At 70.1% G+C, this 224,744-nt stretch carries 207 protein-coding genes, 2 tRNA genes and 1 riboswitch (2 of these 210 only partly in view); of the genes, 105 read left to right on the forward strand and 104 right to left on the reverse strand.

Going from position 1 to position 224,744, the window contains the following annotated elements:
• The 5 genes from DJ021_RS10970 to DJ021_RS10990 form a co-directional block, all read right to left on the reverse strand.
• Positions 1-70 carry the 5' portion of an outer membrane protein assembly factor BamB family protein gene (locus DJ021_RS10970; protein ID WP_111457583.1) on the reverse strand. It extends 1,889 nt beyond the left edge of the window, so 70 of the gene's 1,959 nt are visible here — the first part of the coding sequence; its start codon is at positions 68-70; its stop codon lies beyond the left edge, outside the window.
• A complete protein-coding gene (locus DJ021_RS10975; RefSeq protein WP_111457584.1) occupies positions 67-396 on the reverse strand; it encodes a c-type cytochrome in 330 nt (109 codons plus the stop codon). Before DJ021_RS10975 ends, DJ021_RS10970 begins: the two co-directional genes overlap by 4 nt.
• The gene (locus tag DJ021_RS10980; RefSeq protein ID WP_111457585.1) at positions 393-1,682 is read right to left on the reverse strand and encodes an amidohydrolase family protein; all 1,290 of its coding nucleotides are present in this window, start codon (positions 1,680-1,682) and stop codon (positions 393-395) included. Before DJ021_RS10980 ends, DJ021_RS10975 begins: the two co-directional genes overlap by 4 nt.
• Before the next feature lie 26 nt (positions 1,683-1,708).
• Positions 1,709-1,906, reverse strand: a complete 198-nt coding sequence (locus DJ021_RS10985; RefSeq protein WP_111457586.1) for a hypothetical protein — start codon at positions 1,904-1,906, stop codon at positions 1,709-1,711.
• 71 nt (positions 1,907-1,977) lie between these two features.
• Positions 1,978-3,321, reverse strand: a complete 1,344-nt coding sequence (locus DJ021_RS10990; RefSeq protein WP_111457587.1) for an alginate export family protein — start codon at positions 3,319-3,321, stop codon at positions 1,978-1,980.
• A gap of 200 nt (positions 3,322-3,521) precedes the next feature.
• Between DJ021_RS10990 and DJ021_RS10995 the strand changes: the two genes are divergently transcribed.
• From DJ021_RS10995 to DJ021_RS11025, 7 genes are all read left to right on the forward strand, one after another.
• Positions 3,522-4,829, forward strand: a complete 1,308-nt coding sequence (locus DJ021_RS10995; protein WP_111457588.1) for a M20/M25/M40 family metallo-hydrolase — start codon at positions 3,522-3,524, stop codon at positions 4,827-4,829.
• Positions 4,830-4,942: 113 nt separating this feature from the next.
• Complete coding sequence (locus DJ021_RS11000; protein WP_111457589.1) at positions 4,943-5,434, forward strand: hypothetical protein; 492 nt, start codon at positions 4,943-4,945, stop codon at positions 5,432-5,434.
• A 139-nt stretch (positions 5,435-5,573) separates the two neighbouring features.
• Entirely contained in the window at positions 5,574-7,070 is a 1,497-nt protein-coding gene (locus tag DJ021_RS11005; RefSeq protein WP_111457590.1) for a CoA-acylating methylmalonate-semialdehyde dehydrogenase, read from the forward strand.
• Between the two features lie 121 nt (positions 7,071-7,191).
• Entirely contained in the window at positions 7,192-7,758 is a 567-nt protein-coding gene (locus DJ021_RS11010) for a tetratricopeptide repeat protein (protein WP_111457591.1), read from the forward strand.
• A 52-nt stretch (positions 7,759-7,810) separates the two neighbouring features.
• Positions 7,811-8,197 carry a hypothetical protein gene (locus DJ021_RS11015; protein ID WP_111457592.1) on the forward strand — a complete coding sequence of 129 codons (387 nt, stop codon included), beginning with the start codon at positions 7,811-7,813 and terminating at the stop codon, positions 8,195-8,197.
• A gap of 63 nt (positions 8,198-8,260) precedes the next feature.
• The gene (gene ypfJ, locus DJ021_RS11020; protein WP_111457593.1) at positions 8,261-9,112 is read left to right on the forward strand and encodes a KPN_02809 family neutral zinc metallopeptidase; all 852 of its coding nucleotides are present in this window, start codon (positions 8,261-8,263) and stop codon (positions 9,110-9,112) included.
• 72 nt (positions 9,113-9,184) lie between these two features.
• The gene (locus DJ021_RS11025) at positions 9,185-9,856 is read left to right on the forward strand and encodes a spermidine synthase (RefSeq protein ID WP_111457594.1); all 672 of its coding nucleotides are present in this window, start codon (positions 9,185-9,187) and stop codon (positions 9,854-9,856) included.
• Positions 9,857-9,880: 24 nt separating this feature from the next.
• Here the strand turns inward: DJ021_RS11025 and cuyB are convergent, their stop codons facing one another.
• From cuyB to DJ021_RS19095, 3 genes are read right to left on the reverse strand one after another with little or no spacing between them, the layout of a single operon-like run.
• Complete coding sequence (gene cuyB, locus DJ021_RS11030; RefSeq protein WP_279386487.1) at positions 9,881-10,585, reverse strand: cysteate racemase; 705 nt, start codon at positions 10,583-10,585, stop codon at positions 9,881-9,883.
• Positions 10,582-11,598, reverse strand: a complete 1,017-nt coding sequence (gene cuyA / locus DJ021_RS11035; protein WP_111457595.1) for a D-cysteate sulfo-lyase — start codon at positions 11,596-11,598, stop codon at positions 10,582-10,584. Before cuyA ends, cuyB begins: the two co-directional genes overlap by 4 nt.
• Before the next feature lie 38 nt (positions 11,599-11,636).
• Positions 11,637-12,095, reverse strand: a complete 459-nt coding sequence (locus DJ021_RS19095; protein ID WP_207801817.1) for a DUF6491 family protein — start codon at positions 12,093-12,095, stop codon at positions 11,637-11,639.
• Positions 12,096-12,207: 112 nt separating this feature from the next.
• Positions 12,208-12,315, forward strand: a riboswitch (TPP riboswitch).
• A 40-nt stretch (positions 12,316-12,355) separates the two neighbouring features.
• On the opposite strand from DJ021_RS19095, the gene thiC reads away from it, so the two are divergent.
• On the forward strand, positions 12,356-14,191 hold the full coding sequence (thiC, locus tag DJ021_RS11045; protein WP_111457596.1) for a phosphomethylpyrimidine synthase ThiC: 1,836 nt from the start codon (positions 12,356-12,358) through the stop codon (positions 14,189-14,191).
• Between the two features lie 147 nt (positions 14,192-14,338).
• On the opposite strand, the gene DJ021_RS11050 is transcribed toward thiC, so the two are convergent.
• Complete coding sequence (locus tag DJ021_RS11050; protein WP_111457597.1) at positions 14,339-14,539, reverse strand: hypothetical protein; 201 nt, start codon at positions 14,537-14,539, stop codon at positions 14,339-14,341.
• A gap of 251 nt (positions 14,540-14,790) precedes the next feature.
• On the opposite strand from DJ021_RS11050, the gene DJ021_RS11055 reads away from it, so the two are divergent.
• Positions 14,791-17,313 carry a TonB-dependent receptor plug domain-containing protein gene (locus tag DJ021_RS11055; protein WP_111457598.1) on the forward strand — a complete coding sequence of 841 codons (2,523 nt, stop codon included), beginning with the start codon at positions 14,791-14,793 and terminating at the stop codon, positions 17,311-17,313.
• A 33-nt stretch (positions 17,314-17,346) separates the two neighbouring features.
• On the opposite strand, the gene DJ021_RS11060 is transcribed toward DJ021_RS11055, so the two are convergent.
• From DJ021_RS11060 to DJ021_RS18905, 3 genes are all read right to left on the reverse strand, one after another.
• On the reverse strand, positions 17,347-17,997 hold the full coding sequence (locus DJ021_RS11060) for an FABP family protein (protein ID WP_111457599.1): 651 nt from the start codon (positions 17,995-17,997) through the stop codon (positions 17,347-17,349).
• Positions 17,998-18,066: 69 nt separating this feature from the next.
• Positions 18,067-18,546 (reverse strand): transcription elongation factor GreA, encoded by a 480-nt coding sequence (gene greA, locus DJ021_RS11065; RefSeq protein WP_111457600.1) that lies wholly within the window; start codon positions 18,544-18,546, stop codon positions 18,067-18,069.
• 107 nt (positions 18,547-18,653) lie between these two features.
• Positions 18,654-19,457, reverse strand: a complete 804-nt coding sequence (locus tag DJ021_RS18905; protein ID WP_165837187.1) for a hypothetical protein — start codon at positions 19,455-19,457, stop codon at positions 18,654-18,656.
• Positions 19,458-19,838: 381 nt separating this feature from the next.
• Between DJ021_RS18905 and DJ021_RS11080 the strand changes: the two genes are divergently transcribed.
• From DJ021_RS11080 to uvrC, 3 genes are all read left to right on the forward strand, one after another.
• Complete coding sequence (locus DJ021_RS11080) at positions 19,839-21,626, forward strand: long-chain-acyl-CoA synthetase (protein ID WP_111457603.1); 1,788 nt, start codon at positions 19,839-19,841, stop codon at positions 21,624-21,626.
• A gap of 110 nt (positions 21,627-21,736) precedes the next feature.
• Positions 21,737-23,062, forward strand: a complete 1,326-nt coding sequence (locus DJ021_RS11085) for an amidohydrolase (RefSeq protein WP_111457604.1) — start codon at positions 21,737-21,739, stop codon at positions 23,060-23,062.
• 132 nt (positions 23,063-23,194) lie between these two features.
• Positions 23,195-25,063, forward strand: a complete 1,869-nt coding sequence (gene uvrC / locus DJ021_RS11090; RefSeq protein WP_111457605.1) for an excinuclease ABC subunit UvrC — start codon at positions 23,195-23,197, stop codon at positions 25,061-25,063.
• Between the two features lie 169 nt (positions 25,064-25,232).
• Here uvrC and DJ021_RS11095 read toward each other — a convergent pair whose 3' ends face one another.
• Positions 25,233-26,777 (reverse strand): tetratricopeptide repeat protein, encoded by a 1,545-nt coding sequence (locus DJ021_RS11095; protein ID WP_111457606.1) that lies wholly within the window; start codon positions 26,775-26,777, stop codon positions 25,233-25,235.
• A 145-nt stretch (positions 26,778-26,922) separates the two neighbouring features.
• Here DJ021_RS11095 and DJ021_RS11100 point away from each other — a divergent pair, with 145 nt between their 5' ends.
• The 5 genes from DJ021_RS11100 to DJ021_RS11120 all read left to right on the forward strand — a co-directional run bounded on the left by DJ021_RS11100 (position 26,923) and on the right by DJ021_RS11120 (position 32,338).
• Positions 26,923-28,842: a transglycosylase domain-containing protein gene (locus DJ021_RS11100; RefSeq protein ID WP_243625967.1), complete on the forward strand. Its 1,920-nt coding sequence runs from the start codon at positions 26,923-26,925 to the stop codon at positions 28,840-28,842.
• 69 nt (positions 28,843-28,911) lie between these two features.
• Positions 28,912-29,535, forward strand: a complete 624-nt coding sequence (gene pgsA / locus DJ021_RS11105; RefSeq protein WP_111457607.1) for a CDP-diacylglycerol--glycerol-3-phosphate 3-phosphatidyltransferase — start codon at positions 28,912-28,914, stop codon at positions 29,533-29,535.
• A gap of 172 nt (positions 29,536-29,707) precedes the next feature.
• Positions 29,708-30,361 (forward strand): phasin family protein, encoded by a 654-nt coding sequence (locus tag DJ021_RS11110; RefSeq protein WP_111457608.1) that lies wholly within the window; start codon positions 29,708-29,710, stop codon positions 30,359-30,361.
• Positions 30,362-30,570: 209 nt separating this feature from the next.
• Positions 30,571-31,707, forward strand: coding sequence for an extracellular catalytic domain type 1 short-chain-length polyhydroxyalkanoate depolymerase (locus DJ021_RS11115; protein WP_111457609.1), 1,137 nt, complete (start codon positions 30,571-30,573; stop codon positions 31,705-31,707).
• A 142-nt stretch (positions 31,708-31,849) separates the two neighbouring features.
• Positions 31,850-32,338 (forward strand): c-type cytochrome, encoded by a 489-nt coding sequence (locus tag DJ021_RS11120; protein WP_165837188.1) that lies wholly within the window; start codon positions 31,850-31,852, stop codon positions 32,336-32,338.
• Positions 32,339-32,452: 114 nt separating this feature from the next.
• On the opposite strand, the gene DJ021_RS11125 is transcribed toward DJ021_RS11120, so the two are convergent.
• On the reverse strand, positions 32,453-32,887 hold the full coding sequence (locus DJ021_RS11125; protein ID WP_111457611.1) for a YciI family protein: 435 nt from the start codon (positions 32,885-32,887) through the stop codon (positions 32,453-32,455).
• A 183-nt stretch (positions 32,888-33,070) separates the two neighbouring features.
• Here DJ021_RS11125 and DJ021_RS11130 point away from each other — a divergent pair, with 183 nt between their 5' ends.
• Together DJ021_RS11130 and DJ021_RS11135 are read left to right on the forward strand one after the other, a co-directional pair.
• A complete protein-coding gene (locus DJ021_RS11130) occupies positions 33,071-33,718 on the forward strand; it encodes a glutathione S-transferase family protein (RefSeq protein ID WP_111457612.1) in 648 nt (215 codons plus the stop codon).
• 78 nt (positions 33,719-33,796) lie between these two features.
• Positions 33,797-34,429 (forward strand): YceI family protein, encoded by a 633-nt coding sequence (locus DJ021_RS11135; RefSeq protein ID WP_111457613.1) that lies wholly within the window; start codon positions 33,797-33,799, stop codon positions 34,427-34,429.
• Positions 34,430-34,432: 3 nt separating this feature from the next.
• Here DJ021_RS11135 and DJ021_RS11140 read toward each other — a convergent pair whose 3' ends face one another.
• From DJ021_RS11140 to DJ021_RS11155, 4 genes are read right to left on the reverse strand one after another with little or no spacing between them, the layout of a single operon-like run.
• The gene (locus tag DJ021_RS11140; protein WP_111457614.1) at positions 34,433-35,809 is read right to left on the reverse strand and encodes an L-serine ammonia-lyase; all 1,377 of its coding nucleotides are present in this window, start codon (positions 35,807-35,809) and stop codon (positions 34,433-34,435) included.
• Between the two features lie 35 nt (positions 35,810-35,844).
• A complete protein-coding gene (locus DJ021_RS11145; protein WP_111457615.1) occupies positions 35,845-36,834 on the reverse strand; it encodes a hypothetical protein in 990 nt (329 codons plus the stop codon).
• Entirely contained in the window at positions 36,834-37,730 is an 897-nt protein-coding gene (locus tag DJ021_RS11150) for a pirin family protein (RefSeq protein ID WP_111457616.1), read from the reverse strand. Before DJ021_RS11150 ends, DJ021_RS11145 begins: the two co-directional genes overlap by 1 nt.
• Before the next feature lie 20 nt (positions 37,731-37,750).
• Positions 37,751-38,248 (reverse strand): Lrp/AsnC family transcriptional regulator, encoded by a 498-nt coding sequence (locus DJ021_RS11155; protein WP_111457617.1) that lies wholly within the window; start codon positions 38,246-38,248, stop codon positions 37,751-37,753.
• Positions 38,249-38,389: 141 nt separating this feature from the next.
• Here DJ021_RS11155 and DJ021_RS11160 point away from each other — a divergent pair, with 141 nt between their 5' ends.
• A complete protein-coding gene (locus DJ021_RS11160; RefSeq protein WP_111457618.1) occupies positions 38,390-41,830 on the forward strand; it encodes an indolepyruvate ferredoxin oxidoreductase family protein in 3,441 nt (1,146 codons plus the stop codon).
• Between the two features lie 133 nt (positions 41,831-41,963).
• On the forward strand, positions 41,964-42,281 hold the full coding sequence (locus DJ021_RS11165) for a hypothetical protein (RefSeq protein ID WP_111457619.1): 318 nt from the start codon (positions 41,964-41,966) through the stop codon (positions 42,279-42,281).
• Between the two features lie 36 nt (positions 42,282-42,317).
• Here the strand turns inward: DJ021_RS11165 and DJ021_RS11170 are convergent, their stop codons facing one another.
• A complete protein-coding gene (locus DJ021_RS11170) occupies positions 42,318-43,427 on the reverse strand; it encodes an SDR family oxidoreductase (RefSeq protein ID WP_207801818.1) in 1,110 nt (369 codons plus the stop codon).
• Positions 43,428-43,545: 118 nt separating this feature from the next.
• On the opposite strand from DJ021_RS11170, the gene DJ021_RS11175 reads away from it, so the two are divergent.
• Positions 43,546-43,854, forward strand: a complete 309-nt coding sequence (locus tag DJ021_RS11175) for a winged helix-turn-helix transcriptional regulator (RefSeq protein ID WP_207801819.1) — start codon at positions 43,546-43,548, stop codon at positions 43,852-43,854.
• 432 nt (positions 43,855-44,286) lie between these two features.
• Here the strand turns inward: DJ021_RS11175 and DJ021_RS11180 are convergent, their stop codons facing one another.
• Positions 44,287-44,649 (reverse strand): YciI family protein, encoded by a 363-nt coding sequence (locus DJ021_RS11180; protein ID WP_111457621.1) that lies wholly within the window; start codon positions 44,647-44,649, stop codon positions 44,287-44,289.
• A gap of 75 nt (positions 44,650-44,724) precedes the next feature.
• Here DJ021_RS11180 and DJ021_RS11185 point away from each other — a divergent pair, with 75 nt between their 5' ends.
• Positions 44,725-45,090, forward strand: coding sequence for a winged helix-turn-helix transcriptional regulator (locus DJ021_RS11185; RefSeq protein ID WP_111457622.1), 366 nt, complete (start codon positions 44,725-44,727; stop codon positions 45,088-45,090).
• Positions 45,091-45,174: 84 nt separating this feature from the next.
• Here DJ021_RS11185 and DJ021_RS11190 read toward each other — a convergent pair whose 3' ends face one another.
• The 3 genes from DJ021_RS11190 to DJ021_RS11200 all read right to left on the reverse strand — a co-directional run bounded on the left by DJ021_RS11190 (position 45,175) and on the right by DJ021_RS11200 (position 47,188).
• Complete coding sequence (locus DJ021_RS11190; RefSeq protein ID WP_111457623.1) at positions 45,175-45,696, reverse strand: 3'-5' exonuclease; 522 nt, start codon at positions 45,694-45,696, stop codon at positions 45,175-45,177.
• A 277-nt stretch (positions 45,697-45,973) separates the two neighbouring features.
• Positions 45,974-46,369, reverse strand: a complete 396-nt coding sequence (locus DJ021_RS11195) for a hypothetical protein (protein WP_111457624.1) — start codon at positions 46,367-46,369, stop codon at positions 45,974-45,976.
• Between the two features lie 495 nt (positions 46,370-46,864).
• Positions 46,865-47,188: a hypothetical protein gene (locus tag DJ021_RS11200; RefSeq protein WP_111457625.1), complete on the reverse strand. Its 324-nt coding sequence runs from the start codon at positions 47,186-47,188 to the stop codon at positions 46,865-46,867.
• A gap of 265 nt (positions 47,189-47,453) precedes the next feature.
• Between DJ021_RS11200 and DJ021_RS11205 the strand changes: the two genes are divergently transcribed.
• The 4 genes from DJ021_RS11205 (at position 47,454) to DJ021_RS11220 (ending at position 50,989) form a co-directional block, all read left to right on the forward strand.
• A complete protein-coding gene (locus DJ021_RS11205) occupies positions 47,454-49,439 on the forward strand; it encodes a PAS domain-containing sensor histidine kinase (protein ID WP_165837189.1) in 1,986 nt (661 codons plus the stop codon).
• Positions 49,436-50,086: a response regulator transcription factor gene (locus DJ021_RS11210; protein WP_111457627.1), complete on the forward strand. Its 651-nt coding sequence runs from the start codon at positions 49,436-49,438 to the stop codon at positions 50,084-50,086. The genes DJ021_RS11205 and DJ021_RS11210 overlap by 4 nt, the downstream gene beginning before the upstream one ends.
• An 88-nt stretch (positions 50,087-50,174) precedes the next feature.
• A complete protein-coding gene (locus DJ021_RS11215) occupies positions 50,175-50,549 on the forward strand; it encodes a response regulator transcription factor (protein ID WP_111457628.1) in 375 nt (124 codons plus the stop codon).
• A gap of 170 nt (positions 50,550-50,719) precedes the next feature.
• Entirely contained in the window at positions 50,720-50,989 is a 270-nt protein-coding gene (locus DJ021_RS11220; protein WP_111457629.1) for a hypothetical protein, read from the forward strand.
• An 89-nt stretch (positions 50,990-51,078) separates the two neighbouring features.
• Here the strand turns inward: DJ021_RS11220 and DJ021_RS11225 are convergent, their stop codons facing one another.
• The 3 genes from DJ021_RS11225 to DJ021_RS11235 all read right to left on the reverse strand — a co-directional run bounded on the left by DJ021_RS11225 (position 51,079) and on the right by DJ021_RS11235 (position 54,007).
• Positions 51,079-51,516 carry a DUF1236 domain-containing protein gene (locus DJ021_RS11225; RefSeq protein WP_111457630.1) on the reverse strand — a complete coding sequence of 146 codons (438 nt, stop codon included), beginning with the start codon at positions 51,514-51,516 and terminating at the stop codon, positions 51,079-51,081.
• A 142-nt stretch (positions 51,517-51,658) separates the two neighbouring features.
• Entirely contained in the window at positions 51,659-52,741 is a 1,083-nt protein-coding gene (locus DJ021_RS11230; protein WP_111457631.1) for a hypothetical protein, read from the reverse strand.
• A 102-nt stretch (positions 52,742-52,843) separates the two neighbouring features.
• Positions 52,844-54,007 carry a serine hydrolase domain-containing protein gene (locus DJ021_RS11235; protein WP_111457632.1) on the reverse strand — a complete coding sequence of 388 codons (1,164 nt, stop codon included), beginning with the start codon at positions 54,005-54,007 and terminating at the stop codon, positions 52,844-52,846.
• A gap of 90 nt (positions 54,008-54,097) precedes the next feature.
• On the opposite strand from DJ021_RS11235, the gene DJ021_RS11240 reads away from it, so the two are divergent.
• Positions 54,098-55,243, forward strand: a complete 1,146-nt coding sequence (locus DJ021_RS11240) for an NAD(P)/FAD-dependent oxidoreductase (protein WP_111457633.1) — start codon at positions 54,098-54,100, stop codon at positions 55,241-55,243.
• On the opposite strand, the gene DJ021_RS11245 is transcribed toward DJ021_RS11240, so the two are convergent.
• The 3 genes from DJ021_RS11245 to DJ021_RS11255 all read right to left on the reverse strand — a co-directional run bounded on the left by DJ021_RS11245 (position 55,212) and on the right by DJ021_RS11255 (position 58,940).
• Positions 55,212-56,093 (reverse strand): alpha/beta hydrolase family protein, encoded by an 882-nt coding sequence (locus tag DJ021_RS11245; protein ID WP_111457634.1) that lies wholly within the window; start codon positions 56,091-56,093, stop codon positions 55,212-55,214. The genes DJ021_RS11240 and DJ021_RS11245 overlap by 32 nt on opposite strands.
• A 109-nt stretch (positions 56,094-56,202) precedes the next feature.
• The gene (asnB, locus tag DJ021_RS11250) at positions 56,203-57,912 is read right to left on the reverse strand and encodes an asparagine synthase (glutamine-hydrolyzing) (RefSeq protein WP_111457635.1); all 1,710 of its coding nucleotides are present in this window, start codon (positions 57,910-57,912) and stop codon (positions 56,203-56,205) included.
• A complete protein-coding gene (locus DJ021_RS11255; RefSeq protein ID WP_111457636.1) occupies positions 57,912-58,940 on the reverse strand; it encodes a glycosyltransferase in 1,029 nt (342 codons plus the stop codon). Before DJ021_RS11255 ends, asnB begins: the two co-directional genes overlap by 1 nt.
• Positions 58,941-59,048: 108 nt before the next feature.
• Here DJ021_RS11255 and DJ021_RS11260 point away from each other — a divergent pair.
• Positions 59,049-59,125, forward strand: a tRNA-Met gene (locus tag DJ021_RS11260).
• A gap of 186 nt (positions 59,126-59,311) precedes the next feature.
• Here DJ021_RS11260 and phnE read toward each other — a convergent pair.
• The 3 genes from phnE to DJ021_RS11275 are packed head-to-tail and all read right to left on the reverse strand — an operon-like array spanning position 59,312 to position 62,036.
• The gene (phnE, locus tag DJ021_RS11265; protein WP_111457637.1) at positions 59,312-60,334 is read right to left on the reverse strand and encodes a phosphonate ABC transporter, permease protein PhnE; all 1,023 of its coding nucleotides are present in this window, start codon (positions 60,332-60,334) and stop codon (positions 59,312-59,314) included.
• Entirely contained in the window at positions 60,331-61,104 is a 774-nt protein-coding gene (locus DJ021_RS11270; RefSeq protein ID WP_111457638.1) for a phosphonate ABC transporter ATP-binding protein, read from the reverse strand. Before DJ021_RS11270 ends, phnE begins: the two co-directional genes overlap by 4 nt.
• On the reverse strand, positions 61,101-62,036 hold the full coding sequence (locus tag DJ021_RS11275) for a phosphate/phosphite/phosphonate ABC transporter substrate-binding protein (RefSeq protein WP_111457639.1): 936 nt from the start codon (positions 62,034-62,036) through the stop codon (positions 61,101-61,103). Before DJ021_RS11275 ends, DJ021_RS11270 begins: the two co-directional genes overlap by 4 nt.
• Positions 62,037-62,243: 207 nt before the next feature.
• Between DJ021_RS11275 and DJ021_RS11280 the strand changes: the two genes are divergently transcribed.
• Positions 62,244-62,987: an HAD-IIA family hydrolase gene (locus DJ021_RS11280; RefSeq protein WP_165837190.1), complete on the forward strand. Its 744-nt coding sequence runs from the start codon at positions 62,244-62,246 to the stop codon at positions 62,985-62,987.
• On the opposite strand, the gene DJ021_RS11285 is transcribed toward DJ021_RS11280, so the two are convergent.
• Positions 62,974-63,849: a MurR/RpiR family transcriptional regulator gene (locus DJ021_RS11285; RefSeq protein ID WP_111457641.1), complete on the reverse strand. Its 876-nt coding sequence runs from the start codon at positions 63,847-63,849 to the stop codon at positions 62,974-62,976. The two genes, DJ021_RS11280 and DJ021_RS11285, sit on opposite strands and share 14 nt — an antisense overlap.
• Positions 63,850-64,096: 247 nt before the next feature.
• Here DJ021_RS11285 and DJ021_RS11290 point away from each other — a divergent pair, with 247 nt between their 5' ends.
• The 3 genes from DJ021_RS11290 to DJ021_RS18910 all read left to right on the forward strand — a co-directional run bounded on the left by DJ021_RS11290 (position 64,097) and on the right by DJ021_RS18910 (position 69,992).
• Positions 64,097-67,000: a TonB-dependent receptor domain-containing protein gene (locus DJ021_RS11290; protein ID WP_111457642.1), complete on the forward strand. Its 2,904-nt coding sequence runs from the start codon at positions 64,097-64,099 to the stop codon at positions 66,998-67,000.
• A 55-nt stretch (positions 67,001-67,055) separates the two neighbouring features.
• A complete protein-coding gene (locus DJ021_RS11295) occupies positions 67,056-69,713 on the forward strand; it encodes an alkaline phosphatase family protein (protein ID WP_207801820.1) in 2,658 nt (885 codons plus the stop codon).
• A gap of 126 nt (positions 69,714-69,839) precedes the next feature.
• Positions 69,840-69,992 (forward strand): hypothetical protein, encoded by a 153-nt coding sequence (locus DJ021_RS18910; RefSeq protein ID WP_165837191.1) that lies wholly within the window; start codon positions 69,840-69,842, stop codon positions 69,990-69,992.
• Positions 69,993-70,020: 28 nt separating this feature from the next.
• Here the strand turns inward: DJ021_RS18910 and DJ021_RS11300 are convergent, their stop codons facing one another.
• A complete protein-coding gene (locus DJ021_RS11300) occupies positions 70,021-70,257 on the reverse strand; it encodes a hypothetical protein (RefSeq protein ID WP_111457643.1) in 237 nt (78 codons plus the stop codon).
• A 99-nt stretch (positions 70,258-70,356) separates the two neighbouring features.
• Positions 70,357-70,527: a hypothetical protein gene (locus DJ021_RS18915; RefSeq protein ID WP_165837192.1), complete on the reverse strand. Its 171-nt coding sequence runs from the start codon at positions 70,525-70,527 to the stop codon at positions 70,357-70,359.
• Positions 70,528-70,672: 145 nt separating this feature from the next.
• Between DJ021_RS18915 and DJ021_RS11305 the strand changes: the two genes are divergently transcribed.
• Positions 70,673-70,945, forward strand: coding sequence for a BON domain-containing protein (locus DJ021_RS11305; RefSeq protein ID WP_111457644.1), 273 nt, complete (start codon positions 70,673-70,675; stop codon positions 70,943-70,945).
• Between the two features lie 3 nt (positions 70,946-70,948).
• On the opposite strand, the gene DJ021_RS11310 is transcribed toward DJ021_RS11305, so the two are convergent.
• Positions 70,949-71,992: a DUF2125 domain-containing protein gene (locus DJ021_RS11310; protein WP_111457645.1), complete on the reverse strand. Its 1,044-nt coding sequence runs from the start codon at positions 71,990-71,992 to the stop codon at positions 70,949-70,951.
• A 24-nt stretch (positions 71,993-72,016) separates the two neighbouring features.
• Between DJ021_RS11310 and DJ021_RS11315 the strand changes: the two genes are divergently transcribed.
• Positions 72,017-72,556: a gamma-glutamylcyclotransferase gene (locus tag DJ021_RS11315; RefSeq protein ID WP_111457646.1), complete on the forward strand. Its 540-nt coding sequence runs from the start codon at positions 72,017-72,019 to the stop codon at positions 72,554-72,556.
• Here the strand turns inward: DJ021_RS11315 and DJ021_RS11320 are convergent.
• Genes DJ021_RS11320 through DJ021_RS11335 form a run of 4 tightly spaced genes read right to left on the reverse strand, consistent with a single transcriptional unit; the run spans position 72,553 to position 75,525 of the window.
• The gene (locus DJ021_RS11320) at positions 72,553-73,260 is read right to left on the reverse strand and encodes a lysophospholipid acyltransferase family protein (protein ID WP_111457647.1); all 708 of its coding nucleotides are present in this window, start codon (positions 73,258-73,260) and stop codon (positions 72,553-72,555) included. The genes DJ021_RS11315 and DJ021_RS11320 overlap by 4 nt on opposite strands.
• Before the next feature lie 2 nt (positions 73,261-73,262).
• A complete protein-coding gene (locus tag DJ021_RS11325; protein WP_111457648.1) occupies positions 73,263-73,892 on the reverse strand; it encodes a YdcF family protein in 630 nt (209 codons plus the stop codon).
• Positions 73,889-74,782 (reverse strand): cell division protein FtsX, encoded by an 894-nt coding sequence (locus DJ021_RS11330; protein ID WP_111457649.1) that lies wholly within the window; start codon positions 74,780-74,782, stop codon positions 73,889-73,891. Before DJ021_RS11330 ends, DJ021_RS11325 begins: the two co-directional genes overlap by 4 nt.
• Positions 74,779-75,525, reverse strand: coding sequence for a cell division ATP-binding protein FtsE (locus DJ021_RS11335; protein WP_165837193.1), 747 nt, complete (start codon positions 75,523-75,525; stop codon positions 74,779-74,781). Before DJ021_RS11335 ends, DJ021_RS11330 begins: the two co-directional genes overlap by 4 nt.
• Before the next feature lie 56 nt (positions 75,526-75,581).
• Here DJ021_RS11335 and DJ021_RS11340 point away from each other — a divergent pair, with 56 nt between their 5' ends.
• Genes DJ021_RS11340 through DJ021_RS11350 form a run of 3 tightly spaced genes read left to right on the forward strand, consistent with a single transcriptional unit; the run spans position 75,582 to position 77,476 of the window.
• A complete protein-coding gene (locus DJ021_RS11340) occupies positions 75,582-76,448 on the forward strand; it encodes a DUF3426 domain-containing protein (RefSeq protein ID WP_111459072.1) in 867 nt (288 codons plus the stop codon).
• The gene (locus DJ021_RS11345) at positions 76,441-76,968 is read left to right on the forward strand and encodes a phosphoribosyltransferase (RefSeq protein ID WP_111457650.1); all 528 of its coding nucleotides are present in this window, start codon (positions 76,441-76,443) and stop codon (positions 76,966-76,968) included. Before DJ021_RS11340 ends, DJ021_RS11345 begins: the two co-directional genes overlap by 8 nt.
• A gap of 4 nt (positions 76,969-76,972) precedes the next feature.
• Entirely contained in the window at positions 76,973-77,476 is a 504-nt protein-coding gene (locus DJ021_RS11350) for a 2'-5' RNA ligase family protein (protein ID WP_111457651.1), read from the forward strand.
• Here the strand turns inward: DJ021_RS11350 and DJ021_RS11355 are convergent.
• The 4 genes from DJ021_RS11355 to argH form a co-directional block, all read right to left on the reverse strand.
• The gene (locus DJ021_RS11355) at positions 77,473-77,955 is read right to left on the reverse strand and encodes a lysozyme inhibitor LprI family protein (protein WP_133254990.1); all 483 of its coding nucleotides are present in this window, start codon (positions 77,953-77,955) and stop codon (positions 77,473-77,475) included. The two genes, DJ021_RS11350 and DJ021_RS11355, sit on opposite strands and share 4 nt — an antisense overlap.
• A gap of 215 nt (positions 77,956-78,170) precedes the next feature.
• Entirely contained in the window at positions 78,171-79,448 is a 1,278-nt protein-coding gene (gene lysA, locus DJ021_RS11360) for a diaminopimelate decarboxylase (protein ID WP_111457653.1), read from the reverse strand.
• A complete protein-coding gene (locus DJ021_RS11365) occupies positions 79,445-79,780 on the reverse strand; it encodes a hypothetical protein (RefSeq protein ID WP_111457654.1) in 336 nt (111 codons plus the stop codon). The genes lysA and DJ021_RS11365 overlap by 4 nt, the downstream gene beginning before the upstream one ends.
• Positions 79,777-81,213, reverse strand: coding sequence for an argininosuccinate lyase (argH, locus tag DJ021_RS11370; protein WP_111457655.1), 1,437 nt, complete (start codon positions 81,211-81,213; stop codon positions 79,777-79,779). The genes DJ021_RS11365 and argH overlap by 4 nt, the downstream gene beginning before the upstream one ends.
• 159 nt (positions 81,214-81,372) lie before the next feature.
• Here argH and DJ021_RS11375 point away from each other — a divergent pair, with 159 nt between their 5' ends.
• Complete coding sequence (locus DJ021_RS11375) at positions 81,373-81,828, forward strand: TlpA family protein disulfide reductase (protein WP_243625971.1); 456 nt, start codon at positions 81,373-81,375, stop codon at positions 81,826-81,828.
• An 18-nt stretch (positions 81,829-81,846) separates the two neighbouring features.
• On the opposite strand, the gene DJ021_RS11380 is transcribed toward DJ021_RS11375, so the two are convergent.
• A complete protein-coding gene (locus tag DJ021_RS11380; RefSeq protein WP_111457657.1) occupies positions 81,847-82,269 on the reverse strand; it encodes a helix-turn-helix domain-containing protein in 423 nt (140 codons plus the stop codon).
• Between the two features lie 199 nt (positions 82,270-82,468).
• Between DJ021_RS11380 and DJ021_RS11385 the strand changes: the two genes are divergently transcribed.
• From DJ021_RS11385 to DJ021_RS11445, 13 genes are all read left to right on the forward strand, one after another.
• Positions 82,469-83,371, forward strand: coding sequence for a lysozyme inhibitor LprI family protein (locus tag DJ021_RS11385; protein ID WP_133254991.1), 903 nt, complete (start codon positions 82,469-82,471; stop codon positions 83,369-83,371).
• Between the two features lie 93 nt (positions 83,372-83,464).
• On the forward strand, positions 83,465-83,710 hold the full coding sequence (locus tag DJ021_RS11390) for a hypothetical protein (protein ID WP_133254992.1): 246 nt from the start codon (positions 83,465-83,467) through the stop codon (positions 83,708-83,710).
• A 291-nt stretch (positions 83,711-84,001) separates the two neighbouring features.
• The gene (locus DJ021_RS11395) at positions 84,002-91,684 is read left to right on the forward strand and encodes a beta strand repeat-containing protein (RefSeq protein WP_111457660.1); all 7,683 of its coding nucleotides are present in this window, start codon (positions 84,002-84,004) and stop codon (positions 91,682-91,684) included.
• A 203-nt stretch (positions 91,685-91,887) separates the two neighbouring features.
• Complete coding sequence (locus tag DJ021_RS11400) at positions 91,888-93,972, forward strand: O-linked N-acetylglucosamine transferase, SPINDLY family protein (protein WP_111457661.1); 2,085 nt, start codon at positions 91,888-91,890, stop codon at positions 93,970-93,972.
• Positions 93,973-94,080: 108 nt separating this feature from the next.
• Positions 94,081-94,830, forward strand: a complete 750-nt coding sequence (locus DJ021_RS11405; protein WP_111457662.1) for a class I SAM-dependent methyltransferase — start codon at positions 94,081-94,083, stop codon at positions 94,828-94,830.
• Between the two features lie 23 nt (positions 94,831-94,853).
• Positions 94,854-95,801, forward strand: a complete 948-nt coding sequence (locus DJ021_RS11410) for a UDP-glucuronic acid decarboxylase family protein (RefSeq protein WP_111457663.1) — start codon at positions 94,854-94,856, stop codon at positions 95,799-95,801.
• A 128-nt stretch (positions 95,802-95,929) separates the two neighbouring features.
• Positions 95,930-96,385, forward strand: a complete 456-nt coding sequence (locus DJ021_RS11415) for a hypothetical protein (protein ID WP_111457664.1) — start codon at positions 95,930-95,932, stop codon at positions 96,383-96,385.
• A gap of 89 nt (positions 96,386-96,474) precedes the next feature.
• Positions 96,475-97,104: a DUF4129 domain-containing protein gene (locus tag DJ021_RS11420; RefSeq protein ID WP_207801821.1), complete on the forward strand. Its 630-nt coding sequence runs from the start codon at positions 96,475-96,477 to the stop codon at positions 97,102-97,104.
• Entirely contained in the window at positions 97,101-98,351 is a 1,251-nt protein-coding gene (locus tag DJ021_RS11425; RefSeq protein ID WP_111457666.1) for a DUF4350 domain-containing protein, read from the forward strand. Before DJ021_RS11420 ends, DJ021_RS11425 begins: the two co-directional genes overlap by 4 nt.
• A complete protein-coding gene (locus tag DJ021_RS11430; protein ID WP_165837195.1) occupies positions 98,338-99,294 on the forward strand; it encodes an AAA family ATPase in 957 nt (318 codons plus the stop codon). Before DJ021_RS11425 ends, DJ021_RS11430 begins: the two co-directional genes overlap by 14 nt.
• A gap of 4 nt (positions 99,295-99,298) precedes the next feature.
• Entirely contained in the window at positions 99,299-100,612 is a 1,314-nt protein-coding gene (locus DJ021_RS11435) for a DUF58 domain-containing protein (protein WP_111457668.1), read from the forward strand.
• A gap of 8 nt (positions 100,613-100,620) precedes the next feature.
• Positions 100,621-101,619 carry a stage II sporulation protein M gene (locus DJ021_RS11440; RefSeq protein WP_111457669.1) on the forward strand — a complete coding sequence of 333 codons (999 nt, stop codon included), beginning with the start codon at positions 100,621-100,623 and terminating at the stop codon, positions 101,617-101,619.
• The gene (locus DJ021_RS11445; RefSeq protein ID WP_111457670.1) at positions 101,616-102,521 is read left to right on the forward strand and encodes an RDD family protein; all 906 of its coding nucleotides are present in this window, start codon (positions 101,616-101,618) and stop codon (positions 102,519-102,521) included. Before DJ021_RS11440 ends, DJ021_RS11445 begins: the two co-directional genes overlap by 4 nt.
• A 4-nt stretch (positions 102,522-102,525) precedes the next feature.
• Here the strand turns inward: DJ021_RS11445 and DJ021_RS11450 are convergent, their stop codons facing one another.
• Complete coding sequence (locus DJ021_RS11450) at positions 102,526-103,302, reverse strand: glycerophosphoryl diester phosphodiesterase membrane domain-containing protein (RefSeq protein WP_111457671.1); 777 nt, start codon at positions 103,300-103,302, stop codon at positions 102,526-102,528.
• 139 nt (positions 103,303-103,441) lie between these two features.
• Here DJ021_RS11450 and xylB point away from each other — a divergent pair, with 139 nt between their 5' ends.
• From xylB to DJ021_RS11465, 3 genes are all read left to right on the forward strand, one after another.
• A complete protein-coding gene (gene xylB / locus DJ021_RS11455; protein ID WP_111459073.1) occupies positions 103,442-104,188 on the forward strand; it encodes a D-xylose 1-dehydrogenase in 747 nt (248 codons plus the stop codon).
• Between the two features lie 120 nt (positions 104,189-104,308).
• Positions 104,309-105,778, forward strand: coding sequence for a D-xylose transporter XylE (gene xylE, locus DJ021_RS11460; protein WP_111457672.1), 1,470 nt, complete (start codon positions 104,309-104,311; stop codon positions 105,776-105,778).
• A gap of 224 nt (positions 105,779-106,002) precedes the next feature.
• A complete protein-coding gene (locus tag DJ021_RS11465; RefSeq protein WP_111459074.1) occupies positions 106,003-108,276 on the forward strand; it encodes an NADP-dependent malic enzyme in 2,274 nt (757 codons plus the stop codon).
• Between the two features lie 18 nt (positions 108,277-108,294).
• On the opposite strand, the gene DJ021_RS11470 is transcribed toward DJ021_RS11465, so the two are convergent.
• The 3 genes from DJ021_RS11470 to DJ021_RS11480 are packed head-to-tail and all read right to left on the reverse strand — an operon-like array spanning position 108,295 to position 111,423.
• On the reverse strand, positions 108,295-109,434 hold the full coding sequence (locus DJ021_RS11470; protein ID WP_111457673.1) for an L-lactate dehydrogenase: 1,140 nt from the start codon (positions 109,432-109,434) through the stop codon (positions 108,295-108,297).
• Positions 109,435-109,459: 25 nt separating this feature from the next.
• Complete coding sequence (locus DJ021_RS11475) at positions 109,460-110,236, reverse strand: enoyl-CoA hydratase (RefSeq protein WP_111457674.1); 777 nt, start codon at positions 110,234-110,236, stop codon at positions 109,460-109,462.
• Complete coding sequence (locus tag DJ021_RS11480) at positions 110,233-111,423, reverse strand: CaiB/BaiF CoA transferase family protein (protein WP_111457675.1); 1,191 nt, start codon at positions 111,421-111,423, stop codon at positions 110,233-110,235. Before DJ021_RS11480 ends, DJ021_RS11475 begins: the two co-directional genes overlap by 4 nt.
• A gap of 443 nt (positions 111,424-111,866) precedes the next feature.
• Between DJ021_RS11480 and DJ021_RS11485 the strand changes: the two genes are divergently transcribed.
• Together DJ021_RS11485 and DJ021_RS11490 are read left to right on the forward strand one after the other, a co-directional pair.
• Positions 111,867-113,213: an amidohydrolase family protein gene (locus DJ021_RS11485; RefSeq protein ID WP_207801823.1), complete on the forward strand. Its 1,347-nt coding sequence runs from the start codon at positions 111,867-111,869 to the stop codon at positions 113,211-113,213.
• 60 nt (positions 113,214-113,273) lie between these two features.
• Positions 113,274-114,578, forward strand: coding sequence for an MFS transporter (locus DJ021_RS11490; protein WP_111457676.1), 1,305 nt, complete (start codon positions 113,274-113,276; stop codon positions 114,576-114,578).
• A 10-nt stretch (positions 114,579-114,588) separates the two neighbouring features.
• Here DJ021_RS11490 and DJ021_RS11495 read toward each other — a convergent pair whose 3' ends face one another.
• Positions 114,589-116,169 (reverse strand): aldehyde dehydrogenase (NADP(+)), encoded by a 1,581-nt coding sequence (locus tag DJ021_RS11495; protein WP_111457677.1) that lies wholly within the window; start codon positions 116,167-116,169, stop codon positions 114,589-114,591.
• Positions 116,170-116,407: 238 nt separating this feature from the next.
• Here DJ021_RS11495 and DJ021_RS11500 point away from each other — a divergent pair, with 238 nt between their 5' ends.
• Positions 116,408-117,172 (forward strand): GntR family transcriptional regulator, encoded by a 765-nt coding sequence (locus DJ021_RS11500; protein WP_111457678.1) that lies wholly within the window; start codon positions 116,408-116,410, stop codon positions 117,170-117,172.
• 90 nt (positions 117,173-117,262) lie between these two features.
• The gene (locus DJ021_RS11505; RefSeq protein ID WP_111457679.1) at positions 117,263-118,411 is read left to right on the forward strand and encodes a fumarylacetoacetate hydrolase family protein; all 1,149 of its coding nucleotides are present in this window, start codon (positions 117,263-117,265) and stop codon (positions 118,409-118,411) included.
• 13 nt (positions 118,412-118,424) lie between these two features.
• Here the strand turns inward: DJ021_RS11505 and DJ021_RS11510 are convergent, their stop codons facing one another.
• The 3 genes from DJ021_RS11510 to DJ021_RS11520 all read right to left on the reverse strand — a co-directional run bounded on the left by DJ021_RS11510 (position 118,425) and on the right by DJ021_RS11520 (position 121,481).
• Positions 118,425-118,865 (reverse strand): c-type cytochrome, encoded by a 441-nt coding sequence (locus DJ021_RS11510; RefSeq protein WP_111457680.1) that lies wholly within the window; start codon positions 118,863-118,865, stop codon positions 118,425-118,427.
• A 10-nt stretch (positions 118,866-118,875) separates the two neighbouring features.
• Positions 118,876-120,912, reverse strand: a complete 2,037-nt coding sequence (locus DJ021_RS11515; RefSeq protein ID WP_207801824.1) for an outer membrane protein assembly factor BamB family protein — start codon at positions 120,910-120,912, stop codon at positions 118,876-118,878.
• 137 nt (positions 120,913-121,049) lie between these two features.
• Complete coding sequence (locus tag DJ021_RS11520) at positions 121,050-121,481, reverse strand: hypothetical protein (protein ID WP_111457682.1); 432 nt, start codon at positions 121,479-121,481, stop codon at positions 121,050-121,052.
• A gap of 500 nt (positions 121,482-121,981) precedes the next feature.
• Between DJ021_RS11520 and DJ021_RS11525 the strand changes: the two genes are divergently transcribed.
• From DJ021_RS11525 to DJ021_RS18925, 9 genes are all read left to right on the forward strand, one after another.
• Positions 121,982-122,650 (forward strand): GntR family transcriptional regulator, encoded by a 669-nt coding sequence (locus tag DJ021_RS11525; protein ID WP_165837196.1) that lies wholly within the window; start codon positions 121,982-121,984, stop codon positions 122,648-122,650.
• Positions 122,651-123,074: 424 nt separating this feature from the next.
• Complete coding sequence (locus DJ021_RS11530; RefSeq protein ID WP_111457684.1) at positions 123,075-124,007, forward strand: RraA family protein; 933 nt, start codon at positions 123,075-123,077, stop codon at positions 124,005-124,007.
• A gap of 119 nt (positions 124,008-124,126) precedes the next feature.
• Positions 124,127-125,233: a hypothetical protein gene (locus DJ021_RS11535; protein ID WP_111457685.1), complete on the forward strand. Its 1,107-nt coding sequence runs from the start codon at positions 124,127-124,129 to the stop codon at positions 125,231-125,233.
• Positions 125,234-125,659: 426 nt separating this feature from the next.
• Positions 125,660-126,994 carry an MFS transporter gene (locus DJ021_RS11540; protein WP_111457686.1) on the forward strand — a complete coding sequence of 445 codons (1,335 nt, stop codon included), beginning with the start codon at positions 125,660-125,662 and terminating at the stop codon, positions 126,992-126,994.
• 46 nt (positions 126,995-127,040) lie between these two features.
• On the forward strand, positions 127,041-128,030 hold the full coding sequence (locus DJ021_RS11545; RefSeq protein WP_111457687.1) for an aldolase/citrate lyase family protein: 990 nt from the start codon (positions 127,041-127,043) through the stop codon (positions 128,028-128,030).
• A gap of 330 nt (positions 128,031-128,360) precedes the next feature.
• The gene (locus DJ021_RS11550; protein ID WP_165837197.1) at positions 128,361-131,294 is read left to right on the forward strand and encodes a TonB-dependent receptor plug domain-containing protein; all 2,934 of its coding nucleotides are present in this window, start codon (positions 128,361-128,363) and stop codon (positions 131,292-131,294) included.
• A 120-nt stretch (positions 131,295-131,414) separates the two neighbouring features.
• Complete coding sequence (locus DJ021_RS11555; RefSeq protein WP_111457689.1) at positions 131,415-132,590, forward strand: YncE family protein; 1,176 nt, start codon at positions 131,415-131,417, stop codon at positions 132,588-132,590.
• A gap of 48 nt (positions 132,591-132,638) precedes the next feature.
• Positions 132,639-133,490: an NHL repeat-containing protein gene (locus tag DJ021_RS18920; RefSeq protein ID WP_165837198.1), complete on the forward strand. Its 852-nt coding sequence runs from the start codon at positions 132,639-132,641 to the stop codon at positions 133,488-133,490.
• A gap of 134 nt (positions 133,491-133,624) precedes the next feature.
• The gene (locus DJ021_RS18925) at positions 133,625-134,071 is read left to right on the forward strand and encodes a GtrA family protein (RefSeq protein WP_165837199.1); all 447 of its coding nucleotides are present in this window, start codon (positions 133,625-133,627) and stop codon (positions 134,069-134,071) included.
• Positions 134,072-134,075: 4 nt separating this feature from the next.
• Here the strand turns inward: DJ021_RS18925 and DJ021_RS11565 are convergent, their stop codons facing one another.
• Positions 134,076-135,308 carry a hypothetical protein gene (locus DJ021_RS11565; RefSeq protein ID WP_133254993.1) on the reverse strand — a complete coding sequence of 411 codons (1,233 nt, stop codon included), beginning with the start codon at positions 135,306-135,308 and terminating at the stop codon, positions 134,076-134,078.
• A gap of 217 nt (positions 135,309-135,525) precedes the next feature.
• Between DJ021_RS11565 and DJ021_RS11570 the strand changes: the two genes are divergently transcribed.
• Both DJ021_RS11570 and DJ021_RS18710 read left to right on the forward strand, forming a co-directional pair.
• Positions 135,526-135,861 carry a hypothetical protein gene (locus DJ021_RS11570; protein WP_133254994.1) on the forward strand — a complete coding sequence of 112 codons (336 nt, stop codon included), beginning with the start codon at positions 135,526-135,528 and terminating at the stop codon, positions 135,859-135,861.
• 116 nt (positions 135,862-135,977) lie between these two features.
• A complete protein-coding gene (locus DJ021_RS18710; protein ID WP_133254995.1) occupies positions 135,978-136,211 on the forward strand; it encodes a hypothetical protein in 234 nt (77 codons plus the stop codon).
• Positions 136,212-136,400: 189 nt separating this feature from the next.
• Here the strand turns inward: DJ021_RS18710 and DJ021_RS11575 are convergent.
• Positions 136,401-136,477 (reverse strand) — tRNA-Arg (locus tag DJ021_RS11575).
• Between the two features lie 78 nt (positions 136,478-136,555).
• On the opposite strand from DJ021_RS11575, the gene DJ021_RS11580 reads away from it, so the two are divergent.
• On the forward strand, positions 136,556-137,866 hold the full coding sequence (locus DJ021_RS11580) for a dicarboxylate/amino acid:cation symporter (protein WP_111457693.1): 1,311 nt from the start codon (positions 136,556-136,558) through the stop codon (positions 137,864-137,866).
• Positions 137,867-137,934: 68 nt separating this feature from the next.
• Here the strand turns inward: DJ021_RS11580 and DJ021_RS11585 are convergent, their stop codons facing one another.
• From DJ021_RS11585 to DJ021_RS11625, 9 genes are all read right to left on the reverse strand, one after another.
• Entirely contained in the window at positions 137,935-138,444 is a 510-nt protein-coding gene (locus DJ021_RS11585; RefSeq protein ID WP_111457694.1) for a CarD family transcriptional regulator, read from the reverse strand.
• Between the two features lie 304 nt (positions 138,445-138,748).
• Positions 138,749-139,090, reverse strand: coding sequence for a ferredoxin FdxA (gene fdxA, locus DJ021_RS11590; protein ID WP_111457695.1), 342 nt, complete (start codon positions 139,088-139,090; stop codon positions 138,749-138,751).
• Between the two features lie 138 nt (positions 139,091-139,228).
• The gene (locus DJ021_RS11595; protein WP_111457696.1) at positions 139,229-139,645 is read right to left on the reverse strand and encodes a DUF805 domain-containing protein; all 417 of its coding nucleotides are present in this window, start codon (positions 139,643-139,645) and stop codon (positions 139,229-139,231) included.
• Between the two features lie 46 nt (positions 139,646-139,691).
• Positions 139,692-139,973 (reverse strand): RNA-binding S4 domain-containing protein, encoded by a 282-nt coding sequence (locus DJ021_RS11600; RefSeq protein WP_111457697.1) that lies wholly within the window; start codon positions 139,971-139,973, stop codon positions 139,692-139,694.
• The gene (locus DJ021_RS11605; protein ID WP_111457698.1) at positions 139,970-142,522 is read right to left on the reverse strand and encodes a helicase-related protein; all 2,553 of its coding nucleotides are present in this window, start codon (positions 142,520-142,522) and stop codon (positions 139,970-139,972) included. Before DJ021_RS11605 ends, DJ021_RS11600 begins: the two co-directional genes overlap by 4 nt.
• A gap of 194 nt (positions 142,523-142,716) precedes the next feature.
• The gene (locus tag DJ021_RS11610) at positions 142,717-143,850 is read right to left on the reverse strand and encodes an ABC transporter permease (RefSeq protein ID WP_111457699.1); all 1,134 of its coding nucleotides are present in this window, start codon (positions 143,848-143,850) and stop codon (positions 142,717-142,719) included.
• Entirely contained in the window at positions 143,847-144,764 is a 918-nt protein-coding gene (locus DJ021_RS11615) for an ABC transporter ATP-binding protein (RefSeq protein WP_111457700.1), read from the reverse strand. Before DJ021_RS11615 ends, DJ021_RS11610 begins: the two co-directional genes overlap by 4 nt.
• Positions 144,761-145,735, reverse strand: a complete 975-nt coding sequence (locus tag DJ021_RS11620) for an HlyD family secretion protein (protein WP_111457701.1) — start codon at positions 145,733-145,735, stop codon at positions 144,761-144,763. The genes DJ021_RS11615 and DJ021_RS11620 overlap by 4 nt, the downstream gene beginning before the upstream one ends.
• Positions 145,732-146,373: a TetR/AcrR family transcriptional regulator gene (locus tag DJ021_RS11625; RefSeq protein ID WP_111457702.1), complete on the reverse strand. Its 642-nt coding sequence runs from the start codon at positions 146,371-146,373 to the stop codon at positions 145,732-145,734. Before DJ021_RS11625 ends, DJ021_RS11620 begins: the two co-directional genes overlap by 4 nt.
• 246 nt (positions 146,374-146,619) lie before the next feature.
• On the opposite strand from DJ021_RS11625, the gene DJ021_RS11630 reads away from it, so the two are divergent.
• Complete coding sequence (locus tag DJ021_RS11630; protein WP_111457703.1) at positions 146,620-147,312, forward strand: peptidoglycan DD-metalloendopeptidase family protein; 693 nt, start codon at positions 146,620-146,622, stop codon at positions 147,310-147,312.
• 271 nt (positions 147,313-147,583) lie between these two features.
• On the forward strand, positions 147,584-147,880 hold the full coding sequence (gene rpmB, locus DJ021_RS11635) for a 50S ribosomal protein L28 (RefSeq protein WP_111457704.1): 297 nt from the start codon (positions 147,584-147,586) through the stop codon (positions 147,878-147,880).
• 70 nt (positions 147,881-147,950) lie between these two features.
• On the opposite strand, the gene DJ021_RS11640 is transcribed toward rpmB, so the two are convergent.
• Genes DJ021_RS11640 through cobT form a run of 3 tightly spaced genes read right to left on the reverse strand, consistent with a single transcriptional unit; the run spans position 147,951 to position 151,685 of the window.
• Positions 147,951-148,712: a dienelactone hydrolase family protein gene (locus DJ021_RS11640; protein ID WP_111457705.1), complete on the reverse strand. Its 762-nt coding sequence runs from the start codon at positions 148,710-148,712 to the stop codon at positions 147,951-147,953.
• A gap of 4 nt (positions 148,713-148,716) precedes the next feature.
• Positions 148,717-149,685: an esterase-like activity of phytase family protein gene (locus DJ021_RS11645; RefSeq protein ID WP_111457706.1), complete on the reverse strand. Its 969-nt coding sequence runs from the start codon at positions 149,683-149,685 to the stop codon at positions 148,717-148,719.
• A gap of 50 nt (positions 149,686-149,735) precedes the next feature.
• Positions 149,736-151,685, reverse strand: a complete 1,950-nt coding sequence (cobT, locus tag DJ021_RS11650; RefSeq protein ID WP_111457707.1) for a cobaltochelatase subunit CobT — start codon at positions 151,683-151,685, stop codon at positions 149,736-149,738.
• 175 nt (positions 151,686-151,860) lie between these two features.
• On the opposite strand from cobT, the gene DJ021_RS11655 reads away from it, so the two are divergent.
• Positions 151,861-152,040 carry a DUF1328 domain-containing protein gene (locus tag DJ021_RS11655; protein ID WP_111457708.1) on the forward strand — a complete coding sequence of 60 codons (180 nt, stop codon included), beginning with the start codon at positions 151,861-151,863 and terminating at the stop codon, positions 152,038-152,040.
• A 77-nt stretch (positions 152,041-152,117) separates the two neighbouring features.
• Here the strand turns inward: DJ021_RS11655 and cobS are convergent, their stop codons facing one another.
• A complete protein-coding gene (gene cobS, locus DJ021_RS11660; RefSeq protein ID WP_111457709.1) occupies positions 152,118-153,119 on the reverse strand; it encodes a cobaltochelatase subunit CobS in 1,002 nt (333 codons plus the stop codon).
• Between the two features lie 89 nt (positions 153,120-153,208).
• Between cobS and DJ021_RS11665 the strand changes: the two genes are divergently transcribed.
• Entirely contained in the window at positions 153,209-154,081 is an 873-nt protein-coding gene (locus tag DJ021_RS11665) for a TauD/TfdA dioxygenase family protein (protein ID WP_111457710.1), read from the forward strand.
• Positions 154,082-154,122: 41 nt separating this feature from the next.
• Here the strand turns inward: DJ021_RS11665 and DJ021_RS11670 are convergent, their stop codons facing one another.
• Positions 154,123-155,427 carry an MFS transporter gene (locus DJ021_RS11670; RefSeq protein WP_424443771.1) on the reverse strand — a complete coding sequence of 435 codons (1,305 nt, stop codon included), beginning with the start codon at positions 155,425-155,427 and terminating at the stop codon, positions 154,123-154,125.
• A 105-nt stretch (positions 155,428-155,532) separates the two neighbouring features.
• On the opposite strand from DJ021_RS11670, the gene DJ021_RS11675 reads away from it, so the two are divergent.
• Positions 155,533-156,684 (forward strand): aminotransferase class I/II-fold pyridoxal phosphate-dependent enzyme, encoded by a 1,152-nt coding sequence (locus DJ021_RS11675; protein WP_111457711.1) that lies wholly within the window; start codon positions 155,533-155,535, stop codon positions 156,682-156,684.
• Here the strand turns inward: DJ021_RS11675 and DJ021_RS11680 are convergent.
• Both DJ021_RS11680 and DJ021_RS11685 read right to left on the reverse strand, forming a co-directional pair.
• Positions 156,681-158,753: a type I secretion C-terminal target domain-containing protein gene (locus DJ021_RS11680; protein ID WP_111457712.1), complete on the reverse strand. Its 2,073-nt coding sequence runs from the start codon at positions 158,751-158,753 to the stop codon at positions 156,681-156,683. The two genes, DJ021_RS11675 and DJ021_RS11680, sit on opposite strands and share 4 nt — an antisense overlap.
• 115 nt (positions 158,754-158,868) lie before the next feature.
• Complete coding sequence (locus tag DJ021_RS11685) at positions 158,869-160,164, reverse strand: metal-dependent hydrolase family protein (protein WP_111459077.1); 1,296 nt, start codon at positions 160,162-160,164, stop codon at positions 158,869-158,871.
• A gap of 363 nt (positions 160,165-160,527) precedes the next feature.
• Between DJ021_RS11685 and DJ021_RS11690 the strand changes: the two genes are divergently transcribed.
• A complete protein-coding gene (locus DJ021_RS11690) occupies positions 160,528-162,804 on the forward strand; it encodes a TonB-dependent receptor (RefSeq protein ID WP_165837201.1) in 2,277 nt (758 codons plus the stop codon).
• Positions 162,805-162,966: 162 nt separating this feature from the next.
• On the opposite strand, the gene DJ021_RS11695 is transcribed toward DJ021_RS11690, so the two are convergent.
• Together DJ021_RS11695 and DJ021_RS11700 are read right to left on the reverse strand one after the other, a co-directional pair.
• Positions 162,967-164,790 (reverse strand): alkaline phosphatase family protein, encoded by a 1,824-nt coding sequence (locus DJ021_RS11695; protein ID WP_243625974.1) that lies wholly within the window; start codon positions 164,788-164,790, stop codon positions 162,967-162,969.
• A 78-nt stretch (positions 164,791-164,868) separates the two neighbouring features.
• Positions 164,869-165,519 (reverse strand): J domain-containing protein, encoded by a 651-nt coding sequence (locus tag DJ021_RS11700; RefSeq protein ID WP_111457715.1) that lies wholly within the window; start codon positions 165,517-165,519, stop codon positions 164,869-164,871.
• A 52-nt stretch (positions 165,520-165,571) separates the two neighbouring features.
• Between DJ021_RS11700 and DJ021_RS11705 the strand changes: the two genes are divergently transcribed.
• The 4 genes from DJ021_RS11705 to DJ021_RS11720 are packed head-to-tail and all read left to right on the forward strand — an operon-like array spanning position 165,572 to position 169,615.
• Positions 165,572-165,844: a BolA family protein gene (locus tag DJ021_RS11705; RefSeq protein WP_111459078.1), complete on the forward strand. Its 273-nt coding sequence runs from the start codon at positions 165,572-165,574 to the stop codon at positions 165,842-165,844.
• Positions 165,845-165,900: 56 nt separating this feature from the next.
• A complete protein-coding gene (locus DJ021_RS11710; RefSeq protein WP_111457716.1) occupies positions 165,901-166,407 on the forward strand; it encodes a 2Fe-2S iron-sulfur cluster-binding protein in 507 nt (168 codons plus the stop codon).
• The gene (locus DJ021_RS11715; protein WP_111457717.1) at positions 166,404-167,354 is read left to right on the forward strand and encodes an FAD binding domain-containing protein; all 951 of its coding nucleotides are present in this window, start codon (positions 166,404-166,406) and stop codon (positions 167,352-167,354) included. Before DJ021_RS11710 ends, DJ021_RS11715 begins: the two co-directional genes overlap by 4 nt.
• A complete protein-coding gene (locus DJ021_RS11720) occupies positions 167,351-169,615 on the forward strand; it encodes a xanthine dehydrogenase family protein molybdopterin-binding subunit (protein WP_111457718.1) in 2,265 nt (754 codons plus the stop codon). Before DJ021_RS11715 ends, DJ021_RS11720 begins: the two co-directional genes overlap by 4 nt.
• Here DJ021_RS11720 and DJ021_RS11725 read toward each other — a convergent pair.
• From DJ021_RS11725 to DJ021_RS11750, 6 genes are all read right to left on the reverse strand, one after another.
• On the reverse strand, positions 169,612-171,279 hold the full coding sequence (locus DJ021_RS11725; RefSeq protein WP_207801825.1) for a tetratricopeptide repeat protein: 1,668 nt from the start codon (positions 171,277-171,279) through the stop codon (positions 169,612-169,614). The genes DJ021_RS11720 and DJ021_RS11725 overlap by 4 nt on opposite strands.
• 273 nt (positions 171,280-171,552) lie before the next feature.
• On the reverse strand, positions 171,553-171,924 hold the full coding sequence (locus DJ021_RS11730; protein ID WP_111457719.1) for a response regulator: 372 nt from the start codon (positions 171,922-171,924) through the stop codon (positions 171,553-171,555).
• On the reverse strand, positions 171,921-173,927 hold the full coding sequence (locus tag DJ021_RS11735) for a PAS domain-containing protein (protein WP_111457720.1): 2,007 nt from the start codon (positions 173,925-173,927) through the stop codon (positions 171,921-171,923). The genes DJ021_RS11730 and DJ021_RS11735 overlap by 4 nt, the downstream gene beginning before the upstream one ends.
• Positions 173,928-174,078: 151 nt before the next feature.
• Complete coding sequence (locus DJ021_RS11740) at positions 174,079-175,356, reverse strand: HlyC/CorC family transporter (protein ID WP_111457721.1); 1,278 nt, start codon at positions 175,354-175,356, stop codon at positions 174,079-174,081.
• Complete coding sequence (gene aroB, locus DJ021_RS11745; RefSeq protein ID WP_111457722.1) at positions 175,356-176,465, reverse strand: 3-dehydroquinate synthase; 1,110 nt, start codon at positions 176,463-176,465, stop codon at positions 175,356-175,358. Before aroB ends, DJ021_RS11740 begins: the two co-directional genes overlap by 1 nt.
• The gene (locus DJ021_RS11750; RefSeq protein ID WP_111457723.1) at positions 176,462-177,010 is read right to left on the reverse strand and encodes a shikimate kinase; all 549 of its coding nucleotides are present in this window, start codon (positions 177,008-177,010) and stop codon (positions 176,462-176,464) included. The genes aroB and DJ021_RS11750 overlap by 4 nt, the downstream gene beginning before the upstream one ends.
• 66 nt (positions 177,011-177,076) lie before the next feature.
• On the opposite strand from DJ021_RS11750, the gene DJ021_RS11755 reads away from it, so the two are divergent.
• On the forward strand, positions 177,077-178,282 hold the full coding sequence (locus DJ021_RS11755; protein ID WP_111457724.1) for a hypothetical protein: 1,206 nt from the start codon (positions 177,077-177,079) through the stop codon (positions 178,280-178,282).
• Positions 178,279-179,196, forward strand: a complete 918-nt coding sequence (locus DJ021_RS11760; protein ID WP_111457725.1) for a site-specific tyrosine recombinase XerD — start codon at positions 178,279-178,281, stop codon at positions 179,194-179,196. The genes DJ021_RS11755 and DJ021_RS11760 overlap by 4 nt, the downstream gene beginning before the upstream one ends.
• Before the next feature lie 60 nt (positions 179,197-179,256).
• Here DJ021_RS11760 and DJ021_RS11765 read toward each other — a convergent pair whose 3' ends face one another.
• Positions 179,257-180,027, reverse strand: a complete 771-nt coding sequence (locus DJ021_RS11765) for a glycine zipper domain-containing protein (RefSeq protein ID WP_111457726.1) — start codon at positions 180,025-180,027, stop codon at positions 179,257-179,259.
• A 253-nt stretch (positions 180,028-180,280) separates the two neighbouring features.
• Here DJ021_RS11765 and DJ021_RS11770 point away from each other — a divergent pair, with 253 nt between their 5' ends.
• Together DJ021_RS11770 and DJ021_RS11775 are read left to right on the forward strand one after the other, a co-directional pair.
• On the forward strand, positions 180,281-181,243 hold the full coding sequence (locus DJ021_RS11770) for an acetyl-CoA carboxylase carboxyltransferase subunit alpha (protein WP_111457727.1): 963 nt from the start codon (positions 180,281-180,283) through the stop codon (positions 181,241-181,243).
• A gap of 68 nt (positions 181,244-181,311) precedes the next feature.
• Positions 181,312-182,307, forward strand: coding sequence for an NAD(P)H-dependent flavin oxidoreductase (locus tag DJ021_RS11775; RefSeq protein WP_111457728.1), 996 nt, complete (start codon positions 181,312-181,314; stop codon positions 182,305-182,307).
• Positions 182,308-182,316: 9 nt separating this feature from the next.
• Here the strand turns inward: DJ021_RS11775 and DJ021_RS11780 are convergent, their stop codons facing one another.
• The 3 genes from DJ021_RS11780 to DJ021_RS11790 are packed head-to-tail and all read right to left on the reverse strand — an operon-like array spanning position 182,317 to position 185,124.
• Positions 182,317-183,327, reverse strand: coding sequence for a beta-eliminating lyase-related protein (locus tag DJ021_RS11780; protein WP_111457729.1), 1,011 nt, complete (start codon positions 183,325-183,327; stop codon positions 182,317-182,319).
• On the reverse strand, positions 183,324-184,475 hold the full coding sequence (locus tag DJ021_RS11785; RefSeq protein WP_111457730.1) for an epoxide hydrolase family protein: 1,152 nt from the start codon (positions 184,473-184,475) through the stop codon (positions 183,324-183,326). The genes DJ021_RS11780 and DJ021_RS11785 overlap by 4 nt, the downstream gene beginning before the upstream one ends.
• A gap of 49 nt (positions 184,476-184,524) precedes the next feature.
• A complete protein-coding gene (locus DJ021_RS11790) occupies positions 184,525-185,124 on the reverse strand; it encodes a TetR/AcrR family transcriptional regulator (protein WP_111457731.1) in 600 nt (199 codons plus the stop codon).
• A gap of 88 nt (positions 185,125-185,212) precedes the next feature.
• On the opposite strand from DJ021_RS11790, the gene DJ021_RS11795 reads away from it, so the two are divergent.
• Positions 185,213-186,604 carry a carotenoid oxygenase family protein gene (locus tag DJ021_RS11795; RefSeq protein ID WP_111457732.1) on the forward strand — a complete coding sequence of 464 codons (1,392 nt, stop codon included), beginning with the start codon at positions 185,213-185,215 and terminating at the stop codon, positions 186,602-186,604.
• Between the two features lie 42 nt (positions 186,605-186,646).
• Here DJ021_RS11795 and secA read toward each other — a convergent pair whose 3' ends face one another.
• From secA to DJ021_RS11810, 3 genes are all read right to left on the reverse strand, one after another.
• Positions 186,647-189,349, reverse strand: a complete 2,703-nt coding sequence (gene secA, locus DJ021_RS11800) for a preprotein translocase subunit SecA (RefSeq protein WP_243626140.1) — start codon at positions 189,347-189,349, stop codon at positions 186,647-186,649.
• Between the two features lie 313 nt (positions 189,350-189,662).
• Positions 189,663-189,896: a GIY-YIG nuclease family protein gene (locus tag DJ021_RS11805; RefSeq protein WP_424443780.1), complete on the reverse strand. Its 234-nt coding sequence runs from the start codon at positions 189,894-189,896 to the stop codon at positions 189,663-189,665.
• Between the two features lie 81 nt (positions 189,897-189,977).
• Positions 189,978-191,150, reverse strand: a complete 1,173-nt coding sequence (locus DJ021_RS11810; RefSeq protein ID WP_111457734.1) for an acetyl-CoA C-acyltransferase — start codon at positions 191,148-191,150, stop codon at positions 189,978-189,980.
• A gap of 145 nt (positions 191,151-191,295) precedes the next feature.
• On the opposite strand from DJ021_RS11810, the gene DJ021_RS11815 reads away from it, so the two are divergent.
• Entirely contained in the window at positions 191,296-192,243 is a 948-nt protein-coding gene (locus tag DJ021_RS11815) for a peptidylprolyl isomerase (protein ID WP_111457735.1), read from the forward strand.
• On the forward strand, positions 192,240-193,697 hold the full coding sequence (argJ, locus tag DJ021_RS11820; protein ID WP_424443783.1) for a bifunctional glutamate N-acetyltransferase/amino-acid acetyltransferase ArgJ: 1,458 nt from the start codon (positions 192,240-192,242) through the stop codon (positions 193,695-193,697). Before DJ021_RS11815 ends, argJ begins: the two co-directional genes overlap by 4 nt.
• 53 nt (positions 193,698-193,750) lie before the next feature.
• Here argJ and DJ021_RS11825 read toward each other — a convergent pair whose 3' ends face one another.
• A complete protein-coding gene (locus DJ021_RS11825) occupies positions 193,751-195,166 on the reverse strand; it encodes a DEAD/DEAH box helicase (protein WP_111457736.1) in 1,416 nt (471 codons plus the stop codon).
• Between the two features lie 287 nt (positions 195,167-195,453).
• Here DJ021_RS11825 and mutT point away from each other — a divergent pair, with 287 nt between their 5' ends.
• Together mutT and DJ021_RS11835 are read left to right on the forward strand one after the other, a co-directional pair.
• Positions 195,454-195,861, forward strand: a complete 408-nt coding sequence (gene mutT / locus DJ021_RS11830) for an 8-oxo-dGTP diphosphatase MutT (RefSeq protein WP_111457737.1) — start codon at positions 195,454-195,456, stop codon at positions 195,859-195,861.
• Positions 195,861-196,277: a secondary thiamine-phosphate synthase enzyme YjbQ gene (locus tag DJ021_RS11835; protein ID WP_111457738.1), complete on the forward strand. Its 417-nt coding sequence runs from the start codon at positions 195,861-195,863 to the stop codon at positions 196,275-196,277. The genes mutT and DJ021_RS11835 overlap by 1 nt, the downstream gene beginning before the upstream one ends.
• A 3-nt stretch (positions 196,278-196,280) precedes the next feature.
• Here DJ021_RS11835 and DJ021_RS18930 read toward each other — a convergent pair whose 3' ends face one another.
• The 3 genes from DJ021_RS18930 to DJ021_RS11845 form a co-directional block, all read right to left on the reverse strand.
• Positions 196,281-196,454: a hypothetical protein gene (locus DJ021_RS18930; protein WP_165837202.1), complete on the reverse strand. Its 174-nt coding sequence runs from the start codon at positions 196,452-196,454 to the stop codon at positions 196,281-196,283.
• A gap of 79 nt (positions 196,455-196,533) precedes the next feature.
• Entirely contained in the window at positions 196,534-197,475 is a 942-nt protein-coding gene (locus tag DJ021_RS11840) for a hypothetical protein (RefSeq protein ID WP_133254996.1), read from the reverse strand.
• 111 nt (positions 197,476-197,586) lie between these two features.
• Positions 197,587-198,495, reverse strand: coding sequence for a methyltransferase domain-containing protein (locus DJ021_RS11845; protein WP_111457740.1), 909 nt, complete (start codon positions 198,493-198,495; stop codon positions 197,587-197,589).
• On the opposite strand from DJ021_RS11845, the gene DJ021_RS11850 reads away from it, so the two are divergent.
• The 5 genes from DJ021_RS11850 to DJ021_RS11870 all read left to right on the forward strand — a co-directional run bounded on the left by DJ021_RS11850 (position 198,494) and on the right by DJ021_RS11870 (position 202,854).
• Positions 198,494-199,279 (forward strand): ComF family protein, encoded by a 786-nt coding sequence (locus DJ021_RS11850; protein ID WP_111457741.1) that lies wholly within the window; start codon positions 198,494-198,496, stop codon positions 199,277-199,279. The two genes, DJ021_RS11845 and DJ021_RS11850, sit on opposite strands and share 2 nt — an antisense overlap.
• Positions 199,280-199,311: 32 nt before the next feature.
• On the forward strand, positions 199,312-199,572 hold the full coding sequence (gene grxC / locus DJ021_RS11855; RefSeq protein WP_111457742.1) for a glutaredoxin 3: 261 nt from the start codon (positions 199,312-199,314) through the stop codon (positions 199,570-199,572).
• Between the two features lie 40 nt (positions 199,573-199,612).
• Positions 199,613-200,428, forward strand: a complete 816-nt coding sequence (locus DJ021_RS11860) for a carbon-nitrogen hydrolase family protein (RefSeq protein WP_111457743.1) — start codon at positions 199,613-199,615, stop codon at positions 200,426-200,428.
• Positions 200,425-200,862 (forward strand): DUF1178 family protein, encoded by a 438-nt coding sequence (locus DJ021_RS11865; RefSeq protein WP_111457744.1) that lies wholly within the window; start codon positions 200,425-200,427, stop codon positions 200,860-200,862. Before DJ021_RS11860 ends, DJ021_RS11865 begins: the two co-directional genes overlap by 4 nt.
• An 81-nt stretch (positions 200,863-200,943) precedes the next feature.
• Positions 200,944-202,854 carry an alpha/beta hydrolase family protein gene (locus tag DJ021_RS11870; RefSeq protein WP_111457745.1) on the forward strand — a complete coding sequence of 637 codons (1,911 nt, stop codon included), beginning with the start codon at positions 200,944-200,946 and terminating at the stop codon, positions 202,852-202,854.
• Here DJ021_RS11870 and DJ021_RS11875 read toward each other — a convergent pair.
• Complete coding sequence (locus DJ021_RS11875; protein ID WP_424444199.1) at positions 202,851-204,143, reverse strand: OmpP1/FadL family transporter; 1,293 nt, start codon at positions 204,141-204,143, stop codon at positions 202,851-202,853. The two genes, DJ021_RS11870 and DJ021_RS11875, sit on opposite strands and share 4 nt — an antisense overlap.
• Positions 204,144-204,356: 213 nt before the next feature.
• Between DJ021_RS11875 and clpB the strand changes: the two genes are divergently transcribed.
• The gene (clpB, locus tag DJ021_RS11880) at positions 204,357-206,939 is read left to right on the forward strand and encodes an ATP-dependent chaperone ClpB (protein ID WP_111457747.1); all 2,583 of its coding nucleotides are present in this window, start codon (positions 204,357-204,359) and stop codon (positions 206,937-206,939) included.
• Between the two features lie 72 nt (positions 206,940-207,011).
• On the opposite strand, the gene DJ021_RS11885 is transcribed toward clpB, so the two are convergent.
• The 5 genes from DJ021_RS11885 to arfB all read right to left on the reverse strand — a co-directional run bounded on the left by DJ021_RS11885 (position 207,012) and on the right by arfB (position 209,346).
• A complete protein-coding gene (locus DJ021_RS11885) occupies positions 207,012-207,449 on the reverse strand; it encodes a hypothetical protein (RefSeq protein ID WP_111457748.1) in 438 nt (145 codons plus the stop codon).
• Between the two features lie 86 nt (positions 207,450-207,535).
• Positions 207,536-207,814 (reverse strand): hypothetical protein, encoded by a 279-nt coding sequence (locus DJ021_RS11890; RefSeq protein WP_111457749.1) that lies wholly within the window; start codon positions 207,812-207,814, stop codon positions 207,536-207,538.
• 135 nt (positions 207,815-207,949) lie between these two features.
• Positions 207,950-208,225 (reverse strand): hypothetical protein, encoded by a 276-nt coding sequence (locus DJ021_RS11895; protein WP_111457750.1) that lies wholly within the window; start codon positions 208,223-208,225, stop codon positions 207,950-207,952.
• Between the two features lie 76 nt (positions 208,226-208,301).
• A complete protein-coding gene (locus DJ021_RS11900; RefSeq protein ID WP_111457751.1) occupies positions 208,302-208,847 on the reverse strand; it encodes a hypothetical protein in 546 nt (181 codons plus the stop codon).
• A gap of 73 nt (positions 208,848-208,920) precedes the next feature.
• Entirely contained in the window at positions 208,921-209,346 is a 426-nt protein-coding gene (arfB, locus tag DJ021_RS11905) for an alternative ribosome rescue aminoacyl-tRNA hydrolase ArfB (protein ID WP_111457752.1), read from the reverse strand.
• A gap of 171 nt (positions 209,347-209,517) precedes the next feature.
• Here arfB and ilvC point away from each other — a divergent pair, with 171 nt between their 5' ends.
• Both ilvC and DJ021_RS11915 read left to right on the forward strand, forming a co-directional pair.
• The gene (gene ilvC, locus DJ021_RS11910) at positions 209,518-210,537 is read left to right on the forward strand and encodes a ketol-acid reductoisomerase (protein WP_111457753.1); all 1,020 of its coding nucleotides are present in this window, start codon (positions 209,518-209,520) and stop codon (positions 210,535-210,537) included.
• A 119-nt stretch (positions 210,538-210,656) separates the two neighbouring features.
• Complete coding sequence (locus DJ021_RS11915) at positions 210,657-210,971, forward strand: GNAT family N-acetyltransferase (protein ID WP_207801826.1); 315 nt, start codon at positions 210,657-210,659, stop codon at positions 210,969-210,971.
• Here the strand turns inward: DJ021_RS11915 and DJ021_RS11920 are convergent.
• Entirely contained in the window at positions 210,968-211,708 is a 741-nt protein-coding gene (locus DJ021_RS11920) for a tRNA1(Val) (adenine(37)-N6)-methyltransferase (protein ID WP_111457754.1), read from the reverse strand. The genes DJ021_RS11915 and DJ021_RS11920 overlap by 4 nt on opposite strands.
• A 190-nt stretch (positions 211,709-211,898) precedes the next feature.
• On the opposite strand from DJ021_RS11920, the gene DJ021_RS11925 reads away from it, so the two are divergent.
• Positions 211,899-212,867 carry a polyprenyl synthetase family protein gene (locus DJ021_RS11925; RefSeq protein WP_111459082.1) on the forward strand — a complete coding sequence of 323 codons (969 nt, stop codon included), beginning with the start codon at positions 211,899-211,901 and terminating at the stop codon, positions 212,865-212,867.
• Between the two features lie 59 nt (positions 212,868-212,926).
• Positions 212,927-213,859 (forward strand): iron-containing redox enzyme family protein, encoded by a 933-nt coding sequence (locus DJ021_RS11930; protein ID WP_111457755.1) that lies wholly within the window; start codon positions 212,927-212,929, stop codon positions 213,857-213,859.
• A 3-nt stretch (positions 213,860-213,862) separates the two neighbouring features.
• Here DJ021_RS11930 and DJ021_RS11935 read toward each other — a convergent pair whose 3' ends face one another.
• From DJ021_RS11935 to fumC, 3 genes are read right to left on the reverse strand one after another with little or no spacing between them, the layout of a single operon-like run.
• Positions 213,863-214,111, reverse strand: coding sequence for a hypothetical protein (locus DJ021_RS11935; RefSeq protein WP_111457756.1), 249 nt, complete (start codon positions 214,109-214,111; stop codon positions 213,863-213,865).
• A gap of 30 nt (positions 214,112-214,141) precedes the next feature.
• Positions 214,142-214,600: a GNAT family N-acetyltransferase gene (locus DJ021_RS11940; protein WP_111457757.1), complete on the reverse strand. Its 459-nt coding sequence runs from the start codon at positions 214,598-214,600 to the stop codon at positions 214,142-214,144.
• The gene (fumC, locus tag DJ021_RS11945) at positions 214,600-215,991 is read right to left on the reverse strand and encodes a class II fumarate hydratase (RefSeq protein ID WP_111457758.1); all 1,392 of its coding nucleotides are present in this window, start codon (positions 215,989-215,991) and stop codon (positions 214,600-214,602) included. The genes DJ021_RS11940 and fumC overlap by 1 nt, the downstream gene beginning before the upstream one ends.
• A 116-nt stretch (positions 215,992-216,107) precedes the next feature.
• Between fumC and DJ021_RS11950 the strand changes: the two genes are divergently transcribed.
• From DJ021_RS11950 to DJ021_RS11960, 3 genes are read left to right on the forward strand one after another with little or no spacing between them, the layout of a single operon-like run.
• Complete coding sequence (locus DJ021_RS11950; protein ID WP_111457759.1) at positions 216,108-216,428, forward strand: YbjQ family protein; 321 nt, start codon at positions 216,108-216,110, stop codon at positions 216,426-216,428.
• Between the two features lie 5 nt (positions 216,429-216,433).
• Positions 216,434-216,823 (forward strand): RusA family crossover junction endodeoxyribonuclease, encoded by a 390-nt coding sequence (locus DJ021_RS11955; RefSeq protein ID WP_111457760.1) that lies wholly within the window; start codon positions 216,434-216,436, stop codon positions 216,821-216,823.
• 19 nt (positions 216,824-216,842) lie between these two features.
• The gene (locus tag DJ021_RS11960) at positions 216,843-216,974 is read left to right on the forward strand and encodes a putative signal transducing protein (RefSeq protein WP_111457761.1); all 132 of its coding nucleotides are present in this window, start codon (positions 216,843-216,845) and stop codon (positions 216,972-216,974) included.
• A gap of 165 nt (positions 216,975-217,139) precedes the next feature.
• Here the strand turns inward: DJ021_RS11960 and sciP are convergent, their stop codons facing one another.
• From sciP to DJ021_RS11980, 4 genes are all read right to left on the reverse strand, one after another.
• Positions 217,140-217,427: a CtrA inhibitor SciP gene (sciP, locus tag DJ021_RS11965; protein ID WP_111457762.1), complete on the reverse strand. Its 288-nt coding sequence runs from the start codon at positions 217,425-217,427 to the stop codon at positions 217,140-217,142.
• A gap of 166 nt (positions 217,428-217,593) precedes the next feature.
• On the reverse strand, positions 217,594-218,988 hold the full coding sequence (locus tag DJ021_RS11970) for a flagellar hook protein FlgE (RefSeq protein ID WP_111457763.1): 1,395 nt from the start codon (positions 218,986-218,988) through the stop codon (positions 217,594-217,596).
• 63 nt (positions 218,989-219,051) lie between these two features.
• Positions 219,052-219,777, reverse strand: coding sequence for a flagellar hook assembly protein FlgD (locus DJ021_RS11975; RefSeq protein WP_111457764.1), 726 nt, complete (start codon positions 219,775-219,777; stop codon positions 219,052-219,054).
• Between the two features lie 10 nt (positions 219,778-219,787).
• Entirely contained in the window at positions 219,788-221,437 is a 1,650-nt protein-coding gene (locus DJ021_RS11980; protein WP_133254998.1) for a flagellar hook-length control protein FliK, read from the reverse strand.
• Between the two features lie 379 nt (positions 221,438-221,816).
• Between DJ021_RS11980 and flgK the strand changes: the two genes are divergently transcribed.
• Entirely contained in the window at positions 221,817-223,916 is a 2,100-nt protein-coding gene (gene flgK / locus DJ021_RS11985; RefSeq protein ID WP_111457766.1) for a flagellar hook-associated protein FlgK, read from the forward strand.
• 11 nt (positions 223,917-223,927) lie between these two features.
• Positions 223,928-224,744, forward strand: the 5' portion of a protein-coding gene (locus DJ021_RS11990; protein WP_111457767.1) for a flagellin. Its footprint extends 116 nt past the window's final position; 817 of the gene's 933 nt are visible here — the first part of the coding sequence; its start codon is at positions 223,928-223,930; the stop codon falls past the right edge of the window.

Below are 224,744 nucleotides of genomic sequence, written 5' to 3' on the forward strand. Positions count from 1 at the left end.
CCGCCGCGCCGGCGCGGGGCCAGGCGGTGGCCAGGGCCGCCACCGAGGCGAAGAAGCCGCGCCGGTTCATCGCGGCGCTCCGGAGCGCAGGAACGCCGCGACCGCGTCGATCTCGGCGTCGCTGATCTGGCCGGCGGAGAAGGCCGGCATCTCGCCGCGGCCGTCACGCACCGTCGCCTCGACCAGCTCGTTGTCGTACTCGAACGGCCGGGGCAGGCGCACCACCGGCGTCCGGCCGACCTCTCCGTGGCAGCCGGCGCAGACCCGCTGGAACACGGCCGCCCCCGGGCCGGGATCCTGCTGGATGGCGGCCTGGGCCGAGACCGCGGCCAGCACGCTCACGCCATAGCCTGCGACGAGGCAGGCCCAGGCAGACCAGTCGCCGCGCGGCTTCATCCGCCGACCTTCGGCTTGGGCGCCTGCGGCTCGCGGGTCAGGATGTTGGCGAGGTCCGACGGCGGCTCGTTCTTGTAGACCCGGCCGCCCTTCATCACGAAGACCACCCGCTCGAGGGTGCGGATCTTGGTCAGCGGATCGTCGACCACCGCGATGAGGTCGGCCTCCATGCCGGGCGCGATCGAACCGGTGACCTTGTCCAGCCGCACGGCCTCGGCGGTGCGCGAGGTGGCGTTGACGATGGCGTCCATCGGCTTCTGGCCGTTCTCGACGCGCCAGATGATCTCCTGGGCGTTGAAGCCCTCCGCCCCGGCGGTGGCGTCGCTGCCGTTGATGATCTTCAGGCCGGGGATGGCGATGAACCGCCGCCACTTGGTCTTGTTGAGCTCGACGTTGCCCCGCATGTAGGCGAAGGCCTCGGGGGTGTAGTTCCCGGTGCCCAGGTAGCGGTCCATGTTCTTCATGTAGTTGGGCTGGACGAGGCCGAAGGTCGGCTCCATCCAGGTGCCGCGCTTGGCCAGCAGCCGCAGGGTGTCGTCGGTCACCAGCTGGCCGTGGGTGACGGTGTGGCAGTTGCTCAGCGAGGCGTTGCGCACCGCCGCGTCGGCGTGGGCATGGACCCAGGTCAGCATGCCCAGCTTGTTGGCCTCGTCGCAGGCCGCCGCCAGCTGTTCGTTGCTCCAGGTCTGGTCGCCGCCGTCGCGGATCGAGCGGGTGACGATCAGCTTGATCAGGTCGACGCCCTTGGCCGCCTGGGCGCGGACCTGGGCGCGGATCTCGTCGGGCGTCTTGTCCAGGCTGGTGGAGTCGGTGAGCGGATTGCCGCTGGTCAGCAGCCGTGGGCCGGCCAGCCGGCCGCGGTTGATCGCGTCGCGCACCGGGATGTCGGTGTCGGCGCCGATGCTCTGGATGGTAGTGAACCCGCCCATCAGCGCCACGTAGGCGTTCTCGGCGGTGTACATGGCGATATCGGCGGCGCTCTCGCCCTTGCCGTTGGAGGCCTTGCCGTCCTTGCCGAAGTGGGTGCCGATGTGGACGTGGGTGTCCATCAGGCCGGGCAGCACGGTCATCTTGCCGAAGTCGTAGGTCACCGGGCCGGTGAAGCCCGGCTGCAGCTTGACGATCTTCGAGCCCTCGACCGTCAGGGTGACGTTGTGGGCGACCCCGCCCTTGCCGTCGATGAGCTCGCCGGCGCGGATGGTGATGGCCTGGGCGTCGGCGCCCGCCACCGCGGCGGCCCAGACGACCGTGCCGAGCAGCGCGGCCTTCAGCTTGCGGATGAACACGTGGTCTCCCCCTTCTCGATTTATGCTCAGCGTCCGCCGGCGACGGGGCCGTAAAGGACGCTGTTGAACGGCAGCTTGAAGGTCCCGTGCGGCTGTCCGCGCTGGAGGACCTCCTGGCCCAGGGCCTCCTTCGGGGTGGTGATGTGCGGGGCCGCCAGCGAGGTCCCCGCGGCGACGCTGACGACGGCCGCTGCGGCCGCCCCCAGCAGCAGACTGCGCTTCATACGCCCCACGACCCCTACCCCCACAGTATCGGACAGGGAACGGTGGGCGCGGCACCTGACACGAAGCTGTCTCAGAATCGGGCGGTGAGCTGCAGGCGGCCGTAGGTGGAATCCTTGCCGCCCGCCGCGGTGACGCCGTCGCCGGTGAGGGCGCGGACGACGGAGGCGTAGAGCTCCAGGTTGCGGGCCAGGGCGACCCGCGCGCTGGCCTGCAGCAGCACGGCGGTCAGGCGGCCGTGGCCGGTGGAGCCCTCCAGCGGCTTGCCCCCGCCGTAGACGGCGTCGCCAGTGGCGTAGCGGCCGACCAAGTAGGCGGCGGCGCCCAGCTCCGCCGGCCCGAACCGCGCCGCGCCTTCGCCGGCCACCGCGACGTAGTTGGTCTGGTGCAGGAAGGGCGCGTCCGACAGGCCGTAGCTGTTGGGGTAGATCGGATCGAAGGTGCCGATTCGGCCGTCGCCGGCGCGCCGGTCGCCGCTGGCGAAGGCGGCGAGCCCGCCCAGCCGCGGTGAATGCGGCGCGGCGAAGGTGAAACCGGCGCCGGCCGCGCCGCCCGCCGCGCTGATCGGCTGGCCTTCGATCCGGCCCCACTGGTAGGCCGCCTGCGCGTACATATCCCAGCCGTCGGCCCGCCGGGCGTAGCGCACGCCGGCCGTGCGCCGGCGCTCGCGCCCACTCAGATCGGCGAACCTGGCGTCGGCCCGCGCGCGGTCAAACAGGAAGAGGGTGGTCAGGCCGGGGCCCCGGCGCGGCAGGTCGAGCGAGGCGCCGGTGAACAGCTCCGTGGCGCTGGCCCGGTCGTCGAAGGCGTAGCGGCGGACCTCGACCGGCCGGAAACGGAACACGATGAGGCGCGCGCCGGCCCAGGTGGCCGCCAGCTGCGCCCCATCGAAGCTGCGGCGGACGTTGGCCCCATCGCGGGTGGTGACGAGGCGGTTGTCCGAGAGGTCGATCTCCTGGCGGCCGAGCCGCGCCACCAGGGCCATGTCGCCGATGCGGGCGGGCAGGTCGACGAACAGCTGCGGCACGTCCAGCTCGTCCTCGTCCTGGGCGCGCGGCCCCGGCTCGCGGCCTTCCTCGGCGACCGCGCCCAGCTGGGCGAACACGCGCAGGCCGCCCGGCGTCTGCAGGTCGGCGTCGATCAGGGCGCGGCGGCTGATCTGCAGGTAGCTGGGCGCGCCCGCGATGCCGAAGTCGGAGGCGTCGATGCTCTCGATTCGCAGGCGGGCCTCACCGCCCAGCGTCAGCCAGGCGTCCCCCGCCAGGGGGATGTAGCGCAGGCGATCGACGCCGGTGCGCGTCTGCGTGGCCAGATTTTCGCAATCGTCCTGCCAGCGGATCGGCTGCGGTCGGCAGGTCTCGGCCGCCGCCGCTGTGGCGAGCCCCATGCCGAGGCCGGCGTAAAGGGCAAGCGCCACGCGACCGCTTCCGCGGCGTACCGATATCTTACGCACTAAACCCGCCCCCCGGCTGACCTCGCGAAGTCTATACGATCTTTGCTGACAGCGGCCTGACACGTGGACGCGCTGCTGACAGTTCCGTGTCAGGAAACCGGCGGTTGATCCTCGCGCGGTCGGACTCGCGGGGGGTCCGCCAAGATATTCGGGCAGGGGTTTCGATGACGACCAGGACCTTCCAAGCGGGCGCGAGCGCGCTGGCGCTGATGCTGAGTCTGGCGCTGGCGGCGCCGGCCGCCGCCGAGACGGCCTCGCCGGCCGCCACGGCGACCGTGAAGCGGATCATGGCCAGCCCCGGCTACAAGGCCGCGGTCGCCGCCCTGGACAAGGACCACGAGCGCTGGGTCAGCGACATCATCACCCTGACCGAGATCCCGGCGCCGTCGTTCAAGGAGGCCACGCGGGCCAAGGCCTATCTTGAGATGCTTCGCGCCGAAGGCCTGACCGACCTGGAGATCGACCCGGAAGGCAACGCCATGGGCGTGCGCAAGGGCACGGCGGGCGGCGGCCCGGTGGTCGTTGTGGCGGCCCACCTGGACACCGTCTTCCCGGAGGGGACCAACGTGAAGGTCCGGCGCGAGGGCGATCGGCTCTATGCGCCGGGCGTCGGCGACGACGTCACCGGCCTGGCCACCCTGCTCACCGTCGTGCGCGCCATGAACGCCGCGGGCATCAAGACCAAGAGCGACATCGTGTTCATGGGCAATGTCGGCGAGGAGGGGCTCGGCGACCTGCGCGGGGTCCGCTACTTCTTCACCAAGGGCAAGTACAAGGACCGCACCAAGGCCTTCTTCTCGCTGGACGGCGGCGGCGTCGACGACGTGACGACCGGCGGGACCGGCTCCAAGCGCTATCGGGTGACCTTCAAGGGCCCGGGCGGCCACAGCTACGGCGCGTTCGGCATCGTCAACCCGATGTCGGCCATGTCCAGGGCGGTGGACAACTTCTACCTGACCCAGGTCCCCACCAAGCCGAAGACCACCTACAGCGCCAGCGTGGTCGGCGGCGGCACCTCGGTGAACTCCATCCCCCGCGAGGTGTGGATGGAGTTCGACATGCGCTCCGAGGACACGGGCGAGCTCGCCAAGGTCGAGAAGAGCCTGCTGAAGTCGATCGCCGACGGCGTCGACGCCGAGAACGCGGCTCGCTCCACGGCCGTCGGCAAGATCACCTACGAGGCCAAGCTGGTGGGCGATCGCCCGGCCGGCGCGACCGACCCCAAGAGCGACCTCGTCCAATACGCCACCGCGGCGTTCGGCGGGGCCGGCGGAGTGAAGTACGGGATCGGCTCTTCGGATTCCAACATCCCGATGAGCCTCGGCATCCCGGCGATCACCACCTCGCGGGTGGCGGTGACCGACCGCACGCACTCGGTCGATGAGTGGGTCGAGGTGACCAAGGCCCCGAACGTGCAGGTGAAGGCCGCCAACCTCGTCACCATCCTGGCGATCGCCGGGCCGTCGAAATGAAGGCTGCGGCAGGGGCGGGCCGCGCCGGCCAGACCCTGCCGGCCCGACCCTGCCGACGTCGCGCGGACGTCGCAAATCTCGCGTCCAATACCCTCTGAGCAACGGAGACATTAGTGCGTCATCGTGGACTTGAGATCATCCCGGAGTCCGAGCTGGTCGAGGCGATCGCCCGGACGCCGACGGACCATTATGTGATCTGGACGGGGGAGCCCTGCGGCAGCCAGGCCGGCTCCCTGCGCTCCCGCGCGCTGGCCTGCGTCGACGAGGTGGCCCGGCCGGTGCCGCTGCGCGACGTCATCCGGCGTGCGGCCAAGTTCGAAGGCGGCCTGGGGCTCAATCCCGACGCGGTGCGCAACGCCGTGCGCATGCACCAGTGCGCGCGGCCGGCGGTCTACCTGCTGGTGACGCGGCTCACCTCCGGAGCCTTCGCGGCGGTGGCCGACATCCCGTTTCCCTCCGGCGGCCGCCGGCGGCTGGCGCCCGGCGACCTGGTGATGGACGCGCAGGGGCTGCTGCTGCTCGCCGACGACGTCCGGGCCGACGCGGCGACGCCCGGCGGCTGGGTCGGCGGACGGTTCGCCGAGCGGCGGGTCGCGGCCCGCTAGGCCGGCCAGTCTTCAGGACCAGGTAAGGCACCCGACGGGGATCACGCGGCGGTCCGGCCAAGCCATCGAGCGCGCAAGAAGCCAATTCCGGAGGGTCGCGCGGAGTGATAGCGCTGGGCCAAACGAATAGGATCTTGCCATGCGCGACATCACCCACTTCATCGACGGCGCGGCCGTCGCGGGGACGTCCGGCCGGTTCGGCGACGTCTTCAACCCCAACACCGGCGAGGTGCAGGCCCGCGTGGCCCTGGCCAGCGCCGCCGAGCTGGACGCTGCGGTGGCCGCCGCCGTGCGCGCCCAGCAGGTCTGGGCCCTGGCCAATCCGCAGCGGCGGGCCCGGGTCATGTTCGACTTCAAGCGGCTGGTCGAAGCCAACATGAACGAGCTGGCCGAGCTGCTCTCCTCCGAGCACGGCAAGGTGATCGCCGACTCCAAGGGCGACCTCCAGCGCGGCCTGGAAGTCATCGAGTTCGCCTGCGGCATCCCGCATGCCCTGAAGGGCGAGTACACCGAGGGCGCCGGGCCCGGCATCGACGTCTATTCCATGCGCCAGCCGCTGGGCGTGGCGGCCGGCATCACCCCGTTCAACTTCCCGGCGATGATCCCGATGTGGATGTTCGGCATCGCCATCGCGGTCGGCAACGCCTTCATCCTGAAGCCTTCGGAGAAGGACCCCAGCGTGCCGGTGCGCCTGGCCGAGCTGATGATGGAGGCCGGGGCGCCGAAGGGCGTGCTGAACGTGGTGCACGGCGACAAGGCGGCAGTGGACGCCATCCTCGACCACCCCGACATCAAGGCGGTCAGCTTCGTCGGCTCCTCCGACATCGCCCACTACGTCTATTCGCGGGGCGCCGCGGCCGGGAAGCGCGTCCAGGCCATGGGCGGGGCCAAGAACCACGGCGTCATCCTGCCCGACGCCGACATCGACCAGGCGGTGAAGGACATCTCCGGCGCCGCGTTCGGCTCGGCCGGCGAGCGCTGCATGGCGCTGCCGGTGGTGGTGCCGGTGGGCCAGAAGACCGCCGAGGTGTTCCGCGAGAAGATGCTGGCCGAGATCGAGACCCTGAAGGTCGGCGTCTCCACCGACGCGGCCGCGCAGTACGGCCCGGTGGTCTCCGCCGCCCATCGCCAGAAGATCGCCGACTACATCCAGCTGGGCGTCGACGAGGGCGCCGAGCTGGTGGTCGACGGGCGGGGCTTCAACCTGCAGGGCTACGAGCAGGGCTTCTTCATGGGGCCGTCGCTGTTCGACCAGGTGAAGCCGGGCATGCGGACCTACCAGGAGGAGATCTTCGGCCCGGTCCTGCAGATCGTCCGCGCCGGGACCTTCGAGGAGGCGGTGCGGCTGCCGTCCGAGCACCCTTACGGCAACGGCGTGGCGATTTTCACCCGCAACGGCCGCGCCGCGCGCGAGTTCGCCGCCAAGGTCAACGTCGGCATGGTCGGCATCAACGTGCCGATCCCGGTGCCGGTCGCCTATCACACCTTCGGCGGCTGGAAGCGCTCGGCGTTCGGCGACACCAACCAGCACGGCATGGAAGGCGTGAAGTTCTACACCAAGGTGAAGACCGTCACCGCCCGCTGGCCCGAGGGCCTCTCCGAGGACTCCGCCTTCGTCATCCCGACCATGGGGTAGGCGACGCCTCGGGCTGGGCGCGGCGCTGGCGTTGACAACCCGGCCCGGACGGCGCGATTCTTTCAGATAGCGCCGGTACGCGGCCGCTCTCCGCGCCGCGGCCGCGCCGGTGGAGCAAGCCATGGTCAAGAAGCTTGTGGGAAGCCTGGGCGTGGCGGCGGCCCTGGGCGCCCTGGCGATTGCGGGCGAGGCCCGCGCCGCCGTGACGGTGATCGGCGGCGGCCAGGCCGAGGCCTGTTCCCGCGCGGCGATCGCCGGCAAGTCCGACGCCCGGTTCGACCAGCTCTGCACCGACGCCCTGGAGACCGAGGTGCTCAGCCCCCGCGACCGCGCCGGCACCTATGTGAACCGCGGCGTCTTCAAGCTGCGGCGGCTGAAGTTCGACGATGCGGTCCACGACTTCGACCTGGCGGTCGGGACCAAGCCCGACCTCGGCGAGGCCTATGTGAACCGCGGCGCCGCGGCGGTCGGCGCGCACCGCTACGCCCAGGGCCTGGCCGACCTCAACCGGGCGATCGCCCTGGGATTGGATGAGCCGGCCAAGGCCTACTACAACCGCGCCCTGGCCTACGAGGGCCTCGACGACATGAAGGCGGCCTACTTCGACTACCAGAAGGCGGTCGAGCTCAGCCCCGACTGGCCGCCGCCGCGGGAACAGCTGACGCGTTTCACCGTCACCCACCGCTAGCCGCGGGCGCGCGCCGACCCCATCTCTTGGAGGCTGGGCTGGAGACCTGTGAATGCGCGCCGCCATCGCCTTGCTGATCGTCTTCGCCGCCGCGGCCCCGGCCGCCGCCCAGGACCTGTCCGGCCGCTACAACGCCCTGCAGGCGCAGAGCACGGCGGACCTCGCCCGCTACAACAACCTCGCCGCCCTGCAGGAGATGCAGCGCCAGCGCGACATCGCCCAGCAGAACCAGATGACGACGCTGGACGCGCAGCTGCGCACCGAACGGGGCCTGGCCGACGTCCGCGCCCAGAGCTACACGCCGATCATCCCGGTCCCGGCCTACGTCCCGGGCATGCCGCTCCCCAATATCGACACCAGCCAGTTGGTCTCCATCCCCGACGCCGCCCTGGCCGACTCCAACCGGCGGGTGAAGGAAGCGGCCGCCAACCGCCGCTGAGCCGGACGGAGCGCGACCGCCTCGGCCGCGTTATGCCCTCGACCTGACACGAGGGGAGGCCCCATGCGCTGGCTTGGCGGACAGCAGTCCGGAAACATCGAAGACCGTCGCGGCCTTGGGCCCGTCGGCGTCGGCGGCCTGGGCGCCGGCGGCGTGGTCCTGGCGCTGATCGGCTATTTCGTGTTCGGGATCGATCCCTCGACCACGATGAGCGTCGTGAACGGCGCGGCGCCGGCCCAGCAGGAACAGCAGGGCGTCCGCGGCAAGGTGGCCGACCAGCAGGGCCAGTTCGTCGACGTCGTCGCCACCTCGGTCGACCAGGTCTGGACGCAGATCTTCCGCCAGCGGGGCGAGACCTACCGGCCGCCCGCCGCCGAGGTGCTCTACGACCAGTCCACCGTCACCGGCTGCGGCCTCGGCCAGTCGGCGATGGGGCCGTTCTATTGTCCGCAGGACCAGAAGGTCTATCTCGACCTCGCCTTCTGGCAGGAGCTGGAGACCCGCTTCGGCGCCCAGGGCGAGGCGGCGCGCGCCTACGTCATCGCCCACGAGATGGGCCACCACGTACAGAACCTGCTGGGCGAGATGGACCAGGCCCAGCGGATGGGCGCGCGCGGCGCGGCCAGCGGCTCGGTGCGGCTGGAGCTGCAGGCCGACTGCTACGCCGGCGTCTGGGTGGCCCACGCCCCGGAAGTCTCCGGCGGCCAGGTGGCGCTCGATCCCAAGGACGTGGAGGACGGCCTGCGCGCCGCCGCCGCGGTCGGCGACGACACCCTGCAGAAGGAGACCAGCGGCCGCGTCGTGCCCGACAGCTTCACCCACGGCACCTCGGCCCAGCGCATGCGCTGGTTCCGCAACGGCGTCACCACCGGCGACCCGGCCGCCTGCGACACCTTCAACGCCGCGCAGCTGTAAGGGGCGGGGACCCCGGCCGCCGATCTGCTAGATAGGCGCCCCGTCTTTCCACGAGCGCCGAGACCGCCATCGATGATCCCCTGGGTCCACCTGGACAGCGCCAAGATCCCCGGCGGCGGCGAGTTGCGGCTGATGCGGCGGGGCGCCGAGTTCTCGATCATGTCGGGCTCGATCGAGCTGATGAACAGCCGGCTCAGCGGCTCGGAGAAGGCGCTCGCCACCCTGTCCGGGGATCGCATTCGCGGCCGGGCCGGGCCGCAGGTGCTGATCGGCGGCCTCGGCATGGGCTTCACCCTGCGCGCCGCCCTGGCCGACCTGCCGGCCGATTCCGGCGTGGTGGTCGCCGAGCTGGTGCCGGCGGTGGTGGCCTGGGCGCGGGGCGAGATGGCGCACATCTTCGACGGCAGTCTCGACGACCCGCGGGTGACCGTGCGCGAGGGCGATGTGGCCGAGGCGATCGGGGCGGGGCGGGCGGCCTATGACGCCATCCTGCTGGACGTCGACAACGGCCCCGGCGGCCTCAATCGCGACGCCAACGACGGCCTCTATTCGGCCGGCGGCCTCGGCGCGGCGCGTCGCGCGCTGCGGGCCGGTGGGGTGCTGGCGGTGTGGTCGGCGGGCCCCGACGCCGGCTTCGCCCAGCGGCTGCGCAAGGCCGGCTTCGGCGTGGAGGAGGTCGCCGTCCGCGCCACCGGCGGCCGCCGCGGCGCGCGGCACGTGATCTGGCTGGCCGTGGCCCCTTAGGATGGGCGCCTTAGGGAGGGAGCCTCAGCCCGGCATCGCCGGGACCGGCTCCAGGCCCAGGCAGACCGCGACCGAGCGGCGGGCGAGCAACTCGCAGGAGTCGATGAAGTCGACCTTCAGGTCGCGCGGGCCGAGCACCAGCGGCACCTCCGTGCAGCCGGCGATCACCGCCTCCGCGCCGTTGGCGATCAGCTCCACGGCGAGCGCGGCCATGGCGCCGCGCGCCTCCGGTCCGGTGTCGCCGCCCTTGATCTTGTAGAGCACCGACATGAAGGCCGCCTGCCGTTCGGGGTCGAGGGTCACCAGGCCCATGGCCTGGGCGGCCAGGTACTCGCGGTAGAGCTTGAGCCCGCCCTTGGTGGCGAGCACGCCGACCCGCATGGCGCCGGTGTCGCGCGCGGCGCTGGAGGCGGTGGCGATCATGTCGATCAGCGGCAGGCCGGAGGCCCGCTGGATCAGGTCGGCGTGGGCGTGGGCGGTGTTGCAGGCGATGGCCAGCACGTCGGCGCCGGCGCCCCTGAGCGCCCCGGCCATCTCGGCCAGCACCGGGCCGGCGCCCGATCCGGGGACGTTGCGGTCCGGCACCTGCGGGTTGATGTCGGCGATCACCCGGATGTGGTCCTGGTCGGTCTCGGCCGGGGTGAAGGCCTGCAGCTTGGTCAGGAAATCCAGCGTCGCGGCGGGGCCCATGCCGCCCAGCAGGCCGAGGGTGAGTTTGGGTGTGGTCACAGCTGGCCTTCCAGTTCCGATTGATAGCCGAACAGGCCCTGGGCGCCGCCGGTGTGCAGGAACACCACCGTCTCGCCATCGAACCGGCCGGCTCCGGCCAGTGCGATCAGCCCCTTCATCGCCTTGCCGGTGTAGACCGGGTCCAGCAGGATGGCGTCGGTGCGGGCCGCGAGCTTCAGCGCCTCGATCACCTCGGCGTCGATCAGGCCGTAGCCGGCGCCCACGTAGTCGCAGTCGGCGACGACCATCTCGCGGGTGACGCGGTCGCGGTGGCCGAGCAGCTCGGCGGTCTCCCGCGCCAGCTTGAAGACGCTGGCCTCCTGCGCGTCCTTCGGCGCGCGGACGCCGATGCCGAGCACCGGGATGTCCGCGCCCATCACCGCCAGGCCCGCGACCAGTCCGGCGTGGGTGCCGGCGCTGCCGGTGGCGGTGACGATGCGGTCGATCTTCAGGCCCATGGCGTTAGCCTCGGCGACGATCTCCAGGGCGCACTCCACGTAGCCCAGGGCGCCGATGACGTTCGAGCCGCCGCCGGGAATGACGTAGGGCCGCCCGCCGCGGGCGCGCACCTCCTCCGCCACCGCCTCCAGCGCAGCGCCCATGTCCGATCCGCCGGGCACGCGGCGGACCTTGGCGCCCATCAATTCGTCGAGCAGCACGTTTCCGGACCGGGTGTAGTCGACCGCCTGCGAGCCGGTGCGTTCCTCCAGGATGATCTCGCAGGCCAGGCCGAACTTCGCGGCCACCGCCGCGGTCTGGCGCACGTGGTTCGATTGCACCGCGCCTTGGGTGACCAGGGTGTCGGCGTCGTTGGCGAGCGCGTCGCCCAGCAGGTACTCGAGCTTGCGGGTCTTGTTGCCGCCGCCGGCCAGGCCCGTGCAGTCGTCACGCTTGATCCACAGCTCCGGCCCGCCGCCGGGCGAGGTGGCGAGCGCCGCGGTCAGCCGGGGCAGGGGCTCCAGCGGCGTGGGCAGGTGGGCGAAGCGGACGGGGTTGAAGCGGGCGAGGTGCATGCCCTCGCCCTACTCCAAATGCATGACCCAGGGAAACCCTAGGGCCGAACCTTGGGGGGCAGGGCCGCCACTTGCCCGGGCGTCAGGCGCACGATGTCCCTGACGATGCAGGGCGTGGCGAAGCCGCCGCCGCCGGGGCGGCCGATCGAGATATCCAGGTCGATGGGCCGGCAGACGATGGCCGCGCCCGGCGGCTCTCGGATGATGATCGGATCGTTGGACATCGCGCCGGCCAGGCAGGCGCCGCTCATCTCGATCGCGTAGACGTCGCGTCCGTTCACGTCGATGTACAGCGTGTGGTCGTCGCCCACCGTGTGGTTGCGGATGTCGTGGGTGCGGAAGCAGGCGTCGGGCGCCAGGGCGGCGGAATAGCCGGGCGGCGGCCCCGCGGGCGGCGGCGCGCCGGGCGGGGGTCCTGGCGGCGGCGGGGGATAGGCGTCAGCGCAGGCGGCGAGCGACACGGCCGCGCCGATCAGGGCGGCGATTGGAAGCTTCATCGAAGGTCCTCCTACCCTCCGCAACCTACCACAGCCCCGCCTGTTCCGGCGGTGGCATTTGATGCGCCCGCCGGATTTGCGGTTGGCGCCCGCGCGCGCCGGGCCTAACGTCCGCCTCTCCTCGGGGGGCCGCGCGTCAGCGGCTGAGAGGCGGGTGAACCCGCGACCCGTCGAACCTGATCCGGGTCATGCCGGCGAAGGGAAGGAAGCGTGTTTCCGATCCTTCGCCCGTGGTCCGTCTGCACGAGGAAGGTCACGCCATGAACAAGCCCACAGGCAAGCTGGACGCCGGGACCGTCCCCACGGGCGAGCGTCCGGGGTCGCGCAAGGTCTACCAGGCGGGCGTGCTGTGGCCCGACATCCGCGTGCCGTTCCGCGAGGTCGCCGTGCACCCGAGCGCCCAGGAGCCGGCGCTGACCCTCTACGATCCGTCGGGCCCCTACACCGACCCGACCGTGGTCATCGACATCGAGAAGGGCCTCTCAAAGACCCGCGAGCCCTGGGTGGTCTCCCGCGGCGACGTGGAGATCGTCGAGACGCCGCGCGAGGTGAAGCCCGAGGACAACGGCTTCGCCAAGGGCGAGCACCTGGCGCCGCAGTTCACGGCGCCGCGCCGCGTCTACCGCGCCAAGGCCGGAGCCAACGTCACCCAGCTGGAATACGCCCGACGCGGGGTGATCACGCCCGAAATGGAATACGTCGCTATCCGCGAGAACCTGCGTCGCAAGGAGGCCGACCCCTTCATCCGCGACGGCGAGGACTTCGGAGCCTCGATCCCCGACTTCTGCACCCCGGAATTCGTCCGCGACGAGATCGCGCGCGGCCGCGCCATCATCCCGGCCAACATCAACCACACCGAGCTGGAGCCGATGATCATCGGCCGCAACTTCCTGGTGAAGATCAACGCCAACATCGGCAACTCGGCGGTGCTGTCGCACGTGTCCGACGAGGTCGACAAAATGGTCTGGTCGATCCGCTGCGGCGCCGACACCGTCATGGACCTCTCCACCGGCCGCAACATCCACAACATCCGCGACTGGATCATCCGCAACAGCTCGGTGCCGATCGGCACCGTGCCGATCTACCAGGCGCTGGAGAAGGTCAACGGCGTCGCCGAGGACCTGAACTGGGAGGTCTTCCGCGACACCCTGATCGAACAGGCCGAGCAGGGCGTCGACTACTTCACCATCCACGCCGGCGTACGGCTGGCCTACGTGCCGCTGACCGCCAGGCGCGTGACCGGGATCGTGTCGCGCGGCGGCTCGATCATGGCCAAGTGGTGCCTCGCGCATCACAAGGAGAACTTCCTCTACGAGCACTTCGAGGACATCTGCGAGATCATGAAGGCGTACGACGTCTCCTTCTCGCTGGGCGACGGCCTGCGCCCCGGCTGCATCGCCGACGCCAACGACGCCGCGCAGTTCGGCGAACTCGAGACGCTGGGCGAGCTCACCCAGATTGCCTGGAAGCACAACGTCCAGGTGATGATCGAGGGCCCCGGTCACGTGCCGATGCACAAGATCAAGGCCAACATGGACAAGCAGCTGGAGGTCTGTGGCGAGGCGCCCTTCTACACGCTCGGCCCGCTGACCACCGACGTCGCCCCCGGCTACGACCACATCACCTCCGCCATCGGCGCGGCGATGATCGGCTGGTTCGGCACCGCCATGCTTTGCTACGTGACCCCCAAGGAGCACCTGGGCCTGCCGAACCGCGAGGACGTCAAGGTCGGGGTGATGACCTACAAGCTGGCCGCCCACGCCGCGGACCTCGCCAAGGGCCACCCGACCGCGCGCGCCTGGGACGACGCCATCTCGCGGGCGCGCTTCGAGTTTCGCTGGGAGGACCAGTTCAACCTCGGCATCGACCCGGAAACCGCGCGCGAATACCACGACGAGAGCCTGCCGAAGGAGGCGTTCAAGACCGCCCACTTCTGCTCCATGTGCGGCCCGAAGTTCTGCTCGATGAAGATCAGCCAGGACATCCGCGACGCCGCGCGGGCTCAGAACGACGTCGACACCGGCATGGACGAGATGGCCCGCAAGTTCCGCGAGACCGGCGGCGAGATCCTCGTCCCGCTGACCCCGGCGGAGTAGCGGCGGACGACGCCCACAACATCGGTCATCCCCGCGAAAGCGGGGACCCAGGTGTTTTATGTCGTCGCTGAGGGTCGAGGCCGCCGTCGTCAGCCGGCCGGTCAAAAAGCCTGGGTCCCCGCTTTCGCGGGGATGACAGGCGCTAGCTTAGTCCCGCGCCTTGACCTTGGCGGGGGCGGGCCACACGCGGACGGCGACCGCGACAGTCACCGAGCCCAGCACTGCGGCCACAGCGCCGGCCCACTGCACCGGCGTCATGCCGATGGAGGCGAAGTGGCCGGCCGTGCCGCCCGACGCGAACACCATCAGGGCCGAGCCCCATTCCGCGGCTTCCTTCGTGGTGATCATGGCTGCGGGCCCCTACGAACTCTGATGACGGTGGTGTGCGAGCCCCCGACATAGCCAATACCAGCCCCGCACCGCCATGCGGCACGCGGGCGCATCGCACGCCGCGCCTTGAGGCGATGCGTTTGTGTCACACCTGAGACATCCCGGTGACATCGGCAATATTTGACGTGCGAGCTTTTTTTCGTGTGGGGCTAGGCTCCTCCCTTCGACCCGGCGGCGAACGGCCGGGATCGCTCAGAGGGGGACCATCCATGACCACCTATCGCGCTGCGTTGCTGGCGAGCCTGAGTCTGCCGGCGCTTTGCGGGCTGTTCGCTGCGGGGCCGGCGGCGGCCCAGGTCGCGGCGCCGGCGTCGCCTTCCACGGTCGAGGAGGTGGTGGTCACCGGCAGCCGGGTGGCGGCCCGCTCGCGCCTGGAGACCCTCGCGCCGGTGGACGTGGTCAGCGTCAACCAGATCACCCGCGGCGGCACTACCGAGCTCGCCCAGGCGCTGGCCTTCGCCCTGCCGTCGCTGAATTTCACCCGGCCGGCGGTCACCGACGGCACCGACACCGTCCGCCCGGCCACCCTGCGCGGGCTGTCGCCGGACGAGACCCTGGTGCTGATCAATTCCAAGCGCGCCCACGCCGCGGCCCTGGTCAACCTGAACGGCTCGATCGGCTATGGCTCGGGGGCGGTGGACCTCAACACCATTCCCGCCGCGGCGATCAATTCGGTGGAGGTGCTGCGCGACGGGGCCTCGGCCCAGTACGGCTCCGACGCCATCGCCGGCGTGATCAACCTGCGCCTGCGCGAGGCCCGCTCCGGCGGCTCGATGAGCGTCACCTACGGCCAGTACAACACCGACGTGCAGACCCGCCCGAGCCCGGCGGCCGTGCCCGGCGTGGTCCTGCAGCCGGACAAGCACCGCAACGACGGCGGCACCACCACCATCACCGGCTGGCAGGGCCTGCCGCTGGGCGCCACGGGCTTCCTGACCGTTTCCGGCGAGCTGAAGCGGCAGGAGCACACCACCCGCGCCGGCCCCGATCCGCGCCAGCAGTATCCGCTGGTCAACGGCGCCTTCGATCCGCGCGAACTGACCTACGACCGCTACAACAACTGGTACGGCGACCCGAAGATCGACCAGTACACCGCCTACGCCAACGCCGGGTACGACCTCGACAACGGCATCCACCTCTACGGCTGGGGCAGCTACCAGTACCGGGATGCGGTCTCGGCGGCCAACGTGCGCCGCGCGATCCAGGAGAACGCCGGCTCCAACATCATCTCGGTCTATCCCAACGGCTTCCTGCCGAAGATCGAGGGCAAGGTCACCGACGCCAGCGTGGCCGGCGGGGCGACGGGCAAGCTCGGCGGCTGGGACTGGGACGCCAGCGTCGTCTACGGCCGCAACGAGTTCCACTTCAACGTGATCGACTCGATCAACGCCTCGCTCGGCCCGAGCAGCCCGCATTCGTTCGACGCCGGCAAGCTCCTCTACCAGCAGACGGTCGGCAACATCGGGCTGACCCGCACGGTCCAGCTCTCGGGCTACGCGGTGAACCTGGCGGCCGGCGTCGAGGCTCGCAACGAGAACTACCAGATCAAGCCCGGCGAGCCGGCTTCCTACGTCAACGGCGGCTACTTCACCCAGCCCGGCGTCCTGGGCGGCAGCGGCGCGCAGTCCTTCTCCGGCTTCAGCCCGGAGAACGCCACCGACAAGAGCCGCACGTCGGAGAGCGCCTACTTCGAGGCGGAGAGCAAGCTGACCGAGGCCTTCGACCTCGACGGCGCCGTCCGCTACGAGCACTACTCGGACTTCGGAGACGTGCTCACCGGCAAGCTCGGCGGCCGCTACGACTTCAGCCCCAACTTCGCCCTGCGCGCCAGCCTCTCCAACGGCTTTCGCGCGCCCTCGCTGCAGCAGTCCTTCATCACCACCACCTCGACCAACTTCGTCGGCGGCCTGCCGATCCAGACGGTGCTGCTGCCGCCGGGCGATCCCCGCGCCAGGCTGATCGGCGCCTCGCCCCTGAAGCCTGAGAAGTCGAACAACATCTCGGGCGGCGGCGTCTTCCGCGCCGGCTCGTTCTCGCTGACGGTCGACGCCTACTACATCAAGATCAAGGACCGGATCGTCCTGTCCGACATCCTGCAGCAGCCGAACGTCATCGCCCTGTTCAACGCCGGCGGCGTCACCGGCATCGGCGGCGTGCGCTTCTTCACCAACGGCGTCGACAGCGAGACCAAGGGCGTCGAGGCGGTGGCCAGCTACAAGTGGCGTCCGGACTGGGACTATGGCGGCTTCGACCTCAGCGCCAGCCTGTCGCACAACGAGACCACCCTGACCCGGGTGCAGTCGACGCCGATCCTGTCGGCGCTGACCCCGCCGCCGGTGTTCCTGCCGCACTACCGCACCGCGACCCTCACGGACGGCCAGCCCAAGTGGAAGGGCTCCTTCGTCGCCGACTGGAACTACGGGCCGTTCGGGGCGACCGCCAAGGCGACCTACTACGGCAAGCTGCTGCAGCCCTCGAACAACAGCGTGGCGGCGGGCGACTACGTCCTCGGCCCCAAGACCCTGATCGACCTGGAGGGGCGGATGCAGCTCAGCCACGGGCTGCAGCTGGCGGTCGGCGTGGACAACGTGCTCGACACCTATCCGAACACCCCGCCCTACGTGCTGAACGGGGTGACCATCAGCTCCAACGGGGTCGGCGCCTTCCCGGAGTACTCGCCGTTCGGCTTCCAGGGCCGCTTCCTCTACGCCCGCGCCACCCTGTCCTGGTGATCCTCAGGGCCTGACCGATCCGGAACCGGCGGCTCAGACCTTGAGCGCCGCCCGCATCAGGGCGAGCGGGTTGGGCGTCGGCTCGGCGATCCGGGTCAGGGTGTTGCGGTCGCGGTGGCGGAAGGGCTCTGCGCGGCCGCGGACCGTCAGCATGGTGTCGGAGACGTAGCTCCAGCCGCCGTCGGCCTCGAAGGCCACTTCGATCCGGTAGGAGTCGGTGCGGAAGGCGTATTCCAGGAAGGCGGTGGAGCAGATGCCGTATTCGGTCTGTCCGCGCTCCGCCGTCAGCACCAGGCGCGTGGCGTCGGCCGCCGCCTGTCCCGAGGCGATCGCCACCTGGCCGCGCGGGATGGCCACCGTCTGCAGCACCAGCCCGGTGGCCGGCTCCCAGAGCCAGTAGCCGACCTGGTCGTGGAAGGTGGCGTCTTCGTCGGTGGCGAGGATGTGGATGTGATAGCGCAGGCCGTAGAACAGCTGCGGGCCGTTGGCCTGCGGGTCGATCGGCTGCAGCTCGATGCGCTCGACGTACGCGCGCCGCTCCGGCCCGTCGGCCTTGGGGTTGAGGTCGACGCCCTTGCGGCCTTCCCAGACGCCGGCCATCCGCCGCAGCGGCCCGAGGTTGGCCAGGGTGTCGGGATCCACGTCCGCCGGCTCGGTGAAGATGTCGTCGGGGAAGGGCTGCATGATCGGGCTCCGGGCAGGCGGCGACCGATGCCTCCGGCGCGTCCGGCCGTCAAGGCGGGCGAAGGCGGCTCAGCGCACCGCGACCACCTCGACCTCGGCGCCGTTCACCGGGGCGGTGTCGCCGACCGCCTTGCCCAGCAGGGCGCGCGCCAGGGGCGAGACGTAGGAGACGCTGCCGCGGGCGGGATCGGCTTCGTCCTCGCCGACGATGCGGAAGGTCTGGCGGCGTCCGTCCTCGCGTTCCACCTCCACCGTGCGGCCGAACTGGACCACGTCGGGGTCGGCCGCGGGCTCGGTGAGCTGGGCGGCGCCGCGGCGCGCGGACCAGTAGCGCAGGTCGCGGGTGGCGCGGGCCATGGCGGTGCGGTCGGCGCTGACCCCGCCCTGCACCTGGGCGGCGGCGTAGGCGGCGCGGGCGGCGGCCAGCTCGGCCTCGATGGCGGCGAGGCCGCTGGCGGTGACCAGGTTCGGGTGTGGCGAGACGGGGCGGTCCGGCAGGTCGGCGGCCTGGGACTCGTAGTCTTCCTCGCGGGTGAAGGCGACGGCCATGGACGGACTCTAGGGCGCGGGCAGGCCGAGGGGAAGCGCGTCGCGCATGGGAAGAGGGCGGCTCCCTCGCGGAAGCCGCCCTCCGTTAATCCCCAACGGAAAACGGGTTAGGCGCTGGGCGGCGTCGCGACCGGGGGCGTGGCCGCGTCGGGCGCGGGCGTCGCCGACGAGGTGCTCGGCGCGGGGGCCGGGTTCACCGTGGTCGGAGCCGGGGTGACCGGCATCGGCGCGGGCGAGATCTGCGGGGCCTGGGCCGCGCCGGAGTAGGGCATCGGCGCGCTCGGCAGGGTGTCGGACGCCGCGCGGCCCGTGGCGCTGGTGTTCACGCCGGCGCCTTCCGCGCTGGCGGCGGCGCTGGGACGGGCCCGGGCGGTCGCCACGCGGGTGGTCCGATGCGTGACGACTGGTGTGGACGTGCGGGCCACGGTGGTCTGCGTCGTCGAGGTCGCCGGCGCCGGCGTGGCGGCGGTGTTGGCCGCCAGATTCGAGGCGCTCGGGGTCGCGGCCGGGCCGTTCAGGCCGGCGCCGCTGTTCAGCGCGGTCTGGCTGGTCGTCGTGGTGGTGGTGGTCGCGCCCGGGGTCAGCTGGGCGACGCCCTGGTCGCGCGACTGGCTGACGTACCAGCCGCCGGCGGCGAGCGCGCCGATGGCGATCACGCCGGCGGCCACGGCGGCTGGGGCTACGCCATTACGGCGGGCCGTCCGGGCGCCCGGAATCACGCTGGTGGGCTCATAGGTCGTGCTGGCGGTCGAGCCGGCGACCGGCTCGTCCGTCCGCACCGTCGTGGTGGTCGTGGCGGTGCGGGTGCGGCCCTTCTTGCCCGTGCGCGCCCAGACGGGCGTCGCGGCGAACATCGTACTCTCGGTTTCGTCGGTGGTGGCCCCGTTGGGGGCGGTGAAGTCAACGGACATGTCAGTCCCTCCAGAATGAGTGTCGCCGAGGACAAACGTGGTCAGGTGGAGGTCGGTTCCGATGATCTTTCAGGCTAGCTTGACCGTTGAACACTCGGTGTGGCTCGAATTCAGGTCTAACGCGGTGCGGTAAATCTTCGTTGTGCTGCTGAATTAAAGTCCAAGATGGCGAGTATTTAGAAAACAGCTCTGGGAAGTCGGCCGCTTTCTGGCAAAAGCCGCCACGGAATGACCTTAATTCCGGCCCGCAGCCCGCCCGGCGTGTGTCCGGGGCGCCGCGATCGGCTCGCCTCTCACGGGTGTGACCAATCGCGCGACGGGCTTCCCTTGACCCGCCGCGCGGCGCGCCGCCAAGCTCCGTGACGGAAGTCGGAGGAAGGGATGGCCCTTAAGGCGAGGCTGCAGCGCGAGTGGCGTTTTCTGCGCGGGCTGAACCGCACCCTCAAGCGGGTGAAGTCGATCAGCCCCGAGAGCGACAACCTCGTCTGCGACGACCTGGAGGCGGCGGTCGCCAGGTGGCGCGAGCGCCCGGCGCTGAGCTTCGAAGGCCGCACGCTCACCTACGCCGAGCTCGACGGCATGGCCAACCGCTTCGCCCACTGGGCCAAGGGGCTGAACCTGCGGCGCGGCCAGACGGTGGCGCTGTTCATGCCCAACCGCGCCGAGTACTTCGCCGTCTGGTACGGCCTGTCGAAGGTCGGCGTGGTCACCGCCCTGATCAACAACCAGCTCTCCGGCCTGCCGCTGGCCCACTGCCTGAACATCTCCGGCGCGGCCCACGTCATCGTCGACCCCGAGACCTCGCCGGTGTTCGAGGCTGCCCGCCCGCTGCTGGAGAAGCCGCTGCAGCAATGGGTGCTCGGCCCGGTGCACGGCGACCAGCGCGACCTCGTCCAGGCGCTGAAGAGCTGCAGCCAGCTCGCCCCCGACCGCGCCCTGCGCGAGGGCATGACGGCCCGCGACACCGCCCTGCTGATCTTCACCTCCGGCACCACCGGCATGCCGAAGGCGGCGCGCATCACCCACGTCCGCGCCCAGCTCTACATGCGCGGCTTCGCCGGCTCGACCGGCGCCGGCGCCAGCGACCGGATCTACGTCGCCCTGCCGCTCTATCACGCCACCGGCGGGCTCTGCGCCCTGGGGGCGGCCTTCCTGAACGGCGGCTCGGTGTTCCTGCGCCGGCGGTTCTCGGCCACCCACTTCTGGGGCGAGGCCGCGGCCGAGGGCTGCACCATGTTCGTCTACATCGGCGAGCTCTGCCGCTACCTGGTCAACCAGCCGCCCTCCGACGACGAGACCCGCCACAAGATCCGCTTGGCGTTCGGCAACGGCCTGCGGCCGGACATCTGGCGCGTGATGAAGCAGCGCTTCCACATCCCCGACATCCTGGAGTTCTACGGCTCCACCGAGGGCAACGTGTCGCTGTTCAACTTCGACGGCCGGGAAGGCGCCATCGGCCGCGCGCCCAAGTGGCTGCGCAACCGGTTCAACGTGCGGCTCATCCAGTTCGACGTCGAGGCGGAGAAGCCGCTGCGCGGGCCCGACGGCTTCTGCATCGAGAGCGGCCCGGGCCAGATCGGCGAGTGCATCGGCAAGGTCGGCCACGACGCCCGCTCGGAATACACCGGCTATGTCGACAAGGCGGCGTCGGAGAAGAAGGTGCTGCGCGACGTCTTCGAAAAGGGCGACGCCTGGTTCGCCACCGGCGACCTGATGAAGATGGACGCCGACGGCTACCTCTATTTCGTCGACCGGATCGGCGACACCTTCCGCTGGAAGGGCGAGAACGTCTCCACCAACGAGGTGGCCGAGCGGCTGCAGGCGGCGCCCGGCGTCAAGGAGGCCAACGTCTACGGCGTCGCCGTCGACGGCGCCGACGGGAGGGCCGGGATGGCGGGGCTGGTGGTCGACGGCGAGTTCGACATCAAGGCGTTCGGCCAGCACGTGGCCGCCGAACTCCCGACCTTCGCCCAGCCGCTGTTCGTCCGCATCCTGCCGGCGATGGAGACCACCGGCACCTTCAAGGCCCGCAAGATGGACCTGGTGGCCGACGGCTACGATCCGGGCAAGATCAAGGGCCCGCTCTACTTCCACGACCCGCGGCGCGGCTATGTGAAGGTGACCAAGTCGGTGTTCGAGAAGATCGCTGCGGGCGCCGTGAAGGTGTGAGAACGCGTCCTTATCAAGTCGTCCCCCTGATCGCCGTTGGACCGCTGCTGGCGCAGACGTTGTGGGAGTGGCTATGGTGAAGCTTGGCCTCTCAAGCTTCGAGTCTCACCATGCCGATCCGCGTCCTTCGACCCCTCCTCTTCGCCGCCGCCGCGGCGGTCGTGGCCTGCGCCTCGTCCGCCCAGGCCGGTGACGTCGCCAGGCAGAAGGCCGAGATCGACGCCGGGCTCGACCGCGGCTACGCCCAGCTCGACGCCCTCTACAAGGACATCCACCAGCACCCCGAGCTCGGCTTCCAGGAGACCGAGACCGCCGCCAAGCTCGCCAAGCAGATGCGGGCGCTCGGCTTCACGGTGACCGAGCGCGTCGGCAAGACCGGCATCGTCGCGATCTACAAGAATGGCCCCGGCCCCACGGTCATGGTCCGCACCGAGCTCGACGCCCTCCCCATGGAGGAGAAGACCGGGCTGCCCTACGCCAGCCACGCGGTGACCGCCTGGAACGGCAAGCCGACCCCCGTCGCGCACAGCTGCGGCCACGATATCCACATGGCCGCCTGGGTCGGGGCTGCCCAGGCCCTGGTGGCCATGAAGAACCAGTGGCACGGGACCTTGATGTTCATCGGCCAGCCGTCGGAGGAGACGGTGGGCGGCGCAAAGGCCATGATCGCCGACGGCCTCTTCACCCGCTTTCCCAAGCCCGACATTGGCTTCGCCCAGCACGTCAGCAACCTGGCGGCGGGCGCCGTGGCCTACATGCCGGGGGTCGAGAGCTCGAACTCGAACGAGCTGAACATCACCTTCCACGGTCGCGGTTCCCACGGCTCGCGGCCGCAGGAGAGCATCGACCCGGTGATGGAGGCCGCCCGCTTCGTGGTCGACGTGCAGAGCGTGATCAGCCGCGAGAAGGATCCCGCCGCCTTCGGCGTGATCACGGTGGGCGCGATCCAGTCGGGCAGCGCCGGCAATATCATCCCGGACACCGCCGTCCTGCACGGCACCATCCGCACCTACGACAACGCCGTGCGCGACAAGATGCTGGCGGGCATCCGCCGCACCGCCAAGGCCGTGGCCGACATGGCCGGCGCGCCGGCTCCCGACGTCGACTTGGCGGAGGGCGGCAAGGCGGTTGTCAACGACGCCGCCATCACCGCGCGCACCGCCCCGGTGTTCAAGGCCGCGTTCGGCGACCACGCCATCGCCCTGACCGCGCCCAACTCGGCCAGCGAGGACTATTCGGAGTTCATAATCGCCGGCGTCCCCTCGCTGTTCTTCGGCCTCGGCGGCTATGACCCCAAGGTGATCGCCGAGGCCCGCGCCAAGGGCCAGCCGCTCCCGACCAACCACTCTCCCTATTTCGCCCCGGTCCCCGAGCCGACGATTCGCACCGGCGTCGAGGCCATGACCCTGGCCGTCCTGAACGTGATGGGGTCCTAGGCGGCGGCGGAACTCGCCCAGCCGGTCCACCAGGGGAGGGGCCACGAACGCGAGGCCCCGCAGGCAGGTGAGGCGCGCAGCCGATCGGCCGATCCTCCTGCGCCGGCCGCCGGACTCGCCTATATTCGGCCCATGCCAGACGATGTCGCCACAGTCTCGCCCCTGAAGGGCGCGGCCCTGATCAAGGACGAGGTCAAGCGCCTGCCTGACCGGCCCGGCGTCTATCGCATGGTCGGCGAGGACGGCGAGGTGCTCTACGTCGGCAAGGCGCGGAGCCTGAAGAAGCGCGTGCTGCAGTACGCGCAGGGGCGCTTCCACACCCAGCGCATCGCCCACATGGTCGACCTGACGCGCTCCATGGAGTTCGTCACCACCCGCACCGAGACCGACGCCCTGCTGCTCGAGATCAACCTGATCAAACAGCTGAAGCCGCGCTTCAACGTGCTGCTGCGCGACGACAAGAGCTTTCCCGAGATCGTCATCCGCCGCGAGCACCCGGCGCCGCAGCTGCGCAAGCACCGCGGCGCCCACACCATCCAGGGCGACTACTTTGGCCCCTTCGCCAGCGCCTGGGCGGTGAACCGCACGCTGAACACCCTGCAGAAGGCCTTCCTGCTCCGGTCCTGCTCGGACAGCGTCTACGAGAGCCGCACCCGGCCCTGCATGCTGCACCAGATCCGACGCTGCTCGGCGCCCTGCACCGGCCTCGTCAGCCTCGAGGACTACAACGGCCTGGTCGAGGAGGCTGAGGCCTTCCTGCGCGGCAAGAGCCGGGCGGTGATGGCGCGGATGTCCAGCGAGATGCAGGCCGCCTCCGACGAGATGGAGTTCGAGCGCGCCGCGCGCCTGCGCGACCGCATCCGGGCGCTGGCCTCCATCGCCCAGGAGCAGCAGATCAACCCGGAGACGGTGGACGAGGCCGACGTCGTCGCCCTGCATTCCGAAGGCGGCCAGGCCTGCGTGCAGGTGTTCTTCTTCCGCGCCGGCCAGAACTGGGGCAACCGCGCCTACTTCCCCCGCGTCGACAAGAGCGACGAGGACGCCGACGTCATGGGCGCCTTCCTCGGCCAGTTCTACGACGACAAGCCGATCCCCAAGCTGGTGCTGGTCAACGTCGAGCCGGCCGAGGGCGAACTGCTGGCCGAGGCGCTGGCGATCAAGGCCGGGCGCAAGGTGGAGATCAGCCGGCCGCAGCGCGGCGAGAAGCGCCAGCTGGTGGACCATGCGCTGACCAACGCCCGCGAGGCGCTGGGGCGCAAGATGGCGGAGAGCTCGGCCCAGTCGAAGCTGCTGGCCGGTGTGTGCGAGGCGTTCGGGCTGGACGGCCAGCCGGAGCGGATCGAGGTCTACGACAACAGCCACATCATGGGCACCAACGCGGTCGGCGGGATGATCGTCGCCGGCCCCGAGGGCTTCCAGAAGAGCCAGTATCGCAAGTTCAACATCCGCTCGACCGAGCTCACCCCCGGCGACGACTACGGGATGATGAAGGAGGTGCTGCGCCGCCGCTTCGCGCGGCTGGTGAAAGAGGAGGAGGCGGGCGAGGCCGCCCCTCGGCCCGACCTGGTGCTGATCGACGGCGGCGCGGGCCAGCTGGCGGCGACGATGGAGGTGATGGCCGACCTCGGCGTCGACGACATCGCCGTGGTGGGGGTCGCCAAGGGCCCCGACCGCGACGCCGGCCTGGAGCGCTTCTTCATGCCGGGCAAGACGCCGTTCATGCTCGAGCCCAAGAGCCCGGTGCTCTACTACCTCCAGCGCCTGCGCGACGAAGCCCACCGCTTCGCCATCGGCAGCCACCGCACGCGCCGCGCCATGGACATGAAGAAGAACCCCCTCGACGAGATCGACGGGGTCGGCCCCGGCCGCAAGCGCGCCCTGCTGCACGCCTTCGGCTCGGCGCGCGGGGTGTCCCGCGCCTCGGTGGACGACCTGGCCAAGGTCGAGGGCGTCAGCCAGCCCCTGGCCCAGCGGATCTTCGACTTCTTCCGGAAGAGCTGAGGGGGGCGCCGCTCCCCCAAAGCTGTCATCCCGGTTTTCGCGCCGGCGAAAGACCGGGACCAGTGCGCACCAGATAGCGCAGAGATTGCGAGGCATTTGCCTGCACCCTCCGTGTTCATGGTCCCGGACAGCCGCTGCGCGGCTTCCGGGATGACAGCGGTGAGGTTTCCTACGGCGTCACGCCGTAGCGCGCGTAGTTGGCGGCGATCTTCGGTTCGCGGGACGCGGCGGCGGCCAGGTCCGAGCGGCCATCGTCGGCGCGGCCGAGGCGCAGCTCCGCCAGCCCCCGGCCGAAGCGCGCGCTGGCCATCTCCGGGCGCAGGCGCAGCGCCGCCTCATAGTCGGCCATGGCCGGCGCGAACTCGCCGCGGCGCAGGCGCACCAGCCCGCGGCTGTCGTAGGCCTCCGGCGCGTCCGCCTTCAGCGCCACGGCGCGGTCGCAGTCGGCCAGCGCCTGGTCGAGGTCGGCGCCCGCGAGCGCGCGGGCCCAGCAGCGGTTGTTGAAGGCCTCGGACGAGGTCGGCGCCTGCCGCACCGCCACGTCGGCGTCGGCCAGGGCTTCGGCGTAGGCCCCCTGCGCCTCGTAGGCGATGGCGCGGCCGAGCCGGGCGGCGAGGTCCTGCGGATCGGCCGCCAGCACCTGCGTGAAGTCGGCCGCCGCTCCGGCGTGGTCCCCGAGCTGCAGGCGCACGCGGCCGCGGTTGCCGAGCGCCAGCCCATAGTCGGGCCGGATCGCCAGCGCCTGGTCGAAGTCGGCCAGCGCCGCGGTCAGGTCGCCGCGGCTCATCAGGGCGTCGCCGCGGTTGTTGAGCGCGCCGGCGTCGCGCGGGTCGCGGGCGATCGCCTCGCCATAGCCGGCGATGGCGGCGTTGGTCTGGCCCTGCGCGGCCAGGGCGTAGGCGTTGTTGAACTGCGCCCGCGCATCGCCGGGGGCGGCCCGCACCGCCTCGGCGTAGTCGGCGCGGGCGCGGGCCATGTCGCCCTTGGCGATCCACACCCAGGCGCGGCCCGAGCGCGCATCGGCGAGGTCGGGCCGCAGCCGGATCGCCGTGTCGTAGTCGGCCATCGCGCGGTCCAGGTCGCCGCGCCGCGCCAGCACGCCGGCCCGCTGGCTCAGCGTCGCGGCGTCGTCGGGCCGCATCGCCAGCGCCCGGTCGAGGTCGGCCAGCGCGCGGTCGAGGTCCCCCTGCCGCGCATAGGCGAGCGCGCGCTGGCCGAGCGCATGCGCCGAGGGCGGAGCCAGCCCCACCGCGCGGTCGTAGTCGGCCAGGGCGCCGCCGGCATCCCCCCGCGCCGCCCGCGCCGAGGCGCGCCCCAGCCAGCCGTCCGGATCGTCGGGCCGCAGGCGGATCGCCTGGCTGTAGTCGGCGTCCGCCTTCGCATAGTCGGCCTTGGCGTAGTAGGCCCCGCCGCGCGCGGCGAAGGCGTCGGCCAGCCGCGGGTCCAGCCGCGCGGCCGCGTCGTAATCGGCGATCGCCCGGTCGACCGCGCCCTGGCTCTGGTAGACGACGCCGCGGTTGAAGAAGGCCACGGCCAGGTGCGGCCGGATCTCGCGGTTGGCCTCGATGACGCCGGTGCAGCCGCTGATCTGCTGCAGCGGCCCGACCTCGCCGTCGCCGACACAGGCGTGCCAGGATTCCAGCAACTGCGCCCGGGCCGGCGCCGCCGCCAGCAGGGCCGCGCCCAGGACAACGCTCAGGACCGAACCACGCACGCGAGCCTCCTACGTCGGGCCGCCTCCCCCTGGGGGCACGATAGCCCCGCGGCCCGACCGGCAGAAGTGACCTGACACCGCATTTTCGACGCCTTCGGGACGTCGTAGTCTGCCCCGACTCGACCGCTGGAGGGTCGAACCACGGATGAACGACCTCAGCGACCCCGAGCTGAAGCCGGTCTGGGAGGAAGATCCTCGCGCCTACATGGCGCACCCGGGGACGCCTGAGCCGGACGACGAAGCCCCGCTGCGCCGGCGCGGACGGCTGGGCCGCATCTTCCTGCTGCTGATGGTCCTGCTGGCCGCCGCCATCGTGCTGGTGGCCTGGCTGAGCTGGAGCCTGCCGGTCTCCCGCGCCCTCGATCCCCTGCCGCATCCGGCCCTGGTGCTGGTCACCGCCGACGGCCATCCGCTGGCCCGGCGCGGCGCCTACAAGGAGGCGCCGGTCGCCGTCGAGGCGCTGCCGGCCTACGTGCCCGCCGCCTTCGTGGCCATCGAGGACCGCCGCTTCTACCACCACTTCGGCATCGACCCGATCGGCATCGGCCGGGCGATCGCCACCGACCTCAGGCTGCGCCGGATGCGCGAGGGCGGCAGCACCATCACCCAGCAGCTGGCCAAGACCGCCTTCCTGACCAACGACCGCACCTTCCGGCGCAAGATCCAGGAGGTGTTCATCGCCTTCTGGCTGGAGATCCGGCTGAGCAAGAACGAAATCCTCAGCCGCTATCTCTCCAGCGTCTATTTCGGGGACGGGGTGTTCGGCCTGCGCGCCGCCGCCCAGCACTATTTCGGCAAGCCGCCGGAGAAACTCACCCTCGGCGAGGCGGCGACCCTGGCCGGGCTGGTGAAGGCGCCGTCCGCGCTCAACCCGGTCGACCACCCGCAGGCCGCCGCGCGCCGCGCGCGGCTGGTGATCGGCGCCATGCTCGACACCAAGGCGATCACGCCGGAGGACGCCCGCCGCCTCCGCCGCATCCGCATCCAGCCGCAGGACCCGCTGCCGGTCGGCGGCTATTTCGCCGACTGGGCCGCCCCGCAAGTCAAGCAGGCGCTCGACGCCCAGTACGGCGAGGTGCGGGTCAAGACCACGCTGGACTCCCGCCTCCAGCGGCTGGCCGAGCGGGCGGTGCGCGGCGAGCTTTCGGGCTCCGGCCGCCGGCTGGGCGCAGGGCAGGCGGCGCTGGTGGCGCTGCGCCGCGACGGGGCCGTGGTGGCCATGGTCGGCGGGCGCGACTACCGCGAGAGCCAGTTCAACCGCGCGGTCCAGGCGCGCCGCCAGCCCGGCTCGGCGTTCAAGCTGTTCGTCTACCTGGCGGCGATCCGCGACGGCGCGCGGCCGGACTCCATGGTCTCCGACGCGCCGATCACGGTCGGCGGCTGGACGCCGAAGAACTTCGAGCGCAACTCCGGCGGCTCGCTGACCCTGCGCGACGCCTTCGCCCAGTCCAGCAACATCGCCGCCGTCCACCTCGCCCAGAATGTCGGCCGCGACCGGGTGGTGCAGGCCGCCCGCGACCTCGGCGTCACCAGCCCGCTGGTCAACGACGCCACCCTGCCGCTCGGCACCTCGGAGATGACCCTCCTGGAGCTGACCTCGGCCTATGCCGCGGTGGCCGCCGACCGGCTGCCGGTCAAGCCGTTCGCCCTCTACGACCCCGATGCGCCGCCGGCGCCGGGGGCGCAGATGCCGGCCGCCGATCGCCTGGCCCTGCTCGAGCTCCTGCAGGCCGCCGTCCAGGAGGGCACCGGCCGCGCGGCGCGGGTCGGCCAGCCGACCTTCGGCAAGACCGGCACCACCCAGGACCACCGCGACGCCCTCTTCGTGGGCTTCACCGGCGACATCATCGTCGGCGTCTGGGTCGGCAACGACGACCACTCGCCGATGCGGGGCGTCACCGGCGGCGGGCTGCCGGCCGAGATCTGGCGCGATTTCGTCTCCGGGGCGCTGAACGCCGGCCTGGTGGAACGGGTGCGTCCGCCGCCGCCGCCGCCGCCGGTCGAGGACCACGACGTGGTCGGCGGCTTCATCGAGCGGTTCTTCGGGCGGCTATTCGGCCACTGAGGCGATTGCCCGGGTCGAAAGGGCGTCTCGCGCGTTGACCCTGCCGCCAAGCTTGCCGAAGGTGCCCCGATGAAATCCCTGCCCAACATCCTGACGTCCATGCGCCTGGTCCTGGCGCTGTTCATGTTCGTGGCCCTGGCCGCGGCGGCGGGCGCGGTGCCTGGCCTGTCCAACCACCTGACGCCGGAGATGCAGTTCGCCCTGGAGCGCTGGGCGGTCTACGCCTTCGTCATCGCCGCGGTGACCGACTTCTTCGACGGCTGGCTGGCGCGCAAGATGGACGCGGTCAGCATCTGGGGCGCCATCCTCGACCCGATCGGCGACAAGGTGCTGGTCTGCGGCGCGGTGCTCGGCCTGATGTCGCTGGGTCCGCAGCCGCTGGTGCTGCTGCCGGCCGGCCTGATCCTGTTCCGCGAGTTCACCGTCAGCGCGCTGCGCGAAGTCGGCGCCGGCAAGGGCGTCAAGCTGCCGGTCACTCTGCTGGCCAAGTGGAAGACCACCCTGCAGCTCACCGCGCTCGCCCTGGAGCTGGTGGTCGCCGCCTGGGGCGCCTTCGGCCTGCCCGACGATCCGGCGATCAAGAACCCCGCCACTTACGGCGCCCACGGCCTGTTCTGGATCGCCACCATCGTCACCCTGATCACCGGCGCCCAGTACTGGGAGCAGACCCGCAAGGCCCTGCAAACGACCTAGGCCGAGGCGCGCTCGGCTTGGCCGCGGCCCGCGCGAATTTTCAGAGGACGCCGGAACTTCGGGACGGGGGTGACGATTGACCCGGTGTTGCTGCATCGCAGCATCAGCGTGTCGATGTGCGCTCAAGGGGGGCGAGACCTTGTTCAGCACGGCTTTCCCGAAGGAAACTCCCATGGCGAATTCTGAAAACCCCGGCACGGCCGGGACTCCGAAAAATGGCGGTCGCACCGGTCCCCCACCGACCGCGGCGGACCATCCCGCAGAGGCCGGCTCGCGTTCGTTCGACGCCCGCCAGGCCGCAGACAACGCTCGGGCGGCGGCGGCCGCCGTGGCCGACAAGGCGTCCGAGGCCAGCCGGGCTGCGGCCAAGGCCAACTCCGAGATCGTGCAAACGCACATGGAGACGGCCGAGGAGGCGATGCGCTCGAATATGGAGGCCTGGACGCGCACCTACGAGGGGCTGACGCAAAACTGGAAGCGGGCCCTCGGCGTCGCCAGCCCCAACCCGGACCTCGCCGAGCAGGCGGCGCAGAACGTCCGCGCGGTATCCCAGGCCAGCAGCGTGTTGGCCAAGGGGGCCCAGGACGCCTCGCGCGCCTGGTTCGAGCTCACCCAGAAAACGGTGCGCACGAACCTCGAGGCGCTCACCCAGGTCGCCGGCTGCCGGTCGGTGCAGGAGGTGGTGACGGTGCATAGCAACCTGCTGCGTGACAACCTTCAGCAGGCGATGGAGAGCGGCGAAGCCATCGCGCGGGCGTCCTCGGACGCCATCCGCGAGGCCACCGGGGCGATGCAATCGCAGGCGCAACCGCCAGCGCGCGGGTAAGGGCCCCCGACCCCGCAGCAGGCTGCGGGGTTTTCGCCCTGCGACAGGGCGGGCGAGAACCAGCCCCTTCGGGTGGCCAGGGTCTCGCCCGCCCAAGTCGCGAGAAGGGCGCCTCAGCTAGCTGACAAAAAGACAGAGTGCAGTGCAGCAAATGCTGCACTGCAGCATTATATGGTATCGGCCGCACTCGGCGGCTGCAGGGGATGCTTATGGCCGGACTTGGTGAAACGACGGCCGGCCTCGCCCGGCTCCGCAAGGCGATGAACCGCCAGTCGAACCGTGGCGACGACGCCGGGATGAGCGAGGTCCGCGGCTTCGGCTTCAACCCCGGCGGCCTGAGGATGCTGGCCTACGTGCCGGAGGGCCTCGCGCCCGACGCAGCGCTGGTGGTGGTCCTGCACGGCTGCACCCAGCGGGCCGGCGCTTACGCCCGCGCCGCGGGCTGGCTCGCCCTGGCCGGCCGCCTCGGCTTTGCGGTCCTCGCCCCCGAGCAGGACAGCGCCAACAACCCCAACCGCTGCTTCAACTGGTTCGAGCCGAGCGACATCGCCCGCGATTCCGGGGAAGCGGCCTCCATTCACGCGATGGTCCAGCACATGGTGCGGGCGCGCGGGCTCGATCCTGCCCGGGTGTTCGTCACCGGGCTCTCGGCCGGCGGCGCCATGACCTCGGTCCTGCTGGCGACCTATCCGGAGACCTTCGCCGCCGGGGCCGTGGTGGCGGGTCTGCCGTTCGGCGTCGCCGGCAATGTGCAGGAGGCCTTCGCCGCCATGCACGGCGGGGCCCGGCTGGGCGGCGACGAACTGGGCGCCCTGGTCGCCCGGGCCGCGCCTGCGCCCCCGAGCCGGCCGCGCCTGTCGATTTGGCACGGGCGGGCGGATGGGACGGTCGCCAGCGCCAACGCTCCGGCGCTGGCCCGCCAGTGGGCCGCCGTCCACGGATTGGCTGAGCAGCCCGACGAGGTCCGCGCCCGCGGCGGCTGGACCCGCTCGGTCTGGCGCGCTCCGGACGGCGAGGCGGTGATCGAGATGAACCTGCTGGCCGGCCTTGGCCACGGCACGCCGCTGGCCGCCGGCGGCGACGATCCGATCGGCGAGGTGGCGCCCTTCATGCTCGAGGCGGGCGTCTCGTCGTCGCTGGAGATCGCGCGCTTCTGGGGCCTCGCCCCGCCGGAAGCCGCCGCGCAGGCCGAGGCCTGGAGCGCGGCCAAAGCGGCGCCCGAGCAGCCGGGGGCCCAGGTCCGCGGCCTCGGCGAGAGCGTCATGGCCTCGGTCTCCCCGCACGTGTCGGAGGACGTCCAGAAGGTGATCGCCAAGGCGCTCGCCTCCGCCGGCCTGATGCGCTGAGGCCCACCCGCGTCGGCTGCCCAAGGAGACCGGCGGAACCTATTGTCGCGCCACGCGTGTAGCTCGATCGGCAGTAGCAGCGCTTCGCCTACGCCGCGGGAGCATAGATTCAATGCGTGGGTTCATCGCCGGCGTCGTCACCGTGATCGTCGTGGGGCTGATTTGCGCCTATGGACTTCTGCAGAGCGGCCTCATTCCCGCCAACGCCGACGCCAAGCCGGGCGGCCTGGAGCTATGGGCGGCCGGCACGTCCCTGAACGCGACCCTGCGAACCGCCGCGCCGAAGGGGCCAAACCCGGTGGCGCTGACCGACGCCAATCTGCTGGAGGGCGTGAAGCTCTATGGTCAGAACTGTGCGCTGTGTCATGGCACGGCCGCGGGCGAAGCATCGGCCTCGCCCATCGCCAAGGGCCTTTATCCTGCGCCTCCGCAGCTGGCGAGCGAAGGCGTCGAAGACGATCCCGAAGGCGCCTCCTACTGGCGGATCAAGCATGGCGTCCGCCTGACCGGGATGCCGTCTTGGGGAGGAACGCTCAGCGACCAGCAGATCTGGACTCTGGCCCTGTTCCTGAAGCACATGGACAAGCTTCCCCCCGGCCCGCAGGCCGCCTGGAAGCAGGTCAGGAATTAGCCCCGGCAGGCAGCGCGCAGGTCAAGGCCCTCGCCCGACCCCGGATAGCTGTCACCCCCATCGAGGCGGAGCCGCGTTCCAGAGAACCCGCGACCCCGCCGGCTGTGGATGGACTTACGCGGACGCCTTCGGGGCGTTCTTCGCCTGCTCGTCGCGCCAGCCCTGTTCCTGGGCGATCAGCTCGGGGGAGGCGACCTCGGCGAAGTCCTCGGGCTCGAACAGCGGACGCAGCTCCAGCTCCGCGCCGTCTTCCATCGGGGCGCGGCGCATCCAGTCCAGGGCCTCCTGCAGCGAGCTCACCTGGATCATCCAGTAGCCGCCGATGATCTCCTTGGTCTCCGCGAAGGGGCCGTCGGTGAGCAGCGCCTTGCCGCCGCTGAAGCTCAGCCGCGCGCCCTTGGAGCTCGGACGCAGGCCCGCGCCGTCGAGCATGAGGCCGGCGTCGATCAGCTCGTTGTTGAACTTGCCCATCGCCTCGATCATCTCGGGGCTCGGCAGCGCGCCGGCTTCCGAGTCCTTGCTCGCCTTCACGATCACCATCACGCGCATCGTCGTATCCTTCCCTGTTCCGAAGCCGGGCCTTGCTCGCCCCTTCGATGATGACGACGAACGGGCCCGGCGCCGAGCCGACATTTTCCGGCGAACTTTTTTGCGGCCGCGGCGCGCCCCTAGCCAAGCCGGCCAGGACGCTATAGACACTTAAGGCAACACTTAAGCGTTAGGGAGGCTCCGGTGGCCTTGAAGCTCTACCTGCATCCGCTCGCCTCGTACTGCCACAAGGTGCTGATCGCGCTTTACGAGAACGACACGCCGTTCGAGCCGCGCCTCGTCGACCATGGCGACCCCGAGAACCTGGCGGCGTTTCGCGCCGTCTGGCCGCCGGCCAAGATGCCCGTGCTGCGGGACGAGGCGCGCGACCGCACCCTGCCCGAGACCAGCGTCATCATCGAATACCTCGCCCAGCACTACCCCGGGCCGACGCGGTTCCTGCCGGCCGACCCGGACCTCGCCCTGGAGGTGCGGCTCTGGGACCGCATCTTCGACCTCTACCTCCACACGCCGATGCAGAACGTGGTCGCTGACCGGATCCGGCCGGCGGACGCCAAGGACCCGTACGGCGTCGCCGCCGCCCGCAATCAGCTGACGATGGCCTGCGAGATGATCGAGGGCCGGATGGCCGACCGCACCTGGGCGGTGGGCGAGACCTTCACCCTGGCCGACTGCGCCGCGGCGCCGGCGCTCTACTACGCCGACCGGATCGCCCCGCTGGGCGAGGCCTTTCCCGCGACCGCCGCCTATCTCCAGCGGCTGAAGGCGCGGCCGAGCTTCGCCCGGACGCTGGCCGAGGCGGAGCCCTACTTCCATATGTTTCCCGGCTAGCCGCCGCCGGGATTCGTGCTCAAGCTTTGTCGGCCATGGCCCCGATCGGGCGTCCTCTGGCGATACTGGAGGACCCCCATGCGCTTCGATCTGAAAACCCTCTGCGGCCTCGTCCTGGCCTTCGCGGCCATGACCGGCGCCGCCCAGGCCGCCTGTCCGACCGGCCTGCCGCCCGGGGTCTTCTGCGGCGAGAAGAACCTGGCCGCCGCCGCCTCCGGGACCTACGCCCTCGACCCGGACCACGCCGCGGTGATCGCCCGGGTCTCGCACATCGGCTATTCGATGAGCGTCTTCCGCTTCGACCGCGTGCAGGGCCAGCTGGTCTGGGACGCCGCCAACCCGGCGGCCTCGAAGCTGACGGCGGCCGTGCAGACCGCTTCCATCGCCACCAACGTCAAGGACTTCGCCAAGGAGCTGTCCGGCGACGCCTACCTGAAGTCCGCGGCCTTCCCGCAGGCGACCTTCGTCTCCTCCGCCTTCCATCCGACGGACGCCACGCACGGCAAGGTGGATGGCCTGCTGACGCTGCTGGGCAAGACCCGGCCGGCGACCTTCGACGTGACGCTGATCGGCTCCGGCAAGGTCATGGGCCAGGCGCGGATCGGCGTCCACGCCACCACCAGCATCACCCCGCAGGACTTCGGCATGTCGCCGTTCTTCCTCGATCCGATCGAGCTCGTCATCGACGCGGAGTTCGGCAAGGCGGCCTGAGGCTCAGCACTCCGCCAGGTTGACGGCGAGGCCGCCCAGCGAGGTCTCCTTGTAGATCGCGCTCATATCCTCGCCGGTGCGCTTCATGGTGGCGATCACCTTGTCGAGGCTGACGGTGTGCTGGCCGTCGCCGAGCATGGCCAGCCGGGCGGCGTCGATGGCCTTCACCGCGCCCATGGCGTTGCGCTCGATGCAGGGGATCTGCACCAGGCCGCCGATCGGGTCGCAGGTCAGCCCGAGGTTGTGCTCCATGCCGATCTCGGCGGCGTTCTCGATCTGGGCGTTGGAGGCGCCCAGCGCCGCCGCGAGGCCCGCCGCCGCCATCGAGCAGGCGACGCCCACCTCGCCCTGGCAGCCGACCTCGGCGCCGGAGATCGAGGCGTTCTTCTTGTAGAGCGCGCCGATGGCCGCGGCGGTGAGCAGGAAGTTGCGCCGGCCCTCCGCCGTGCCGTTGTGGAAGCGGTCGTAGTAGCGCAGCACGGCCGGCAAGAGGCCGGCCGCGCCGTTGGTCGGGGCGGTGACCACTCGGCCGCCGGCGGCGTTCTCCTCGTTCACCGCCAGCGCCCAGAGGTTCACCCAGTCCAGCGCCGCCAGCGGGTCGGCCAGCCGCTTGTCGGCGTCGGCCACCAGGTTGAGGTAGATCTGGTGCGCCCGGCGCTGGACCTTCAGCCCGCCGGGCAGGATGCCGTCCACCCGCATGCCGCGGTCGATGCAGGCGTACATGGCCGCGGCGATCTCATCGAGGCCGGCGCAGATCTCCGCCTCCGGGCGCCGCGCGCGCTCGTTGGCCAGCGCCAGGGCGGCGATGCTCAGGTCGGCCTTCGCCGCCTGCGCCAGCAGCTCCTCGCCGGAGTCGAACGGGTAGGGGACCGCCGGGCCGGGATCGGACGGAGCGTTCTGGCCCATCTCGTCCTCGTCGCGCACGAAGCCGCCGCCGATCGAGAAATAGCTCCGCTCGTCCAGCCGGTCGCCGGCCGCGTCATAGGCCGCGAACTTCAGTGCATTGGGATGCTGCGGCAGCCGGGTGCGGCCTTCCCAGATGAGGTCGCGGGCCTCGTCGAAGCCGATGTCGCGCTTGCCGCCGAGCTTCAGCCGGCCGGCCTCGCGGACGGTGGCCACCACCCGGTCGGCCGCGTCGGGATCCAGGCGGCGCGGCTCGAAGCCGGCCAGCCCCAGGATCACCGCCCGGTCGGTGGCGTGGCCGCGGCCGGTGAGCGCCAGCGAGGCGTAGAGCGTCACCTCCATCCGCTCGACGCGCTCCAACGCCCCGGCCGCCTCCAGCCGCCCCAGGAACCGGCCGGCGGCGGTCATCGGCCCCATGGTGTGCGAACTGGAGGGCCCGATCCCCAGCTTGAAGAGTTCGAAGACGCTGACGTTCATGCCGGTTCTATTAGCGCATCGCGTGCGCAAGCGCCTCAGGCGGTCTGCCGGCTGGCGACCAGCCTCGCCAGCTGCCGGTTGACCTCCCGTCCGGCCGCCATGACGCGGTTGAAGGAGACGGCGCAATCGGTCTTGCGATCGGCGCGGTAGGTCCGGCAGCAGGCCAGCGCCGCCTGCCGACCTTCCTCCGCGCTCGCCGCGACGGGGATCGGGCCGCCGCGCAGCGCATCCCTCAGGCCGTCGAAGGTCGTCGGCGCCAGGGCCGGCGCCGCCAGCGCCTGTTCGCTCGGCGCGAACCCGTTCGCCAGGGTCAGGCCCAGCATGTAGCGATCCAACGGTCCGAGGCTCGCCCGGCCGGTCGGGGTGATCTGGATCAGCGGCAGGTAGGGCGCGAGCTCCGGCAGCACGTGGTTCGGCAGGAAGCGGTAGTTCCAGTAGCGCTCAGCGATCCGGGCGAAGTGGACGTAGTCGGCGATCGGTCTGAAGTCGGCCTGGGCGAACGGCAGGATCTCCACCGGCGGCTTGGTCGGCACGACGGTGTCGTTGGCCACGTCCACGTAGAGCGTCCCGACGATCAGCGCGTTCTGGAAATACTGGCCCCGCAGGTCGCCCCAGGCGCGCCGCACCTCGCCCCCGGCGGCGACAAAGGCGCGCAAGGCGGCATGCGCCGTGGCGGCCGGGCCGCAAAGCCCGGCCGGGTCGAGGCTTTCCAGCCGCTGTTGAACCGCCATGCTGATCTGCAGGCACTGGCCGAGCGGATAGGGCTGCGACCCATCGGCCGGCGGCACCTGCCGCAGGACAGGATCGAGCTCGGCGCGGAGCTTGAGGAGCAGGATCTCCAGCGCCGGCAGCACCGGCGCCAGAAACCTGTCCGTGAGCTCCTGCTGCCTCGGCGCGTCACGCAGCTGCGGCGTTTCCGCCAGCATGATCTGGATGTACTCGGACATGGAGCGGGCCAGCGCGATCTGGCCGGCGGGCACGCCCAGGCGCGCCGCGATCTCCGCCCGCAGGGGCTCGTCGGTCATCAGCTCATCGGATTGGCGGGCGGCGGCGGGTCGTCGGGCAGGGGGATGAATTCCTGGTCGTCGGCGTCGGGCAGCTTCATGCGGCCGGCGCGCCAGTCGGCCTTGGCCTGTTCGATGCGCTCCTGCGAGGAGGCGACGAAGTTCCACTCGATGAACCGGGGACCGATCGGCTCGCCGCCCAGCAGCATGACGATGGCCTGGGTGACGGCGGTGAACAGCACCGGCTCGCCGGCCGCGAACACCAGCATCTGGCCGGCGTGGAACTGGCGGCCGTCGACCTCGACGATCCCCTGCGCCACATAGGCCGCGCGCTCGGTGTATTCCGCCGCCAACTGCGCCCGCGCGCCGGGCCTCAGCGCCCAGTGGACGTAGAACATCGGCGAATGGGTCTTCACCGGCGACTTGGCGCCGAACGCCTCGCCGATGATCAGCCGCGCCCAGAGCCCGTCGGGGGTCTCATAGGTCGGCAGCTCGGCCGGCTCGTGGTGGAAGAAGGCCGGCGCGGTCTCCTCGTCCTCGACCGGCAGGGCGACCCAGGTCTGGATGCCGTGCATCGCGCCGCCCTCGGCCCGCAGGTGCTCGAAGCGCTCAGAGTGGGTGATGCCGCTGCCGGCAGTCATCCAGTTCACCTCGCCCGGCCGGATCGGCTGGGTGACGCCGGTGCTGTCGCGGTGGGTGATCTCGCCGTCGAACAGGTAGGTGACGGTGGACAGCCCAATGTGCGGGTGCGGCCGCACGTCGACGTTGCGCGGAAAGCCCGCGGCGAACTCCGCCGGCCCGATGTGGTCGAAGAAGGCGAACGGCCCGACCATCCGGTGCGAAGGGTAGGGCAGCACCCGCCCGACCTCGAAGCCGCCGAGGTCCTTGCGCCGCTGGTCGATGACGAGGTCGATCATGTGAGACGTCCGTGTTGAGCCTAGCCTTGCGCGCTCACATAGGGACTGACGAGGCCCAGCGGCGCCGCGGTGGTGTGTTTTACCGAGCGAATGACGATCCGGCTCTCGATATTGGACACCAGGCCCAGTGACAGGATCCGCTCGCGCAGGAAGTCGTCGAAGGCGTGCATGTCGCGGGTGACGACCCGCAGCTCGTAATCGGCCGAGCCGGTGACGGTGGCGCACTGCACCACCTCGGCCAGCTTGGTGATCGCCGTCTCGAAGGCGTCGAGGTTCTCCTTGGTCGGCAGGCTGAGCTTGACCGTGCAATAGACCTCGAACCCCAGGCCCAGCTTGTCGCGGTCGAGGATGGTCACCCGGCGCTGGATGACGCCCGCGTCCTCCAGCCTCTTGATCCGCCGCCAGCAGGGGCTGGAGGACAATCCAACCCGTTCGGCGATCTCGGCGACCGATAATCCCGCGTCATGCTGGATGAGGTCGAGAATCTTAGCATCGACCGCGTCGAGGACCTCGGACAAGTTTTCCTCCTTCTCCCGCCGGTTATCGGCGTCGTTCGTGCCCCGGAACCCAAAGGGAGGGGCACGCTTTTGGCAAGCAATTGCCGCGATCTTATATGATCTTCTAAGGCGCGTGGGAGGCCAAGAAGGAAAGAAATTGCGATGCGGCACCAGGAAGTGACGCTCGACGACAAATTTCTGCTCACCGAAGGCCGGGTTTTCATCACCGGGGTCCAGGCGCTGCTCCGCGTCCTGATCGACCAGCACCGGCTGGACCAGGCCGCCGGGCTGAACACCGCCGGCTTCGTCTCGGGCTACCGCGGCTCGCCGCTCGGCGGGCTCGACCAGCAGGCCGGCCGCGCGGGCAAGCAGCTCAAGGCCGCCAACGTGGTGTTCAAGGAAGGCCTCAACGAGGACCTCGCCGCCACCGCCGTCTGGGGCAGCCAGCAGGCCAACCTGTTCCCCGGCGCCCGCTACGACGGCGTGTTCGGCATGTGGTACGGCAAGGCGCCCGGCGTCGACCGCACCGGCGACGCCTTCAAGCACGCCAACTTCGCCGGCGTCTGGCCGAAGGGCGGGGTGCTGGCGGTGGCCGGCGACGACCACAACTGCAAGTCCTCCACCCTGCCGTCGCAGTCGGAATACGCCTTCCAGGACTTCGAGATGCCGGTGCTGTCGCCGGCCGACGTGCAGGAGGTGCTGGACTACGGCCTCCTGGGCTACGCCATGTCGCGGTTCTCCGGCCTGTGGGTCGGGCTGATCGCGGTCGCCGACACCATGGACTCAGGCGTCACCATCGACGTCGGCCTCGACCGCCACCGGTTCGTGATCCCCGACCATTTCCGCATGCCGGCCGGCGGCCTCGGCATCCGCCTGAAGGACCAGCCGCTCGACAAGGAGCGCCGGCTGCGCACCCAGAAGCTGCCGGCCGCGCTGGCCTTCGCCCGCGCCAACCGCATCGACCGGGTGATGCTGGGCGCGTCGCGCCCGCGGCTCGGCATCGTCTGCCAGGGCCAGGCCTACAAGGACGTCGTCGAGGCCTTCGCGGCCATGGGCATCTCCAGCCGCGAGGCCGCCGACCTGGGCGTCGCCATCTACAAGGTCGGCATGCCCTGGCCGCTGGAGCCCACCGGCATCCGCGCCTTCGCCGCCGGGCTCGAGACCCTGATGGTCATCGAGCACAAGCGCCCGCTGATCGAGACCCAGGCCCGCGCCGCCCTCTACGACCTGCCGGCCCACGCCCGCCCCCGGATCATCGGCAAGACCGACGAGCACGGCTCGCCGCTGCTCTCCGACCTGGCCTCGCTGTCGGTGGCGGAGGTGGCGCTGGCCATCGCCGACCGCCTGCCGCCCGGCCCGCACATGGAGCGGGTGCACGACTACCTGGCCCGCGTCTCCGCCGCCTCGATGGCCGCGGTGACGCTCTCCAGCGACCAGCAGCGCAAGCCGTTCTTCTGCGCCGGCTGCCCGCACAACACCTCGACCCGCCTGCCGGAGGGCTCCCGCGCCCTGGCCGGCATCGGCTGCCACTACATGGCCAGCTTCAACGACCCCAACACCGACCTCACCAGCCACATGGGCGGCGAGGGGTTGTCGTGGATGGGCGCCTCGCCGTTCACCGAGGAGAAGCACGTCTTCGTCAACCTCGGCGACGGCACCTACAACCACTCCGGCTCGCTGGCGGTCCGCGCCTCGGTCGCGGCGAAGTCCAACATCACCTACAAGCTGTTGTTCAACGACGCCGTCGCCATGACCGGCGGCCAGGCGGCCGAGAGCGGCTTCACCGTTCCGCAGATCACCCGCCAGCTCGCCGCCGAGGGCGTGCAGAAGGTGGTCGTCGTCGCCGCCGAGCCGGAGCGCTACGAAAAGGTCGCCGACCTCGCCCCCCGCGTCGAGGTCAAGCCGCGCGCCGAGCTGATGGCCGTGCAGCGCCAGCTGCGCGAGATCCCCGGCGTCACCGTGCTGATCTACGACCAGGTCTGCGCCACCGAGAAGCGCCGCCGCCGCAAGCGCGGCAAGCTGGCCGCCGCGCCCAAGCGGGTGATGATCAACCCGCTGGTCTGCGAAGGCTGCGGCGACTGCTCGAAGACCTCCAACTGCGTCTCCGTCGAGCCGCTGAACACCGAGTTCGGCCGCAAGCGGAAGATCAACCAGTCGAGCTGCAACCAGGACTATTCCTGCCTCGACGGCTTCTGCCCCTCGTTCATCACCCTGGAAGGCGCGGAGAACCCGCACAAGGAGGCGATGCCGGCGCTGACCGCCGACTCCACCCCGTTGCCGGTGTTCGAGACCTTCACCGGCGTCAGGAACATTGTCTTCACCGGGGTCGGCGGCACCGGCGTGACCACGGTGGCCTCGATCCTGGCCATGGCCGCCCACGTCGACGGCCGCGCCGCCTCGGTGGTCGACATGACCGGCCTGGCGCAGAAGGGCGGGGCGGTGTTCAGCCACGTCCGCATCGGCGAGCTGGAGGACAGCGTGGTCGGCGGCCGGGTGCCGGCGGCCAGCGCCCACGTGCTGATCGCCTGCGACCTCTTGGTGGCGGCCGGCGCCGACGCCCTGTCGCTGTACGCCAAGGACCGCACGGTGGCGCTCGGCAACGCCGACTTCGCCCCGACCGCCGACTTCGTCACCGACCGCGACGTGCGCTTCGACGCCGACGCCCAGGCCCGCCGCATCGCCGCGGCGGTGAAGTCCTACGACGCCATGCCGGCCCAGCACCTGGCGGTGCACAACCTCGGCGACGCCATCTACGCCAACATGATCATGCTGGGCTTCGCCTGGCAGAAAGGCGTGGTGCCGGTCTCCAGCCGCGCCCTCTACCGCGCCATCCGGCTGAACGGGGTGGACGCCGACGCCAACCTCCAGGCCTTCGAGCTGGGCCGCAAGGCCGCCCACGACCCCTCAAGCCGCGGCCAGCGTGAGGACGACGTGCCGACCCCGGAGACCATGCCGCTGGACGAGCTGATCGCGCGGCGCGCCGCCGAGCTCACCGCCTACCAGAACCAGGCCTACGCCCGCCGCTACCTGGCCCGGGTGGAGCAGGTCGCCGCCGCCGAGGCGCCGCTGGGCTCCGACGCCCTGACCCGCGCCGTGGCCGTCAACCTCTACAAGCTGATGGCCTACAAGGACGAGTACGAGGTCGCGCGCCTCTACACCGACGGCCGCTTCGCCGCCTACCGTGACGAGACCTTCAAGGGCGGCAAGGCCACGGTCTGGCTCGCCCCGCCGCTGATCGCCCGCAAGGGCCCCGACGGGCGGCCGAAGAAGATGGCGTTCGGCGGCTGGACGCTCGACGCCGCCTTCCCGCTGATGGCCAGGATGAAGGGCCTGCGCGGCTCGCCGCTGGACATCTTCGGCTACACCGAGGAGCGGAAGATGGAGCGCGGCCTGATCCGCGACTACGAGGAGGCGCTGGCCATCCTCGTCGCCGGCCTGACGCCCGAGCGTCTGCCGACCGCGGTGAAGATCGCCGCCATCCCGCAGCAGATCCGCGGCTACGGCCACATCAAGGACGCCTCCGTCGGCCCGGCCAAGGCCGAGGAGAAGCGGCTGTGGAAGGCCTGGGAGAAGGCCGGCGAGCGGGAGCGGGTGGAGGCCTAGGGGGAAGCGGCGGCTTCCAAAGCGGGACGTTCGCAGCGGCGCCTTCGCCGCGCCCGCCAAGGGAACCTGGTCCCCTCGGCCGATTGTTGTTCGTCGGGGGCGAGGCAGGGGAGCGAGGCAAGGAAGGTCTGCCATGAAGGCAACACCCATCTGCATCGCCACGGCGGCCAGCGTCCTGGTCGCCGCGTGCGGCGCGACGGTGACTGAACGCGCCGCGTCGGGCGGCCTGGCGGGCGCCGCGCTGGGCGCCGCCGTCGGCCACTCGGCCCTCACCGGCGCCCTGGTCGGCGGCGCGGCGGGCGCAGCGGTCGGGGCGGCCACGGCGCCCAAGCGCAACGACAACCTCAATCGCCGCCAATACTACGACGACCGCGCCGGCCGGTACTATTACTATGACCCGGGCAGCGGTCGCTATTACTGGGAGAACGGCGCCCCGCGCGAACGCCCCTAGCCGCGCCTGCGACGACGACGCCGTCGGCTTCAACGGTCAGACCGTGGGAACCGTGCCTCCGTCGATGACATATTCCGCCCCGTGCAGGGCGCCGGCGCGGTCGCTGGCGAGGAAGGCGATCAGGTCGGCCACCTCTTCGGGGCGGTTCGGGCGGCCAATCGGGATTCCCCCAAGCGATCGCATCAGCCCTTCGCGCGCAGCGCCGGTTTCGACCCCCTGCGCCTGCGCCAGCCGCTCGATCATGCGGGTCGCGGCGTCGGTCTCGGTGAAGCCGGGCGAAACGCGGACCACGCGGACGCCCTGGGGGCCGACCTCGTTCGACAGGGCCTTGCTGTAGTTGCTGAGCGCCGCCTTGGCGGCCGCATAGGCGAGGGTGGACTCGTAGAGCGGCAGAACGCGCTGAATGGACGAGACGTGGACGATGACGCCATAGCCCTGGTCGATCATCGCCGGCAGCAGCGCCCGGTCCAGGCGGACGGCTGACAGGAGGTTCGCGTTCAGCGCGTCGGTCCAGTGGTCGTCCGTCAGGGCGGCGTAGCCGCCGCCCGGCGCCGAAGAGCCGCCGACGTTGTGGATCAGCACGTCGAGGCCGCCGAGCCGACGCATCACCGCCTCGGCGACGCGGGCGGCGCCCTCCGGCGTACCGAGATCGGCCGCGACGAACAGGTCTTGCTCTTCCAGGTCGGGCGGCGCCGCGCGGGCCGTGGTGAAGACGCTCGCACCCGCTCTGCGCAGGCGGCTCACCACCGCGGCGCCGATCCCCTGGGTGCCGCCGGTGACCAGCACCCGGCGGCCGCAGAACTCCGCCTCCGGCGCGCGCAACGTGACCTCCAGATCGGCGATCTCGTCGCCGGCCAGGGCGAAACGATAGCGCAGGTCCGCGGGCGCGCCGGGGAAGTCGCCGGTGAGGTGGGCGGTCACGACGCCGCCGTGCGGTCCAGGCTCCAGGCTCCGCGGCTCGGCGTAGAAGCGATACCGCCGCCGCGCCTCATCCGCCCACGTGCGGACGGCGTCGCGTCCATGGTGGTCACGCCCCTCGTCCCGGACGTGGGCGTCGGCTGCGAAAGCCGCCGCCACGGCAGCGGCGTCGCCGCCGTTGGCGGCCTGGAAGTATCTGGCGATCGGGAGGGGAAGCTTCACGGTCATCGGCATGCGCTCCGCGTTGGCTGAGCCTCCGATCTGGGGCTATACTTCCTACATGGCAAGAACTGACAAAAAGGTAGGGTACTCACCCACAGGTAAGCTGGAGGATGTGACGCCGGACATGGCCGCCACCGGCGTGGAGGCGGCGTTCCGGATGCTGGAAGGCCGTTGGAAGATGGTCATCATCTTCCACCTGTTTGATCGCCAGGTGCTGCGGTTCTCGGAGCTGGAGCGGGCGATCCCCGGCGTTTCCCAGAAGATGCTCATCCAGCAGCTTCGCGACCTGGAACGCGACGGCATTGTCGAGCGGGCGGTCTATCCGCAGGTGCCGCCGAAGGTGGAATACCGGCTGACCGCGTGGGGCCAGGCGATGTGCCCGGCGCTCGACGCGCTGCTGGAATGGGCGGTTCAGAGGCCGCAAATACGGTGACAGCTTACTCGACACGACGCGTTAGTTAGCGGCGGCGCGGCCGGTTGGGGGACGGGCGTCAGGTCGGCCGCCGCTGGTCCCTGATACCGTAAGCTGTCACCGCAATGCTCAAGGTCGAGGAGAAGCGCCCGTGGAAGCTGGCGAAAGGCGGCCGAGTGGAGCGGGTCAAGGCGTGGGGGATCGCGGTTCGCGAACTCTTAGGCGGACCTGACGAAGGCCAGGGCAGGGTGGTGAGCAGTCATCCGCTTCGCACTGCGAGATGTCGGCGCCTACACGCGGTCGAGCGCACCGCGCCGCGAGAGTGGACGCGCGTCATGGCGGCGTTCCGAGAGGCGGCCGTTCGGCAGGCGGCAAAGACCGACCCGGGTTGGATCGGCCAAACCGGAGCCGTTAACTTGAGGATTCGGGGAAGCCCATGATCGGACCCGCCCGCTAAGCGCCGGGCCGAGCCAAGAGGGGGCGAATCTCGACTGCGCCGTTTATCGCCGCGGGGCACCGCGCGGCCCATTCGGCCGCAGCCTCCGCGTCCGGAACGTCGATGATGAAGTAGCCGCCGAAGTGTAACCCTCCGCCCGCAGCGCCTTCCTGCACTTCCGGGCCGCCCTCCCGCACCCGCACGGTCCGCGCCGCGGAATTCTCCCGCAACCCGTGCATTTCCCGGACGATGTCGGCGCGCGAGAGCGCCTCGCCGAACGCCTTCCAGCGTCGCCAATAATCGCCAGCCCGTTCCCCGCCGTCGCCGCCTCGCGCCGCGATGTCCCCGTCGGTCTCGAAAGCCGCCATCATGAACATCATCGTTTTGCTCGCCTTCTCGGTTGCGCAACTCAGTCGACCATACTAACTTGTGACTTGCAAGTGACAAGGTACTGCATGGTTGAGACGCTCCTGAAGCCGCGCTCCGCGTGCCCGATCGCGCATTCGCTCGATCTTCTCGGTGATCGATGGACCCTGTTGCTGGTCCGCGATCTGCTGGTGGGCAAGCGACGCTTCGGCGACTTCCTTGGGTCGCGCGAACGGATCACGACCAGCGTCCTCGCCGAGCGGTTGGCGCGCCTCGAAGCGGCGGGGGTCGCCCGGAAAGTCGCTTACCAGATTAGGCCCGAGCGCTTCGAGTACGAGCTCACTGAAGCCGGCCGGGCGCTCCTACCCCTGCTCCAGGAATTTTGTCGATGGGGGAACGAACACATCGCGGGGACGATGAAGCCCCCCGGTGACTTCATGAGCCGATCCGAGTGACCCCCCTCTGGCGGACTGACGCCAACGTTTGGCGCTAAGCGGAAATTTGACCCGCCGACGCGCCGCCGGAAACGACGAGCAACGTCACGCCCGCCCCACCCCCTCCGCCTGCCGCTTCACCTCCCGCCAGATCTCCCGCTCCCGGCGCGCGTCTGGCAGGGCGCGGTGCGCCGGCCGGATGCCTGCCCACGCCCGCCGCACGCGGTCGAGGATCGCCGCGGCCTCGGCCGGATCGAGCCCCCGCAGGGCGTCGAGCAGCGCCGCGTCGGTGTCGCGCAGGCGCAGCGCATGCCGGGGATGGCCGGCCGCCCGCAGCAGCACGCTGAGCCACTTGCCGTCCCACGACGGGGCGCTGGCGTAGAGATCGTGTCCGGCGAGCTGGTCGATCATCCTGGCCGCGACCTCCGGGTGCGGGGCGCCCTCGTCCAGAAGCCGTCGGCGGGCGATGCCGTGGATCGCTTCGGCCAGCGGGTCCCAGTCCGTCCAGTCCGGCGCGGGGCGGATCAGATGGCTTTCGGCGCGGCCGTCCTCGAACACCCAGCCCACCTCCACCGGGTAGCTGTCGTCGGCAAGCGAGGAGGCCTCGAAGTCCAGGAAGGCGATCATGGCTCTCGGAACGCGCGAGCCGGCGCGGCGGGCTGTCGCAGGGGATTGCCGGCCGGACGTCAGTGACTATCTCACAGGCGTAGAGGGTTTTTCCCGTCGGTGTTCCAACCGCCTGATCACCGGGACGACCCGACGACGCCCTCTCACCCGCCAGGACGTCAACGCAGCGGTGGCCCCGCCTTTTGTCCCTGCCCAGGGATGCGTTCGTCCTGGCCTCGTCTCCCGCCCGCCGATGCGTTGGGCGGTGTCGATCGCTCCGGTCGGGTGGTGGCGTCGTCTAGTCCGAGATCCAAACCACTTCGAACTTTTTGCCGGTCCAGATCACAACAGCCTCCGAGGCCTCTCTCGTCCCGAACGCCAGCGTGTCGCCGTGCAATCGGACGGATTTCCGCAGACACGGCCCGTCACCGTCATCACCGCCCTTACCGCACCACGTTTGCAGGCGGCCGGGCTTTTCTGTTGTGATGAAGAGGTTGGCCAAATCGCCTTGCTTGATCGTATCAATGATCGAGATGGGGCGCCCGCGCGCGCCGCGACGGATGATGAGCTGATACACGCCCGGTCGCGACGGCACGATCTGCGCCACGTCCTGCTTGCCGTCGTGGTCGAAATCTCCGCGAACCGGTGCCGGCGCGTGCGCAACGGCCCCCGCGAGCACTATGGCTGCCAACATTCGATCTTCCCCCTGCACGGCGACGCTTGCGACGATACCGCACCGTCTTCCGCCTTTCGACCCGCCACCGGGCTCCAAATTCCCCCACCCAATTTTTGACTTGCCGCCGATCCCGTGTTCCGGTTTCGTTCATGTCCGAGGCCGCCGCTCCCGCTGACGCTGCGCCGACCGATCCGTCGCCGGATCGGGCGGACGACGGCGCGCGGTCGGCGCGGACGGAGCGCCGGATGCGGATGCCCTGGGGCGATCGCCGCCGCCCCCGCCCCGGCCCCTCCCCGGGGAGGGGGAGGGGAGCGCGTCGCGGGGGGGCCCATAGACTGGAGGTTAGGGCGTCGACGCGCTGGGCAGTCTCAGGTCTCTGATCACGCACCCACCAACCCCACGAACGGGTGGGCCTTGGGTTGCGCGGGCGGGGGGGCTCGTCTCCGCGTCGTGGTCTCGGACCTGTTGTCGAGTTCGTGGGGATCGGGTGGTTGAAGGAGGGGACGGACGACCTCAGGCGAGGCCGATCCGGCCCAGTTCGCGGCAGCTGGTCTCGACCCAGTGGATGGCCTCGTCGAGGGAGTCGAAGAACAGGCCGCCGGGCGGGGGCTCGCAGGGGCCGAGACCGAACTCGACGATCCAGGTTTCCTCGGGTCGCAGGTCCGCGTCGGTCTCGCCGAGGATCGCCACCAGGTCGCCGGCCCAGGTGACCAGCATGCCGCAGGACGGTCCCTCGGGCGTGGCCAGCCCCATCGCGGTGCAGCCCAGCCGCGGGTCCTTTTGCAGCCTGGGCGGCGCATAGACGAGTTGCAGGGGCGAGGTTGAGAAGGACTTCATGGCTGGACTCCGATGTTGGTCGGGCGGCCGCCGCCGGGCCCGCGAGCTCCGGCCGGCGACCTTGCGCAATGGGATGAAGGCGCCTTGCGTGACGGCAGATCGGTGCTGATCTGATTAGTCATCGGCCTCCTCCAAAGCCTGCCGGGATAGCCGGCTTGAGGCCATAGAGTAGAGCGGCGGCGGCCTGGGACTAGTCTACGTGCGGAGGCGGGACTACCGTCTTGGTCTGACTGAACCATACCTTCGTATGGTGACGGAGAGCCCGATGCCGAGCGCTGTGGGCGCAGGTTCGAGGGAACGGGCGGGGCGGATCGGCCGGCGCGCCCGGCCGCGCTCGCCCGACGCGGGCGTCACCCGCGGAGAGATCATCCAGGCGATCCTGGCCCTCGTCTGCGGCGTGGCGATCTTCGCGGTCGACACCTTCACGCCGCTCGGCAGCGCGGTGGCGGTGCTCTACGGCATCGTGGTGATGCTCGCCAGCGGGGTCTCGCACGGCTGGCAACTCGTCCGCCTCGCCTACGTCTGCATCCTGCTCACCGTGACCAGCTACCTGCTCGTCCATGGGGTGAGCTACGGCACCGCGCCGTTCCTGCGCTTCATCGTGAGCCTCTCGGCGATCTTCATCGCCACGGCCCTGGTGCTGCGCAACCAGGCCTCCAACGAAGCGCTGCGCGCCCAGGCGGCGCTGCTCGACCTGACCCACGATGCGATCTTCACGCGCTCCCTGGAGGACCGGATCGCCTTCTGGAACCGGGGCGCGGAGGAGCTCTACGGCTGCCCCGCCGCCGAGGCGCTCGGCGCCAGCCCGCACCAGCTGCTGCACACCGAGGACACCGCCGACGTGCCGGCCATTTCGGCCGAGCTGCTGCGCGCCGGCCACTGGGAAGGCGAGCTGACGCACCGGCGGCGCGACGGCGCCCAGGTGGTGGTGGCCAGCCGTTGGGCGGTTCGCTACGACGAGAGCGGGCGGCCGGTCGAAATCCTCGAAAGCAACACCGACATCACCAACCGCAAGCGCGCCGACGCCGAGCTGCGCCGCAGCGAAGCCCGCTACCGGGCGATCTTCGAAGGCGCCCGGGTCGGCATCTGGTCGGCGGACTACACCGGGGTGAAGGCGCGGCTCAACGAGCTGCTGGCCGCCGGCGAGCTGGCCGGCCCCTGCGCCCCAGAGATCGCCGCCCATGCGCGCACGGCGGAGGGCTTCATGCCCGACCTGCTGGGCCGGATCACCGACATCGAGGTCAACGACGCCCTGGTCAGGATGTCGGGCGCGCGGGACCGGGCCGACCTCATCGCCCGGGTGGACCAGATGCTGGCGCCTGAGGCGACCGCGCCGTTCAGCGGCCTGCTGCAGGCGCTCGTGGGGCAGGACGTCGCCTACGAAGCCGAGACGCCGTTCCGCACCTTCGCCGGCGAGCCGCTGCCGACCTGGATGTCGGTGGCGATCACCCGGTCGGACGGGCGCGACCGGCTGCTCATCACGGTGACCGACCTCAGGCCCCGGCGCCACGCCGAGGAGGCCCTGGCGCGGGCGCGGGAGGACCTCGCGCACGCCAACCGGCTGGCGACGTTCGGCGAGTTCACCGCGACCATCGCCCACGAGGTGAACCAGCCGCTCGCCGCGATCTCCGCCAATGGCGCGGCGGCGCTGCGCTGGCTGGACCGGCCCGAACCCCAGCTGGGCGAGACCCGCGCCGCGCTCGAGCGGATCATCCGCGACGGCCGCCGGGCCAGCGAGATCGTCGCCGGCATCCGCGGCATGCTCAAGAAGAGCGACCCGCAGTACGCCCGTCTCGACATTCCCCAGCTGATCGACGACGTCGCGCGTCTCGTCCAGCGCGAGCTCCAGGCGCGCGGCGCGACGCTGAAGGTCAGGACAGCGCCGGACCTCCCGGCGGTGCGGGGGGACCACGTCCAGCTGCAACAGGTGTTGATCAACCTGCTGATCAACGGCGCGCAGGCCATGGCCGGCACTCCGGGGCCAAGGACGCTTGAGGTCAACGCGGAGCTGGCGGATGATGAGCACGTCCTGGTGCAGGTCCGCGACAGCGGGGCGGGCATCTCGGAGGAGAACATGGGCCGTCTGTTCGGCGCCTTCTTCACCACCAAACCGGACGGCATGGGCATGGGACTGGCCATCTGCCGTTCGACGGTCGAAGCGCACGGTGGGCGCATCTGGGCCGAGCGGCCCGACGGGCCCGGGGCGCTGATCGCGTTCAGCCTACCGACCGCCCAGGCCGCAGCCGCATGAACGCCGCCGCCAGCGCCGCGCCCGCCGGCCCCCTCGTGCTCATCGTCGACGACGATCCGTCGATCCGCGAGGCGTTGCAGTCGCTGTTCCGTTCCGTCGGCCTGCAGACCGAAAGCTTCGGCTCCACGAGCGCCCTCGTCGAGCGCACGCCGGTCGACGTGGAGACCTGCCTGGTGCTCGACGTGCGCCTGCCGGGCGTCAGCGGGCTCGATTTCCAGACCCAGCTGGCGGGCTCCGGCCGCGAGCTGCCGGTGGTGTTCATGACCGGGCACGGGGACATCCCGATGTCGGTCCGGGCCATGAAGGCCGGGGCCGTGGACTTCCTGTCCAAGCCGTTCCGCGACCAGGACATGCTTGACGCCGTGGCCGCCGCCCTGGACCGCGATCGCCGCCGGCGCCGCGAGCGGCAGGAGCTCGCCACGCTGGAGGCCCGCTACGCCGCGCTCACCGCCCGCGAGCGCGAGGTCATGGTCCACGTGGTCGCCGGGCTGATGAACAAGCAGATCGCCGCGGAGGTCGGGCTCAGTGAAATCACCGTGAAGATTCACCGCGGCAGCCTGATGCGGAAGATGGCCGCGCGGTCGGTGCCCGACCTCGTCCGGATGTTCGAGGCGTTGCGCGCCAGCGCGACTCGCGAGCCGATTTAAACCTCCGTATGATTTCGCCCGGCATGGTTGTGGTCCATACCGAGCGCCTCGCGCCAAGCGACGTCCTCGCGACTTACCCGGGATCCTCGTGACCAGACTGCCGATCATATCCATTGTCGACGATGATGCGGCGGTCCGGAGCGCCCTCGACGCCCTGGTGCGTTCGCTGGGCTATGAGGCGAGGGCATTCGAATCCGCGGAGGCGTTCCTCAACGGCGACGGCGCCGACGCCACCGACTGCGTCATCCTCGACGTGCAGATGCCGGGCATGTCGGGACCGCAGCTCCAGGCGCGGCTCATCGAGGACGGCCGGCCCATTCCGATCGTCTTCATCACCGCCTTCCCGCATGACGACCTTCGCCGCGCCGTGCTGGCGCTGGGCGCCATCGCCCTGCTCGGCAAGCCGTGGGAAGGCCAGGCGCTGGTGGACGCCCTCGAGGCGGCGCTTTCCACCCGCCACTAGCGGCGGCTCCCGGCCGTCCAGTCATCCCTGAGCGCTGGCGAGCATACCAAGGTGTGGGCCCGGGCAACCCATGGGCGTCGTCGGCGTCCGGACGTCTGATGGGTTCCGACGCCGCCCGGCCCTAGGCTTCATGGGTCAGCCGCCCGGTTGGCCAAGTCGAGACCAGTCCGATGACCCACACGCTCAATCTCGTCCGTTCCCCCCGCCGCGATGAAGACGATACGTCGCACAACCCGCTGTTGCGGTTCGCGCGCGAATCGCACCGCCCGTTCGTGGCGCCTGAGGCGCGCGAATCCACCAATCACTGCGCCCGCTGCTTGAACGCCGATACGGTGCTGTGCCGGGCTTGCGTCGACGAGGCGCGCTGGCGCGACGGCGGCCTGCCGCACTTCCGTCCGGCCCCCGAACTGGCCGCCGAGCCCGAGGCCCGCGCCGCCTGAGACCGGGGTCCCCGCGCAACAGAAAAAGGCCCAGGCGAACCTGGGCCTTCTTTTTGGGACCGGCCGGCGCGGGCGCCGGCGGCTCGTCCCTACTGATCGTCGTTGATGATCGACACGATCTTGTGGGTGCTGTTGTCCACCAGGATCCGCTGGTGGTTCACGTAGGTCCAGCGGTAGCGCTCGTACTTGGGCACCTCATAGACCGTGACCGTGGCTGGGAGTTCATCGCCGAGCGCCACCGGGCCCGTGTAGACCACCGGCTCCACGTGGGTCGTGCGGACATAGGTCTTCACCTCGGCTGGCGGATCCATCGTCGAGCCGGCCACCGCGCCGATCACGCCGCCCACCACCGCGCCGACCGGACCGCCGACCAGGGCCCCGGTGGCCGCACCGCCGATGACGCCCGCGCCGGCGCCGGCATGCGACTTCTCGGTGGTGACGGTGGTCGAGGTCGTGGTCTGGGCGAAGGCCGGCAGCGCGATGGCGGCGGCCAGGCTGGCGCTCAGGACAAGCAGGTTCTTGTTCATATGGGATCTCCGAATTTCTTGGGGTCCGCAACAGAACGCCCAGTAAAAATCAAAGTTCCGCTTGCGTAATTCTTTATTTGTCGCCGGATTTATTTTCCAAACGTCTTGTTCATGCCATGCGACCAGTCGGTGCTGTTTGCGGCTAGGGCTCCGACCCCGCCGCCCCGCCGCCCTTCGCCGCCGCCTCGCGTTCCTGGGCGCGGGCGCCGGCCAGCATGCCGGGCAGGGCGTAGTTCCCCTCGTGGCAGGCGTATTCGTAGATGATGCCGCGCAGCGGGGCGAACTCGTACTCGCCGCCCCAGGGCTTGTCCCACATGGTCGGATCGTCGACCGTGAACTGGTAGCGGATGGCGTCCTTGGCCACGCGGGTGAAGCGCTCGGTGACCGTCAGGTTCTTCCACGAGCCCTTGTAGGCCTGGGCCTGCGGGATGTTGGTGGTCTCGACGACCAGGGTGTCGCCGTCCCAGCGGCCGATGGAATCGCCCATCCAGGGCCGCACGCCGTCGGTCCGGTGGGTGGTGTTCAGCCGCACGATCCGCAGGTCGTGGACCATCTCCACCTCGATGACGACGGCGTCCTTGGTCTGAATGAACTGGTAGTTGTTGTTGTAGAAGCCGTTGGAGAACATCGGCGGCCCGGCGTTGCGGCCGAACCCGAGCAGGCAGCGTTCGCCGAGCGAGCGGGTCTCATAGCTGTCGAACGAGCCCATGCCGCGCGGATAGCCGCCGCCCGCCGGAGCGCCGGCCTTGCGCGGCGGGACCTGGCCGTTGGGCGTGGTGATCAGCGAGGTCCGCGGCTCGCCGCCGACCCGCATCACCGTCGAACCGGGCTCCAGCCAGCCGCGGTTGTAGCCGCCGACGTCGCCGCCCGCGGCGATGAACTCCGGCCGCGTGCCCGGCGGCGGGGCGTCGCCGCCCACCTTGGGGGCCGGCGCATTGGGGTCGGTGGGCCTGTTGCCCTCCTCGACCTGGCTGACCTCGGCGGTCTCGAGCTTGCGGACTTCGTCGGGGGTGTAGACCGCCCGGTCGCCCAGCGCCGCCGGACGGGTTTCCGGCGTCAGGGTGGCGTTGCTCCAGTAGCCGCTTAGGTCGGGATGGCCGTAGGCGTCGCGCGGCGGCCTGTAGGCGGCGGCCTTGGCCTGGGCGGCGGCCGCAAGCGGCCCGGAGAGTGCGATCGGCGCCGCGCACAGGGCGGCTCCGACGGCGACGATGATGACGCGTTTCACGGCTTGCCTCCCCGGCGTTTCGGCGCGTCTGCGCGCACCGTTCATACCGAACTTACGAGAAATCCGGGGCCCGGGCAACGCCGCCTGGCGCGAGGGCTGCGCCTACTTGACCGCCGCCCGCACGCCCTCCACGAACGCGGTGCGCGCCGCGCTCAGCTCGCGGCCGGTGGCCTGCGGCCAGGCGGCGTTGATCACCACGATCAGCCGGTCGTCGCGGAAGGTGGTGATCGACTGGCCGAAGATGCCGACCGCCTCGTAGGTCCCGTTCGGGCGGATCCACCAGAAGTAACCGTAGCCGGCCGGCGCGGGCAGGCCGTAGCTGATGTGCGGCGCGGTGGCCTCCGCGGCCCACCACGGCGGCAGGATCTGCTTGCCGTTGGCCTTGCCGCCGTCGAGCACGAACTGGCCGACCCGGGCGTAGTCGCGCAGGGTCATGGAGATGCAGCAGCCGCCGCGCTCGTGGCCGCCGGGATCGGTCACCCAGACCGCGTCGCGCGCCATGCCGTAGGGCTTCCAGAGCTTCTCCGAGGCGTAGTCGCTGAGCGACTTGCCGACCGCGTTGGAGACCAGCACGCCGACCAGGTCGGTCTCGCCGGTGTTGTAGTTGAAGGTGGTCCCCGGCGGGTGGGCGCGGGGCAGGCGGCGCAGGTAGCTGACCATCGGGTCGACGCCGGGCTCCAGCACCGCGGTCCCGGCCTGGGCGACGTCGGACTTCGGGTCGGTGTAGTCCTCGTTCCACTTCACGCCCGAACTCATGGTGATCAGGTCGCGGACGCTCGCGCCCTCATAGGCCGAACCCCGCAGCTCGGGGATGTAGCGGATGACCGGATCGGTGAGCTTCAGCTTGCCGTCCTGGATGGCGGCGCCGACCAGGGTCGAGGTCACCGACTTGGCCACCGAGAACGAGGTCCAGCGGTCGGTGGGCTTGCGCCCCATGCCGTAGCGCTCCAGCACCACCTTGCCGTCCTTCAGCACCAGGACGCCGGAGACCTTGTAGGCCGCCATGTAGTCGTCCACCGACCAGGTCTTGCCCTGGTAGGTGAAGGTCGGCTCGATCTGCTTGGCCGCCATCGGCAGCGGGTGGATCGTCTTGCCGCGCCGGATGGTGCGGACCTTGTAGACGTCCTCGATGGTCCGGTAGCCGATCGCCTGCTGTTCCGGCGACCACGTCAGGATCGAGGGGGTGTCGGGCTTCAACGCCACCTGGGCGCCGGCCGCGCCGCCCACCGTCAGGGCAGCCGCCAGGGCTGCGACCAGAACCTTCATGAACTTCCCCCCACGCTTTTCGTTTGAGGCCAAGCTAGCAGGCGGTGCGGCGGTTTGCATCCGCAGGGGCTTAGGCTAGGCGTGGTGGGGATGGCGGATTTCGATTTTGACGTGGTGGTGGTCGGCGCGGGCGCCGTGGGCCTGGCCAGCGGCTATGCGCTCGCAAAGCGCGGCCTGAGCGTGGCGGTGCTCGAGCGGGAGGCAGCCATCGGCCAGGGCGTCTCCTCGCGCAATTCCGAGGTGATCCACGGCGGGCTCTACTACGCCACCGGCTCGCTGAAGGCGAAGCTGTGCGTCCAGGGCCGGCGCGCGCTCTACGCCTTCCTCGACGCCCACCACGTGGACTACGACCGCTGCGGCAAGCTGGTGGTGGCGACCACGCCGGAGGAGGTCGGCCGCCTCGATGCCATCCTCGAACAGGCCCGCATCAACGACGTCGAGGGCATGGCGCAGCTCTCCAAGGCCCAGGCGCTGGCCATGGAGCCGGAGCTGAAGACCGAGGGGGCGCTGCTGTCGCCCAACAGCGGCGTCTTCGACAGCCACGGCTACATGCTGGCCCTGCAGGGCGAGATCGAGGCGGCGGGTGGCGCGGTGGTGCTGTCGACGCCGTTCGAAGGGGCCGCGCCCTTGCCCGGCGGCGGTTTCGAGGTGCGGGCAGGCGGAGCGGAGGCGACCACGCTCACCGCCCGCTACCTGGTCACAGCGCCCGGGCTGTCGGCCCAGGCCGTGGCGGTGCAGATCGAGGGCTTTCCGGCCCAGGTCATCCCCGAGGCCCACTACGGCAAGGGCATGTACTTCCGGCTGTCCGGCAAGGCCCCCTTCGCCCACCTGATCTATCCGCCGCCGATCCACGGCGCGCTGGGCACCCACTACCGTCGCGACCTCGGCGGGCAGGGGGTGTTCGGGCCGGACCTGACCTTCGTCGACGAGCTGGACTACAGCGTCGATCCGGCCGCCGCCGACGGATTCTACCGCTACATCCGCAAATTCTGGCCGGGCCTGCCCGAGGGCAGCCTGAGCCCCGACTACGCCGGCATCCGCCCGAAGCTGCACGGCCCGGACGAGCCACAGCCGGACTTCCGCATCGACGGCCGCGACGTCCACGGGATGGACGGCCTCGTCACCCTGTTCGGCATCGAGAGCCCGGGCCTGACCTCCTCCCTCGCCATCGGCGAGGAGGTGGCGGCGCGGCTGGATCTGCCGGCTATTTCGGTAGCGTCTGCAGCCAGCGGATAACCTCGCTCTCCAGCCGGATGCGCTGGGTGTTCCAGCTGTGGTCGGTGGCGGCGTGCAGGGCGGTGACCCGGGTCCCGCCGCGCTTACGGATGTCGGCCACCAGGGCGTCGGTCATCGGCGCGAGCCCGTCGTCGGCGCTCAGCACCAGCAGCGGCCGCCGCGCCAGTCCCGGCGCGGCGTGGGCGAAGCTCTCGTCCGGACCGAGCGTCGCCATGTCGTCGGCCATGCTCTGGGCGGTGACGCCGGCCAGGGTCTCCATGTTGTCGGCCGCCGTGGCCAGCCGCTCGGCCGGCGACGCCGTCGCCAGGCGGCTCATGTCGGCGGCGGAGATCAGCACCGCGCCCAGCAGCGCGGGGTCTTCCCCAGCGGTCACCGCCGTGACCCAGCCGCCCATGCTGTGGCCCATGACCACCAGCCGCGTCGGCTCGATCTGCAGCCTGGCGGCGTTGGCCGGGTCGCGGACGTAGGCCAGGGTCGCCTTGGCGTCGGCGAGGTTGCCCTTGAAGCTGAAGGTTCCGGGGCTGCCCCAGGAGCCGCGATAGTTGACGGTGACCACGTTCCAGCCGGCGCGGCGGATGGCCTGGGCGAGGTCGAGGTTCTTCTCGTTGCCCGGCAAGCCGTGGAACAGCACGACCGTCGGATGCGGACCGGCCCCGGCGGCGATATAGGCCAGGCCGTTGACCTGCACCCCGCCGGCCGGGATGTGCAGCACCTCGGAGCGGGCCGGATGCGCCTTGTCGGCCGGCGGATCGGTGTAGACGGCGGCCGGCGGCAACGGCGCGGCCTTCGCCCAGGCGTGCGTCGCGGTCAGTGACGCGGCCGCACAGGCCGCCACAATCCAAGCCTTCATAATCGCCCCCCTTGAGATGTTGCCGGAAGCCGAGCCCCCGACGGCCGGCCTGGCTATTTCGGCGCGAGAGCTCCAGGCAGCCATTCCTCGCCGGCCACCCCCTTCGCCTTCAAATCCCGCCCGTCGCCTGCGCCAGCGCGTCGCTCGGCGATGCGCCCTCCAGGTGGATCAGGGACCACACCGCATAGAACAGCAGCGGCCAGCGCTGGCCCGCTTGGTCGCCGGCGAACGCCCGGGCCACCGCCTCGGGGTCACGCACGCGGCGAACGCTTTCGATCTTGCCGATCCGTCGGGCGATGTCGGCGGCGCGCGGCGCGATCCAGGCCTCCACCGGCACCGTGAAGCCCTGCTTCCGCGCCCAGGGCTCGGCGGCCGGGCAGGCGCGCTCCAGCCACTTGCGCAGGATCCACTTGCCGTAGCGGCCGCGGACCTTGAACCGGTCGGGCAGGGGAAAGGCGAAGGCGGCGACCTCGGGGTCCAGGAACGGCGTGCGGCCCTCCAGCCCGTGGGCCATCAGGCAACGGTCGAGCTTCAGCAGCAGGTCGTTGGGCAGCCAGGTGGCGACGTCGGCCCACTGCGCCTGCTGCAGCGGCGTGAGGCCCTTCGGCGCCTGGGCCTGCGCCCGCCAGCGCGCCAGCGCGCCGGCGTCGTCGAGCCGGGGCTCGGCCGGGCGGCCGCCCAGCCAGGCCGGCCGCAGGGCCCGACGATAGCGGCCATAGCCGCCAAACAGCTCGTCGCCGCCCTCGCCGGTCAGCACCACGGTCAGCGTGCCCTTGGCGGCCTCCGCCAGCTTGTAGGTCGGCAGGGTGGCGTAGTCGGCGGTGGGGTCGTCCAGCGCCCAGGCGACCTGCGGCAATATCCGCCAGAAGTCGGCCTCGCCGAAGCTGGTCTCGCGCCAGTCGAGGTTCAGCGCCCGGGCCACCCGCTCGGCCTGCGCCCGCTCGTCCCGCGCGCCGGGGGCGTCGAAGCCGCAGGTGAAGGCGGTCACCGGCCGTTCGTTCAGCCGCGCCATCAGCGTGGCGATCGCCGCCGAATCGATGCCGCCCGACAGGAACAGGCCATAGGGCACGTCGGAGCGCTGGTGCACGGCGACGCTGTCCTCGAGCACGGCGTCGAGCCGGCGGATCAAGGCGTCGTCATCGCCTGCTGTTTGGCCGGCGGGGATCAGCGGCCGGCGGCGTTCGGTGGAGACGACGCGGCCGTCGCGCACCTCGAGCACCTCGCCGGGGGCCAGGCGCCGCAGGCCGCGGAAGATCGGCTCTTCGCCGAGGGTGTAGTTGAAGCCCAGCAGTTCGCGCGCGGCGGTCTCGTTGAGATCGGCCTTGAGCAGGCCGGCCTTGAAGAAGGCCCTGGGCTCGGAGGCGAAGGCCAGGCCGCCCTCGTGCTCCAGCAGGTACAGCGGCTTGATCCCGAACGGGTCGCGCGCCAGCCAGGTGCGCCCGTCGGCGCCGATCAGGCAGAGCGCGTACATGCCGCGCAGCCGCTCGAAGGCCTTGGGCCCCTCCTGCGCGTAGATGTGCAGCAGCGGCTCGAAATCCGATCCGGTCGCGAGCTTGCCGTCCAGCTGGTAGTCCCGCGCCAGCTCCAGGTAGTTGTAGATCTCGCCGTTGCCGATCACCGTCGAGCCGGCGGCGTGCAGCGGTTGCCAGCCGCCCTCCAGGTCGATGATCGACAGCCGGGCGTGGGCCAGCGAGGCGCCGGCCGCCTCTTCGACCCGGATCCCGTCGGGCCCGCGGTGGGTGAGGGCGCCGATCAGGGCGCGGGTGGTCTCGGGACGCGTCGCCGGCTCGCCCGCCAGCACGCCTGCGATGCCGCACATCAGGCGGCTCCGTAGTCGGCGAACAACATCTTCCACTGGGCCACGACCGCGGCCTCGGAGAACTCGCGCTCCACCCGTTTCGCGCCGGCCTCGACGAGGCGGGCCCGCAACGCCGGCTGGCTGAGCAGGCGCCGCACGGCGATGGCGAGGGCGTCGGCGTCGTCGATCGCCACCAGCAGGCCGTCCTCGCTGTCGCGGATCAGCGCCTTCGGGCCCTGGCTGGCGGCGGCCACCACCGGCAGGCCGTGCGCCCAGGCCTGGATCACCACATTGCCCAGCGGCTCGTAGCGCGAGGGGAAGATGCAGAGATCGGCCGTCCGGTAGAGCGCCGAGGCGTCGGTCCGCCAGCCGAGGAACCGCACGCGCTCATCGACCCCCAGCGCCGTCGCCATCGCCCGCAGCTTGGCCTCCTGTGGCCCCACTCCGGCGATCCACAGGTAGGCGTCGGGCAGTTGGGCGAGGGCGGCCAGGCTGACGTCATGGGCCTTGGCGTCGTGCAGCCGGCCCATGGCCAGCAGCAGAGGCGCCTCCTCAGGCGTGTCGAGGCTGGCGCGGTCGACGGCGGCGGCGTCCACCGGCGCGGCGGCGAAGTTGGGGATGCAGCGCACCTTGCCGGCCGGCCAGCCCTGGGCCACGACCCACTCGGCGATGTCCTCGGTGTTGGCCACCAGCTCGTCGAAGCCGGCGTAGTATTTGAGGTTGTAGTAGCCCCCCAGCCGCCCGATCCGCGCCCAGGGGCCCTTCGGCGTATGCCGCGCCGCCCGGTTCATCCAAGCCAGCGCCAGCTTCGCGTCCTGCAGCCTCGCGTAGCCGGCCGCCGCGGTCTTGCTGAGGATGTCGAGCGGCCCGCCGAACGGCAGCACCTTCACCGGCACGCCGGCCGCCTTCAGCGCCGCCTCGCGGCCCGGGTGCCGGCGGATGGCCGCGGCCTCGCCCACGCCGGCGCGCCTCAGCGCAGCGACAAGGTCGACGAAGTAGGTTTCGGCCCCGCCTTCGCCGGCCGTGCCTAGGAGGTGAAGCACGCTCATTGAGCCGCGAACCTAGCCGTTCGCGCGCCCGCGCCCAAGCCGCTTGAAGACGTGAAACGCTTTCCCTATAACCCGCGCCTCGCTCGCGAGACCGCCACAGGCGCGTGCGGCTGGGTAGCTCAGATGGTTAGAGCGGTGGATTCATAACCCACAGGTCGGCGGTTCGATCCCGCCCCCAGCTACCACCTTGCAGACGGGGCGGCGCTTCGTTCCCCGCAGGCGCAGAATGCCGCAAGGGCGCCGAGCATATCTTGCCATCCGTGAAAACCTGGGTCGCGAGTGGCGCGCTCGGCCGCCACTGACGCAGCAGCGCAGCACGAACCGGGAGGTATCGACGACGATATTTGCCGCTGAAGAGCGCTGCCCAGCCCTCATATCCAACGGCGGCGCAGCCAGCTGGAAAGCTGGTCGAGCGCGAATACGAGAATGAAGATGGCGATCAGGATCGTACTGACGTGGGAGTATTGATAGAGGTCGTAGCGGCCCTTCAGCTCCAAGCCAATTCCGCCGGCGCCGACCAAGCCGATGACGGTCGCCATGCGCACGTTCCGGTCGAGGATGTAGAGCGTGTAGGCAACATATTGCGGCAGCACCTGCGGCAGAATGGCGTAGCGCAGCTGCTTCAGCCGATTGGCTCCGGTCGCCCTCAACGCCTCCTGCGGCCCCGGATCCGTATTTTCGATATCCTCCGCGTAGAACTTGCCGAGGAAGCCGGCGGCATGAAGCGCGAGCGCGAGCACGCCTGCGGCGGGTCCGAACCCGTAGGCGAGCACGAAAAAGAGTGCGCTGATGAGTTCGGGAACCGCACGAAAAAAGCTGACAACGCTACGGCAGAGCATGATCAGCAAGGGATGAGGCGAAAGATTGCGCGCGCCGAAGAAGGCCAGCGGCGCGCCGATCAGCACGGCCAGCAGCGTGCCCCACAGCGCGATCTCAAAGGTCTCGATGAGCTTGGCGGCGACGTGGCGCAGGTAGCCGACGGGTTCGACAAGCACTTCCTGCTGGGTGGTGCGATCGACGATGCGCATCGTATCAGGGTCGAGCGACTTGACGATCACGGTTCGCGTCTCGACGTGCGAAAACAACGGCGGCTGGTGAGGATCGAATCCAGGGATCCGCGCAGTCTCGGTCACTTCGGCGATTTGCGGCGGAAACATCTGCGCGAGGATCGCCCGGAAGCCGCGGGCGACCTGCGAATCCTGGGAAAGACCAGCTCCGGCGGCGATGCCCTTCCCGGACTCGAGGAGAGCCCGGCCAATCTCGACATCTGCCCCCGTGCGAGCCAGGATCATTGTGGCGACAGCGATGACAAGCACGGCGCGCCATCCGAACGGCTTCGGAAAGCGCCACGCCCTGGACGGCCCGCCAGCGGCCCGATCATCCGCGCTGCTCATGCGCCGATCGCCCGAGAAAGCTGAATCGGCTCGCAGGGGCCTGACTCATAAATGCCGGCGAGCCCGCTGCGCGCGAGCGCCTCCGGCGCGCCATCGAATATGAGCTGCCCGTCCCTCAATGCGATGACGCGGTCAGCGAAACGCATGGTGAGGTCGATCTGGTGAAGGCTACAGAGCACGGCCGCGCCATGCACCTTCGCCTGGCGATCGATCAGCGCAAGGATGTCGACGCTCGTCTGCGGATCGAGGCTGGCGACCGGCTCATCCGCCAGCACATAGGATGGATCGAGCATGAAGGCCCTGGCGATGCCGACACGTTGCTGTTGTCCGCCCGACAGAGCTGAGACCCGACGACGCAGATGCTCCTCGCCGAGGCCGACCTCGGCGATCAGCGCGCAGGCCCGGTCACGCAGCGTCTTCGGAAACAGGCCCAGCATCGCGCGAGGCGTCGAGACGGCTGGAAGCGCTCCTGAGATGACGTTGGTTGCGACGGTGGCGCGTGGCACGAGGTTGAAGGACTGGTGGATCATGCCGATGCGGGGCTGAAGCCGCCTCAAGGTTTTCGGCGTCACCTCCAGGTCGTCCACGACCACCCGCCCTGCGCTTGGGCTGGCAAGGCCGTTCACACATTTGAGCAGGGTCGACTTGCCGGCGCCCGAGCGTCCGAGAATCACGCAGAACTGGCCGGGCGGCACCTCGAAACTGATATCGGACAGCGCCGCCGTCCCATCGGGGTAGCGCTTGCTGACATGCTCGTAGACGAGGCTCAACGTTCGGAGGCTTTCTTGAGGATCGCCGCCTTGAGGCTGTCGTCGAGCTTCGCCATGACCGCGCCGGCGAGATTGAACTGTTCGGGCGCGAAGGCGGTGTCGTATCGGTCCACCTTCTTGCCGCCATAGCCGCGGATCATATCCGGTGTGACGCCGGGGGCCCTGTCCACTTTGGCGAAAGCGTCGCGCAGCCTCGCCTTGTGGGCAGCGTCCAAGCGGGAGTTCATGACCAGGGGCGGATAAGGTATCGGCAGGCTCCTGGCGACGACCCGGATGGCCGCTGGATCGACCGCGTGCTCGCTCACCGCCTTCTCGTAACTGTCGAATGAGAGGGCGGCCGCATCGGCCTGATCGTGAACCAGCGCAGCGAGACTGTCGGCATGGCTGCCGGTCATCCGGATCGCGCCGAGGTCGCGCACCGGGTCAAGGCCGGCGTCGATGATCATCGCCATCGGATAGACGAAGGATGAGGTGGAGTTGACGTCGCCGAACGCCACCCGCCGGCCTTTGAGGTCAGCGATCGAATGGATCGGCGAAGTCGCTTTGGTGAATATCCCTGAATAATAGATCGATTGGTTCTTCTCGACGCCGACAGCGAGAAGGTCGGCGCAGCCGCGGTCGCGCGCCTGGATGTAGGATACCGGTCCGACGAAGGCTATGTCGGCTCCGTTGTTGCACAGCGCCTCGACGACCGCCGCATAGGACTGGCCGACCTTGATGTCGAAATCGAGCTTCGTCATGCGCGAAACAGCCTGGAAGATCGGCTGATAATCGGCCTTGGTGCCGTCCTCGGTGCCGCCATCGGCAGGGATCAGCACAACGCGCAACGTCTCGCGCTTCCCGTGATCGGCCGGCGAACAGCCGGACAGCACGAACAGGAGCGCCAACATTCCCCAAAACAAGCGCAGGCCTGCCTCCTGCCGTTGCGACATCTGAAATCCACCCGCCAGGCGGCACGCTAGGGCAGGTGTGTGACAAATTCACGAAATGGTCTCAGTTTGCAAAGGCCGTGATATTGAGCTTATCTCATCATCCGTATGGATCATGAGTCAGACCAGGCAACGCGCGCCGTTCTCGAGCCCCGCCATCCCGTCGGGTCGCCGGAAGGGGAATTGCCACCGGGCGGTGACGACCCGATCATGCCTGGCGACCATTTCATCATCGACCTCGACGGCACATTGCTGCGTGGCGGCGTCGCGACCGAGGGGGGGCAGGCCTTCCTGAGGGGCGTCGAGGGGCGCTTCGTGCTCGTCTCGAACAATTCGCGCGATGTCAGCCCCTCGTTGAGCGCCAAGCTGCGCCGCGTCGGGCTGGACATACCGGCCGAGCGGATGGTCCTGGCAGGCGAGGAGACGATAGGCTTTGTCGCGAGCAGATTTCCGGGCGCGCGCTGCCTGATCGCCGCGTCGCCTACGCTGCGCCATCACGCACGTCGCCAAGGGCTCGCGCCGGTAACCGAACGCGCCGATGTCGTCGTGCTGGGGCGCGACACGAGTTGGAGCTACGCCAAGCTCATGTTGCTCGCCAACGAGGTGTGTCGAGGCGCGGTGCTGATTGCGGCCAATCCTGACCTGACCCATCCGGGCAACGACGGCTTGATCGTGCCCGAGACGGGCTCGCTGTTGGCGGCGGTGGAGGCGGCGTCCGGCGTCGGGGCGACGCACGTGATCGGCAAGCCTGCTGCGACGCTGTTCGTCGCCGCACTCGAACGCCTGGGATCCGCGCGTCACGATACGATCGTGATTGGCGACAACCCGCTGACCGACCGCGCCGGCGCCAGGGCGCTCGGCCTGCGCTCGCTGATCGTCGACGCCGATCGTCTCGGCGGCCAACCCAACCTTGCCGACCTGTGCGACCGGCTCGCGCCGATCAATAGCGCTTGAGCGAGAGTATCTCGAACGAGCGCCGAAGCACCTCGCTGGAGGCTTCGTAATCCTGGAGCGCCAGGCAGGCGATCAATGCGTCCAGGACGGCGAGCTGGCCGATCCGACTGGTCATCGCCTCGGTGCGGAAATTGGTCTCCCGCGCCATGGTGAACAGTACGATATCGGCATAGGCCTGCATCGGCGATTTGCCGTAGTTGGTGAGGACGATCGTCTTGGCGCCCGCCTCCCGCGCAAGCCTTGTCGCCGTGAGCGTCTCTTGGGAAGAGCCCGAGTGCGAGATGGTGAGAGTGGCGACGTCCGGCCCGGTGAGGCTGGCGCCGATCGCCTGCATATGGCTGTCGACCAGCGCCCTCGCCTCAATACCGATCCGCATGAGCCGATAGGCCGCATCTTCGGCGATCGGCGCCGCCGAACCGATGCCATACACCTCGACCCGGCGCGCGTTCCGGATCGCCTCCATGGCGCGGGTTAGAGCGTGGACGCCGAGATTTGCGTGAGTATCCTGCAGCGCCTGGATGTGACTGGCGAAGATCTTGCGTATCACCGTGTCCGGATGATCGCCTGGCTCCAGGTCTTCATGAATGAACTGGACCGGGGCGACCAGGTCCTGGGCTAGCGCGATCTTTAGCTGCTGGAAGCCAGTGTAGCCGAAGGTCTTGGCAAGGCCGACGACGCTGCCTTCTGACGAAGCGGTTCTTTCCGCCAGCTCGGTCACCGACATGTGGACAACCTCGCCGACATTGTCGAGCACGAACTGCGCGATCCGCCGGCTGGTCGCCGGCAGGCTGGCCACCATGCTTTGGAGCCTCGAAGCAGCCGGTTGGATGTCCTGCCCGTTGGTTCGCCCCTGCTTCGTCATGCGGAAAAGATAGCCCGCCCCACGGTCGCCGAAAAGCCGACGCGAGCCCGAGGATTGAGATTTTGCCGGGCGAGACCGAAATTGTCCTGCAAGGAGCATATTTCGGAATGTGGGTATCTCATCCAAATAGTCTCCGTCATTGAGACATATTCAATCGCTTGTCACAATTCCCCTCTATGGCTCGCGGCCGATCCATTCGGATGCGCCACGTCGTTCGACGGGCGTCAGTTCACAAGGGGGCACGATAATGAGCACGTTAAAGGGAATGCTCCTTGCGGGGCTGGCCAGCTCGGCGCTGATCGCCTCGGCCGCCCAGGCGCAGGATTCGGCCTCGCCCAAGCTGGACGGCGCGAACAACAGCGTCGGAGAAGTTGACGCAATTGTCGTCACCGGCTCGCGCATCGCGCGCCCCGAACTGGAATCGGCGATGCCGGTGAATGTCACCAAGTTCGACGACGTCGCGCGAGTTGGCCGGCTCAACGCCTATGACGCCTTGCGGCTCGAGCCGTCCATCGCGCCGGGGGCCGGCGCCTATTCGGCTGACTTCTACGACGGTACCGGAGACGCGGGAAATGCCGGTGCGGCCTTTATCAATCTCCGCAATATGGGCACCAACCGCAGCTTGACCCTGATCGACGGCAAGCGGCGGGTGTCCGGGACTGCGGCGGCTTCGGCTGTCGACATCAACATGATTCCGTCGGCGATGATCGACCGGATCGAGGTGGTGACCGGCGGCGCCGCGGCGATCTATGGCGCCGACGCCGTGACCGGCGCGGTCAATATCATCACGAAGAAGGATCTGGAGGGGCTGTATGTCACAGCCTATCAGGGCATTTCCCAGCATGGCGACGCCCCGGAGACCAATGTGTCACTGGCTGCCGGCGGCAAATTCGCCGATGGCCGAGGATCGTTCACGCTCGGCGGAACCTACCTCCAGACTGGCGCTGTGCAGGAGCATGAACGCGATTTTTCGCGGAAAAATATCGTGTATTGGGGAAACCCAAACAACACCGGCGTCAATGATGGAATACCTGATAACATCGTCGTCCGTGACTTGCTGCTATTTTACAATTCGGACGTTCCGGAATTCTACAACCCAAAGAACGGTGGATATTACCACTACTACAATGGGCAGTTGACGCGGGACTATTACAATACGCCGCTTGGAGCCGGTGAAACCGCTCGGGGGAATGGAACGTCCAATCCCGCCGTCGTTCGCAGCTGGAACTGGTATGCCCCGCTAAGGCTTTCGGAGAAAACCTTCTCCACTATCGCCAAGTTTGATTACGAACTCACCGACGCTATCAAATACGGCGCGCGGCTCGACTACGGGCGCACCGTCTCCGGCGGTCTGGTTACGCGCTACCGTGAGGATTCTCGCACGCTCTTCGCGGGCGGAAATGGCGGGGCGAAAGCCTACCCCGATAACCCCTACATGCCTGACAGCGTCCGCAACCTGCTGGCCAGCGATGGGCTAAGCTATGTCAACATCGACCGTTGGTACACGAATTGGCCGGTGGTCGAGATGCCCCATGACCGGGAAAGCGTGACCGTTAGCCAGAACCTGTCGGGAAAGATCGGCGGTTCGCTCAGCTGGGAAGCCTACTATCAATATGGCCGGGCGACGGACGACGCCGCCGTGACCAATGCGCCGCTGACGTCCCGCTGGGTTGCGGCGCGCGACGTCATTGCGGATCCGGTGACCGGCGCGCCGGTCTGCCGCGATCCGGCGGCGCGCGCCGCCGGCTGCACGCCATACAATATCTTCGGCAATGACCCGCTGACCGCCGCGCAGAAAGCCTGGCTTCTCACCGATCTTCATTCCAGGAGCATCAACGAGCAGCAGATATTCGGCGCCGACCTGAGCGGTAAACTGTTTCACTTGCCCGCCGGCGACGTCTCCTTTGCCGCGGGCGTGGAACATCGCACGGAATCGGGGCGCCTGACTGTCGACCCCCGGGTGGCGAACGCCCAGGTGCCGCTTAGCGGGTTCGTGTCGTCAATACAGACCGTGCCGGTGGACGCCTCGATGAGCGTCACGGAGGGCTATGGTGAGCTGGTCGTTCCGATCATCAAGGACAAGCCGTTCCTGCGCCACCTGGAGCTGGAAGGGGCCTATCGCTATTCCGACTATAGGACGATGGGTTCCACCGGCACTTGGAAGGCCGGCGGCACATGGGAGCCGGTCGGCGGGTTGACGATCCGTGGCGTCCGTTCGCGGAGCGTGCGGGTGCCCAATTTCGGGGAGCTCTATGCCCCGACCAGCCAGGGTTTCACCGGATCGATCAACGACCCTTGCCTCTCCGGCAACTACAATCTGACTCCCACGCGGGCCGCCAACTGCCAGGCCTTGGGCGTGCCCAACAACCTGGCTTTCTATTCGACAGATGTCCTGGTCAAGAGCGGCGGGAATATCGATTTGAAGCCGGAAGTATCGGACAGCTTTACGGTTGGAGCGGTTATTCAACCTCGCTTCATTCCGGGACTGGACGTGACAATCGACTTTTGGAATATCAGAATAGTGAATGCCATTACGTCATTCAGCATCAACGACATGATGAACCAGTGCGTCGATCTGCCAACGATCAACAATCAATTCTGCCAATACGTTCAGCGTGGCGCTGATCATAAGATCAACTTTATTTCGACCCAGCTGGTGAACGCCGCGGAGATGAGAACTGACGGTATCGATTTTGGAATTGGCTACCGGCTCCCGCTATGGAATGGCCAACTCGGCGCCACGTTCAAGGGCAGTTATCTGCTGAGTCGAGAAATTCAGAACGTTCCAGGCGTTCAGGCGGCCCAAATCAAGTACGACGGATCCTATACCGATCCGAGATTCCGGGGATATCTCCTGGTCGAGTACAGCACGAACCACTACGATTTTACCGTCGGAACGCAATATACGAGTTCAGCTACGGTAGATCCCAACGCCATTCCGGGCCAATATGATAACAACTACATACCCGCTGTGGTGTACAACGACATTTCATTGGCTCGCAGATTCGACAGCGGCCTTGAGATGACATTCGGCGTAAAGAACCTATTCAACGTAACGCCTCCTCTAATGCCAAATGTGTATAATGGGGGCGGTGGGCGGTATGACACTATTGGGAGGTATTTCTTCACCAGGGTCGGCATGAAATTCTGAAGACTTGGAATTCAGTATTGCGTACCGCGCCGCCCCAGGAAGGTAGAAGATGAGAATGAAACCGACGGCATGGGCTCGTTTCCCGGGCGTGCTCGCCGCTTCCTGCCTCATGTCGTCGGTTTGGAGCCTAGGGGGCTATGCCCGGGCCTTGGAGGCCTCCTCTCAGGTGGCTCCCGCGCTCGCTTCAGCCAGCGTGACGGAGGCGCCGCTGGACCGGCGGCCCGGCCCCTTGCCCAGCGGCGGGGCCTACCTCCCCAACGGCTGGCGCATCAGGCCTGCAGGCAAGGCGATCGCGACGCTGGCCGATACGGTGACCAACCTTGCGGTCTCGCCGGACGGCAAGCTCGTGGTGGCGCTCAATTCCGGCTTCCTGCCCCACGGGCTGACCGTTTTCGACGCGAAGACCCATCGGCAGCTTCAGCGCATCGATCTGCCGGCCACCTTCGTAGGCCTGGCCTGGTCGCCGGACGGGCGCACCCTTTATGTCTCCGGCGGCAACGCCAAGTACGTCGGCAATTATCACACCGCCCTTCAGGGGGCGGTCGAGCCGATGGGCGCTGCCGCAAATCGGGCGTCGGTCTATGAATTCACCTACACGGGAGGCCGGCTGAGCGCGGCGCCGACCGCGCGGCTCTCCGAGACCGTCGACCCGGGCCAGGTCTGGTGGTCGGGCCTCGCCTATGCCCCGGACCGGGGACAGCTCTACGCCGTCAACCAGGGCCCGGGCGCCGCCCCGGGCAATGTCGTGGTGTTCGATGCCCGAACCCGTCGGATCGTCACCCGTATCCCGGTGGAGATGAAGCCCTATCAGGCGATACTGACGGCGGACGGCAAACGGCTGTTCGTCTCCAACTGGTCGAGCGGATCGGTGAGCGTCATCGACACCGACACCAATCGGGTCGTCACCACCCTGCAGGTCGGCCGGAATCCTAGCGACATGAAATTGTCCGCCGACGGGCGGCTGTTCGTCGTCTGCGCCAACGACAATACCGTCCATGTCATCGACGCCAAGACGCTCGAGACGCTTGAACGGCTGTCGACCAGCCTTTCCCCCACCGCCCCGGAAGGTTCTACGCCAGACGCCCTGGCCATCGATGAAGCGCGCAAGCTCCTTTACATCGCCAATGCCGACAACAACGCCATCGCCGTCGCCCGGATCGAGAACCGAAAGCGCAGCGCGGTGGTCGGCTTCATCCCGACGGGGTGGTATCCCTCGGCGCTCGCTTTGGCCGATCGAGGCGCGACCTTGTTCATCGGCGCTTCCAAAGGCGAGATGCCGCACCCCGATCCCCTGGGGCCGGGCAGTCCGCGAGTGCCGTCGGCGCGCATAGATCAAGATTTCAAGAAGCTTATGGAAGCCGGCGGCTGCAGCGTCCACTGCGTGCAGACCGGTAGCCTGGAAGCGCTGCGGGTCGCGAATCTGGACGAGCGGCTGTCGAAATGGACCGAGCAGGTGGCGGCGAATACCCCCTACAGCGATGCCCTTCTGCGGCGGGCCCGGCCGCCCCGGACCGCGAGCGTCATCCCGCAACAGGTCGGTCAAGGCTCGCCGATCAAGCACGTCATCTACATCATCAAGGAGAACCGCACCTACGACCAGGTGTTCGGTGATCTGCCGGGCGCGAATGGCGATCCGGGCCTGACCATCTTCGGCGAGAAGGTTACGCCAAACCAGCATGCGCTGGCCAAGCAATATGTGATCCTCGACAACCTCTATTGTGATGGCGAAGTCAGCATGGATGGCCATTACTGGTCGACCGCGGCCTACGCCACGGACTTTATCGAGAAGATCTGGCCATCCGTTTATGCAGGACGCAGCAGCACCAACGCCGATGTCGACGCCGCCACACCGGCCTCCGGATTCTTGTGGGACGCGGCCCGGCGAAAGGGATTGACCTTTCGCTCCTACAACGAGCTTCGCCAGTTTTTCGCCGGACGTCACATCTCTCGATACGAAGCCATCCAGGGGCCGGCCGGTGAGGATTCCGATTGGATACCGGCGGATGCCAAGGTTTTGGACGTGTTTCTGGGCGAGCTCCGGCAATATGAAGCGAACTACGACAGCCCGGATCCCGAGAAGCGGCTGCCCAACCTCATCGTCATGAGCCTGCCTGACGACCATACGAAGGGCGCGATGCCGGGCGCGCAAACGCCTAAGGCCATGGTCGCCAGCAACGACTACGCCCTTGGCCAGTTGATCGAGGCGGTCAGCCACAGCCGCTACTGGCCTGAGACCGCCATCTTCGTCATCGAGGACGACGCTCAGGACGGTCCGGATCATGTGGATGCGCGCCGCACCCACGGCCTTGTGGTCAGTCCTTATGTCAAACGCGGCGTAGTCGACAGCACGCTCTATTCGACCACGTCGATGGTGCGTTCGATCGAGCTGATGTTGGGGCTACCGCCGATGAGCCAGTACGACGCGGCGGCGATGCCGATGTACGCATCCTTCGGCGCGACGCCGCTGGTGACGCCGTTCACAGCGATCAAGCCGATGGTCGACGTGAACGCCAAGAACACGCCGTTGTCCTATGGCGCTCAGGAAAGCCGCCGGATGGATTTCTCGGACGCGGACCGCGCGCCAATGCACCTCCTGAACCAGATCATCTGGAAGAGCGTGAAAGGCAGCGACGCGGTCATGCCGGCGCCGGTGCACAGGTTCCGCCCGATCGTCGATGCGCAGGAGGCCGAGGACAGCGACGACCGGGACTGATCGGGGGGGAAGGCCTAGAGCTTCACAGGTAGGTTCCACGATGTCGGCAAGCTTGTGATTTGAGGGTTCCTGCCGCCGCGCGCCGGCCCATTATCGCCAGGCGCTTCCGTCGGAGGGAGGCCCCGTGTGGACCAGCCGAATCTCTTCTGGATCAGCCTGGCGATCGTGGTGGCGCTCGCCGTCACGCTGGTGCTGGTGAATCTCGTCGTCTGGGTTGTTCGTGGTCGCTACAGACGCGCCCACCTGAGGGCCAGGACGTTGCCGCGGGACGAGGCCTGAACGCGACGCCGCGCCGGCGGCCGCCAGGTCAGCGGGCCAGGGGCAGGTTGTCGGCGGTCTCGGTGAAACCCAGGCGGCCGGCGACGCTGCCGTCGCGCAGGAAGATCCGCACCTCCGCCTCATGGCCGGCGTGCGCGTACTGCGCGGCCAGCCTTCGGGCCGCCTGCTCGGCCTGGGCGCCGCTCTGGAACAGCAGCTCGTTGTCGAAGGTGTCAGCCTTCACCGACCAGCCGACCAGGGCTGAACGCACGCAGATGAGGCGCATAGGATCCTCCTGAACTCGGAGCGATCCTCTAGCGGCGGCTCGTGTCGGCCGAATGACGCCGTCGCCACATTCGCGGGGCGGCGGACGGTTCCGGCGGCCTTATTCGGACTCCTTCGGCGCCTCGATGGGTCGCGGGCGGTCGACCTGGCCGCGCTCGTCGGGCTTCTGCTTGCCGCTCTCGCCCCATTGGCCGCCGTAGATCGAGGGCTCGCCGGGGGTTTCCTTCTCCGGCGCGGCTTCAGGGGTGCTCTTCGGGGGTTCGCCTGACATCGGGTCTCCTCTCCCTGCGCAACGCCCCAGCGGCGGCCAGGGGGCCGGCGGTCATCGCGAAGCTGTGACGTTGGCGCGGCTGGATGGCGGGCGTAAGATGTCCCCGCTGGGTGCCGGCCGTCTTTAACGAGAAGGAGGTGCATGGATGCCCGAGCTCGCGATCTATCCCATTTCGGATCTGAGGATCCGCGTGGAGGTCCAGGATCGTCTCCGCCACACGCCCGGGCTCGACGCCTCGGACATCGAGGTCAAGGTCGACCATTGCGAGGTCCGCCTCGGCGGGGTCGTCTGGTCCGACGCCGACGCCCTGCGCGCGGTGGCCGTGGCCGTGGCGGTCGACGGCGTCAAGCGGGTGAAGAACACCCTGCTGGTGCAGGCCAAGCGCGGCGGCATGGGGACGGGCTTCCTCGCCCCCTAGCCGTCAGCGGCTCTCGTAGACCCTCGGCGCGGGCCCGATCGCCACGGGCCCGAGCGTCGTCTGGCCTGCCTGGAAGTCCAGGGTGGCGCGGGCGACGTCGCCGGTCCCCTGGCGCGCCTGCGCCACCGCCGCCGCGGCGTGGGCGGTCTCCGGCGGCAGGACGCCGGTCTCCCCCATGGCCCCGAGCGCCCGCGGCGCCTGTCGCAGCGAGACGTCCAGCACCCCTGACAACCGGCCGTCGCGGCTGACGCCCAGGGTTCCGGACTTGGCGCCGATCAGCGCGTCGCCGGCGGTGAGCCCGCCGTCGCGGACGGTCATCTGGCCGCCGGCGTCGGCCCAGCGGCGAACCGCGGAGGGCCAGTCGGAACCAGTGAAGGCGCTCATCTTCGACAACGTCGAGTTCCAGGCGATGGAGATCGGCTTGTCGCCGGCGATGCGGCCGAGCAGGCCGGAAAGCCGGGCCTTGCCGTTGTCCACCTTCGCGAACACCCCGCCCTGGTCGTCGGGCCCGGCCCGCAGGTGGAACTCCACCCGGTCGGCCGCCGAGAGCGCGAAGGGCTGCGCGCCGGGGGCGGGGGCGAAGGTCAGCTTGACGCCCTCGAAGGAGAAGCTCGGCGGCCGCTTGTCGAAATCGCTCAGGCTGGCGCGGATCAACTGGCCCTTCACCGCCACCGGCCCGCCCACCGGCCGCACGAAGGTCAGCCCCTGCGGCGCGGCGACGATCCAGTGGGTCAGGGCGTGCATATAGGCCTCGCCCTCCAGGGACGGGGCCTCCAGCCCCCAGCCGGACGGCTCGCGGACGCGGGGCTCGGTCAGGGTCACGTCCATACGGAACGGGTAGCCGCCGATCAGCCGGTCCTTCCAGCTGACCTGGTAGCCGGCGCTCTTCAGGTCGGCGACGGCGGCGTCCATCCGGGTTTCCGCCTGGCCCCGCGCCCAGAGCCAGAAGCCGCTCCAGGCGACGATGGCCAGCAGCAGCAGGATGAAGGGCAGGTAGAGCCCGAGGCGGCGGAATTTGCGGGGGGGCGGCAGATCGTGCAGAGACATGGGCCTTCTTTAGCGCGGGGCGCGATGTCGGACGAGCGTTGGGTCTTCGGCTACGGCTCGCTGATGTGGCGGCCGGGGTTCGCGTTCGCCGAGCGGGCGGCGGCGACCCTGCACGGCCGCCGGCGGGCCTTCTGCATCTACTCCGTCCACCATCGCGGCACCTACGCGCGGCCGGGGCTGGTGCTGGGCCTGGCGCCGGGCGGGTCGACCCGCGGCATGGCCTACCGCATCGCCGACCGCGACTGGGAGGAGGTCTACGCCTACCTGCTGGAGCGCGAGCAGCCGACCGAGACCTATCTGGAGGCCCGTCGCGAGGTGCGGCTGGCCGATGGCCGCCGGGTCGAGGCGCTGGTCTTCCTCTCCGACATCCACCATCCGCAGTGGGCGGGACGGCTGAGCCTGGAGCGGCAGGCGGAGCTGATCGCCGGCGCCACCGGGCTCTCCGGCCGCAACGTCGACTACCTGCGCGACCTGGTGGAGCACCTGCGCGAGGAGGGCGTGCGCGACCGCTGCATGGAGACCCTGCTGGGCCTGGTGCAGGCCCGCGAGCTGGTGGCCAGCTAGAGCGGCAGCAGCTTCGTCGAGGCGGTCTCGATCCGCTCTTCCAGGATGCGCATGAACTCGGCGCGTTTCAGGCCGGGCGGGATCGGCTCCAGGTACTCGAAGACGATGGTCCCCGGGTAGCGCAGGAAGCCATGGCGCGGCCAGTGGACGCCGGAGTTGGTGGCGACGGGGATGACCGGCACGTCGATCTCCCGGTAAAGCGCGGCGATCCCCGGCTTGTAGTCGCCCGGCACGCCCGGCTCGCCGCGGGTGCCCTCGGGGAAGATCACCACCTGCCGACCCTCCGCGAACCGTTCCTTGGCGTCCTTGACCAGCTTCTTCAGGGCGGTGGCGTGGGCCTCGCGATCCACGGCGATCATCCGCACGTGGCGGGCGTACCAGCTGAACCACGGAATCCGCATCAGCTCCTTCTTGGTGACGAAGGCGGAGGCCGGCAGCCAGATGAACTGGGCGAAGACGTCGAGCATGCACTGGTGCTTCGGCGCGACCAGGGCCGCGCCCAGCGGGATGTACTGGCGGCCGCGCACCTCGACCCGGATGTCGCAGCAGACCCGCAGCAGGACGAGGATCCCGGTCGCCCAGATCCTGAACATCCGCAGGCTCCACACCCGCGGCCCGAACAGCAGCGGCGTGCAGCCCACCGCCACCAGCACGGACCACAGGTAGAACAGCACCACGAAGATCAGCGATCGGACGGCAAGCACGGTCAGCCCTTCTGTTGCGTCGCGCCGGGCGCCGGTTCGCGAGGGCCCAGCCCCAGCACCGCCTCGCGGCCGAGGATCGCCAGATACTTGCAATACTCCACCACCATCAACCGCGCGCTGCGCGGGCTCTTCCACCAATGGCGGACCTTCAGCGACGGCGTGGCCACCGCATAGCTCTGCAGGTGCGCCTGCGGCTCGCGGAGCACGGCCCGCAGCTCGAGCATGGCGCGGGGCATGTGGTAGTCGGCGGTGACGATGATCAGGCTCGAATAGCCCCTGGCTTTGGCCCACTCGGCGGTCTCACGGGCGTTGCCCACCGTGTCGGCGGCGTTGAAGCCCAGGTCGACGCAGCAGTCGTAGAGCCGGCGTACGGCCTTGGAGGCGGTGCGGATGTCCTCGCGGCTGGCCTCGCGGTTGACGCCGGACACCAGCACCCGCTTGCCGAGCCCCTCGCTCAGCAGGCCGACGGCGGCGGCGATCCGCTCGTTGGAGTTGGCCCCGGTCAGCGCCACGATCCCGTCGGCGACCTCCGGGTCCGTCGCCGGCGTCGACTGCTGCACCCGCGCGGCGAAGGCGAGCAGGCCTGCCGCCCAGATCAGCGCCACCATCAGGAAGGCCGCGATCGACTTCATTGCATCTCCCGGATCAGCCCGCTGGCCGTCAGCCGCGCGGCCGTCGCGGCGACCACGGCGGCGATCAGCGGGCAGGGTAGCACGGCCAGCAGGTCGCCCCAGGCGATGGGCAGGGCGGGCGTCAGCCCCTCGCCGCCGCCGGCCAGCCGCAGGACCGCGCCCAGGCCCGCGGCCGCGATCGCGCCCAGCAGGCCCGAGAGACCCGCGATCCGGGCGAACCGCAACTGGAACAGCCGGGCGATGAAGCCGTCACCGGCCCCGGAGAGGTGCAGCACCTCGACCACGTCCCTGCGCGCCGCCAGACCCGCCCGCGTGGCGAAGGCCACCACCGCGGCCGCCGCGCCGGCGATCAGCAGGAACACCGCCGATCCGGTCCAGCGCACCACGCCGGCCGCGCGGCGGATGTCCTTCAGCCAGACGCTGTGGTCGTCGACGACGGCGTCCAGCCCCTGGGCCTTCAGCGCCGCGTCGAGCACCGGGGCGGTGGCGGGCTGGCGCGCGTCCAGGCTGACCGCCACCAGGCGCGGCACCGGCAGGTCCTCCAGGTCGGTGACGTCGCCCAGCCAGGGCCGGATCAGGTCGTAGGCCTTCTGCGGCTCCAGGGCGCGGGCCTCGGAGACCCCGGGAACGCCGGCCAGCGCCTCGGCGGCGCGGGCGGCGGCGGCGTCCGGGCTCTCGCCGCCCCTGGCGCGGACGATGACCGTCGCCTCGGCCGCGAGCTGGCTGCTCCAGCCATGGGCGGCGCGGTCGGCGGCGATCACCCCGAGCGCGGTCAGGCAGGCCAGGAAGCAGAGCACCGCCACCACGAAGATCAGCGAGCCGTCGCGGGCCTCGCTCTCGGGCAGGAAAGGCGCCGGCCGCCAGCGGGCGGGATCGAACAGCTCGCTCATGGCGCCGCCGGGCCCTGCGGCGCCGGTCCCTGGGGAGGGCGGGCCGTCAGCCGACCGCCCTCCAGGTGCAGCACCGGCCGTCCGGAGCGGGCCACCATGTCCTGGTCGTGGGTGGCGATCAGCACCGTCGTGCCCAGCCGGTTCAGCTCCACGAACAGCCGGTAGATGCGCAGCGCCATCTCGTGGTCGACGTTGCCGGTGGGCTCGTCGGCCAGCAGGATTTCCGGCCGGGCGACCACCGCGCGGGCGATCGCCAGCCGCTGCTTCTCGCCGCCGGCCAGGGTGGCGGGCATGGCGTGCATCCGCTGCCCGAGGCCCACCCAGCTCAGCAGCTCGGCCACGTCGTTGCGGTACTCGGCCGGCCGCCGCCCGGAAATGCGCAGCGGGATGGCGGCGTTGTCGAAGGTCGAGAGGTGGTCGAGCAGCAGCAGCTCCTGGAACACCACCCCGATCCGGCGGCGCAGGTGCGGCCGGCTCTCGGCGGTCGAGCGGGAGACGTCCTGACCGAACAGGTGGATCAGCCCCTTCGAGGGCTTGGCCGCCAGGTAGACCAGCTTGAGCAGGGAGCTCTTGCCGGCCCCCGAGGGGCCGGTGACGAAGTGGAAGGACCCCGGGGCCAGGCCGAAGTTCAGATCGCTCAGCACTTCGGGTCCACGGCCATAGCGCATGGACACGTCGTCAAAGCGGACCACCTCGTCGGCGGCGGTGTCAATCGCCGCAGCGGCGTTGGGGTTTCTGGACATGGAGGCCGAAATCGGCGACCTCGGAGGAGGTTGCTGGAGCATCCGATTCGGCCGTCATGATACTGACCTGTCCAGAGTGCGCCACCGGCTATTTCGTCGATGACTCACGCATCCCGTCCGCCGGCAGGACGGTGAAGTGCACGAGTTGCGGGGCGCGTTGGACGGCGCGGCGGGAGAGCGGCTTCGAGGCGGAACCGCCGGAACCCGACCTGCTCGCCGAGCTCAGGGACGAGCCCGTCGCCGCGCCCACGCCGGAGCCGGTCCTCGCCGCGACCCCCGAACCCGAGATCGAAGCTGTCCCGGCCATAGAGCCGGCTCCCCGCCCGAAGGCGCCGGCGCGTCCCGCGACCGCCGCCCGCAGCGAGGCGCGCGCCAGCGCCATGCTCTGGGCCGGCATGGCCGCCGCCGTGGCCGTGGTGATCGTCGCCGCCATCGTGTTCCGCCAGGACGTGGTGCGGCTGTGGCCGAAGAGCTCAGCGGCCTATGCGGGCCTCGGCCTGCCGGTGAACGGCGCCGGCCTGGTGATCGAGGCGGTCCACGCCGAGCCCACCTTCCTGGGCGGCCGTCCGGTGCTGTCGGTGACCGGGTCGATCCGCAATGCGCGCGACGACTCCGCCCAGTCGCCGCCGATCCGCATCAGCCTGCTCAACCGCGCGGGCCAGCCGGTGGCCGCCAAGATCGCCCGACCGATCGACACCCGCATCCCCGGCCACGCGCAACGCCACTTCGCCATCGCCATCCTCGACCCGCCCTCCAACGCCCACGATTTGGAGGTCACCTTCGAGGCGCCGAACGCCAAGGCCGCCAAGTCCGCCAAGGTCGCGCCGCACGCCGCCGAGGCGGTGCTGGCGCCGACGCCCGCGCCCATCGAGGCGCAACCGCTCCCCTCCGGATCCCCAGACGCGCTTCCCGACCATGGCTGAGCCCGCGCCCGTCGTCCTGATCTCCGAGGCCGAGGTGGCCGAACGGGTGGAGGCGCTGGCCGGCCTCATCGCCCCGCGCATCGACGACGAGACGGTGGCCGTCTGCCTGCTGACCGGCGGCCTGTGGTTCTGCTCGGACCTGATGCGGGCGCTGGCCCGGCAGGGCCGTTTCGTCCGTTTCGACGCCCTGTGGCTGGCCTCCTACCGCGACGAGCGGGTGAGCACCGGCCGCTGCGAGGTCCGCGCCGACCTGCAGCGTCCGCTGGTCGGCCGCAAGGCGCTGATCGTCGACGACGTGTTCGACACCGGGCTGTCGCTGTCCGAAGCCGTGCGCCTGGTGCGCGACGCCGGGGCGAGCGAGGTGCTGACCGCCGTCTTCGCCCGCAAGCCCTGGCCGACGCCGCGCGCCATGGAGCCCGAGTTCGTGGCCTGGGAAGCGCCGGCCCGCTACCTGGTCGGCTACGGCATGGACTCGGCCGGCGCGTTCCGGGGGCTGCCGTACGTGGGCGCGCTGGACTGAGGCCGTGAGCGGCCTGGTCCTGGTCACCCCGGAACTCGAGGCGCTGACCGCGGACATCCGCGCCGCGCACGATCCCGCCGCGCGGTACGACATGCCGCCCCACATCACCGTGCTCTACCCCTTCATCCCGATGCCGAAGCTGCGGCCCGAGGACCGGGCGCGGCTGGCCGAGGTGGTCGGCGCCTTTCCCGCCCTCGACCTGAGCTTCTCCCGCCTCGCCCGCTTTCCGCAGGTGCTTTGGCTGGCGCCCGATCCTGAGGGGCCGGTGCTCGCCCTGGCGAAGGCCGTGGCCGCCGCCTTTCCCGACTGCCCGCCCTACGGCGGCCAGTTCGAGACCGTGATCCCGCATGTGACGCTGGCGCAGGCGCCGGAGCCGGTGCTCGACGGGCTGGAGGCGCAGATGCGCCTGCGCTTCAGCCAGCCGGTGCGGGCGCGGGTCGACGCTGTCGCGCTGTTCGCCACCGCGCGGCGACGCTGGCGCGAGGTCGAGCGCTTCCCGCTGGCCTAGGACGGATTGTCGGCGAGGGCGTTGAGTTCGGCGATCCGCCGGCGGTAGAGGTCCGCGACCGCCTCGCGGGACCGGCGCGCCGCCTGCTCACGCCGCAGCACCCAGCGATCCTGCGCCGCCCGGAGCTGGGCGCGGGGGACGCCGGATCGAACCGCCTGGGTGAAGGCGCGGTTCAGCTGGCGGTCGTACTGGGCGAGTTGGGCGTCGTTGCAGACCATCCGCTCGGACGGCCGGAGCGCCCAGTCGCAGTGGAAGGCCGGCTTGACCGACCCGGCCCGGGCGGCGACGCGGCCGGGACCCGCGGGCTTTGGCGCGGACGTCATCGGCTCGGACCCCGGAACAGCCGGAGTGACGCCGGCCACGCCGTCGTCGATGGCGGTCGCGACGGGCTCAGGAACGCCGGCGCCGCGCTGAAACCCCGGCTGGACGAAGTAGCCCAGCGCCAGCCCGATCCCGAGCGCCGCCGAAATCCCGGCCACCATCCATCCGTGCGAGCGGCGCGCTCGCGCCCTCGCCCGGGGCGGCGGTCGCGGGACATCGGCCTTGGGATTGGGGCGGTCGACTCCCGGTCCCGAAAAACCGTTGTAGTGGGTCCCGGGCAGCGGCTCTCGGAATGGGCTGTCGATAGCCATGGCAAGCAATGCCCGTCAGGCGTCCCTCAACCGGGTAACCCGTCGGGCGGCCCTGTGGTTGCCTAGGCGGGCTCGAGCCAGGGCGCAGGCTGCTCGCGGGCCAGCATCTCGTCGTAGGTGGGGCGTGGCCGCACCACGGCGTAGTCGGCGCCTTTCACCAGCACCTCGGGGGCCAGCGGGCGGCTGTTGTACTCGCTGGACATGGCCGCGCCGTAGGCCCCGGCGCTCATGAAGGCCACCAGGTCGCCGGCCTCCAGCGGCGGCAGCAGGCGGTCGCGGGTGAAGGTGTCGCCGGTCTCGCAGACCGGCCCGACCACGTCGTAGGCCAGCGGCGCGCCGGGGCGCGGCGCGACCGGCCGGATGTCGTGATAGGCGTCGTACATGGCCGGCCGCAGCAGGTCGTTCATCGCCGCGTCCAGCACCAGGAAGCGGCGGCCCTCGGGCCGCTCATTGACGTGCAGCACGCGCGCCAGCAGCACGCCGGCGTTGGCGGCGATCATCCGGCCGGGCTCGAAGGCGAACTGGACGTCCAGGCCCTGGGTGACGCCGGCGATCATCGCGGCGTAGTCGGCCGGCGACGGCGGCTCCGGCTGGTTGAAGTAGGGCACGCCAAGGCCGCCGCCCAGATCCAGGCGCTCGACCGACAGGCCTTCGGCCCGCAGCCGTTCCACCAGCCCGCGCATCTTCGCGAAGGCCGCCGCCATGGGGGCGAGGTCGGTGATCTGGCTGCCGATGTGGCAGGCGACGCCCAGCGGCTTCAGCCCGGCCATGTTGGAGGCGTTGGCGTACAGGCGCTCGGCCTCGGCGAAGGAGACGCCGAACTTGTTGTCCGCCTTTCCGGTGGAGATCTTGGCGTGGCCGCCGGCCTCCACGTCGGGGTTCACCCGGATGGCGATGGCCGCGCGCCGGCCCTTGTCGCGGGCGATGGCGTCCACCAGCCGCAGCTCCGGTTCGGACTCCACGTTGATCTCGGCGATCCCGGCGTCGAGGGCGAAGGCGATCTCGCGGGCGGTCTTGCCGACGCCCGAGAAGACGATCCGCTCCGGCGGCACGCCGGCGGCGAGCGCGCGGCGGATCTCGCCTTCGGAGACCACGTCCGCGCCGCAGCCGAGCCTGGCCAGGGTCGCCAGCACCGCGACGTTGGAGTTGGCCTTCACCGCGAAGGCGATCAGCGGGTCGCGCAGCCCGGCGCCGGTGAGGGCGTCGCGCAGCACCAGGTAATGCCGCTCCAGGGTGGCGGAGGAATAGACGTAGACCGGCGTGCCCACGGCGTCGGCCAGGGCCTTCAGCGGCACGTCTTCGCAGTGGAGCTCGCCCCCCCGCAGCTCGAAATGGTTCATCGCGGATTGGCGTAGGGGTCGGGCAGGGCGCCCTGCGGGCCGGAGGCGGTCGGGTTGGGCGAGGTGCCCTGGATCGGCAGGGTGCGGGGCGGGGCCGGGTCGGTGGTGGCGTCGCGCGGATCGACGGTGTCGACCGGCCGGTTCGGATCCTGGCCGATGCGGCTCTGCTCGTCGGCGGCGCGGGTGGTGTTGCGGCCCTGGCCGAACATCGGGCCCGGGCGTTCCAGGCCGCCGAGCTTGCCGCAGCCGGCGAGCGCGCCGGCGGAGGCCGCCAGGGCGGCGAGCGTCAAGGCCGCCGCTATGGGCGCGCGCGTGAAGGTGCGAAGGCTCATGCCAGGATATCCTTCCAACGGTTGATCTGCGATCGCACCTGGTCGGGCGCGGTTCCGCCGTAGCTCTTGCGGCTGGCGACCGAGGCTCCCGGCGCCAGCACGTCGTAGATGCCGGCCGTGATGCGCGGCTCCAGCGCCTGCAGGTCGGCGAGCGGCAGGCCAGGCAGGTCGCAGCCCAGCTGTTCGGCCCGCTTCACGGCTGCGCCGGTCACATGGTGCGCCTCCCGGAAGGGAAGTCCAAGCTCGCGGACCAGCCAATCGGCGAGATCCGTCGCGGTGGAGTAGCCGGCCCCGGCGGCGGCGGCCATCCGCTCGCGGTCGGGCTCCAGGTCGGCGACCATCCCGGTCATGGCGCGCAGGGACAGCTCCAGCGCATCGAAGGCTTCGAAGGTGGGGACCTTGTCCTCCTGCATGTCCTTCGAATAGGCCAGCGGCAGGCCCTTCATCACCACCGCCAGCTGGGTGAACGACCCGAGCAGGCGCCCGGCCTTGGCGCGGACCAACTCGGCGGCGTCGGGGTTCTTCTTCTGCGGCATGATCGACGAGCCGGTGGTGAAGGCGTCCGACAGCCTCACGAAGCCGAACTGCGGCGTCATCCAGATGACGATCTCCTCGGCCAGTCGCGACAGGTGGATGGCGCAGATCGTCGCCGCCGCCAGGGCCTCCAGGGCGAAGTCGCGATCGGCGACGCTGTCCAGCGAGTTGGCCGTGGGCCGGTCGAAGCCCAGGGCCTCGGCGGTCATCTGCCGGTCGATGGGAAAGGGCGAGCCGGCCAGCGCCGCGGCGCCCAGCGGGCTCTCGTTCATCCGCACGCGGGCGTCGGCGAAGCGCGAGGCGTCGCGGCCGAACATCTCCACATAGGCCATCAGGTGGTGGGCGAAGGTCACCGGCTGGGCCGGCTGCAGGTGGGTGAAGCCGGGCGTCAGGGTCTCGACATGCGCCTCGGCCTTGGCGACCAGGGCGCCTTGCAGCGCCTTCAGCTGGGCGGTCGTGCGGTCGCAGGCCTCGCGGACCCACATGCGGAAGTCGAGCGCCACCTGGTCGTTGCGCGAGCGCGCGGTGTGCAGCCGGCCGGCCGCCGGGCCGATCAGCTCGCGCAGCCGGGCCTCCACGTTCATGTGGATGTCCTCGAATTCCTCGCGGAAGGGGAAGGTCCCGGCGGCCATCTCCTGGCCGATGGTCTCCAGGCCCTGGAGGATGGCGGCGGCGTCTTCGCTTGAAATCACCCCGGCCTTGCGCAACATCGCGGCGTGCGCTCTGGACCCTTCCAGGTCCTGCGTCGCCAGCCGGCGGTCGAAGCCGATGGAGACGTTGATCGCCTGCATCAGTTCGTCGGGCCTGTCCGAGAAACGGCCGCCCCACATAGCTTGCCCGCGTGGGGCCTGCCCGCCGGGGGCGGGCTTTCCGGGGGCGTCAGAGGAGTCGTCTGTCATATGAGCGATCAACCTGCGGCGAATCCCAGGGGCGGGGTCCTGACATGGGCCCTCTGGTGCGCCGCGTTGCTAGGCGTCGCGGCGGTTCTCTACATCATCGTACAGGCTTCGTTCAAACCCACTCAGCCCGGCGGGTTGAAGTCGGTGGCCAGGGGCGAGATGGCGAAGCTGGTGGTTCCGGCCGAAGCGACGGTCGGGCCGGCGAACACCTTCTACGACGCGGACGGCAAACCGCTGCGCGTGGCGGACCTCAAAGGCAAGGTGGTGGTGCTGAACCTGTGGGCCACCTGGTGCGCCCCCTGCGTCGCCGAAATGCCGACCCTGGCCAAGCTGCAGGCGGAATATGCAGGCAAGCCGGTGGAGGTGGTGGCGGTCAGCGTCGACAGCCCCTCGGCGGTCGACAAGGCCAAGGCGTTCATCGCCCAGCACGCGCCGCTGAAATACTACAGCGATCCGAACATGAAGCTGCCGTTCGCCCTGAAGCCGCCGGCCGCCGGCATGCCGACCACGGTGATCTACGGCGCCGACGGCCTGGAGCGTGGCCGCATCTCAGGCGGCGCGGACTGGTCCGGTGCGGACGCCAAGGCTCTTGTGGACCGGGTGCTGGCGGGCTGAGACCCCGCCCGGGCCCTCCTAGGCGACTTCCCGCGGCTTGGGGGCCGGCGCCTGCACCTCCGGCGCCACGGTGCGCAGCAGGGTCAGGAGCGAGGCCCGCGCTTCCCCGCCCAGCCGCTCGTAGGCGGTGAGCAGCTCGAGCGCGCCGGGCGTGCGCATCCGCGACAGCAGGTCGAGGTCGCTGGTGGTTTCGCGGTCGGGGCCGTCGAGCACGTCCATCAGATCCACGACCCGGCACTTCAGCGCCCGCGCGATCTGCACCAGGCGCGAGAAGGAGATGCGGTTCGTCCCGTTCTCGTACTTCTGGATCTGCTGGAAGCTCACGCCGCATTGCTCGGCCAGCGCTTCCTGCGAGATGCCGATCGTGCGGCGGCGTATCCGAACGGCCGCCCCGAGCGCGATGTCCATCGGGTCGGGCGCCTTGGTCGATGATTCAGCCATCCTGATCTCCCCTCCAACGATCGTTCGAACCGTGACTCGCAGAACACTGGTCTTCGGACTGCTGTATTAATGCCTTTTATTTCTTGTTTGCAAAGAACGACATCGACCTCCGGGCCCTGCAACCGAGCTGCGCCTTACGGGTTGGAGGGAGATGCCGGGCCACTTCTCAACCGACGCCGCGGAGCGGGCACAACCCCACGTGGGTATTGCAGGCGGAGCCGACGAGCCCGGCCGGCGCCGTGCAGGGGTGGTGCTTGGCGCGCTCGCCGCCGCGGCGGCGTCCCTGGCGCTGGCCTGGTGGCTCGGGGTCGACGACAACCGGCAGTTGGTCCGGACCGGCTCGCCGCCGGCCGTGAGCCCGTCCCGCCCGATCCCGCAGCGATCCTATGCCGGGGCGCCGGACGCCGGCCAGGTCGGCCGCGCCTACGACCAGGTGCGGGACGTCTACGCCGAAAGCGGCGCGGCGGGGCTCGTGCGGTTTTCGCGGACCTGCAGCGAATCGCTGCGGGCCGATCCACGGGTGCTCGATTTCTGCCTGGCCTTCGACCTGTACGCGGGGCCGGTGACCGCCTCGGGCGCGGCGGATGCGGAAACCCGCGCCTGGTTCGCCGATGGCTCGGCGCGGCGGCTCGCCGAGACCCGGGCCTCCCTGCCGCCCGCCGCCGACGCAGCCGCACGTCTCGCCGCCGTCCAGCGGCTGATGCGCGACGCCAGCGGGATCGCCGAGGCAAGGAGCAAGCCCGTCCGCTCGGCCCCTGCGGTCCGCACCGCGACGGCCAAGGCCCGCCACGCCGCCCGCCCCGCAGCGGTGCGCCGCCCCGCCGCGATCGGCGGCCGGGCGCCGCCGGGGGCCAGATGCCAGCTGCGTTCGACGCCCGCCGATCGGACCGTCTGCGCCAGTCCGGGCCTCCAGGCTTCCGACCGCCGGATGCAGGCCGCGTACCGGGCGGCGCTGGCGTCGGGTGCGAATCGCGGGCGGCTCGGCCGCGACCAGGCTCGGTGGCGGGTGACGCTGAACCGGGCCGCGCCGAACCGCGCCGCGGTGGGCGCGCTCTACGAAAGCCGTATCCGCGAGCTGCGGGCGATGGCCCGTCGAAGGTGATCGTCGAAGCCGATCGTTCGCAAGTTAAGCACTTGGTGACCGAAGCACCTCCGAACTCCGGGGTTCGACCGCCAGCGATCGGAACCCATACGCGTGATCCGTACATTTCCCCACTTTGACCACGGCGCCGCCCTCCGGGTGCCGCCGCCGCACGACGCGAAGAGTTGGCAGAAGCTGTGGGTCTGGCTGGGCGAGGACGCCCGGTCGGTGGCCGAGGCCGCCGCCGTCCAGGTCCGCACGCCCGAAGGCCCGGTGGTCGCCCACTGCGGCGACTGGATCGTGCTGTCCCACTCTGGCGCCTTCCACGTGGCCCACGCCGTTCGCGCCTGCGACGCCTAGTTCAGTTAGGAACAGGCGAAATCCAGCTGTCCGACGGGCAGCTGATTCGCCGGGGCTCCCGGCAGGCCGCGAGGTCTAGATGCGGCGGATTGAAGCAACCGATCGGCTGTTTCTCTTCGCCGCACTCCGGGTTTTCCGTGCGGAGGGCAGGCCGGCGCGACTCAGTGTAACCAATTTGAAAGGGTACGTCCGCGTAGGTACCCGCGTGCGAAACCCGCATGAGTTGTCGTTGTCCTGATTCTCTAGGCTCGAAGTCTTTCCGTCGCGCCAGACCTGACCCGGGGGGGTTATATGTCGATCTCGATGCTGTCGGCCGCCCAAATTGGCGCCCTGTCGACGACCGCCATCACTGGCCTGAGCACGACGGACATGTCGCAGCTGAGCTCAACGCAGCTCGGGGCGATCAGCACCACAGGCATTGCAGTCCTGGACACGACGCAGGTCGCGGCGATCACGCCGACCAGCGTCAAGGGCCTCAAGGCCAGCCAGATCCCTTACTTCCAGAACGCGGTGATCTTCGACACCGGGCAGCTGGCGGTGTTCAACGCCTCCAACATCGGCGCCCTGACCAGCACCCAGCTGACCGCCTTTGATACGACGCACATGGTGGCGCTGGCGGCGACGCAGGTCGCGGCCCTGTCCACCACGACGCTGTCCTCGCTGGACTCCACCCACATCGGCGCGCTGAACGCCACCCAGGTGAAGGCGCTGACGGTCGGCCAGCTGCAGGCGCTGAACACCACCGACATGGGCGAGTTCACCTCGACCCAGATCGCCAGCCTGTCGACGAGCCAACTGGGCGCCCTGTCGTCCACCAACCTGACGGCGCTGGACACCACCCAGCTGACCGGATTCTCCTCGACGCAGGTGGGGGCGCTGACGGCGACCACGCTGGGCGGGCTGAGCGCGACGCAGGTGAACATCTGGGATTCGACCCAGATCTCCGGCCTGACCTCGGTGCAGCTGAAGAGCCTGTCGACGACGGACTTCAGTGACTTCACGACCACCCAGGTCGGCGGCTTCACGTCGACCCAGCTCGGCGCCCTGTCGAGCACCAACTTCAACTCGCTGGACTCCACGACCGTCCAGGGCCTGACCACGACGCAGCTGAAGGGGCTCACCACCACCCAGCTGGCGGGTCTGACCACCACCGACGTGGGCGACTTCTCCTCGACGCAGATCGCGGCCTTGGCCACCACCCAGCTGACGGCGCTGACCTCGACCAACCTCTCGGCCCTGGACACCACCCAGGCCCAGGCCCTGACGACCAGCCAGATCCAGTCGCTGACGGCGACCCAGATCCGCGGCCTGAGCACGACCGACGCCGGCGACCTGACGACCACCCAGATCGGCGCCCTGACGGCGGCCCAGGTGGGCGCGCTCAGCGCCTCGGCGCTGTCGACCTTCGACACCACCCAGCTGCAGACCCTGAACACCACCCAGGTGAAGGGCCTGACCGCCACCCAGCTGAGCGGGCTCTCCAGCACGGCGGCGGGCGAGCTTTCCACCACCCAGGTGGCCGCGCTCGGCGCGACCCAGGTGGCGGCGCTGACCACCACCAACCTGGCGGTGCTCGACACCACCCAGTTCCAGGCGCTGAACACCACCCAGATCAAGAGCCTGACCACGTCGCAGCTGTCGGGCCTCTCCAGCACCAACGTGGCTGAGCTGAGCTCGACCCAGGTGTCGGCCTTCGCCCCGACCCAGCTGTCGGCGCTGACCTCGACCAACCTGACGGCGCTCGACACCACCCAACTCGCAGGCCTGACCTCGACCCAGGTCGGCGCCCTGACCGCCACGACCCTCGGCGGCCTGACCTCGACCCAGGCCGGCGGTCTGGACTCAACGCAGCTCTCGGGCCTGACCGCGGTTCAGCTCAAGGGCCTGACGACCACCGACTTCAGCGACTTCACGACGACGCAGGTGGGCGGATTCACCTCCACCCAGCTCGGCGCCCTGTCGACCACCAACTTCAACTCGCTGGATTCGACCACGATCCAGGGGCTGAGCACCACCCAGATCAAGGGCCTGACGTCGAGCCAGCTGGCCGGCCTCACCACCACCGACGTGGGCGACTTCTCCTCGACCCAGGTCGCCGGACTGACGACGACGCAGCTCACCGGCCTGTCGTCGACCAACCTCTCGGCGTTGGACACCACCCAGGCGCAAGCCCTCGACACCAGCCAGATGAAGTCGCTGAGCGCGACCCAGCTCAAGGGGCTGACGAGCACCGACGCCGGTGACCTGACCACCACCCAGATCGCCGCCCTGGCGGCCACGCAGGTGGGCGCCCTGGCGGCGACCACCCTGTCGGCCCTCGACACGACGCAGTTCCAGACCCTCAACACCACCCAGGTGAAGGGGCTGACCACGACCCAGCTGCAGGGTCTGAGCACCACCGACTTCGCCGACTTCACGTCGACGCAGATCAACGCCCTGGCGGCCACCCAGGTGGCGGCGGTGAGCACGACCAATCTTTCGGCGCTCGACACCACTCAGTTCCAGGCGCTGGACACCACCCAGATCAAGAGCCTGACCACGACCCAGCTGGCGGGCCTTTCCAGCACCAACGCGGCCGAGTTCTCCTCGACCCAGGTGGCTGCGCTTTCGTCGGTGCAGGCCGCCGCGCTGAGCAGCACCAACCTGGCGGCTCTGGACACCACCCAGACCTCCGGCCTGACCTCGACCCAGGTGGGCGCGCTGTCGACCACCACCCTGTCGGGCATGACGTCGACGCAGATCCAGGCGCTGAACTCGACGCAGGTCTCCGGCCTGACGGCGACGCAGCTTAAGAGCCTGTCGACCACCGACTTCGGCGACTTCACCACGACGCAGATCGACGGCCTCGGCTCGACGCAGCTGGGCGCGCTGTCGACCACCAACCTGAACTCGCTGGACTCCACCACCGTCCAGGCGCTGACGACGACCCAGCTGAAGGGTCTGACGACGACCCAGATGGCGGGTCTGACCACCACCGACGTGGGCGACTTCTCCTCGACGCAGATCGCCGCGCTGGCGGCGACCCAGCTGACGGCGCTGACCTCGACCAACCTCTCGGCGCTCGACAGCACCCAGACCCAGGCGCTGACCACGACCCAGGTCCAGGCGCTGACGGCGACCCAGCTGAGGGGCCTGACCACCACCGACGCCGGTGAGCTGACCACGACGCAGGTCGGCGCCCTGACGGCCACGCAGGTGGGCGCCCTGACGGCGACCACCCTGTCGGCCTTCGACACCACCCAGTTCCAGACCCTGAACAGCACCCAGGTGAAGGGGCTGACGGCGACCCAGCTCCAGGGCCTGAGCACCACCGATATCGGCGAATTCAGCACCACCCAGATCGGCGCGCTGGCCGCGACCCAGCTGGCGGCGCTGAGCACGACCAACCTCTCGGCGCTCGACACCACCCAGACCCAGGCGCTGACCACCACCCAGGTGAAGGCGCTCACCACCACCCAGCTGGGCGGCCTCTCCACCACCGACATGGGTGAGTTGCTGACGACCCAGGTCGGGGCGCTGGCTTCGACCCAGCTGTCGGCGCTGTCGTCGACCAACCTGACGTCGCTCGACACCACCCAGCTCGCGGGCCTGAACTCGACCCAGGTGGGGACGCTCTCCACCACCACCCTGGGCGCGCTCAGCTCGACCCAGATCCAGGGGCTGGACACGACGCAGGTCGGCGGCCTGACGGCGGCGCAGCTGAAGAGCCTGTCGACCACCGACTTCGGCGACTTCACGACGACGCAGGTCGGCGGGTTCACCTCGACCCAGCTCGGCTCGCTCTCCAGCACCAACTTCAACTCGCTGGACTCGACGACCGTCCAGGCGCTGACGACGACCCAGCTGAAGGGTCTGACGACCACCGAAATGGCGGGGCTGACCACCACCGACGTGGGCGACTTCTCCTCGACCCAGATCGCGGCGCTGGCGGCGACCCAGCTGACGGCGCTCACCTCGACCAACCTCTCGGCGCTGGACAGCACCCAGACTCAGGCGCTGACCACGACCCAGGTGCAGGCGCTGACGGCGACCCAGCTGAGGGGCCTGACCACAACCGACGCCGGTGAGCTGACGACGACGCAGATCGGCGCCCTGACGCCGGTCCAGGTCGGCGCCCTGACCGCGACCACGCTGTCGGCCCTCGACACGACCCAGTTCCAGACCCTCAAGACCACCCAGGTGCAGGGCCTGACGACGACCCAGCTCCAGGGTCTGAGCACCACCGACATCGGCGAATTCAGCACGACCCAGGTCGGCGCGCTGGCCGCGACCCAGCTGGCGGCGCTGAGCACGACGAACCTCTCGGCGCTGGACAGCACCCAGACCCAGGCGTTGACCACCACCCAGGTGAAGGCGCTGACCACCACCCAGATGGGGGGTCTCTCCACCACCGACATGGGTGAGCTGCTGACGACCCAGGTCGGGGCGCTGGCTTCGACCCAGCTGTCGGCCCTGACGTCGACCAACCTGACGTCGCTCGACACCACCCAGCTGGCCGGCCTGTCGTCGACCCAGCTCGGGACGCTGTCCACCACCACCCTGGGCGCCTTCGACTCCACCCAGATCCAGGGGCTGAACTCGACGCAGGTCGGCGGCCTGACCGTGACCCAGCTGAAGAGCCTGTCGACCACCGACTTCGGCGACTTCACGACCACCCAGATCGACGGCCTCGGCTCGACGCAACTGGGCGCGCTGTCGACCACCAACCTGAACTCGCTGGACTCCACCACCGTCCAGGCGCTGTCGACGACCCAGCTGAAGGGTCTGACGACGACCCAGATGGCGGGTCTGACCACCACCGACGTGGGCGACTTCTCCTCGACCCAGATCGCGGCGCTGGCGGCGACCCAGCTGACGGCGCTGACCTCGACCAATCTCTCGGCCCTGGACAGCACCCAGACCCAGGCGCTGACCACGACCCAGGTCCAGGCGCTGACCGCGACCCAGCTGAGGGGCCTGACCACCACCGACGCCGGTGAGCTGACCACGACGCAGGTCGGCGCCCTGACGGCCACGCAGGTCGGCGCCCTGACGGCGACCACGCTGTCGGCCTTCGACACGACGCAGTTCCAGACCCTCAAGACCACCCAGGTGCAGGGCCTGACCACCACCCAGCTCCAGGGCCTGAGCACCACCGATATCGGCGAATTCAGCACCACCCAGGTCGGCGCGCTGGCCGCGACCCAGGTCGCGGCGCTGAGCACGACGAACCTCTCGGCGCTCGACACCACCCAGACCCAGGCGCTGACCACCACCCAGGTGAAGGCGCTCACCACCGCTCAGCTCGGCGGCCTCGCCACCACCGACATCGGCGAACTGACCACCACACAGGTCGGCGCGCTGACCGCGACCCAGGTCGCGGCGCTGGGGGCCACCAACCTCTCTGCCCTCGACACCAGCCAGTTCCAGGCCCTGAACACCACCCAGGTGAAGGGGCTGACGATCGCCCAGCTGCAGGGGCTGAACACCACCGACATGGACGAGTTCGCCTCGACCCAGCTCGGGGCCCTGACCGCCGCCCAGCTGAACGCCATGTCGTCCACCAACCTGGGTGAGCTCAGCACCACCCAGCTGACCGGCCTCACGTCCACCCAGGTGGGCGGCCTGTCGTCGGCCAACCTGGCGTCCTTCGACACCACGCAGCTCGGCTCGCTCTCCACCACCCAGGTGGCCGGGCTGACGGCGACGCTGCTGCGCGGGATCTCGACGACGGACTTCGGCAAGCTGACGACCACGCAGCTCGACTCCTTCTCCTCGACCCAGCTTGGAGCGCTCAGCGCCACCAACCTGTCGACGATGGACGCGACCCAGATCCAGGGGCTGAACACCACCCAGCTCAAGGGCATCACGGCGACCCAGCTGCAGGGCCTGAACACCACCGACATGGCGGAGTTCACCTCGACCCAGGTGGCGGCGCTCTCCACCACCCAACTGCTCGCCCTGTCCTCGACCAACCTGACGGCGCTGGACACCACCCAGCTCGCCGGCCTGAACTCGACCCAGGTGGGCACGCTCACCACCACCACGCTCGGGGCCCTGGCCGCGACGCAGGTCGGCGGTCTGGACGCGACCCAGGTCTCCGGCCTGACCGCGACCCAGCTGAAGAGCCTGTCGACGACGGACTTCGGTGATTTCACGACCACCCAGGTCGGCGGCTTCAGCTCCACCCAGCTGGGCGCTCTGTCGGCGACCAACTTCGCCTCGATCGACTCCACCACGGTCCAGGGCCTGACGACGACGCAGCTTAAGGGCCTGACGACGACCGAGATGGCGGGCCTGTCCACCACCGACGTGGGCGAGTTCCTGGCCACCCAGATCGCGGGCCTGGCGGCGACGCAGCTGGCCGCGCTGGACTCGACCAACGTCTCCGCCCTCGACACCACCCAGTCGCAGGCGCTGACCACGACGCAGATCCAGTCGCTGACCGCGACCCAGATCCGCGGCCTGACGACGACCGACGCCGGGGACCTGGCGGCCACCCAGATCGGGGCGCTGACGGCGGCTCAGGTGGGGGCGCTCAGCGCCACCGCGCTGTCGACCTTCGACACCACCCAGCTGCAGACCCTGAACACCACCCAGGTGAAGGGCCTGACGACGACGCAACTGGCGGGCCTGTCGACCACGGCGGTGAACGAGTTCTCCACCACCCAGATCGGCGCGCTCGCCCCGACCCAGGTGGCGGCGCTCGGCTCGACCAACCTCTCGCAGCTGGACACCACCCAGGCCCAGGCCCTGACCTCCACGCAGCTGCAGGCGATCACCGCCGCCCAGTTGCTGGCGCTCTCGACCACGGACATCGGTGAGCTCAACACCACGCAGGTGAGCGCGCTCACCGCGACCCAGGTGGGCAGCCTCGGCACGACCAACTTCTCGGCCCTGGACTCGACCCAGGTGCTGGGCCTCAGCACCACCCAGGTGAAGGGGGTGACCACCACCCAGCTCGGCGCGCTCTCGACCACCGACGTCACCGAGTTCACCTCCACCCAGCTCGGCGCCCTGACCGCGCTGCAGCTCGGCGCGCTCTCGACCACCAACGTCGCCCAGATCGACACCACCCAGGTGACCGGCCTGAGCTCCACGCAGGTGGGCGGCCTCTCGAGCGCCAGCATCTCGGCCTGGGACACCACCCAGATCCAGACCCTGAACTCGACCCAGGTGCACGGCCTGAGCACGACCCAGCTGAGAGCGCTGACCACCACCGACTTCGCCAAGCTGACCACGACCCAGCTCAGCGCCCTGACCTCGACCCAGCTCGGCTCGCTCTCGACGACCAACCTGTCGTCGATGGACTCCACCGGGATCCAGGCGCTCGGGACGACCCAGCTGGCGGGTCTCACGACCACCCAGATGGCCGGCCTGACCACGACCGACGTCGGCGAGTTCAACACCACCCAGATCGCCGCCCTCAGCGCGACCCAGGTGGCGGGCATGGGCGCGGCCAACCTTTCGGCCCTGGACACCAGCCAGACCCAGGCGCTGAACACCACCCAGATCAAGGCCCTGACCACGACGCAGGTCGCCGGGCTCTCGACGACGGACATGGGCGAACTGACCACGACGCAGATCGGCGCGCTCACGGTCGGCCAGCTGGCGGCCCTGAACACGACCAACCTGGCGGCGATGGACACCACCCAGGTGAACACGCTGAACACCACCCAGCTGCGCGGCCTGACGACGACGCAGATCGGCAGCCTCGACACCACCAACTTCGAGGAACTGACCACGACCCAGGTCGGATCGCTGGCTACCTCGCAGGTCGCCGCGCTCTCCACCACGGTGATCGGCGCGCTCTCCACGACCCAGCTGGGCGGCCTGCTCTCCACCCAGATCGGCGCGATCACCACCACGCAGATCGACCAGCTCACGACCACCAACATCAGCGCGATGTCGACGACCCAGCTCGCCGGCTTCACGCAGGTGCAGGTCCAGAGCATGGACGGCCCGCAGATCGACGCCTACCTGGCGGCGAGCTAGTCAACGGCAGGCGACGGTCGCGGCCTCCGCGACCGTCGCCGCCTTTTGGCCGGTGCGGCGTGATGGCGCTGGCGGCCCGGAGCGCTGCTATCCGATTGGTCGCCCCTGGGCGCCATGCCATGATTTCCTGACCCGAATCGTCGCGGCGACCTGCGCTTCGCACTCCCGCAGCCAGGCCCCGCGACATGGCGCTCGAGAGCCCGATGTCCGACAACGCCTTCCTCGTCACCCTGAACACGATCACCTCCGGCGGCCTGCAGCTTGGCGAGTTGATCGAGGCGGCGAGCGCGCTGTCGCGCAGCGGGCAGTCGCCGCAGGCGCAGGAGCTCTACCGGGTGTGGGCGAAGTTCAACGCCGAGCATCCCCAGGTCCACGTCGCCCACTTCAACTGCGCCGTCCTGCAGAGCGACGCCGGCAACCTGGCGGCCGCCGCCCTGACCCTGAACGAGGCGATCAAGGCCAGCCCCGACTTCCTGCCCGCCTACATCAACCTGGGCGGCGTGCTGGAGCGCGGCGGCGCGGTCGACCAGGGCCTGGAACAGTGGAAGGCGATGCTCAACCGCCTGTCGGCCGTCACCGGCTCGGCGGTGGAGTTCAAGATCACGGCCCTCAAGCAGATCGCCCGCGTGCTGGCCGACCACCAGAAGCTGGAGCTCGGCGAGACGGTGTTGCACGAGGCGCTGACGCTCAATCCGAGCCAGCGCGACGTCACCGAGCAGTACATGTCGCTGCGGATGAGCCAGTGCAAATGGCCGGCCGCGGCGCCGTTCGCCAACGTCGCCCGGGAAGTGCTGGTCGGCGGCATCCACCCCTTGTCGCTGAACGCCTATTCCGACGACCCGCTGCTGCAGCTGGGGGCGGCGGCGCGCTACGCCGAGCAGCTGGTAGACGAGAAGCCGGAGCTGCTGGCGGTGGACCGCCGCGACGAGCGGATCGACCTGACGGGCCGGCGCCTGCGGGTGGGATACGTCTCCTCGGACCTGCGCGACCACGCGGTCGGCTACCTGATGGCCGAGATGCTGGAGCTGCATGACAGGGCCAAGGTGGAGGTGTTCGCCTACTACTGCGGGGTGCCCGCCAGCGGCGGCCTGAACGCCCGGATCATGGCGGCCGTCGAACACTGGACCGACATCCGCGGCATGACCGACGACGCTGCGGCGCGGCAGATCGCCGAGGACGGCATCGACGTCCTGGTGGACGTCAACGGCCACACCCGTGACGCCCGCAGCGCCGTCTTCGCGCGGCGGCCGGCGCCGATCATCGTCAACTGGCTGGGCTATCCGGGCACGATGGGCACGCCCTATCACCACTACATCGTCGCCGATGAGTGGGTGATCCCGCCGGAGTCGGAGATCTACTACTCCGAGAAGGTGCTGCGGCTACCCTGCTACCAGTCCAACGACCGCAAGCGGATCGTCGCGCCGGAGCGGCCGGCGCGGGCCGAGGCCGGCCTGCCGGACGACGCCTTCGTGTTCTGCTGCTTCAACGCCGCCCACAAGATCACCCGCTTCACCTTCGAGCGCTGGGCGCAGATCATGCAGCGCACGCCCGGCAGCGTGCTCTGGCTGCTGGAGAGCACGCCCGAAACCATGGCCCGCCTGCGGGTGCTGGCCGACGAGTACGGGATCGGGGCGGACCGTCTGATCTTCGCGCCGAAGCAGCACAATCCGCAGCACCTGGCGCGCTATCCGCTGGCCGACCTGTTCCTCGACACCAGCCCCTACGGCGCCCACACCACCGCCTCGGACGCGCTGTTCATGGGCGTGCCGGTGCTGACCTTCGCCGGCCGCTGCTTCGCCTCGCGGGTCTGCGCCAGCCTGGTGCGCGCCGCGGGCCTGCCCGACCTGATCTGCGACAGCCCGGCGGCGTACGTGGAGCGGGCCGTGGCGCTCGCCGCCGATCCCGCCGCCATCGCCGACCTGAAGGCGAGGCTGGAGCGCAACCGCGACACCTGCGTCCTGTTCGACATGGACCGGCTGACGGCCGGGCTCGAGGATCTGTATTTCCAGATGTGCGCCGAGCAGGCGCGGGGCGAGCTGCCGCAGCCGGACCTCAGCAACCTGGAAGCCTACTACAAGATCGGCGTGCAGCATGAGCACGAGGTCGAGGACCTGACGGTCAAGGCGGACTACCACGAGGCGTTCCGGGCCAGGCTCGCCGAACGCCACCGCCTGCGGCCGTTGCAGGCCGACCAGCGGCTGTGGACCGCGGCGGACATCGCCGCGGCGGAGGCCCGTCCCGGCCAGGCCGCCGAGGCTGCGCCGCGCCGCAAGCGCGCAGCGGCCTGACGTCGCGCCCGCGGCGGACGCTCACGCTCCGACCGCGAATCGCGTGATCGTGGCGCATCAGCCGCGCCGACAGATTCGACCAAGGGCGCGCCGGACCGGAGCCTGGGCATGAAGCAAGCGACCAACAAAGCCGCGGTGGAAAGCGCCCCGGTCCCGGTCATCCCGGATCCCGTGATCGAGGTGCACAGCGGCCTGTCGCTGTCCGACGCCGTGCGCAGCTGCTTCGAAGCGGCGACCAACGATCAGGGCAAGCTCAACGAATACGTCCTCAACATCGAGGGCATGTCGGGGAAGAAGTTCCGCTATTTCCTCAACAACCTGATGGGGACGGTCAGCAATCCGCGCTACCTGGAAGTGGGCTCCTGGGCCGGCTCGACCTTCTGCTCGGCGATCTTCGGCAACACCCTGCGGGCGGTGGCGATCGACAACTGGTCGCAGTTCGGCGGCCCGGTGAACCACTTCTTCGTCAACCTGGCCAACTGCACCTCGGTCGCGGCGCGCACCAGCGTGATCTTCGAGGACTTCCGCAAGGTCGACTTCGGCGCGCTGGGCAAGTTCAACGTCTACCTGTTCGACGGCCCGCACGCCTATGAGGACCAGTACGACGGCCTGATCCGCGCCTGGAACGGGCTGACGGAAGAGTTCGTCTTCATCGTCGACGACTGGAACTGGGACGCGGTGCGGGCCGGGACCATGGACGCCATCCGCGACCTCGGCCTCGAGGTCCAGATGAAGATCGAAGTGCGCACGACGCAGGACAATTCCCACCCGGCGATCGGCGGCAAGCAGAGCGACTGGCACAACGGCTACTTCATCTCCGTCCTGAGAAAGAACGGCGCCGTCGCCCAGGAAGCCTAGGCGACGGACAAGGGTTCAGGGACATGAAGCGGATACTGATCACCGGCGGCGCCGGGTTCATCGGCTCGCACCTGTGCGAACGCCTGCTGGACCAGGGCCACGAGGTGCTGTGCGTCGACAACTTCTACACCGGCGCCCGGCGCAACGTGGCGCACCTGCTGGAGAACCCGAACTTCGAGCTGATGCGTCACGACGTGACCTTCCCGCTCTTCGTGGAGGTCGACGAGATCTACAACCTGGCCTGCCCGGCCTCGCCGATCCACTACCAGTACGACCCGGTGCAGACGACCAAGACCTCGGTGCACGGCGCGATCAACATGCTGGGCCTGGCCAAGCGCCGCCGCGCGAAGATCTTCCAGGCCTCCACCAGCGAGGTCTACGGCGACCCCACCGTCCATCCGCAGCCGGAGGAGTACTGGGGCAACGTCAATCCGATCGGCTTCCGCTCCTGCTACGACGAGGGCAAGCGCTGCGCCGAGACGCTGTTCTTCGACTACCGCCGCCAGCACAATCTGCGGATCAAGGTGGCGCGGATCTTCAACACCTACGGCCCGCGCATGCACCCGAACGACGGGCGCGTGGTGTCGAACTTCGTGGTGCAGGCGCTGAAGGGCGAGCCGATCACCCTCTACGGCGAAGGGATGCAGACGCGCTCCTTCTGCTACGTCGACGACCTGGTGGAGGGCTTCATCCGCTTCATGGCGACCGGCGACGAGGTCACCGGCCCGATCAACCTCGGCAACCCCGGCGAGTTCACGATCCGGGCCCTGGCCGAGAAGGTCGTGGAACTGACCGGCTCGAAGTCGCAGATCGAGTACCGGCCGCTGCCGCAGGACGATCCGCAACAGCGCCAGCCCGACATCGCCAAGGCCAAGGCCGTGCTGGACTGGGAGCCCACCATCCAGCTCGAGGCCGGCCTGAAGAAGACAGTGGCCTACTTCGACGCGCTGCTGAAGAGCGGCGCCGCCTAAGTCTTCGGCCGCAGTGGGATAGCCTTTCGGCAGGTAACAGCGACGTCCGAACGTAGTTCTGCGTGCTTGCAGGTCACCGCGGGTCGGCGCAACCTCTCTCGATAAAAGCGATATCGGGGAGGATATCCATGCGTACCCTGCTTCTGGCCGCCGGGCTTGTCGCCTGCTTCGGCCTTACCGCCTGCGAACAGTCCAAAAGCGCGGCCACCGAAGCGGCGCCGGTGGCGCCCAAGTCCACAGCCCGCTCGGCCCAGATGTACGCCGGGCAGGAACAGATCCTGAAGGTCGACTCCGCGTCGGTCCAGGTCGATCCCACCGGCGGCCTCAAGCTCGCGGCCACCGGCTCCGCGGCCATGCCGGGCTACACCCACTCCGGCTTCCTGCCCCGCATCAACGCGGCGCCGCCGCGCGACGGGGTCTACGAGGTGGACGTGGTCGCCGACCGGCCCGCGACTGCGGGCGCGCCCGCGGCGACGCCCATCGATGTGAAGGGCGCCTGGTCCAACTATCCGAAGGCGCGGCTCAAGGGCGTGAAGTTCGTCGCCAAGAACAACTCGGTGGTGGCCATGCTGCCGGCCGGCTGAGGCCGGTCGCAAGTCCGCTTCGCAGGTCCCGGGGAGGCTGCTAGGCTTTCCCGGCCTGGTTGCGTGTCCGCCAGGCGCGGGGGACGGCAGTGGCTTCGGGAAGCGTGGCGTCGGGCGCGGGCAATGTGGCCGAGCAGAAGCTCGCCCTGGCGCACAGGGCGTTGCTGCAGACCCGCGGCCTGCAATTCGACTTCCACACCATCAAGCGGCCGGATCCTCCGGACTGGCTGACCGCCTTGCTGCGCGGGTTGGCGGAGTTCGCGCCGCTGTTCAAATACGTCTTCTGGGGCGGGCTGGCGGTGGGCCTGGCGCTGATCGTCTGGCTGTTCGCCCGCGAGCTGCTGGCGAGCCGCTTCGCCCGCCGCAAGGCGGCCGCGCCGCCGGCGGATTGGCGCCCGGAGCCCGGCAAGGCGCGCGCCCTGCTGGAGGACGCCGACCGGCTGGCCGCCGACGGCCGCTTCGACGAGGCGATCCACCTGCTGCTGTTCCGCAGCATCGACGACATCACCGGCCGGCGGCCCGGCCTGGTGCGCCCGGCGCTGACCAGCCGCGACATCGCCCGGCTCGACTCCATGCCCGGCGCGGCGCGCGGCGCCTTCGGCCGCATCGCCGAGGCCGTCGAGCGCAGCTTCTTCGGGGGCCGGCCGGTGGGGCCGGACGACTTCGCGCTATGCCGGCGCGAGTACGAGGCCTTCGCCTTCTCCGAGGGCTGGGCATGAGCGCCGCGCAGCCGACCGCGGGCGACGCCGCGCCGGCCTTCTCGCCGCGAACCATCCTGGCGCTGGTGATCGTCGGCCTGGTCTCGTTCTCGGGGCTGGCGGTGCTGTCAGCCTATGCGCCGGAGCTGCGCGGGGGAATGGATGGCGGCGCCCACGCGCTGTCGTCCTCGGCGGTGGGCTTCCGGGGCGCGGCGGTGATGCTGAAGGCGGAGGGCGCGCCGGTGGTGGTGAGCCGGTCGGCGCCGGTCGGCGGCCGCGGCGTCGCCGGCCTGTTGGTGCTCACGCCCGGCATGAACACCCGCGCGGCGGATCTGCGGGATTTCCGCGGCGCGGAGCGGGTGCTGATCGTGCTGCCGAAATGGGCGACGGAGCCCGAGCCGATCCACCCGGGCTTCGTCACCAAGCTGGGGACCGTGGAGACCAGCCGGGACGCCACCGAACTGCTGGCCGCCTATGCGCCGAAGACCGAGGTGGCCCATCGCGTGGGGGGCTCGCGTCCGGCGCTGCGCGGCGCCGGCGGTCCGTTCGAGCCGGGGACCTATCTGCCGCTGGCCGGCGTCGATGCGCTGCAGACCCTGTCCGGCGATGGCTGGCAGCCGTCGCTGGTCGACGAGCAGGGCCGAATGGTGCTCGCCCGGTCCAAGAATCACCCCGGCGTGCTGGTGCTGGCCGACCCCGATCTCCTGAACACGCAGGGACTGGCGAAGCTCGACAACGCCCGCGCCGGCCTCGCCATCCTCGACGCCCTGCGCGGCGAGGACGGGGTGGTGTTCGACGTCACCCTCAACGGCTTCAAGCGCGGACGCGGCATCGGCCGGCTGATGCTGGAGCCGCCGTGGCTGGCGGCCACGCTGTGCGCCGTGGCGGCGGGCCTGCTGATGGGCCTGCACGGGCTCGCCCGCTTCGGGCCGGCGCAGACGCGGGGCCGGGCCTTCGCGCTCGGCAAGCGGGCGCTGGTGGACAATTCGGCCGGACTGGTGCGGATGGCGCGCAAGGAGCACGAGCTGGCCCCGGCCTACGTCGCCATGACCAAGGCGCTGATTGGCGAGGCCGCGGGCGGCGGTCAGCGGACCGCCGCGGGCGAGGACAACGAGCGCTGGCTGGCGGATCTGGCCCGCCTGCGCGGGGCGGCGGCGCCTGCGGAGCTGACCGCCGAGGCCGAACGGGCCAAGAGCCGCGCCGACCTGCTGGCGGTCGGCCGGAAACTCTATCAATGGCGACTGGAGATCACGCGTGAACGTCGATGAGGTGAAGGCCCTGGCCGAGCGCGTGCGGGCGGAGATCGGCAAGGCGATCATCGGGCAGGCGGACACCGTCGACCTGTTGCTAACCGCCCTGTTCGCCCGCGGCCACGTGTTGTTGGAAGGGCCGCCGGGCTCGGCGAAGACCTTCCTGGCGCAGTGCTTCGCCCGCACGCTCGACCTGGATTTCGGGCGCATCCAGTTCACGCCCGACCTGATGCCGGCCGACATCATCGGGGCCAACCTGTTCAACTTCCAGACCAGCACCTTCACCCTCAGCGAGGGGCCGGTGTTCTGCGAGCTGCTGCTGGCCGACGAGATCAACCGCACGCCGCCGAAGACCCAGGCCGCCCTCTTGGAGGCGATGCAGGAGCGGCAGGTCACCATCGACGGCAAGCCGCGGCGGCTGAGCGACCGGTTCATGGTGGTGGCCACCCAGAACCCGCTGGAGCAGCAGGGCACCTATCCGCTGCCGGAGGCGCAGCTCGACCGCTTCCTGTTCAAGCAGACCCTGCAGTATCCGAGCCGCGAGGAGGAGCGGCGGATCGTCGCCACCTACGGCATGCACAGCGGCCAGACCACGCCGGCCGACATGGGGGTCGAGCGGGTGCTCGACGCCGCCACGCTGGCGAAGGCCAACGCCGCGGTGGCCGCGGTGCGCCTGAGCGACGAGATCGTCGGCTACGTGCTCGACCTGGTCCGCTCGACGCGGGAAACCGCCGACCTGCAGAACGGCGCCTCGCCGCGCAGCGCCGCCCAGCTGGCGCTCGCCGCCCGGGCCCGCGCCGCCCTGGACGGCCGCGACTACGCCATCCCCGACGACGTGAAGGCGCTGGCACTGCCGGTGCTGCGCCACCGGGTGATCCTGTCGCCGGCCGCCGAGATCGAGGGCCGCCGCGCCGACGAGGTGATCCAGGGCCTCGTCGAGCGGGCCGCGGCTCCGCGCTGATCCGGTGAGGCTCTATCCCACCCGCAGGGCGATCGCGCTCGCCGCCGCCGGCGCTCCGGTGGCGCTGGCGGTGGCGCTGGCCGCGCCGCAGCTCTGGGGTGTCGCCGGCGCCTGGGTGCTGATGACGGCGGGGCTGATGGTCGCGGACGCAGTGCTGGCGGCCTCGCCTTCGCGGCTGGACCTGCGATTGGTCGCCCCGGGCGCGCTGGGGCTCGGCCGCAGCCATGAGGCGGCGGCGGAGGCGACCTTCGCCGGCCACGGGCCACCGGAGATCGAGCTGGCCGTGGGCGCCAACGCGCGGCTGACCGCGAGCCCCGGCCGCCAGCGGCTGCGGCTGTCCGGGGGGCAGGGGCGGGCGGCGCTGACGCTCACGCCGCAGCGGCGCGGCGAGGGACGCATCGAGGGCCTGTGGGCGCGCTGGCGCGGCCCGCTGGGCCTGGTCTGGGTGCAACGCACGACGCCGGGCGGGCCGCCGATCGCCATCACCCCGGATATCGAACGGGTGAAGGAACAGGCGCTGGCGCTGTTCGCCCGCGACGCCCAGTTCGGGCTGAAGGCGCAGATGGAGACCGGGGAGGGCGGTGACTTCCACGCGCTGCGGGAATTCCAGACCGGCATGGACCTGCGGGTCATCGACTGGAAGCAGAGCGCGCGCCACGCCAAGCTGGTGGCCCGCGAGTTCCGCACCGAGCGCAACCACCACGTCATCCTGGCGGTCGACACCGGCCGGCTGATGTGCGCCCCGGCGGCCGGCGGCGCGCGGGTCGACCAGGCGATCAACGCCGCCCTGCTGCTGGCCTTCGTCAGCCTGAAGCTGGGCGACCGCGTCGGCCTGTTCGCCTTCGATTCCAAGCCACGGGTGTCGAGCGGCGCGGTGGCCGGCGCCCAGGCCTTCCCGTTGCTGCAGCGGCTGGCGGCGGGCCTCGACTATTCCACGGAGGAGACCAACTTCACCCTCGGCCTCACCACCCTGGCCGGGCGGCTGGACCGCCGCGCGCTGGTGGTGGTGTTCACCGACTTCGCCGACCCCACCAGCGCCGAGCTGATGATCGAGAACGTCGGGCGGTTGATGCGCACCCACCTCGTGCTGTTCGTGGTGTTCCGCGACGAGGAGCTGGAGACGCTGGCGCATGCCGAGCCGAAAGAGCCCGACGACGTCTCCCGCGCGGTGATCGCCGGCGCCCTGCTCAAGCAGCGGCAGGGCGTGGTCGCGCGCCTGCAGCGCCTGGGGGCGGAAATCGTCGACGCCCGACCCGACGACCTTGGCCCGGCCCTGGTCGGCCGCTATCTCGACGCCAAGCGTCGCGAGCTGATCTAGGGGCGCCGATGGCCGAGCTGCAGCTCAAGAGCAACCGCTTCCGGTCCGAACGCGAGGCCGACTGGCGCAAGCTGGAGGCCCTGCTGGCCCGCGCGGAGCGGGGCGGGGCGGCGAAGCTCAGCCGCGACGAACTGATCGCCATGCCGCTGCTCTATCGCCAGGCGCTGTCGTCGCTGTCGGTGGCCCGCTCCATCTCGCTGGACCAGAGCCTGATCGACTATCTCGAGAGCCTCAGCGCGCGGGCCTACTTCTTCGTCTACGGGACCCGCACCCGGCCGCTGGAGCGGCTGGCGAACTTCTTCCTGCGGGACTGGCCGGCGGCGGTGCGGGCGCTGTGGCGCGAGACGGTGGTGTCCGGCCTGATCGGCGCCCTGGGCGCGGTGGCGGCCTTCTTCCTGGTCCGCCGCGACCCGGACTGGTTCTACAGCTTCATCCCGGGCGAACTGGCCAGCGGGCGCGATCCCACCGCCTCGGCCCAGTTCCTGCGCAGAACGCTCTACCATGCGCCCTCGGCCCATGAGGCGCTCTCGGTGATGGCGGCATTCCTGTTCACCCACAACGCGCAGATCGCGCTGTTCGCGTTTGCGCTGGGCTTCGCGCTCTGCCTGCCGACCGCGGCGCTGGTGCTCTACAACGGCTGCATGCTGGGCGCCTTCCTGGCGGTGTTCGCCGCCCGTGGCCTGGCCTTCGAGGCGACCGGCTGGCTGATGATCCATGGGGTCACCGAGCTGTTCGCCATCACCCTGGCGGGCGCCGCGGGGCTGTCGATCGGCTGGGCGGTGGCCTTCCCGGGCGAGCGCACGCGGGTGGACGCGGCGGCGCATGCGGGCCGGCAGGCCGCGCTGGTGATGGCCGGGGTGGTGGTCATGCTGTTCGTCGCCGGGCTGCTGGAAGGCTTCGCCCGCCAGCTGGTGCAGAACGACCTGGTCCGCCTGGGCGTCGCCGGCGCCAGCGCGCTGGTGTGGGGCGGCTACTTCTACTGGCCGCGCCGGCGAGGCGGCGCATGACTGCGGGCTTCACCGCCTGGCGCGCGGCCCGCCGCGAGCGCAAGCCCCGCCCGCTGGACGACGAGCGGCGGGCCTTCGTCACGCCGGAAGGGGTCGACCTGCAGCTGCGGGTCGCCGCCTATTCGGAGCGCTGCGGCGCCTTCGTGCTCGACGTCCTGATCCTGCTGGGCGTGCTGATCGGCATGACCATCCTGCTGGCCCTCGCCGCGTGGGGGACGCACAGCCCGATCGGCGCGCAGTTGATGGCGGTGATCTGGCTGCTGGGCGCATTCGCGCTGCGCAACTTCTACTTCATCGGCTTCGAGCTGCGGCCGGGCGGGGCGACGCCGGGCAAGCGGGCCATGGGCCTGCGGGTCATCGCCCGCGACGGCGGGCGGCTGACGGCGGACGCGGTGTTCGCGCGCAACGCCATGCGCGAGATCGAGGTCTTCCTGCCGGCCATGTTCCTGTTCTCGCGCGGCTACGGCGTGGACGCCGGCCTGGTCGCCCTGGGGGCGATCTGGAGCGGGGTCTTCGTGCTGTTCCCGCTGTTCAACCGCGACGGGCTGCGGCTGGGCGACCTCGCCGCCGGGACCATGGTGGTCAAGACGCCGAGGCGCGTGCTGCGGCCGGACCTGGCGCAGGAGGTCCCGGCGACGGTGGCCGGCGTCGCCTTCACCCAGGCGCAGCTGAACGCCTACGGGGTGAAGGAGCTGCACGTCCTCGAACAGGTGCTGCGGACCGGCGACCGCCGCACCACCGCCGAGGTGGCGCGCCGGATCCGCACCAAGATCGGCTGGGAGGGCCCGCTGGAGACCTCCGACCGCGCGTTCCTGGGCGCCTATTACGCGGCCCTGCGCGGACGGCTGGAGACCCGCCTGCTGTTCGGCCATCGCCGCCGCGACAAGTTCGACCGGAGCTGACGCCTCAGTCGAAGATCGCCGCCAGGCCCTCGGGACCGACGCCGTCCTTCAGCCGGCGCAGCTCGACGTAGAGCACCGCCGCGCCGGTGGCGCCGATCAGGGCGCTGGCTGCGCTGATCAGCGGCATGATCACCACCGCCTGGAACACCCCGACCGACCCGCCCCCCGTGACGATGCCGGCGGCCCCGCCAATGGCGCCGACGATCGCCTCGACGATGATCGTGGCGATCACGTAGATCACGAACAGGCCGAAGATCCGCCAGCGGTTGCCGCGCGTCAGCTGGGCGCTGCGTCCGAAGGCGTCGAACACGCCGGTCTGCTCGATGACGAAGGCCGGGACGGCGACGCACCAGGCGACAGCGATCATCACGCCGGGCACGACCAGCAGGACCAGGCCGAAGGCGACCGCCAGCACGTACAGGATGCTGATCCCCAGGAGCGGCAGGAAGACCCGCAGGCCGGTGCGCAAACTGTCCGTCACGGACGCCGGCCGGCCGTTCAGGTCGGCGACCGTGGCGTAGATCAACGCAGCCTGAAGGATCAGCGCGGCGAGCCCTGACACGATGCCGCCGGCCCCAAAGCCGCTCAGGCCCCGGGCCCCCGAACGCACCATGTCGAGCTGGAGAAAGCCGACCAGCGCGGTCGGCAGGCCGGTGAGGATCAGCGCCAGGATGGCGAAGGTCGCGAAGTTGCGGCGCAGGACTGCGAACAGCTCCTGGATCACGCGGCCGATGTCGAGCTTTCCCGCGGCGCCGCCAGCGCCGGTGTCGGTGATGGTCATGGCTAGGTTTCCCCCCCTATTGCACGCCCAGGATGCGAGCTAACCACGGGTGGCGGGCGCTGTCGCCCCTGGCGTGCGACGCGGAGTTGGGATCGCGCTGTGGTTGGGGCAAAGGTAGGGGAACCGGGAGGTCGTCGTGGTGAAGTCAGCCGTCTACCCCAGCCTTGAGGGCAAGCGGGTCGTCATCACCGGCGGCGGTTCGGGCATCGGCGCGGGCCTGGTCGAGGCCTTCGTGCGGCAGGGCGCCGAGGTCCACTTCCTCGACGTGCTGGAGGCGGAGTCGCAGGCGCTGGCCGCGCAGTTCGCCGAGGCGTCGGCGGCGCCGGTCTTCCACCGCTGCGACCTCACCGACACGGCTGCGATCGCCGCCTGTTTCGAGGCCATCGGGCCGGTGCAGGTGCTGGTGAACAACGCCGGCAACGACGACCGCCACACCCTGGACGAGGTCACGCCGGCCTATTTCGACAACCGCATCGCGGTGAACCTGCGCCACATGCTGTTCTGCGCCCAGGCCGTGGTTCCGGCCATGAAGGCGGCGGGCGGCGGCGCGATCATCAACTTCGGCTCGATCTCCTGGCGTCTGGGACTGCCGGACCTGGTGCTCTACGAGACCGCCAAGGCCGGGATCGAGGGGATGACCAAGGCCCTGGCGCGCGACCTCGGGGCGCACGGCATCCGCGTCACCTGCGTCACGCCGGGCAACGTGCGCACGCCCCGACAGCTGAAGTGGTACACGCCCGAAGGCGAGGCCGAGATCGTCGCCCAGCAGTGCCTGAAGGGCCGGATCGAGCCGGCCGACGTGGCCGCCCTGGTGCTGTTCCTCGCCTCCGACGACGCGCGGTTCTGCACCGGCCACGAATACTGGATCGACGCGGGGTGGGCATAGGGTGAGCCCGACGATCGGGCTTGACCGCGGCGGCGGCGCCCCTTCAGCCTGGGGCCGCGTCGCGGCGGAGACTGCGGGCCAACGGGAAAAGGCCGGGCCTCGCCCCGCCGGGAGACGTTCATGAGCAAGGCCAACAATTCGCTGGTCGTCGGGCTGACCATGGCGGCCGCCCTGGGCGGGCTGCTGTTCGGCTACGACACCGCGGTGATCTCCGGCGCGGTGGGCGCCATCGACGCCAACTTCATCACTCCGCGCGGCCTGCCCGAAGGCGCCGCCTCCAGCCTGTCGGGCTGGGCCATCTCCTGCGCCCTCTTGGGCTGCGTGATCGGGGCCATGGTCGGCGGGCCGATCTCTACGGCCGTCGGGCGCAAGGGCGGGCTGCTGGTGGCGGCCGTGCTGTTCCTGGTGGGCTCCATCGGCTCGGCCTGGCCGGAGTTCGGGCTGGGCCCGATCGGCGGCATGGGTCCCGACGCGCTGACGCCTTTCATCTGGTACCGGGTGCTGGGCGGCGTCGGCGTCGGCCTCGCCTCCATGCTCTCGCCGCTCTACATCGCCGAGATCGCGCCCCCGAACGACCGCGGCCGGCTGGTGACCTTCCAGCAGATGGCCATCGTGATCGGCATCACCGTCGTCTATTTCGTGAACTGGGCCATCGCCTCGCAGGGCGACGCCGCCTGGATCCGGACGGTCGGCTGGCGCTGGATGCTGGCCTCCGAAGCCATCCCCGCGGCCGCCTTCTTCCTGCTGCTGCTCCGCGCGCCGGACAGCCCGCGCTGGTACGTCATGAAGGGCCAGCACGAGAAGGCGCTGGCCGTGCTCAAGCGCCTGACCCACGACGAGGCCCTGGCCAACGCCACCCTGGCCGAGATCGAGGAGACGCTGGTCACGCCGACCCGGCCGCTGTTGAGCTTCGGCGCCAAGGTGCTGCTGGTGGGCGTGATGCTGTCGATCTTCCAGCAGGTCGTCGGCATCAATGCGGTGCTCTACTACGGCCCGCTGATGTTCGAGAACGCCGGATTCACCGCCAACGTCTCCTTCCTGCAGACCATCATCCTGGGGGTGGCGATGACCGCCTTCACCCTCGTCGCCCTGTTCACCGTCGACCGCTGGGGCCGCAAGCCGCTGATGATCACCGGCGCCCTGATCATGGCCGTGGCGATGTTCGCGCTCGGCTCGCTGTTCAACGCCCATGCGGTCGGCCTCTGGGCCCTGGTCGTGGTGGTGCTCTACATCGCCGGGTTTTCGCTCTCCTGGGGGCCGGTCACCTGGGTGCTGCTGGCCGAGATCTTCCCCAACTCGATCAAGGGCAAGGCCATGGCGATCGCGGTCGCGGCGCAGTGGATCGCCAACCTGTTCGTCTCCTGGTCGTTCAAGGTCCTGGACGGCGATTCCGGGCTGAACGCCGCGTTCAACCACGGCTTCGCCTACTGGATCTACGGCGGGATGAGCGTGCTGGCGGCGCTGTTCGTCTGGCGCTTCGTGCCTGAAACCAAGGGCCGCAGCCTCGAGGCGATCCAACATCTCTGGGAGCGCGCGCCGTCGCACCCCGCCGCCGCCGGAATGGTCGCCAAGGATGCAACCTCGGCCTGAGGCTGCCATCAGGCCAATTTCCCGGCCGACATCGACAGTTCGAGGCCGATGTTCCTTTGGATCGGCGACGGTCGCCGGGTATATGCCGTGCCGCCAGCGGCGCCGTTCGCGCCTGCGGAAGGACTTGCCGCCTTGCAGCCCGGCCGGCCGTCGACGACGGCCGCGGATGATCGCGGGCGGAGCGCTGGCGCAGCCGGAGTGATTCCATGCCCGAGGGCCCGACCATGAAAGACGACTTCCGCCAGGCGGCGCTGGACTACCATCGCCATCCCCGCCCCGGGAAATTGTCGGTCGAGCCGACCAAGAGCATGGCCACGCAGCGCGACCTTGCGCTGGCCTATTCGCCCGGCGTCGCCGCCGCCTGCGAGGCCATCGCCGCCGACCCCGACGCCGCGCGGGACTACACGGCCCGCGGCAACCTGGTGGCGGTGATCTCCAACGGCACGGCGGTCCTGGGACTGGGCGCCATCGGCCCGCTGGCCAGCAAGCCGGTGATGGAAGGCAAGGCGGTGCTGTTCAAGAAGTTCGCCGGCATCGACGTCTTCGACATCGAGGTCGACGCCAACGATCCCGAACGGTTCATCGAGGTGGTGGCGGCCCTGGAGCCGACCTTCGGCGGCATCAACCTGGAGGACATCAAGGCCCCGGAATGCTTCGTCATCGAGAAGGCCCTGCGCGAGCGGATGGCCATCCCGGTGTTCCACGACGACCAGCACGGGACCGCCATCGTCTGCGCGGCGGCGGTGCGCAACGCCCTGCTGCTGCAGGGCAAGTCGCTGAAGGACGTCAAGCTGGTCACCTCCGGCGCCGGGGCCGCAGCCCTGGCCTGCGTGGACCTGCTGGTCTCCATGGGGCTGCCGGCCGAGAACGTGTTCCTCACCGACATCAAGGGCGTGGTCTACGAGGGCCGCGAGCCCGACATGCCGGAGAACCTGGCCCGCTACGCCCGCCGCACCGACGCGCGCACCCTGCCGGACGTGCTGGGCGGAGCGGACATCTTCCTGGGCCTCTCGGCGCCGCGGGTGCTGAAGCCGGAATGGCTGCCGCTGCTGGCCGACAAGCCGCTGATCCTGGCGATGGCCAATCCGGATCCGGAGATCATGCCCGAGCTGGTGGCCGAGCTTCGGCCCGACGCCATCGTCGCCACCGGCCGCAGCGACTTCCCGAACCAGGTCAACAACGTCCTGTGCTTCCCCTTCATCTTCCGCGGCGCCCTGGACGTGGGCGCCCGCGAGATCAACGAGGCGATGAAGGTCGCCGCCGCCGAAGCCCTGGCCGAGCTCGCCCGCGCCGAGGCGCACGAGGTGGTGGCGTCGGCCTACGGCGGCGCCATCCCGGGGTTCGGGCCGCAGTACATCATCCCCAAGCCCTTCGACCCGCGGCTGATCCTGGTGATCGCCCCGGCCGTCGCCCGCGCGGCCATGGACTCCGGGGTCGCCGAGCGGCCGATCGCCGACTTCGAGGCCTACCGCCGGGAGCTGGAACAGTTCGCCTTCCGCTCGGGCCAGCTGATGCGTCCGGTGTTCGAGCTGGCGCGCCAGGCGCCGGCCCGCGTCGCCTACGCCGAGGGCGAGGATCCGCGCGTGCTGCGCGCCGCCCAGACGGTGATCGACGAGGGGCTGGCCAGGCCCGTGTTGGTGGGCCGTCGGACCGTCATCGCCCAGCGGGTCCGCGAACTGGGCCTGCGGCTCGACCTGGACGCGCAGGTGGAGATCGTCGACCCCACCGACGCCGCGGCCATCGCCCCGCTGGTGGAGATCTACGAACAGCTGGTGGGACGCCGCGGCGTGTCGCGCGCGGCCGCCGTGCGGCGGCTGACCACCCGGCCGACCGTCACCGCCGCCATGCTGCTGCGGACCGGCCATGTGGACGCCGCCCTGGTCGGCGGGCAGGGCGACTGGTGGCGGCACCTGACCTATGCGCTGCCGATCATCCCGCGCCGCCAGGACGTCAGCCGGGTGTTCGCCATGTCGACGCTGATCCTGCCGATCGGTCCGCTGTTCTTCTGCGACACCCACGTCAACGTCGACCCGACCGCCGAGCAGGTGGCAGAGATGACGGTGCTGGCGGCGGAGGGCGTGCAGCGGTTCGGCGTGCGGCCGAAGGTGGCGCTGCTGTCGCATTCCAACTTCGGCGCCAGCAACTCCCCCAGCGCGCGCAAGATGCGCGAGGCCCTGGCGCTGCTGCGCAAGCGCGCCCCCGACCTCGAGGTCGACGGCGAGATGCACGCCGACGCGGCGCTCCGCGAAGCGCTGCGCGACAACCTGATCACCGACAGCCGGCTCGAGGGCGCGGCGAACCTGCTGATCATGCCCAGCCTGGACGCCGCCAACATCAGCCTGACGCTGCTGAGCGCCGCCAGCGACGCCCTGATGGTGGGCCCGATGCTGGTCGGCCTCCACAAGCCGCTGCATGTGCTGGTGCCGGCGGTCACCGCCCGCGGCATCGTCAACATGACCGCGATCGCCACCTGCCAGGTCTCCGCCGGCGGGGAGTGATCCCAGCGCCGGCTGGGCTCAGCGCAGCATCGAGCGGTCGAGTTTCTTCACGTCCGTCTGGCCGGTGAGCGCCATGGCCACCGCCATCTCGTGGCGCAGCAGGTCGAGGATGCGGGCGACGCCGCGCTGGCCCTGCGCGGCCAGGGCGTAGGCCCAGGCCCGGCCGATCAGCACGCCGTCGGCGCCCAGCGCCAGGGCGCGCAGGACGTCGACGCCCGAGCGCACGCCGCCGTCCATCAGCACGCTCACCCGACCGGCGACCGCGTCCACCACCGAGGGCAGGGCGGCGATCGACGAGGGGGCGCCGTCGAGCTGGCGGCCGCCGTGGTTGGACACCACCAGCCCTTCTGCGCCGGCGCGAACCGCGGCGTCGGCGTCCTCCGGGTCGAGGATGCCCTTCACCACCAGCCGGCCCTTCCAGCGCTCGCGCAGCCAGTCGATGTCCTTCCAGGTGACGGAGGGGTCGAAGTTGCGGCCGACCCAGGCGGTGAACTGGTCGAGGCCCGCGCCGGACGACATGGCGCTGGCGACGTTGCCCAGGATGTGCGGGCGGCCATGGACGCCGACGTCCCAGGCCCAGGCGGGGTGTTGGGCGATGTCGAGGAAGCGGGCGACCTGGGCGCCCAGGCCCTGCGACCCGGTCAGGCCCGTACGCACGTCGCGATAGCGGGGGCTGTGGACGATCAGGTCGACGGTCAGCACCAGGGTGGTGACGCCGGCCTCGGCCGCGCGGGCCAGCAGGTCGGCCATGAACACCCGGTCGCGGATCATGTAGAGCTGGAACCAGATCGGCGCGGCGACCGCGGCGCGGACCTCCTCCAGCGGACAGCAGGACATGGTGGAGAGGATGACCGGCACGCCGGCCGCCTCCGCCGCCCGCGCCGCCTGGGTCTCGCCGCGGCGGGCGTACATGCCGGCCAGGCCGACGGGCGCCAGGGCCACCGGCATCGACGCCGCCTGGCCGAACAGGGTGGTGCTGAGGTCCACCTGCGAGACGTCCTGCATCACCCGCTGGCGCAGGGTGATGTTCTGCAGGTCCTCGATGTTCCGCCGCATGGTGGTTTCGGAATAGGAGCCGCCGTCGATGTACTCGAACAGGAAGCGCGGCAGCCGGCGGCGGGCCAGCGTGCGGTAGTCGCCGATGTCGGCTGCAATCATCGTCGCCCCCTTGAGACGCGGCCGATCAGGCGCCGGTCCAGACGCGCGGCTTCTTCTCCAGGAAGTTGCGCACGCCCATCCTGAAGTCCTCGCTGCCGTAGATGATCTCGACCAGGTCATCGATGTCCGGCGCGCCTGCGTAGGCGTAGCGGCGGATCGCCTCCTTGCTGACGCTCATGGTCAGCGGGGCGTGGCTCGCCACCCGCTCGCAGATCGCCGCCGCGGCGGCGTCCAGCTCCTCCGGTTCGACCACCTTGAGGATGTGCCCGAGCTCGAACAGCTCCTGGGCGGTCAGCAGTTCGCCCAGCAGCAGCATCCGCTTGGCCTGGGAGATGCCGACGTGGTTGACCATCCGGACGTAGCCCTTGGTCGACAGGCAGTTGCCGATCGAGCGGCCGATCGGGGAGCCGAAGCGGGCGCTCGGGGTGGCGATCCTCAGGTCGCAGGCGAACGACAGGGCGATGCCGCCGCCCACCGCCCAGCCTTCGACGATGGCCAGGGTCGGCATCGGCAGGGCCTCGACCAGCCCGACGTACTCATCCATCTGCCGCTCGTAGGCGATGCCGTCCTGGCCGGAGGTGAAGTCCAGGAAGCCGCTGATCTCGGTGCCGGCCAGGAAGGCTTTGCCGCCTGCGCCCCGCAGGGTGACGATCCGAAGCGACCGGTCCTGCGCGATCTCGCGGCAGATGTCCCCGAGCTGGCGCCACATGTCGAAGGTCAGGGCGTTGAGCGCGGGCTGGTTGTCGAACACGATCCGCCCGACCGACCCCACCCTGGAGAAGACGACCTTTCCCTCGCTCATGTCCGTGTCGCGTCTTCCATCTGGTGGCTGCCGATGAGGCCGCGTTCCACGAGCTCGGCGAGGATCTCCTCGCGGTGCTCGTCGAGCAGCGGCGGCGGGTAACGAACCTCCTGGGGCGTGTCGCTGAGCTTCACGGGGAAGCCCAGCGCCTTGAAGGAGCCTTCGACGGGGTGCGCGATGTCCTGGACCATGTGGCGCGCGCCGACGTGCTCGCTCGCCAGCGCCTGGCCGTAGTCATAGATCGGTCCGGCCGGCACCCCCTTGGCGAGCAGGTCGTCGACCCACTCGGCCACCGTGCGGCGGGCGAACGTCGGATGCAGGCTGGCGATCAGCGCAGCCTGGTTGGCCACCCGGTCGCTGTTGGTGGCGAACCGCGGGTCATGCTCGAGGTCCAGGCGGTCGGCCGCCTCCAGGAACGACAGCCACAGCTTCTGATTGGCGGCGCCGAATACGAAGTAGCCGTCGGAGGCCTGCACCGCCTGGTAGGGGGCGGACATCCGGTTGGCGGTGCCGAGCGGCTGCGGCGACCGGCCGGTGCCCCACAGTTCCGTGGTCTCCCAGATCGACAGGCCGAGCGCGGCCTCGAACAGCGAGGCGTCGACCATCTGTCCCTCGCCCGAGGTCTGGCGGCCGACGAGCGCGCTGAGAATGCCGTACACGGCGAACAGGGCCGCGCCGAGGTCGCCGACCGGCACGCCGGTCTTCACCGGCTCGCTGCCGGGCAGGCCGGTGGCGCTCAGGACCCCCGACATGGCCTGGGCGATGAGGTCGAAGCCGGGCCGCTGCGCCCAGGGCCCGCTCTGCCCGAATCCCGAGATGCTGGCGTAAACCAGCCGCGGATTGATGGCCCGCAGGGTCTCGTAGCCCATGCCCAGCCGCGCGGCGACGCCGGGACGGCCGTTCTCGACCAGCACGTCGGCCGTACGCACCAGGGCGTAGAGGATCTCACGGTCGGCGTCGGTCTTCAGATCGAGCGAGATGCTGCGCTTGTTGCGGTTCAGCGCCAGGAAGCCCGGACTGTCATCGCCCTTCAAACGGAAGCCCATCGAACGCCGGGTCTGGTCTCCGACCTTGGGGGGTTCGATCTTGATGACATCGGCGCCCATGTCGCCAAGCAACATGCAACAGAACGGCCCCGCCATGACTTGCGAAACATCTAGGACGCGGATGCCGGCGAGGGGGAGCATTGCTGGGTCCAAGGTCAAATCATCGAATGTTGGGACCGCTCAATGCGCGCAATACGCACAAAGCATCAGGTGAAGCGCGGTGCCAAGATGTATACAAGTTTGCGAACCTCCGTCAAGCGAGGGAAGGCTGCGACCGTGCGGAGCCTTTGTTACCAGGGTTCAGGAGGAGCCGCCCGTGGCGCGAGGCGGGGCGCGTGAGGGTGGAATAGAGGCGCCGGGCAGCTTCTCCGTCGAATTTTCATCCGCCCTGCCGAATCCATCCTGTCCACAACAGGCTTGAGCGCAAAATGGTTGTATGCAAGCTTGCGTTCGCGCTCTGCGCCAATGATAGCCGTTTGGGGGGAATACGATGGACGTCTTCCCACCCTGTTGAGCTGTCGGCGGCGCGGCCCTCGCTGCGCCCTCCGTGTGGAGGGGCAATCAACCGACCTGGAGTGTCGTCCATGCGTGCTCGCCCCATCCGCAGGCTTCTTGCCCTCAGCGCGCTGACGCTGACCGCGGCGTTCGCCGCCGAAGCCCGGGCCGAAGTCACCGTGCTGCGGGATTTCACCCTGATCGACGGCACCGGCCGCCCGGCCGCGGTGAATTCGGCCATGGTCATCGACAACGGGCGGATCACCTGGGTCGGCCCCACGGGCAAGCTGAAGGCGCCCGCCAAGGCGGCCGTGGTGAACCTCAAGGGCAAGTACGTGATGCCCGGCCTGATCGACCTGCACGTCCACCTCGGCAACGTGAAGGACATGGTCCAGGACAAGAAGTTCTTCACGCAGGACAACGTCGAGCAGGACCTGCGTACCTATGCGGCCTATGGCGTGACCACGGTGGAGAGCCTCGGCACCGACTCCGATCTGATCTTCCGCCTGCGCGCGGCGCAGCGCGCCGGTCGCCCGACGATGGCCCGGGTCTACACCGCCGGTCAGGGCTTCGTGTTCAAGGGCGGCTATGGCGGCCTGGCGGGGGTCAACCAGCCGGTCTCCAGCCCCGCCGAGATCGACCGGGAGGTCGCCGCCCAGGCCGCCAAGGGCGTCGACATCATCAAGCTGTGGCTCGACGACGAGCTTGGGACGATGCCCAAGATGCCGCCCGAGATCACCAAGGCGATCATCGATTCGGCCCACAAGCGCGGCCTGCGCGCGGTCGCCCACGTCTTCTATCTGCAGGACGCCAAGCGCCTGGTCGCCCAGGGCATCGATGGTTTCGCCCACAGCGTGCGCGACAAGCCGATCGACCAGGAGCTGATCGACGGCATGAAGCGGCACGGCACCTGGCAGCTGGCCGAGACCCTGTCGCGTGAAGCGTCGATGTTCGCCTACGGCGAGCGCGCGCCGTTCCTGGACGATCCGTTCTTCAAGAGGGGCGTGTCCGCTCAGACCCTGAAGATCCTCGCTGACGCCCAACGGCAGAAGACCGTCGCCTCCGCGCCGCACTTCCACGATTATCCGGCCTTCCTGCAAACCGCCGAGCAGAACCTGGGGCGCCTGCGCGCCGCCGGCGTGCCGATCGGATTCGGCACCGACGCCGGACCGCCCGGGCGCTTCCCCGGCTATTTCGAGCACTGGGAGCTGCAGTTGATGGTGCAGGCGGGCATCACCCCCGCCGAAGCCATCGCCACCGCCACCGGCCGCGCCGCCCAGTTCCTGCGGGCGAAGGACCTCGGCACCCTGCAGCCGACCAAGTGGGCCGATCTCGTGGTGCTCGACGCCGATCCGCTGACCGACATCCGGAACACGCGGAAGATCGACGCCGTGTACGTGGCCGGCCGCAAGGTGCGCAGCATCTGGGACAAGTGACGCGCCGACCGGCGCGCATCCCCGACCTCGCCTGACCCCATCTCCGAGGAAGACACGACCATGGCTCAACCCGCCCTGCCAGTCCGTCCGACCCGGGTCCGACATATCGTGCTGTGGCTGACCGTCGCGGCCTACATGATCACCTACATGGACCGGGTGGTGATCTCGATCGCCGCGCCCTCGATCCAGAAGGAGATGGGGCTCTCGCTGATCGCCATGGGCTGGGTGTTCGGCGCCTTCCAGCTCAGCTACGCCCTGTTCCAGATCCCCGGCGGTTGGCTCGGCGACCGCTACGGTCCGCGGCGCGTGCTGACCGGGATCGTCATGTGGTGGTCGGCCTTCACTGCGGCCACCGCGCTGACCTGGTCGGCCAGCTCGCTCGTCGTCTGCCGGTTCCTGTTCGGCGCGGGCGAGGCCGGGGCCTTTCCCAACGCCACCCGCTCGCTGTCGCGCTGGATGCTGCCGTCCGAGCGCGGCTTCGCCCAGGGCCTGACCCATGCGGGCGCGCGGCTGGGCAGCGCACTGACCCCGGTGCTGGTGGTCTTGCTGATCGCCAAGTGGGGATGGCGCACGCCGTTCTTCGCCTTCGCCGGCCTCGGCCTCGCGTGGGCGGCGGTGTGGTTCTGGTTCTACCGCGACACCCCGGAGGAGCACCGCCAGGTGAACGCCGGCGAACGCGCCCTCATCGAGGCGGGGCTCGGCGGCAAGCCGCTGGCCGGCTCGGCCAGGAAGGCGGTCCCCTGGCGCCAGCTCCTGAGCAACCCGCAGATCTGGGTGCTGTCGGCCATGTACGCCTGCTACGCCTATGTGATGGCGATCTTCCTGACCTGGTTCCCCAAGTACCTGGTCGACGCCCGGCACTTCTCGCTGAAGGAGATGGGCTTCTACGCCAGCCTGCCGCTGCTGGCCGCGGTGGTCGGCGATGTCGCCGGCGGCACCTTCTCGGACCGGCTTTTCAAGTGGACGGGCCGGCTCAATTTCTCCCGTCGCGCGGTGGCGATCGTGGGCTTCCTGCTGGCGGCAGGCGCCATCCCGCCGGCCGTGCTGTCCGCCAGCCCGCTGGTCGGAGTGGCCTTCTTCTGCGTGGCGCTGTTCGGGCTGGAGCTGACGGTCGGCGTCTCCTGGGCGGTGACGCTCGACATCGGCGGCGAGTTCGCCGGCTCGGTGTCGTCGATCATGAACACCTTCGGCAATATCGCCGGCGCCAGCGCCGCGGCGCTGACGGGGTATATCGTCACCCTCTACGGCTGGGACGCGGCCTTCCTGGTGCTCGCGGGCCTGTGCCTCCTGGCCGCCCTGCTGTTCATCCCCCTCGACTGCTCGAAGCGGATCTACGCCGAGGGGCCGGCCCTCCAGCCGGCCTGAACCGGAGCGGCTAGGCCGGCAGCTCCAGCCGGCCGTCGATGCGGCGGGGAATGGCCAGAGGGTTCGCATCGCCGAGCTCGGCCGGCAGCAGGCCCTTCGGCATGTCCTGGTAGCAGACCGGCCGCAGGAACCGCATGATCGCCAGCGAGCCCACCGAGGTCGAGCGGCCGTCGGAGGTCGCCGGGAAGGGGCCGCCGTGGACCATCGCGTGGCCGACCTCCACCCCGGTGCCGAACCCGTTGAACAGGATCCGTCCGGCCTTGCGCTCGAGCAGCGGCAGGAAGGGGCGCACCTGGTCGTGGTCGCCGTCTGCCACGTGCAGGGCGACGGTCAGCTGGCCTTCCAGCGCGGCGATCAGCGCTCGTAGGCCTTCGAGATCCGGGGCGCGCACCACCAGCGAGCTCGCGCCGAACACCTCGTGCTGCAGTTCGGGATTCGCCGTGAAGGCTTCGGCGGTCGTGGAGAACAGCCCAGCCTGGCCCTGGAACAGGTCGCCGGGACGGCCGCGGGCGACGGTGGTGACCTGCGGGTGGTCTTCCAGGGTCGAGACGCCGGCGCAATAGGCGGCATGGATCCCGGGGGTCAGCATGGCGGCGGCCGACGCCTCCGAGATCGCGGCGGCCGCGGCGGCGGCGAACCTGTCCAGGCCCTCGCCCTCGACCGCCAACACCAGCCCGGGATTGGTGCAGAACTGGCCCGCGCCCAGGGTCAGGGAGGCGGCGAAGGCCTTGCCGATCGCCTCCGCGCGTTCGGCCAGCGCGCTGGGGAACAGGATCACCGGATTGATCGAGCTCATCTCGGCGTAGACCGGGATCGGCTCCTCGCGGGCCTGGGCGATGGCGATCAGCGCCTGGCCGCCGCGGCGCGAGCCGGTGAAGCCCACGGCCTTGATCCGTGGATCGGCCACCAGCGCCTGGCCGATGGCGAGGCCGCTGTCGAACAGCAGGGAGAACACCCCGTCCGGCAGGCCGGCCGAACGCACCGCCTTCTGCACGGCGCGGCCGACGATCTCCGACGTCCCCGGGTGCGCGGAGTGGGCCTTGGCGACCACCGGACAGCCGGCGGCCAGGGCTGAGGCGGTGTCGCCGCCGGCGACGGAGAAGGCGAGCGGGAAGTTGCTGGCGCCGAACACCGCCACGGGTCCCAGCGCGACGTTGCGCAGGCGCAGGTCGACCCGCGGCGCCGGCGTGCGGTCGGGCTGCGCCGGATCGATCCGGGCCTCCAGGAAGCCGCCGTCGCGGACCACGCCGGCGAACATCCGCAACTGATGGACCGTGCGGCCGCGCTCGCCCTCCAGGCGCGCCCGGGGCAGGCCGCTCTCGGCCATGCAGCGTTCGACCAGGGCGTCGCCGACCTCCAGGATGTTGTCGGCGATGGCCTCCAGGAAGGCGGCGCGCGCCTCCAGGCTGGTGTGGCGATAGGTGTCGAACGCCGCCTTGGCGAGGGCGCAGGCCTCCTCGAGGTCTTCGCGCGTCGCGCCGCCGAACACCGGCTCCATCGGCTGTCCGGCCGTGGGATCGAACGCCTTGATCGCGCCGTCACGCCCGGCCCGGGCCGCGCCGCCAATCAACATCTCGCCGGTGATCTTCATGTGGCAGGCCCTTGGTTCGAGGTCGGGGGTTCGAGGTCGGGAGGTTCGAGGTCGGGGGTTCGAGTGCGCGAGGCGCGCCCGACACACGTCAATGCGCGAAGCGCAGATTGCATGCAATATGTCTTCGCGCCCTTTCGGCCGCCGACGGGTCCGGCCTATTTAGAGGGCAGGCGGACGGTCGCCAACCGTCGGCCGGGATTAAGCTTGTATCCCGACAGGGCGGTGCGATATTTCCGCCATGGCGCGCGACCGGTCGACCACCACCACCAATGTCCCCGAGGACGCTCCGGCGCAGGACGCTGCGCCGGCGAAACGCGCGCCCATCGAGATGCAAAAGGGCTGGCTGCACCAGGACGCCGTCGCCGTGCTGCGGCGGCTCATCCTGTCGGGCGAACTGCCCCCCGGCGAGCGGCTGCGCGAAGTGGTGATGAGCGAGCGCCTGGGCATGTCCCGCACGCCGGTGCGCGAGGCGTTCCGCACGCTCGCCGCCGAGGGCCTGGTCGACCTCCTGCCCAACCGGAGCGTCGTGGTCAGCGAGGTCAACGTCGAGGATTCAGTCGACGTGTTCGCAGTGCTGGGCGCGATGGAGGCGCTGGCCGGCCAGTTCGCCTGCTATCGGATGACCCAGGTGCAGATCGACGAGCTCACCGAGCTGCAGCAAACCCTGGAGCGTCAGTTCCAGATGGCCGATCGGGTCGGCTACACCGACACCAACCGACGGGTCCACGAACTGCTGGTCGAGGGCTCGGGGAACACCTCGCTGATCCTCGCCTGGCGGATGATCCTGCCGAGGGCGGAGCGCGCGCGGACGCTCAACAACCTCGATCGCCGGCGCTGGGCCGAGGCGGTGAACGAACACCGGGCCATGCTCGAGGCGATCATCGCGCGGGACGGGCCGCGGCTGAGCACGCTGATGCAGGAGCACTTCGACAACGGCAGCGAGACGATGTCGAAGCGCAAGACCACCACGCCCCCCGGCCGACCGCTGTCCGTTCCGGCCTAGGCCGCCGCGTCAGGGCCCGACGGCTTCGCCGATTGACAGGTGAACGCCCGCGTCGGATAGCGGGTGGGAAACTTGTATGGAAGAAGTGCCATGGGAAGATTCCTGCCGCAGGACTGGGATCGGGCGCGCCTGCTGGGCAGGATGATGCTTCCGGCCGGTCCGACGCCGGTGGCGGTGGTGGACGGCCGGCTGCGGGACCTCTCCGCCCACGCGCCCACCGTGGCCGATCTTCTCGCCAGGCTGGAGCCCGGCGCCGAGCCGCCGGCGGGGCGGGACCTCGGGCCGCTGTCCGACCACGACATCACGCCGGCCTGGGACGGCGAGGGCGGCGCGTCGCGCCTGCTGGCCCCCATCGACCTGCAGTGCGTCAAGGCCGCCGGGGTGACCTTCGCCGTCTCCGCGCTCGAGCGGGTGATCGAGGAGCGCGCCCGGGGCGATGCGAGCCGCGCCGCCGAGATCCGCGAGGGGCTGCAGAAGCGCATCGGCGCCGACCTGAAGGCCGTCACGCCCGGCTCGCCGGCCGCCGAGGATCTGAAGGCGGTGCTGATCGCCGACGGGCTGTGGTCGCAGTACCTCGAAGTGGCGATCGGGCCGCACGCCGAGGTGTTCACCAAGGCGCCTGTGCTGTCGTCGGTGGGCTGGGGCGAATGCGTCGGCATCCGCGCCGACTCCGACTGGAACAATCCGGAGCCGGAGATCGTCGTGGTCTGCGATCCGCAGGGACGGCTGCGCGGCGCGACCCTGGGCAACGACGTCAACCTGCGCGACATCGAGGGCCGCAGCGCCCTGCTGCTCGGCAAGGCCAAGGACAACAACGCCTCCTGCGCCCTGGGGCCCTTCATCCGCCTGTTCGACGACACCTTCACCCTCGACGACGTCCGCCAGGCGGTGGTCTCGCTGGAGATCGACGGGCAGGACAACTACCGCCTGGAGGGCAAGTCGAGCATGGCCCTGATCAGCCGCGATCCGGTCGAACTCGTCGCCCAGACGATCGGCCGCAACCACCAGTATCCGGACGGCTTCGTGCTGTTCCTCGGCACCATGTTCGCCCCGGTCGAGGACCGCGAGACGCAGGGCGGCGGCTTCACCCACAAGGTCGGCGACCTGGTGCGGGTGAGTTCGGAAAAGCTCGGCACGCTGGAGAACAAGGTGGTGCGGTGCCACGAGGCGCCGCCCTGGACCTACGGCATCTCCCAGTTGATGCGTAACCTCGCCGCCCGCGACCTCCTGCGGGCCTGAGCGCCGGACCGGGCTATTTGCCGGCGGGCGCGGGATCGATGCGGATCTGCTGCAGGACCTGGGCGTCGCGGGGCAGCTCCGCCGTACCCGCCGGGAACTGGTTGGTCGAGAGCAGGTAGGCGGTGATGTCGGCGACCGTCGCGCCGCCCAGGCTGCCGGGATTGCTCGCCGGCATGGTGGTGCGGGTGCGGGCGAACAGGTCGCCCACGCTCTGGCCGGTCCAGGCGCCGAGGAAGCCGCCCCCGGAGAGGGCCGGGGACATGTCGCCGCCGCTCAGCGACGCGCCGTGGCACAGGGCGCAGTTGGCGGCGTAGAGCGCCTTGCCGCGCTCCGCCTGCACGGCCGTGTAGACGCCGTCCCAGACCGACCGGGACGGGGGCTGGGCCTGCGACGGGCAGGCGGTCGTCAGGGCCAGAAGGCCGGCCGCGGCCGCCGCTCTCGTGATGGGGTTCATGGGACCTCGCCTATCCGCGCGGCAGCCGGAAGGCCACCAACTCGCCGCTGTAGTTCCCGCCGCCGATGGCCAGCACGATGTACTGCGCCCCGCCCAGCATGTAGGTCATCGGCGCGCCGGATTGCGGCGCCGGCAGGTAGACCGCGCCCTTCTCCTCGCCGGTGGCCTTGTCGTAGGCCCGCAGCATCGCCCCGCGGGCGCCCGAGGGAGTGGTGACGAAGCCGGCCTCGCCGCAGACCACCAGGGTCTTGGTGGTCAAGGGACCGATCAGCGACCCCGCCCGGCCGGTGCGCGGGATCTTGACGCCCTTCAGCGCCGGATGGTTGCGGATCTCGTCCGGGGTCTCGCCGTGGGCGATCTGCCAGGCGATGTCGCCCTTGGTGAGGTCGATGGCGGTGATGCGGCCGTAGGGCGGCTTCAGCAGCGGCAGGCCCTGCACGGTCAGCAGGCCGGGCCGGAAGCCGTCGCGCTCCGGCGGCTTGCCCGGGGCGCGGGGCGCAGCGCGCATGTTCACGTAGTCGAAGTCGGACTCCGCCGGGTCGGTGTTCTTCACCGCCATCATCACGTCGGCCTGGGTCTTGGAGTAGACGTAGACGATGTGGTGCTCCGGGTCGTAGGAGCCGCCGGCCCAGTTGGTCCCGCCGGTCAGGTTCGGCGCGGTCAGCGTCCCCCAGCTGCCCTCGGGATGGTAGACCGTGGGCGGCGTGAAGATCGGCCCGATCCGGTAGTTGGCGATCAGCTTCAGCGCCTGCGCATGAAGCTCGGGCGTGTAGTCGATCAGCACGCTCGGATCGATGCCCTGGACGTCGTAGGCCGGCGGCTTGGACGGGTGCGGCTGGGTCGGCGAGTACCATTCGCCGGGCACGTCGCCCTTCGGCACGCGCTTCTCCGGGATCGGCCAGATCGGCTTTCCGGTCTCGCGGTTGAGCACATAGAGGAAGGACTGTTTGGAAGGCTGCGCCAGCGCCTTGACGATCTTCCCCCTGACCGGGATGTCCACGAGGATCGCCGCGCAGCAGGTGTCGTAGTCCCACAGGCCGTGGTGGACCATCTGGTAGTGCCAGCGGCGCTCGCCGGTGTGCAGGTCGACCGCCACCAGGCTCTCGCCGAACAGCGCATCGCCCCGGCGGTGGCCGCCCTCCTCGTCGCCGGTAGGCAGTTCGACGCCGAGGTAGGCGAGGTTCAGCTCCTCATCGACGGAGATCTGGCACCAGACGCCGCCGCTGCCGATGTTCTCGGTCCCGTCCAGCCAGGTGTCGTAGCCGAACTCGCCCTTCTTCGGGATGGTGTGGAAGATCCACAGGCGCTTGCCGGTGCGGACGTCGAAGCCGCGGACGTAGCCCTTGGTGTTCTTGAAGGTCTTCGGGATGTTGCCGACCGAATGGGCGGCGCCGATGATCACCACGTCCTTGGCGACGCACGGCGTGGCGTGCAGGCCGATGTCCGACAGGATCGGATCGATGTCCTGGTCGTCGTCCTGCTTCAGGTCGACGACGCCGTTGACGCCGAAGCCCGGGACCGGCAGCCCGCTCTTGGCGTCCAGCGCCACCAGCTGGTAGCCGATGGTCACATAGAGGATGCGGCCCTCGACGCCGTCGGTCCAATAGGCGAGGCCGCGGCCGGAGAGCTTGCGCGGCGCGACCTCGGCGCGCTGGCCCTCGTCCTCTCGATGCATCCAGAGGATCTCGCCGGTGGCGGCGTCCAGCGCGACGACGTCGCGACGCGACCCGGCGGTGGTGTAGATCACCCCGCCGATCATCAGCGGCGTACTCTCGAACTGGTATTCCGGCCGCGCCCCGAAGGCGTCGGTCTTGAACCGCCAGGCGACCTCCAGGTCGTTGAAGTTGGCGGCGTTGATCTGGTCGAGCGGCGAATAGCGGGTGTTGGCCAGGTCGCCGGCGAAGCTGCGCCACTCGACGTCCTTCGCGTGCGGACCGCGGGCAGGCGGCCCCGGACGCGCCGCGGTCTGCGCGCGGGCCGACGCCCTGGCCATCAGGTAGCCGACGAACGGCAGGGCAAGCGCAGCTCGTCTGGAAACGCGTCTCATCGACTTCTCACCTGTTTCCTCTCGCCGGCCGCTCATGAAGGGCGGCGGCCGCTGAATTCCGTGCGAGTGCGCCGCGTCCCGGCGCCAGCTTAGGCATAGCAGGCGAAAAAATTGCATACAACCGGCCGTTGACAGCCTCAGGCGGCGTGGGCGAACAGGTCCAGGCGACAGGCGCCGCGGGCGTCGATCACCACCTCGCCGGCGCGAAGCGGACGGTGGAGGGCGCCGGCGTGCGGGATGTCGGTGACGGTGACGAATTCGCCAGAGGACCGGCGCTCCAGGAGGATCACCACCGTGGGCCGGGCCGCCTGGTGGAGCCGTACGCCGTTACGCACCACATCCGGATTGAGGCCCGCCGCGCCGTCCAGCCTCGCCGCCCGTTGCAACAGCACGCGCAGGCTGACCGGAACGCCGACCTCATGGACGCAGCCGAAGGCGCGGGAGCGCAGGGAGCCGGGTTGCCCGATGGCCGGTCGGCCGGTCCACAGCACGTAGTGTTGCAGGGGCGTGCGGCCCACGGCGTCCGCCAGGACGGAGGCCGGAACCACTTCAGCGTCGCGATGGCGCATCGTTTCCTCCGGGGCTGACGTGTTTTGCGCCCCGTTGTGCAAAACCGCCGGGGGCTTGCGCATTCATGTATACAAAAATTGGGAGCGATGCTACTCCGGCGTAGGCCCAGGTTCCTCTCATCCCTCGGGAACCTAGCGCCTCACCAAGGCCTGAGCCGGTCGCGTCCGCGCGGCCGGCTACTTTTTCTGGGCCTAAGGGCCTCTTGCATGCATGTGAACCCAAAGCTGCATCACGACCATGGGTTTTGCGATCGCATATCGTATGCAGTTTGCGGTGACGTAGGGGAAACCACTCATAGTCGCCCCGTGGGTCGTGGGCGGAGCAGCGCCTTTTTAGGGGCGCCAAGGCTGCTTATCTTGCATATGACGCCTCCCTCAACGTGGTGCGCCTCCTCGCCAATGGTCCAATCCTGATGCCGACAGGTCGAACTGCCCTTCGCGGGCCGAAGCCGAAGACCCCGCCGGCCGGCGAGTCGAAGGCCAAGCCGCAAAAGGGTTGGATGCACAAGGACGCGGTGACCGCGCTGCGGGAGATGATCCTCTCGGGAGAGCTGGAGCCCGGCGAGCAGCTGCGGGAAGTGACGCTCGCCCAGCGTCTCGGAATGTCGAGGACGCCGGTGCGCGAGGCGTTCCGCACCCTGGCCGCCGAGGGCCTGGTCCTGCGCCTGCCGCACCGCAGCGTGGTGGTGGCCGAGCTCGACGAAAGCGAATCGATCGACGTGTTCGCCGTGCTCGGCACGCTGGAGGCGCTGGCCGGGCAGCTGGCCTGCGAGCGGATGACCGCCGAGCAGATGGAGCTGCTGGGGAAGCTCCAGGCCGACCTCGAGCGCCACTTCGAAGCCATGGATCGCACCAGCTACACCCAGACGAATCGGGCGATCCACGAGCTGATGGTCGAAGCGTCGCAGAATTCGTCGCTGATCCTGGTGTGGCGGCTGACGGTGCCGCGCGCCGAGCGGGCGCGGACGATCAACACCCTCGATCGCGAACGCTGGGGCGCGGCGCTCGAGCAGCACCGGGGCATCTTCGCGGCGCTGACCAACCGTGACGCGCCGCTGCTCAGCCGGTTGATGCAGGACCACTTCGCCCAGGGCGTGATCGAGCGAATCTCGCAAAGCCAGAACCGCCCGCGGGTCCGGGTGCGGGCGCGTTCGGCCGGCGCCGCCTAGGCCGACTTCCCGACTCAGGAGCGATCGAGCGCCGGCTTGCGCCGGGGCGAGGCCGCTTGCCCGGCGCAAACTGCATACACAATGCTATTGCATGCAAAATTGTCCTGAAATACGCTCGCGCTTATAAAGCCCCCTAAGAGGGCGCGCATCGCAGACGGGAGGCTGCGGATATGTCGGCGACCAGGCCGAACGGCCCGCTGCAAGGTCATGACCGGCGCAGCGCCACGAGGGCGCGACGGTCGACCGGCAGGCGCGGCGCGCGCTGCAAGCTTCTTTCGACAACACGCCGCCGCGGATTCGTCGTCCGGACGGCGACGGCGACGGATCCACCGCCCCCGGAGGGCGTCGTCATCGGCCCGAGCAGGGTCGCGGCGGCGGCGCCGGGCGCCTTTTGAACAACGCACATGAAAAGTTGGAGGGTTAAATGAGAGGGAAATTCCTCGCGCCTATCGCGGCCGCCTGCGCCGTCCTCGTCGCCTCGTCGGCGACCGCCCAGATCCAGGCGAGCAAGGACCAGATCCTTTACTTCACCTCGGACTACAAGGGCGAGCGCTACCCCGACGGCCGGCCCAAGCTCTCGGACGACCTGGTCCGGCGCGCGCTGAACATCTCGATCGAAGACGCCTGGGGCGCGATGCGCCAGGCCGGCTTCAACAACCAGTTCGAAGGCAACTGGCAGATGCTTCACGTCGACAAGCCATTCGCCGGCCGGGCGCTCACCGCCCAGTACATGCCGACCCGGCCCGACCTCAGCAAGCCGCTGATCGACACCGCCAAGAAGGAGGGCCGTGTCGGCCAGCCGAACATCTGGCCGATCAACATGCTGCAGACCGGCGACGTCTACGTCGCGGACGGCTACGGCAAGATGGCCGACGGCACCCTCATCGGCGACAACCTCGGCAACTCGATCTACGCCAAGTCGAAGAATGGCGTGGTGTTCGACGGCAGCGTCCGCGACCCCGAGGGCCTGTCGGAGATCAACGGCTTCAACGCTTTCACCCGCGGCTACGACCCCTCGGCCATCCGCGAGATGCAGATGACCCAGATCAACGGCCCGATCCGCATCGGCCGCGCCACCGTGCTGCCGGGCGATCTGGTGCTGGCCAAGAACGAAGGGGTGATCTTCATCCCGGCCTTCATGGCGAAGGACGTGATCGAGCAGTCCGAATTCACCACCATGCGCGACGCCTTCGGTCACCAGATGCTGCGCGAAGGCAAGTTCGATCCGGGCGAGATCGACGCCCGCTGGTCGCCGAAGGTCAAGGCGGCCTTCGAACAGTGGATCAAGCAGCACCCCGACAAGGTCCCGATGTCGCGCGCCGAGCTCGACGACGTGATGAAGCGCAGCAACTGGTAGCGGAAAGGCCGGCCGACGCAGGTGTCGGCCGGCCGCCTCCAAGCCTCAGGCGGAGGGTCGATCCGTCACCCCGGCGACAACCCGTCGCCTCAACGCAACAAATCAATAGGGAGATGACGATGGACTCTGGGAAGCGGCAATTTCTTGCGGCCAGCGCCGGCCTGAGCGTCGGGCTGGCGGCGACGGGCGCGATGGCGCAGGGCGCGGCTGCGGGCGCGACCCGACGGCCCAACGCCCCCCGGCCTTCGCGGGAGCCGTCGGTCAATTCCGGCGTCCAGCCTTCGACGGTGGACTGGAACTACAAGCCCCGCCGCATCAACAAGGTGATCGAGCTCTGGGAAGACAACCAGCCGATCTACTACACCGGCGCGGGCGTGGTTCCCGGCGTCGATCCCTACGAGCAGGGGGTGAAGATGTCCCGCACCTATGCGGACGCCCTCTGCTACGAAACCGAGCACGGCGCGCTCGACTTCACCGCCATCCGCGAGTTCATGCGCGGCGTCCGCGACGGCGGCCCGACCCGCAGCGGCCACCGCTTCCCGGCGGTCTTCGTCTCGACGCCGATCATCGGCCTGGACGAGGCCTACATGCGCGCCAACAGCTGGGTGCTCAGCCAGCTGCTCGACTGCGGCATCATGGGCATCCACATCTGTCACGCGCGGGATCCGAAGGCGATCCAGGTCGCGGCCCAGATGGCGGTGCGCTATCCGTTCGACTATCCGAACACGCCCAAGCTGCCGATGCGCGGCCTCCGCGGCTCGAGCGCCGGCTGGGCGGCGGAGGTGTGGGGCATCACCACCAACAAGTACGTCCACATCGCCGACACCTGGCCGCTCAACCCGCGCGGCGAACTGTTCTTCGGCGTGAAGATCGAGGACACCTTCGCCGACCCGAACACCGCCAAGACGCTGGCCGTGCCGGGCATCTCGATGGCCGAGTGGGGCCCGGGCGACCACAACTACTGGCTGGGCGACCTCGCCAGCATTCCGGAAGACGGGCCGATGGCGGAGAACTACGAGGCCCGCGCCGACATGGCCGGGGTGCGCCAGAACGTCCTCGACCTGTGCAAGAAGAACAGCCTGCGCTTCCTGAACGCCGGCAGCACGGACCCCAACCGGGCGGACTACATCATCAAGCAGATCCAGGACGGGGCGATGGTGATCGAGTCCCGGGAGGACAGCGCAATCATGGGCCGCGAGTTCACCAAGCGTCGAATGCCCGTCTAGCCCAGCGCAGGGGCGCGGCGACCGGCGCGCCGCGGACGGTCGGAGATCGGCAGGGCGTCGCCTCACGGCGGCGCCTTTCCCTTTGCGGCTCAGCCGGGCCGGCTCCTTGTGTGCACGGCCGCCAAAACGTCGCGACGTTTCGGAGGCGCTACAAAATGATACAAAAGGCCGTTGCTCTCCCCGTAGATTGCATGCAACGCTGACATCAAGAGAAGCGGCCTTCAGCGCCGCGACCTTCCCGGCCGCAGCGCCTGCAGGCGGGTGGGCAACACAGGGGGGAGGCGTGGCGGATCGACGGCTCGCGTTCGACCAGACACCCGGCCCTGCGCCGGGCGCCGGGATCCCGGCGGTATCCGGCCACCTTCGTCCGGGGCCCCGGCCGCACACCTTCACCCGCTTCGCAACGTCCGCCAGGGGAGTAGTCCAATGAACGGGTCGGCGCCCGCCGCTGTCGCACGCGTCGGCAAGGTGCGATGGCTGATGGTCTTCCTGGTGTTCGCCGTCGCCGCGGTGTCCTACCTCGACCGCGCCAACATCTCGATCGCCGCGCCGCACATCAAGACGGACCTGGGCCTGTCGGATCGACAGCTGGGCATGGTCTTCAGCGCCTTCGTCTTCGGCTACGCCTTCACCCAGCCGTTCGCCGGCCGCCTGGCGGACCGGTTCGGTCCCTACAAGGTGATCGCGGTCGGGATCCTGTGGTGGAGCGTGCTGACCTCGGCGACCGCGCTGATCCCCGCCGGCTACGCCAATGCGCTGGGACTGATGCTGGCCGTGCGCTTCATCCTCGGCGTCGGGGAGGCGGTCATCTTCCCGGCGGGCAACCGGCTGGTGGCCTCCTGGATCCCGTCTCAAGAGCGCGGGCTGGCCAACGGGCTGATCTTCGCCGGCGTCGGCATCGGCGCGGGGATCGCTCCGCCGTTGATCACCCGCGTCATGCTGGCCCACGACTGGCGCACGGCCTTCCAGATCACGGCGGTCATCGGCCTGGTGGCGCTGGTCGCCTGGATGCTGATGGCCCGCGAAAAGCCGACCGGCCACCCGTGGGTGAAGCCCGCGGAGCTCGCCTACATCGCCTCCGACGAGGTCACCCAGGCCGCCGTGGACTCGCCCAGGCTGGCGAGCTGGGGTTCGATCATCCTCAACAAGCAGGTGGCGCTGCTGACCCTCAGCTACTTCTGCTTCGGCTATGTGGCGTGGATCTTCTTCACCTGGTTCTTCACCTACCTGTCGCAGGTCCGCGGCCTCGATCTGAAGTCCAGCGGCATCTACGGAATGCTGCCGTTCATCGCCATGGCCCTGGCCTCTCCGGCGGGCGGCTGGATCTCGGACCGCCTGTGCCCGCGCTTCGGCAAGCGTATCGGCCGATGCGCTCCGGCGGTGATCGGCATGGCCCTCACCGCGGTGTTCGTGACCATCGCCACCCAGGTCGCCGACGCGCGGCTGGCGGCCGTGGTGCTCGCCCTCGGATCGGGCTCGCTCTACCTGTCGCAAAGCGCCTTCTGGACGATCAGCGCCGACATCGGCCGCTCGTCCGCGGGCTCGGTGTCGGGCGTCATGAACATGGGCTCGCAACTCGGCGGCGCCACCGTGGCGGCCATCACCCCGATTCTGGCGGAGAGCCTCGGCTGGTCCGGGTCCTTCCTGGTCGCCGCCGCCGCCGCCGTGGTGGGGGCGATCGGCTGGATGTTCATCGACCCGACCGCTGCGCTCACAGACAGCCGGTCCAAGAAGACGGTCGTCGAGACCGCGACGGCCTGACGACGACAGCCGACGATACACCGGCGGGGAATAGGGGAGAGCGACCATGAAGAAGCATCTGGCCTATGTTGCGGCGCTCAGCGTCCTGGCCGCCGCTGCCGCCGCGGCGGCGCAGCCGGCCGCCGCGCAAGGGGCCGCCGCACCCCGCAGCGCCCCGGCGCCCAAGCGCATCAACCGCGCCATCGACATCCTGGAGTCGGGCCAGCCGGTCTACTACTCGCAGACCTCCGCTGGCGGCTACGAGGACGGCAAGCGGCTGGCCTCCACCAAGGCCGACTACATCCTCTACGACATGGAGCACGGCCTCTTCGACATCAAGGAACTGCGCGCCTTCATGCAGGGCCTGGCGGACGGCGGGCCGACGCGGACCGGCCACCGCACCCCCACCGTCATCGCCACCCTTCCGATGGCCGGCTCGGACGAAGCCAGCGCCAAGGCCAACGTCTGGATGATCCAACAGACGCTGGCCGCCGGGGTGCACGGCATCCTGCTGTGCCAGACCGAGTCGCCCGAGGCGGCGCGCGTGCTGGTCGAAGCCACCCGCTATCCGTTCGCGCCGCAGGTCCAGGGCCTGAACCACGGCATGCGCGGGGCCGGCAGCCAGGTGTTCGCGGCGAAGATCTGGGGCATCTCGGAAGACGAGTACCTGCGCCGCGCCGACGTCTGGCCGCTGAACCCGGACGGCGAGATCATGCTCGGCGTGAAACTCGAGAATCCGCGCTCGGTGGCGCGCGCCGAGGAGATCACCAAGGTGCCCGGCCTGGCCTTCGCCGAGTGGGGACCGGGCGACCAGGGCTTCTATCTGGTTGGGCGTCCGACGCCGGGGGCGCCGCCCTCGGTCCAGCATCCGGCCATGGTCGCGGCCCGCGCCCGCGTGCTGGCGGCCACCAAGATCGCGCACATCAAGTTCCTCAATTCCTGCTCTGAAAACACTGTGATCGACCAGATCAAGGACGGCACGATGATCTGCACGGGCGGCGATACGCCGGCGGCTGACAAGGGCCGGGCGTTCACCAAGCGCCAGCAGCCCTGGTAGGCCTTTCCGCCGCCGGTACCTGACGGGTCACGAGTCGGCGGGGGCGGTTATTGCCGCGCTTGGCAAAACGCCTCCGCCGAGACGCCGCCGGGCTCCTGTCGACTGATCGGGCGCCGCCCTGTGCGACTCAGCTGTCGACAGTCCTGCCCACGCCATCGCTGGTTGCATACAAAAGCCTTGGCTGTGGCTTGTGAATCCAAAAGCTGTATGCAACATTGGGTTTCTGGTCCCACCGGACGTCGCTCGCGCGGCGCCCGACGGAGACCGGGTCGGGCTTTCGACGGCCCGCTCAGAAAAAGCAAATCCATATCCCGGGAGGGGGCACACATCATGTCGCGTAACCTGAAGGTGGGCGGGTCGCTGATCGCCCTCATCGTAGCCACCTCGTCCTTCGCCACGACGGCCGACGCACAGGGCAGCGCCGCCGCGGCGGCCGCCGCGCCCGCGCAGCTGGAAGAAGTGGTTGTCACCGGGTCGAGCATCCGCGGCGTCGCGCCGGTCGGCTCCAACCTGGTGTCGGTCGGTCAGGAAGCGATCACCAAGACCGCGGCGACCAGCGTGACGGAACTCGTCAACACCGTGCCCGCGATCACCACTGCGGGCTCCACGCCCCAGGGCCAGAGCGCCTATTCCTATTATGCGCCGCAGATCCACAGCCTGGCCGGCAGCGGCAGCAACACCACCCTGGCGCTGGTCGACGGCCTGCGGATGCCGGGCGGCGGCCTGCAGTACGCCCAGACCGACCCGAACATCGTCCCGACCTCGGCGCTGCAACGGGTCGAGGTGCTCGCCGACGGCGCCTCCTCGATCTACGGCTCCGACGCGGTCGCCGGCGTGGTGAACTTCATCACCCGCAAGACCTTCAACGGGCTGCAGGTCAACGGCCGGGCCGGCTCGGCCGACCACTACAAGAGTTACGACCTCAACGCGATCTGGGGGAAGACCTGGGACACCGGCGGCTTCTACATCGCCGGTCAGTACCTGAGCCAGGACCAGCTCGCCAACAAGTTGCGCCCGTTCCTGAGCCAAGGCGACTACCGCAGCGTGGGCGGCAGCAACACCAACCAGTTCACCTGCTCCCCCGCGACCATCCGCACGCCGGCGTCGGGCTCGAACGTCTATCTGTCGCCGTCGGCCACCACGACCATCCCGGGCACGGCGGCCAACGGCCCCTGCAACACCTCGATCTACGGGACCGCGATCCCGGGGGTGGAGCGCGAAGGCGTGATGGCCGTCTTCACCAATGATTTCAGCGACAAGCTCTCGGTCACCGGCAAGTTCATCTACAACCGCCTGCAGACCTTCGCCTCGGGCTTGCCCGGCGCGCTGAACAACATCACCGTCTATGGCCCGGGCTCGGGCAAGGGCGGCCAGATCAATCCGTTCTTCATGGCGCCGGCCGGGGAGCCGGGCGCGACCCAGGAGACGGTCAGCTACCTCGCGCTCAACAGCGCCAACGACTACGGCACGGACAACTACGAGAACAACACCGTCTACCTCACCGGCGTCGCCGACTATAAGCTGACCAACGACTGGTCGATGACGTTCAGCAACGCCATGGCCTGGAGCAACAGCGTCCAGCGCCAGCGCAACGTCTTCTGCTCCACCTGCGCCGTGCTGGACCTCAACGGGACGTCGCAGTCCAACGGCAGCACCACCACCAGCGCGGTCCCCGGCCAGAACATCGTCGCGCTGAACCTGCCGCTGACCACCGCGAACGCCCTGGACGTGTGGGGCAATCGCACCTCAGACGCCGTGCTGAAGCAGCTCTACGTCAACAACACCCAGACCCAGCACCTCAACATCTTCTACCAGACCAAGTTCGAGGTTCAGGGCAAGCTCTTCGACCTTCCGGCCGGCGCCGTGCGGATGGCCGCCGGGGCGGAATACATGTGGGTGAAGCAGAACGTCGACGCGGTCAGCCCGAACAACACCAGCAACACCAGCCTGGGCGCGCGCTACTTCGTGTCCAACCTGGGCCCGCGGAAGGTGAAGTCCGGCTACGTCGAGTTCCTGTTCCCGTTGATCTCCGAGGGCATGGGAGTGCCGTTCGTCCAGGCCCTCGATGTCAACATCTCGGGCCGGATCGACAATTACAGCGACTTCGGGTCCACGAAGAACCCGAAGATTGCCGCCAACTGGCAGGTCAACGACTGGATCAAGCTGCGCGGCAACTACGCCAAGTCGTTCGTGGCGCCGCCGCTGAACCAGGTCGGCGACCCGAGCCAGGGCTATCTCCGGGGCGCCACCGGCACCAACGCCAGCACCCAGATCGCGGTGCCCTTCGCCCTCTATCCCGAAGTGCGCAACGTGCCGGGCTGCCAGACGGTGACCGGCCCGACCTGCACCGTCGGCGGCACGCTCAACCCGGGCCTGGACCGTTCCCTCGGGGCCGGGTTCGCGGGCGTCGTGCCGCAGACCGGCGACAGCTGGTCGGTCGGCGTCGACTTCAGCCCGCCCTTCATCCCGGGGCTGGTCGCCAACGTCACCTACTGGGCCAACACCTTCACCGGCGGCGTCGCCTCGCCGGCCCAGCCGCTGATCATCAACTCCGCGGCGCTGCACAACCGCCTGACCATCTGCCCCTCCGGCTGCACCCCCGAGCAGGTGCGGGTGTTCACCAACGTCGACAACGGCGCGACGGTCGGGGCTACCTTGCCGCCCACCGTATACTTCATGATCAACCGCGACGTCGGCAACGTCCTGAACCTGGACGTGCAGGGCATCGACGCAATGTTCAGCTACCGCATCCCGACCGATGCGCTAGGGACCTTCACGCTCGGCGGTTCGCTCACCTACTTCACCAAGTTCGACCAGGACTTCGGGGACGCGCCGTTCAGCGTGCTGAACACCTCCGGCTACAACTCGCAGTTCCCGTCGATCCAGACGAAGGCCCGCGGGCAGGTCGGCTGGCAGAAGGGTCCGGTGGCGGTGGACGTGTTCGCCAACTACACCGGCAAGTACCACAACTGGATCAACACCTCGATCCTGCCGGTGCTCAGCGACGCCTCGGGCAATCCGATCGGCGGCGGCGACCCGGTCAAGGCCGACCTGACCTTCGACGTGCACGCCTCCTACGAGTTCGAAGGCGATCTGCTGAACGGCAGCCAGGTCTACATCGACGTCAAGAACCTCTTCGACAAGGACCCGCCGTTCTACAACGGCAACACCACCGGGGTCGGCGTCGGCGCCTGGGGCTTCAACGGCTTCACGTCCAACGCGCTGGGCCGCCTGATGTCGGTCGGCTTCCGGGCCGCGTTCTAAGGCGCCGGAGAGCCGGGCAGGCCATTGCCGGCGGTGGGAGGTTCTTTCCCGCCGCCGGCGACCGCCGCCAGGCCGGCCAGCGTTCCAAAATCAACAGCGTGCCGTCGGGGAGACCGCCAGATGAAGATCGCCGCCCACCTACTCGCCGCCGCCGTCCTGATGGGGGCGTCCACGGTCGCCCACGCCCAGCTCGCGGTCTCCGCCAACGACGGAAAGCAGCTGCGTCCGGGGGATCCGCCGAGCGCGCGCACCGCGGACAGCATCTCCGTCATCGACCTGCGCCGTTACCCGCCCAAGGTGCTCGGCTCCGTGGCTGCGCCGGCCAGCATGATCGGCGCGCCCTCGGCCGTGGCGGTCGCCCGCAACGCCAGCTTCGCCATCGTCACTGCGGGCCAACGGCTCAATGCGGCGGGCTCGCTCGAGCTGGCGGGCGTGGTCTCGGTGGTCGATCTCGCCCAGCCGAGCGCGCCGAAGATCCTGCAGACGCTGGAGGTCAGCCCCGGCGCGGCCGGCGTCACGATCAATCGCGCCGGAACCCTGGCGCTGGTCGCCAGCAACAGCAACGACACGATCTCCGTCTTCACTGTGGCCGGCAAGAAGCTGACGCCGGCGGGCAAGGTCCAATTGCCGGCGGGATACCACCCCACCGACGTGGTCTTCGCCCCCGACGCCAAGTCCGCCATGGTGGTCGGCCAGGGCGTGGGCAAGCTGGTCCGCCTCGACGTCAAGGGCTCCCAGGTGACGGTGAGCGATACGGCGGTCACCACCGGCGTGCAGCCCTACGGCGCCGTCTACAGCCCCGACGGCCGCGTCGCCTACAACACCAACCTCGGCGGCCGGCCGCGGCCCGAAGGCGCGCCGAAGCCTGCGCCCGGCGGTCCGCCCGTGGTCGGCACCATCACCGCCGTCGACCTGGCGACCAAGGCCGTGAACAGCATCGACGTCGGCGTGACGCCGGAGCACGTCGCCCGCTCGAACGACGGCAAATACCTGGCCGTGGTGGTGGCCAACGGCTCGGCCGCGGCCCCGACCGCTCCGGGCTACCACCCCTACGGCCTGCTGCAGGTCTATCGCGTGCGCGGAACCCAGGTCACGCGGGTGGCGGAGGCCCATTCGGGGGGCTGGTGCCAGGGCGCGATCTTCAGCGACGACGGCCGAACGGTGCTGCTGCAGTGCGCGCTCGGCAAGGACATCGAAGTCTACCGCTTCGACGGCAAGGCGCTGACCCGCGACGACGCCGCGACGCTGAAGTTCGACGCCCGGCCGGGCTCGATCGCGACGGCAGGCAGCCGGTAGGACGTCGCCCTGCGCGAGGTTCGGCCGGCGGTCTCAGGGGAGGCAGCCATGAATAAACGCGAGTTCCTCAGCGCCGGCATGGGCGTGGGCGTCGGCCTGGGTCTGGCGGCGGCGCGCGCCGCCTCCGCCCAGCCCCTGACGGCCGACCAGCTGCGCATCCAGCGTGAGACCCGGCGTGCGGCCGAGGTCCCTCACCGCAAGGTGAAATCGACGCTGATGTTCAAGAGTCCCGAGGGCTATCCCAACGGCATGGATGTCGCGCCGGAGGGCTTCTGGGTCGCCGAGCAACTCACCGTCGAAGGCATCGGCTCGTCGTCGAACGTCAACCTCCTGGACATGAACGGCAAGCTCCTGAAGACCGTTCGCACGGAATCCAAGAACACCAGCGGCCTGGCCTACGGCGGCGGCTATCTCTGGGTCGGCGGCAACGCCGAGCCGAACGGCATCTACCAGACCGACCTGAACTCCCGGCTGGTGGCGCGTCGGGACATCCCGCTGGGCGGCGGCGGCGACCACGGCGCGGCCTACCATGCCGGCAAGCTCTACCTCACCGCCAACCGCCTGCGCGGCATCCTGCGGGTCGACGCCAAGACCTGGGCGCCGGAATACCTCATCCCCTGGACCTTCCCGCGCACCCACGACCTCGCCTACGACAACGGCGCCCTGTGGATCGTCACCGGCACAGGCGTCGGAGCCGGGGAGATCGCCGGCCTCGCCAAATACGATGCGGCCACCGGCGTGCTGCTGGAGACCGCCGAGTTCGTCCCGGGCAGCGCCGACCCGCATGGCCTCGCCTGCCGCGACGGCGTCCTCTACAGCTGCGACGCTGGCGTGCACCCGGGCTGGGAGCTGCATCGCAGCCCAGGCAGCGGCTACATCTTCCGCATCGACTTCGTCTGAGGATCGGGCGACGGCGTACGCCTCGATGCGCCAATCTGTTGCGGCAGGGCGCCCTGGCCTATCCGCCCATTGCTGATGTAGTGGATCGGCGTTCGCACCGACGCCGCTGCGATCACGGGATCGCAGGAGGCGAGGTGACACTGGCCCGCAAGATCGTCTCGGCCATTCCGCCGCGCCTGCTCCGGCAATTCCTGAGCTTCGCCTCGGTCGGGGTGGCGGCCGTGGCGGTCCATTACACGGTGCTGGCGATCCTCGTGGAGGTCCTTGGGCGGGGGAAGGTCCTGTCCACCACCATCGGCTTCTTCACCGGCGGGGCGGTCAGCTACAGCCTCAACCGCTGGCTGACCTTCGACGCCCGGCCGGCGCTCGCCGCCAGCTTCCTCAAGTTCCTGGCCCTGATCGCCATCGGCGGGGCGATCAATGCGGCGATCGTCGCGGCGCTCATTCGCGTCGGCCTGCATTACCTCGCAGCCCAGGTCGTCGCGACCGGCGTGGTGCTGTTCTGGAATTTCGGCTCGGCGCGCCTGTTGGTTTTCGGCGGCGCCCGCCCCGGCGACGATGCGGACGAGCCCGTCGGCTGAGCCGTCAGGGCGTCCGCAGGATGCCGGGCGGCAGGGGCGGGATGCTGCGCGGCGCCGGCTGGACGAGACCGTAGCTCGCCAGCGGCAGGGTCCTGGGCGCGTCGGTGGCGAGCGTCTGGCGGTAGGCTTCGAAATTCGCCGCGCCGAGCCCGAGCGTCGCTGCGAGGAGCGCCGCCGGCGCGGCGCGCGGGGCGATCGCACACAGCGTCAGGGCCAGCGACGCGGCCACGGCCGGCCCGTATTCGGGGGCGAACAGGAAGGCCAGCGGGCGCTGGTAGGCGCAGTGCAGCAGGAAGCCGAACAGTCCGAACAGCGGGATGAAGATCGGCCCGCGCCGCAGCCGCCAGACACCGACCGCCAGCCCCGCCACCGCCAGCAGGTTGACCAGCCAGGCCAGCGGCAGCTCAGGACTGACCAGGCCCACTGCGTGCAGGCCGCCGTAGAAGGCCGAGGTGTCGGCGGTGACGTACTTGCCCTCCCGGAAGATATCCAGCAGGCGGCCCATCAGCCGGTTGTAGAGGCCGTACCAGGTGATCGCCATGCCGATGGCGATGATCCCCAGGCCCGCCAGCACCGCCAGGACATGCTCCGGAATCCGCCGGATGTTCTCGGCGAGGAAGGCCCGGATCCGCCGCCGCAGCAGGCTGTCGTAGCGCACCTGGGCGAACAGCCAGGCCATGGCGTTGGTCACCGTCAGCGAATAGGCGAGCGCGAACATCGCGGCCGAGTGGAGGCCGCGGCGGGCGGGGTCGGCGGGGACCCGCCGCGCCATGATGAACACGCCCAGCACGGTCAGCCCGCCGAGGAAGTGCTCCTCCGGCATCCCCGCCCAGTAGATGAAGCTGCCGAACGCGGCGCCGAACAGCACCGCCGCCGCCGCCGCCAGCCGCCGGCAGTCCCAGGTGCGCAGGCAGGCATAGAGCGTCAGGGCGAAGGCTGCGCCGTTGAACGCCGACAGCAGTTGGAACGGCCGGCGCATATCCGTCGCGCCGGCGAACAGGTGCTGGAAGGCGATGCAGACCAGGCCGAACAGCGGATGCACGTTCAGCCGGTGGAAGCTGGACAGCGGATCGAGGTAGTTGCGGGTGATCCGGTCGAAGTCGGCGTTGAAATAGTCGGGATCCTGCGGGATCCGCGCCCCGGTGAGCGACCACAGGTAGGCGGCGAAACCCCCGACCAGCACCGCCAGCGCGCAGCCGACCACGAGGTCCGCCAGCATGGATCGATTGGGCCTCAAGCGGCTCTCCCAACGTGGCTCCCGCACCCCGGCAGGAGAGCAAATTCCTCGGCGGCGAAGCTAGGCGGCGGCGCAGGCCGATTCAAGCCGCAACCGCCACCGCGGGAAGGGGGCTGGCGATCGCAGTCCAGTCACTGCAATCGGCGAAAATAACGCTGTTCGCCCAGCGTCGCGCATGCCAAGCTTCCCTTACGGCAACTTCGGGGAGGAATTGTCGATGCACCACGTTTACGTCTTGCCGGTGCAAGCCGGTTGGCTCGTGACGACGAGCGTCCTGAAGGCCACGCTCGCGTTCCGGTCGGGCGCTCAGGCCGAGGCCCAGGGACGCAGGCTCGCCACCTGCCTGGCTTCCGGAGGCGCCACGGCCTGGCTCGTCATCCACGACCGGTCGGGCACGGTGATCGAGCGGAGCGTCTACCGGCCAGTCGCATATTCCGCAGCCACCGCTCACCGCGAGACGGAGTTGCGCCCAGCTTCTGCACCCAGAGAAACCATTGCGCCGCGATCCGGACCTGCGGTCGAGACGGTCTCTGCGGACACGGCTTTCGCCTAGCCTTGGCCGGCGATAGCTCCTGGGAACCGGCGTCAGCCCTACGAAGTTGAGCAAGCGCAGGGGCGCTACGGGCGCCTACGCAGCGTGCTCTGCGGATCGAGCTTGAGGAGGTCACGTTGAGAGCTCCCAACCTGCATGCGCCGCACTTCCACCTCCCCCGATTTCGCCGCCACGCCAGGGCCGATGTCGCCCCGGCGCATCGTCATCCGCTGTTCCTGCGGTTGGAAGGCTTCGAGAACGTCATCGATGTTGCAGTGATCGCGCTCATCGTCCTGCTGGCCGCAGCGATGGTCTACGGTCTGCTGACCGCGACGGATCACCCTGCCTACTTCGATCGGCTCACAGGCTGACAGATCGCCGGCCCGGTCAGCAGTCCGGGGCGGAGGCAGGGGTGTTGGAGTTGGCAAGCAGCTCGCGGCGCGTTGGCTGCTGCTTTCAAGGTGAAGACAGGCGCTAAAATCTGGCGCGAAATTGCCCGCCCTTGATGAAAAAAGGCGCTTACGGCGAATCTCCCGAGAGACCCGCGCGAGGCGTTGCGGTGGCGGCCCGGGAGGGACTCGAACCCCCGACCTTGGCTTTAGGAAAGCCCTGCTCTATCCGGCTGAGCTACCGGGCCACGCGGAGGGCGTGATAGCCTAACGGGGCGGGCCTGCAAACGGCGGCGGCCGAATTGGATTCCGGGGGGAGGTCTGCCATGGCGGTCACGCGTCATTTCCGTGTGCTCTACGTACAGGTGCTGATCGGCGTGGCGCTGGGGGTGCTGGTCGGCGCGCTCTGGCCGCACGTCGGCGCCTCGCTGAAGCCGCTGGGCGACGCCTTCGTCTCGCTGATCAAGATGGCCGTGGCGCCGGTGATCTTCTGCACCGTGGCCGGCGGCATCGCGCGGATGGGCGACCTGAAGGCGTTCGGACGGTTGGGCGCGCGGACGCTGTTCTATTTCGAGGTGGTCTCGACGGTGGCCCTGGTGCTCGGCCTGGTCGTCGGCCACCTGGCGCATCCGGGCCAGGGCTTCAATGTCGATCCCGCCACGCTCGACCCGAAGATCGGCGCCGAATACGCCGCCAAGGCGGCGCACAGCACCGGCGTGGTCGACTACCTGCTGAAGCTGATCCCCGACACCTTCGTGGGCGCCTTCACCGGCGGCCAGCTGCTGCAGGTGCTGGTGATCGCCGTCCTCACCGGCTTCGCCTGCACGCGGATGGGCGAGTTCGGCGAGCGGGTCTCCGACGTGCTCGACGGCATCGCCAAGCTGTTCTTCGGGATCATCGCGGTGATCGTGAAGCTGGCGCCGATCGGGGCCTTCGGGGCCATGGCCTTCACCATCGGCAAGTACGGCCTGGGCGCGCTGGTCAACCTGGGCGCGCTGATCGGGACCTTCTACCTGACCTCGATCCTGTTCGTGCTGGTGGTGCTGGGCGCCATCGCCGCGCTGTCGGGCTTCTCGATCCTGAAGTTCGTGGCCTACATCCGCGAGGAGCTGCTGATCGTCCTCGGCACCTCGTCGTCGGAGTCGGTGCTGCCGCAGATCATGCTGAAGCTGCAGCGCCTGGGGGCGGGCAAGACCACCACCGGCCTGGTGATCCCGACCGGCTACAGCTTCAACCTCGACGGCACCAACATCTACATGACGCTGGCGACCCTGTTCCTGGCGCAGGCGACCAACACGCCGCTCAGCTGGGGGCAGGAGCTGAGCCTGCTGGGCATCGCCATGCTGACGTCCAAGGGCGCCAGCGGGGTGACCGGCGCGGGCTTCATCACGCTCGCGGCGACGCTGGCGGTGATCCCCGACCTGCCGATCGCCGCCCTGGCCCTGCTGGTCGGCGTCGACCGCTTCATGAGCGAGTGCCGGGCCCTGACCAACCTGGTCGGCAACGGCGTGGCCACCCTGGTCCTCGCCGGCTGGGAAGGAGACCTCGACCGCGAAAAGCTGAAGGCCGAACTCGACCGCGGCCCAGACGCGAGGCTGGAGCCGGAGCCTGTGCTGGCCGCCGCCGAGGCGGATTAGGCCGCATACGAAAACGCCCGGCGGTGAGGCCGGGCGTCTCGAACGCAGGTGGGTGGGTCGGGCCGGCCTTAGGCGGCGACCGCCTTCACCAGCGACTTGTTGAGGATGCCGATGGCGGCGTCGCGGTCGATCCGCTCGATGGCGGCGACTTCGCGAGCCATGCGGTCCAGCGCCGATTCATAGAGCTGGCGCTCGGAATAGGACTGTTCCGGCTGGTTCTCGGCGCGGTGCAGGTCGCGCACCACCTCGGCGATGGAGATCAGGTCGCCGGAGTTGATCTTGGCTTCGTATTCCTGGGCCCGGCGCGACCACATGGTGCGCTTCACGCGCGCGCGGCCCTTCAGGGTGGTCAGCGCCTGGGAGACCACGTTGGTCTCGGCCAGCGGGCGCAGGCCGGCGGTCTTGGCCTTCGCGGTCGGCACGCGCAGCGTCATCTTTTCGTGGTCGAAGGTGATGACATAAACCTCAAGCTTCAGACCGGCGACTTCCTGGGTTTCGATCCCCTGCACCTGACCCACGCCATGCGCGGGGTAGACGACGTGATCGCCAACCGAGAAATCGTGACCGTTCTTGCTCATCGAGAAACCCTCTCAAATCCTTTGTCCGTAATCATCTCGGACCGCTGACGCGAGCTCCCGCCAAGCGACAAAGCCTCGTCTTCCGCGGAAGATCGCGGTGGCGTTATCGTTGGATGCGGAAGTAGACCTCTTAAGACACCCTTGGCCTTTTCCGGGGGTAACCGGCCCGGACGGCTGATCTTCAGGAAGACGCGCAAGGCACAGCCTCATCGTCACGTCCCAAGAGGGCATAGCATAAAATTAAGCCGAATGAAAGGCTTGCCCCGGCGGGCGGACCGCCATCCCGGGCCGGGTGGCGAGGCCTCTAGGAGCCTCGGCCGGGCTTCTCGGAGAAGTATTTCTCAAGCTTGCCGGTTTCCCGCTCGAACGTTTCGGCGTCCGCCGGCGGCTCGCCCTTCACCGTGATGTTCGGCCAGACGCGCGAATATTCGGAATTGATTCGCAGCCACTTGCCGTCGGGATCGTCCTCGGTGTCGGGCTTGATGGCGTCCACCGGGCACTCCGGCTCGCAGACGCCGCAGTCGATGCATTCGTCCGGATTGATCGCCAGGAAGTTCTCGCCCTCATAGAAGCAGTCGACCGGGCACACCTCCACGCAGTCCATGAACTTACATTTGATGCAGGGATCCATCACGATGTAGGTCATGGCGGACTGAAAGCTCCGGCGACGTTCCCTCTCGAAAGGGGCGCGGGTTTTTCACGGCGTGGCCGCCGCTTGTCAATGCCGCGGTCAGCTTGGCGTCACCAAGAAATCTGCAAGCGCGGATAGAGGCTTGCGTCGCGATCAGCGGCCGACGAGGGCCCGCTTCCAGGCGAAGGCGACCGAAGGGCCGAACCGGTTCTCGCCGGTGTCGCCGGGAACGGCGCCGATCCAGACGATCAGCGCCAGCTCGAGCAGCAGTCCGACGCCCAGGGCGGCCTCCATCGAGATGACCATCATCAGCGGCAGGCAGGCGGCCGGCGCCACAGCGGCGAGGAGCGCCCACCAGCCGGTCCGGCCGAAGTCATGGATCCGGCGCGCCTGCACCAGCGCCAGGACGACGGTCAATGCGGAGTTCGCCGATCTCAGTCCGGGAATGAAGCTCAGGGCGAAGCCGAGAGCGAAGATCATCGCCACCAGGAGCCAGTACTCGCGGCGGCCCGACCGGCCGGCCAGCCATGGGCGCCGCCGTGACGGCGCATCTGCAGTCGGATCGGTCATTCGCTGGTCCCCCCAGACTTAGCTTGGCTGGAACGTAGGGGGAACGTCAGGCCGCGTCCAGGGAAGAATAGAGCGCCCGCGCCTCCGCCGGCGGTCCGCGGCGCTCGCCCGTCGCTTCCACCGCCACCGCGATCAGCTTGCCGCCGACCGCGAACACCAGGATGTCGCCGACCTTCACCGGGCGCGCGGACTTGTCGAGCCGGGTCTCCTGGCCGTGGCGGGTCAGCCGCACGCGGCCTTCCTCGACGAACTTGGCCGCCAGCGAGCGGGTCTTGAAGAAGCGCGCGCGCCACAGCCAGACGTCCGCGCGGCAGGCGTCGTCGCTCATGCGCGCACCGCCTTGGGCCTCCGCCGGCGGCGGGGGCGACGGGCGGAAGCCGGGGCCGCCTGAGGCTGCAGGGCCGCGAGCGCCGCGAACGGCGAGTTCGGCCGGGCGCCCGGCGCCGGGGCAGGCCGGTGCTCGCCGCGGCGACGCCAGGCGATCGGCTCGCCGGCTTTGGCCCGGTTGGCAGGCGCGAAGCCCAGGCCGCGGAGGATGTCCTGGGCCTCGGTCTCGCTCCAGCCGAGCGCCTCGCGGGCCTGGTCGGACAGCAGGACGCCGGGCCCGCGCTTCTCACCGGCCCGCAGCAGTTCGTCCAGCCGCTCCAGTTGCTCCACCGGCACGGCATGGTCCCGCACGGCGCGCAGGCCGTAGGCGGACAACACCCGCGGGCCGGGGGCCGGCTGCGGCAGCCGGCTCAGGCGGTCGGCGGCCGGCCGCCAGTGGGGCGCCTCGCGCGCCGCCAGCGCCTGGGTGAGCGCGCGGGCCTGGGGCTTCAGCAGGCCGGGCATGTAGAGCGAGAAGGCGCCGATGCGGACCCCCAGGCTGCGCAGGGCGCGGCGTTCCACCTGGCTCAGCGCGCGGGTCTCGGTCCGCACCTCCGCCCGGTCCAGCACGCCGCCGGATTCGATCAGCCGATAGGCGAGGCCGCGGGCGAGCCCGTTGACCTTGCCGTCGGCCACCGCGGCCTCGAGCTTGCGCAGGGGCGCGAGGCGGCGCGCGGCCTCGCTGGCCACGAAGGCTTCCAGCCGGCGCGCCGCGCGCTGGCGGGCCGGCTCGGGACCGAGCTCGCCGAGCAGGCGCACGCGCGGCGCGAACGGCTGGCCGCCGGACAGCACGCCCGCCGCGTCGCCGCGCCAGACCACCACCGCGTCGGGCGTCAGCAGGAAGGCCTCGTCCGGCTCGCCCGCCAGCCGGCCCAGGCGCCGGGCGATCTCGGGTCCCACCGCATGGGTGGCGGCCGCCCGCAGCGCCTTCTCCTCGAGCACCGAGGCGCCGTGCGCAGCCTCGAACTGCACGCCGGTCAGCTTGCCGACGTAGTGGCCCTCGACGGTGACGGCGCCGTCGGCGGCGACGCCGGCCAGCATCTCCTCGCGCACCCGCAAGCCGCGCATGAGGGCGCTGGTCCGCCGGTCGACGAAGCGGGCCATCAGCTTCTCGTGCAGGGTGTCGGAGAGCCGGTCTTCCAGTCCCCGCGTCTTGCCCTGCCAGCCGGCGGCGTCGGCCAGCCAGTCCGGCCGGTTGGCGACGTAGGCCAGCGTGCGGACGTTGGAGAGCCGCGTCGCCAGGGCGTCGATGTCGCCGTCGGTGCGGTTCACGTAGGCGTACTGGTGCGCGATCCAGTCCTCCGGGATCCGCTGCCGGCCGGTGGTCAGGTGGAAGAAGAAGTCCTTCACCAGCCGCACGTGCTCCTCGGCCGCCACCTTGCGGAAGTCCGGCGTCTGGCAGACGTCCCACAGGCGGAACAGCGCCGAGCGGTCGCGGGCGCGGTCGGTCACGGCCGGGTCGGAGGCCAGTTGGCGCAGGGTGGTCTCGTCCAGCGCCTCGGCCGACAGCTGCAGGCCCTCGCGGTCCGGCGTCTGGGCCAGCGAGCGCATCAGGTTGGCGAGCGACGAGAAGTCGAGCCTGGGATTGCGCCATTCGGCGCCCAGCACCGGCTGGAAGTGATGCTCCTCCACCGCCTGCACGAGGTCGGGGTCCATGTCCTCGGCCTCGCCGGTGACGCCGAAGGTCCCGTCGCGCTGGTAGCGGCCGGCGCGGCCGGCGATCTGGCCGACTTCCTGCGGATGCAGGAAGCGAGTGCGCTTGCCGTCGAACTTGCGCAGGCCGGCGAAGGCCACGTGGTCGACGTCCATGTTCAGGCCCATGCCGATGGCGTCGGTGGCCACCAGGAAGTCGACCTCGCCGGACTGGTAGAGGGCGACCTGGGCGTTGCGGGTGCGGGGCGAGAGCGAGCCCATCACCACCGCCGCGCCGCCGCGCTGCCGACGGATCAGTTCGGCGATGGCGTAGACCTGGTCGGCCCCGAAGGCGACGATGGCCGAGCGCCGGGGCAGGCGGGTCAGCTTCTTCGGGCCGGAATAGGTGAGGTGGGAGAACCGCTCGCGCGAGGTGATCTCGGCGTGCGGCAGCAGGCGGCGGACCAGCGGCGCCATGGTGGCGGCCCCCAGCAGCATGGTCTCCGCCGTGCCGCGGGCATGCAGCAGGCGGTGGGTGAAGACGTGGCCGCGCTCGGGGTCGGCGCAGAGCTGGATCTCGTCGATGGCCAGGAACTCGACCTCGCGGGAGAGCGGCATCGCCTCCACGGTGCAGACGAAGTACTGCGGCCGCGGCGGGACGATCTTCTCCTCGCCGGTGATCAGGGCCACGCAGCGGGCGCCGCGCGCCTTGACGATGCGGTCGTAGATCTCGCGCGCCAGCAGCCTGAGCGGCAGGCCGATCATGCCGGAGGCGTGGCCCAGCATCCGCTCCACCGCCAGGTGGGTCTTGCCGGTGTTGGTTGGCCCAAGCACCGCCACCAGCCGGGGCGGAGCCGCGCCAGTCGGGCGATGGCTCATGGGAAGAAAATGGGGTTGGCGCGAGAGTCGGACAAGCGAAGCCTTGAGGGCGACGACGAGGGGGCAGGGAACGCCTCGTGACCGGGCAACGCTTCCAACTCCTACGCAAAAACCTGCACTGTGGAGAATGACTCCCAAACGCCACGATCCGTTCCGTGCGCCGCCATCTGAAGCCCGGCGTGCGTCGGCGCCGCCTAGTCCAGCGTGCGCCGGTAGCGGGCCATGGCGAGCGCCGTGACCACGCAGACGAAGGCCAGCAGCGCCAGCAGCTCGCGCCACTGATCGCCCAGGCCCTGGCCCTTCAGCAGCGAGCCGCGGACCACCCGCAGGAAGTGGGTCACCGGGATCAGCTGGCCGATCGCCTGGGCCCACGCCGGCATGCCGCGGAACGGGAACATGAAGCCGGACAAGAGGATCGAGGGCAGGATGTAGAAGACGCTCATCTGCATGGCCTGCAGCTGCGAGCGGGCGAGGGTGGAGATCAGGAATCCCAAGGCCAGCGAGCCGATGATGAACAGGCTGATGGCCAGCGTCAGGCCGATCCAGCCGCCGGCCATCGGCACGCCGAACAGGAAGCGGGCCAGCAGCAGGATGATGGTGGTCTGCACCAGCCCGACCATGACGTAGGGCGTCAGCTTGCCGACCATCACCTCGATCGGCTCCAAGGGCGTGGCCAGCAGGCTCTCCATCGTGCCGCGCTCGGTCTCGCGGGTGACGCTCAGCGCGGTCATCATCACCAGCGTCATCGACAGGATCACCCCCAGCAGGCCGGGGACGATGTTGAAGGCGGTGACGGCCTCGGGATTGTAGCGGGCGTGCACCACCACATCGAACGGCGGCTGGCCCTGGCCCAACGGGCTGAGCGCGCCCTTCAGGTCGTGGGCCAGCGCCTGGGCGGGCAGGGCGGCCAGCGCCGCCACCGCGCCGCCGGTGGCCGCCGGGTCGGTGGCGTCGGCCTCGACCAGGATCTGGGCCTTGTCGCCGCGCGCCACGCGGCGGGTGAAGTCGCCGGGAATGGTGACCGCGAACTGCACCTCGCCGCGGCGGATCATGGCGTCCAGCTCGGCCGGGCTGCGCGCCTGGGCCACCACGTCGAAGAAGGCGGAGTTCTTCAGCGCCGCGCCCACCGAGCGGGCGAAGCGGCTGTCCTCCTGCACCAGCACCGCGGTCGCCAGGTGGCGAGGCTCGGTGTTGATCGCATAGCCGAACAGCATCAGCTGCACGACCGGCAGCACCAGCACCATGGCGTAGGTCAGGCGGTCGCGGGTGAGCTGCTTGAACTCCTTGACGAGGATCGCCAGCACCCGGCTGGCGGAAAAGCCGTTCATGCGAAGTTGTCCTCCGCCTGGCCCATCAGCTGGATGAAGACGTCCTCCAGCGTCGGCTCGACCTCGGTCCAGCGGTACGGAGCCCGGCGCCAGGGCGCGACAGCCGCCTCCAGGGCGGCGCGGTCGGTGCCGCTGACGTGCAGGGCGGCGCCGAACGGAGCGACGGTCTCGACCCCCGGCTTGCCGGCCATCTCGTGCGCCAGCCGGCCGATGTCCGGTCCCTCGCCGTGGAAGGTGATCAGGCCGGCGCGCTGCACCACCTCCTGCGCCGTGCCGCGGGCGATCAGCTTGCCGTAGCTGATGTAGGCGATCTCGTGGCAGCGCTCGGCCTCGTCCATGTAGTGGGTGGAGACCAGCACGGTCAGGCCCTGCTCGGCCAGGACGTGGATCTCGTCCCAGAAGTCGCGCCGCGCCTTGGGATCGACGCCGGCGGTGGGCTCGTCCAGCAGCAGCAGGCGCGGCTCGTGCAGGGTGGCCGACGCCAACGCCAGGCGCTGCTTCCAGCCGCCGGAAAGCGTGCCGGCCAGCTGGTCGCGGCGGGCGGCGAGGCCCAGGCGCTCCAGCGCCTGGTCGACCCGCTCACGACGGCGGTCGAGGCCATAGACCCGGGCGGTGAACTGCAGGTTCTCGGCGATGGTCAGGTCCTCGTAGAGCGAGAACCGCTGGGTCATGTAGCCGGTGCGCCGCTTGATCTGGTCGGCTTCGCGGATGATGTCGAAGCCCAGGCAGGTCCCGCGCCCGCTGTCGGGGGTGAGCAGGCCGCAGAGCATGCGCAGGGTGGTGGTCTTGCCCGAGCCGTTCGGCCCCAGGAAGCCGCAGATCCGGCCCTCCGCCACCTGGATGGTGACGTCGTTGACGACGTGCTTGTCCCCGAAGCTCTTGTTCAGGCCGGCGACGTCGATGGCCAGTGTCACGGCCCGGCCCTCAAGGCGATCACGTCCACCGGCTGGCCGGGATTGAGCCGGACGCTGGGCTGGGCCTCCACCAGATAGACCAGGCGGTCGCGGGTCTCGCGGCTGTAGATGACCGGCGGGGTGAACTCGGGGCGCGGACTGATGTAGGCGATCTTCGCCGTCATCCCCCTGGCGCAGCCGTCGCAGGAGAAGCGGACCACGCCGCCGGGACGGTAGGCGGCCAGCTGCCGCTCGGGCACGAAGAACCGCACCTTGATCCGGGCGTCCGGGAGCAGGGAGAGGATCGGCTGGTTGGCGTTGGCCCATTCGCCCTGCTGGTAGAAGACGTCCTCCACGCGGGCGGCCTCCGGCGCGATCGGCGCCACGTCGGCCAGCCGGGCCGCGGCGCCGGTGAGGCTGGCCTGCGCCTGGCTGACCCGGGCGTCGGCGGCGCGGATCTGGTCCTCCCGGGCGCCAAGCGTGGCGGCGTCGCGCTGGCGCCGGGCGGCGGCGACCTGGGCCGCGGCGGTCTGGGCGGCGGCGCGGGCGTCGTCCAGCGCGGCGCGAGACTCGTAGCCCTTACCGGCCAGGATCGAGACCCGCCGCAACGCCGCCTGGGCGTCGCGGGCGCGGGCCTCGGCGGCGGCGATATTGGCCTCAAGCACCGCGAGCTCCACCGGCCGCTGGCCCTTGCGGGCGTCGATGGCCTGGGCCTGTGCGGCGGCGAGGTCGGCGGCGGCCTGGTCGCGCAGGGACCTGGGTTGCTGGGGGTCCACCACGAACAGCGCGTCGCCCGCTTTCACCTCCTGGCCGCGGACCACGTGCATGGCCCTGACCGTGCCCGCCACCGGCGCGGCCAGGTAGAGCGGCTCGCCCTCCACATAGCCGGACAGGGTCGCGGTGCGGCCCAGGCGCGGGATCAGCACCAGGGCGGTGACGATGGCGACCGCCGCCAGGATCAGGGCTGCGACCAGCAGGCGTTGGCGGCTCACGCGTGCGCCTCCTCGGTCAGCAGTCCGGTGAGCAGGGTCTCGATGTGTTGGCGCATCAGCGCCGGCAGGTCGAAAGGCCGCGCGCCCACGGGCACGAAGGTCTCGCGCCAGATCACGCCCACCAGCATGGGCGCGACGAACTGGACGGCGTAGGCGCGGGGGTCGCCGGGGCGGACCTCGCCGCGCGCCTGGGCGGCCCGGATCGCGTCGGTCATCGCGTCAAGCGCCTGGGCCACCAGCTCGTCGTGCCAGACGCGGGCCAGCTCGGGGAAGTTCCGGGCCTCGCCGATCACCATCTTCACCACCCCGCCGACGGGCAGGCGCTCGACCACCTCGGCCAGCCGCCCGGCGATCAGTCGCAGCAGGTCGGAGATCGGGCCCGGGTGGGCGGCGATGGCGGTGCGGATCAGATGCAGGTTGGGGGCGATGGCCTGCTCCACCACCGCCCGGAACAGGTCCTGCTTGGTGGCGAAGTAGAGGTAGAGGGCGCCCTTCGACACGCCGGCGCGGGCGGCGATCTCGTCGAGCTTGGCCGCCGCAAACCCCTTCTCCGCGAACACCGCCAGCGCCGCGTCGATGATCTCGCTGGGGCGCTCGGCCTTGCGGCGGCGGAACTTGGGCTGGCCGGACGGAAGCATGATATCCACTGATAACTGACCGGTCAGTCAGTACGCCTCGAGGGCTTTTCAGGCAAGTCCGCGTCCGCATGTCGCATAACAACGGCGTCCCGAAGGCCCACATCCGTCTCTCGGCCGGAGCGGCGCCACGGCAGCGCTCAGCCACAAATCAGCCGCGTGTTCCGGGTCTAGAGCCGGGCGCGCATGCCGAAGCCGGCCTCAAGTCCGGTGCGGCGGCGATCATCATCGAGGACAGCTGGGGTATCCATGCACGACGAACACGGTCGCGTTTCCGCCCGGGTCAGGGATCGGCTGCTGCAGGCCGTCGCGTTCGGCGCGGCGCTGGCGGGCACGGCGACGCTGGCCGCCCCGGTGATCCATCACGGCGCGATCGGCCGTCCCGCCGCCGTGTTCGGTCCAGCCCAGCACGCGGCGTTCACCGCCTACCGGCCCGCGCCGGAACAACTGGTCTGGGAAGGCGCCGACATCGACGGCGACGGTCAGCCCGACTTCGCCAATCCCACCGGCAAGGACACCCGCAAGACCGACGCCTATGGCTGCGGCGAGTTCGGCGCCCGGCGCGACGCCGGCGAGCGCAAGCACGAGGGCGTCGACTTCATGGCCGACGCCGGTCAGCCGCTGGTGGCGCCGATCTCCGGCTATGTCAGCAAGATCGGCTACGCCTACGCCGGCGACGAAAACCTGAAGTTCGTCGAGATCACCAATCCGGCCCTGCGCTACGAGGCGCGGGTCTTCTACATCGACCCCAGCGTCGCGGTCGGCCAGACCGTCGCCGTCGGGCGGCCGATCGGCACCCACCACAGCCTGGAGCAGAAGTATCCCGGCGGCATGACCGACCACGTCCACCTGGAACTGATCGACACCCACGGCCAGCGGATCGACGCCACGCACATGATCACCGCCCGCTATGAGCCGGCGGCGGGCGCGGGCCGCGGCTGAGCAAAACACCAGAATGGGGAATGGCGGAACATCGGCGAAACGAATCGGGACCGAATCGGCGACCCGCGCCAATTCAGCCTTTGTTCCCTACCAGCTATGGTATCTGAGTCGCCTCCGACCACAACGCGCCTGGCCGTTCCTGGTGAGACAAGAGCGACCGATGCTCGGCCTCGCCTTGACGCGCGAGGAGTCATTCCTCTATATCGCCCGCTCCCGCGCGGACCCCGCTTGGCCCGCCGATCCCTTTTTCCTACGCGAAGGTACTTTCGCTATGTCGCGCCGTTGCGAACTCTCAGGTGTCGGCCCGATGGTCGGCCACAATGTGAGCCACTCGAACATCAAGACGAAGCGCCGGTTCCTGCCGGCCCTGTCGCCTGCCACGCTCCAGTCGGACTCGCTGGGCCAGTCCTTCCGGCTGCGCATCACCAACGCGGTGCTGCGCACGCTCGACTTCCGCGGCGGCCTCGACGCCTTCCTGCTGAAGGCCAGCGACGAGGACCTCTCGCCGCGCGCGCTGAAGATCAAGCGCCAGGTGAAGGCCAAGCTCGCCGAGCAGCCGGCGGCCTAGGCCGCCCTACAGATTGTCGTTCGGAAAGGGCCGCCCGCGAGGGCGGCCTTTTTCTTTGCCCCTCCGCCGGTCAGGCCGGCTGGTTCTGACGCAGGGTGGCGTCGAACAGCGCCACCATCTCGCGCCAATGGCGCTCCGAGGCCTCGCGGTCGTAGACCGGCATGTCCGGCGGGGCGTAGCCGTGGCGGGCGCCGCGATAGATGGTGACCTCCGACTTCACGCCCGCGACCCGCAGCGCCTGGGCGAGCCGGTCCTTCTGGGCGTCGTCGAAGCTGCGGTCCTCGTCGCCGCCGGCTACCAGAACCCGGGCCTTGATGTAGGGCGCGAGCAGGTGCGGGCTGTCCTCCGCGTCGGTGGCGAGGTTGCCGGGGTGGAAGGCCGCCGCCGCCGCGATCCGGTCGGGGTAGGTCCCGGCGGCCCGGAAGGCGATGCCGCCGCCCATGCAGTAGCCGGTGACGCCCACATTGTCGGCGCGGGCCTTGGGCTGGTCCGACAGCCAGTCCAGGAAGGCGCGGACGTCGCGCATCGACTTCTCCGGATTGGTCGAGCTCATGAACTTGCCGAAGAAGGCCCGGCGGCTCTCGTCGTCCTTGAACGCCTCCTTCAGGTTGACCGGCTCATAGGGGCCGACCCGCCAGAACATGTCCGGCAGCAGGACGTAGTAGCCGTGGCTGGCCAGCCGCTGGGCCATCTCGAACAGCGCCGGGCGGATCGCCGGGGCGTCCATGAACATGATCACCGCCGGCCAGGGGCCGCGGCCCTCGTCGGGGGTGAAGGCGAAGGCCCGGGCGTCGCCGTCGGGCGTGGGGATCGAAACGTCCTGCCGGCTCATGCGGTCATCTCCGTGAGGGCGCCCGCCAGTCGAACGCCAGGAGGAGCGTGCGCTGGGAGCTTGCAAAATTATCGTCTGAAATGAGGTAGAAGCGGGTGGAGCCGTCGCGGCCCGGGACCGCGGCGAGGCCTTCGAAATTGTCGACGCTGAGCGGCTTGGCGAGTTCGAGCTGGTCCTCCTGGTCGCCCGTGGGACCGACGATCCGCAACAGGATGCGGCTGCCCCGCACGGGGTCCCAGGCGCGCAGCAGGTAGGCGACGCGCCCGCCGGGCAGCGGCTGCAGGGCCGAGAGCCCGTACTCCGGGCCCTTGGCGACCGTGCGGTCCTTCACGCAGCCGGAGGCCAGGTGGCAGATCCAGGTGTCGCCGCTGGCTTCGGCGCCGACCATGTAGGCGTCCGGTCCCGCGGCCGGATCCTCCGCCAGACCCTCCATGCCGAGATTGAACGGGAACTTCGCGTCGGGCGCCGGCGCGCGGCGCGGGCGGCCGCCGCCGTGCGGATAGAGCAGGATGCGGTCGTCTTCCTCCAGGCTGATCAGCCGGTCGCCGTTGGCCAGCTCGGCGATCCCTTCGGAGTCGGACTCCTTCTTGCCGCGCGCCGCCAGTGGCTGGCCGTCCTCGCCGACGATCGCGGAGAGCCGGGCGTCGGTGAGCCCGACGAGACGCCCGGCCGGATCGAGCAGCAGGCGCGCCTGGAGGAGGTCGCCCTCGTCGCCGATCGCCAGCAGCCGTCCGTCCGGGTAGGCCTTCAGGTCCGACATGCCGTGCAGGCGCGCGCTCTGGTCGGAGGTGAGGTTCAGGCCGCCGGCATAGGTGAAGGCGCCGAGGCGAACCTGGCCCGGATCCTGCGGGTTCAGCGGAACCGGCGCGGCCTTGACGGCGATCGCAGGGCTCGCGCCGACCGAGGGGCTCGGCCGCGGGGCTGGAGCCGGCGCGCAGGCGGCGGCCATCAGTCCGAAGATCGCCCCGCTCATCCCCGCGAAAGCGGGTCCCCGCGTTCGCGGCGACGAGCGGGTGCTTCGGCTCACGCCACCGCTCTCCGCACTTCCTTGAAGGTGGAGCGCCGCGCGCCGCCCGTGGGGCCTTGGGTGTTGGGCGGCGGCTGCAGCAGGCCGGCGTTGCGGCGGTTGAGCTTGCGCGGCTCCTCGTCGAACAGCTCGGCCAGCTGGTCGACGATGGCGCCGGCCAGCTGCTCGACGTCGACGATGGTCACCGCGCGGCGGTAGTAGCGGGTCACGTCGTGGCCGATGCCGATGGCGATCAACTGCACCGGGCTCTTGGTCTCGATCTCGGCGATCACCTCGCGCAGGTGGCGCTCGAGGTAGTGGCCGGAGTTCACCGACAGGGTGGAGTCGTCGACCGGCGCGCCGTCGGAGATCACCATCAGGATGCGGCGGGCCTCCGGTCGGCCGATCAGCCGCTGGTGCGCCCACATCAGCGCCTCGCCGTCGATGTTCTCCTTCAGCAGCCCCTCGCGCATCATCAGGCCGAGGTTGCGGCGGGCGCGGCGCCAGGGCGCGTCGGCGGCCTTGTAGATGATGTGGCGCAGGTCGTTCAGCCGGCCGGGCTGGGGCGGCTTGCCCGCCTTCAGCCAGTCCTCGCGCGACGTGCCGCCCTTCCAGGCGCGGGTGGTGAAGCCGAGAATCTCGGTCTTGACCCCGCAGCGCTCCAGGGTGCGCGCCAGGATGTCGGCGCACACCGCCGCCACCATGATCGGCCGGCCGCGCATGGAGCCGGAGTTGTCGATCAGGATCGAGACCACGGTGTCGCGGAAGTCGGTGTCCTGCTCCTCCTTGAAGGACAGCGGGGCGGTCGGGTCGACGATCACCCGCGTCAGCCGCGCGACGTCGAGGATGCCTTCCTCGAGATCGAAGCTCCACGAACGGTTCTGCTGCGCCAGCAGCTTGCGCTGCAGCTTGTTGGCCAGGCGCGAGACCACGTTCGACAGGCTGGCCAGCTGCTGGTCCAGGTAGGCGCGCAGCCGGCTCAGCTCCTCGCTGTCGCAGAGCTCCTCGGCCGCGACGATCTCGTCGTGGGCGGTGGTGAACACCTTGTAGGTGACGATCTTGCCTTCGCCCTTCAGGTCGGGGCGGGCGGGCTGCTCGCCTTCGCCCATTTCCGGCGGCTCTTCGGCGTCCTCGGCGTTGGGGTCGTCCTCCGCCTGCATCATCTGGCTGTCGGCGTCCTCGCTTTCGCTGTGGGTCGCCTCGCTGTCGTCCATCGCCGACTGCTGCGGCGACTGGCCCTCGCCGTCGCCTTCGTCGTTGTCGTCGCTGGCGTCAGGCTCGCCGTCCTCGCCGGAATCCTCGTCCTGCTCGGGCTGGTCGGGGGTGTCGGAGAGGTCGTCGCCCATCTGCAGGTCGCGCAGGATGGCGCGGGCGATGCGGGCGAAGGCCTTCTGGTCGTCCACGGCGGTGGTCAGCCGGTCGAGATCGGCGCCGGCCTTGGTCTCGACCTCCTCGCGGAACAGGTTGACCAGCGGCTGCGCCATCGGCGGCGGCTTCTCGCCGGTCAGCCGCTCGCGCACCATCAGCGAGACCACGTCGGCCATCGGCGGGTTGGCCAGCGCCTCGACCTGGTTGAAGGCGCGCTTGGCCCAGGCCTGTTCCATCACCGCCTTGAGGTTCTCGCGCACGCCGCCCAGGGCGTTGGCGCCGATGGCCTCGATGCGGGCCTGCTCGATGGCGTCGTAGATCGGCGCGCCGCCGGGTGAGGCGGGGCGGAATTTGGCGTGCGCCGCCGGGTCGTGGTGGGCGATGCGCAGCGCCATCTGGTCGGCGAGGCCGCGGATCCGCGAGGCGTCGATCGGGGTCAGGTCGCGCGGCGGGTGCGGCAGCACCGCCCGGTTGCCGGACAGCTGCGGCCCCTCGCCGGAGTAGACGATCTCCAGGTCCGGCGACTCCGCCAGCGAGCGCGCGGCGTTGGCCAGCGCGCGCTTGAACGGCTCCAGGGGGCTTTCGGGGTTCTTGGCCATCGGCTCCGTCTTAGATCAGGGCTCACGGCGCGGGAAACAAGGAATTCTCGGTCCGGCGCGCCCACAACCTGTCCCACAACCCGCGATGACGATCCGGTGAGGCTCGGAACGCCACGGCCAAGCCCGCGTTTGCGCCCCGGATGGGCCTCGATAGGCCTGCAACCGGAGAGGCAACATGCTCAAGTGGGCTCTTATCATGGCCGTGATCGCCCTGATCGCGGGCGGCCTTGGCTTTACGGGCGTCGCGGGCGCGGCGGCCGGCATCGCCAAGATCCTGTTCTTCCTGTTCCTGGTCGGCTTCGTGATCTTCCTCGTGCTCGGCTTCATGGCCGGCAAGAAGGTCACCGGAAACTAGCCGGCCAGCCGCAACTTTCGAAAGCCTCGACGCCCGCTCCCTTGCCGGGGGCGGGCGTCTTGCTTTCGGCGCGGCCCCTAGGCCACCCGCACCCGGGCCGTGCTTTCCGGCAGGTCCTGCCCAAACGCCCTCTGGAAGAACTCGGCGACGGTGCCGCGCTCCAGCTCGTCGCACTTGTTCAGGAAGGTCATCCGGAAGCCGAGCGCGATGTCGCCGTCGAAGATCTCGGCGTTCTGGGCCCAGGTGATCACCGTGCGCGGGCTCATGACCGTGGAGATGTCGCCGTTCATGAAGGCGTTGCGGGTCATGTCGGCGACCCGGACCATGGCGTTGATGGTCCGCTTGCCGTCGGCGTTGTTGTAGCTCGGCGCCTTGGCCAGCACGATCTCGGCCTCCACGTCGTGGGCCAGGTAGTTCAGCGTGGCGACGATCGACCAGCGGTCCATCTGGCCTTGGTTGATCTGCTGGGTGCCGTGGTAGAGCCCGGTGGTGTCGCCCAGGCCGATGGTGTTGGTGGTCGAGAACAGCCGGAACCAGGGGTTCGGCCGGATGACGCGGTTCTGGTCGAGCAGGGTCAGCTTGCCCTGCGCCTCCAGCACCCGCTGGATCACGAACATCACGTCCGGACGGCCGGCGTCGTATTCGTCGAACACCAGCGCGATCGGCCGCTGGATCGCCCAGGGCAGCATGCCTTCGCGGAATTCGGTGACCTGCTGGCCTTCCTTCAGGACGATGGCGTCCTTGCCCACGAGGTCGATGCGGCTGACGTGGCTGTCCAGGTTCACCCGGATCAGCGGCCAGTTGAGGCGCGCGGCCACCTGCTCGATGTGGGTCGACTTGCCGGTGCCGTGATAGCCCTGGACCATGACGCGGCGGTCGAAGGCGAAACCGGCGACGATGGCGCGCGTGGTCTCCGGATCGAACTTGTAGGCCGGGTCGATGTCGGGGACGTGCGGGTCGCGGGCGCTGAACGCGGGGACCTGCATGTCGAAGTCCACGTCGAAGGTCTCGCGCGTGGCGACCTTCTGGTCCGGGACCAGGGTGATCAACTTGTCTTCGGTGGTGTCGAAAGCAGTCATGGCGGGGTTCGATTACAGGCTTGCCGAGACGGACGCAAACGGGTGTTTCTTGCGGTCAGCGCCTTGACGTAGCGTCCGGAGGACCAGCGATGTTGCAGGAAGCACAGAGCGCCTATCGCACGATCAGGGTGACGCCCCAGCCCTCGGGCTTCGGCGCCGAGATCGCCGGGGTCGATCTGTCGCGTCCCTTATCTGGGGACGCCCTGGCCGAAGTGAAAGCCGCCTGGGCGCGGCACGCCGTCGTGGCCTTCCCCGACCAGCCCCTGGACCTTCACCAGCTGGAGGCCTTCACCCTGCAGATCGGCGCGTTCGGGAAGGACCCGTTCATCAAGCCGATGCCGGGTCATCCGAACGTCCTGGAGCTGCGCCGCGAGCCCGACGAGAAGGCCACCAACTTCGGCGCCGGCTGGCATTCCGATTGGAGCTTCCAGCCGCAGCCGCCGGCCGCCACCATCCTGCATTCCGAGGTGGTGCCGCCGGTGGGGGGCGACACCCTGTTCTGCGACGGCGCGCGCGCCTACGAGGCGCTGTCGGACACCCTGAAGGCGATGCTGGCGCCGCTGCGCGCCGTCCACTCGGCGGGCCGGGCCTACGGGACCAAGGGCGTCTTCGCCCGCGAGACCGAGAAGCGCACCCTGCAGATCATCGTCTCGGAGGAGGCCGACGAGACGCTCACCCACCCGCTGGTCCGCACCCATCCGGTGACGGGGAGGAAGGCGCTGTTCGTCTCGCCGGTCTACACCGTGGGGATCGAGGGCCTGGCGCCGAAGGAGGCGCAGGCGATCCTCGGCCTCCTGTTCGACCACATGATCCAGGACGAGTTCATCTATCGCCACCGCTGGCGGCCGAGGATGCTGCTGATGTGGGACAACCGCTGCACCATGCACCTGGCCGAGGGCGGCTATGACGGCCACCTGCGGCTGATGCACCGCACGACGGTGGCGGGGGACACGCCGGTCTGACGCCCCGCCCGCTCATCCCGCCAGGGTGGGACCAGGCTTTGCTAGTGCTCCGCTCGCGCCTTCAGCGGGTAGAGCGCGATCAGGCTCACCAGGGCGGTGGCGGAGAGGTAGAGGCCCACCGGCCAGAGCGAGCCCCGGGCCGCCAGCGCCGCGGCGATCAGCGGCAGCAGCCCGCCGCCCAGGATGCCGCCAATATTGAAGGTGATCGACGCCCCGGAGTAGCGGACCCGCGCCGGGAACAGGCTGGGCAGGAAGGCGCCCAGCGGCCCGTAGACGAAGCCCATCAGGAACAGCGCCAGCGACAGGAAGGCCCAGATCGCCAGCAACGAGCCCGAGCCCATCGCCGGCGCCACCAGGAAGCCGGCCAGCATGGCCAGGAAGGCGCCGGTCATCAGCACCCTGCGGGGGCTGGACTTGTCCGACCACCAGCCGGCCAGCAGGATGCCGAGAGCCAGGAATATGATCGACCCGAGCTCGACGCCCAGGAAGGCCTCGCGGCTGTAGTGCAGGTTGGAGACCCCGTAGCCCATCGCCCAGGCGGTCGCGAGATAGAAGAACGAGAAGCACGCCACCGCCGCGAAGGTCCCGCCGATGGTCTGCAGCGGGTAGCGGGTCAGCACCTCGCCCAGCGGCACGGCGGGCGGCGGGGCCTCGGCCAGGGCGGCCTTGAAGGCCGGCGTCTCGGTCAGCTTCAACCGCACCCAGAGGCCGACGCCCACCAGGATGACGCTGGACAGGAACGGCAGGCGCCAGCCCCAGTCCTTGAACTGCTCCGGGGTGAGCAGCAGGCCCAAGAGCAGGAAGAGGCCGTTGGCGGCGATGAAGCCGACGGGCGCGCCGAGCTGCGGGAACATGCCGTAGCGGCCACGCCAGCCGGGCGGCGCGTTCTCCACCGCCAGCAGGGCCGCGCCGCCCCACTCGCCGCCCAGGCCGAACCCCTGGCCGAAGCGCAGCAGGCACAGCAGGAAGGGCGCGATCCAGCCGGCGGTGGCGTAGCCCGGCAGGAAGGCGATCAGCACGGTGGAGGCGCCCATGGTCAGCAGCGAGGCGACCAGGGTCGACTTGCGCCCGATCCGGTCGCCGAAGTGGCCGAAGAAGGCCGCGCCCAGCGGCCGGGCGAAGAAGGCCACGGCGAAGGTCGCGTAGCTGCTCATCAGCTGCGCCGAGGCCGACGCCTTGGGGAAGAACATCGACGGGAACACCAGCGAGGCGGCCGTCGCGTAGATGTAGAAGTCGTAGAACTCGACGGCCGTGCCGACCAGGCTGGCGGTCAGCACGCGCCGGGTCGAGGGCCCGCCGGCCGCGGTCTGCCCGGCTTGCCCGCTCGCTGCTTGCAGTGTCGTCACGCCCCGCCCCTCCGTTGTCGCCGTTGGGCTTCGCGTCCGCCCGGCCGCGCGTCAAGGAAAAGCCGACGCATGGCGTTCGCCGCCATTTGCCGATAGGGCGAGGCGATGTCCGCGCAGATCGATCCCTTCCACGCCATCGGCATCTCGACCCTCGCCCACCGGCTGAAGGCCGAGGGCCGCTCGATCATCCACATGGAGTTCGGCCAGCCCTCCACCGGCGCGCCGCGGGCCGCCGTGGAGGCCGCGCACCGGGTGCTGGACACCGACGGCATGGGCTACTGGGAGAGCCCGGCGCTGAAGGCGCGGATCGCCCGGCACTACGCAGAGACCTACGGCGTCACCGTCCAGCCCGACCAGCTGATCCTCACCTGCGGCGCCTCACCGGCCCTGGTGCTGGCGCTGGTCTCCAGCTTCCAGCCCGGCGACCGCGTGGCGCTGGCGCGGCCCGGCTACGTCGCCTACCGCAATGTCCTCAAGGGCCTGCACATGGTCCCGGTGGAGATCGCCTCGGGACCCGAGGACCGCTTCCAGCTCACCGCCGCGCACCTCGCGGCGCTGGTCCCCGCTCCGGCCGGGGTGATCATCGCCAGCCCGGCCAATCCCACCGGCACCATCATCGAGGCGGCCGAGCTGGAGGCCATCGCCGGCGTCTGCCGCGAGCGGGGCATCCGGATCATCTCCGACGAGATCTACCACGGGCTCAGCTACGTGGCGCCGGCGCGCTCGGTGCTGGAGTTCGAGCCCGAGGCCCTGGTGGTCAACAGCTTCTCCAAATACTTCAGCATGGTCGGCTGGCGGCTCGGCTGGCTGCTGGTCCCGCCGGAGCACCTGCCGCGGGCCCGGGCCTTCGTCGGCAACATGTTCCTGACCGCGCCCTCGCTCAGCCAGCACGCGGCGCTGGCGGCGATGGACGCGCGCGAGGAGCTGCAGGGCCATCTCGACGTCTACCGCCGCAACCGCCAGCTGCTGCTGGACGCCCTGCCGGCCCTGGGCCTGGCGGAGATCGCCCCGCCGGACGGCGCCTTCTACATCTGGGCCAACATCGCCCACCTGACCGACGACAGCCTGGCCTTCTGCAAGCAGCTGCTGCGCGACACCGGGGTGGCGACCGCGCCGGGGGTCGACTTCGATCCGGTGGACGGCCGCCACTTCTTCCGCATGAGCTTCGCGGTCTCCACGCCGCAGATCCAGGAGGCCATCGCGCGGATGACCCCCTGGTTCGCGACCGCCGGCGCGGCGGCGACCGCCTCGGCCTAGCGGAAGAGCCAGTCGCTGGCGTGGATCTGGCTGGGCGCCACGTGGTCCAGGGTGGTGATCACGTACTGGTAGGGGCTGGAGCCGCCTGGACCGTCGATGTCCATCAGCACCTTGGTTCCGCCGGCTCCGTCCGAGACGAAGCTCAGCCAGCGGTCGGCCACCGGGTCAGAACCGGTGTAGCCGCCTTGGGCGAACAGGGTCCGCAGGTCCAGCACGTCGGCGCCCGGGGTGAAGTCGGTCACGTGGCCGGCATTCCACGGCACGTCGTTCCAGACGAAGTAGTCCGCGCCGCTGTTCCCGGTCAGCACGTCCGGCCCGCGTCCGCCGATGAGCGTATCGGCGCCGCCGCCGCCTGACAGGGTGTCGGGGTAGTGCTGCGAGGTCAGCACCTGGCCGGGGGAGGTGTCGCCGCCGCCCGTTCCACCCGTGCCGCCCGTTCCGCCAGTCCCGCCGCCCGGGCTTCCGCTCGCCAGGCCGACGTTCGCCCAGGTCAGGCCGGTCGGCGCGACGTGCTGCAGGTCGGTGATCCGATAGGGCCAGTCGCCGCCGGAGGCCGGGCCGTTGGTGTCGAAGTAGACCAGGGTCCCGTCGCTCCCGTCGCTGCGGAAGCTGACCCAGCCGTCGGCCACCGGATCGGAGCCGGAATAGCCGAAGCCGGAGAGCAGGGCCGAGAGGTCGAGGTGGTCCGTTCCCACCGTGAAGTCCGTGACCTGGCCGGCGCTCCACGGCAACTTCGCGAAGGCGAAGACGTCGGCGCCGCCATTGCCGGTCAGGACGTCCGCGCCCTGGCTGGCGTTCAGGGTGTCGTCGCCCGCGCCGCCGGTAAGGTGCGCGCCGGGGTTCTGGGCGGTGATGACGTGGCCCGAGCCGTCGTTCGGGACATCGATATAGATCACCAGTCCCGTCGAGACCTGGTCGCCGTCGCCGTCTCTCACGGAGTAGCGGAACACGTCGTTCGTGCCGGCCGGGGCGTTGCTGTTGAGCGTGTAGGTGTAGTCGCCGTTCGGCATCACCGTCAGGCTCCCGTAGGCGCCTGCCATGGTGTAGCCGTTGGGGTTGGGGGCCCCATCCGAGATCACCTGGCCGCCGTGCCCGCTTACGCCGACCAACCCGCCGCCGTCCGCGCCCATCTTGTCATTCAGCAGGACGTTGCCCTTCAGCGGCGACGCCCCGATCTGGGCATGGGCCTCGTCGCCGAGGACGTAGGGTGTGTCGTCATAGATCGTGACGTTGAAGTGCGCCTGGGTGGTGTCGCCGTCGGTGTCGGTGAGCGACAGGCCCCAGCCGGTCTGCACGCCGCCGGCGCCGGCTGGCACGTTCAAGGCGCTGTTCAGCCGATAGGTGACGTCCAGCCGGCCGCTCGCGGCGTCGTAGCGGTTGAAGATGATCGTCACCGGCAGGCTGCTGTCGGTGTAGCTGGTCGGCTGGAAGGCGCCGTTGTTGATGATCAGCTGGCTGCCGACGTAGACGTCCTTCACCCCGTCGGCGGCGTTCAGCATGATGGCGGCGTTGACGTTCACGGCCGCGGCATTGGGCGAGACGCCGTTCGGCAGGTTGGCCTCGTTGACCGTGAAGCTGGGCAGCGGCCCGCCGTTCAGGCCGGTCACCGTCGGGAAGTGGTTGCTCGACGGCGGCCCGCCCGGATTGCCCGGCGCCGCCGGATCGGCCAGTTGCGCCCAGGTCAGGCCGTTGGGCGACACCCCATCCAGGGTGGCGATGCGGATCGGCCAGGGGTTGCCGCTGGCAGGCCCGTCCGGGTCGTACATGACGATCGTGCTGCCCATGCTGGCCTGCAGGCTGATGTAGCCGTCCGCCTGCGGGTTCGAGCCGGTATAGCCGCTGGCTTGAAACAGGGCGCTGAGGTCCAGCCGGTCCGAGCCGAGCGCGAAGTCGGTGACGTGCCCGGCGTTCCACGGAAGCTTGGCGTAGGCGAAGACATCGCCGCCGGCGCCGCCGGTGAGGGTGTCCGGCCCCTGGCCGGCGTTCAGGGTGTCGGGGCCGGAGCCTCCGACAAGGTTGTCCCCATATGTCGACGAGGTCAGAACCTGACCCGATGTGGTGTCCGCCATCCATTTCCTCCGCACGTGAAAAGCCGCGCGATCGCTGGCGCGCGGCTTCCTCCCGGCGTGGCAACTTTGTGGCGAAAGGAATGTTCCTCGCACGCACCCATCGAAGGATCAGCCATCAGGGCCGGCGGTAGATCGCGCCGCCCTTCATGACGAAGCGGACGTCCTTGATGGCGGTGATGTCCTGCGTGGGATCGCCCTGCACCGCCACGAGGTCGGCGAGGTAGCCCGGGGCGACGTGGCCGAGGCTGTCGCCCCGCCGCAGGATCGCGGCGTTGGTGGCGGTGGCTGCGGTGAGCGCCTGGGCGGGCGTCATGCCGTCCTTCACCATCCAGATGAGTTCGCGGGCGTTCTCGCCGTGGGCGAAGACTCCGACGTCGCTGCCGGCGCCGATCGTGACGCCCAGCTTCAGCGCCAGGCGGAAGGCGCGTTCGGCGTTCAGCATGGCCGGGGTCGGCGGCGTCTGGCCCGGGACGTAGTGCTGGAAGTACTGCGAGGTGGCGTCGGGGGCAGTCAGCGTCGGCACATAGGCGGCGCCCTTGGCCTTCATCAGCCGGAAGGTGGCTTCCGACGCGCCATAGCCGTGCTCGACGGTGTCGACGCCGGCCACGACGGCGCGGCGGATGCCCTCGTCGCTGGCCGCGTGGGCGGCGACCGGGCGGCCGGAGGAGTGGGCGGTCTCCACCAGCACGTCCAACTCGTGCTGGCTGAACGCCGGCTCGGTCTCGCCGGCCGGGCCGATGCGGTAGTCGGCGTAGACCTTGATCCAGTCGGCCCCGGCGGCGGCCTGTTCGCGCACGGCGGCGATCACCTGGCCTTCGCCGCTGGCCTCCTGCGCGCCCTGCGGCAGCTCCATGTCGGTCCGGAAGGCCCTGCGGGGCCCGTAGGCGCCGGTGGCGACGATGGCGCGGGTCGCCACGAACATCCGCGGACCGGCGATCACGCCGTCCTCGATCGCCCGCTTCAGGGAGACGTCGGCGTCGCCGGCGCCCTCGGTGCCGAGGTCGCGGATGGTGGTGAAGCCGGCGGCGAGGGTCCGTCCCGCGTCGCGTCCGGCGCGCAAGGTCCGGTAGGCGGGCGCCTCCTTCAGCACCTGATCGTCCCAGGAGGTCTCGTTGTAAGGGTGCAGCAGCAGGTGCGAGTGCAACTCGATCAGTCCCGGGATCAGGGTCGCGCCGGGCAGGGCGACCACCTCGGCGCCGGCCGGGACGGCCACCGTCGCCTTCGGGCCGACGGCGACGATCTTCCCGCCCTCGACCACCACCACCCAGCCGGGGTGCGGCGCGGCATCGCCGGCGGTCCAGACTGCGGCGGGCTCCAGCACATACCGCGATGGCTCTGCGGCCAGCGCCGCGGGCGCGAGACCCATGCCGGCGACCACGCCCGCCGCCCAGACCGCAAATCGACTCGACATCATCCGCATCCCCAAAGCCCGCCGGCCGCACTCTTCCCAACTCTCCGCGCCCGCGACAAGGCCTGGCCTGAGGACGGCTACCCGTCGGAAGATCGAGGAATTCAGCTGGCCGTCTACTCAGTAGGCGGAGCAAATTCTCGGGCGATTCTTCCGAGTTTCTCAGTGGAATAGAGATTTATCGCGGTCTAACCTACGTAAAACCGCAACAAAACCTTCATTTGCAAGCGTTGCAAGACTCCCCAAGAACCGCGCTCGACGAACGACTTACGTCGTCACGCCGGCTCGGGGCCGGCGCAAGAACGGGGATAATAAATGCAGCAGACGACAGTGAAGGGCCGCTCCAGAGCGGCTCGTGGATTGTTCATGGCTGGCGCTTCGGTGCTGGTCCTGGGTCTGGCGAGCGGCCAGGCGTTTGCGGCCGAGGCGCCCCTGGCGGCCACAGCCGACGCCGCCGGCGCGGCCACGCCGACCGAGGAGAAGGCCGATTTCGGCACCCGCGTCGAGGAACTGGTGGTGACCGGCGCGTCCGGCGCCGTCACCAACGCGCCGGTGAAAGCCTCGCTCGAGGCCACCCAGCCGCAGTCGATCATCGACCGCCAGGCCATCGACCAGTTCATCCCGGCGACTGCCGACTACACCCAGATCGTCAACCTCTCGCCCAGCGTCTCCGGCACCTCGGTCAATGGTCCGGGGCTCGGCGAGTCCAAGACCACCCTGCGCGGCTTCCAGGACGGCCAGTACAACGTCACCTACGACGGCATCCCCTGGGGCGACGCCAACGGCCCGACCCACCACTCGACGTCCTTCTTCCCGTCCTCGACGATCGGGGCGGTGGTGGTGGACCGTGGGCCGGGCGGCGCCAGCCAGCTCGGCGCGGCCAGCTTCGGCGGCTCGATCAACCTGTTCTCGCCGGAAGTCGCCGACGTGTTCGGCGGCTCGCAGTCGGTGACGGCGGGATCGTGGAACACCTGGATGTCGGTGACCAAGATCAACACCGGTGAGATCGCGGCGCTGAACGGCGCGCGCGCCCTGTTCAACTTCCAGGAGTTGAAGACCGACGGCGCCCTGACCAACTCCGGCGCCACCGCCTACAACCAGCTGGTCCGCGCGGTCGTCCCGCTGGTCGACAGCTGGAAGCTGACGCTGTTCGGGACCTGGAACTACACCAAGGTCTACACCAACGACAGTTCGGGCGCGACGCTTGCGCAGGTGGCGCTCTATGGCAAGAATTTCGGCCTGTCGACCGACCCGACCACGCCGACCTATTACAAGTACAACGTCGTCAACAAGCACACCTACTTCAACTACGCCAAGCTGACCGGCGACATCACGCCGAGCCTGAAGCTCGAGAACACCCTCTATTCCTACTACTACAAGAACGACACCGAGAGCGCCCTGGACCCGACCCTGTCGGTGGCCGACATCGCCGCCAAGAAGGGCCTGCAGATCACCTACACGCCGGGCGGCCAGCCGACCGTCAACGGCCACGTCCCGGGCTACACCAAGCTCAACGTCTACAAGATCTACGGCGACATCGTGCACCTGGACCAGGAGCTGTCGTTCGGCACCATCAAGGCCGGGCTGTGGTGGGAGCAGGCCGACACCGGCCCGCGCGCCCGCTACGACTACGACGCCACGCTTGGCCACACCGACGCCGGCTGGACGGTGGACTACCGCCAGAAGGTGCTGCCCGGCGTGCCGCAGTACCTGGAATACCTGCAGTATTCCGGCTGGAACCAGTACCAGCCGTTCGTCGACTTCCAATGGCGGGTGACGCCGGCGCTGACCGTCACGCCCGGCGTGAAGTATGTCACCGACAAGCTGTCAGTGGACTCCGACGTCAACCAGAAGACCCGGGCGCCGTTCCACGGCTCCAAGACCTTCACCAAGACGCTGTATTTCCTGACGGCGAACTACAAGCTGCAGGACAACCTGGCCGTCTACGCTCAGTACGCCACCGGCTTCCTGCTGCCCGACATCAGCGCCATGCAGGTGGTCAATCCGAACCTCGACGACCTGCATCCGCAGGAATCCACCAACTACCAGGTGGGCGCGGTCTATCACGGCGGCAAGTTCACCTTCGACGCCGACGTCTACCAGATCGACTTCACCAACAAGATCCAGACGGTGACGGTTGGCTCCGAGACGGTGAACTTCAATCTCGGCGGGGCCACCTACAAGGGCGTCGAAGGGGCCGTGACCTACGCGCTCACCGACCAGGTCTTCGTCTTCGCCAACGGCTCGGTGAACTCGGCCAAGGCGCTGGGCGCCAACACCACCATCGCCGGCGTGCCGGTGACCATCGTCGGCGGCAAGCAGATCGCCAACGCGCCGAAGTCCACGGCGGCCCTCGGCGTCCTCTACCACGACGACGCCTGGTCGGTGTCGCTGGCCGACAAGTACACCGGCGAGCAGTGGGGCGCGGAGGGTGAGCCGGCGGCCTACCGCATCGCGGGCTACCATTCGGCCGACCTTTCGGTGGTCTACCGCTTCGACCGCTACCGCCTGGAGGCGGCGGTCTACAACATCTTCGACGACCAGCCGGTGACCGCCATCAAGCCGGGCAAGACGGTTCCCTACGACCAGTACTACTTCCAGCCGGAGCGGAACTTCCAAGTGTCCGTGAAGGCGAGCTTCTGATCAGGACCTGACGGCGCGGCGCGGGCTCGACCCGCGCCGCCGATGGTCAAGACCAACCCTCCGCCGGTGTCGAGATGGCTCGCCCGGCGGAGTTCGATTCCGGCCGTGCGGGCTCAAGGCCGCGAAGGTCCTGCGATAGCGCCGTCGTCTCGGGGATCGTCCCTACGGCTTTAGGCCGATCGTCCGGCCTGGCATCCCCGCGGCGTCGAAGTAGGACGCGCCCGCCGCATCCTGGCGGTTCAGCACGGTCATGAACCCGTTGGCGGCCGGCGCGGAGCGGACGGTGACCGCCTGCGAGGCCGGAGGAGCCACGTCGCGGCCGCTCAGCGCCTCGGCCATCACCCGGCCGGAATGACCCTTCGGCCCGAGGTCCAGCTCGAGGATGTGGGCCAGGGTGATCGCCAGGTCGGCGTTGCTCACCGGGGCGGGGTCGACGAAGCCGGCGCGGAAGTCAGGGCCCACGGCGGCCATGAAGTTGTGGGTGTCCTGGCGGCCGAACGAGCCGTGGATGCCCTGGCCCTGCTGCTGGTCGCTGTCGGCGACCTCGACGCCGCAGATTTCCGGGTCGTCGCAGCCGCTCGCAAAGCTCCTGAAGCCCACGACGATCGCCGGCGTCGGCGTGCGCGCGGACCCGGCCAGGCCGATCTGGCTGGTGGACAGCGCGCCCGGGATCGGACCCAGGTCGTCACGGACGAAGATCGCGCCGGCGTAGTCCTGGCGGCTGACCGCCTCGACGATCCGCCGCGCCAGGGCCGGCGCATCCGGACCAGGCAGGTAGATCAGGTCCGAACCGCCGTTGGCGGCGACCAGGACGTCGGGATGGGCGGCGTCGCGACCCAGCGCCGCGCCCCGCTTCGGATAGGCGCCGCTGCGCGGATCGACGGCGGGACCGGCGGCGTCGTGCAACGGCAGGCCCAGCGCCTCGGCGAGGTCGATGGCCAGGAAACCCGGCGGCATAAGGCCGGGCTTCACGTCCGGATAGCGCAGGCGGGCCGAGCCGCTGGTCTGGCTCTCCCGCGACAGGGTCGAGAAGCCGTGGTCGGCGGTGACCACGATGTCGGTGTCCTTGTCGAGCCCCAGCGCCCTCAGGCTGGCGCGCAGGGCCGCGAGGTCATCGGAGGCGTTGCGGATCGCGGCCATCGTCGTCGGGCCGTTGATCCCCGGGGTGAAGGTATTGAGGCTGTCGCCCTGGTTATGCTGGGTGCCGTCGGGGTCCCGCGACCAGAACACCATGACGAACGGCTTCCCTTCGGCCTTGAAGCGCGGCAGCAGCACCCGCGTCGCCACCGCCAGGAACCAGTTCTGCTGCTCCACATTGGCGACCAGCGCGCCGGCCTTGTCGTAGGCGCCGGCCTGGCCGTTGGGGCCGCGGCTGGGGGCCGTGGTGGGCAGGCCGGCCGCCTTGATCGCCGCGGCGATCTCGGGCGCCAGCTTCACTCCGCGCTCCGGCGAGCCGGTGGCGTCGTCGATGACGATCGTGCCGGTCCCATCGCGGGCGGTGACGTCCTGGATGGCGATCGGCCCAAGCTTGCCCAGGGCGACGGTCGCAAAGCCCTTGGCGCGGGCCGCCTGCAGCAGGCTGGTGTGGCCCAGATAGTTGCCGCCGAACCTCTCGTTCAGCAGCCCCAGCATCACGTCGTCCTCGACCGGCGCCATCGGCGAGCCGTAGGGCGCCGGGAACGGCTGGCCGCCGTAGATCGTGTTGCCGAAGTCGCCGGTGTCGCCGACCAGGTGCCCGGTGGCGATCACCGAGGCGTTGGGCGTGGTGACGGTCGGATAGATCGAGTGGCTGTTGCGGAAATCCACGCCGCGCGCCCGCACCTCGGCGAGGGCCGGCGCGGTCTGCGGGGTCACGATCCGCGACCTCAGTCCGTCCGCCACGAACAGGATGACATTGTGCGGCGCGGCTGCGGCTCGCGACCCGACGGCGGCCATGACAAGGGCGAGGGCGGTCATGGCCCCCGCGCGGTACTTCGAACTGATCAAGCGAGCCCCCGTAATCGACGGCGATTGTCGCCGCCGACGATGACAGTTGTGCGTCGCCGCTTAGCGCTCCTGGCGCAGCTAGACCAGTCCGGCCTTGCGCAGCGACTGGTAGGCCTTGATCACCCGCTGCAGGCGGTGCTCGCCGGCGCGGTCGCCGCCGTTGGCGTCGGGGTGGAGGCGGCGGACCAGTTCGGTGTAGCGGGTGCGGATCTTCGGCCCGTCGGCGTTCACATCGAGGTCGAGGTCGGCGAGGGCGCTACGCTCGATCTTGCCGAGCCTGCGGTCCTCCGGCTCCGGCACGGGCTTGCCGCCATTCTTGCCGAACAGGTTGAACGGGTCGCGGTAGCCCTCGCCCTTGCCGAACTTGGCGGAGAAGGCCGCGGCCTCGCGGGAGAAGCGGCTGGCCTTCATCTCCCAGGTGGGACGGCCGCCGGTGAACAGCTCGTCGCGCTGGCGGGCGCGGACCTCGCCGTCGCTCATCCCCGCGAAGAAGTTCCAGTTGCGGTTGTACTCGGCGGCATGCGGTTGGCAGAACCAGTAATGCTCGTTGAGCATGTCGCGGGATTTCGGGGCGCGCGCGCTCGCCGCCCGCCGGCAGCCCGGATGGTCGCAGGCCCGCTCGCCGGGCTTCAGGGCGTTCACGTCCTCCGCCCGCGCGTCGTCCTCGTCGGAGGGCGGACGCACACGGATATCCTTGAACTTAGGCTTGTATTGAAACGCGCCGGGCATGGGCCAAGTATGGGGGGAGAAGATTCCCGTTCAAGAATTGAAGATGCAGCCGATGGGCGCCATATCTGATGCGATCCGAGACAAGCTCACGGCCCGGTTCCAGCCATCCCGGCTGGAGATCGAGGACGACTCCCAACGTCATGAGGGCCATAGCGGTTCGCGGCCGGGCGGGGAAAGCCATTTCAACGTACTGATTGAATCTGCCGCATTCGAAGGGGCGCCCAAGGTGGCGCGACAGCGGATGGTCTATGCCGTGCTCGCCGAGGAACTCGCCGGACCGCTCCACGCGCTGTCGGTGAAGGCCCTGGCGCCGGGCGAGGGCTAGGCGCCACCATTTCAAGAGCCGCCGGCGTGCGGCCGCAACAGTCTCGGAGGGCCGAAGTGCGCACCACGATCACCGTCAACGGGGAGGCGCGGGCGCTCGACCTCGATCCGCGTACGACCCTGCTCGATGCCCTGCGCGAGCACCTGGGGCTGACCGGCACGAAGAAGGGCTGCGACCACGGCCAGTGCGGCGCCTGCACGGTGCTGGTCAACGGCACGCGGATCAATTCGTGCCTGTCGCTGGCGGCGATGCACGACGGCGATCAGGTGACCACGATCGAAGGCGTCGGGACGCCGGAGCAGTTGCACCCTCTGCAGAAGGCCTTCCTCACCGAGGACGCCTTCCAGTGCGGCTACTGCACGCCCGGCCAGATCTGTTCGGCGATCGGCATGCTCGCGGAAGTGGCCGAGAACTGGCCCAGCCAGGAGACCGCCGACCTCAACGCGAAGGTCGCGCTCACCCAGCCGGAGATCCGCGAGCGGATGAGCGGCAACATCTGCCGCTGCTCGGCCTATCCGCAGATCGTCGCCGCCATCCAGTCCGCCTCGGAGGAGATGGCGTGAGGCCCTTCACCTACGAGCGTGCGGCCGATGCGCAGGGCGCGGTGAAGGCCGCCGCCGAGACGCCGGGGGCGAAGTTCATCGCCGGCGGCACCAACCTGCTCGACCTGATGAAGCTGGAGATCGAGCGCCCGCAGCACCTGATCGACGTCGGCCGCCTGCCGCTGTCGCAGATCGAGGACACGCCGGACGGCGGCCTGCGCCTGGGCGCCATGACCACCAACAGCCACGTGGCCGCCGACGCCCGCGTCCGCAGCCGCTACCCGGTGCTGAGCCAGGCCATCGTTTCCGGCGGCTCCGGCCAGCTGCGCAACAAGGCCACCACCGGCGGCAACCTCCTGCAGCGGACGCGCTGCGCCTACTTCTACGACACCACCAAGCCCTGCAATAAGCGGGCGCCCGGCTCCGGCTGCGGCGCGCTGGAGGGGCTGAACCGCAACTCCGCGATCTTCGGCGCCAGCCACGCCTGCATCGCCACCCATCCGTCGGACATGGCGGTCGCCCTGGTCGCGCTCGACGCGCAGGTGGAGACGCTGTCGCCGTCCGGACAGGCGCGGCGCTTCCCGCTGATGGAGCTGCACCGCCTGCCCGGCGAGACGCCGGAGGTGGAGACCCACCTCGTGCCGGGCGAACTGATCACCGCCGTCGTGCTGCCGCCGCCCCCGCAGGGCGGCCAGGTCTATCGCAAGGTCCGGGACCGGGCGTCCTACGCCGCCGGCCTGGCCAGCGTGGCGGTGGCCGGCGGCCGGATCGCGCTGGGCGCCGTGGCGCACAAGCCCTGGCGCGCGGCCGACGCCGAGGCCGCGCTCGCCGCCGGCGCCTCGCCGGCCGAGGCGATCTCGGCGGAACTCCAGGGCGCCAGCGACAACGGCCGCAACGGCTTCAAGATCACCCTGGTGCGCCGGCTGGGCGCGGCGACCATCGAAGACGCGCAGGGGAGGGCCCGATGAGCTCCGTCGAAGACTGGGCCGCGCCCAATCCCGTCACCGAGAACCGCTCCGGCCTGATCGGCAAGGCGGTGGACCGCTACGAGGGGCCGCTGAAGGTCACCGGGACCGCGCCCTACGCCTATGAGGTGGTCCCGCCGAGCCCCGCCGCCTACGGCGTCATGGTGCCGGCCGCCATCGCCAGCGGCCGGATCGCCGCCGTCGATATCGCCGCGGCGGAGGCCTCGCCCGGGGTGCTGCTGGTCTGGACCCACCTGAACGTGCCCGAGCAGGGCGCGCGCGGAACCAAGGTCAATCCGCGCAGCACGGCGACCGCCGCGCCCGCGCTGGAGAACGACCGCGTCGCCTATTTCGGCCAGCCGGTGGCCTTCGTGGTCGCTGACAGCCTGGAGAACGCCACCGCCGCCGCCCACCTGGTGCGGTTGACCTACGAGGAGGCGCCGCCGGCGGCGGACTTCCACGCCCACCTGGCCGACGCGGCCATGCCGCGCGGCGAGGAGGACACCGAGATCGGCGACTTCGAGGCCGGCTTCGCCGCCGCCCCGGTGACGCTCGACCAGACCTGGCACACGCCGCTCCAGAACCACTGCCAGATGGAGCCCTGCGCCACGCTCGCCTGGTGGGACGGCGACAGGTGCGTCGTCCACACCTCGATCCAGATGGTGAAGCCGGCGCAGCATGGCCTGGCCGAAACCCTGAAGATCGACCGCGACGCCGTCCACCTGCTCACCCGCTACATCGGCGGCGGCTTCGGCGGGAAGGGCCAGGCCTACGACGACCTCGCCCTGGCGGCGCTGGGGGCGCGGGCGATCGGGCGGCCGGTGAAGGTGACGTTCACCCGCCAGCAGATGTTCCACGGCACCGTCCACCGGCCGGCCACGGTCCAGCGGGTGCGGCTGGGCGCGACCGCGGACGGCAAGCTCACCGCCATGTCGCTGATGACCACGACCCACTGCGAGCGAAACGGGCACTTCACCGAGCACGCCTCCAACTTCGCCCGCAGCCTCTACGCGGCGCCCAACCGGCTGACCGGCCACCGCCTGGTGAAGCTGGACCTGCCGGGGGCGGGGCCGATGCGTGCGCCGGGCGAGGCCTCGGGCATGCTCAGCCTGGAATGCGCCATGGACGAGTTGGCGGAGACGCTCGGCCTCGACCCTGTCGAGCTGCGCATCCGCAACGAGCCGGAGCGTGATCCCGAGACCGGCAAGCCATTCTCGATCCGCCAGCTGGTGCGCTGCATGAAGGAAGGCGCCCAGCTGTTCGGCTGGGACCGCCGCCTGCCGTTCCCGGGCAAGGTGCGGGACGGCCGCTGGCTGGTGGGCATGGGCATGGCCGCCGCCATCCGCGGCAACTTCCTGCTGCCGGCCAAGGCCAGCTTCACGGTGGACGCCGAGGGCGTGATCACGGTGCGCCAGGGGATGACCGACATCGGCACCGGGACCTACACGGTGCTGGCGCAGATCGCGGCGGAGACGCTGGGGGTGCCGCTGAAGGACGTCCGGGTGGAGATCGGGGATTCCGAGCTGCCGCCGGCGCCCGGCTCCGGCGGCCAGTTCGGCGCGGCCACCGCCGGTTCGGCCGCGCTCGACGCCGGCATGAACCTGCGCAAGGCCATCGCCGAGCTCGCCGCCAGCGATCCGGACTCGCCGCTGTTCGGCGGGCCCAGCGAGCAGGTCACCTTCCAGGACGGGGTGATCGCCATCGCCAACCGTTCGGAGAGCCTGGCCGACCTGATCCGTCGCGCGCGGCCGGAGGGGCTGACCGCCCAGGGCGAAATCCGCCCGGCGGCCGACGCCCGCAACTGGAGCCAGCACACCTACGGCGCCCATTTCGCGGAGGTCGGCGTCGACACCGTGACCGGCGAGGTCCGCACCCGGCGCATGCTGGGCGTGTTCGCGGCCGGCCGGATCCTCAACTGGAAGACCGCGCGCAGCCAGCTGACGGGCGGGATGATCTGGGGCGTCGCCTCGGCGCTGACCGAGGGCAATGCGGTGGACCCGCGCTACGGCTCGCTGATCAACCAGGACCTGGCGAGCTATCTGGTGCCGGTGCAGGCCGACATCGGCGAGTTGGACGCCATCATGCTCGACGAGGTGGACGACAAGGCCAACCCCATGGGCATCAAGGGGGTCGGCGAACTGGGCATCTCAGGCGCCGGCGCGGCGGTGGCGAACGCCATCTACAACGCCTGCGGCGTGCGGGTGCGGGACTATCCGATCACCCCGGACAAGGTGCTGGCGGCGCTGGAAGCCAACGGCCTCTAGGCGCCGGCCAGCGACGCCAGGGCGGCGAGCTTCGGCTCGCCGCGCCAGCCGCGGCGGGCCTGCGCCAGGTGCAGGTCGGCGGCGTTGCCGTCGCCCAGCTTGCGCTCGGCCTGGGCCAGCACCGCCAGGGTCACCGGATCGTTGGGCCAGGCCTTCAGCGTGACGCGGGCCTGGGCGGCGGCCTCGTCGGGCTTGCCGGCCTCCAGCAGGGCGGCTGCCAGGCTGCGACGCACGGGATACCACCAGCCCGGCGGATCGCTGATCCGGCCGAGCTTGGCGTCCTGGATCTGGGCCGCGGTGCGGAAGGCGGCGGCGGCGAGCGCCGGCTTGCCCTCGATCATCGCCGCGCGTCCGGTCAGCACCAGCCGGGCCACCTCGACCATGCCGACCGCTTGCGGGCGGTAGCCTTCGAAGTCCTTGAGGTCGGCGGCGCTCGCCTGCAAGAGCGCCGCCTCGCGGCGGACGGCGGCGGCGTCGCCCTTGCGGGCATAGGCCTCGCCCCGCGCATAGCGCCACATGGCCCGCAGGTAGCCGCGGTCGGCGCCGGGATCCGGCCGCGCCAGCATCCGGTCCGGCGCGAAGCGGCCCTGCGCGAAATAGGCGGTGCCGACCGCCACCTGGTCCCAGGGAGACAGGGCCGTCTTCGACGCCGCGGCGCGGTCCAGCGCGGCGTCGGACTGGACGAGCGCGGCCTCGGCGTCGCCGCTCATCAGCGCCGCGCCGGTGGCGAACTGCACATTGTGCGAGTGGTAGGCCAGCTTCCACGGGTCGCTCAGGCCCAGCCGCCGGGCGTTGGCCGCGTCGATGCGGGTGGCGTCCATGTTGGCGCGCACCGCGTCCTCGTAGCGCCCGACGATGTAGTAGGTGTGCGAGGGCATGTGGACGAGGTGGCTGGCCGCCGGCGCCAGCCGCTGCAGGGTGTCGGCGTAGCCTTCCGCCTGGCCGCCGATCCCGTCCATCTCGGTGGCGTGGATGTAGAAGTGGATCGCCCCGGTGTCGTCCGGCTTGCGGGCCAGGGCGCCGCCGATCAGCTCCAGCGCGCGGCCCAGGTTCTCGCGGCTCTCCTTGTGCGCGGCCGGGATCATCCAGGCGTCGGCGGCGACGATGGCGATCTCATTGTCCTGCGGATAGTCGCGGGCCAGCCGGTCCATATCGCGGGCGAAGGCGTAGTCGCCCGCACCCTTGCCGCCGCCGTTGCGGTAGCGATGCTGCAAGGCCGCGATCAGCCGCCGCTCCTTTTCGGGGCCGCCCCGCGCCAGGCCGGCGGCCCTGTCGGCCAGCGCCGCCAGCGCGGCCTGCTGCTTGGCGTCGATCGGATAGTTGATCGTCGGGCCGCGGGCCCAGGCCTCGCCCCACGCGCACATGGCGCAGGCGGGATCGAGCTTTCCGGCCTCCTGGAAGGCGGCGATGGAGGCCTTGTGCGCGAAGGCATGGCCGAGCTGCATGCCGTTGTCGAAATAGGCCTGGGCGGCCGGGCTGGCCGTGCGCACCGTGAACCCGCCGGAGCCGTAGCCCTGCAGGATTTGCTGCGCGGGCGCGGCCTTTGAGGCCTCAGGGACCGGCGCGCCGCAGATGTGGCCGGCAGCTGGCGGGGGTTCAGGATCGGCGGTGGTGGCCGCCGGCGCCAACAGCAGTCCGAGACCGAGAACAAGCGCCGCACGCATCGCCCAACCTCCTCCGCCCGGGGCGACTATCGGGACGCGGGCCGTTCGGGTCAACGCCGCGCCTGAAGGGGCGCGGGGCGCGGCGTTTCCATTCTCGCATAGCTGTTCTGCGCAAATAGCCGCTAGTTCGATGTCGAATTCGGCATATCTCAATCGTCCTAAGAGCAGGAGATCGAGGAGACGGGATATGAAACTGCTTCTGCCGCTGGTCGCGCTGGCAGGGTCGCTGGCGCTGCTGATGAACGACTGGTCGCTCCGCGCCTTCAGCTACCTCTAGCCGACGGCGGCGCGCAGCTCGCCCAGCACGCGCGCCAGGTCCCCCTCGCGGAACGGCTTCTGGAGAACGGGCGACCCCTTGTCGACATCCCGCAGCCCCGCGTCGCCATAGCCGGTGGCGAAGGCGAACGGCGCGCCCTTGGCGCGCAGCAGGTCGGCGACGGGAAAGATCGGCTGGCCCGCCAGATTGACGTCCAGCACCGCGCAGTCGAGGTCCCCGGTCCGCGCGAGCTCCAGCGCTTCGTCGAGCCGCGACGCGGGCCCGACCACCGTACACCCCAGATCGCCGAGCATGTCCTCGATCAGCATCGAGACCATCATCTCGTCCTCGACCACCAAGACGCGCAGGCCGTCCAGCTTGTTGTTCATTCTTTGGGCTCCAGGGCGTGCATCGGCAATTTCATCCGGCAAGACAGGCCTTCCGGGCGGTAGTCAAGTTCAACCTCGCCATTCAGTTCGCCGGCCAGGCCTTGTTCCAGGACACGGCCGCCAAAGCCGCGCCGTCTGGGCGGACTCACCGGCGGGCCGCCGGATTCCGTCCACTCTACGACGAGTGTGGGCCCGGAGTCCGAACCTGTTACGCAAGTCCGCACCGCCACCCTGCCGGTCGCGCGCGAGAGCGCGCCGTACTTCACCGCGTTGGTCGCCAGTTCGTGCACCGCCATGCCCAGGGCCACTGCGGCTTTCGGATTGAGGCGGATGTCGCGGTCGGATTCCAGCAGGAACCGCGACCCGCCGCCTTCGCGGCCTCCCGCATGGGGCATCAGCTCCAGCCGCAGGATGTCGTGCAGGCTGGCCGCCTCCCAGTTCTGGTCGGTGAGCAGGTTGTGGGTCTGCGACAGGGCCATCAGCCGCGCCTCGAAGGCGTCGCGGAACCGGGGCATGTCGCCGGTGCTGCGCAGGGTCTGCGAGGCGATCGACTGGACGGTGGCCAGGGTGTTCTTCACCCGGTGGTTCAGCTCGTTCAGCAGCAGCCGCTGACGTTCCTCGGCGAGCTTGCGCTCGGTCACGTCCAGGGAGACCCCGGCCATCCGCCGTACGCCGCCGTGGTCCGCGGTCTGGGCGGCCCGGCCGCGCGCGTGCACCCAGCGGACCTCGCCGGAGGGATGCAGCACGCGGTATTCGATGTCGTACTCCGCCCCGGTCCGGATCGCCGTCTCGATGGCCGTCCGCATCCGGTCGCGATCCTCCGGCACGATGGAGGCGATCAGGTCGTCGAATCCGAACTCGACGTCGGGCGGGCGGCCGTAGTTCGCCTTGCAGATGTCGGAGGCCTCATAGGCGCGGGTCTCGACGTCGAGCTCCCAGGAGCCCAGCCGACCGGCGTCCAGGGCGAACAGCAGGCGCTCGCGGGCGGCCTGCTCGGCGCCGACATCCATGCTGACGCCGAACCAGCGCACCACCTGGCCGCTGCTGTCGCGGGTCGGCTCGAGCCGGGTCAGGAAGGGCCGATAGACGCCGTCGGCGCGGCGCAGCGGGAACACCAGTTCACAGGGCTCGCCGGTCGCCATCGACCGGGCCCACTGCTGCTGCACCTCGGGGAGCAGGGCCGGATCGTGGGCCCAACGCCAGCCGCGGCCCTCCATCTCGGCGGGCGAGGTTCCCGTGTATTCGTACCAGCGCCGATTGTACCAGGCGATGCGGCCGTCCGCGTCGGCCATCCAGCAGAGGATCGGGATGGTGTCGGCGATCAGCCGGAAGCGTTCTTCGCTATCGGCCAGCGCCGCCTCGGCGCGATGGCGTTCCTCGATCTCGCGGCGCGCGGCGTCGTTCAGCCGGACGTTGTCGATCGCCACGGCCGCCTGCGCCGCCAGCCCGGCCATCAACGGCTCCAGCCGCTCGGGGAAGGCGCCGGCGTCGGGGTGGCCGAAAAACAGGCCGCCCAGCACCTCGCCCGACCGCGACACCACCGAGGCGGCCAGATAGGAGCGCACCGGCAGGTGCCCCTTGGGCATGCCGAAATGGGGCCCGCTCTTGCCGTAGCGGGGGTCTTTGGTGATGTCATCGGAACGCACCACGCCCTCGCCGACGAAGGTCGGGCGGAAGATCGCGGTGTTGCGGGGCATGGGGAAACGTTCGAACGCCGAGCGCGGCGCGCCGGACAGGACGTAGAGCGTGTAGCTCTCACCCTTGGCGTCGATCAGGTTGTAGAAGAACGCGCCGAACTGGGCGCCGGACAGTTCGACGCCGCCGTCCACGACGGCCTGGACGACACCTTGCAGGTCGCCGCCTTCCCCGATCGCTGCAGCGATCCGGTTCAACGCGTCGGCCCGGCGGGTCTCCTCCGCCAGCACGCGTTGCATCGCGGCGAGCCGGGCCTTCAAGTCCGCGGTCGATTCACCGTCGCTTGCGACGGCCTCGGCGATGGTCATGGGTCGGACGATCCCCCGATCGGATCAAGCTTCACTAACGACGTCCGGCCCTCGGAGGTTCCCGACGAGATCGTTTTTTGCCGCCTGGCGTCAAGCGTAGCTGGGGGAATTTCTGCGGCGGCGCTTGATCTTTGCCGGCCGGTGCGGCGGTTCAGTCGCGGACCGGCGCGGGCCCGGAGATCTGCAGGACGGTGATCTGGTTGCGCTTGCGCTCCAGCACCCGGAACTGGTGCTTGTGGAAGGTGAAGCTCTGGCCGACCTCGGGAATGCGCTGGGCCTCGTGGATCAGCAGGCCGGCGACCGTCACCGCCTCGTCGTCCGGCAGGTCCCAGTTCATCGCCCGGTTGAGGTCGCGGATGGTCACCGAGCCGTCGACGATCACCGAGCCCTCGGGCCCGGGGCGGACGCCGGGGACGACCACGTCGTGCTCGTCCTCGATCTCGCCGACGATCTCCTCGAGGATATCCTCGAGGGTCACCAGTCCCTGCAGGGCGCCGTACTCGTCCACCACCAGGGAAAAGTGCGTCTGGCGCTTCAGGAAGGCGGCGAGCTGGTCCTTCAGGCTGGTGGTCTCGGGGATGAACCAGGGCGGGCGGATGATCGACTGCACGTCGAGATCGTCCATCCGGCCGTCCGCGTCGGCCAGCGCCTGCAACAGGTCCTTGGCGTGCAGGACGCCGACGATGTTCTCCGGCTCGTTGCGATAGATCGGCAGGCGGGTGTGGGCGCTCTCCAGCGCCGCGGCGACGATCTCCCGGGGGCTCAGGTCGCCGTCGATCATGGCGATCGCCTTGCGGTGGACCATGACCTCGCTGACGTCCATCTCCGCCAGGTCGAGCACCCCGCCCAGCATCCAGCGGTCGCGGGTCTCCACCAGGCCTTCGGAGTGGTGGTATTCCACCGCGCCGCGGATCTCCTCGTGGGCGGCGAGCACGTCCATCTCCATCCCCAGCCGGACCCCGAACAGGCCGAGGGTTTTCCGGACCACCCACTGGATCGTGTAGATGATCGGCCCGAACAGCCGCACCACCAGCAGGGTCGGGCCGGACAGGAAGCGCGCCACGTCGTCGGAGCGCAGGATCGCCAGCGTCTTCGGCAGCACCTCGGCGAACACCAGGACCAGCACGGTCATGATCGCCGTGGCCGCGGCCACGCCCCAGGCGCCGGGGATGGCCCGGGTCAGCACCTGGGTGGCCAGCGCCGAGGCCAGGATGTTGATCAGGTTGTTGCCCAGCAGCACCGCCCCGATCATCGTCTCCTGATCGGTCAGCAGGCGGTTCACCCGCCGGGCGGCGCGGTCGCCCTCCCGCTCCAGCTGGTGCATGCGCGCCCGGCTCGCGCCGGTGAGCGAGGTCTCGGCGGCGGAGAACAGCGCCGAGATCGCCAGCAGGCCGAAGACGATCGGCGCGAGCGCCAGGATCGCTCCCATCAGGAGGCTCCTTCGGCGATCAGGAAGTCGGTGACGGCGGCGGCGTCGACCTGCTTGGCCACGAAGGCGTCGCCCAGGGCGCGGGCGAGGATGAAGGTGAGGCGTCCGGCCTCGGCCTTCTTGTCCTGGCCCATGTGGCGGACCAGCCGCTCGGCGACGAACGGCGCGCCGGTCACCTGGTCCAGCCGGGTCGGCAGGCCGGCGGCGGCGATCGCCGCCTCGGCGCGGGTGGAATCCTGGGCGGAGCAGAGGCCCTGGGCGGCGGAGAAGCGGAACGCCAGCGCCTGGCCGGCGGCCACCGCCTCGCCGTGCAGCAGCGCCTCGCCGTAGCCAGTCTCCGACTCCAGGGCGTGGCCGAAGGTGTGGCCGAGGTTCAGCAGCGCGCGGCGGCCCTGCTCCTTCTCGTCTTCGGCGACGATTTCGGCCTTCATCTCCACGGAACGCGCGACGGCGTGAAGCAGGGCCCCGGGCTCGCGCGCCAGCACCTTGTCGCCATTGGCCTCCAGCCATTCGAAGAAGGCGAAGTCGCCCAGCAGGCCGTACTTGATCACCTCGGCATAGCCGGCGCGCATCTCGCGGTCGGGCAGGGTGGCCAGCATGTCGAGGTCGGCCAGCACCAGGCGGGGCTGGTGGAAGGCGCCCACCAGGTTCTTGCCGCGGGCGGTGTCGATCGCCGTCTTGCCGCCGACCGAGGAATCCACCTGGGCCAGCAGGGTGGTGGGGATCTGCACGAAATCGACCCCGCGCTTGTAGATGGCCGCCGCGAACCCGGCCAGGTCGCCGACCACGCCGCCGCCGAACGCCACCACCACGTCGCCGCGGTCGAGCTCCAGCGCCAGCAGCCGGTCGATGACCTCGGCCAGGCCCTCGAAGCTCTTGGTCTGCTCGCCGGGGGGAACGACGATCGGGGAGGCGGTGACGCCGGCGGCGGCCAGCGACGCCGTCAGGGCCGCGCCGTGCAGGCCCCACACGGTGGCGTCGCTGACCACCGCCACGCGTTGGCGGCTCAGGAACGGGGCGATGCGGCGGCCCGCCTCGGCGATCAGCCCGGGGCCGATCACCACCTCATAGGCGCGCTCGCCCAGCCCGACGGGAACCTGGCGGCTCATTGCGGCTGCTCCTGCAGATAGTCGCACAGCGCGCGGATCACCTGGTCGACGGTCACGTGATGGGCCGCGTCGCCGGTTTCGACCATCACGTCGGCCTGGGCGTAGAGGGGATAGCGGACGTCGGCCTGGGCCCGCAGCACGTCCATGGGCTCCTTGCCGGCCAGCAGCGGACGGGTTTCCTTGCGCCCCACCCGGCGCGCCAGCACGTCGAGGTCGGTCTTCAGCCAGACCGAAAGCGCCTTGGACTTGATCAGGCTGCGGGTCTCTTCATGCATGAAGGCGCCGCCGCCGGTGGCCAGCACGTGCGGCGGCTGGTCCAGCAGCCGCGCGATCACCCGCCGCTCACCCTCGCGGAAGGCGGGCTCGCCCAGGTCGGCGAAGATGTCGGCGATCGACCGGCCGGCCGCGGTCTCGACCTCGGTGTCGGCGTCGCGGAACGGCAGGTCCAGCGCGTTGGCCAGCCTGCGGCCCACGCTCGACTTGCCGACCCCCATGAGGCCCACGAGGGCGATGGTGCGTCGGCGCAACGGTGCATAGCGGTCCATGAACGGCGCAGGCTTACACGAGCCCGCGCCCTCGCGCCAACATCTGCGGTTGCGTATGCTCAGGCCATGTCACGCTTCCCTGCCTTCGTCGCCGCCCTGGCGCTGTTCGCCATCCCCGCCGCTGCGGGCGCCCAGGCCGTCGAGGTGACGCCGCTGGCCGCGCCCGACGCCTTCACCACCGCCGGGCGGAACACCGGCCTGCCGCCGACGCTCTGGCAGGGCGCCTCGCTGGCGACCGCGCAGACCGTCCTGCCGCTGCTGGCGCACAAACCGCTGTCGCCGGCCGCCGCCGCGCTCGCCCGGCGGGTCCTGGCCACCGGCGCGCCGGGCCCCAAGGGCGCGGGCGCCGACCCCGCGCTGGCCGCCGCCCGCGCCGACGCGCTGATCGCGCTCGGCGACCCCAAGGCCGCCGCCGCCATCCTCGCCCGGGCGCCTGGCCTGGACCGCAGCGCCGAGCTTTCCCGCGCCGCCGCGGAGAGCGCCCTGCTGGCCGGCGACGACGCCCGCGCCTGCGCAGCGGAGGAAGCCCTCACCGTCGGCCGCGACGACGTCTACTGGCTGCGGCTGCGCACCTACTGCCAGGCGATCGGCGGCCATGCCGACCAGGCGCAGCTGACCTTCGAACTCGCCCAGGCGCAGGCCAAGGACCCGGTGTTCGCGCGGCTCATGGCGGCCAAGCTGGCCGGCGCGGGCAGTCCCGGCGCCGCCTCGCTGCGCAACGGGCTCGACTACGCCCTGTCGCGCAGTCTCGGGCTCGACCTCGCCGCCGCCAAGCCTGCGCCCGCGGTGGCCGCAGCCCTGGCCGTTGCGGACCCGGCCGAACCCGCCTGGCCGTCCCCGCCCGGCGACGACGACCTGTCGGCCACGGTCCGGGCGCTCATCGCCGGCCAGGCGCCGGCCGCCGGCGTCGTGGATCGCCTGCTCGACGCCGCGGCCCATGCGGACGCCAAAGCCAGGCCGAGGGCCGAGGCCGTGGCCCTGCTGACCGCGGCCCTGGTCGGCGTGCCGGGGACGGAGGCGCGGAGCCGGATCGCCGCCCTGTCGGTCCCGGACGGCAAGGCGCCCGCCGGCCGCAATTTCGCGCTTGAGGCCGCGGCGCAGGAGAAACAGATGGGCGAGACGGCCCTGCTGGCGCTGTGGACCTGCGCCGACGCCGGCGCCGCGGGACCCGCGGTCGGCGATCGCGCGCGCCTCGTCGGCGCCTTGCGCGCCGCCGGCCTGGAGGCCGACGCCCGCGCCTTCGCGGTCGAAGGCCTGCTGGCGTTGAAATGAGCGGCCAGGGCGCCGCCTGGGCCGAGGCTTTCCTGGAGATGATGTCCGTCGAGCGGGCGGCGGCGAAGAACACGCTGACCGCCTACGCCCGCGACCTCGGCGACGCCGCCGCCTTCCTGGCCGCCCGCGGCCGCGATCTCGCTGACGCCGCGGCGGAGGACGTGGAAGCCTATTTCGCCGCCCTCGGCGCCCGCGGCCTGTCTCCCGCGACGGCGGCGCGGCGGCGCGCGGCGGTGCGGCAGTTCTACCGCTTCGTGCTCGGGGAGGGCTGGCGCAAGGACGATCCGGTCCGCCGGGTGGAGGCGCCGAAGAAGGGCCGCGCGCTGCCGAACGTCCTCAGCCGCGAGGAGATGAACCGGCTGATCGCCGCGGCCGGCGCCAAGGACGGCGCGCAGGGGCTGCGGCTCGGCTGCATGGTGGAGCTGGCCTACGCCTCCGGCCTGCGGATTTCGGAGCTCACCGGGCTGACGCTGGCGGTCCTGGCCCGCGATCCCGCCTATCTGATCGTCAAGGGCAAGGGCGGCAAGGAGCGGCTGGCGCCCCTCAACGAGGCGTCCCGCGCGGCGGTGAAGGCCTATCTGGAGGTCCGGCCGGGCTTCCTGCCCAAGGGCGACAAGGCCAACCCCTGGCTGTTCCCGTCGCGCGGCAAGGGCGGCCGGCTGACGCCGCGCCGCTTCGCGCAGCTGCTCGACGAGGCGGCGGCCGACGCCGGCATCGATCCGGCGCGGGTGAGCCCTCACGTGCTGCGCCACGCCTTCGCCACCCACCTGCTGGAAGGCGGCGCCGACCTGCGGGTGGTGCAGACCCTGCTGGGCCACGCCGACATCGCCACCACCCAGATCTACACCCACGTGGCCGGCGACCGCCTGCGAGAGGTGGTGCAGAACCGCCATCCGCTGTCGAAGAAGCGCTGAGGGGCAAAAAAGAAGCCGCGCCCGGGGGCGCGGCTTCCTCGATCAGGTTCTCAGGTCGGATCAGCCGGTGAAACGATACCGGCCGTCCGCATCCGGGCAGACCCGGACGTAGCGGTAGTCGCGGCCGTCGGCGTCGACCGGGGCCGGGGCCAGGCGGCACCGCTGACGCGCATAGTAGCTGTAGCGGCCTGAGCCGTAGCCGGACGCCTCGCGATACGGGATCGTGTCGTTGTAGGCGATGTAGGGCCCGCGGGCGTCGCACTTGTACTTGTCGTTGGCATGGCCCACGGCCGCGCCGATGCCGGCGCCCACGACGCCGCCGAGGACTGCGCCCTCGGTGCGGACGCCTCGGCCCGCGACGTTGGAGCCCAGGGCCGCGCCGGCCAGGGCGCCGATCAGGCCGGCGGTCACGGCCGAGTTGTTGTTCGGCCGGCAGCCGGCGCCATTGGTGTAGGCGGTGTCGCGGCCGTAGTAGCCGGCGGCGGGGGCGTCATAGGGTCCCCAGCGCGTGGTGTCCCACACCGGCTGCGGACCATAGGCGCGGACGTAGGCGCCGTAGCCGTAGCGGGCGTCGTAGTCGGCGCGGGCCCGTTCCCAATCGGCGCGGCGGCGATCGTAGTCGCGGCGGGCTGCGTCATAGTCGCCGCGGTTGGCCTCATAGGCCGCCCGGTCGTTCTGGTAGCGGTCCATGTCACGCTGGTATTGCTGGGTCGGCTGGTATTCCGGACTCGGCTGGTATTGCGGACCCGGCTGGTAGTACTGGGCGAAAGCCGGCGCGGCGGTGGCGAGCGCCAGCGTCGAGGCTAGGGCGATCTTCAGGGGGGCGTTCATAGAAATTGCTCCGTTTCTCCTCGGACACGCGGGCGCCCGTGTCTCGGCGGAACCGCGCATCATCACGAAGACGCGCCGGCTTGCCTCCGGTCCCCCGAACGGAAACGGGCCCGGCTCGACCTCGCGCTAACAAACGTCAATCGACGTTCTGTAGTTGCACCTGGGAGGAGTGAGGTGTTCGCCGCTCTTGTGAGCTTGAGCCTTCGCGCCTAATTTCCGCCGCTCCGCGAACGACCAGGAAGCGAATCCTCGAATGGCCGTCCACTACCTCGAGTTCGAGCGCCCGATCGCCGACCTCGAAGCCAAGATCGAGGAGCTGTCGAAGCTTTCCGAGACGGCGGGCCCCGGCGCCTTCGACGCCGAGATCGAGGCGCTGCGCGCCCGCGCCCAGGAAATGCGCCGCGACGCCTATTCCAAGCTCGACGCCTGGCAGAAGACCCAGGTAGCGCGCCATCCCGACCGGCCGCACTTCATCGACTACGTGGGCGCGCTTATCGACGAGTTCGTCGAGTTGCGCGGCGACCGGTCGTTTGGCGACGACCAAGCGATCATGGGCGGGTTGGGCCGTTTCCGCGGCCGCCCAGTGGTGGTCATGGGCCACGAGAAGGGCCGCGACACCGTCACCCGGGTGAAGCACAACTTCGGCTACGCGCGGCCCGAGGGCTACCGAAAGGCGATCCGGCTGATGGAGATGGCCGAGCGCTTCAACCTGCCGGTGGTCACCTTCGTCGATACCGCCGGCGCCTACCCGGGCGTCGCCTCGGAGGAGCGCGGCGTGGCCGAGGCGATCGCGCGCTCGACCGAGAAATGCCTGATGCTGGGCGTGCCCAACGTGGCGATCATCACCGGCGAAGGCGGATCCGGCGGGGCGATCGCCATCGCGGGGGCCAACCGGGTGCTGATCCTCGAGCATTCCATGTATTCGGTGATCGCGCCGGAAGGGGCCAACTCCATCCTCTGGCGCGGCGGACGCACGGCGGCCGACGCCGCCAAGGCCATGAAGATCACCGCCCAGGACCTGCTGGCCACCAAGGTGGTGGACCGTATCGTGCCCGAGCCGGCCGGCGGCGCCCACTCCGATCCCGAGGCCGCCATGAAGACGGTCGCCGACGCGCTGGACGAGGAGTTGGCGGGCCTGGACGGCCTCAGCCCGCAGGAACTGCGCAAGCGCCGTTCCGAACGATTCTACGCGATCGGCCGCTCCGGCCTGCAATAACCGCGGCTTGCCTGACGCAAGGTCCGAGCGTTGAGTGTCGTCCAAACAGCTGTTTGGAGGAACGCCCCATGGCGCTCAAGACCCGGTTCACCGAGACCTTCGGTATCGAGCATCCGATCGTGCAGGGCGGGATGCAGTGGGTCGGCCGCGCGGAGCTGGTGGCCGCCGTCGCCAACGCCGGCGCCCTGGGCTTCATCACCGCGCTCACCCAGCCGACGCCTGAGAAGCTCACCGAGGAGATCGCCCGCTGCCGGTCGCTGACCGACAAGCCGTTCGGCGTGAACCTGACCATCCTGCCGGCCATCAAGCCGCCGCCCTACGCCGAATACCGCCAGGCGATCATCGAGGCGGGCGTCAAGATCGTCGAGACCGCCGGCAACAAGCCGGTGGAGCACGTCGCCGAATTCAGGAAGCACGGGGTCAAGGTGCTGCACAAATGCACCTCCGTGCGCCATGCGCTGTCGGCCGAACGGATGGGCGTCGACGGCATCTCCATCGACGGCTTCGAGTGCGCCGGACACCCGGGCGAGGACGATGTCCCCGGCCTGATCCTGATCCCGGCGGCGGCCGACAAGGTGAAGATTCCGATGATCGCCTCCGGCGGCTTCGGCGACGCCCGCGGCCTGGTGGCCGCCCTGGCGCTGGGGGCCGACGGGGTGAACATGGGCACCCGCTTCATGTGCACGGTGGAGAGCCCGATCCACGAGAACATCAAGCGCCAGATCGTCGAGAACGACGAGCGCGCCACCGACCTGATCTTCCGCACCATGCACAACACCAGCCGGGTGGCGAAGAACGCCATCAGCCAGCAGGTCGTGGCGCTGGAACGCGAGGGCGCGAAGTTCGAGGACGTCCGCGAGCTGGTGGCCGGCAGCCGCGGCCGCAACGTCTACGAGGTCGGCGACAACGACGCCGGCATCTGGTCGGCCGGCCAGGTGCAGGGCCTGATCCACGACGTCCCGACCTGCGCCGAGCTGGTGGGCCGTATCGTGCGCGAGGCCGAGGAGATCATCGAAGGCCGGCTCGGCCGGATGCTCGGCCGCCGCGCCCTGCAGTCGGCCTGAGGGGCAGGATCAGCTCAGGCGGCTTAGGACCTCGCCGAGCGATTCGACGGCGTCCGGGGTGGTCGCCCAGGAGCACATGAAGCGGACCGAACCGTCGAGGAACCGGTAGACGAACCAGCCCTCGGCGTGCAGGCGCGCCAGGGTGACGTCGTCCATGTCGACGAAGACGCCGTTGGCCTCCACCGGGTGGCTTACCGGGAACGGCATGAGCTCTGCGAGCTTGCGGGCCATGGCGTTGGCGTGGGCGGCATGGCGGACGAAGGCGCCGGCGCCGAGCATGCCGATGAACGGGGCCGCGTAGAACCGGCCTTTGGAGGGCAGCTGGCCGGCCTGCTTCAGGCGGGCGTCGAACCGGCGGGCCAGCGCGCGGTCGAAGATCACCACCGCCTCGGTGGGCGGCATGCCGGCCTTGGTGCCGCCGACCACCAGCAGGTCGACGCCCAGGGTCTTGATGGCCTTCAGGTCGAAACCGGCCGCCGCGGCATTGGCCAACCGGGCGCCGTCCAGGTGGACGCCATAGCCCCTGGCCTTCACCGGCGCGATCAGCGCCTCCAGCGCCCCGGCGCTATAGAGCGTGCCGTACTCGGTGGTGTTGGTCAGCGACAGGGCGGCCGCGGACTGGCGGTGGGAGAAGTCCGGAACGGCCAGCGCCGCCTCCAGCGCGGCGGGCTCGATCCGCCCGGAGGCGCCCGGCAGCCGGATCAGCCCCAGGCCCTGGCCGAAGAAGCCCGGCGCCCCCGTCTCGTCGGTGCAAACGTGGGCGTGCTCATGGGCCAGCACCGCCTCGAACGGCCGGCAGAGCGCCGCCAGCGAAAGCGCGTTGGCCGCCGTGCCGGAGGCCACGAACCGCACCTCCGCGTCGGCGTCGAGCAACTCGCGGACCAGGTCGGCGGCGTGCGCGGTGACCGGATCTGTCCCATAGCCGGAGGTGAAGCCGGTGTTGGCGGCGACCAGCGCTTCGAGCGCTTCGGGCGCGGCGGGGGCGGTGTTGTCGGAGGCGAAATCGTAGCGTGACGTCATCCCGCGTCTTTAGCCCAAGCGCGCACCTCGTCCACGAAGAGATCCGGCTCCTCCATCGCCGCGAAATGCCCGCCCCGCGGCATCTCCGTCCAACGGGCGATGTTGTAGGCGCGCTCCGCCCAGGATCGCGGCGGGGCCATGTAGAGTGGCTCGCCGGGGAAGTTGGCGAAGGCGGTCGGCGTCTCGCAGCGCTCGCCCTCCTTGAAGGCCACGCCGCCCTCTTCGAGCAGGCCGCGATAGTACCAGGCCCCGGTGGTGAAGGCGCCGGTCATCACGTAGATCATGATGTTGGTGAGCAGCCGGTCCTTCGGATAGGCCTCGTCCATCGACTTGGCGCGCAGGTCCGACCAGTCGTGGAACCGCTCGGCGATCCAGGCCGCCTGGCCGACCGGATTGCCGGCCCCCAGCCAGGCCAGCGACTGCGGCTTCGACGCCTGCAGGCGGAAGTAGGCCCCCAGAACGTCCATCATGCCCTGCTGGCGCCGGATCCAGGCGACCTCCGCCTCGTCCTGCGGGCTGCCGAAGGGCCGAAAGCCGATCATGTTCAGATGGATGGCGCGGGCGTGCGCGCCGTGGTCATGCCCGAGCCACGAGGTCACCAGGCCGCCCCAGTCGCCGCCCTGCGCCAGGTAGCGGTCGTAGCCGAGCACCTGCGTCATCAGGGTGTTGAACAGCCGCGCGGTGGTCCGCTGGCCGATTGGACGCGTCGGCTTCGACGAGAAGCCGAAGCCGGGCAGGGACGGGATCACCAGGTCGAAGGCGTCGGCGGCCTGGCCGCCGAACCGGCTGGGGAAGGCCAGCTTCTCGATCGCCTGCCAGAATTCGTAGTGCGAGCCTGGCCAGCCGTGGGTGACGATCAGCGGCCGCCGGCCGCCGGCCTCGCCGATCACGTGCACGAAGTGCAGGTCGAAGTCCTCGACGCGGGCCGTGAACTGCGGGAACCGGTTGAGGTCGGCCACCGCGGCGCCCCAGTCGTAGCCGTCTGTCCAGTGGGCGCAGAGCGCCTTCAGATAGCTCGCGTCGCAACCATAGGCCCAACCGTCGGCGACGTCCGGCGCCGGCGGCCACGGGTAGGAGCGGACGCGATCCAGCACCGCCTCGACCTCGGCGGCGTCCCAGCTCACCTCGAACGGAATGATCTCGCTCATCTTGGCTCCCCGATACTGGCAGAGCCTGCGGCGCTTGCCGCCGCGGCCGTCAACCCCCCGACGCGAGGCCCCGCGCAAGGGTGGTGTTGATCATGTGGTGCAGCGACCGCGCCGCGCCGTGCGGCAGCTTTCCCGCCAGCTCCAGCACGATCGCGCCATGCGCTGCAGCCCAGAACATCGCGCCGATCTGCACCGGGTCGCCGGTCATCACCCCTTCGGCGGCCAGGTCCTTCACCCAGGCGCTCATGGTCTCGCGGGCGCGCAGGCCGGCGCGGACCAGCTCCGGATAGTCCTTCTCGTGCGGCTGGTTCAGGTCGAACATGAGCTTGTAGGTGTGCGGATGCTCGAACGCGAAATCGATGTAGGCCTCGCCGACGGCGGCGCCCTTGGCCCGTCCGCCCGTCGCCGACGCCCTGGCGGTCTCGAGCGACTCTGCAAAGCGGTCGAAGCCGTTGGCGCGCACCGCCGCCAGGATGTCGTCCTTGTCCTTGAAATAGCGGTAGGGCGTCATCGGCGAGACGCCCAGCTCGGACGCCAGCTGTCGCATGGTCACCGCGTCGGGCCCCTTTTCGGCGAACAATCGCTCCGCCGCCTCGCACAGGCGCTCACGGAAATCGGCGACGTCGGAATCAGAAAGGACGCGGGGCATGGCAGCTCGTACGCGGAAAAGAAGGACCTTGCCATTCGTTACATCTTACGCAATAAATTTACATTGTAATTCTCTATGGAGAAGCGACATGGACGGTGACGCACGCCTCAATGCCTATCTGGCCGGCAACTTCGCGCCGGTGCGGAGCGAGGACGACCTGGACCTGACCGTGACGGGGGAAATCCCCGCGGGTCTGCGCGGCGCCCTCTATCGCATCGGGCCCAATCCGCAGTTCGAGCCGCGGGATCCCAACCACCACTGGTTCGCCGGCGACGGCATGGTGCACGGCTTCTACCTGGCGGACGGCAAGGCGACCTATCGCAACCGCTATGTCCGCACCCCGAGATGGGAGCTGGAGCACGCCGCGGGCCGCTCGCTGTTCGGGACCTTCGGCAACCCCATGACCACCGATCCGGCCGTCATGGGCCAGGACTCCGGCGTGGCGAACACCAACATCGTCTGGCACGCTGGCCGGCTGATGGCGCTGGAGGAGGGCCACGCGCCCTTCGAGATGGCGCCCGACACCCTGGATTCGGTCGGCTACGTGCAGGCCTACCGCGGGCGCACCACGGCGCACCCGAAGATCGACCCGGCGACGGGCGAGATGGTCTGGTTCGGCTATGGCGTCGGCGACGCGCCGCTGTCGGCCGGAATGAGCTACGGCGTGACCGACGCCACGGGCCAGGTGGTGCGGCGCGACGACTTCCAGGCGCCCTTCGCCTCCATGGTCCACGACTTCATGGTCACCGAGAACCATGTGCTGTTCCCCGTCCTGCCGCTGACCGGCAGCCTGGAGCGGGCGATGCGCGGCCTGCCGCCGTTCGCCTGGGAGCCGGAAAAGGGCAGCTTCGTGGGGGTCATGCGGCGCGACGCCGACGTCTCGACCATCCGCTGGTTCAACACCGGGGCCTGCTACGTCTTCCATCCGATGAACGCCTGGGAGGCGGACGGAAAGCTCTATGCCGACGTCATGCGCTACGACCAGGCGCCGCTGTTCCCCAAGGCCGACGGCTCGCCGGGCGAGAAGTCCGCTGCGCGGCTGGTGCGCTGGACCTTCGACCTCTCCGGAGCGAGCGACGCGATCCGCGAGGAGCCGATCGACGACCTCGACGGCGAGTTCCCCAGGCTGGACGAGCGGTTCGCGACGCGCGCCTATCGCCACGGCTGGTATGCCGCCGACCCGACCAACGGCAAGACCATCAAGCAGTCGGCGATCGCCCACCTCGACTTCGCGACCGGCCGTCGGCAGGTCTACGAGCTGACCGGCGGCGACCTGACCTCGGAGCCGGTGTTTACGCCGCGCACCGCCGATGCGCCCGAAGGCGACGGCTGGGTTACGGCGGTGGTCTGGCGGGCGGGCGAGAACCGCAGCGACCTCCTGGTGTTCGAAGCCCAGGACGTGGCCAAGGGGCCGGTCGCGGTCGCCCAGCTGCCGCGCCGCGTGCCGTTCGGCTTCCACGGCAACTGGGTCAGCTTCTGACGCGGAGTCGGTCCCCGTCTTCGCACCCGAGCCCAGGTCAGATCAGACCAGGGCGCCGTGGCAGTGCTTGAACTTCTTGCCTGAGCCGCACGGGCAGGGGGCGTTGCGGCCGGTGTCCTCCCAGCCTTGCGGCAGGGCGGCGACCGGCAAGGCCTCGCGCTGGTCGGCCGGAATGCCGTCGGGCAGCAGGCCCATCTGCGCGGCGTTCTCGCCGCTCAGCGGGTCCATGTGGACCTCGAAGTACTGGCCCGGCGGCGGCTGCGGCGGCTCCTCGAACTGGAACTCCACGGTCATCAGCCAGCGGGTCACGTTCTGGCGCAGGTCGGTCAGCAGCTTCTCGAACAGCGAGAAGGCCTCGGTCTTGTACTCCTGCAGCGGATCGCGCTGGCCGTAGCCGCGCAGGCCGATGACGTTGCGCAGGTGGTCGAGGTGCATGAGGTGCTCGCGCCACTGCAGGTCGATCATTTGCAGCAGGAAGCTCTTCTCCACGGTGCGCATGTGGTCGCCCACCTGCTCCTCGCGCTCGGCGGCGCGGGCGTCGGCGGCGGCCACGATCCGCTGCTCGATCTCCTCGTTGGCGATGCCGTCTTCGGCCGCCCATTCGCGGATCGGCAGTTCCAGGCCCAGCCACTCGCGCACGTGGGCGTCGAGGCCGTCGATATCCCACTGCTCGGCGTAGGCCTTCGGCGGCAGGTGGCGGGAGACGAAGTCCTCGATGGTGTCGAGGCGCATCTCGCGGATGATCTCCGAGAGATCGGTGGCGGTCATGAACTCCGCGCGCTGCTCGAACACCGCCTTGCGCTGGTCGTTCACCACGTCGTCGTACTTGAGCAGGTTCTTGCGGATCTCGTAGTTGCGCTGCTCGACGCGGGTCTGGGCCTTCTGGATGGCGGCGTTCAGCCAGCGGTGGGTGATCGCCTCGCCTTCCTGGACGCCGAAGGTGCGCATGATCGAGTCCAGCCGCTCGCCGGCGAAGATGCGCAGCAGGTCGTCCTCGCAGGAGAGGAAGAACTTGGAGTGGCCGGGGTCGCCCTGACGGCCGGTCCGGCCGCGCAGCTGGTTGTCGATTCGCCGGCTTTCGTGGCGCTCGGTGCCGAGCACGAAGAGGCCGCCGGCGGCCAGCGACTGCTCCTTGGAGTCCTTGATCTCGGCTTCGATCTCGCCCTTGCGGGCGACCGCCATCTCCGGCGTGACCTCGATACCCAGTCCGCGCTGCTCGTCGCGCCACTTGGCGACGCGCATGTCGACGTTGCCGCCCAGCTGGATGTCGGTGCCGCGGCCGGCCATGTTGGTGGCGATGGTCACCGCGCCCGGCATGCCGGCGTCGGCGACGATCAGGGCTTCCTGCTCGTGGTAGCGGGCGTTCAGCACGCTGTGCGGGATGCCGGTCTTCTTCTTGCCGTCGATCTCGAACTTGTGGGCCTTGAGCATCTCGGAGAGCTGCTCGGACTTCTCGATCGAGACGGTGCCGACCAGGATCGGCTGGCCGCGCCGATAGCAGTCCTCGATCTGCACGATGATCGCCTGGTTCTTCTCGGCGGAGGTGCGATAGACCTCGTCGTCGTCGTCGATGCGGGTCACCGGCCGGTTGGTCGGGATCTCGGCCACGTCCATCTTGTAGATGTCGAGGAATTCCTGGGCCTCGGTGGCGGCCGTGCCGGTCATGCCCGAGAGCTTGGAATAGAGGCGGAAGTAGTTCTGGATGGTCACCGAGGCCAGGGTCTGGTTCTCGGGCTGGATGACGGCGCCTTCCTTGGCCTCGATGGCCTGGTGCAGGCCTTCGGACAGGCGGCGGCCGTGCATCATGCGGCCGGTGAACTCGTCGATCAGGATCACCTCGCCGGCGCGGACGATGTAGTCCTTGTCGCGCTGGTAGAGGATGTTGGCGCGCAGCGCCTGGTTCACGTGGTGCACCACCGAGACGTTGGCCGCGTCGTAGAGGCCGGCGGAATCCTCGGCCAAGTGGCCGCCTTCCTGCAGGATCTCCTCGATGCGCTCGGCGCCGTCCTCGGTGAGGATGACCTGCTTCTGCTTCTCGTCGTGCTCGAAGGTCGTCGCGTCCTTGATCAGCTCTTTCACGACCACGTCGATGGTCTTGTAGAACTCGCTGCGGTCCTCGGTCGGGCCGGAGATGATCAGCGGGGTGCGGGCTTCGTCGATGAGGATGGAGTCCACCTCGTCGACGATCGCGAAGTTGTGGCCGCGCTGGACCATTTCCCCGGCCTCGTAGACCAAGTTGTCGCGCAGGTAGTCGAAGCCGAATTCGTTGTTGGTGCCGTAGGTGATGTCCGAACCGTAGGCGTCATGCCGCTGGCCCTGGCTGAGGCCGTGGACGATCACGCCGACGCTCATGCCCAGGAAGCGGTAGATCTGGCCCATCCACTCGCTGTCGCGCTGGGCCAGGTAGTCGTTGACGGTGATGACGTGGACGCCCTTGCCGGCGAGCGCGTTCAGGTAGACCGGCAGGGTGGCGACCAGGGTCTTGCCTTCGCCGGTCCGCATCTCGGCGATGCCGCCCTGGTGCAGGATCATGCCGCCGACCAGCTGCACGTCGAAATGGCGCAGGCCGATGGCGCGCCGCGAGGCCTCGCGCACGACGGCGAAGGCCTCTTCCATCAGGTCGTCGAGGCTGGCCCCCTGGGCGAGGCGGCCGCGGAACTCCTCGGTCTTGCCGCGCAGCTCGGCGTCGGACAGCGCCTGCATTTTCGGCTCGAGGGCGTTGACCTTGCCGATCCGCGCCGTCATGGCCTTGACCTTACGGTCATTGGAAGAGCCGAAGAACCGTTGGAAGATGCTCAAGGGAGAAGGTCCGGTTGGTGCGGGCGGCAGCGGCGGCCGTGTCCGGTCCTTCGCCTGCCGGGAAAACTCGCTCTTTTCAGGGCGCGCGAGACTTAAGCAGCGCCCCCTCCAGTGTCAACGCGGCGGGGTTGCGCGAGCGATCAACAAAATCCGCTCATCCCGGCGAAAGCCGGGACCCAAGCTGGGCTTTCCGCTCACAACGCCAAGAGGTTGTTAAGGTCCTCGTAGAGGTCTCGCCCGCGTGGGTTTGAAGCCTCGATCAACTCAATCTTCCACTTGCGGCGCCATTCCTTGATCCGGCGTTCGCGGCGGAGGCGTTCTCGCGAAGCTCGAAGGTCTCGAACCAGACGAGCTTGGTGACCTCGTACTTGGAAGTGAATCCCGGTCGGACTTTTTCGCGGTGCTCATAGATCCGCCGCGCGAGATCGTCGGTGCTGCCGGTGTAGAGCGTGCCATAGGGCCGGCTCGCCAGAATATAGACGAAGAAGCTCATTCCCTCCTCCGCGCCGGCCGGAGCTCAGCTTGGGTCCCGGCTTTCGCCGGGATGAGCGGAGGAGGGGGAGCTCATGCGCGTTCAGAAGACCTCGAACAGTCCCGCTGCGCCCATGCCGCCGCCGATGCACATCGAGACCACGGCGTTCTTGGCGCCGCGGCGCTTGCCTTCCTGCAGGACGTGCCCGGCCAGGCGGGCGCCGGTCATGCCGAACGGGTGGCCGATGGCGATCGAGCCGCCGTTGACGTTGTATTTCTCCGGGTCGATGCCCAGCCGGTCGCGGGAATAGAGGCACTGCGAGGCGAAAGCCTCGTTGAGCTCCCACAGGTCGATGTCGCTGACCTTGAGCCCATGGCGCTCCAGGAGGCGCGGCACCGCGAACACCGGGCCGATGCCCATCTCGTCGGGCTCGCAGCCGGCGACCGCCCAGCCCTTGAACAGGCCCATGGGCTCCAGGCCGCGCCGCTCGGCCTCCTTGGCCTCCATGATCACCACGGCGGCGGCGCCGTCGGAGAGCTGCGAGGCGTTGCCGGCGGTGATGTACTTGCCGGGCCCGCGCACCGGCTCGAGCTTCGACAGGCCGGCCAGGTTGGTGTCGGGGCGGTTGCACTCGTCGCGGTCGACCACGTAGTCGACGATGGTCTCTTCCTTCGTCTCCTTGTTGACCTGCTTCATCTTGGTCTTCATCGGGACGATCTCGTCGCGGAACTTGCCGGCCTGCTGGGCCGCGGCCATCCGCTGCTGGGACTCGTAGGAATACTCGTCCTGCGCCTCGCGGCTGACCTTGTAGCGCTCGGCGACGATGTCGGCGGTGTCGATCATCGGCATGAAGATCGCCGGGTACATCTCGGTCAGGCGCGGGTCGTTGTTGACCGCGCCGCCGGCCCCGCCGCCGGGGATGGAGATCGACTCCACGCCGCCGGCCACCACGACGCCGGCGCCGTCGTTGCGGACGTAGTTGGCCGCCGCCGCGATGGTCTGCAGGCCGGAGGAGCAGAAGCGGTTGATGGTCACGCCGGAGGTGGTGATCGGCAGGCCCGCCAGCAGGGCGGCCTGGCGGCCGAGGTTGCCGGCGCCGTGCGCCACATTGCCCAGATAGCAGTCCTCGACCGCGTCCTTCTCGACGCCGGCCTTGTCCACGGCGTGCTGCACGGCGTGCGCCGCCATGGAGACGGTGGGCGTCATGTTGAAGCCGCCGCGGCCCGATTTTGCGAGACCCGTTCTGGCGTAGGAGACGATGACTGCTTCGCGCATTTTAAATGATCCTCCCAAACAATAGGCGTCCGGGACCTTGTGCTGGCCCCTCCAGGTTGGGGCGACCTTTGCACTCCGGGCTGTAAATGGCTAGGGACGGGCGGCGCCCCGGCGCGCCTCCCCCGTCCGCTTTGGGATGATCTGAATGGCGGCCCACAAGCCCTTCCGCTCCGCGTGCCTGGCCGGCCTGGCTTTGACGCTGGCGCTTGGGCTCGGCGCCTGCGGCCGCGGCGGCGGCGCGGAGCACGCGCCCGAGCGCGGCGACCAGGCGGTGGCGAAGGTCGACGGCAAGACCGTGTGGGCCTCCGACGTCAAACGCGAGGCGGTGGCCCAGGGGCTGATCGGCGAGGGCGAGCCGCTGGAGGTCTCCTCCGACCTCTTCCACCGCGTGCTGGACGAGGTGGTGGACCAGAAGCTGCTGGCCACCGAAGCGTTGAAGCGCAAGCTGGACAAGGACCCGGTCGCCCAGCGCCGGCTGGCGGCGGCCCGCGAGCGGATCCTCGGCGACATGCTGGTGGAGAGCGTGGTGTCCGACGCGGTCAACGACAACGCCATCCGCGGCCTCTACCAGGAGCAGCTGAAGCTCGCGAAGCGCTCCGAGGAGATTCGCGCCCGGCAGATCGTGCTGCCCTCGGCGGCCGAGACCGAGCAGGCGAAGAAGCTGCTGGCGTCGGGGGCCTCCTTCGAGGCGCTGGCCATGGAGCGCTCGACCGACGCGGCCACCCGGTTCAACGGCGGCGACCTCGGCTATTTCACCACCGACGTCATGCCCGAGGCCTATGATACGGCGCTCAGGGGCGCCAAGGCGGGCCAGGTGGTCGGGCCGTTCCAGGTCGATGGCGGCTGGGCGCTGGTGAAGGTCGAGGACCGCCGGCTGGAGCAGCCGATCGCGCTGGAGGCCGCGCGGCCGCAGATCGTGCGCTTCCTCACCTACGACCAGATCCGCGACCTGCTGGAGAAGCTTCGCAGCCGTTCCAGGATCGAGACGTTGGTCAAGGCCGACGCCAATGCGCCGAAGCCGCCGGCCGACGCGCCGAAAGCCGCGCTGGCGGCGCCGAGTCCGCAACTGAAACCCCAGGGGGCACGCCCATGAGCCGCAAGCCGACGAAGTCCGTGGCCGGCCTGAAACCGGCGGCCAAGGCGCTGGAAGCCGCTGCGAAACCGGTGGAAGTGATGGGCCAGACGCTGGAGCGCGCCTTCGACCCGCTGGCCAGCGCCCTGAAGCGCGCCGCGCTGAAACGCGCCGACCGCCAGGCCCGGCAGTTCTCCGAGCCCGCCGCCGCGCCGGCGCCGGCCGCGCCCGCCAAGGGCGCGATGCCGGTGTCGCCGCTGGCCGTGCCGTTCCCGCTGATGCCGCCGATCGCCGGCGTGCAGCTGGCGACCGGGCGGGCCGGATTCTACAAGTACGACCGCGAAGACCTGCTGGTGATGAGCTTCCCGGAGGGCGCGAGCTGCGCCGGGGTGTTCACCCGTCACGGGGTGGGGTCGGCGCCGGTCGACTGGTGCAAGCGGCACCTTGAGATGACCAAGGGCGAGGGCGTCCGCGCCCTGGTGGTCAACGCCGGCTGCGCCAATTCCTTCACCGGCCGGCCGGGCGCCGACGCGGTGCGCCGGGTGTGCTCGGCGACCGCCAAACGCTTCGACTGCCGCCAGCGCGACGTGATGGTGGCTTCCACCGGGGTGATCGGGGTGCTGCTGGACGACGCCAAGATCGTCCACCGCCTGCCCGAGGTGGAGCAGCGGCTGACCCCCGACGGTTGGGCCGGCGCGGCGCGGGCGATCATGACCACCGACACCTTCCCGAAGGGGTCCTACGCCGAGGCGACCATCGACGGGGTGACGGTGCGGATCGGCGGCATCTGCAAGGGCTCCGGCATGATCGCGCCGGACATGGCCACCATGCTGGCCTTCGTGGTCACCGACGCGGCGATCTCGCCGGCGGCGCTGCAGAACCTGGTCAGCCTCTACACCCGCAACACCTTCAACGCGGTGACGGTGGACGGCGACCGTTCGACCAACGACACCCTGCTGCTGTTCGCCACCGGCCAGTCCGGCGCGCCGAAGATCAGCCGCGCGGGCGACCGCCGCCTCGCCGACTTCCGCGACAAGCTGGAGCACGTGCTGATGGACCTAGCCCACCAGCTGGTGCGCGACGGGGAGGGCGCGACCAAGTTCATCAAGGTCACGGTGACCGGCGCGGAGACCGCCGCCTCGGCCCGCAAGATCGCCCGCACCATCTGTGAAAGCCCGCTGGTGAAGACCGCCTTCGCCGGCGAGGACGCCAACTGGGGCCGCATCGTCATGGCCGTGGGCCGCGCCGACGAGCCGGTGGACCGGGATTCCATGAGCGTGAAGTTCGGCGACCTGTGGGCCGCCCAGGACGGTCTCGTCTCGGCCACCTACAACGAGGCGAAGATGAGCGCCTACATGAAGAAGAAGGAGCTGGAGGTCACGGTGGACGTCGGCGTCGGCCGCGCCAGCTCCACCATGTGGACCTGCGACCTGACCAAGCGCTACGTCGAGATCAACGGCGACTACCGCAGCTGATCCGCGCGCCTTCTCCACGAGGGGAGAAGGCGCGGGATTGAAGTCTCTCTGTCTTAGCGGTTCGACCAGACGCCTGTGCGGCCGGAGGACTGGTTGCCGCCGCCGCGTTGCGGGCCCTTGAAGGCCGGCTTGGCCGCGGGGCGCTCCCCGCCGCCGCCGCCGCCGTTGCTGCGGGCCGGGGCGCCTTCATGACGATGGCCCGGCTTGGCGTTCCCGTGGTTGCGGTTGCGCTTGGCCGCGTGCTCGCCGCGGTGGGGCTGCGAGCCGCGGGTGTCGACACGGTCCGGCTTCACGCCCGCCGGTTCCGGCATCGCCGCCGTGGCGGCGCCCAGCTGGCGGTCGTTGCGGCGGTCGAAGGCGGGGATGGTCTGGCGCGTGACCTTCTGGATGTCGCGCAGCAGGTTCCGCTCGTCGTCGGCGCAGAAGGCGACGGCCGAGCCGTCGGCGCCGGCCCGCGCGGTCCGCCCGATCCGGTGGACGTAGGCCTCCGGCACGTTCGGCAGCTCGAACTGGACGACATGGCTGACCGCGTCGATGTCGATGCCGCGGGCGGCGATGTCGGTGGCCACCAGGGCGCGGACCTTGCCGGCCTTGAATTCGGCCAGGGCGCGCTCGCGCTGGCCCTGGCTCTTGTCGCCGTGGATGGCGGCGGCTTCGACGCCGACCTGCTCCAGGCTGCGGGCCACGCGGTCAGCGCCGCGCTTGGTGCGGGTGAAGACGATGACCCGCTTGAAGCCGGCGTCGTCGAACAGCTCGGCCAGCAGGGCGCGCTTGCGGGCCTGCTCGACGAACAGGACGCGCTGGTTGATCCGCTCGACCGTGGTGGCCGAGGGGGTCACGGAGACCTTCAGCGGGTCGGGGTTGAGCAGTTCGCCGGCCAGCTTGCCGATCTCCGTCGGCATGGTGGCCGAGAAGAACAGGTTCTGGCGCTGCTTGGGCAGGAACTTCACGATCCGCCGGATCGGCAGGATGAAGCCCATGTCCAGCATCTGGTCGGCTTCGTCGAGCACGAAGGTCTCGACGCCTTCCAGGGTGATGGTCTTCTCGCCCAGGTGGTCGAGCAGGCGGCCCGGGGTGGCGACGAGCACGTCGACGCCGTTGGCCATGGCCTTCATCTGGCCGCCGTACTTCACGCCGCCGAACACCACCGCGACGGTGACGCCGATGTGCTTGCCGTAGTTCTTGAAGCTTTCGCCAATCTGGGTGGCGAGCTCGCGGGTCGGCGAGAGCACCAGCACGCGGCAACCGCGGCGCGGCGGCTGCTTCTTGGTCAGCGCCAGGCGGTGGAGGATGGGGAGCGCGAAGGCGGCGGTCTTGCCGGTGCCGGTCTGGGCGATGCCCTGCAGGTCGCGGCCGGCCATCACGCCGGGGATCGCCTGCGCCTGGATCGGCGTGGGCGTGGTGTAGCCTTCGTCGGCCAGCGCCTTGAGCAAGGGTGCGGCGAGGCCGAGGTCGGTGAATTGAGTCAAAGCGTGTCTTTCACGTATGCGCCAATCGCGGCCTCCCGATTGCATCGAGGGTCGCGGAGGTCGCGGGTCTTTGGGGAAGCGCCCCGCGTGATGGGCGATCTATGAGAAGTTCTCACTGCGCTCGACAGGCTGGACCCTCGGAAGGATCCCACGCGGCTGGAGCGTCGCTAGCGCCCAATTCATGGGCGCGGGTTGCACATCGGCGTTCCCAACGGTGAAGTCAACCCACGCGGCCCGATTGGCCGCAGGCTGTTGCCTTTACAGCGCAGGTCGCGGCAAGGAGCGGCATGAGCGAAAAACCGATGCTGCTGGTGGCCGCCGCGGCCCTGATCGACGCCGACGGGCGGGTGCTGATCTGCCAGCGGCCCGAGGGCAAGCAGTTGGCCGGCCTGTGGGAATTCCCCGGCGGCAAGGTCGAGGCGGGCGAGACGCCGGAGGCCTGCCTGATCCGCGAACTGGACGAGGAACTGGGGATCACGGTGGCGCAGGCCTGCCTGGCGCCCTTCGTGTTCGCCAGCCACGGCTACGAGGGCTTCCACCTGTTGATGCCGCTCTACCTCTGTCGCCGCTGGGAGGGGCAGGTGACGGCGAAGGAGCACAAGGCGCTGGCCTGGGTGAAGCCCAGCCGGCTCGGCGACTACCCGATGCCGCCGGCGGACGCCCCCCTGGTGGCCTGGCTGCGCGACCTGGTCTGATGCGGCAGGCGTCCTGCAGCCTCACGGTGGCGACGCAGGGCGCCGGGCTGGTGGAGATCACGCGCGCCATCGCCGGCTGGGTGTCGGAGCAGCGCATGACGACAGGCCTGCTCACCGTCTTCTGCCGGCACACCTCGGCCTCGCTGCTGATCCAGGAGAACGCCGATCCCGACGTCCGCCGGGACCTGGAGGACTTTTTCGCGGCGTTGGCGCCGGTCAGCGGCGCCTACCGCCATCAGGACGAAGGTCCCGACGACATGCCGGCGCACCTGCGCGCGGCGCTCACGCAGGCGCAGCTTTCCATCCCGCTGACGGGCGGACGGTTGGCGCTCGGGACCTGGCAGGGGATCTACCTGTTCGAGCACCGGACGCGCCCGCACCGCCGCGAGGTGGTGCTGCACCTGCTGGGCGAGTGACCCTTACGGACGCGGCGACGGTCCGCCGTCCTGCTTGTCCTTGAAGGCTTCCTTGACCTCGTCCTCGGAGATCCGGGCCGAGGGATCGCCCTTCTGGTTCAGGTTCTGCTCCTCGGTGCCGTCGCCCATCATGCCGGGGTGGGCGTCTTTCTTGGCGGGGTCTTGGGATTGGGCCATGGGGAAGCTCCTGAATTGAGGGTCCCCAGCTAACCCTGCCCGGCGGGCGAGGTTCCGGCGCCGGGCAGGTCGAGCCGTCTCAGCGGCGGTAGCTGGCCTTGGTCGCCACCATCCGGTGCGTAGGAGCCTTGGTCGCCTCCACCACGCACTGGCCGGGATCGATCATGGCGTGCTGGCCCAGGCAGAAGATGTCCTCGTAGTGCGGGCCGGCGCTGGCCAGGCACTGGTAGAGGTTGAGCTTGGCCATCCGCAGGCACATGGCCGTGCGCGGCTCCGACATCAGGGCGCGGCCGCGGTCGGACTGCCCGAGCACGCTCAGCGCGGCGAGCGCCACGCCGCGCGCCACCACCGGGCTGGTCGCGCCGCCGCGCCGGCCGCCTTGCGCCACGGCGCCGCGCATGCGGGCTTCGTCCCCGGCCGACGCCTGATAGGACACCGTCGAGAGTCGCTTCACCCGGCTCAGCCGGCCGGCGGGGTCGGGCACGCGGGCCTTCGACCAGGCCTGGTGCTGCACGGAGTAGGCGGCGCGTTTGACCTTCTGGCCGTCGTCGGCCAGCGCCTCGCCCTGGCGGAACAGGGCGGCGTTGGCGCGGGCCGCCGCGGCGTCGCCGCCGGGCAGGTCGGTGGCCAGTTCGGGGTTGGCGGTGAGCCGGTTGGCCAGGTCGCGGTCGCGGCTCGCCCGCTGCACGCCGGCTACGAAGCCCGGCTCCTGCAGGGCGGCCATGGCGGCGTAGGCGATCATTCCGGCCTCGAACTGCTTGGGTTCGTGCGAGGCGCCGGTCTGCAGGGCCTGCGAGACCTCGCCGGGGCCGGAGAAGCTGGCGTCGATGCCGGACGCCTTGTGCATGAAGCTCTCGAAGGCGCTGGCCTGGGCCTCCAGCCGCTCATCGGAGCGCGCCGTGGGCGTGTAGTAGGGCGTGCTGGCGGTGTGGCGCGGCTCAGGACTGGTGGCGCAGCCGGCGAGCACGATCGCGGCGGCTGCGGCGAGCGCGCCGAAGCCCTTGATATTAGTGGATGTCACAACTGACCCCCGACACAGGAGCCCCCCGAAGCGTCACCGTAGGTCGAAACCCGGCACGCGCCGCCGCGGTCAGTTGTCGCGATCCATGGTCGATAAAGGGTTAACCGCGGCTCATTGCGTGCGCGGCAGCTTGTGCTCGACCACGCCGAGCGCGTCGGCGAGGCGCATCTTGGCCGACCCGGGCTCCAGGGGCTGTTGCTGGCTGGCGTGCGGGGCCCAGCCGGTCAAAGTCAGGATCTCGAAGGTGGCCGGGACGCGGCCGTCCGCGCCGGCATAGCGTTCCAGGTAGATCTCGCTGGTTCGGGCCAGCACCGCGCGGGTCAGCGCCCGCGGGTGCCGATCGGCGAGCACGCTGGTCTCGCCCATCTGGCGCAGGTCGGCGAGCAGCTTCAGCGGATGCTCGTAGCGGACAGTGACTCGGTCCACGTCGGCGACCGGCAAGGCGAAGCCGGCGCGTTGCAAGAGGTTGGCCGCATCGATGGTGTCCGCGAACGGCGAGACGCGGGAGCCGGCGCCGCCCCAGATCTCCGACTCCGCGGCCACCAGCGACTGGCGCAGCTCCGTCAGCGTCGCGCCGCCCAGGAAGGCGCCGATGAACAGCCCGTCCGGCTTCAGCGCCCGGCGGACCTGGATCAGGGCCCCGACCACGTCGTTGGTCCAGTGCAGGCCGAGCGTGGAGACCATCAGGTCGAGGCTCTCGGCGGCGAAGGGCAGGCGCTCCTCGTCGAGCACCACCCGCGGCCCGGGGCGGCCGGACAGCATGGCCTCGGAGAGATCCGCTTCGATCAGCAGGCCCACGCGGCCGCGCGCCTCACTCCCGTCCAGCGCGTCGCGGAAGGCGCCGGCGTGCGCCGACAGGTCGACGGCCACGCTGAAATCCCGCAGGATCGGCTCCAGGCGCTCGGCCACGTCGAGGGCGGCGCGGCGCTGCAGGAAGTCCGCGCCGGCGTATCCCTTGGCGGCGCGGTCCAGGCGCTTGCGATGCAGGGCGCGGTCGAAGAGGCGGGGCGGTTCGGACATGGGCGCGGAAGATGGCCTCTTCGGAGGCGCATTGAAACCGGGGCCGCGCGCGAAAGCGCTCTGGCGCGGCGGGCTCGACCTGATCTTCCCGCCGCAGTCGCTGGACGGCGGCGCCGCGCCGCTGGCGGGCGGGCTGTCGGCGGAAGCCTGGAGCCGCATCCACTTCCTGGACGGGCCGGTCTGCGACGGCTGCGGCTCGCCGTTCGAGTTCTCCCAGGGCGAGGGCGTGCGGTGCGCCGCCTGCATCGCCCGGCCCAGGGCCTTCGACGCGGCGCGCGCGGCCTGCCTCTACGATGAGACCTCCCGCGATCCGATCCTGAAGCTGAAGCACGCCGACCGGCTGGACCTCGCGCCGCTGTTCGCCCGCTGGCTGTCGCGCGCCGCCCGCGAACTGCTGGCCGAGGCCGACGCCATCGCGCCTGTGCCGCTGCACCCGATGCGGCTGCTGCGCCGGCGCTACAACCAGGCGGCGGAGATCGCCCGGCCGCTCAGCCGACTGGCCGGCGTCGGCTACCTGCCCGACGCCCTGGCGCGCCGGCGGTCGACCCAGAGCCAGGGCGGCAAGTCGGGGTCGGGCCGGCGGCGCAACGTGGCCGGCGCCTTCGCTGTCCCCGCCGGCCGGGCGGCCCAGGTCGCGGGACGCCGCATCCTGCTGGTCGACGACGTGATGACCACCGGCGCCACGGCGGAAGCCTGCGCGCGGGCGCTGAAGGCGGCCGGCGCGGCGCGCGTCGATGTCGCAGTCGTGGCCCGGGTTAAAGAGATCGCCGGACTCACCATATGAAGCTCTAGCAAGAGGTTCTTCGTTAGAGCGCCATGACCCAAGTCACAATCTACACCAAGCCGTACTGCCCCTACTGCATCCGCGCGGTCTCGCTGCTGGAGAAGAAGGGCGTCGAGTTCACCGAGATCGAGGCCGCCTTCGACCCCGAGAAGCGGGCCGAGATGATGCAGCGCTCCGGCCGCGCGACCTTCCCGCAGATCTTCATCGGCGACAGCCACATCGGCGGCTGCGACGACATCATGGCGCTGGACCGCGACGGCAAGCTCGATCCCCTGCTGCAGAAAGCGGCCTGAGCGTTCACCCCTTGGCGCGCCGTGGCTGTATGCTGGCGGCATGAAGGTCGGCCTGATCCAGACGCGAACGCCGGGGACGCATGAGGCGGCGCTCGCCCATCTGCTGCCGATGGTCCGCGACGCGGCGGGGCAGGGCGCGAGCCTGATCGCCACGCCCGAGGGCTCCAACATCCTGCAGAAGGACCGCACCAAGCTGCTGCCGGCGCTGCGGCCGCTGGAGGACGACGTGGTGGTCCAGGGCCTGCGAGCCGCGGCGCAAGAGCTGGGCGTCTGGCTGCTGATCGGCTCGGCCCTGGTGCGGCGCGAGGACGGCAAGGCCGCCAATCGCTCGGTGCTGGTGTCGCCGCAGGGCGCCGTCACCGCCACCTACGACAAGCTGCACATGTTCGACGTCGACCTGCCGACCGGCGAGCGATCGCGCGAATCCGAGACCTATGAGCCCGGCGAGCGCGCCGTGGTCGCCCAGGTCGGCGAGGCGAAGCTCGGCATGACCGTCTGCTACGACCTGCGCTTCCCCGCGCTCTACCGCTCGCTGGCGCTGGCCGGCGCGGAGGTGATGGCCATCCCGTCCGCCTTCACCCGGCCAACGGGCGCCGCGCACTGGGAAGTGCTGATGCGCGCCCGGGCCATCGAGACCGGCAGCTTCGTGCTGGCGCCGGCCCAGGGCGGGTTCCACGAGGACGGCCGCGCCACCTATGGCCACTCGCTGGTGGTCGGTCCCTGGGGCGAGGTGATCGCCCGGCTTGACCATGACGAGCCGGGGGTGCTTGTGGCCGACCTCGACCTGGCCGCCCCGGCCAAGGCCCGCCAGGCGATCCCGGCGCTGAAGAACGCGCGCGAATTCCAGCTGCCATGATCCGCTACGCCCTCCTCTGCGACCACGACCACGCGTTCGAGGGCTGGTTCGGCGCGTCCGCCGACTTCGACGACCAGCAGGCGCGCGGACTGGTGGAATGCCCGGTCTGCGCCTCGAAGGCGGTCCGCAAGCAGATCATGGCCCCCGCCGTCGCCGGGACGCGGCGGACGGTGCGCGACGACAGCGCCGCGCCCGGCGGCATGCAGTCGATGATGCTGGAGGCGATGGGCAAGATCCGCCGCCACGTGGAAGAGAACTTCGACGATGTGGGCGACACCTTCGCCCGTGAGGCCCGGGCCATCCACGACGGCAAGGCCGAGGAGCGCGGCATCTACGGCCAGGCGACCCCGACCCAGGTGCGCGGCCTGATCGAGGACGGCGTGCCGGTCGCCGCCCTGCCGCCCGAGCCGCCGAAGAAGACCGAGCTCAACTGAGCCTCGTCCGGCGCGATTGACGCCCGACTTGATCAATGGCGCAAGCCGGATAGCGTACCCCAGGTGGTGGGGGGGCGTTTGATGGCTAGGTTTGGGCTGCTGCTGGCCGCTGTGCTGGCGCTGGAGGGGTCGGCTGCGCGCGCGGCGCCGCTCGAGCTCTATGGGCGACTGCCGAGCATCGAGGCCGTGGCGGTGGCCCCCGACGGCGCCTCCGTTGCGGTCATCTGGACCGACGGCGAGCAGCGCAAGATCGTCTTCCAGCGCCTCGCGGACGACAAGATCGTCGAAATCCTCGGGTTGGGGACGGCGAAAATCCGGTGGGTGCAGTGGGCGGGCCCGCAGCACCTGATCATCACGGCGTCGAAGACCGCCACGATCACGGACGTCTTCGCTCCGCGCGACGAGTACTTCATGGCGTACGACTACAAGCTGGGCACGCGCAAGCTGAAGCTGCTGCTCTCGGACGTCACGGAGTCGCTGAACACCATCTTCGATGTGCCGGAGATGCGGATCGTCGACGGCAAGCCGATGGTCTTCGTGCAGGGCATGCAGTTCGTCGACGGCCAGGGTGTGATCTCGGTGTTTCGCGTAGACCTCACCACCGGCCGGAGCAGGATCGTCGAGACGGGCCAGTACAACACCCGCGACTGGCTGGTCGGCCAGGACGGCGAGGTCCAGGCGCAGACCATCTGGGATCCCCGCTCGGGGCGATGGTCGCTGAAGGTCAGGGATCATGGCGGCTGGCGCGTAAGCCGCGCGCTGCAGGCGCTGAATGATCGGCCGCTGATGGTCGGCCTGGGCCGCGACGGCCGCTCAGTGCTGATGAAGGATTTCAACGACGAGCGCGCCGTGCTTCGGGAGGTTTCCCCCGAAGGGGCGTGGGGCGACCCGCTGCCTATTGAGGACGAAAGCGGCGCGATCTTCGATCCCGCGCACCACAACCTGATCGGCTATTACACCCTGGTCGGCGACGAGGGCCGCTACGCCTTCTTCGACCCGCAGGACGAAAGGGTGTGGAAGGCCGTCACCAAGGCCTACCCGGGCCAAGCCGTGAGACTGGTTTCCTGGTCGGACGACCGGAGGAAGATCGCCGTCCTGGTCGACTCCCCCACCGAGGGGCCGGCCTTCGCGCTCGTCGACCTGGAAAGGCACAAGGGGGCCTGGCTGGGCGGGCAGTACGAGAAGCTGAGGCCGGCGGACATCTCACCGGTCCGCCCGGTCCGTTACAAGGCCAAGGACGGGCTTGAGCTGACCGGCTACCTGACCCTGCCGACGAAGCCGGAGGCCAGGAACCTGCCGCTGGTGGTCTTCCCGCACGGCGGACCGGCGGCGCGCGACGAGCCGGGTTTCGACTGGTGGGCGCAGGCGATGGCGTCGCGCGGCTATGCGGTGCTGCAGGTCAACTACCGCGGCTCCGACGGCTTCGGCGCCAAGTTCCTGGAGGCCGGCTTCGGCGAGTGGGGCCGCAAGATGCAGACCGACCTCTCCGACGGGGTGCGCTACCTCGCAAGCCAGGGGATCGTCGATCCGAAGCGGGTGTGCATCGTCGGCGCCAGCTACGGCGGCTACGCGGCTATGGCCGGGGCGACGCTCGATCCTGGCGTCTACCGTTGCGCCGCCTCGGTCGCGGGACCCACGGACATGCGCCGCTTCATCGCCTGGTCGCGGACCCAGAACGGGATCAGCGCGCAGCGCTACTGGACCCACTTCATGGGCGCGGGAGACCTGAAGGACCCGGTGCTGGCGGCGATCTCGCCGGCCTTGCACGCCGACCGGGTCGACAGTCCCGTGCTGCTGGTCCACGGCAAGGACGACACCGTCGTCCCCCTCGAGCAGAGCCGGTTCATGGCCGACGCCCTGAAGTCCGCGGGCAAGCCGGTGGAGTTCGTGGCGCTCGACGGCGCCGACCACTGGCTCCTGCGCGGCGACACCCGCCTGGCCATGCTCCAGGCGGTGGTGGCCTTCCTCGAGAAGAACAATCCGCCGAACTAGAAGCTGGCCCGCAGGCCCATCGACAGGACGTAGCCCGCGCCTTCCACCTGGCCGCGCAGGGCGGTCGTCGTGGCGGCCGGGGTCCCGGCGTAGAAGGTGGTGTCGTGGTTCACATCGCTGTTCTGGAAGTCGATGTAGGCCACCGCCGCCTCCAGCTGCATCCGATCGGTCACATGGGCCGTGGCGCCCACGGCATAGAGCCAGCGGTCGCCGTCCGGCACCCGGGCGGTGCGTTCCGCGTCGGGCGTGGGCGTCGGGTCGTACTGCACGCCGGCGCGCAGGGTCAGCCGGTCGGTCACCGCATAATCCGCGCCGACGCCGCCTGAGGTGGTGTCCTTGTAGTTCTGCGCGAGAGTCTGCGGCCCGGCCGGGGTGGTCACCTGGATGGCGTCGAACTGGCTCCAGCCGATGCGCTGCGCCTGGGCGTCGACCGTGAGCTTGTCGGTCAGCCGGTAGCGGCCGCCCACGGTGGCGATCCAGGGCGTGGTGAAGCTCGCGGAGCCCGAGCCGGCGAGGTTGGCGGCGGCCAGCGGACCGAGCAGGCCCGTCACCAGCACGTCGCCGCTCAGGTCATGGTCCATCGCCGAGCGGTAGCTGGCGCCCAGCGTCAGCCGGTCGAAGTGCGCCTGGGCGCCCGCCGACCAGCCATAGTTCCAGCCGTCGCCCTTCAGCTGCGAGCGGGCGTCGGGCAGCAGCGGCGACAGATTCGGATAGGCGCTGCCCAGTCGGGCCCTGGTGTACTGGGCGTCGGCGGAGACGCCGAGGTCGAGCCAGTCGTTGACCTTCATCGCGCCGGTCAGCTGGATGTCGGCGGTGTTGAGCTTGGTGGTCAGGGCGTCGTAGCGCGTCCAGGCGCGCGGGTCGTACTTGGTGGTGAAGTTGTAGGGCGCGGCGACCGACAGGCCGACGGCGAAGCGGTCGCCGATGGGGGTAGCGATGGCGAAGTTCGGGGCCAATCCGGCCTCGATCGGATTGTAGGCGCGCGACTGGCCGCCCACCGGCACGGTGGTCCCGCCCGGATAGGTGACGGTGGAGCCGGTGTTGGTCGTCTTGCCGTCGACGATGATGCCGTGGGCGCCCACATAGACCTCGCGCGGCGACCGCGCGATGGCCGCGGGGTTCCACCACAGCGACTCCACGCCCTGGTCGGCGACCTCGCCGGAATAGGCGCGGCCGGTCCCCCGCACCGACTGTTCCTGGAGATAGAAGCCGCCCGCGTGGGCCTGCGTCGCCGCCGTCACCGCAGCGGCGCTGGCCAGCGCCAGGGCCAAGGTCCTGTTCATCTCAATCTCCCGTCCAATGGCGCCGTAGATGGGAGTTGGAAGCGGCGATGATATGCTTGGTTGCGGATATCTCCGCGTTATCTGAATGGGCCCCTTGGGCGTAGAGTGCGCGGCCTGTCCGTGCGCGCCTTGTGTGACGGATATGCCACACTACATCGGGGGAGGCTGGGGTCGTGCTTGGTTGAGGCGACCCTCGCAATCCGCCTACGAGGGGACCTGATGAACATCGACGTCTATTCCGACCGCGCCAAACAGGCGATCCAGTCGGCCCAGAGCCTGGCGCTCGCGCGCCGGCACCAGCAGCTCGCGCCGGAGCACCTGCTGAAGGTGCTGCTGGAAGAAAAGGACGGCCTGTCCCGCGCGCTGATCCAGAGCGCCGGCGGCCGGCCCGACGAAGCCGACGCCGCCATCGACGCGGCGCTCGGCAAGCTGCCCAAGGTCGAGGGCGGCTCCGGCCAGCTCTACATGAAGCCCGAGAGCGCCCGCGTCTTCGCCGACGCCGAGGCCGGCGCGAAGAAGGCGGGCGACGCCTTCGTCACCACCGAACGGCTGCTGATCGCCATCGCCAAGGAGGGCGGCGAGGCGGCCAACGCCCTGAAGGCCGCCGGCGTGACCACCAAGGCGCTGGAAGAGGCCGCCCAGGCGATCCGCAAGGGCAAGACGGCCGACAGCGCCTCGGCCGAGGAGGGCTACGACGCGCTGAAGCGCTACGCCCGCGACCTCACCCAGGCCGCCCGCGACGGCAAGCTCGATCCGGTGATCGGCCGCGACGAGGAGATCCGCCGCACCATCCAGGTGCTGTCGCGCCGGACCAAGAACAATCCCGTGCTGATCGGCGAGCCCGGCGTCGGCAAGACCGCCATCGTCGAGGGCCTGGCGCTGCGCATCGTCAACGGCGACGTGCCCGAGAGCCTGAAGGACAAGAAGCTGCTGGCCCTCGACATGGGCTCGCTTATCGCCGGCGCGAAGTACCGCGGCGAGTTCGAGGAGCGTTTGAAGGCGGTTCTGAACGAGGTCACCGCCGCCGAAGGCTCGGTCATCCTGTTCATCGACGAAATGCACACCCTGGTCGGCGCCGGCAAGACCGAGGGGGCGATGGACGCCTCCAACCTCCTGAAGCCCGCGCTCGCCCGCGGCGAGCTGCACTGCGTGGGCGCCACCACCCTCGACGAGTACCGCAAGCACGTGGAGAAGGACGCGGCGCTCGCCCGTCGCTTCCAGCCGGTGTTCGTCAGCGAGCCGACGGTGGAGGACACCATCTCCATCCTCCGCGGCCTGAAGGAGAAGTACGAGGTGCACCACGGGGTGCGCATCTCCGACAGCGCCATCGTCGCCGCCGCGACCCTCTCCAACCGCTACATCACCGACCGCTTCCTGCCCGACAAGGCCATCGACCTGGTCGACGAGGCGGGCAGCCGGGTGCGCATGGCCGTGGATTCCAAGCCCGAAGCGCTGGACGAGATCGACCGCCGCGTCGTGCAGCTGAAGATCGAGCGCGAAGCCCTGGCCAAGGAGAAGGACGCCGCCTCCAAGGCCCGGCTGGAGAAGCTGGAGGAGGAGCTTGGGGAACTGGAGGCCCAGTCCGCCGAGATGACCGCCCGCTGGCGGGCCGAAAAGGACAAGGTCGGCCAGGCCGCCCAGGCCCGCGAGGCCATCGACCGGCTGCGCGCCGAACTGGTCAACGCCCAGCGCCGCGGCGACCTGCAGCGGGCCTCGGAGATCGCCTACGGCGAGATCCCGCCGCTGGAGAAGCGCCTGGCCCAGGAAGAGGCCAGCGCCGCCAAGGACGCCGTCTCGCCCGAGGTCGTCGACGCCGAGCAGATCGCCGCCGTCGTCTCCCGCTGGACCGGGGTGCCGGTGGAGAAGATGCTGGAAGGCGAGCGCGAGAAGCTGCTCGCCATGGAAGACGCCCTGCGTCAGCGGGTGGTCGGCCAGGAGGAGGCGCTGCTGGCGGTTTCCGACGCGGTCCGCCGCGCCCGCGCCGGCCTGCAGGACCCCAACCGGCCGATCGGCTCCTTCCTGTTCCTCGGCCCGACCGGGGTCGGCAAGACCGAGCTCACCAAGGCGCTGGCGGAGTTCATGTTCGCCGACGAGCACGCCATCACCCGCCTCGACATGAGCGAGTACATGGAGAAGCACTCGGTCAGCCGCATGATCGGGGCGCCGCCCGGCTACGTCGGCTACGACGAGGGCGGGGCGCTGACCGAGAGCGTGCGCCGCAGGCCCTACCAGGTGCTGCTGTTCGACGAGGTCGAGAAGGCCCACCCGGACGTCTTCAACGTGCTGCTGCAGGTGCTGGACGACGGACGCCTGACCGACGGTCAGGGCCGCACGGTCGACTTCCGCAACACCGTGATCATCATGACCTCGAACCTGGGGTCGGAGTACCTCGCCAACCTCTCGGAAGGCGACGACGTCGAGACGGCCCGGCCGGCGGTGATGGACGTGGTCCGCCGCCACTTCCGCCCGGAGTTCCTGAACCGGATCGACGAGATCATCCTCTTCAAGCGGCTGGGCCGCGCGGAGATGGACAACATCGTCGCCATCCAGCTGCAGCGCGTGGAGAAGCTGCTGGCCGACCGCCGCATGGCCATCGCCCTCGATCCCTCGGCGATGCATTGGCTGGCCGAGCGCGGCTACGACCCGGTCTACGGGGCGCGGCCGCTCAAGCGGGTGATCCAGAAGGAGCTGGTGGACCCGATCGCCCGCAAGCTGCTGGCGGGCGACCTGGAGGACGGCTCGGTGATCGAGGTCTCCTCCACCGGCGACGGTCTCGTCATCGGCCGGGCCAAGGTCCACTAGGGGCCGGAGACCTTCCACCCACGACAACGCCCGCCGGGAGACCGGCGGGCGTTCTTCGTTCCGGATGGGCGCCTAGTCGCAGAGCCGGCGCGTCACATAGGCATGCCGGTAATCGTCCCAATCGCTGCGGTTCTTGCATTTGATCCGGTGCCCGTCGGGGGCGATCATCCCGTTCGGGTCGGGCCCGAGTTCGTCGACCGGCGGCCCGCCGTAGGCATAGCCGCCGATCGCCGCGCCCAGGGCTGAGCCGGCGACCGCCGCCGCGCGGTCGTCGTCGTAACCGGGGCTGGAATAGTAGCCGTTGTAGGGCGTGTAGGCGGTCGGCGGCTGGTCGTAGCGGTGATAATTGCCGTAGCTGTCGTAGTAGCCCGGCGCCGCGTAGCCGGGCGCGGCATAGCTCGGCGCGGGCCGGTAGTCGTCGTCATAAGGCTGGGCCTGGGCGGTCGGGACCAGGGCCAAGCCGCCCAGGATCGAAGCGCCGGCCATCGCGGCGGTAAGCAGGTTTCGCATCGGAACCTCCGTTCGGCGCATCCCTCAGGCGGTGGGAAGACGCATGGCCGCGGGTGGGTTCCTAGCGCAGCGCTCGTTACGGCGGTCTACAACCCGCAGCGGCGGGTGACGCCGCGCCGGACCCTGACGCGGTCGGTGCGCGGGTCATAGGTGGGATAGGTCGCCAGGCAGTCGGTCATGTGACGGGCGCGGGCCGAGTAGCCCTGGCCGACCTGCGGGCCGACATAGTTGGCGCGCACGCCGAACCGCTCCGCGGAAACCGCGGCCGGGGTGCGTGCGCCGGTCTTCAGGGGCTCGGCGCCCGCCGACGGTGCGGCAAGCGCCAGGACGCCCAGGGTCAGGCTCGCGCAGATCAGCTGACGCATTTCGGTGTCTCCCACGACGGGCGTCCCGTCGTGCGCCCCGTTCCCAGGTCAAAACCCGCGAAGGCGCAGCTGGTTCTCGCGGTCAGCAAAAAGGCCCCGGCGGTCGCGCCGGGGCCCTCGATTGCGGCGCCAGGCTCAGTCGTTGCAGGGGACCCAGCGGCGGCCCTCGCGATACATGTCGCGGCGCGGGTCGTAGTAGTGGGAGCGGACCATGCAGTTGTGCACGTGGCCGTACCAGGCCGCTTCATGGCCGCGCCAATGGCGCATGGCGCGCGGCGGCGGCGGCGGGACGACGCCCCAGGCGTGGTCCCAGTGGCCGTAGCGTTCGACGACCACCGGCTGGGCGGTGGCGACGCCAGCGGCGCCGGCGAATGCGGCGGCGGCGAGGGCGGCGGTGATAAGCTTTCGCATGAGAGGTTTCCCTAAGGTCGAGTTGTCCCCGGGGAGGGAAACGCCGATCGGCCCGACGGGTTCTCTGCGGCTATGTCTAGAGGTCGACGTTGGTGACCCGGCCGCCGCGCGTCGTCACCCGGCGCATCAGGGCCATGCTGGCGCCGCCGCCGACAGGCTTGGCGACGGTGATCACGTACCAGCCGCCGTCCGGCAGGCCCGAGAAGCTGAACCGGTCGGTGGCGTCGCAGGTGGCGCGGCGCACGAACGCCGAATAGTCGCCGTCCGGCGCCGAGGGCGTCCGTGCCCGGACCTCGTCGGTCGGCAGGGCCGCGCGCTCGGCGGAATTGTAGAGGATGGTCATCCGCCGCCTGGTCCACGGCGTCTCCGGCGTCAGGATCACCGTGGCGTGCGCGCAGGTGAAGCGCTCGGCGCCCTGCTTGTAGACGAGGTGTCCGGCCAGACCGCCGCGCCCGGGCACCGCCGACCACGAGAAGTCGCCCGGCCGGAACTCCGACGCGGACGGGTGCGGGAACGCGCCCCCTGGCGGCGGCGGCGGGCCGAGCACCGGCGCGCAGGCCGAGACGGCGGCGGCGGCGGCGAGGGCGGAGATCAGCGAGACGCGAGACATGGACTTCAACATACGGCATCCGGTAGCGAGTGTGCCAGTGTGCCGCACCCAAAACCCCGCCAATGCGGCGAGCGCAAGGCAGAACTCAGTCGTCGCGGCCCGGCCGCCCGCGCATCGCCTTCACGCCGGAGCGTTTGGTCTTGCCCTCCAGCCGCCGCAGCTTCGAGGCGTAGGTGGGCTTGGTCTTCTTGCGCGGCGGGGGCGGCGGTTCGGCCGCCTTGCGGATCAGGCCGAGCAGGCGATCGAGCGCGTCCTGCCGGTTCATCTCCTGCGATCGGTAGCTCTGGGCCACCACGATCAGCACGCCGTCCTGGGTCAGCCGGCTGCCGGCCAGCCTGTAGAGCCGGGCGCGCACGCCCTCCGGCAGCGACGGCGAAGCGCGCACGTCGAAGCGCAGCTCCACCGCGGTGGAGGTCTTGTTGACGTGCTGTCCGCCGGGCCCGGAGGCGCGAACGAACCGCGCCTGGATCTCGTCGTCCGCGAGAACGATGTCGGGCGTGACCTCGATCATCCGGCTCAATTGCCATGCTTCGCCGCGGCCCGCGACCAATCGCGCGCCGGGGTCGGGCGGTTTTGGCGGGGCTTCCCTTGACCTTTGCGCAAAAAAACGCTGGAAAGCCCGCGCTTTGCCGCGCCGCCGTTGCGCCGACCCGCGGCTTCTTACTCGTTCAGGAGAACAATCATGCGCGTCTACTACGACCGCGACGCCGACATTTCCCGCATCCTGGACAAGAAGATCGCGATCGTAGGCTATGGCAGCCAGGGCCGCGCCCACGCGCTGAACCTCAAGGACTCGGGCGCCAAGGACGTGGCCGTGGCGCTGAAGCCCGGCTCGGCCACCGCCAAGAAGGTCGAGGCTGACGGCCTGAAGGTGATGAGCGTGGCCGAGGCCGCCAAGTGGGCCGACGTGCTCATGGTGCTGGCCCCCGACGAGATCCAGCGCGACATCTACAAGGCCGACATCGAGCCCAACATCCGCGACGGCGCGGCCCTGCTGTTCGCGCACGGCCTCAACGTCCACTTCGGCCTGATCGAGCCCAAGGCCTCGGTCGACGTGCTGATGGTCGCCCCCAAGGGTCCCGGCCACACGGTGCGCGGCGAGTACCAGAAGGGCGGCGGCGTGCCCTGCCTGATCGCGGTGCACCAGGACGCCACCGGCGGCGCCATGGACCTGGGCCTCGCCTATGCCTCGGCGATCGGCGGCGGCCGTTCGGGGATCATCGAGACCAACTTCCGCGAGGAATGCGAGACCGACCTGTTCGGCGAGCAGGCCGTGCTCTGCGGCGGCCTGGTGGAGCTGATCCGCGCCGGCTTCGAAACCCTGGTCGAGGCGGGCTACGCGCCCGAGATGGCCTACTTCGAGTGCCTCCACGAGGTGAAGCTGATCGTCGACCTGATCTACGAAGGCGGCATCGCCAACATGAACTACTCGATCTCCAACACCGCGGAGTACGGGGAGTACGTGACCGGGCCGCGCATGGTGACGGCGGAGACCAAGGCCGAGATGAAGCGCGTGTTGGAGGATATCCAGTCCGGCCGCTTCGTGCGCGACTGGATGGTGGAGAACGCCGCCGGCCAGCCGAGCTTCAAGGCCACCCGCCGCCGCGCTTCCGAGCATCCCATCGAGGAAGTGGGCGCCCGCCTGCGCGCCATGATGCCCTGGATCACCAAGAACAAGCTGGTCGACACCGCGCGCAACTGAGCCGCGATCCAGCCGAGACGATCAAGGCCCGGGCGCGCGCCCGGGCCTTTTTCGTGGGCGCTTGGCGACGCGCCGTTCCCACGCCATGAACACCCCTTGTTCCGTCGATGAGGTGAATCGTGGCCGAGCCATTGCCCGTGGTGATGAACAAGACGACCCATCGATTCGAGGTCGACCTGGACGGCCAGACCGCCTTTGCGGAATACCTCCTGCAGCACGACGCGATCGTCCTGCCGCACACCGTGGTGCCGGACGCTTTCGAGGGGCGCGGCGTCGGCGGCCAGCTCGCCAGGGCCGCCCTGACCTACGCCCGCGAGCACGGGCTGAAGGTCAAGCCCTCATGCCCGTTCATCGCCGCCTACATCAAGCGGCACGCCGAGTGGCAGGACCTGGTGCACAAGGATTACCGGGCGCGGCTGGGCCTCGAGCCCTAGCTCCAGCCCAGCGCCGCCTCGCCCCGCAGGATCGCCTCGGCCTGCGCGGTGTGCTTGCCCCCCTCGTGGTCGTGCAGCACCAGGGCGGGCAGGATCTGCAGCGGGGCCTTGCCGGTCTTGATGGCGCGCACCAGCACCCGCTTGGCGGACGCCTCGGCGAACGGGTGGATCGGGCGCACCTGCATGGAGCCCGCCTTCTCCGCCAGCAGGGTCAGGATGTCGGCCAGCCGGTCCGCCCGGTGGATCAGGGTGATCGTCCCGCCTTCGCGCACCGCCTTGGACAGGAAGCCGATCCAGACGGCGAGCCCATCGTCGGCCATCCAGGCTGCGCGGCGCTCCGGCGCAGGCCCGCGCAGCGCGCCGGCGTCGTCGAAGAACGGCGGATTGGTCATGGCGGCGTCGAACGGCTCCAGGCCGAGGCCGGAGAATCGCAGCGCCACGTCGCCTTCCACCACCTGCACCCGGGCATCCAGCCCGTTCAGCGCGATGTTCTCCCGCGCCAGGGCCAGGGCGCGCACATCGCGCTCAACGCCGACGAAGGACGCGCCGGGCCGGCGGACGGCGGCGGCGAGCAGCACCCCTCCGGCGCCGCAGCCGGCGTCCAGCACCCGCGCGCCGTCGCCCGCATCGCAGGCGGCCGCCAGCAGGGCCGCGTCCAGTCCGGCGCGGTAGCCGCGTTCGGGCTGGCGCAGGCGCACCCGGCCGTCGAGCACGCGGTCTTCGGTGGTCTGATCCATTCGTGCGCGCCCTGATGTATGATTGCCGGCGTAGTTTGACGAACGACACGTCGGGGTCGCTTGACCCTGCCCTACCGCGTCACCATTGTCCGCCGCAACGTCGTAGGGCTAGAAGGCCGCGACCGCCGCAGGAGACCAGACCCGCGTGGATGCCGCCCGCACCGTTGTCGCCGAGAGGCCGCCGCCGTCGATCGACGCGTTGATCGCGCTCGCGGGCCCGGACATGGCTGCGGTGGACACGCTGATCCGCAAGCATATGGACAGTCCGGTGCCGGTGATTCCTGCCCTGGCCGACCACCTGATCGCCGGCTCCGCCAAGCGGCTGCGGCCGCTGCTGACGGTCGCCGCCGCCCGCCTGGCCGGGGCGCGCGACGACGCCTGCCTGAAGCTGGCGGCGGCGGTGGAGTTCATCCACACCGCGACCCTGCTGCACGACGACGTGGTGGACTCCTCCCAGCTGCGCCGCGGCCGGGTCGCCGCCCACCTGATCTGGGGCGCGCCGTCCAGCGTGCTGGTCGGCGATTTCCTGTTCGCCCGTTCCTTCGAGCTGATGGTCGGCGCCGGCTCCATGGCCGCCCTGGAGATCCTGGCCCGCGCCAGCCGGGTGATCGCCGAGGGCGAGGTGCTGCAACTCACCCGCGCCCACGACATGGACCTGTCGCAGGACCTCTATCTGGAGATCATCCGCGCCAAGACCGCCGAGCTGTTCGCCGCCGCCGCCGAAGCCGGCGCGGTCTCGGCCGGCGCGACGCCCGAGCGCTGCCGGGCGCTGCGCAAGTTCGGCCAGGACCTGGGGATCGCCTTCCAGCTGGTGGACGACGCGCTCGACTACTCCGGGGAGACCGGCGCCCTCGGCAAGAACCCGGGCGACGACTTCCGGGAAGGCAAGGCAACGCTCCCGCTGCTGCTGGCCATGGCCCGCACCGGCGCCTCGGAGCGGGAGTTCTGGGTCCGCACGGTCGATCGGCTCGAGCAGGTCGACGGCGACTTCGAGCGCGCCCGCGACCTGATGCGCCAGACCGGCGCGCTGGACGCCACCCTGGAGCTGGCCGGCGGCTACGCCCAGAGCGCCAAGGCCGCGCTGTCCGAGTTCGGCGCCAACAGCTGGCGGCCCGCCCTGGAAGACCTCGCCGACTTCGCAGTGATGCGCCAGGCCTAGCTCGGCCTTGGGAACCACCCCGGCCGTCGTGCGCTCCCTGCCGTCCAAGGGGAGAGTGCATGTTTGCGGGCATGAGACTATCGCGGCTGGGCGCCTTCACGCCGGAATTCCCGGACGCCGAGGCGCTGCACGTCGGCCTGGCGCGGTGGAACCGACGCCGTTTGGCTGTGGCCACGCCGCACGCGGACTGGATGGCGGAGCTCAACCAGGACCAGCGGATGCTGCGGCTGGAGGGCGCCTTCGTCGAGGCGTTCCGGGCTCACGTGGCGCCCCTGGTGGCGGACGTTCCCTGTGACCCTGACGGCTTCCTCGCCTGGTTCGAGGCGCTGAAGGATTCCGGCCCCGGCCAATGGGACCCGCTGTTCGCCTGGCTGGAGACCGAGGCGGACCTCGCGCAGATGAGGTGGTTCCTGACCCAGGAGGCGGCCGGCGAGGCGGGGTTCGACGACCTGGTCGCCTACACCCAGGTCAAGCTGCCGGCCCGGCCGAAGCTGGAACTGGCGCGCAACTACTGGGACGAGATGGGCCGCGGCCACATGGGCGGAATGCACGGGCCGATGCTCGACCGAACCGTCGAGGGCCTGGAGCTGACGCCGACCATCGACGGCACCTGCTGGCAGTCGCTGTGCCTGGCCAACACCATGACCGCGCTCGCCACCACCCGCCGCTACACCTACCAGTCGATCGGGGCGCTGGGCGCGGTCGAGCTGACCGCCCCGACCCGCGTGGGGGCCATCGCCGAGGGGCTGAAGCGCCTGGGCCGTACGCCCGAGCAGCGGAAGTACTTCGTGCTCCACGCCCAACTCGACGTCGAGCACTCCCGGGCCTGGAACGCCGAGGCCCTGGTCCCGCTGGTCAGCGAGAACCCGGACTGCGCGAAATACATCGCCGAGGGCGCGGTCATGCGGCTGGTCTGCGGCGAGCAGTGCTTCGAGACCTACCGCGCCCACCTGTGGGCGCACGCCCATCCGCTGGTCTACGCCGCCGAGTAGCCCTCAGGAGTCGGCGAACGGGTGCGGCAGCCGGCCTGCCTTGAACAGGATCACCGGGTTCTCGTCGTAGTCGCCGAGCTCGGTGTCCGCCGTGGCGGAAAAGGCGACGACGCCGACGCGCAGGGGCTCCAGGCGCTCGGCCTTGCGGCGCGCCTCTTCAGCGTTTTTGCAGCCCACCTGCTGTTCGGCTTTCAGCGACTTGCCGCGGCCAGCCACGTAGGCTTGCACGATGTAGACGGTTTCCTTGGCCATGGCCCTTCACGCGCCGCTTCGGGCCTGGCGTCAACGCCTTCCAGCCATCCCCGGGCGTCTCAGTTCGTGCGACCAGCCGTGGTCGGGCGTGGGTGAAAACCCCAGCGCTTCCCAGAACGCGGGCGCCGGCGGCCTGGCGGCGTGGACCGTGACCAGCGCCACCTGATCCAGGGCCTCCTGAAGCAGGGCGTTGGCGAGCGTGCGGCCCAGGCCCTGCCGCCGCGCGCCTTGCTTCACATAGAACCGGCGGATGCGCAGGGCCGGCTCAGGGGCGGGAAGGGGCTCCTGGGTCATGCCGCCGATCCCCGCCAGTTCGCCGTCGAGAAAGGCGGCCAGCAACGCCTCGCCCGGCCGGTCGAACCGTTCGGCGCCGGACTCCCAGTCCTGCGCCAGCCTGGCCATGTGCCGGTAGCCGTCCGCATCGGCCTCGCAGCGCAGGGCGGCGAAGCCGGTCGGCAGCTCGTCGGACAGGCGCGCCAGCTGCAGCATCAGCCCGGGCTGATCATTTTCTCCGGCCGCACCAGGGCGTCGAACTCCTCGTTGGAGACGTAGCCGCCGCCGACCGCTTCCTCGCGCAGGGTGGTGCCGTTCTTGTGCGCCGTCTTGGCGATCTTGGCGGCGTTGTCGTAGCCGATCTTCGGAGCCAGCGCCGTCACCAGCATCAGCGAGCGCTCCAGCGCCGCCTTGATGTTGTCCTCGCGGGCCTCGATGCCGACCACCATGTTGTCGGTGAAGGAGATGGAGGCGTCCGCCAGCAGCCGGGCCGACTGCAGGAAGTTGTAGGCCATCACCGGGTTGAAGACGTTGAGCTCGAAGTGGCCCTGGGAGCCGGCGACGCTCATGGCCGTCTGGTTGCCCATCACGTGGGCGCAGACCATGGTCAGGGCCTCGGCCTGGGTGGGGTTCACTTTGCCCGGCATGATCGACGAGCCGGGCTCGTTCTCCGGCAGGGCCAGTTCGCCGAGCCCGGAGCGCGGGCCGGAGCCCAGGAAACGGATGTCGTTGGCGATCTTGAACAGGGCCGCGGCGGTGGAGTTCAGCGCCCCATGGCTGAACACCATGGCGTCGTGCGCCGCCAGCGCCTCGAACTTGTTGGGCGCGGTGACGAAGGGCAGGCGGGTGATGGCGGCGATCTTCTCGGCGACCAGCTCGGCGAAGCCGACGGGTGCGTTGAGCCCGGTGCCGACCGCCGTGCCGCCCTGCGCCAGCTCGTAGAGGCCGTAGAGGGTCTCCTTGATCCGCCGCACCGACATGGCGACCTGGTGGGCGTAGCCGGAGAATTCCTGGCCCAGCGTCAGCGGGGTGGCGTCCTGGGTGTGGGTGCGGCCGATCTTGATGATGTGGGCGAAAGCCTCGGTCTTCACCTTCAGCGCCGCGTGCAGGTGCTCCAGCGCCGGCATCACATGGCGGGCGACCTCCTCGGCGCAGGCGATGTGCATGGCGGTCGGATAGGTGTCGTTCGACGACTGGCTCATGTTGACGTGGTCGTTGGGGTGGACCGGGCTCTTGGAGCCCATCACGCCGCCCAGCATCTCGATCGCCCGGTTCGAGATCACCTCGTTGGCGTTCATGTTCGACTGGGTGCCGGAGCCGGTCTGCCAGACCACCAGCGGGAAGTGGTCGTCGAGCTTGCCGTCGATCACCTCCTGGGCGGCGGCGACGATGGCGGCGGCGATCGCCGGGTCGAGCCGGCCGAGCTCCGCGTTGGCCTCGGCGGCGGCGCGCTTGACCACGCCGAGCGCGCGGATGATCGGCTGCGGCTGCTTCTCCCAGCCGATCTTGAAGTTCTGCAGCGACCGCTGGGTCTGCGCGCCCCAGTAGCGGTCGGCGGGGACCTCGATCGGCCCGAAGGTATCGGTTTCGATGCGCGTCGCGGTCATCGGCGGCTCCTGTTGGCGATGCGGCGGTCTAGCCGCCACGCGCCGCCGCCGCAACGGGCGTGGCGCGGGCAGGGCGCGGACGATATACCGAAGCCCCCAGCCCCCGGAGCCGGACCATGCTTGTCGCGACCACCAACGACCTTCCCGGCTACCGGATCGTCGCGCACATCGGCATGGTGCGCGGCGTCACCGTCCGGTCGCGCAGCGTCCTCGGCAACGTCGGCGGGGCGATCCAGTCGATCTTCGGCGGCAACCTGTCGATCTACACCCAGCTCGCCGAGACCGCCCGCCAGGAGGCCTACGACCTCCTCGTTGAGCATGCGCGCCAGGCGGGGGCCGACGCGGTGGTGGCCATGCGCTACGACGCCAACGAGATCATGGAGGGCATCACCGAGGTGCTGGCCTATGGCACGGCGGTCAAGGTCGAGCGGCTCTAGCCGGCGTGGACGACGCCTGGACCCAGCACGGCAAGGTCCGCGCCCGCGAAGCCGAGGGCGTCATCGAGGTGGTGATCGAGGGTCTCACCACCCAGGCAAAGTACTACAAGCCGCTGATCTACGAGTTCTTCCGCAAGGCCTGGCGCGGTTCGCGGCCGGCCTGGGGCGAGTTCGCGGTGGAGATCCGCATGGAATACGTCGGCGATCCGCCCTGGCTCGACCTGGACAACCTGGCCAAGGCCATCCTCGACGCCATCAAGGGCTACGCTTTCCACGACGACGCCCAGGTGTCGCGCCTGCTGGTGGAGCGCGCGCCCGGCGAGCGGGAGCGGATCACGGTGCGGGTCAGCAGGATCGCCGGCGGCGCCATGATCGGCCGGCCCTTCCATCCGTGAGACGCCAGCCGGCGGGGCGATGATCCAGATCCTGGCCACCACCGACCCGGTCCGACTGCACTTCCTGCGCACCATGCTCGAAGAGGCGGAGATCCAGGTGTTCGTGTTCGTGCGGGCGGCCAGTGGCCCGGCGCCTTGCCGGCCCGCCTGATGGTCGCCGCCGACGACGAGGCCCTGGCCCGCCGCCTCATCGCCGAGGCCGAGCGCGGGCTCTGAAGGTCGGCTGAAAAGGTGCGGCCCAAAAAGAAACCGGCCGCGCCCTGGAGGGGAGCGCGGCCGGCGTACTTCGCGAACCGTTTCCGGGGGAGCGAAAGGTTCAGCGATACTGTTGGATGCGCGTTGTCCGCAGGCCGGCCAGTCCATGGCGGTCGATCGACTGCTGCCACGCGAGGAACTCCTCGGACGTCAGCCGATAGCGCTCAAGGGCTTCCTCGAGAGCGATCAGGCCGCCGCGCACCGCGGCCACGACCTCGGCCTTGCGGCGGATCACCCACCGGCCGGTGTTGGCCGGCGGCAGATCGTTCACCGTCAAAGGCGCGCCCGTGGGGCCGATCACATAGGCCTCGCCACGGCTGTTCGTGCGCGTCTGCTGTTGTTGCAACATGGCTTTACGCCTTTCCGACCATCACTGTTGATGGGGAAGATAGGCCACGGCTCCTAACAGCCGCTGAATCGCGATAGTAAAGAAACAACTAATCATGCACACCCCCGTGTACGGTTTTGACACACTTCGGGACCTTTGAGACGTTAATCAGTATTAATTCTTAGTCTTACCGAATGATCGAGATCAGTTCTTGAAGCATCTGGTCGGCGGTGGTGATTATCTTGGAAGACGCCGAGTAAGCTTTCTGGGTCGAGATGAGACCTGTAAACTCTGACGAAAGATCGACGGTGGAGGCCTCCAGGCTGGACGGTGAGATCGCGCCGGCGCCGAGGCCCGGTTGCTTTATCACCAGTTGCCCGGCCGCCAGGGTCGCGCGGTAGGCGTTGCCGCTCACCGACTGCAACCCATCCGCGTTGGGGAAGGTGGCGAGGGCGATCTTGGCGATCTGGCGCACCTGGCTGTTGTCGAAGATGGCCGAGACGATGCCGGTGTCGCTGACTTGCACGCCGACCACGTTGCCGACCCCGGCGCCGTCGGAGTTGATCGAGTTGACGGTGGAGGCCTGCGAGTACTGGGTGAACTTGCTGAGATCGAGGGTCACCGACTGACCCTGCACCCCAAGCGCGTCGTCCCACTTCGGCGGCGCGGGCGCGGCGGCCACGGTGCCGGAGGCGGCGAGCGTGATCTTCGCCGGGGCGCCGGCCGCGCCGAACAGGGTGGAGTTCGCCAGGTCGACGGTGCCGTCCTGGTTGAATTTGACCAGGCCTGAGGTCAGTTGTCCGGGCGCGCCAGCCACCGCCACGTCGGTGTCGGGGACGGCGTAGACCTCCGCGTGCCAGGTGTTGGGCGCAGCCGACGACTTCAGGAAGCCGACCGTGAACTTGTGCGTCGCGCCCTGCGAGTCGATGACGTTCATGTCCATCGAGAAGTCCGGCTTGGTGCCGGTGGTCGGGTCCTTGGCGTAGTCGGCCATGCTGGTGCCGGCGGCGGCGGAGTAGGCCCCTTCACCGGCGGAGATCGCCCCGGAGCTGTCCAGGTTGGCGCTGATGTCCACGCCGGTGGTGGCGGAGACCGCGGTGCCGAGGCCCTTGACGTTGATCGGCGCCAGCAAGCTCATGTCCGAGGGGTTGGTGTTGAACGTGCCGTTCGGCTGCACCGGCCAGCCCTGCAGGTAGAGCTTGGCGTCATTGACCAGATAGCCGTTGGCGTCGACCCCGAAGGCGCCCGCGCGGGTGAACAGCCGGGCGTCGGCGTTGGTCAGGCCCGTGGCCTTCTGGGTGGCGATGAAGAAGCCGTCCCCGGAGATCGCCAGGTCAGTGGGCTGGGCGGCGCTCTGCACCTGCCCCTGCTGGGCGACGAACTGGTGGGTCACCCCGGAGACGCCGCCGGCGCTGTAGCGACCCGCGACGCCCTGCGCCGTGACGACCGAGGCAAAGTTCACCTGGTTGCGCTTGTAGGCGGTGGTGTTGACGTTGGCGATGTTGTCGGAGATCGCCGCCAGGGACGCGGAGTTGGCGATCAACCCCGACACGCCGGCCAGCATTGCTGAATTGATGCTCATCTGTGGTTCCCGTCTGAATTCCTAAGGGGGAGAGGGCCGCCTGCTGCGGGGTTCGGCGCGCCTTCAGGCGGCCGGTGTGGACGGCGTTTGGCTGTCCGTGTTGTTGGCCGTCGTGGTGGCGGCCGGCTGGCTGATGGCGGTGACGTGGTCCCACGCCACCTTGCCGCCGTTGATGGTGATCTGGGTAGAGCCGCCGGCCTGCTCGACGGCGGTGACGATCCCTTGGACGTAGGTGGTGGAGGGCACCGTCACGCCGGCCGTGTCGGTGGCGGTGACGCGCAGGGTGTAAACGCCGTCGGGCAGCTTGCTGCCGGTCGGGCCTTTGCCGTCCCAGGTGAAGTCGTGGTCGCCGATCGCGTTGTCGGTCGGGGCCTGAGCGGCGACCACCTTGCCGTTGGCGTCCAGGACCTCGAGCTTCACGTCGCTTGCGGCGCGGTCAAGTTTGTAGGTCCATTTGCCCTGGCCGTTGACCAGGTTGGCGGCGTCGCTCGCCGCGCGCACGTTCTTGCCGATCAGGCTGACGGCGGCGGAGATCCCGGAGGAGGTGTTGCCCACCAGCTGCTTGAGCAGGTCGTTGGTCTGCAGCTGCTGCTCGACCCCGGTCATCTGGGTCAGCTGCTGGGTGAACTGGGTGGAGTCCATCGGCGACAGCGGATCCTGGTTCTTCATCTGCGCGGTGAGCAGGGTCAGGAAGGTGTTGAAGTTGGTCGCCAGGCTGGTGCGGGCGTCGGCCGGCGCGGCGGTGGCGGCGCTCGCGGTGGGGGTGCTGGTGGTTGCTGCGACGGTCATGGCTTGATCCTCAGATCCGGACGTCGACACCGGAGGCGAGGCCCCGGCTCAGGTTGAGACCGCCGCCACCCGAGAGGGCCGCGTCGGCGGCGTTCCCGGCGGTGTCGAGGGCCGATTGGAAGGCGCGGCCGCGGAAGGCTGCGCCGGCGTCGCCGCCGTTCTGGGCCTGGCCCTGCGCACCGCGACCGAAGCCGGCTTGGTCGCCGGCCACGTCGAAAGAAAGGCCGCCGGAGAGGTCGAAGCCCGCCTGCTCGAGCGCCTTCTGCAGTTCGCCCGCCCGCGACTTCAGCTCCGCCGCCGCCTGGGGATTGTCGAAGGCCATGGCCGCGGTGACGTGCCCGTGCGCGCCGATGTCGACGCGCACATTGACCCGGCCGAGGCCGACGGGATCCAGCTGGACGTCAAAGCGCGTCGAGCGCGCGTCCAGCTTCTTGAGGATCTGGGCCGCCAGGTTGGCCACCGTCTCCGGCGCGCCGCGAACCTGCGCAGGCGGCGCGTGCGTCACCGGCGTGCTGGTGGACAGGGGCGGCGTCGGCGCCGGATCGGGACGCGCCGAGCTGCCGTCGTCGGCCGCCGCCTTGCCTTCGCGGAGGGCGACCGCGGGGAGCGGGTCGGTGGGGTGGTCCTGCGCTGCGGCGGCGACGGCCTGCAGGGTTTCCGCGCCGCCATTGTGTGCGGCCGGGGCCGGCCCGCCAGCCGTGCTGGCGACGGCCACGGCGCTGTCGCCGCTCGTCGCCGCGCCGCCGATCCGCGGCGGGGCCTTCTCACGCGGCGGAGGCGGCGGCGCGGCATCCGGCGTGGCCGGGATCGGCATTCCGGCGGCGCCCGCGTTCTGGGCCTGGACGGCGGCGATGGCGGCGGGCGTCGCGCCCGCAGGCGTCTGGGCGTCGGCCTGGGTCGGCGGGGCGGGCGGCGTCACCGACGCCATGGCCATCGCCGTCGGCGGAGCCGGAGGTTGGACTGCGGCGGCGCTCGCCGCGGGTTGCGGCGCGGCCGGCGCTTTCGCGTCGTTGGCGACCTGAGGCCCCGTCGGAGCGGCGGCGGAAGCGGCCGCGAACGGAACGTTCTTGCCCCCCGCGGACGCGAGTTGGACCGGCGAGGTCAGCGGATCGGGCTTGCTGTCCGTCTGTCCGACGGCCGCCGGGCTGGCGTCCTGGCTCGCCGCCGCCAGCTGAGCGAGCGCGGCCTGCGCCAGGCTCGCGGCCGAAAGGCCCGACGCGTCCGGCGTCTTGGTCGAGCCCGTCGCCTGGGCCGCGCCGTCGGGGCGCGTGGTGGTCGTCGCGAGCGGAATGATCTGGGCCGGAACGACCATGGCCGCCAGCGCGAGGCTGGGGTCGGCGACCGCCGTGGCGGCGCCCTGCGCCCCGTCCTTGGCGTGAGCGTCCTTGGCGTCAGCGTCCTTGGCGGCCCCGGCCGCGCCGCCGGCGTCCGACTTGTCGGCCGACCCGCCGACCGTCGGCCCCTTGGCTGCGGGCGGGCCCGCATGGGCCGCCGCCGCCGCGCCGCCAGCCTGGTCCTGGACGCCGAACACGGTCGCCAGCATGGCGTCGAACCCGGTGACAGCGCCGTTCGCGCCTTGCGCGGAGCCGGCCGCGCCGACGCCGGGCGCGGCGGCGCCGGGGGCGGGCGGGGCGGAGACGTTGGATGCGGACGCGGACACGGACACGCTTGGCCTCAAGGGCTGATCGCTGTCAGCGCGTGCTGCGCCGGGCTTATTCGATCCGTCCGGAGCAACCTTTGCGCCAGTCCGGGAGCTCGTTGTTTTCGCAGAGAATTTGAGGTGATCGCCGGGCAGGCCCCGCATCTGTCGGGCGGAATTTGCCGGGCTCACGAGGTCCGCAGGGGCGTTCCCTGCCGGCCGGGCGCCGGGGCTGAAAATCCTGGCGCCAGTCTTGCGCCTGCATCTCCGACCTCACCGGCGTCTTGAAGGGACGACGTTGAAAACCAAAGATTTTTCCCGGCGCCTCGCGCGTGCAGCCAGAAAAGTCCCGGCAGAATCCGCCGGGTCGCGCAGCCTTTGCCGGGCGGAGAGCTAAGCGATGTCGCTAGGCATAACTCTCAAGACCGCGACCTCAGGCCTGATGGCGGCCCAGGCGGGCCTGCGTGCGGTCTCCGACAACATCGCCAACGTCAACACCCCGGGCTACGTCCGCAAGACGGTCGACCAGCGTCCGATGGTCGTGAACGGCACCGGCATGGGGGTCGAGGTGACCGGCATCAGCCGCGTCACCGACCAGTACCTGCAGCTCGCCAGCCTGACCGCGACCTCCGACGCCAGCCGCTGGGACGTCTATTCAAGCACCCTGGACAACGCCCAGAGCCTGTACGGCGACCCGTCCAGCAACAGCTTCTTCTTCAATCGCCTGGACGACGTCTATTCGGCTTTCGCCACGTCGGCCAACGACCCGTCCTCGACCCTGCTGCGCACCCAGTCGCTGTCCGCGGTGCAGAACTTCATCGGCGACGCGCAGCGCATCAACAACCAGGTGGTCCAGCTCGGCCAGACGATGGATTCGCAGATCCAGACCGACGTCAGCCGCGCCAACGACCTGCTCGCCCAGATCAACCGGCTGAACTCCGACATCACGCGGGCCAAGCTGGTCGACCAGGACGCCTCGGGCTCGGAGAACATCCAGACCGGGCTGGTCGACGAACTGGCCGGCATCATGAACATCCGCGTCAACCAGCGCTCCGGCGGCGGCATCGACATCCGCTCGGCCGAAGGGGTGAAGCTGGCCGGCGACGGGGCGGCGACGCTCTCCTACGTGCGCACCGACTCCACCAAGGGCTACATCTCCGCCACGCAGGCGGGGGGCGTGGGCGCGCCGCAGCCGATCCAGATCGACGGCGGCGAGTTGCGCGGCCTCATGGACCTGCGCAACGACAAGCTGCCCGGCATGTCGGACCAGCTCGGCGAATTCGTCTCCCAGGCGGTGGACCAGCTGAACGCCGCGCACAACGCCGCCAGCGCGGTGCCGCCGCCGGCCACCCTGACCGGCCGCAACACCGGCCTGGACATGGCGACCGCGCTCGGCGGCTTCTCCGGCCAGACCACCGTGGCCATCCTCAACGCCTCGGGCGTGGTGCAGAAGCGCGTCGACATCGACTTCACCGCCGGCACCATGGCCGTCGACGGCGGGCCTCCCGGCCCCTTCAGCCCGGCGACCTTCGACACCGACCTCACCGCCGCGCTCGGCGGCGCAGGGAGCGCCAGCTTCACCAACGGCGCCCTGACCATCTCCGCCAACGGCGGCAATGGGGTGGCGATCGACGAAGGCTCCTCGAGCAAGACCGGCCGCGGCTTCTCGCATTTTCTCGGCCTCAACGACCTGGTGCGCTCGACCGGCTTCACCACCTACGAGACCGGCCTGAAGCCGACCGACGCCCACGGCTTCAACCCCGGCGACCAGATCGTGCTGCGGCTGGCCGCCGCCGACGGCAATCCGATCCGCGACGTCACGGTGACGGTGCCCGCGGCGCCGCTGATGAGCGACCTGCTCAACTCGCTGAACAACAGCAGCACCGGGGTCGGCCTCTACGGCCAGTTCAACCTCGACGCCAACGGCGCCCTGGCCTTCACCGGCTCCGCGCCGGCCTACGCCAGCATGTCCATCGTGCAGGACAACACCCAGCGCGGGACCGGCGGCCCCTCGATCGGCCAGCTGTTCGGCCTGGGCGTCACCGAGCGCTCGGCCCGCGTCGACCGCTTCGTCACCAATCCGGCGCTGGTCGCCGATCCCACCAAGGTGGCGACCGCCCACCTCGACCTCACCGTCGCCGCCGGCCAGCCGGCGCTGCGGCCCGGCGACGGCAGCGGCGCCCTGGCGCTCTCCACCTCCGGCGACGTTAACACCCAGTTCCAGGCCGCCGGCTCGCTGGGCGCGGTGAACATGAGCGTCTCGCGCTACGCCTCGGAGTTCGGCGGGGCCATCGGCCGCGAGGCCGCCGCCGCCGACACCCGCAAGCAGAGCGCCGCCTCCGTCCAGACCGAGGCCACGGCGCGCCGCCAGGCGGTCGAGGGCGTGAACCTCGACGAGGAACTGGTGAAGCTCACCACCTATCAACAGGCGTTCAACGCCTCCGCACGCATGATCCAGGCGACGAAGGATCTCTTCGACGTCCTGACCAACATGGTTTGAGGTAGCAGGACATGGTCACCCGCGTTTCCACGGCCGGCAACTACGCTTCGGTGCTCGCCAACCTGATGGTCGCCCAGCAACGGCAGATCGAGGCCGGCAACCAGGTCGCCACCCAGAAGAAGGGCACGAACCTCAAGGACTACGCCAAGAGCGCGGAGGTGCTGACCGCCATGCGCTCGGTGCAGGCGCGCCAGCAGGTCTACCAGGACCAGAACGGCATGATCGCCGACAAGCTGACCACCCAGGACTCGGCGCTGAACCAGGTGACCGACGCCGCCACCGCGGTGCGCCAGGCGCTCACCGACGCGCTCGCCAGCGGCCATGCCGACACCCTGATGCAGGACCTGCAGTCGCAGATGACCAACGCCGTGGAGGGCATGAACGCCCGCTACAACGGCAAGTACCTGTTCGCCGGCGGCCAGATCGACACCAAGCCGGTCACCGCCGTGCAGATGAGCGACCTGACCGCGCCGCCGGCGACGATCTCCAGCTTCTTCAAGAACGACGACTTCAAGGCCCAGGCCAAGGTCGATGACTCCACCACCGTCACCACCGGCGTGCTGGCGTCCGACATCGGCACGCCGCTGATGAACGCCTTGCAGGCGATCCAGTCGTTCCAGGAGGGTCCGTCAGGGCCGTTCACGGGCAAGCTCACCGCGGCGCAGACCACCTTCCTGCAGAACCAGCTGGCGGGCCTGGACACGGTGCGCACCGATCTCACCGGCATGACCGCGGCCAACGGCCTGGTGCAGCAGCGGGTGGACTCGGTGAAGACCAACCTGACCACTCGCGACAACACCCTGGCGGGGATGGTCGGCGACATCACCG

It is taken from the genome of Phenylobacterium hankyongense (assembly GCF_003254505.1).
Lineage (GTDB): Bacteria > Pseudomonadota > Alphaproteobacteria > Caulobacterales > Caulobacteraceae > Phenylobacterium > Phenylobacterium hankyongense.

Bases quoted from the DNA above. Each gene is read 5' to 3' on its own strand.
- DJ021_RS10975 (WP_111457584.1), bottom strand. From the start codon at position 396: ATGAAGCCGCGCGGCGACTGGTCTGCCTGGGCCTGCCTCGTCGCAGGC.
- DJ021_RS11765 (WP_111457726.1), bottom strand. From the start codon at position 180,027: ATGAACGCCCCCCTGAAGATCGCCCTAGCCTCGACGCTGGCGCTCGCC.
- DJ021_RS11865 (WP_111457744.1), top strand. From the start codon at position 200,425: ATGATCCGCTACGCCCTCCTCTGCGACCACGACCACGCGTTCGAGGGC.
- DJ021_RS11665 (WP_111457710.1), top strand. From the start codon at position 153,209: ATGTTGCAGGAAGCACAGAGCGCCTATCGCACGATCAGGGTGACGCCC.
- DJ021_RS11405 (WP_111457662.1), top strand. From the start codon at position 94,081: ATGAAGCAAGCGACCAACAAAGCCGCGGTGGAAAGCGCCCCGGTCCCG.
- DJ021_RS11600 (WP_111457697.1), bottom strand. From the start codon at position 139,973: ATGAGCGACGACGCCTGCCGCGCGGACGTCTGGCTGTGGCGCGCGCGC.
- DJ021_RS11525 (WP_165837196.1), top strand. From the start codon at position 121,982: ATGCACAAGGACGCGGTGACCGCGCTGCGGGAGATGATCCTCTCGGGA.
- DJ021_RS11190 (WP_111457623.1), bottom strand. From the start codon at position 45,696: ATGATCGCCTTCCTGGACTTCGAGGCCTCCTCGCTTGCCGACGACAGC.
- DJ021_RS11180 (WP_111457621.1), bottom strand. From the start codon at position 44,649: ATGATGTTCATGATGGCGGCTTTCGAGACCGACGGGGACATCGCGGCG.
- DJ021_RS11015 (WP_111457592.1), top strand. From the start codon at position 7,811: ATGCGCGCCGCCATCGCCTTGCTGATCGTCTTCGCCGCCGCGGCCCCG.
- DJ021_RS11780 (WP_111457729.1), bottom strand. From the start codon at position 183,327: ATGACGTCACGCTACGATTTCGCCTCCGACAACACCGCCCCCGCCGCG.
- DJ021_RS11085 (WP_111457604.1), top strand. From the start codon at position 21,737: ATGCCGATCCGCGTCCTTCGACCCCTCCTCTTCGCCGCCGCCGCGGCG.
- DJ021_RS18930 (WP_165837202.1), bottom strand. From the start codon at position 196,454: ATGGCCCAATCCCAAGACCCCGCCAAGAAAGACGCCCACCCCGGCATG.
- DJ021_RS18905 (WP_165837187.1), bottom strand. From the start codon at position 19,457: ATGTCCGTTGACTTCACCGCCCCCAACGGGGCCACCACCGACGAAACC.
- DJ021_RS11300 (WP_111457643.1), bottom strand. From the start codon at position 70,257: ATGCGCCTCATCTGCGTGCGTTCAGCCCTGGTCGGCTGGTCGGTGAAG.
- DJ021_RS11115 (WP_111457609.1), top strand. From the start codon at position 30,571: ATGGCCGGACTTGGTGAAACGACGGCCGGCCTCGCCCGGCTCCGCAAG.
- DJ021_RS11125 (WP_111457611.1), bottom strand. From the start codon at position 32,887: ATGCGCGTGATGGTGATCGTGAAGGCGAGCAAGGACTCGGAAGCCGGC.
- DJ021_RS11535 (WP_111457685.1), top strand. From the start codon at position 124,127: ATGGACTCTGGGAAGCGGCAATTTCTTGCGGCCAGCGCCGGCCTGAGC.
- DJ021_RS11900 (WP_111457751.1), bottom strand. From the start codon at position 208,847: ATGTTGAAGTCCATGTCTCGCGTCTCGCTGATCTCCGCCCTCGCCGCC.
- DJ021_RS11975 (WP_111457764.1), bottom strand. From the start codon at position 219,777: ATGACCGTCGCAGCAACCACCAGCACCCCCACCGCGAGCGCCGCCACC.
- pgsA (WP_111457607.1), top strand. From the start codon at position 28,912: ATGAAATCCCTGCCCAACATCCTGACGTCCATGCGCCTGGTCCTGGCG.
- DJ021_RS11775 (WP_111457728.1), top strand. From the start codon at position 181,312: ATGGCGCTCAAGACCCGGTTCACCGAGACCTTCGGTATCGAGCATCCG.
- DJ021_RS11050 (WP_111457597.1), bottom strand. From the start codon at position 14,539: ATGATCACCACGAAGGAAGCCGCGGAATGGGGCTCGGCCCTGATGGTG.
- DJ021_RS11860 (WP_111457743.1), top strand. From the start codon at position 199,613: ATGAAGGTCGGCCTGATCCAGACGCGAACGCCGGGGACGCATGAGGCG.
- DJ021_RS11220 (WP_111457629.1), top strand. From the start codon at position 50,720: ATGACCCACACGCTCAATCTCGTCCGTTCCCCCCGCCGCGATGAAGAC.
- DJ021_RS11310 (WP_111457645.1), bottom strand. From the start codon at position 71,992: ATGTCTCTGCACGATCTGCCGCCCCCCCGCAAATTCCGCCGCCTCGGG.
- DJ021_RS11150 (WP_111457616.1), bottom strand. From the start codon at position 37,730: ATGATCGACCTCGTCATCGACCAGCGGCGCAAGGACCTCGGCGGCTTC.
- DJ021_RS11475 (WP_111457674.1), bottom strand. From the start codon at position 110,236: ATGAGCGAGGGAAAGGTCGTCTTCTCCAGGGTGGGGTCGGTCGGGCGG.
- DJ021_RS11335 (WP_165837193.1), bottom strand. From the start codon at position 75,525: ATGTCCAGAAACCCCAACGCCGCTGCGGCGATTGACACCGCCGCCGAC.
- DJ021_RS11025 (WP_111457594.1), top strand. From the start codon at position 9,185: ATGATCCCCTGGGTCCACCTGGACAGCGCCAAGATCCCCGGCGGCGGC.
- DJ021_RS10985 (WP_111457586.1), bottom strand. From the start codon at position 1,906: ATGAAGCGCAGTCTGCTGCTGGGGGCGGCCGCAGCGGCCGTCGTCAGC.
- DJ021_RS11200 (WP_111457625.1), bottom strand. From the start codon at position 47,188: ATGAAGTCCTTCTCAACCTCGCCCCTGCAACTCGTCTATGCGCCGCCC.
- DJ021_RS11285 (WP_111457641.1), bottom strand. From the start codon at position 63,849: ATGACGAAGCAGGGGCGAACCAACGGGCAGGACATCCAACCGGCTGCT.
- aroB (WP_111457722.1), bottom strand. From the start codon at position 176,465: ATGAGCCGCCAGGTTCCCGTCGGGCTGGGCGAGCGCGCCTATGAGGTG.
- DJ021_RS11440 (WP_111457669.1), top strand. From the start codon at position 100,621: ATGGCCGAGCTGCAGCTCAAGAGCAACCGCTTCCGGTCCGAACGCGAG.
- DJ021_RS11520 (WP_111457682.1), bottom strand. From the start codon at position 121,481: ATGCGCCATCGCGACGCTGAAGTGGTTCCGGCCTCCGTCCTGGCGGAC.
- DJ021_RS11375 (WP_243625971.1), top strand. From the start codon at position 81,373: ATGGCGAAGCTGGTGGTTCCGGCCGAAGCGACGGTCGGGCCGGCGAAC.
- DJ021_RS11110 (WP_111457608.1), top strand. From the start codon at position 29,708: ATGGCGAATTCTGAAAACCCCGGCACGGCCGGGACTCCGAAAAATGGC.
- DJ021_RS11730 (WP_111457719.1), bottom strand. From the start codon at position 171,924: ATGAACAACAAGCTGGACGGCCTGCGCGTCTTGGTGGTCGAGGACGAG.
- DJ021_RS11815 (WP_111457735.1), top strand. From the start codon at position 191,296: ATGGCGGCCCACAAGCCCTTCCGCTCCGCGTGCCTGGCCGGCCTGGCT.
- DJ021_RS11550 (WP_165837197.1), top strand. From the start codon at position 128,361: ATGTCGCGTAACCTGAAGGTGGGCGGGTCGCTGATCGCCCTCATCGTA.
- DJ021_RS11805 (WP_424443780.1), bottom strand. From the start codon at position 189,896: ATGAGCTTCTTCGTCTATATTCTGGCGAGCCGGCCCTATGGCACGCTC.
- DJ021_RS11740 (WP_111457721.1), bottom strand. From the start codon at position 175,356: ATGGGAGCGATCCTGGCGCTCGCGCCGATCGTCTTCGGCCTGCTGGCG.
- secA (WP_243626140.1), bottom strand. From the start codon at position 189,349: ATGACGGCGCGGATCGGCAAGGTCAACGCCCTCGAGCCGAAAATGCAG.
- DJ021_RS11005 (WP_111457590.1), top strand. From the start codon at position 5,574: ATGCGCGACATCACCCACTTCATCGACGGCGCGGCCGTCGCGGGGACG.
- DJ021_RS11160 (WP_111457618.1), top strand. From the start codon at position 38,390: ATGCGGCACCAGGAAGTGACGCTCGACGACAAATTTCTGCTCACCGAA.
- DJ021_RS11680 (WP_111457712.1), bottom strand. From the start codon at position 158,753: ATGGCGGACACCACATCGGGTCAGGTTCTGACCTCGTCGACATATGGG.
- flgK (WP_111457766.1), top strand. From the start codon at position 221,817: ATGTCGCTAGGCATAACTCTCAAGACCGCGACCTCAGGCCTGATGGCG.
- DJ021_RS11530 (WP_111457684.1), top strand. From the start codon at position 123,075: ATGAGAGGGAAATTCCTCGCGCCTATCGCGGCCGCCTGCGCCGTCCTC.
- DJ021_RS11885 (WP_111457748.1), bottom strand. From the start codon at position 207,449: ATGCGAAACCTGCTTACCGCCGCGATGGCCGGCGCTTCGATCCTGGGC.
- DJ021_RS11540 (WP_111457686.1), top strand. From the start codon at position 125,660: ATGAACGGGTCGGCGCCCGCCGCTGTCGCACGCGTCGGCAAGGTGCGA.
- DJ021_RS11685 (WP_111459077.1), bottom strand. From the start codon at position 160,164: ATGTCGAGTCGATTTGCGGTCTGGGCGGCGGGCGTGGTCGCCGGCATG.
- DJ021_RS11225 (WP_111457630.1), bottom strand. From the start codon at position 51,516: ATGAACAAGAACCTGCTTGTCCTGAGCGCCAGCCTGGCCGCCGCCATC.
- DJ021_RS11010 (WP_111457591.1), top strand. From the start codon at position 7,192: ATGGTCAAGAAGCTTGTGGGAAGCCTGGGCGTGGCGGCGGCCCTGGGC.
- DJ021_RS18920 (WP_165837198.1), top strand. From the start codon at position 132,639: ATGAATAAACGCGAGTTCCTCAGCGCCGGCATGGGCGTGGGCGTCGGC.
- DJ021_RS11205 (WP_165837189.1), top strand. From the start codon at position 47,454: ATGCCGAGCGCTGTGGGCGCAGGTTCGAGGGAACGGGCGGGGCGGATC.
- rpmB (WP_111457704.1), top strand. From the start codon at position 147,584: ATGTCGCGCCGTTGCGAACTCTCAGGTGTCGGCCCGATGGTCGGCCAC.
- DJ021_RS11395 (WP_111457660.1), top strand. From the start codon at position 84,002: ATGTCGATCTCGATGCTGTCGGCCGCCCAAATTGGCGCCCTGTCGACG.
- mutT (WP_111457737.1), top strand. From the start codon at position 195,454: ATGAGCGAAAAACCGATGCTGCTGGTGGCCGCCGCGGCCCTGATCGAC.
- DJ021_RS11645 (WP_111457706.1), bottom strand. From the start codon at position 149,685: ATGAGCGGGGCGATCTTCGGACTGATGGCCGCCGCCTGCGCGCCGGCT.
- DJ021_RS11175 (WP_207801819.1), top strand. From the start codon at position 43,546: ATGGCCGCCACCGGCGTGGAGGCGGCGTTCCGGATGCTGGAAGGCCGT.
- DJ021_RS11345 (WP_111457650.1), top strand. From the start codon at position 76,441: ATGGCTGAGCCCGCGCCCGTCGTCCTGATCTCCGAGGCCGAGGTGGCC.
- DJ021_RS11760 (WP_111457725.1), top strand. From the start codon at position 178,279: ATGAGCGGCCAGGGCGCCGCCTGGGCCGAGGCTTTCCTGGAGATGATG.
- DJ021_RS11580 (WP_111457693.1), top strand. From the start codon at position 136,556: ATGGCGGTCACGCGTCATTTCCGTGTGCTCTACGTACAGGTGCTGATC.
- DJ021_RS11595 (WP_111457696.1), bottom strand. From the start codon at position 139,645: ATGACCGATCCGACTGCAGATGCGCCGTCACGGCGGCGCCCATGGCTG.
- thiC (WP_111457596.1), top strand. From the start codon at position 12,356: ATGAACAAGCCCACAGGCAAGCTGGACGCCGGGACCGTCCCCACGGGC.
- DJ021_RS11935 (WP_111457756.1), bottom strand. From the start codon at position 214,111: ATGGCCAAGGAAACCGTCTACATCGTGCAAGCCTACGTGGCTGGCCGC.
- DJ021_RS11485 (WP_207801823.1), top strand. From the start codon at position 111,867: ATGCGTGCTCGCCCCATCCGCAGGCTTCTTGCCCTCAGCGCGCTGACG.
- DJ021_RS11515 (WP_207801824.1), bottom strand. From the start codon at position 120,912: ATGAGACGCGTTTCCAGACGAGCTGCGCTTGCCCTGCCGTTCGTCGGC.
- DJ021_RS11890 (WP_111457749.1), bottom strand. From the start codon at position 207,814: ATGCGTCAGCTGATCTGCGCGAGCCTGACCCTGGGCGTCCTGGCGCTT.
- DJ021_RS11810 (WP_111457734.1), bottom strand. From the start codon at position 191,150: ATGCGCGAAGCAGTCATCGTCTCCTACGCCAGAACGGGTCTCGCAAAA.
- DJ021_RS11470 (WP_111457673.1), bottom strand. From the start codon at position 109,434: ATGATTGCAGCCGACATCGGCGACTACCGCACGCTGGCCCGCCGCCGG.
- DJ021_RS11870 (WP_111457745.1), top strand. From the start codon at position 200,944: ATGGCTAGGTTTGGGCTGCTGCTGGCCGCTGTGCTGGCGCTGGAGGGG.
- DJ021_RS11630 (WP_111457703.1), top strand. From the start codon at position 146,620: ATGCACGACGAACACGGTCGCGTTTCCGCCCGGGTCAGGGATCGGCTG.
- DJ021_RS11240 (WP_111457633.1), top strand. From the start codon at position 54,098: ATGGCGGATTTCGATTTTGACGTGGTGGTGGTCGGCGCGGGCGCCGTG.
- DJ021_RS11450 (WP_111457671.1), bottom strand. From the start codon at position 103,302: ATGACCATCACCGACACCGGCGCTGGCGGCGCCGCGGGAAAGCTCGAC.
- asnB (WP_111457635.1), bottom strand. From the start codon at position 57,912: ATGTGCGGCATCGCAGGCGTGCTGGCGGGCGAGCCGGCGACGCGTCCC.
- fumC (WP_111457758.1), bottom strand. From the start codon at position 215,991: ATGACCGCGACGCGCATCGAAACCGATACCTTCGGGCCGATCGAGGTC.
- DJ021_RS11135 (WP_111457613.1), top strand. From the start codon at position 33,797: ATGCGCTTCGATCTGAAAACCCTCTGCGGCCTCGTCCTGGCCTTCGCG.
- DJ021_RS11340 (WP_111459072.1), top strand. From the start codon at position 75,582: ATGATACTGACCTGTCCAGAGTGCGCCACCGGCTATTTCGTCGATGAC.
- xylE (WP_111457672.1), top strand. From the start codon at position 104,309: ATGAGCAAGGCCAACAATTCGCTGGTCGTCGGGCTGACCATGGCGGCC.
- grxC (WP_111457742.1), top strand. From the start codon at position 199,312: ATGACCCAAGTCACAATCTACACCAAGCCGTACTGCCCCTACTGCATC.
- DJ021_RS11585 (WP_111457694.1), bottom strand. From the start codon at position 138,444: ATGAGCAAGAACGGTCACGATTTCTCGGTTGGCGATCACGTCGTCTAC.
- DJ021_RS11545 (WP_111457687.1), top strand. From the start codon at position 127,041: ATGAAGAAGCATCTGGCCTATGTTGCGGCGCTCAGCGTCCTGGCCGCC.
- DJ021_RS11305 (WP_111457644.1), top strand. From the start codon at position 70,673: ATGCCCGAGCTCGCGATCTATCCCATTTCGGATCTGAGGATCCGCGTG.
- DJ021_RS11510 (WP_111457680.1), bottom strand. From the start codon at position 118,865: ATGAACCCCATCACGAGAGCGGCGGCCGCGGCCGGCCTTCTGGCCCTG.
- DJ021_RS11055 (WP_111457598.1), top strand. From the start codon at position 14,791: ATGACCACCTATCGCGCTGCGTTGCTGGCGAGCCTGAGTCTGCCGGCG.
- lysA (WP_111457653.1), bottom strand. From the start codon at position 79,448: ATGAACCATTTCGAGCTGCGGGGGGGCGAGCTCCACTGCGAAGACGTG.
- DJ021_RS11970 (WP_111457763.1), bottom strand. From the start codon at position 218,988: ATGAGCATCAATTCAGCAATGCTGGCCGGCGTGTCGGGGTTGATCGCC.
- DJ021_RS11195 (WP_111457624.1), bottom strand. From the start codon at position 46,369: ATGTTGGCAGCCATAGTGCTCGCGGGGGCCGTTGCGCACGCGCCGGCA.
- DJ021_RS11690 (WP_165837201.1), top strand. From the start codon at position 160,528: ATGGCTGGCGCTTCGGTGCTGGTCCTGGGTCTGGCGAGCGGCCAGGCG.
- DJ021_RS11140 (WP_111457614.1), bottom strand. From the start codon at position 35,809: ATGAACGTCAGCGTCTTCGAACTCTTCAAGCTGGGGATCGGGCCCTCC.
- DJ021_RS18915 (WP_165837192.1), bottom strand. From the start codon at position 70,527: ATGTCAGGCGAACCCCCGAAGAGCACCCCTGAAGCCGCGCCGGAGAAG.
- ilvC (WP_111457753.1), top strand. From the start codon at position 209,518: ATGCGCGTCTACTACGACCGCGACGCCGACATTTCCCGCATCCTGGAC.
- DJ021_RS11315 (WP_111457646.1), top strand. From the start codon at position 72,017: ATGTCGGACGAGCGTTGGGTCTTCGGCTACGGCTCGCTGATGTGGCGG.
- DJ021_RS11400 (WP_111457661.1), top strand. From the start codon at position 91,888: ATGTCCGACAACGCCTTCCTCGTCACCCTGAACACGATCACCTCCGGC.
- DJ021_RS11725 (WP_207801825.1), bottom strand. From the start codon at position 171,279: ATGCGTGCGGCGCTTGTTCTCGGTCTCGGACTGCTGTTGGCGCCGGCG.
- DJ021_RS11920 (WP_111457754.1), bottom strand. From the start codon at position 211,708: ATGGATCAGACCACCGAAGACCGCGTGCTCGACGGCCGGGTGCGCCTG.
- DJ021_RS11700 (WP_111457715.1), bottom strand. From the start codon at position 165,519: ATGCCCGGCGCGTTTCAATACAAGCCTAAGTTCAAGGATATCCGTGTG.
- clpB (WP_111457747.1), top strand. From the start codon at position 204,357: ATGAACATCGACGTCTATTCCGACCGCGCCAAACAGGCGATCCAGTCG.
- DJ021_RS11100 (WP_243625967.1), top strand. From the start codon at position 26,923: ATGAACGACCTCAGCGACCCCGAGCTGAAGCCGGTCTGGGAGGAAGAT.
- DJ021_RS11380 (WP_111457657.1), bottom strand. From the start codon at position 82,269: ATGGCTGAATCATCGACCAAGGCGCCCGACCCGATGGACATCGCGCTC.
- DJ021_RS11960 (WP_111457761.1), top strand. From the start codon at position 216,843: ATGATCCAGATCCTGGCCACCACCGACCCGGTCCGACTGCACTTCCTG.
- DJ021_RS11210 (WP_111457627.1), top strand. From the start codon at position 49,436: ATGAACGCCGCCGCCAGCGCCGCGCCCGCCGGCCCCCTCGTGCTCATC.
- DJ021_RS11245 (WP_111457634.1), bottom strand. From the start codon at position 56,093: ATGAAGGCTTGGATTGTGGCGGCCTGTGCGGCCGCGTCACTGACCGCG.
- phnE (WP_111457637.1), bottom strand. From the start codon at position 60,334: ATGAGCAGCGCGGATGATCGGGCCGCTGGCGGGCCGTCCAGGGCGTGG.
- DJ021_RS11930 (WP_111457755.1), top strand. From the start codon at position 212,927: ATGTTTGCGGGCATGAGACTATCGCGGCTGGGCGCCTTCACGCCGGAA.
- DJ021_RS11610 (WP_111457699.1), bottom strand. From the start codon at position 143,850: ATGAACGGCTTTTCCGCCAGCCGGGTGCTGGCGATCCTCGTCAAGGAG.
- DJ021_RS11465 (WP_111459074.1), top strand. From the start codon at position 106,003: ATGAAAGACGACTTCCGCCAGGCGGCGCTGGACTACCATCGCCATCCC.
- DJ021_RS11770 (WP_111457727.1), top strand. From the start codon at position 180,281: ATGGCCGTCCACTACCTCGAGTTCGAGCGCCCGATCGCCGACCTCGAA.
- DJ021_RS11060 (WP_111457599.1), bottom strand. From the start codon at position 17,997: ATGCAGCCCTTCCCCGACGACATCTTCACCGAGCCGGCGGACGTGGAT.
- DJ021_RS11795 (WP_111457732.1), top strand. From the start codon at position 185,213: ATGGACGGTGACGCACGCCTCAATGCCTATCTGGCCGGCAACTTCGCG.
- DJ021_RS11480 (WP_111457675.1), bottom strand. From the start codon at position 111,423: ATGCTCCCCCTCGCCGGCATCCGCGTCCTAGATGTTTCGCAAGTCATG.
- DJ021_RS11290 (WP_111457642.1), top strand. From the start codon at position 64,097: ATGAGCACGTTAAAGGGAATGCTCCTTGCGGGGCTGGCCAGCTCGGCG.
- DJ021_RS11790 (WP_111457731.1), bottom strand. From the start codon at position 185,124: ATGCCCCGCGTCCTTTCTGATTCCGACGTCGCCGATTTCCGTGAGCGC.
- DJ021_RS11295 (WP_207801820.1), top strand. From the start codon at position 67,056: ATGAAACCGACGGCATGGGCTCGTTTCCCGGGCGTGCTCGCCGCTTCC.
- DJ021_RS11625 (WP_111457702.1), bottom strand. From the start codon at position 146,373: ATGCTTCCGTCCGGCCAGCCCAAGTTCCGCCGCCGCAAGGCCGAGCGC.
- DJ021_RS19095 (WP_207801817.1), bottom strand. From the start codon at position 12,095: ATGAAGCTTCCAATCGCCGCCCTGATCGGCGCGGCCGTGTCGCTCGCC.
- DJ021_RS11755 (WP_111457724.1), top strand. From the start codon at position 177,077: ATGTCACGCTTCCCTGCCTTCGTCGCCGCCCTGGCGCTGTTCGCCATC.
- DJ021_RS11165 (WP_111457619.1), top strand. From the start codon at position 41,964: ATGAAGGCAACACCCATCTGCATCGCCACGGCGGCCAGCGTCCTGGTC.
- DJ021_RS11505 (WP_111457679.1), top strand. From the start codon at position 117,263: ATGGGAAGATTCCTGCCGCAGGACTGGGATCGGGCGCGCCTGCTGGGC.
- DJ021_RS11570 (WP_133254994.1), top strand. From the start codon at position 135,526: ATGCACCACGTTTACGTCTTGCCGGTGCAAGCCGGTTGGCTCGTGACG.
- DJ021_RS11415 (WP_111457664.1), top strand. From the start codon at position 95,930: ATGCGTACCCTGCTTCTGGCCGCCGGGCTTGTCGCCTGCTTCGGCCTT.
- DJ021_RS11940 (WP_111457757.1), bottom strand. From the start codon at position 214,600: ATGCTGCAGCTGGCGCGCCTGTCCGACGAGCTGCCGACCGGCTTCGCC.
- ypfJ (WP_111457593.1), top strand. From the start codon at position 8,261: ATGCGCTGGCTTGGCGGACAGCAGTCCGGAAACATCGAAGACCGTCGC.
- DJ021_RS11495 (WP_111457677.1), bottom strand. From the start codon at position 116,169: ATGAAGATCACCGGCGAGATGTTGATTGGCGGCGCGGCCCGGGCCGGG.
- DJ021_RS11325 (WP_111457648.1), bottom strand. From the start codon at position 73,892: ATGAAGTCGATCGCGGCCTTCCTGATGGTGGCGCTGATCTGGGCGGCA.
- uvrC (WP_111457605.1), top strand. From the start codon at position 23,195: ATGCCAGACGATGTCGCCACAGTCTCGCCCCTGAAGGGCGCGGCCCTG.
- DJ021_RS11365 (WP_111457654.1), bottom strand. From the start codon at position 79,780: ATGAGCCTTCGCACCTTCACGCGCGCGCCCATAGCGGCGGCCTTGACG.
- greA (WP_111457600.1), bottom strand. From the start codon at position 18,546: ATGGCCGTCGCCTTCACCCGCGAGGAAGACTACGAGTCCCAGGCCGCC.
- DJ021_RS11845 (WP_111457740.1), bottom strand. From the start codon at position 198,495: ATGTCCGAACCGCCCCGCCTCTTCGACCGCGCCCTGCATCGCAAGCGC.
- arfB (WP_111457752.1), bottom strand. From the start codon at position 209,346: ATGATCGAGGTCACGCCCGACATCGTTCTCGCGGACGACGAGATCCAG.
- DJ021_RS11705 (WP_111459078.1), top strand. From the start codon at position 165,572: ATGGGCGCCATATCTGATGCGATCCGAGACAAGCTCACGGCCCGGTTC.
- DJ021_RS11255 (WP_111457636.1), bottom strand. From the start codon at position 58,940: ATGAGCGTGCTTCACCTCCTAGGCACGGCCGGCGAAGGCGGGGCCGAA.
- DJ021_RS11675 (WP_111457711.1), top strand. From the start codon at position 155,533: ATGTCCGCGCAGATCGATCCCTTCCACGCCATCGGCATCTCGACCCTC.
- DJ021_RS11145 (WP_111457615.1), bottom strand. From the start codon at position 36,834: ATGACCGACGAGCCCCTGCGGGCGGAGATCGCGGCGCGCCTGGGCGTG.
- DJ021_RS11170 (WP_207801818.1), bottom strand. From the start codon at position 43,427: ATGACCGTGAAGCTTCCCCTCCCGATCGCCAGATACTTCCAGGCCGCC.
- DJ021_RS11895 (WP_111457750.1), bottom strand. From the start codon at position 208,225: ATGCGAAAGCTTATCACCGCCGCCCTCGCCGCCGCCGCATTCGCCGGC.
- DJ021_RS11640 (WP_111457705.1), bottom strand. From the start codon at position 148,712: ATGAGCCGGCAGGACGTTTCGATCCCCACGCCCGACGGCGACGCCCGG.
- DJ021_RS11080 (WP_111457603.1), top strand. From the start codon at position 19,839: ATGGCCCTTAAGGCGAGGCTGCAGCGCGAGTGGCGTTTTCTGCGCGGG.
- DJ021_RS11735 (WP_111457720.1), bottom strand. From the start codon at position 173,927: ATGACCATCGCCGAGGCCGTCGCAAGCGACGGTGAATCGACCGCGGAC.
- cobT (WP_111457707.1), bottom strand. From the start codon at position 151,685: ATGGCCAAGAACCCCGAAAGCCCCCTGGAGCCGTTCAAGCGCGCGCTG.
- fdxA (WP_111457695.1), bottom strand. From the start codon at position 139,090: ATGACCTACATCGTGATGGATCCCTGCATCAAATGTAAGTTCATGGAC.
- cuyA (WP_111457595.1), bottom strand. From the start codon at position 11,598: ATGCACCTCGCCCGCTTCAACCCCGTCCGCTTCGCCCACCTGCCCACG.
- DJ021_RS11785 (WP_111457730.1), bottom strand. From the start codon at position 184,475: ATGAGCGAGATCATTCCGTTCGAGGTGAGCTGGGACGCCGCCGAGGTC.
- DJ021_RS11185 (WP_111457622.1), top strand. From the start codon at position 44,725: ATGGTTGAGACGCTCCTGAAGCCGCGCTCCGCGTGCCCGATCGCGCAT.
- DJ021_RS11720 (WP_111457718.1), top strand. From the start codon at position 167,351: ATGAGCTCCGTCGAAGACTGGGCCGCGCCCAATCCCGTCACCGAGAAC.
- DJ021_RS11235 (WP_111457632.1), bottom strand. From the start codon at position 54,007: ATGAAGGTTCTGGTCGCAGCCCTGGCGGCTGCCCTGACGGTGGGCGGC.
- sciP (WP_111457762.1), bottom strand. From the start codon at position 217,427: ATGTTGCAACAACAGCAGACGCGCACGAACAGCCGTGGCGAGGCCTAT.
- DJ021_RS11275 (WP_111457639.1), bottom strand. From the start codon at position 62,036: ATGTCGCAACGGCAGGAGGCAGGCCTGCGCTTGTTTTGGGGAATGTTG.
- argH (WP_111457655.1), bottom strand. From the start codon at position 81,213: ATGACAGACGACTCCTCTGACGCCCCCGGAAAGCCCGCCCCCGGCGGG.
- DJ021_RS11850 (WP_111457741.1), top strand. From the start codon at position 198,494: ATGGGCGCGGAAGATGGCCTCTTCGGAGGCGCATTGAAACCGGGGCCG.
- DJ021_RS10995 (WP_111457588.1), top strand. From the start codon at position 3,522: ATGACGACCAGGACCTTCCAAGCGGGCGCGAGCGCGCTGGCGCTGATG.
- DJ021_RS11750 (WP_111457723.1), bottom strand. From the start codon at position 177,010: ATGGACCGCTATGCACCGTTGCGCCGACGCACCATCGCCCTCGTGGGC.
- DJ021_RS11605 (WP_111457698.1), bottom strand. From the start codon at position 142,522: ATGAGCCATCGCCCGACTGGCGCGGCTCCGCCCCGGCTGGTGGCGGTG.
- DJ021_RS11655 (WP_111457708.1), top strand. From the start codon at position 151,861: ATGCTCAAGTGGGCTCTTATCATGGCCGTGATCGCCCTGATCGCGGGC.
- DJ021_RS11500 (WP_111457678.1), top strand. From the start codon at position 116,408: ATGGCGCGCGACCGGTCGACCACCACCACCAATGTCCCCGAGGACGCT.
- DJ021_RS11490 (WP_111457676.1), top strand. From the start codon at position 113,274: ATGGCTCAACCCGCCCTGCCAGTCCGTCCGACCCGGGTCCGACATATC.
- DJ021_RS11950 (WP_111457759.1), top strand. From the start codon at position 216,108: ATGCTTGTCGCGACCACCAACGACCTTCCCGGCTACCGGATCGTCGCG.
- DJ021_RS11425 (WP_111457666.1), top strand. From the start codon at position 97,101: ATGAGCGCCGCGCAGCCGACCGCGGGCGACGCCGCGCCGGCCTTCTCG.
- DJ021_RS11330 (WP_111457649.1), bottom strand. From the start codon at position 74,782: ATGAGCGAGCTGTTCGATCCCGCCCGCTGGCGGCCGGCGCCTTTCCTG.
- argJ (WP_424443783.1), top strand. From the start codon at position 192,240: ATGAGCCGCAAGCCGACGAAGTCCGTGGCCGGCCTGAAACCGGCGGCC.
- DJ021_RS11280 (WP_165837190.1), top strand. From the start codon at position 62,244: ATGCCTGGCGACCATTTCATCATCGACCTCGACGGCACATTGCTGCGT.
- DJ021_RS11410 (WP_111457663.1), top strand. From the start codon at position 94,854: ATGAAGCGGATACTGATCACCGGCGGCGCCGGGTTCATCGGCTCGCAC.
- DJ021_RS11555 (WP_111457689.1), top strand. From the start codon at position 131,415: ATGAAGATCGCCGCCCACCTACTCGCCGCCGCCGTCCTGATGGGGGCG.
- DJ021_RS11835 (WP_111457738.1), top strand. From the start codon at position 195,861: ATGCGGCAGGCGTCCTGCAGCCTCACGGTGGCGACGCAGGGCGCCGGG.
- DJ021_RS11445 (WP_111457670.1), top strand. From the start codon at position 101,616: ATGACTGCGGGCTTCACCGCCTGGCGCGCGGCCCGCCGCGAGCGCAAG.
- cobS (WP_111457709.1), bottom strand. From the start codon at position 153,119: ATGACTGCTTTCGACACCACCGAAGACAAGTTGATCACCCTGGTCCCG.